This window comes from Bifidobacterium sp. ESL0728 (assembly GCF_029392015.1).
Classification (GTDB): domain Bacteria; phylum Actinomycetota; class Actinomycetes; order Actinomycetales; family Bifidobacteriaceae; genus Bifidobacterium.
The window spans coordinates 576715-807400 of sequence record NZ_CP113925.1 but is presented as its reverse complement, the minus strand read 5'-3'; the positions used below and the strand labels follow the sequence as shown (position 1 = coordinate 807400).

At 56.4% G+C, this 230686-nt stretch carries 184 protein-coding genes, 10 tRNA genes and 6 pseudogenes (2 of these 200 running past the window's edge); 55 read left to right on the top strand and 145 right to left on the bottom strand.

Annotated features, from left to right (window positions below; translation table 11 throughout):
• From OZX67_RS02910 to trmB, 5 genes are all read right to left on the bottom strand, one after another.
• On the bottom strand, positions 1–1339 hold the 5' portion of the coding sequence (locus OZX67_RS02910) for a cytochrome ubiquinol oxidase subunit I (protein ID WP_277143999.1). It extends 128 nt beyond the left edge of the window; only the first 1339 of its 1467 coding nucleotides appear in the window; its start codon is at positions 1337–1339; its stop codon lies beyond the left edge, outside the window.
• 45 nt (positions 1340–1384) lie between these two features.
• Positions 1385–2566, bottom strand: coding sequence for an NAD(P)/FAD-dependent oxidoreductase (locus tag OZX67_RS02905; protein WP_277143996.1), 1182 nt, complete (start codon positions 2564–2566; stop codon positions 1385–1387).
• Positions 2567–2940: 374 nt separating this feature from the next.
• Positions 2941–4113 (bottom strand): NAD(P)/FAD-dependent oxidoreductase, encoded by a 1173-nt coding sequence (locus OZX67_RS02900; RefSeq protein WP_277143994.1) that lies wholly within the window; start codon positions 4111–4113, stop codon positions 2941–2943.
• A 604-nt stretch (positions 4114–4717) separates the two neighbouring features.
• A tRNA-Glu gene (locus tag OZX67_RS02895) sits at positions 4718–4789 on the bottom strand.
• Positions 4790–5094: 305 nt separating this feature from the next.
• Positions 5095–5892, bottom strand: coding sequence for a tRNA (guanosine(46)-N7)-methyltransferase TrmB (gene trmB, locus OZX67_RS02890; RefSeq protein ID WP_277143992.1), 798 nt, complete (start codon positions 5890–5892; stop codon positions 5095–5097).
• Positions 5893–5955: 63 nt separating this feature from the next.
• Here trmB and OZX67_RS02885 point away from each other — a divergent pair, with 63 nt between their 5' ends.
• From OZX67_RS02885 to OZX67_RS02875, 3 genes are all read left to right on the top strand, one after another.
• On the top strand, positions 5956–6582 hold the full coding sequence (locus OZX67_RS02885; protein WP_277143990.1) for a DUF4190 domain-containing protein: 627 nt from the start codon (positions 5956–5958) through the stop codon (positions 6580–6582).
• 101 nt (positions 6583–6683) lie between these two features.
• Positions 6684–6757: transfer RNA gene (locus OZX67_RS02880), tRNA-Asp, on the top strand.
• A 46-nt stretch (positions 6758–6803) separates the two neighbouring features.
• Positions 6804–6879, top strand: a tRNA-Phe gene (locus OZX67_RS02875).
• Between the two features lie 552 nt (positions 6880–7431).
• Here OZX67_RS02875 and OZX67_RS02870 read toward each other — a convergent pair.
• The 3 genes from OZX67_RS02870 to OZX67_RS02860 all read right to left on the bottom strand — a co-directional run bounded on the left by OZX67_RS02870 (position 7432) and on the right by OZX67_RS02860 (position 9956).
• A complete protein-coding gene (locus OZX67_RS02870) occupies positions 7432–7941 on the bottom strand; it encodes a low molecular weight protein-tyrosine-phosphatase (RefSeq protein ID WP_277143988.1) in 510 nt (169 codons plus the stop codon).
• A 382-nt stretch (positions 7942–8323) separates the two neighbouring features.
• On the bottom strand, positions 8324–8983 hold the full coding sequence (locus tag OZX67_RS02865) for a dihydrofolate reductase (protein WP_277143986.1): 660 nt from the start codon (positions 8981–8983) through the stop codon (positions 8324–8326).
• 103 nt (positions 8984–9086) lie between these two features.
• Positions 9087–9956 (bottom strand): thymidylate synthase, encoded by an 870-nt coding sequence (locus tag OZX67_RS02860; protein WP_277143983.1) that lies wholly within the window; start codon positions 9954–9956, stop codon positions 9087–9089.
• Positions 9957–10296: 340 nt separating this feature from the next.
• On the opposite strand from OZX67_RS02860, the gene OZX67_RS02855 reads away from it, so the two are divergent.
• Positions 10297–10713: an OsmC family protein gene (locus OZX67_RS02855; RefSeq protein ID WP_277143981.1), complete on the top strand. Its 417-nt coding sequence runs from the start codon at positions 10297–10299 to the stop codon at positions 10711–10713.
• 353 nt (positions 10714–11066) lie between these two features.
• On the opposite strand, the gene OZX67_RS02850 is transcribed toward OZX67_RS02855, so the two are convergent.
• Positions 11067–12074, bottom strand: coding sequence for a universal stress protein (locus OZX67_RS02850; RefSeq protein ID WP_277143979.1), 1008 nt, complete (start codon positions 12072–12074; stop codon positions 11067–11069).
• Between the two features lie 176 nt (positions 12075–12250).
• A complete protein-coding gene (locus OZX67_RS02845) occupies positions 12251–12994 on the bottom strand; it encodes a C40 family peptidase (protein WP_277143977.1) in 744 nt (247 codons plus the stop codon).
• A 31-nt stretch (positions 12995–13025) separates the two neighbouring features.
• On the opposite strand from OZX67_RS02845, the gene OZX67_RS02840 reads away from it, so the two are divergent.
• Positions 13026–13220, top strand: a complete 195-nt coding sequence (locus OZX67_RS02840) for a hypothetical protein (RefSeq protein ID WP_277143975.1) — start codon at positions 13026–13028, stop codon at positions 13218–13220.
• Here OZX67_RS02840 and OZX67_RS02835 read toward each other — a convergent pair.
• Both OZX67_RS02835 and manA read right to left on the bottom strand, forming a co-directional pair.
• Positions 13207–14130, bottom strand: coding sequence for a CHAP domain-containing protein (locus OZX67_RS02835; protein ID WP_277143973.1), 924 nt, complete (start codon positions 14128–14130; stop codon positions 13207–13209). The genes OZX67_RS02840 and OZX67_RS02835 overlap by 14 nt on opposite strands.
• Positions 14131–14465: 335 nt before the next feature.
• Entirely contained in the window at positions 14466–15818 is a 1353-nt protein-coding gene (manA, locus tag OZX67_RS02830; RefSeq protein ID WP_277143971.1) for a mannose-6-phosphate isomerase, class I, read from the bottom strand.
• 596 nt (positions 15819–16414) lie between these two features.
• Between manA and OZX67_RS02825 the strand changes: the two genes are divergently transcribed.
• Positions 16415–16672 (top strand): hypothetical protein, encoded by a 258-nt coding sequence (locus OZX67_RS02825; protein WP_277143969.1) that lies wholly within the window; start codon positions 16415–16417, stop codon positions 16670–16672.
• A gap of 156 nt (positions 16673–16828) precedes the next feature.
• Complete coding sequence (gene phoU / locus OZX67_RS02820; protein ID WP_277143968.1) at positions 16829–17506, top strand: phosphate signaling complex protein PhoU; 678 nt, start codon at positions 16829–16831, stop codon at positions 17504–17506.
• Positions 17507–17780: 274 nt separating this feature from the next.
• Here phoU and OZX67_RS02815 read toward each other — a convergent pair whose 3' ends face one another.
• The 3 genes from OZX67_RS02815 to lysS all read right to left on the bottom strand — a co-directional run bounded on the left by OZX67_RS02815 (position 17781) and on the right by lysS (position 21880).
• The gene (locus tag OZX67_RS02815; RefSeq protein ID WP_277143966.1) at positions 17781–18527 is read right to left on the bottom strand and encodes a phosphoglyceromutase; all 747 of its coding nucleotides are present in this window, start codon (positions 18525–18527) and stop codon (positions 17781–17783) included.
• A 341-nt stretch (positions 18528–18868) separates the two neighbouring features.
• On the bottom strand, positions 18869–19903 hold the full coding sequence (gene menA, locus OZX67_RS02810; protein ID WP_277143964.1) for a 1,4-dihydroxy-2-naphthoate octaprenyltransferase: 1035 nt from the start codon (positions 19901–19903) through the stop codon (positions 18869–18871).
• 312 nt (positions 19904–20215) lie between these two features.
• Positions 20216–21880 carry a lysine--tRNA ligase gene (lysS, locus tag OZX67_RS02805; RefSeq protein ID WP_277143962.1) on the bottom strand — a complete coding sequence of 555 codons (1665 nt, stop codon included), beginning with the start codon at positions 21878–21880 and terminating at the stop codon, positions 20216–20218.
• 333 nt (positions 21881–22213) lie between these two features.
• Between lysS and OZX67_RS02800 the strand changes: the two genes are divergently transcribed.
• Together OZX67_RS02800 and OZX67_RS02795 are read left to right on the top strand one after the other, a co-directional pair.
• Positions 22214–22290: transfer RNA gene (locus OZX67_RS02800), tRNA-Pro, on the top strand.
• A 217-nt stretch (positions 22291–22507) separates the two neighbouring features.
• Complete coding sequence (locus OZX67_RS02795) at positions 22508–23695, top strand: MFS transporter (protein WP_277143959.1); 1188 nt, start codon at positions 22508–22510, stop codon at positions 23693–23695.
• Positions 23696–23717: 22 nt separating this feature from the next.
• On the opposite strand, the gene OZX67_RS02790 is transcribed toward OZX67_RS02795, so the two are convergent.
• On the bottom strand, positions 23718–25937 hold the full coding sequence (locus OZX67_RS02790; RefSeq protein ID WP_277143957.1) for a DUF6020 family protein: 2220 nt from the start codon (positions 25935–25937) through the stop codon (positions 23718–23720).
• Positions 25938–26282: 345 nt separating this feature from the next.
• On the opposite strand from OZX67_RS02790, the gene OZX67_RS02785 reads away from it, so the two are divergent.
• From OZX67_RS02785 to OZX67_RS02775, 3 genes are all read left to right on the top strand, one after another.
• Positions 26283–28553, top strand: coding sequence for a DUF4037 domain-containing protein (locus tag OZX67_RS02785; RefSeq protein WP_277143955.1), 2271 nt, complete (start codon positions 26283–26285; stop codon positions 28551–28553).
• 214 nt (positions 28554–28767) lie between these two features.
• Positions 28768–29469 carry a DUF4125 family protein gene (locus OZX67_RS02780; protein ID WP_277143953.1) on the top strand — a complete coding sequence of 234 codons (702 nt, stop codon included), beginning with the start codon at positions 28768–28770 and terminating at the stop codon, positions 29467–29469.
• Positions 29470–29785: 316 nt separating this feature from the next.
• A complete protein-coding gene (locus OZX67_RS02775; protein ID WP_348519611.1) occupies positions 29786–31792 on the top strand; it encodes a hypothetical protein in 2007 nt (668 codons plus the stop codon).
• A 155-nt stretch (positions 31793–31947) separates the two neighbouring features.
• Here the strand turns inward: OZX67_RS02775 and OZX67_RS02770 are convergent, their stop codons facing one another.
• Positions 31948–32727 (bottom strand): hypothetical protein, encoded by a 780-nt coding sequence (locus OZX67_RS02770; RefSeq protein ID WP_277143951.1) that lies wholly within the window; start codon positions 32725–32727, stop codon positions 31948–31950.
• A gap of 2 nt (positions 32728–32729) precedes the next feature.
• A complete protein-coding gene (locus tag OZX67_RS02765; RefSeq protein WP_277143948.1) occupies positions 32730–35099 on the bottom strand; it encodes a PspC domain-containing protein in 2370 nt (789 codons plus the stop codon).
• A 112-nt stretch (positions 35100–35211) separates the two neighbouring features.
• On the opposite strand from OZX67_RS02765, the gene OZX67_RS02760 reads away from it, so the two are divergent.
• Positions 35212–36792, top strand: coding sequence for an ATP-binding protein (locus OZX67_RS02760; protein ID WP_277143946.1), 1581 nt, complete (start codon positions 35212–35214; stop codon positions 36790–36792).
• Between the two features lie 152 nt (positions 36793–36944).
• Positions 36945–37718, top strand: coding sequence for a response regulator transcription factor (locus OZX67_RS02755; RefSeq protein WP_277143944.1), 774 nt, complete (start codon positions 36945–36947; stop codon positions 37716–37718).
• A gap of 263 nt (positions 37719–37981) precedes the next feature.
• Here OZX67_RS02755 and OZX67_RS02750 read toward each other — a convergent pair whose 3' ends face one another.
• The gene (locus tag OZX67_RS02750) at positions 37982–38587 is read right to left on the bottom strand and encodes a hypothetical protein (protein WP_277143942.1); all 606 of its coding nucleotides are present in this window, start codon (positions 38585–38587) and stop codon (positions 37982–37984) included.
• Between the two features lie 185 nt (positions 38588–38772).
• Between OZX67_RS02750 and OZX67_RS02745 the strand changes: the two genes are divergently transcribed.
• Positions 38773–39498, top strand: a complete 726-nt coding sequence (locus OZX67_RS02745; RefSeq protein WP_277143940.1) for a hypothetical protein — start codon at positions 38773–38775, stop codon at positions 39496–39498.
• A gap of 649 nt (positions 39499–40147) precedes the next feature.
• On the opposite strand, the gene OZX67_RS02740 is transcribed toward OZX67_RS02745, so the two are convergent.
• The 4 genes from OZX67_RS02740 to OZX67_RS02725 are packed head-to-tail and all read right to left on the bottom strand — an operon-like array spanning position 40148 to position 42606.
• The gene (locus tag OZX67_RS02740; protein WP_277143938.1) at positions 40148–40558 is read right to left on the bottom strand and encodes a hypothetical protein; all 411 of its coding nucleotides are present in this window, start codon (positions 40556–40558) and stop codon (positions 40148–40150) included.
• Complete coding sequence (locus OZX67_RS02735) at positions 40527–41936, bottom strand: polymorphic toxin type 44 domain-containing protein (RefSeq protein WP_277143936.1); 1410 nt, start codon at positions 41934–41936, stop codon at positions 40527–40529. The genes OZX67_RS02740 and OZX67_RS02735 overlap by 32 nt, the downstream gene beginning before the upstream one ends.
• The gene (locus OZX67_RS02730; protein WP_277143934.1) at positions 41930–42322 is read right to left on the bottom strand and encodes a hypothetical protein; all 393 of its coding nucleotides are present in this window, start codon (positions 42320–42322) and stop codon (positions 41930–41932) included. The genes OZX67_RS02735 and OZX67_RS02730 overlap by 7 nt, the downstream gene beginning before the upstream one ends.
• 11 nt (positions 42323–42333) lie before the next feature.
• Positions 42334–42606 carry a hypothetical protein gene (locus tag OZX67_RS02725; protein ID WP_277143933.1) on the bottom strand — a complete coding sequence of 91 codons (273 nt, stop codon included), beginning with the start codon at positions 42604–42606 and terminating at the stop codon, positions 42334–42336.
• 595 nt (positions 42607–43201) lie between these two features.
• Here OZX67_RS02725 and OZX67_RS02720 point away from each other — a divergent pair.
• Together OZX67_RS02720 and OZX67_RS02715 are read left to right on the top strand one after the other, a co-directional pair.
• A complete protein-coding gene (locus OZX67_RS02720; RefSeq protein WP_277143931.1) occupies positions 43202–43585 on the top strand; it encodes a helix-turn-helix domain-containing protein in 384 nt (127 codons plus the stop codon).
• An 11-nt stretch (positions 43586–43596) separates the two neighbouring features.
• Positions 43597–44151 carry a PIN domain-containing protein gene (locus OZX67_RS02715; RefSeq protein WP_277143929.1) on the top strand — a complete coding sequence of 185 codons (555 nt, stop codon included), beginning with the start codon at positions 43597–43599 and terminating at the stop codon, positions 44149–44151.
• Between the two features lie 96 nt (positions 44152–44247).
• Here OZX67_RS02715 and OZX67_RS02710 read toward each other — a convergent pair whose 3' ends face one another.
• The 7 genes from OZX67_RS02710 to OZX67_RS02680 form a co-directional block, all read right to left on the bottom strand.
• Entirely contained in the window at positions 44248–44436 is a 189-nt protein-coding gene (locus OZX67_RS02710; RefSeq protein WP_277143927.1) for a hypothetical protein, read from the bottom strand.
• Between the two features lie 335 nt (positions 44437–44771).
• Positions 44772–45050 (bottom strand): type II toxin-antitoxin system YafQ family toxin, encoded by a 279-nt coding sequence (locus OZX67_RS02705; protein WP_277144868.1) that lies wholly within the window; start codon positions 45048–45050, stop codon positions 44772–44774.
• Complete coding sequence (locus tag OZX67_RS02700) at positions 45043–45309, bottom strand: type II toxin-antitoxin system RelB/DinJ family antitoxin (protein ID WP_277143925.1); 267 nt, start codon at positions 45307–45309, stop codon at positions 45043–45045. Before OZX67_RS02700 ends, OZX67_RS02705 begins: the two co-directional genes overlap by 8 nt.
• Positions 45310–45716: 407 nt before the next feature.
• Positions 45717–45801: transfer RNA gene (locus OZX67_RS02695), tRNA-Ser, on the bottom strand.
• 92 nt (positions 45802–45893) lie between these two features.
• Positions 45894–47180 carry a serine--tRNA ligase gene (gene serS / locus OZX67_RS02690; protein ID WP_277143923.1) on the bottom strand — a complete coding sequence of 429 codons (1287 nt, stop codon included), beginning with the start codon at positions 47178–47180 and terminating at the stop codon, positions 45894–45896.
• Between the two features lie 165 nt (positions 47181–47345).
• The gene (locus OZX67_RS02685; protein WP_277143921.1) at positions 47346–48698 is read right to left on the bottom strand and encodes an aromatic amino acid transport family protein; all 1353 of its coding nucleotides are present in this window, start codon (positions 48696–48698) and stop codon (positions 47346–47348) included.
• Between the two features lie 438 nt (positions 48699–49136).
• Complete coding sequence (locus OZX67_RS02680; protein WP_277143919.1) at positions 49137–50501, bottom strand: aromatic amino acid transport family protein; 1365 nt, start codon at positions 50499–50501, stop codon at positions 49137–49139.
• Positions 50502–51054: 553 nt separating this feature from the next.
• Here OZX67_RS02680 and OZX67_RS02675 point away from each other — a divergent pair.
• Positions 51055–52161, top strand: a complete 1107-nt coding sequence (locus OZX67_RS02675) for a diacylglycerol kinase family protein (RefSeq protein WP_277143917.1) — start codon at positions 51055–51057, stop codon at positions 52159–52161.
• A gap of 268 nt (positions 52162–52429) precedes the next feature.
• Here the strand turns inward: OZX67_RS02675 and OZX67_RS02670 are convergent, their stop codons facing one another.
• Positions 52430–53065: a DUF421 domain-containing protein gene (locus OZX67_RS02670; RefSeq protein WP_277143915.1), complete on the bottom strand. Its 636-nt coding sequence runs from the start codon at positions 53063–53065 to the stop codon at positions 52430–52432.
• A gap of 214 nt (positions 53066–53279) precedes the next feature.
• On the bottom strand, positions 53280–53720 hold the full coding sequence (locus OZX67_RS02665) for a DUF3290 domain-containing protein (protein WP_277143913.1): 441 nt from the start codon (positions 53718–53720) through the stop codon (positions 53280–53282).
• Positions 53721–54192: 472 nt separating this feature from the next.
• Here OZX67_RS02665 and pgm point away from each other — a divergent pair, with 472 nt between their 5' ends.
• The 4 genes and pseudogenes from pgm to rpiA all read left to right on the top strand — a co-directional run bounded on the left by pgm (position 54193) and on the right by rpiA (position 58513).
• Complete coding sequence (pgm, locus tag OZX67_RS02660) at positions 54193–55869, top strand: phosphoglucomutase (alpha-D-glucose-1,6-bisphosphate-dependent) (protein WP_277143911.1); 1677 nt, start codon at positions 54193–54195, stop codon at positions 55867–55869.
• Between the two features lie 230 nt (positions 55870–56099).
• A pseudogene (locus OZX67_RS02655) lies at positions 56100–56708 on the top strand (ribonuclease H); the annotation flags it as partial.
• 816 nt (positions 56709–57524) lie between these two features.
• Positions 57525–57707: pseudogene (locus OZX67_RS09620) on the top strand (ribonuclease HI); the annotation flags it as partial.
• A 107-nt stretch (positions 57708–57814) separates the two neighbouring features.
• On the top strand, positions 57815–58513 hold the full coding sequence (gene rpiA, locus OZX67_RS02650) for a ribose-5-phosphate isomerase RpiA (protein ID WP_277143909.1): 699 nt from the start codon (positions 57815–57817) through the stop codon (positions 58511–58513).
• Positions 58514–58865: 352 nt separating this feature from the next.
• Here rpiA and tpx read toward each other — a convergent pair whose 3' ends face one another.
• From tpx to OZX67_RS02635, 3 genes are all read right to left on the bottom strand, one after another.
• The gene (gene tpx / locus OZX67_RS02645) at positions 58866–59369 is read right to left on the bottom strand and encodes a thiol peroxidase (protein ID WP_277143907.1); all 504 of its coding nucleotides are present in this window, start codon (positions 59367–59369) and stop codon (positions 58866–58868) included.
• A gap of 470 nt (positions 59370–59839) precedes the next feature.
• Positions 59840–59929, bottom strand: coding sequence for an AURKAIP1/COX24 domain-containing protein (locus tag OZX67_RS02640; protein ID WP_004268639.1), 90 nt, complete (start codon positions 59927–59929; stop codon positions 59840–59842).
• Positions 59930–60091: 162 nt separating this feature from the next.
• Positions 60092–60712: a hypothetical protein gene (locus OZX67_RS02635; protein ID WP_277143905.1), complete on the bottom strand. Its 621-nt coding sequence runs from the start codon at positions 60710–60712 to the stop codon at positions 60092–60094.
• 295 nt (positions 60713–61007) lie between these two features.
• Here OZX67_RS02635 and radA point away from each other — a divergent pair, with 295 nt between their 5' ends.
• The 9 genes from radA (at position 61008) to OZX67_RS02590 (ending at position 73218) form a co-directional block, all read left to right on the top strand.
• Positions 61008–62432, top strand: coding sequence for a DNA repair protein RadA (gene radA, locus OZX67_RS02630; protein WP_277144866.1), 1425 nt, complete (start codon positions 61008–61010; stop codon positions 62430–62432).
• Between the two features lie 73 nt (positions 62433–62505).
• Complete coding sequence (locus OZX67_RS02625; protein WP_277143903.1) at positions 62506–63249, top strand: cupin domain-containing protein; 744 nt, start codon at positions 62506–62508, stop codon at positions 63247–63249.
• Positions 63250–63566: 317 nt separating this feature from the next.
• Positions 63567–66401: a BspA family leucine-rich repeat surface protein gene (locus OZX67_RS02620; protein WP_277143901.1), complete on the top strand. Its 2835-nt coding sequence runs from the start codon at positions 63567–63569 to the stop codon at positions 66399–66401.
• Between the two features lie 223 nt (positions 66402–66624).
• Complete coding sequence (locus tag OZX67_RS02615; protein ID WP_277143899.1) at positions 66625–68241, top strand: adenosylhomocysteinase; 1617 nt, start codon at positions 66625–66627, stop codon at positions 68239–68241.
• 269 nt (positions 68242–68510) lie between these two features.
• Positions 68511–69947, top strand: a complete 1437-nt coding sequence (locus OZX67_RS02610) for an amidohydrolase family protein (protein WP_277143897.1) — start codon at positions 68511–68513, stop codon at positions 69945–69947.
• Between the two features lie 326 nt (positions 69948–70273).
• Complete coding sequence (locus tag OZX67_RS02605) at positions 70274–71152, top strand: ABC transporter substrate-binding protein (protein WP_277143894.1); 879 nt, start codon at positions 70274–70276, stop codon at positions 71150–71152.
• Between the two features lie 133 nt (positions 71153–71285).
• Positions 71286–72143 carry an amino acid ABC transporter permease gene (locus tag OZX67_RS02600; protein WP_277143892.1) on the top strand — a complete coding sequence of 286 codons (858 nt, stop codon included), beginning with the start codon at positions 71286–71288 and terminating at the stop codon, positions 72141–72143.
• Positions 72140–72304 (top strand): hypothetical protein, encoded by a 165-nt coding sequence (locus OZX67_RS02595; protein WP_277143890.1) that lies wholly within the window; start codon positions 72140–72142, stop codon positions 72302–72304. The genes OZX67_RS02600 and OZX67_RS02595 overlap by 4 nt, the downstream gene beginning before the upstream one ends.
• Entirely contained in the window at positions 72301–73218 is a 918-nt protein-coding gene (locus OZX67_RS02590; RefSeq protein WP_277143888.1) for an amino acid ABC transporter ATP-binding protein, read from the top strand. The genes OZX67_RS02595 and OZX67_RS02590 overlap by 4 nt, the downstream gene beginning before the upstream one ends.
• Before the next feature lie 338 nt (positions 73219–73556).
• Here OZX67_RS02590 and OZX67_RS02585 read toward each other — a convergent pair whose 3' ends face one another.
• The 6 genes and pseudogenes from OZX67_RS02585 to nusA all read right to left on the bottom strand — a co-directional run bounded on the left by OZX67_RS02585 (position 73557) and on the right by nusA (position 81591).
• The gene (locus OZX67_RS02585; protein WP_277143886.1) at positions 73557–74963 is read right to left on the bottom strand and encodes a riboflavin kinase; all 1407 of its coding nucleotides are present in this window, start codon (positions 74961–74963) and stop codon (positions 73557–73559) included.
• A gap of 36 nt (positions 74964–74999) precedes the next feature.
• Positions 75000–76400 (bottom strand): hypothetical protein, encoded by a 1401-nt coding sequence (locus OZX67_RS02580; RefSeq protein ID WP_348519619.1) that lies wholly within the window; start codon positions 76398–76400, stop codon positions 75000–75002.
• Positions 76401–76415: 15 nt separating this feature from the next.
• Positions 76416–76703, bottom strand: a pseudogene (locus tag OZX67_RS02575) (tRNA pseudouridine(55) synthase TruB); the annotation flags it as partial.
• Positions 76687–77166, bottom strand: coding sequence for a 30S ribosome-binding factor RbfA (gene rbfA, locus OZX67_RS02570; RefSeq protein WP_277143884.1), 480 nt, complete (start codon positions 77164–77166; stop codon positions 76687–76689). The pseudogene OZX67_RS02575 and the gene rbfA, both read right to left, overlap by 17 nt.
• A gap of 345 nt (positions 77167–77511) precedes the next feature.
• A pseudogene (gene infB, locus OZX67_RS02565) lies at positions 77512–80340 on the bottom strand (translation initiation factor IF-2); the annotation flags it as partial.
• A 183-nt stretch (positions 80341–80523) separates the two neighbouring features.
• Positions 80524–81591, bottom strand: a complete 1068-nt coding sequence (gene nusA, locus OZX67_RS02560; RefSeq protein ID WP_277143882.1) for a transcription termination factor NusA — start codon at positions 81589–81591, stop codon at positions 80524–80526.
• 84 nt (positions 81592–81675) lie between these two features.
• Here nusA and OZX67_RS02555 point away from each other — a divergent pair, with 84 nt between their 5' ends.
• Positions 81676–82593 (top strand): hypothetical protein, encoded by a 918-nt coding sequence (locus OZX67_RS02555; protein WP_277143880.1) that lies wholly within the window; start codon positions 81676–81678, stop codon positions 82591–82593.
• Positions 82594–82657: 64 nt separating this feature from the next.
• Here OZX67_RS02555 and OZX67_RS02550 read toward each other — a convergent pair.
• From OZX67_RS02550 to adhE, 32 genes and pseudogenes are all read right to left on the bottom strand, one after another.
• Positions 82658–82742: transfer RNA gene (locus tag OZX67_RS02550), tRNA-Ser, on the bottom strand.
• A gap of 75 nt (positions 82743–82817) precedes the next feature.
• Positions 82818–84056, bottom strand: a complete 1239-nt coding sequence (locus OZX67_RS02545) for a tRNA pseudouridine synthase A (RefSeq protein WP_277143878.1) — start codon at positions 84054–84056, stop codon at positions 82818–82820.
• A gap of 447 nt (positions 84057–84503) precedes the next feature.
• The gene (rplQ, locus tag OZX67_RS02540; protein ID WP_277143876.1) at positions 84504–85178 is read right to left on the bottom strand and encodes a 50S ribosomal protein L17; all 675 of its coding nucleotides are present in this window, start codon (positions 85176–85178) and stop codon (positions 84504–84506) included.
• Positions 85179–85279: 101 nt separating this feature from the next.
• Positions 85280–86275, bottom strand: a complete 996-nt coding sequence (locus tag OZX67_RS02535) for a DNA-directed RNA polymerase subunit alpha (protein WP_277143874.1) — start codon at positions 86273–86275, stop codon at positions 85280–85282.
• A gap of 79 nt (positions 86276–86354) precedes the next feature.
• Positions 86355–86753 (bottom strand): 30S ribosomal protein S11, encoded by a 399-nt coding sequence (rpsK, locus tag OZX67_RS02530; RefSeq protein WP_277143872.1) that lies wholly within the window; start codon positions 86751–86753, stop codon positions 86355–86357.
• A gap of 108 nt (positions 86754–86861) precedes the next feature.
• Complete coding sequence (rpsM, locus tag OZX67_RS02525; RefSeq protein WP_277143870.1) at positions 86862–87239, bottom strand: 30S ribosomal protein S13; 378 nt, start codon at positions 87237–87239, stop codon at positions 86862–86864.
• A gap of 124 nt (positions 87240–87363) precedes the next feature.
• Positions 87364–87477: a 50S ribosomal protein L36 gene (gene rpmJ, locus OZX67_RS02520; RefSeq protein WP_043164480.1), complete on the bottom strand. Its 114-nt coding sequence runs from the start codon at positions 87475–87477 to the stop codon at positions 87364–87366.
• 21 nt (positions 87478–87498) lie between these two features.
• Entirely contained in the window at positions 87499–87717 is a 219-nt protein-coding gene (infA, locus tag OZX67_RS02515) for a translation initiation factor IF-1 (RefSeq protein WP_003808114.1), read from the bottom strand.
• A 212-nt stretch (positions 87718–87929) separates the two neighbouring features.
• A complete protein-coding gene (locus OZX67_RS02510) occupies positions 87930–88490 on the bottom strand; it encodes an adenylate kinase (RefSeq protein WP_277143867.1) in 561 nt (186 codons plus the stop codon).
• Between the two features lie 408 nt (positions 88491–88898).
• Positions 88899–90230: pseudogene (gene secY / locus OZX67_RS02505) on the bottom strand (preprotein translocase subunit SecY); the annotation flags it as partial.
• Between the two features lie 488 nt (positions 90231–90718).
• Positions 90719–91180, bottom strand: coding sequence for a 50S ribosomal protein L15 (gene rplO, locus OZX67_RS02500; protein ID WP_277143865.1), 462 nt, complete (start codon positions 91178–91180; stop codon positions 90719–90721).
• 1 nt (position 91181) lies between these two features.
• Complete coding sequence (gene rpmD / locus OZX67_RS02495) at positions 91182–91361, bottom strand: 50S ribosomal protein L30 (RefSeq protein ID WP_277143862.1); 180 nt, start codon at positions 91359–91361, stop codon at positions 91182–91184.
• A complete protein-coding gene (gene rpsE, locus OZX67_RS02490) occupies positions 91361–92131 on the bottom strand; it encodes a 30S ribosomal protein S5 (protein ID WP_277143860.1) in 771 nt (256 codons plus the stop codon). The genes rpmD and rpsE overlap by 1 nt, the downstream gene beginning before the upstream one ends.
• Positions 92128–92499 (bottom strand): 50S ribosomal protein L18, encoded by a 372-nt coding sequence (gene rplR / locus OZX67_RS02485; protein ID WP_277143858.1) that lies wholly within the window; start codon positions 92497–92499, stop codon positions 92128–92130. The genes rpsE and rplR overlap by 4 nt, the downstream gene beginning before the upstream one ends.
• A 1-nt stretch (position 92500) precedes the next feature.
• Complete coding sequence (rplF, locus tag OZX67_RS02480) at positions 92501–93040, bottom strand: 50S ribosomal protein L6 (RefSeq protein ID WP_277143855.1); 540 nt, start codon at positions 93038–93040, stop codon at positions 92501–92503.
• Between the two features lie 17 nt (positions 93041–93057).
• Entirely contained in the window at positions 93058–93456 is a 399-nt protein-coding gene (gene rpsH / locus OZX67_RS02475) for a 30S ribosomal protein S8 (RefSeq protein ID WP_277143853.1), read from the bottom strand.
• Positions 93457–93545: 89 nt separating this feature from the next.
• The gene (locus OZX67_RS02470; RefSeq protein WP_277143851.1) at positions 93546–93731 is read right to left on the bottom strand and encodes a type Z 30S ribosomal protein S14; all 186 of its coding nucleotides are present in this window, start codon (positions 93729–93731) and stop codon (positions 93546–93548) included.
• Position 93732: 1 nt separating this feature from the next.
• On the bottom strand, positions 93733–94305 hold the full coding sequence (rplE, locus tag OZX67_RS02465; protein ID WP_277143848.1) for a 50S ribosomal protein L5: 573 nt from the start codon (positions 94303–94305) through the stop codon (positions 93733–93735).
• Positions 94302–94637: a 50S ribosomal protein L24 gene (gene rplX / locus OZX67_RS02460; protein WP_277143846.1), complete on the bottom strand. Its 336-nt coding sequence runs from the start codon at positions 94635–94637 to the stop codon at positions 94302–94304. The genes rplE and rplX overlap by 4 nt, the downstream gene beginning before the upstream one ends.
• A gap of 2 nt (positions 94638–94639) precedes the next feature.
• Entirely contained in the window at positions 94640–95008 is a 369-nt protein-coding gene (rplN, locus tag OZX67_RS02455; RefSeq protein WP_091847708.1) for a 50S ribosomal protein L14, read from the bottom strand.
• A gap of 71 nt (positions 95009–95079) precedes the next feature.
• A complete protein-coding gene (gene rpsQ / locus OZX67_RS02450; protein WP_277143842.1) occupies positions 95080–95346 on the bottom strand; it encodes a 30S ribosomal protein S17 in 267 nt (88 codons plus the stop codon).
• A gap of 2 nt (positions 95347–95348) precedes the next feature.
• Positions 95349–95606: a 50S ribosomal protein L29 gene (gene rpmC / locus OZX67_RS02445; protein WP_277143840.1), complete on the bottom strand. Its 258-nt coding sequence runs from the start codon at positions 95604–95606 to the stop codon at positions 95349–95351.
• Positions 95606–96025: a 50S ribosomal protein L16 gene (rplP, locus tag OZX67_RS02440; RefSeq protein ID WP_277143838.1), complete on the bottom strand. Its 420-nt coding sequence runs from the start codon at positions 96023–96025 to the stop codon at positions 95606–95608. The genes rpmC and rplP overlap by 1 nt, the downstream gene beginning before the upstream one ends.
• A 6-nt stretch (positions 96026–96031) precedes the next feature.
• Positions 96032–96868: a 30S ribosomal protein S3 gene (gene rpsC, locus OZX67_RS02435; protein WP_277143836.1), complete on the bottom strand. Its 837-nt coding sequence runs from the start codon at positions 96866–96868 to the stop codon at positions 96032–96034.
• Positions 96869–96870: 2 nt separating this feature from the next.
• The gene (gene rplV, locus OZX67_RS02430; RefSeq protein ID WP_277143833.1) at positions 96871–97230 is read right to left on the bottom strand and encodes a 50S ribosomal protein L22; all 360 of its coding nucleotides are present in this window, start codon (positions 97228–97230) and stop codon (positions 96871–96873) included.
• A gap of 15 nt (positions 97231–97245) precedes the next feature.
• Positions 97246–97524 (bottom strand): 30S ribosomal protein S19, encoded by a 279-nt coding sequence (gene rpsS / locus OZX67_RS02425; protein WP_277143831.1) that lies wholly within the window; start codon positions 97522–97524, stop codon positions 97246–97248.
• 14 nt (positions 97525–97538) lie between these two features.
• Complete coding sequence (gene rplB, locus OZX67_RS02420; RefSeq protein WP_277143829.1) at positions 97539–98369, bottom strand: 50S ribosomal protein L2; 831 nt, start codon at positions 98367–98369, stop codon at positions 97539–97541.
• A 35-nt stretch (positions 98370–98404) separates the two neighbouring features.
• Positions 98405–98701, bottom strand: a complete 297-nt coding sequence (gene rplW / locus OZX67_RS02415; protein WP_277143827.1) for a 50S ribosomal protein L23 — start codon at positions 98699–98701, stop codon at positions 98405–98407.
• Between the two features lie 5 nt (positions 98702–98706).
• The gene (gene rplD, locus OZX67_RS02410; RefSeq protein WP_277143825.1) at positions 98707–99366 is read right to left on the bottom strand and encodes a 50S ribosomal protein L4; all 660 of its coding nucleotides are present in this window, start codon (positions 99364–99366) and stop codon (positions 98707–98709) included.
• 6 nt (positions 99367–99372) lie between these two features.
• Positions 99373–100026 (bottom strand): 50S ribosomal protein L3, encoded by a 654-nt coding sequence (rplC, locus tag OZX67_RS02405; protein ID WP_277143823.1) that lies wholly within the window; start codon positions 100024–100026, stop codon positions 99373–99375.
• Between the two features lie 14 nt (positions 100027–100040).
• On the bottom strand, positions 100041–100349 hold the full coding sequence (rpsJ, locus tag OZX67_RS02400; RefSeq protein WP_277143821.1) for a 30S ribosomal protein S10: 309 nt from the start codon (positions 100347–100349) through the stop codon (positions 100041–100043).
• A gap of 451 nt (positions 100350–100800) precedes the next feature.
• Positions 100801–103536 (bottom strand): bifunctional acetaldehyde-CoA/alcohol dehydrogenase, encoded by a 2736-nt coding sequence (gene adhE, locus OZX67_RS02395; RefSeq protein WP_277143819.1) that lies wholly within the window; start codon positions 103534–103536, stop codon positions 100801–100803.
• Positions 103537–103895: 359 nt separating this feature from the next.
• On the opposite strand from adhE, the gene OZX67_RS02390 reads away from it, so the two are divergent.
• On the top strand, positions 103896–105038 hold the full coding sequence (locus OZX67_RS02390) for an ROK family transcriptional regulator (RefSeq protein ID WP_277143816.1): 1143 nt from the start codon (positions 103896–103898) through the stop codon (positions 105036–105038).
• A 319-nt stretch (positions 105039–105357) separates the two neighbouring features.
• On the opposite strand, the gene OZX67_RS02385 is transcribed toward OZX67_RS02390, so the two are convergent.
• The 6 genes from OZX67_RS02385 to OZX67_RS02360 form a co-directional block, all read right to left on the bottom strand.
• Positions 105358–105753, bottom strand: coding sequence for a VOC family protein (locus tag OZX67_RS02385; RefSeq protein ID WP_277143814.1), 396 nt, complete (start codon positions 105751–105753; stop codon positions 105358–105360).
• Positions 105754–105888: 135 nt separating this feature from the next.
• Positions 105889–106893 carry a zinc-dependent alcohol dehydrogenase family protein gene (locus OZX67_RS02380; protein WP_277143812.1) on the bottom strand — a complete coding sequence of 335 codons (1005 nt, stop codon included), beginning with the start codon at positions 106891–106893 and terminating at the stop codon, positions 105889–105891.
• A 533-nt stretch (positions 106894–107426) separates the two neighbouring features.
• Positions 107427–107918 carry a 30S ribosomal protein S9 gene (gene rpsI / locus OZX67_RS02375; RefSeq protein WP_277143810.1) on the bottom strand — a complete coding sequence of 164 codons (492 nt, stop codon included), beginning with the start codon at positions 107916–107918 and terminating at the stop codon, positions 107427–107429.
• 21 nt (positions 107919–107939) lie between these two features.
• Positions 107940–108389, bottom strand: a complete 450-nt coding sequence (rplM, locus tag OZX67_RS02370; RefSeq protein WP_277143808.1) for a 50S ribosomal protein L13 — start codon at positions 108387–108389, stop codon at positions 107940–107942.
• Between the two features lie 359 nt (positions 108390–108748).
• On the bottom strand, positions 108749–109399 hold the full coding sequence (locus tag OZX67_RS02365; RefSeq protein ID WP_277144862.1) for an AbrB family transcriptional regulator: 651 nt from the start codon (positions 109397–109399) through the stop codon (positions 108749–108751).
• A gap of 508 nt (positions 109400–109907) precedes the next feature.
• Positions 109908–110510, bottom strand: coding sequence for a YigZ family protein (locus OZX67_RS02360; RefSeq protein ID WP_277144859.1), 603 nt, complete (start codon positions 110508–110510; stop codon positions 109908–109910).
• Positions 110511–111135: 625 nt separating this feature from the next.
• Between OZX67_RS02360 and OZX67_RS02355 the strand changes: the two genes are divergently transcribed.
• Positions 111136–111801: a GNAT family N-acetyltransferase gene (locus OZX67_RS02355; RefSeq protein ID WP_277143806.1), complete on the top strand. Its 666-nt coding sequence runs from the start codon at positions 111136–111138 to the stop codon at positions 111799–111801.
• A 112-nt stretch (positions 111802–111913) separates the two neighbouring features.
• Here the strand turns inward: OZX67_RS02355 and OZX67_RS02350 are convergent, their stop codons facing one another.
• From OZX67_RS02350 to OZX67_RS02335, 4 genes are all read right to left on the bottom strand, one after another.
• On the bottom strand, positions 111914–112336 hold the full coding sequence (locus tag OZX67_RS02350; protein ID WP_277143804.1) for a PIN domain-containing protein: 423 nt from the start codon (positions 112334–112336) through the stop codon (positions 111914–111916).
• The gene (locus OZX67_RS02345) at positions 112326–112598 is read right to left on the bottom strand and encodes a hypothetical protein (protein ID WP_277143802.1); all 273 of its coding nucleotides are present in this window, start codon (positions 112596–112598) and stop codon (positions 112326–112328) included. Before OZX67_RS02345 ends, OZX67_RS02350 begins: the two co-directional genes overlap by 11 nt.
• A gap of 282 nt (positions 112599–112880) precedes the next feature.
• Positions 112881–112967 (bottom strand) — tRNA-Ser (locus OZX67_RS02340).
• A 291-nt stretch (positions 112968–113258) separates the two neighbouring features.
• A complete protein-coding gene (locus tag OZX67_RS02335) occupies positions 113259–114152 on the bottom strand; it encodes an EamA family transporter (RefSeq protein WP_348519618.1) in 894 nt (297 codons plus the stop codon).
• 523 nt (positions 114153–114675) lie between these two features.
• On the opposite strand from OZX67_RS02335, the pseudogene dinB reads away from it, so the two are divergent.
• Positions 114676–115839 (top strand): annotated as a pseudogene (gene dinB / locus OZX67_RS02330) (DNA polymerase IV); the annotation flags it as partial.
• Positions 115840–116750: 911 nt separating this feature from the next.
• Here the strand turns inward: dinB and OZX67_RS02325 are convergent.
• A complete protein-coding gene (locus OZX67_RS02325) occupies positions 116751–117695 on the bottom strand; it encodes a CPBP family intramembrane glutamic endopeptidase (protein ID WP_277143799.1) in 945 nt (314 codons plus the stop codon).
• A 450-nt stretch (positions 117696–118145) separates the two neighbouring features.
• On the opposite strand from OZX67_RS02325, the gene OZX67_RS02320 reads away from it, so the two are divergent.
• Positions 118146–119129: a hypothetical protein gene (locus OZX67_RS02320; RefSeq protein WP_277143797.1), complete on the top strand. Its 984-nt coding sequence runs from the start codon at positions 118146–118148 to the stop codon at positions 119127–119129.
• A 138-nt stretch (positions 119130–119267) separates the two neighbouring features.
• Here the strand turns inward: OZX67_RS02320 and OZX67_RS02315 are convergent, their stop codons facing one another.
• From OZX67_RS02315 to OZX67_RS02260, 12 genes are all read right to left on the bottom strand, one after another.
• Entirely contained in the window at positions 119268–120506 is a 1239-nt protein-coding gene (locus OZX67_RS02315; RefSeq protein WP_277143795.1) for an aminotransferase class I/II-fold pyridoxal phosphate-dependent enzyme, read from the bottom strand.
• Between the two features lie 730 nt (positions 120507–121236).
• Complete coding sequence (gene fdxA, locus OZX67_RS02310; protein ID WP_277143793.1) at positions 121237–121560, bottom strand: ferredoxin; 324 nt, start codon at positions 121558–121560, stop codon at positions 121237–121239.
• Between the two features lie 593 nt (positions 121561–122153).
• Positions 122154–123674 (bottom strand): amino acid permease, encoded by a 1521-nt coding sequence (locus tag OZX67_RS02305; protein ID WP_277143791.1) that lies wholly within the window; start codon positions 123672–123674, stop codon positions 122154–122156.
• Positions 123675–123978: 304 nt separating this feature from the next.
• The gene (locus OZX67_RS02300) at positions 123979–125529 is read right to left on the bottom strand and encodes an FAD-binding protein (RefSeq protein WP_348519610.1); all 1551 of its coding nucleotides are present in this window, start codon (positions 125527–125529) and stop codon (positions 123979–123981) included.
• Positions 125530–125711: 182 nt separating this feature from the next.
• Positions 125712–125882 (bottom strand): 50S ribosomal protein L33, encoded by a 171-nt coding sequence (gene rpmG / locus OZX67_RS02295; RefSeq protein ID WP_277143788.1) that lies wholly within the window; start codon positions 125880–125882, stop codon positions 125712–125714.
• 49 nt (positions 125883–125931) lie between these two features.
• Positions 125932–126005: transfer RNA gene (locus tag OZX67_RS02290), tRNA-Met, on the bottom strand.
• Positions 126006–126009: 4 nt separating this feature from the next.
• Positions 126010–126081 (bottom strand) — tRNA-Thr (locus tag OZX67_RS02285).
• Between the two features lies 1 nt (position 126082).
• A tRNA-Tyr gene (locus OZX67_RS02280) sits at positions 126083–126164 on the bottom strand.
• 318 nt (positions 126165–126482) lie between these two features.
• On the bottom strand, positions 126483–127565 hold the full coding sequence (locus tag OZX67_RS02275) for a histidinol-phosphate transaminase (RefSeq protein ID WP_277143786.1): 1083 nt from the start codon (positions 127563–127565) through the stop codon (positions 126483–126485).
• Positions 127566–127901: 336 nt separating this feature from the next.
• On the bottom strand, positions 127902–128195 hold the full coding sequence (groES, locus tag OZX67_RS02270) for a co-chaperone GroES (protein WP_277143784.1): 294 nt from the start codon (positions 128193–128195) through the stop codon (positions 127902–127904).
• A 471-nt stretch (positions 128196–128666) separates the two neighbouring features.
• Complete coding sequence (locus OZX67_RS02265; RefSeq protein WP_277143782.1) at positions 128667–130286, bottom strand: hypothetical protein; 1620 nt, start codon at positions 130284–130286, stop codon at positions 128667–128669.
• Positions 130287–130356: 70 nt separating this feature from the next.
• Entirely contained in the window at positions 130357–130947 is a 591-nt protein-coding gene (locus OZX67_RS02260; RefSeq protein ID WP_277144855.1) for a GNAT family protein, read from the bottom strand.
• A 138-nt stretch (positions 130948–131085) separates the two neighbouring features.
• Here OZX67_RS02260 and OZX67_RS02255 point away from each other — a divergent pair, with 138 nt between their 5' ends.
• The 3 genes from OZX67_RS02255 to OZX67_RS02245 all read left to right on the top strand — a co-directional run bounded on the left by OZX67_RS02255 (position 131086) and on the right by OZX67_RS02245 (position 133797).
• Positions 131086–131784, top strand: a complete 699-nt coding sequence (locus tag OZX67_RS02255; protein ID WP_277143780.1) for a 5-formyltetrahydrofolate cyclo-ligase — start codon at positions 131086–131088, stop codon at positions 131782–131784.
• A gap of 330 nt (positions 131785–132114) precedes the next feature.
• Positions 132115–132318 carry an FmdB family zinc ribbon protein gene (locus OZX67_RS02250; RefSeq protein ID WP_277143778.1) on the top strand — a complete coding sequence of 68 codons (204 nt, stop codon included), beginning with the start codon at positions 132115–132117 and terminating at the stop codon, positions 132316–132318.
• Positions 132319–132957: 639 nt separating this feature from the next.
• Positions 132958–133797 carry an SAF domain-containing protein gene (locus tag OZX67_RS02245; protein ID WP_277143776.1) on the top strand — a complete coding sequence of 280 codons (840 nt, stop codon included), beginning with the start codon at positions 132958–132960 and terminating at the stop codon, positions 133795–133797.
• Positions 133798–134091: 294 nt separating this feature from the next.
• Here OZX67_RS02245 and OZX67_RS02240 read toward each other — a convergent pair whose 3' ends face one another.
• From OZX67_RS02240 to OZX67_RS02150, 19 genes are all read right to left on the bottom strand, one after another.
• Positions 134092–134298 carry a hypothetical protein gene (locus tag OZX67_RS02240; protein WP_277143774.1) on the bottom strand — a complete coding sequence of 69 codons (207 nt, stop codon included), beginning with the start codon at positions 134296–134298 and terminating at the stop codon, positions 134092–134094.
• A complete protein-coding gene (locus tag OZX67_RS02235; RefSeq protein WP_277143772.1) occupies positions 134298–137915 on the bottom strand; it encodes a helicase in 3618 nt (1205 codons plus the stop codon). The genes OZX67_RS02240 and OZX67_RS02235 overlap by 1 nt, the downstream gene beginning before the upstream one ends.
• Positions 137912–139726 (bottom strand): FHA domain-containing protein, encoded by a 1815-nt coding sequence (locus tag OZX67_RS02230; protein ID WP_277143770.1) that lies wholly within the window; start codon positions 139724–139726, stop codon positions 137912–137914. Before OZX67_RS02230 ends, OZX67_RS02235 begins: the two co-directional genes overlap by 4 nt.
• 277 nt (positions 139727–140003) lie before the next feature.
• The gene (gene rplL, locus OZX67_RS02225; protein WP_277143768.1) at positions 140004–140387 is read right to left on the bottom strand and encodes a 50S ribosomal protein L7/L12; all 384 of its coding nucleotides are present in this window, start codon (positions 140385–140387) and stop codon (positions 140004–140006) included.
• Positions 140388–140511: 124 nt separating this feature from the next.
• Positions 140512–141033 (bottom strand): 50S ribosomal protein L10, encoded by a 522-nt coding sequence (gene rplJ, locus OZX67_RS02220; protein WP_277143766.1) that lies wholly within the window; start codon positions 141031–141033, stop codon positions 140512–140514.
• Between the two features lie 459 nt (positions 141034–141492).
• Positions 141493–142887, bottom strand: a complete 1395-nt coding sequence (locus OZX67_RS02215) for an NCS2 family permease (protein WP_277143764.1) — start codon at positions 142885–142887, stop codon at positions 141493–141495.
• A gap of 672 nt (positions 142888–143559) precedes the next feature.
• Entirely contained in the window at positions 143560–144339 is a 780-nt protein-coding gene (gene pstB / locus OZX67_RS02210; RefSeq protein WP_277143761.1) for a phosphate ABC transporter ATP-binding protein PstB, read from the bottom strand.
• Between the two features lie 250 nt (positions 144340–144589).
• Positions 144590–145591, bottom strand: coding sequence for a phosphate ABC transporter permease PstA (pstA, locus tag OZX67_RS02205; RefSeq protein WP_277144854.1), 1002 nt, complete (start codon positions 145589–145591; stop codon positions 144590–144592).
• A gap of 383 nt (positions 145592–145974) precedes the next feature.
• Positions 145975–146874 carry a phosphate ABC transporter permease subunit PstC gene (gene pstC, locus OZX67_RS02200; RefSeq protein ID WP_277144852.1) on the bottom strand — a complete coding sequence of 300 codons (900 nt, stop codon included), beginning with the start codon at positions 146872–146874 and terminating at the stop codon, positions 145975–145977.
• A gap of 560 nt (positions 146875–147434) precedes the next feature.
• Positions 147435–148559, bottom strand: coding sequence for a phosphate ABC transporter substrate-binding protein PstS (gene pstS / locus OZX67_RS02195; RefSeq protein WP_277144850.1), 1125 nt, complete (start codon positions 148557–148559; stop codon positions 147435–147437).
• Between the two features lie 720 nt (positions 148560–149279).
• On the bottom strand, positions 149280–149972 hold the full coding sequence (gene mtnN / locus OZX67_RS02190) for a 5'-methylthioadenosine/S-adenosylhomocysteine nucleosidase (RefSeq protein ID WP_277143759.1): 693 nt from the start codon (positions 149970–149972) through the stop codon (positions 149280–149282).
• A 144-nt stretch (positions 149973–150116) separates the two neighbouring features.
• A complete protein-coding gene (locus OZX67_RS02185) occupies positions 150117–151316 on the bottom strand; it encodes a 3-deoxy-7-phosphoheptulonate synthase (protein ID WP_277144848.1) in 1200 nt (399 codons plus the stop codon).
• A 458-nt stretch (positions 151317–151774) separates the two neighbouring features.
• The gene (locus OZX67_RS02180; protein WP_277143757.1) at positions 151775–152545 is read right to left on the bottom strand and encodes a VWA domain-containing protein; all 771 of its coding nucleotides are present in this window, start codon (positions 152543–152545) and stop codon (positions 151775–151777) included.
• Positions 152530–153825, bottom strand: coding sequence for an OmpA family protein (locus OZX67_RS02175; protein ID WP_277143755.1), 1296 nt, complete (start codon positions 153823–153825; stop codon positions 152530–152532). Before OZX67_RS02175 ends, OZX67_RS02180 begins: the two co-directional genes overlap by 16 nt.
• A 126-nt stretch (positions 153826–153951) precedes the next feature.
• Positions 153952–155310: a hypothetical protein gene (locus tag OZX67_RS02170; RefSeq protein WP_277143753.1), complete on the bottom strand. Its 1359-nt coding sequence runs from the start codon at positions 155308–155310 to the stop codon at positions 153952–153954.
• Positions 155311–155453: 143 nt separating this feature from the next.
• Complete coding sequence (locus OZX67_RS02165; protein ID WP_277143752.1) at positions 155454–156308, bottom strand: matrixin family metalloprotease; 855 nt, start codon at positions 156306–156308, stop codon at positions 155454–155456.
• 46 nt (positions 156309–156354) lie between these two features.
• Positions 156355–158757 (bottom strand): hypothetical protein, encoded by a 2403-nt coding sequence (locus OZX67_RS02160; protein ID WP_277143750.1) that lies wholly within the window; start codon positions 158755–158757, stop codon positions 156355–156357.
• 162 nt (positions 158758–158919) lie between these two features.
• Complete coding sequence (locus tag OZX67_RS02155) at positions 158920–159708, bottom strand: hypothetical protein (protein WP_277143747.1); 789 nt, start codon at positions 159706–159708, stop codon at positions 158920–158922.
• Positions 159705–161894 (bottom strand): hypothetical protein, encoded by a 2190-nt coding sequence (locus OZX67_RS02150; protein WP_277143745.1) that lies wholly within the window; start codon positions 161892–161894, stop codon positions 159705–159707. Before OZX67_RS02150 ends, OZX67_RS02155 begins: the two co-directional genes overlap by 4 nt.
• 144 nt (positions 161895–162038) lie before the next feature.
• Between OZX67_RS02150 and OZX67_RS02145 the strand changes: the two genes are divergently transcribed.
• Complete coding sequence (locus tag OZX67_RS02145) at positions 162039–163082, top strand: caspase family protein (RefSeq protein WP_277143744.1); 1044 nt, start codon at positions 162039–162041, stop codon at positions 163080–163082.
• 39 nt (positions 163083–163121) lie between these two features.
• Here OZX67_RS02145 and OZX67_RS02140 read toward each other — a convergent pair whose 3' ends face one another.
• From OZX67_RS02140 to OZX67_RS02125, 4 genes are all read right to left on the bottom strand, one after another.
• Entirely contained in the window at positions 163122–163607 is a 486-nt protein-coding gene (locus OZX67_RS02140; RefSeq protein WP_277143742.1) for a hypothetical protein, read from the bottom strand.
• A gap of 163 nt (positions 163608–163770) precedes the next feature.
• A complete protein-coding gene (locus OZX67_RS02135; RefSeq protein ID WP_277143740.1) occupies positions 163771–165918 on the bottom strand; it encodes a hypothetical protein in 2148 nt (715 codons plus the stop codon).
• Positions 165919–166133: 215 nt separating this feature from the next.
• Positions 166134–167900, bottom strand: coding sequence for a toll/interleukin-1 receptor domain-containing protein (locus OZX67_RS02130; RefSeq protein ID WP_277143738.1), 1767 nt, complete (start codon positions 167898–167900; stop codon positions 166134–166136).
• A 170-nt stretch (positions 167901–168070) separates the two neighbouring features.
• The gene (locus OZX67_RS02125; RefSeq protein WP_277143736.1) at positions 168071–170005 is read right to left on the bottom strand and encodes a hypothetical protein; all 1935 of its coding nucleotides are present in this window, start codon (positions 170003–170005) and stop codon (positions 168071–168073) included.
• Positions 170006–170403: 398 nt separating this feature from the next.
• Between OZX67_RS02125 and OZX67_RS02120 the strand changes: the two genes are divergently transcribed.
• Complete coding sequence (locus tag OZX67_RS02120) at positions 170404–172608, top strand: hypothetical protein (protein ID WP_277143734.1); 2205 nt, start codon at positions 170404–170406, stop codon at positions 172606–172608.
• Between the two features lie 93 nt (positions 172609–172701).
• Positions 172702–173442 (top strand): hypothetical protein, encoded by a 741-nt coding sequence (locus OZX67_RS02115; protein ID WP_277143732.1) that lies wholly within the window; start codon positions 172702–172704, stop codon positions 173440–173442.
• A 117-nt stretch (positions 173443–173559) separates the two neighbouring features.
• Here OZX67_RS02115 and OZX67_RS02110 read toward each other — a convergent pair whose 3' ends face one another.
• The 7 genes from OZX67_RS02110 to OZX67_RS02080 form a co-directional block, all read right to left on the bottom strand.
• On the bottom strand, positions 173560–174696 hold the full coding sequence (locus OZX67_RS02110; RefSeq protein WP_277143730.1) for a 3-deoxy-7-phosphoheptulonate synthase: 1137 nt from the start codon (positions 174694–174696) through the stop codon (positions 173560–173562).
• A gap of 164 nt (positions 174697–174860) precedes the next feature.
• Positions 174861–176198 carry a C1 family peptidase gene (locus OZX67_RS02105; protein WP_277143728.1) on the bottom strand — a complete coding sequence of 446 codons (1338 nt, stop codon included), beginning with the start codon at positions 176196–176198 and terminating at the stop codon, positions 174861–174863.
• A 190-nt stretch (positions 176199–176388) separates the two neighbouring features.
• On the bottom strand, positions 176389–178158 hold the full coding sequence (locus OZX67_RS02100) for a cell division protein (protein ID WP_277143726.1): 1770 nt from the start codon (positions 178156–178158) through the stop codon (positions 176389–176391).
• Between the two features lie 208 nt (positions 178159–178366).
• Complete coding sequence (locus tag OZX67_RS02095; RefSeq protein WP_277143724.1) at positions 178367–179080, bottom strand: pyroglutamyl-peptidase I; 714 nt, start codon at positions 179078–179080, stop codon at positions 178367–178369.
• A gap of 123 nt (positions 179081–179203) precedes the next feature.
• Positions 179204–180238, bottom strand: a complete 1035-nt coding sequence (locus OZX67_RS02090; RefSeq protein WP_277143722.1) for a polyphenol oxidase family protein — start codon at positions 180236–180238, stop codon at positions 179204–179206.
• Between the two features lie 131 nt (positions 180239–180369).
• Complete coding sequence (locus OZX67_RS02085) at positions 180370–181860, bottom strand: U32 family peptidase (RefSeq protein WP_277144846.1); 1491 nt, start codon at positions 181858–181860, stop codon at positions 180370–180372.
• A 213-nt stretch (positions 181861–182073) separates the two neighbouring features.
• Positions 182074–182946, bottom strand: a complete 873-nt coding sequence (locus OZX67_RS02080; RefSeq protein ID WP_277143720.1) for an aldo/keto reductase — start codon at positions 182944–182946, stop codon at positions 182074–182076.
• A gap of 415 nt (positions 182947–183361) precedes the next feature.
• On the opposite strand from OZX67_RS02080, the gene OZX67_RS02075 reads away from it, so the two are divergent.
• From OZX67_RS02075 to OZX67_RS02040, 8 genes are all read left to right on the top strand, one after another.
• Positions 183362–184819, top strand: coding sequence for a serine/threonine-protein kinase (locus tag OZX67_RS02075; protein ID WP_277143718.1), 1458 nt, complete (start codon positions 183362–183364; stop codon positions 184817–184819).
• Positions 184820–184921: 102 nt separating this feature from the next.
• Complete coding sequence (locus OZX67_RS02070) at positions 184922–191008, top strand: Ig-like domain-containing protein (protein WP_277143716.1); 6087 nt, start codon at positions 184922–184924, stop codon at positions 191006–191008.
• Positions 191005–191157 (top strand): hypothetical protein, encoded by a 153-nt coding sequence (locus OZX67_RS02065; RefSeq protein ID WP_277143714.1) that lies wholly within the window; start codon positions 191005–191007, stop codon positions 191155–191157. The genes OZX67_RS02070 and OZX67_RS02065 overlap by 4 nt, the downstream gene beginning before the upstream one ends.
• Positions 191154–192740, top strand: a complete 1587-nt coding sequence (locus OZX67_RS02060; protein ID WP_277143712.1) for an AAA family ATPase — start codon at positions 191154–191156, stop codon at positions 192738–192740. Before OZX67_RS02065 ends, OZX67_RS02060 begins: the two co-directional genes overlap by 4 nt.
• A gap of 85 nt (positions 192741–192825) precedes the next feature.
• Positions 192826–194115, top strand: a complete 1290-nt coding sequence (locus tag OZX67_RS02055) for a DUF58 domain-containing protein (RefSeq protein ID WP_348519609.1) — start codon at positions 192826–192828, stop codon at positions 194113–194115.
• Entirely contained in the window at positions 194112–196991 is a 2880-nt protein-coding gene (locus OZX67_RS02050) for a transglutaminaseTgpA domain-containing protein (protein WP_277143710.1), read from the top strand. Before OZX67_RS02055 ends, OZX67_RS02050 begins: the two co-directional genes overlap by 4 nt.
• A gap of 2 nt (positions 196992–196993) precedes the next feature.
• Positions 196994–197851: a serine/threonine-protein phosphatase gene (locus tag OZX67_RS02045; protein ID WP_277143708.1), complete on the top strand. Its 858-nt coding sequence runs from the start codon at positions 196994–196996 to the stop codon at positions 197849–197851.
• 157 nt (positions 197852–198008) lie between these two features.
• Positions 198009–198641 (top strand): hypothetical protein, encoded by a 633-nt coding sequence (locus tag OZX67_RS02040; RefSeq protein WP_277144842.1) that lies wholly within the window; start codon positions 198009–198011, stop codon positions 198639–198641.
• A 197-nt stretch (positions 198642–198838) separates the two neighbouring features.
• Here OZX67_RS02040 and OZX67_RS02035 read toward each other — a convergent pair whose 3' ends face one another.
• From OZX67_RS02035 to rpoB, 3 genes are all read right to left on the bottom strand, one after another.
• On the bottom strand, positions 198839–199447 hold the full coding sequence (locus OZX67_RS02035) for an FHA domain-containing protein (RefSeq protein WP_277143707.1): 609 nt from the start codon (positions 199445–199447) through the stop codon (positions 198839–198841).
• A 316-nt stretch (positions 199448–199763) separates the two neighbouring features.
• Positions 199764–203852, bottom strand: coding sequence for a DNA-directed RNA polymerase subunit beta' (locus OZX67_RS02030; protein ID WP_277143705.1), 4089 nt, complete (start codon positions 203850–203852; stop codon positions 199764–199766).
• A 120-nt stretch (positions 203853–203972) separates the two neighbouring features.
• Positions 203973–207539 (bottom strand): DNA-directed RNA polymerase subunit beta, encoded by a 3567-nt coding sequence (rpoB, locus tag OZX67_RS02025; RefSeq protein WP_277143703.1) that lies wholly within the window; start codon positions 207537–207539, stop codon positions 203973–203975.
• 586 nt (positions 207540–208125) lie between these two features.
• Between rpoB and rhuM (OZX67_RS02020) the strand changes: the two genes are divergently transcribed.
• On the top strand, positions 208126–208527 hold the full coding sequence (gene rhuM, locus OZX67_RS02020; RefSeq protein WP_277143701.1) for a RhuM family protein: 402 nt from the start codon (positions 208126–208128) through the stop codon (positions 208525–208527).
• A 37-nt stretch (positions 208528–208564) separates the two neighbouring features.
• Positions 208565–208930: a RhuM family protein gene (gene rhuM / locus OZX67_RS02015; protein WP_277143699.1), complete on the top strand. Its 366-nt coding sequence runs from the start codon at positions 208565–208567 to the stop codon at positions 208928–208930.
• A gap of 139 nt (positions 208931–209069) precedes the next feature.
• Here rhuM (OZX67_RS02015) and OZX67_RS02010 read toward each other — a convergent pair whose 3' ends face one another.
• Positions 209070–209240, bottom strand: a complete 171-nt coding sequence (locus tag OZX67_RS02010; RefSeq protein WP_277144839.1) for a DUF234 domain-containing protein — start codon at positions 209238–209240, stop codon at positions 209070–209072.
• A 235-nt stretch (positions 209241–209475) separates the two neighbouring features.
• Here OZX67_RS02010 and OZX67_RS02005 point away from each other — a divergent pair, with 235 nt between their 5' ends.
• Positions 209476–210642: an FAD-dependent oxidoreductase gene (locus tag OZX67_RS02005; RefSeq protein ID WP_277143697.1), complete on the top strand. Its 1167-nt coding sequence runs from the start codon at positions 209476–209478 to the stop codon at positions 210640–210642.
• Between the two features lie 125 nt (positions 210643–210767).
• On the opposite strand, the gene OZX67_RS02000 is transcribed toward OZX67_RS02005, so the two are convergent.
• Entirely contained in the window at positions 210768–211628 is an 861-nt protein-coding gene (locus OZX67_RS02000) for a hypothetical protein (protein WP_277143695.1), read from the bottom strand.
• Positions 211629–211923: 295 nt separating this feature from the next.
• Positions 211924–212964, bottom strand: a complete 1041-nt coding sequence (locus OZX67_RS01995) for an A/G-specific adenine glycosylase (RefSeq protein ID WP_277144837.1) — start codon at positions 212962–212964, stop codon at positions 211924–211926.
• Positions 212965–213185: 221 nt separating this feature from the next.
• On the opposite strand from OZX67_RS01995, the gene fucO reads away from it, so the two are divergent.
• Both fucO and OZX67_RS01985 read left to right on the top strand, forming a co-directional pair.
• Positions 213186–214343 carry a lactaldehyde reductase gene (gene fucO / locus OZX67_RS01990; protein ID WP_277143693.1) on the top strand — a complete coding sequence of 386 codons (1158 nt, stop codon included), beginning with the start codon at positions 213186–213188 and terminating at the stop codon, positions 214341–214343.
• A gap of 226 nt (positions 214344–214569) precedes the next feature.
• Positions 214570–215229 carry a tRNA (cytidine(34)-2'-O)-methyltransferase gene (locus OZX67_RS01985; protein ID WP_277143689.1) on the top strand — a complete coding sequence of 220 codons (660 nt, stop codon included), beginning with the start codon at positions 214570–214572 and terminating at the stop codon, positions 215227–215229.
• Positions 215230–215453: 224 nt separating this feature from the next.
• On the opposite strand, the gene OZX67_RS01980 is transcribed toward OZX67_RS01985, so the two are convergent.
• From OZX67_RS01980 to OZX67_RS01920, 13 genes are all read right to left on the bottom strand, one after another.
• On the bottom strand, positions 215454–216818 hold the full coding sequence (locus OZX67_RS01980; RefSeq protein WP_277143686.1) for a PFL family protein: 1365 nt from the start codon (positions 216816–216818) through the stop codon (positions 215454–215456).
• Positions 216819–216832: 14 nt separating this feature from the next.
• Entirely contained in the window at positions 216833–217105 is a 273-nt protein-coding gene (locus OZX67_RS01975; protein WP_277143684.1) for an ACT domain-containing protein, read from the bottom strand.
• Positions 217106–217387: 282 nt separating this feature from the next.
• Entirely contained in the window at positions 217388–218596 is a 1209-nt protein-coding gene (locus OZX67_RS01970; RefSeq protein WP_277143682.1) for a hydroxymethylglutaryl-CoA synthase, read from the bottom strand.
• A gap of 32 nt (positions 218597–218628) precedes the next feature.
• Positions 218629–219897, bottom strand: coding sequence for a hydroxymethylglutaryl-CoA reductase, degradative (locus OZX67_RS01965; RefSeq protein WP_277143680.1), 1269 nt, complete (start codon positions 219895–219897; stop codon positions 218629–218631).
• Positions 219894–221108, bottom strand: a complete 1215-nt coding sequence (locus OZX67_RS01960; protein ID WP_277143677.1) for a thiolase family protein — start codon at positions 221106–221108, stop codon at positions 219894–219896. Before OZX67_RS01960 ends, OZX67_RS01965 begins: the two co-directional genes overlap by 4 nt.
• A gap of 292 nt (positions 221109–221400) precedes the next feature.
• Positions 221401–222666 (bottom strand): galactokinase, encoded by a 1266-nt coding sequence (gene galK, locus OZX67_RS01955; RefSeq protein WP_277144835.1) that lies wholly within the window; start codon positions 222664–222666, stop codon positions 221401–221403.
• Positions 222667–222756: 90 nt separating this feature from the next.
• Complete coding sequence (galT, locus tag OZX67_RS01950; protein WP_277143675.1) at positions 222757–224010, bottom strand: galactose-1-phosphate uridylyltransferase; 1254 nt, start codon at positions 224008–224010, stop codon at positions 222757–222759.
• A 218-nt stretch (positions 224011–224228) separates the two neighbouring features.
• Positions 224229–225026, bottom strand: a complete 798-nt coding sequence (locus tag OZX67_RS01945; protein WP_277143673.1) for a DeoR/GlpR family DNA-binding transcription regulator — start codon at positions 225024–225026, stop codon at positions 224229–224231.
• 129 nt (positions 225027–225155) lie between these two features.
• On the bottom strand, positions 225156–227477 hold the full coding sequence (locus OZX67_RS01940) for a transglycosylase domain-containing protein (protein ID WP_277143671.1): 2322 nt from the start codon (positions 227475–227477) through the stop codon (positions 225156–225158).
• 199 nt (positions 227478–227676) lie between these two features.
• Complete coding sequence (locus OZX67_RS01935; RefSeq protein WP_277143669.1) at positions 227677–228390, bottom strand: Crp/Fnr family transcriptional regulator; 714 nt, start codon at positions 228388–228390, stop codon at positions 227677–227679.
• 80 nt (positions 228391–228470) lie between these two features.
• Entirely contained in the window at positions 228471–229550 is a 1080-nt protein-coding gene (locus tag OZX67_RS01930) for a lipoate--protein ligase family protein (protein ID WP_277144833.1), read from the bottom strand.
• 125 nt (positions 229551–229675) lie between these two features.
• Positions 229676–230425 carry a TM2 domain-containing protein gene (locus OZX67_RS01925; RefSeq protein WP_277143667.1) on the bottom strand — a complete coding sequence of 250 codons (750 nt, stop codon included), beginning with the start codon at positions 230423–230425 and terminating at the stop codon, positions 229676–229678.
• 203 nt (positions 230426–230628) lie between these two features.
• Positions 230629–230686, bottom strand: the 3' end of a protein-coding gene (locus tag OZX67_RS01920; RefSeq protein ID WP_277143665.1) for a 3-isopropylmalate dehydrogenase. The gene runs 986 nt beyond the window's last position; 58 of the gene's 1044 nt are visible here — the last part of the coding sequence; its start codon lies off the right edge, out of view; its stop codon occupies positions 230629–230631.

Below are 230686 nucleotides of genomic sequence, written 5' to 3'. Positions count from 1 at the left end.
TCACGCCGCCCATGAGGCAGAAGAGCAGGAAGTAAACAATGTTGGTAATCAGCAGGCTGGTCACTGTAGCTGTCGGCGAGACGGCGTCAGCGATGGTCTGCAGACCATAAACGATCCACGGATAGCGACCGAGCTCGGTAATGAGCCAGCCACCGGTGGTGCCGATGAACGGCAGATAGGTGCAGACACCCAAGACCCAGAGCTTCCAGCGGCTGTCCGCCAGAGTGTTCTTGGACTTGCGGGTGAACCACAGCGTGCAGATTGCGAGAATCAACACGGCGAAACCGACGGCGGCCATGAAGCGGAAGCTCCAGAACAGCACGTTGGTAGGCACGTAGTAGTTCGAGATCTCAGGATGAGCGATGCCGTTCTTGATGATCTTGCCACGCTCACCGAGGAACTGCTGGTTCAAGGTGTTCATGCCTTGAATGGTTCCGCCGTAAAGCTTGTGGAATGCGAGCAGCGAGAGCATGCCCGGAATCTCCAGGCCAGCGGACTTGTGGGCGCCTTCGTTGATGAGACCGACGACCATCCACGGAGCGGGGCTCTTGAGATCCTCGTAAATGCCTTCAGTGGCTGCGAACTTCATCGGCTGATCCTTGATGATCTCAAGGGTCTGCAGATCGCCGGTGATGATGACGAGAATAGAGCCGATCAGCGCGATGATGGCACCGACGCGGATCGAACGGTTGAAGAAGGCCCGATCAGCATTCTTGTGCATGAAGCCGAAAGCACTCATGCCGACCACAACCATGCCGCCAAGCATCAATGCGCCGGTGGCGATATGCGGGAATTCACGCCAAAGCTGGGGGTTACTGATAACTGCGGCGAAATTCGTCATTTCGGCGTGGCCGGTCTTCTTGTTGATGCCATAGCCGACAGGATTCTGCATGAAGCTGTTTGCAGCGAGAATCCAAATGGCGGAGCATGTGGAACCGAACCAAGTCAACCAAATGAAGATGACATGGACGCCCGGCTTGAAGCGGTTCCAAGTGAACATCCAAACGCCGATGAACGTGGACTCCATGAAGAACGCCAGAAGGGCCTCAATGGCCAGCGGCGCACCGAAGATGTCGCCCATGAAACGCGAATAGTTCGACCAGTTCATACCGAACTGGAATTCCTGAATGATGCCGGTCACTACGCCAACGGCGAAGCCCAAGAGGAAAATCTTTCCCCAGAACTGCGCCATACGCTTATAAATGTATTTCCGCTTCACTACGTATATCGTTTCCATTACGGCGACGGTAAACGCCAAACCGATAGTCAACGGTACGAAGAAGAAGTGGAAGACCGTCGTCATCGCGAACTGGAATCGCGATAACCCTAGAACAGTCATTTTTATCCTTTCTTCCCATGTATTTCTTACTTATAAAGTAAGAAATCAGTCACCTTCAAGCATAGTACGAATATTGGTCAACTCCAAAGTGGAACGATCAGCAATGAACTTTTTGGTAACGCCGGCAATCCATCCCTTGAGATTCCAATGGCCAAACATGTCAATCGATGCAATCCCTGCCTTAGGCCCAAGCGAGCAAACAGTGCCAAGAGCATTGAAGACAAACTTCTTGGTGGGCTGGCCGTTCATCAACGCCACAAGGTTCTCAGCCACGCAATCGGCCTGGGCAATGGAAATCTGCGCCGTGGTCGGGTAAAGCCGGCCGTTGCTCGGGTTCGGAACGGCGGAAACGTCGCCGATCAGGAATTGGTCCGGAAGCCCATTGACACGAAGGTCATCAGTGACGACTACACGGTTACGCTTCTGGTCATAACCGGAATCGGCAATGACATGGCTGCCGTGCACACCGGTGGTCCAAATGATGGTATTGGCCGGGAATTCCTTGTCGTTGCTCATCACGGCACTCGGCTTGACCTCGGTGATGGGAGTGGAGACATGGAAGGTGACGTTCCTTTTCTCAAGGTACTTGACACCCCATTGCGACAGTTTCGGGTCGAACATCGGGAGAATCTTCGGGCTGGCCTCGATGCAGTCGATCTTGACTTGGTTGAGGGGGAAGCCATATTCCTTGGCGAGACGTGGCAGTCGATAAACGAGCTCACCGATATACTCGATGCTGGTGAAGCCGGCACCACACACGATGATACGCAAATCGTTGGGATCATGGCTTGTCTTGTAACGCTTCAAAGTATCTTCAAGATGCTTGCGCGCCGCCAATGCGGTGTTGATGTCGATGATCGGCCAGCCGTTCTCGTCGGCACCCTTGATGCCGAAGGTCTCGGATTCGAAGCCCAAGCAATTGACCAGATAATCGTACTGAAGAGGAGCATTGTTCCTGAGTTCAACGCTTTTGGCGTCCTGATCGATGCGAATAACCTCATCGATGATTACCTGAACGTTTTTCTTATTGGCAAATGTCTGAGCAACATCAAAGGTAATGTCGGCAGGCTCCTTGGTGCCAGCCGCCACTTCGTGCAACTGGGTGGTCTGATAATGATACGGATTTTTGTTGACCAGCACAATCTGGGCGGCTACACCCGAACTGGCTAATTTTTTAACGGTGCGCATACCTGCATAACCTGCGCCGAGAACGACGATTCTCTTCATTCCAATCACTTTTCCTTATAGCTTAACCACAAAATGAGGAGCTTTACGAAGCAAGCGCCATCATTGCCAACACTTTCCAACAATATATGAAAAGCTGAACAAAAAACGATTAAAATAGCCAAAAAATCTGCAAAAAACGAAAAAACGATTTTTTTATGGGATAAATCACGCCTCAGCCATTCTTTTGCGGCCAAAACCGTTCTAAAAGCTCACTTTTGCGACAAAAGGTCAAATTACGTCGCCATTAATCGCATTAAAACATCAATCGATAATTATTGCCAAATTTAAATAAAATGAGGGTGCCTCCGGAAGATTGGCACTTACCGGATGCACCCTCAAGACTTTATGACATTTCGACATAGGAAGACGGTCAGTTACGCCTTCATGATGCCGGAGACATCCGTCAGTTCGGTGACGGAACGATCGGCGACGGCCTTCTTGGCGACAGACGCCTTCGAGCCCTTGAGCTTCCAATGGCCGCCCATGTCGACTTCAGCGATGCCGGTCTTGGGTCCAAGCGAGCAAAGCGTGCCGAGGGACTTGTAGACGAACTTCTTCGGCTGCTCCCCCTTGATGCGCGCAACGATATTGTCCGCGGCGGTATCGGCCTCGGCGATGGAAATCTGCGCCGTGGTCGGGTAAAGACGGCCGTTGTCTGGGTTCGGGACGGCGGAAACATCGCCGACGAGGAACTCCTCGGGGTGACCCTTCACCGACAGATCGTCCTCGACGACCACGCGGTTGCGCTTCTGGTCATAACCGGAATCCGCGATGACGTGGCTGCCGTGCACACCGGTAGTCCAGATGATGGTGTTGGCCGGGTAGGCGGTGTCGTTGCTCATCACGGCATTCGGCTTGACCTCGGTGATCGGGGTGCCTGCGTGGAACGTGACGCCATGGTCCTCAAGGAACTTGACGCCCCAATCGGCCAGCTTCGGGTCGAACATCGGCAGAATCTTCGGCGTCGCCTCGATGCAGTCGATCTTGACCTTATCCAGCGGGAAGTCATATTCCTTGGCCATGTCGGGCAGACGATAGACCAGCTCGCCCAGATACTCGATGGATGTGAAGCCTGCACCGCAGACCACGACGTGCAAGTCGTTCTCATCATGACTGGTCTTGTAGTTCTTCAGCGTATCCTCAAGATGCTTACGCGCGGCGACGGCCGTATCGATGTCGATCAGCGGCCAGCCGTTTTCGTCGGCCCCCTTGATGCCGAACGTCTCGGACTCGAAGCCCAGAGCGTTGACCAGATAATCGTAGGAAAGCGGTTCGCCGTTCTTTAGTTCGACCTTCTTGGCGTCCTGGTCGACCTTGGTGACTTCGTCGATGACCACTTTGACCTTCGGATCCACTGCCTTGCGCACATCGAAGGTAATCTGATCGGGTTCCTTGGTACCGGCGGCCACCTCGTGCAGCTCGGTGGACTGATAATGATACGGATTCTTGTTGACCAGGATGATATCGGCGTCAACATTGGCCTTGACAAGTTGCTTCGCAGTACGCATACCGCCGTAACCTGCACCAAGAATAACGATTGTAGTCATCGCAAACCCCCTCCATTGGGAATTGTATAAAAGTGAATACTACCGAATACTACAGTAAGCAGTATTCACTTTTTGTTTATTATTTACAATCTCAAAATATCTACTTAAGGCAAGAAAAACGATTTGATTTGCATAATCAGATACATTTCTGCACGATTCGACTACCCAATATGACATATTTCACAAAATATACAACAGTAATACAGTTTATAAAAACGTTTGCATCAATGACGTGTAACACTTTTTTGTATGCTGTATAGGAGCCCTAGACTCTCGCTCGCACCAGCGCACGCTTGCACCGGCGGAAGAAAAGAAGCAAACCAACCGTTAGCGAAGAGACGCCGGCGGCATCCGACAGGTCCGTCTTTATCCAAAGTTAAATCTGGCAGAAATATTACGACAACCCCATTAACCATGGCCCCACTTTGACCACACGTTTTTTCTCGTTCCAGGCATTTGAGGTTTCTGGACCAGAATATTCGGCTCATAACCGGGATTTGATGTGTTCAACGAAAGGACCGAAACCTATACAAAATTACTGGAAGCATCGCTAATTACTAAGTACGAGCCTGAGAAAATTGATGTTTGAAAACCCTTGAAAAAGTACCCCCCAAGAGAGTCGAACTCTTGTTGTCAGATTGAAAGTCTGGTGTCCTAACCGTTAGACGAGGGGGGCTAACAACCTACTCAGTCTAAAATATGAACCCGACTCAAGCAAGTCTCGGCGTGTTGGCAATCGTCAGACAAAACGTGATATTTCAGCAAACACGAATCCCGGCTCTTGCTAACGCGCTTAACGTACCAATATACATAGGGAATACGTACAGGAATAATTGACTTCACTGAAAGTGGCATACCAAGAAACGGAAATGCAGCTCATCCAACTAGCCTGCACAAATCCGAAGCCTCTATTCACAGTTTCAAGACCATGCCGCTATCTAAACGGCCAAGCCTCACGAATTCAAAGCCGCGCCCACAAACTCAGAGCGCCTCATATGTGAAGTCGTGAATCACACGGCCCGCCGCCAAGCCCTTTTTCTCGAAATTGGTGAGAACCCTGCCTTCGTAACGTTTCGATTCCTTAAAATCGGCGTGAGGCAGCGACGCGGCCCTGTCCGCCGTCCCCTTGCCGACATGCTCGGTGGGCAGCGAAACCGTAAGCGTGCCGGCATTGGCAAAATCGGTGCGTCCGTCCATCACTTCGTGAACGTGCAGGGCGTAATCCTCAATGTCGGTCGCGAGTCTCCACACGCCATCCTCACCCAGCGCCTTGCGGACGTCTGCCGCGAGCGCTGGCTGGACGATACGCCGCTTATGATGGCGCATTTTGGGCCAAGGATCGGGAAAGAACGTCCAAACCTCATCAGCCACGCCGGGCTCACACGCCGTGAAAAGCTCTGGCGCGTTGATTTGGGCGACGCGCAGGTTGGCGAGCCCGAGCTTGCCGGCGCGCAGCATGGTATGCGCAACGCCGGGATCATAGACCTCCACCGCAAGGAAATTGGTCTCGGGGTGTGTCTGCGCAGCGGCGATGATGTTCTCGCCCTGTCCCGTGCCGATCTCAATGATCAGCGGATGCTCATTGCCCCAAGCCTTGCGCACAAAATCACGACTGAAGGCAAATCCGGGCTTCAGGTCGAGCAGCCCCTCCCCTTCGTTGATGTCCAGTAGAAAATCGGGCGAATAGCGCTGCCACGCCCTCTTGAGACGGTCGTCAAGACGTCCCGTTCGCCGGACATATGAGAGTACATGATGGATTCTTTTGTCGTTTTCCTGCACGAACCCCAAGTTTAACGGAAGGCAGACCCCGAAACTTCACCATACACGCGTAGACTGTAGGCTATGACCGACAACGATTTCAACGCGAACCCACAACAAGGGCAGCCTCCCTACCAATACGGCGACGCAGGCCAGCAGACGGGGCCGCAAGCACCACAGGCTCCATACCAATACGCCGGCTCGGACCAGCAGATGCCGAATTACCAACCGTATGGTTCGGTACCGCCATCTGGGCCCGGACCAATGCCACCTGCCGCGGGGCCCAGCCAGATGCCGCCTATGGGGCCTCAGGGTTACTACTATCCTCCGGCACCAAACCAAAAGTGGAACACGCTTTGCGTCATCGGCTTTATCCTTTCCTTCTTCGTGCCGATTATCGGGCTGGCACTTTCCATAGTCGCGATGGTTCAGATCAATCGCAGCGGAGAGAAAAGCAAGGGAATGGCCGTCGCCGGAATCGCCATCGGTGCGGTTTTGACGATTTTAGATATTATCGTTGTCATCGCGCTCGTGTCGGCGTTCGGTTATGCGTTCAACCATATAGATTCCGACGATGAAGACTGCCATGGATCGGACTGCAACTCCGACCCCTACGATGACGACGATGACCCCGACGACGACAACGAAGACACGAACTATACCTATTATCTTTATGACTTTGAATTACAAACGGCGGACAATACCATATAAATCATTGGCATCATAGGCGACACGCTGAAACCGCTCCGGGGTTGCGTTTGGCCGGATTCTGAGTAATATTAACACTCGGCTGCTTGATGAAAGCAAGCCACGGCTCCGTAGCTCAGTTGGTTAGAGCGCCGCCCTGTCACGGCGGAGGTCACCAGTTCAAGTCTGGCCGGAGTCGCTCGAATGGTCTTAAGCCCGGTTCGCCGGGTTTTTGATTTATTCATGGCTCTGTAGCTCAGTTGGTAGAGCGAACGACTGAAAATCGTTAGGTCAGCGGATCGATGCCGCTCGGAGCCACCACTCAGGTCTCGAAACCAAGTAATCACAACGGTTTCGAGGCTTTTTGATTTTTGAAGCTATACCGTAATCTAGCGCATGAAATGTCCAATCAGAGCTGTTCTCAAGTCAGAAGTTCGGGCAGAAGCGCTTTAGCATATCCACCACTTTTCGTCGAATCGCTATAGTTATGGCATTATGCTGAAAGAAATTCTTATTTGATATTAATTATCGGTTTATAATAAAAGTACACTTACAAAGAAGAAAGCGAAGGAGGTGCTTATGTTCTGGCAAGTTGTTACGAATCTCGCAAAATGGGCTATGGATTTCTTCACCTATTTCCCAATTCCGACGCTTTTCTGATATAGGTTTCAGAAGGGAAATTTAGAAGAAGCTCTGCAAATCGGTGCATCGCTGCCGATTCCAGCAGTTCTCTCATCGAGATTTTCATAATACAAATCTAAACAGCATAACCGTAATACCCGGATTTGATTCGTTCAAATCCGGGTATTGCTATGTCTAAGATCTGATGTCCTCAAGCCTTGTTCCCTAGAAGTTATAGGCCCAAGCAGCCACTCAGAGCTGCTTGGCGACCCAATCGACGATGTAAGGGGCGACGCCATCGATCTGGTCGATGGCGATGTCGAAATCGCGCGGGCCACCGTACCACGGGTCGACCAGATCGATGTCGCTTTCGTGGCCGGGCGCAGGCTTGGGCAGGTTCGGGTCGAAGCTGCGGTAGAGATGTACTTCAGGTTTCTTGTCGGATGGCAACAGACGAAGCAGTCCCCTTTCGTGCGAGGCGGTCATGGGCAGGAACAGGTCACTCTCGTCAATTTCTTCGGCGGTGATGCGGTGCGCGAAATGATGCTTGGGAATCTCGTATCCGCGCTGGTGCAGCACGCGCACGGCACGTGGGTCGATCGGGTGGCTGTGTTCCTCGTCGCTGACACCGCTGGACATCACACGCACCTTATTCCCCAACCCGCGTTCCTCGAAGTTGGCGCGCAGAATGATCTCGGCCATCGGGGAACGGCAGATATTGCCAGTGCAGACGGTCATGACGGTGTATGGGTGATTGGACATAGCTGGAGTATCTTTCCTCATATGAATATGAATGACATTGCTACAGCCATCATAACGGACCGACCGTAATAGGCTCTCGCGCAACAAACCGGATATCGATCCTTATGCGACAAGCAATATTGTGGGCTATAGGCCAGAATATTTGGTTTATGACCGTGGTTTGGCCTTGTGGAAGTAAACTTTTCGTCCTGTTTTTCTTTTTCTGATAAGTCGGGCGTGGCAGTGCCGATTCTTGGGGTATGTGTACGAAGTCGAGGCAGGCTTGGCATCGCAAGCGTTTACCGCAACATATCAAACCAATTAACGACATCGGGCCAAATAATAAACGACGCAGATACAACCGCGAAAGCAATCGTATCTGCGTCGATATTAAAAAAGGATCTTACCGATTCTTGTGATAGGTGACGAAACGGTAGGCTTCGACGGCGCCTTCCGGCTTGCCGGGAGTCATCCACGGTCCATCGTCCTGCACGCTCCAAGCCCCAGCGCGCACCAGCTCATCCATATCGGGCGCGTACGTGTCCGCGTCGAAACGGCCGCGGATATAGGTGACATACGCTTTGTTGGCGAACGGCATGATGGCTCGGAAGAGCTGCGCTCCCCCGATCACCCAGATCTCGCTGCGGTCCAAGCCGTCGTCGGGAATGGCTTCCTGACGTGCGAAATCGAGAGCCGCCTGGATATCGTTGGCGGTCGTAGCCCCTGTGGCACGCCAGTTCGGGTCGTGCGAGACGACGATATTGTCGCGGTTCGGCAAGGGCCGATATTTCGGATCAAGCGAATCCCATGTCTTTCGACCCATGATCACCGGGTGCGAAACGGTGAGTTCCTTGAAACGCTTCATGTCTTCGGCAAGATGCCATGGCATCCCGCCTTTGAACCCCATCGCATCGGGACGGCCCTGCATATCCTCACCGCACGCCCAGATGAGATTGACCGAAAACGTCTTGACGACATCGTCTCCCCAGTCCTCGGTGACTTTTTGCCCGGCAAGTCCGGGCTCGGGTTCGTGATAGCCAGTTCGGCTACTGTCATGCTCCATTTCGTTTACTCCTTGAATTAGGCAGTATTTATTTAGTCTAACCAACGGTTCAGACGCGTTTCACACCCTTTGAAACCTGCCTGGAACCCTGCGTCGCCACGCCTCAGACCGCGACCGGAGCTTTGATGGCCGGATGGTGCTGGTAATTGACGATTTTGAAGTCCTCGTACCGGTAATCGAAAATCGAACCGGCCTTGTTGATTTCGATCTGTGGGTACGGGTAAGGATCTCGGGAAAGCTGGGTCAAAACCTGCTCGATGTGGTTGTCGTAGACATGGCAATCGCCGCCCGTCCAGACGAACTCCCCCGGCTTCAGGCCGGTCTGCTGCGCCATCATCAAGGTGAGCAACGAATAGGACGCAATGTTGAACGGCACCCCCAGGAACATATCGCAGGAACGCTGGTAGAGCTGGCAGGAGAGCTTGCCATCGGCCACATAGAACTGGAAAAGGGCGTGGCAGGGCGGCAGAGCCATCTGCTCGACCTCGGCCGGGTTCCAAGCGGTGACGATCATACGGCGGGAATCGGGATGCGTTTTGATGAGATTAAGCACATTGGAAATCTGATCGATGGTGCGGTTCGGATTGTCCTTCGTCGGTGCCGGCCAACTGCGCCACTGCACGCCGTAGACAGGTCCCAAATCGCCGTTCTCGTCGGCCCACTCATCCCAGATGTGTACATTGTTTTCCTGCAACCAGCGCACATTGCTGGAACCCTTGAGGAACCACAACAGCTCGTAGGCGATGCCTTTGAAATAGACCGTCTTGGTGGTCAGGAGCGGAAAGCCTTTGGAAAGGTCGAAACGCATCTGACGGCCGAACAGGGAAATCGTGCCCGTACCGGTACGGTCGGTTTTGAGCGTTCCTTGCGTAAGAATATCCCGTACCAAATCCTCGTAGGGCATGGGAATATCGGTTTTGGGGCGCGCGGGAATCCTCTGACGAATTTCTTCAAGCTGTTCTTGGGTCAACATAACTGACCATTCTAGCAACCAGTATCGGCCATGTCGACGTCGTAACGACAAACCATTCGTCTATCAGAAGACATTGGAACCATGAGAATTACTTGAGGACACGTAATTGTGTCTTTTTACTTAGACCAATAAAGCAGATAAGTAAAAGGACACAAATGGATCGGCAAAACTGTGCAACCGGTCACACCACTTTCATTTCACTGCTAGAAAAGAAGAGGATCCGGCTGTATGCTGTTCGTCCCACGCCCTGCACCGGAAACACATAACGACGGGGCTTGGGGATAGATTGGTAGGGATAAGTCTTGAAACAAAGCAAGGCATAACCGCGAGGAGGTACGCAATGGCAAAGAAACTGTGGGTCGAGCGCAACAAGGATGGTTCCTGGGACGCGTTCAGCGACGACGGCGCACATATCAAGTTCGGGCATGGCAAAGGCCTGTTCAATCCCGGCGATCTGATGAAGGTGGCGCTGGCGGGCTGCGGCGCACTTTCCAGCCAGATGACCATCGAGAATTCGCTGGGCGAAGGCAAGGGCGCGAAGATCACCGTCGACGGCGATTACGACCGCGAGGCCGACGGCTACACCGCGTTCCGCGAGCAGGTGGTTGTTGACGCACAAAGCGCCGGCATCCATGGCGAGGATGTCGAGAAGCTCAAGGATCGCGTCGAAAAGCACATCGAGAAGTCCTGCACGGTGATGCACACCTATGAGCGCGCCACACCGGTAAGTATGGAAGTCAAGGTGCTGACCAAGTAGTTTCAGAAGTCTGCTGTAACGTCGCTATAGTAGTTTTTCGTGACGTTGCAGCAGACACGTTGCATACAGCCGGCGAAATTGCATTGCCATAGATACGTCGCAGCAAAGCGTTGATGCAGATACGTGTGGATGCAGATACGTTGTAAACAGCAGCGTCATAGACACGTTGCACTGAACACATTGTTACCGATACGGCTTGGAATGCATTGCCATGGGCGAGTTGCAGCAAACACGACTTAAACGGCAAAAAGGGCGGTGCCGATATCCGTTATGGATAATCGGCACCGCCCTTTTATCGCAGTATCGTTATCGGCTGATCTGTCAATCAGACCGACAACAAATAAAAGCCGCAATCAGCCCTTGTGCTCTGGATCGATGGAGGATTCGATGGCTTCGGCCGCGGAGCTGTCGGCAGTCTTCACGGAGACCTGCTCGACACCTTCGATGCCTTCGATAGTGCCGTCGGAACGCGACTTTTCGGCTTCCACGTACTTGCGCGGCACCACGTAAACCGGGCCGGCAGCATGCTGGATGAGCCCCTGGCTGGTGGAGCCGACCAGAAGACCGGTGAATCCGCCCTTGCCGCGGGAACCGACCACGACGATGTCGTGATCGTAGCTGGCCTTGGTCAGGGCGCTTACAGCGGATTCGGGAACGATGGTCTTGGTGATCTTCAAGTCCGGGTGAGCCTTGCGGACAGGAGCGATCTGCGTTTCGAGATCTTCCATATAGGAATCGTAGACGCCGTCCTCATCGCTGACACCCTGCAGACCTGCCACAGCGTCGATGACGTCGAGCTCGGCGCCACGGTCGGAGGAAAGGTCGGCCGCGATCTGCAGCGCCTTCAATCCCCATGCGCTGGCGTCGATGCCGACGGCCACACGCTTGATGGTGTTATTCAAATGCATCGTCTTGCCATCGTCATCGGTATAGGGAACGACGATAATCGGGCAGTACGCATAGGCCGGCAGCGAGGAGCTGGTGGTTCCCAGCAGCCGCTCGGCCAGGCCGCCCTTGCCACGGTTGCCGATGACAATCAGGTTGTAGTTGCGCGAAAGTTCGACGAACACCGACGAGGGATCGCCGGTGACGATCAACGTCTGCGCCTCGACGCCCTGCTCGTCGGCGATGGCCTTGGCCTTGGAAAGAATCTCTTGCGCATCGATGTGGGCCGCGTTGTCATCGCCCATGGAAGTGTAAGTGGAATCGAACGAAACCGCCGCATAGCTGGGAAGCGAATAAGCGCAAACGATCTGCAGCGTCAATCCTGCGTGCTTGGCGTAATTCGCCGCCCACCAGGTCGCCTTGTAGCTGGCTTGCGAACCATCAACACCTACCAGAACAGCCTTGTCGTTTACCATGACTACCTCCTTGACATACGTAATACCGCTCATAACGGCTCTACCTCAAGAATACCAGCCTTGAGAGTCAAGCACTAAATTCTTCATTATACAAGAAAACGTGTCCCTTTTCGAGACACGTTTTCAAGTTTATCTAGGCAACAGAGCTTCTTGTGTTTGATTTCACCTATTAAAATCTAGAGAAGCCTGCGGATGACATAATTACCTGAAGAGAAGGCATAGCCTATAGGGCTATATGTGGTGCCGACAGCGGGATTAAGCGCATTGACTACCTGACCGTTACCAACATAGATGGCGGAATGGCCAGGGCCTGCAAGCAAATCACCAGGCATCGCCTGGGAAATGTCCGCGACGGGCCTGCCAGCAGTCATCTGAGCACCGGAACCATGCGGAAGAGCAATGCCAAAATTGCCAAATACATACTGAACCATTCCCGAACAATCCCAACCTGCCGGAGTATTGCCGCCGTACTTGTACGGCACCACACCGACGAATTGATTGGCGAAAGCCAGCAAACTGGAAACCGACTGCCCGTTGGGAGGCGTGACGGTGAAGTTCTGCGGCTGAGCGGCTTGGGCCAACGAATCCCTTGCAGCGGAGCGGGAAGCAGCGGCCGCACTTGCGGCGGCGGCATCGGCACGCTGCTTTGCGGCAGCGGCGTCCTTTTCGGCCTGCGATTGGGTCTGCGGAACATCGAGGGACTCGATGCCTCCCCAATTGGATTTGGCGTCGACATCGGTGGAGGTGGATTCCTTCAGCAGGTCTTTACGCACGGTATTGACCTTGCGGAATGAACGAGAGGAAGTGACCGGATCGTTGTCCTCATTGGCAGCTGAGGCGGTGGGAGAGAATGCAATGAGGGCTGAGGCGCTGAGTGCAAGCGCAGCCAAGGATGCACAGATCTTCGAAGCTTTCATCATGTAAATCAGGTTACCATAGAGCCGCAACATAATGGGCGTGCGAGAAGTTGCCGAAAAAATGATTCAAAGCGAACACAACCCTCCAATTTCAGGACCTAAATCCCTTGAATATCAAGCAGAACAAAGAGGTCTGAAATACCACTGCGAGAGAATACAACCTTCACAAATTTCTGTGAAAGCAAAAAGAAATGAAAACGCAGACCCAGTACTAATCAGTAATGAATAATCTGATGGGCCGCGACCTGGTCCGCTGTGTAGGTTTTCGAGAAGGTCTTGCCTTGGTAGGCAGCGCCGCACTCCGAAGTGGTGACAGAACCATCGGGATTGATCTGCTCGATGATGGCGACATGGCCACAGGTCGGGTTGGAACCGTCCTGGCCGGGAGCAAAGACCATGATGTCACCGACGTGACGAGCCGTTCGATCGACCCAATAGCCCAGGGAACGAGCGGAATCCGCCCACTGGGCACCGTTACCCATCTGCGAACCCGCAGGAAGGCCAAGCTGATGCCTACGCACGTATGCCCACCATGTGCACTGGCTGAATTCATAATTGTTGCCGGAGTCCCCGGTGGGATGGTTCGGATTGAAGCCTGCGGGCAACGCCTTGTAGTCCTGATCCATCAGATCGGCGATCTGCGGATTATTGGCAATCGACTTCGACATCGCGGAAACGTCAAGCGATGTATTCGACTCCCCCAGACTCCATGTGCCTTGCGTGCCATTGGAGCGCAGAGGTACACGATCTTCCGAACGCGAAGCGGCGTTAATCGGTCTCAACGTCGCAGTGGTGGTGGCTTCCCCGGCTGCGTTGAAAGTTGGTTTGGTGGGATTGCCTGCCATCGCAGCAGTAGCGGTGGCGCCGACCAAAGCAGCAAGTGAAGCGGAAACGACTGCGGCATGGCGACGGTTTTCGGACTCCCGGGCCAAGCGAATGGAACGACGGGTTTCAGGTACGATTTCGTTGAGCTTGTCGGCGACTTCCGGAGCCAAGCCGACCATGGCGCCGTTGGTTTCCACAGCCTGCGCCTGCCGCACCGCCTTGAGCGAATGCGTCCCCTTTGCAGGAGAAAAGAGGGACGAGACGGCACTTGACCGCTTCGCGACTCTCCGTGCCTTGTGCGCACCGTGAACCATAAACCAACTCCTTGCGGACAACATTTCAGCAGAAAATGCTTTGACGAACTTTACCGGTACAACACCGTATCAATAAGACATCGTAAAGCGCATCTGCCACTTCCTGATTTCTGCTACAAGAATACTTCAAGCCCTGATTTTTTTAAAACGCAATCGAATCGTCACTTTGGAAAAACCGCAGTATCAAATCGGTTCATCGGCGTGTCACATTTCCTTCACAATAAATACGTCAATAACCACCCAATAAAATGGGTCAAATTTTATTACAGGCCGACAAGCTGACAAAGTTCCGAAATCTCCCGTCACATCTTGCCAAATCCTTGAAACGAAAGGTCTTACACCTGCGTGGAAGCCATGATGAACGTGCCGACTTCACTGTCCGAATCCAGCTGCACACGCCCATCTGCGGCGGGAACGAAAACGGCCTCGCCTTGCCTCAAAACTCTGGATTCGTGCGAACTGACAACCTTTATAGACCCTTCGATGCACACCACTATTCTCGGGCCGAAATGCCGGTTGGTAAGCGAGACTTTCGTCATAAGCCGTCCGTAGCGTCGTGACAGGCGCTCCACCATCGGCCAGGGACGCTGCTCCGTCCCGACTCTGCCGTAACTCAACATGAATTCATCGATTTTCGGCCGGTAGATCACCCGGTTGCCGAACATCCCGCCCCAATCCGTCATCCAGCTGACGCTGGGATCGATCGGCGAGGCCGGGCCGCAATCGAGACTTTGCAGAAAATCGGGAATGTCCTTATGCTTCACCGTCATTCCAGCACGTAATACATTATCCGAATTCGTCATGATTTCGACACCTGTGCCGTGGATATAGGCATGCGGAGTGCCGGCAGGGATGAAGACGGACTCGCCCTCCTGCAACGCAAGCGGATTCATCATCAGCAACGCGAGCACACTCGGGTCACCAGGAAAGGCTTCTTCGGCGGCAAGGGCGTGGTGGAAAGCCAGCTGCGAGCGCTCATCGGAAACCTTACAAGCCGCACCCGCCAAAGCCTTGTGCAAACCCTTTACGGGCCCTGCGGTGACGGCCGTATGGAACGCGCGGAAAATCCGTTTATGCGACGGCTGCCAGACGGCAGAGGCTATGGGCATCAGCGCATCAGCCTCGGCGAATTCTTCGTTTTCAGGTTCCACGTACTGCTGCGACATATTGAACATCCCATGCATGCCATGGATGGTAGGTACACCGTGGATAGCGGACATGCCGTGGATGACGCGCATGCCACGGTGGGATTGCGGGGTAAGCGCCTCCACCATACGCCCGGCAAGCGGATGGTCCACCAACGTCAGGTTGGAAAGCATGAACGCCGGCGTGGCGAAGCCGACGGACGCCTCGAACGGTTCCAATGCGATGACCATTTCGTTTTTGGCTACCGGATCTTTGAAGGAGCGCTCGGGTGCTTCCATGGGCACATGCTGTGCGTTCTGCGCGTTGAAGCCGGCACGTGCCTGGAAATCGATGGGATGAACCTGAAGAGAAAGCGGGATACGAGCGGAAATCACTTTGAGAAGGTATGGCAGGACCGGCCCGAATTTATCGGAACAACGAGCGCCGAGCATGTCTTCGGGGTCGGCGCGGATAAGGTCGGTCAGCGCCATTGAGGCATTGGCTCCATTGCCTCCTCCGGCTTCCTGGCTGCCGAATGCATGAGAATTTCGCAGTCTTGCCAAAGCCTTGTTCCGTTTATGCTGTTTATTTTGATCTTGCGATAGCGTTTCCAAAACCTGTTGCGAATTAAAATCCACCCGGGAAGGCCATTGTGCATGGCCGCTGAACCACATCTCCGCCAAAGGGCAATCGTCAGTATCTGTATCTGTTTGACCTTGGGTTTGGGCCTGCGCTTGGGTTTGGGTGCGTTGAACTTCGGATGCGGATGATCGGCCCTTGCTTATGGATGCCTGATTCCCGCCGTCGACAGAGACTCCGCTTGCGTTAACGCTTGTGCTTCTACTTCTGCTTGCACTCGCGCTCGCGTCTCTACTTCCGCTTGGACTCACGTTTGCGTTTTCGTTCGCGCTTTTATTTCCACCTGCGTTTTCAGCAGACGAAAGCACATTCTGCCCGGTCAGCTGGGAGGCGAACATCGCCTGCAAATGGGTATAGGAACCCCAGGCATACCGCTTTGCGACCGGGTGAATCGAATACACTGGCAATGGCTCCTTGTGGATAACGCTTCCTCTATGTTCTCATGGCTCTCATACCGATTCCCGAACAGAATCAGCGCATAGCCAACTTAAGGTTAGCCCCGGATACTAAAATCAACGGTATGAAGTTTGCCCCGATCATCAACCCTGATGTCTGTAAGCCCGCGCCGAAGCCCGTTCAGGTCGATTTGCGCAAGACATTCCTCATCATCACCAGCTGGTGGCTTATCGCCCTCGCTGTCAGCGCGATATTCCTTGCTTGCGGATTCCATGTGCTTCAGGCGATTATCTTGTGCTCGGCAGGAGTCATCATCGGCGTGTTGATGCTGATTTGGGAGCACTTTGACCGCTGGGACTACCGCAGGCTCGGTGCCAACTAAAACCTTGGAAAGCCCTTATGGCTTCTTAGCGAACTTTCCGGCCAATCCTAATCGGATAATCCTTCAGCCAGTAATTTATAATCCATCAATACTTACCAATATTTAAAAACCGCCTACGCATAATCGGCATATCCAACCACTACGAAAGAAGCTCATATGCGCGTCATCTACAACGAAGAACTCAAGGCGGTCGCCGACGATCTGGAGCACATGGCCAACGGGGTTTGCGCCGCGATTCACGGAGCCGGGAAAGCGCTGATGGACAAGGACATGGACGCCGCCAAATCCGTGATTGACGGCGATGCGGCCATCGATGCATTGGAAAAGCAGATCCTCGACCAGTGCGTAAAGCTGCTGGCCCAGCAGAGCCCCGTGGCCACCGACCTGCGCGTCGTCGTCGCCACGCTGCGGCTGGCCTCCACCATCGAACGTATGGGCGATTTGGCCCAGCATATCGCGCAGACGGCATATCGGGCATATCCTGCTTCTGCCCTGCCCGACGACGAAAAGACCCGGCATATCTTCGAGAGCATGCGGGAGCTGCTCGACGTCACCGCCGACAGACTGCCGGAAATGCTCGCCGACCGCGACACCACCTTGGCACAGCAGGTCATCGCCGATGACAACAAGCTGGACGAGCTGCATGAGGAGAGTTTCGAACTCGTGCTCGATGATTCCTGGAAGGGCACGAAGCAGCAGCTCATCGACGTGGTGCTGACCGCGCGGTTCATGGAGCGGCTCGGCGACCATGCCGTCTCGACCGCCCGCCAGGTGGTCTACGTTGTCTCGGGCTTCGACCCGAGCAAGGAACCCCGCGACCTCGACGAGGACTGATTCTTCAGCTAGGATTTCTTGCGCGTAGTTGTGTCACAGACGTCAGCTTGTGCGAGTAACCGGTCAATCCTGCGAGAAAACGTACGTTCTGAGTGTCGAAAACATACGAAAACTAGCAGGACTGACCCGTTACTCACAGCAGATTCGTGTGTACGATTCATACGTGATACTGCCGCCATTCCAAGCAAGAAAAGGGATCCACATGCCGTAATCAGGCAGCACAAAGGGGCCCACACGACTCGAAATCGTGTGGGCCCCTTTAAAAGTCAGTAACTTACTTCTTGGCCTGACCCTGGGCGGCCACGGCGGCGGCGCCGGCGGCAGCGGCTTCGGGGTCGAGGTACTCGCCACGAGGCTTGATCGGCTTCATGTTCTCGTCAAGCTCATAGACCAGCGGGATGGCCGTAGGAATATTGACCTTGGAGATTTCCTCTTCGCTTAAGCCGTCAAGCATCTTGACGATGGCGCGCAGGGAGTTGCCGTGCGCGGCGATCAGGACGGTCTTGCCGCTCTTGAGCTCAGGAACAATCTCGGACTCCCAGTACGGGGTCACGCGCGCGACGACGTTGGCCAGGGCCTCGGTCTCGGGCACCGGATCGCCGGCGTAACGAGGGTCGTTGTTCTGCGAGAACTTGTCGCTTGGATCGATTTCCGGCGGCGGGGTGCCATAGGAACGACGCCAGATCATGAACTTCTCGTCGCCGTACTTCTCGCGAATCTCGGACTTGTTCTTGCCTTGCAGGGCGCCATAGTGACGCTCGTTGAGCCTCCAGCTACGCTTGACCGGAATCCAGAGGCGATCGGCCTCGTCCAGTGCGTAGTTGGCGGTGTTGATGGCGCGACGCAGCAGCGAGGTGAAGACGATGTCGGGGAGGACATTTTTCTCTTTGAGGAGCTGGCCGCCGTGCTTGGCTTCCTCGACGCCCTGCTCGGTGAGCGGAACGTCCACCCAGCCGGTGAACTGATTGGTTTTATTCCATGCGCTCTGGCCGTGCCGGAGCAATACTAATCTATAAGACATAGTTCAATGGTAGGCGATGAATGGGACGGTATGGCAGCATAATTGTGAGCGTTCACAACAACTTGATACACGTCGTAAATCTCAATCACCATCTACCAAATGAAGCATTCCAAACTGTCAGACGGTCAATGCAATCGCCGCAAAAACAAATACAAATGAAAACAGCAATTCGTAACGCTGACCAACGGCAAAACCGTACGGAAATCCATGGTTTTGACGCCTCCCATGACCGTGTTGCCGGTATTCAGGCACATCACGCCGAAAACCAAGGTAAGCACGGCGAGGGCCAGTATGGCGACATGAAATGCCTGACAAGCAAAACGCTTAGTCAGGCAGAGTTTTTAGAGTGTCGGCGCAATCTCCACAACGATGAAGACGATGGAAAACAGCAAAACCGTCATACTGCACATCGGCAGGGCTTTGACGAAATTGCCGGCATTGACGCTATGCACCAACCCGGTGGCTGCCTTGATGCATACCAGGGCGAAAAGGATTGCCACAACCGCGAGGATGATGCCCGTCACGCTGAAGTGACGGAAAATCATAACCAACGGAATAAAAGCGCCGACTACCGTGATAACCAGCGGCACGAGGTAGGTCACGAATAGCACGGTCTGTGCGTTCTTGCGCCCGAGACGCACGCCGAGGGTCATTTTGCCGCTGATCTTATCCTCGTCGACGTCGCGAAGGTTATTGACCATCAGGATGGCGCAGGAGAAGAGGCCACAGAGCACGGCTCCGAGGATGCCTTCGGCGTTCACGCGACCGGTAAGCACGTATTCGGTGCCCAAAACCGCCACCAGACCGAAGAAAATGAAGACACCGACTTCGCCAAAACCGGCGTAACCATAAGGATGCTTGCCACCTACATAGAACCAGCCGGCAAGCAGGCACACGACGCCAAGGGCAATGAACCACCAGTGGCCGGTGATGATGGTGAGGGCGAGACCAGCGACGCAGGCGATGAAAGCGTTGACCCCTGCCGCTGCAAGCACCTGACCGGGCTTGACACGGCCGGAAACAGTGAGGCGCTGCGGCTTGGCCGTCTTGACTTCCGCGTCGCCTCGGCCCTCGTCGGTGCCGCGAATGCCGTCGGAATAATCATTGGCGAAATTGGCTGCAATCTGAATGAAAAGTGCAACCACGACGCAGAGAACCGCCAACAAAGCAAATCTCCCCCACGAGGTGCCAGCCGGGGCGCTTAGGGCGCTCGGAGCCGCCACACACCCCTCAATCTCTTTTGCAGGCGTGGCGCAGCCCGCCGACTCTGATTTCAGCAGACGATATCCCGCGGCGACACCGACCAATACTGGTGCAATGGATGCCGGCAACGTCTTCGGACGCAACCCGTTGACCCACAAATCCAGATTCTTCAACGCAATCCCAACTTCCTTAAAGGCAAACCGGCGTTTCTATTGCGACGGCATAATTGTTTGAATCCGTAAAGATGATAGCAGAATTTGACTACATCATCTCTTGCAAAAAGGTTACCGACCTGTTGGAAGGTCTGCAATTTATTTGCATCAATCGATGGATTAGATAGACAGTATCAAGCAGGGACCACTTGACATGCTGCCTCGTTTGTCCCTACTCGACCACAACTGTGAAGAAACAGACAATCATGAAAAAAGCCGGTACGCTTTACCGGCTTTCTTCTGTTTTGTCTTATTTGTTCACCATCTTGATTGCTAGTTCAGCGGCTTCACCAGTGGGAAAGTGATGGTCTCACGGATAGTCGCCCCCGTAAGCGCAATCAACAAGCGGTCGATGCCCATGCCCATACCACCGGCCGGTGGCATGCCCACACCCAGTGCCTCAAGGAAGTCCTCGTCGATGTCCATCGCCTCGACGTCGCCCGCGAGCGCGTCCTTGGCCTGGTCGACGAAACGCTGGCGCTGCACCACCGGATCGTTCAACTCGGAGTAGCCGGTAGCCAGCTCGAAGCCACGCACATAGAGATCCCACTTCTCTACAACGCCCTTCTTGCTGCGGTGGGCCTTCACGAGCGGGCTGGTCTCAACCGGGAAGTCGCGCACGAAGGTCGGCGTCTCGGCACCAAGCCCTGCCTCGTAGAAGTGCTCCCAGAGGTGCTCGACCAGCTTGCCGTGATTTTCGACCTCGTCGCGCTCCACGCCGAGTTTGTCGGCGATGGCACCAAGATGTTCAACTGTCGTCTCCGGCGTAATCTCCTCACCCAGCGACTCGGAAAGCGACTCGTACATCGAGATCTGCTTCCATTCGCCGCCGAAGTCGTATTCGCTTCCGTCGAGCAGCGTGACCTTGGTGGAGCCGAAGGCGTCGATGGCGGACTGCTGGATGAGCTTCTTGGTCAACGCGGCGATGGTGTCATAGTTGCCGTAGGCCTGATATGCCTCAAGCATGGTGAATTCGGGGGCGTGCGTGCCGTCGACGCCCTCGTTGCGGAAGTCGCGGTTGATCTCGAAGACGCGTTCGATGCCGCCGACCAGGCAGCGCTTGAGGAACAGCTCAGGAGCGATACGCAGGTAGAGATCGATGTCAAAGGCGTTCATGTGGGTGATGAACGGACGGGCGGCCGCTCCCCCGTGCACCGTCTGGAGCATCGGGGTCTCGACCTCGAGGAAGTCGTCTTTTGCGAACGTATTACGCAGTGAGGTGACGACCTTGGAACGCTTACGAACCATGTCGCGGATGTTCTCGTCGGCGATCATAGCGATATACGGCTTGCGGGTGCGGGTGTCTTCGGTGAGCTCCTTGTGAAGCGCCGGAAGCGGCTGCAATGCCTTGGACGCGATTTTCCACTCGCTGGCGAAGACGGAAAGCTCGCCGGTCTTGGAGGCGATGACCCGCCCCTTCAAATAAAGGTGGTCGCCCAAATCGACAAACTGCTTGAACGCCTTCAGCGAATCCGCACCGATCTCCTTCTTGGAGATCATGCCCTGAATCTTGGTGCCGTCGCCCGCAGCCAGTTGCACGAAGCACAGGCCGCCGCCGTTGCGCAGGAAGAGCACACGGCCTGCAATGGAAACCACGTCCTGAGTCTCGTCGCCCGCCTTGAGTTTGCCTTCATACTTGGCGCGAACCTGCGGAATCGTGTCGCTGACCTCGACCACGACCGGGTAAGGCGCAACGCCGTCCTTCAGCATTTGGGCACGCTTGGCCACACGCATCTGCACCTGCTCGGGCTGGCCTTCCGGGCCGAACTCCTTATTGGTCGGGTCGATGGCGTCGTCGAAGGACTTGCCTTCGTTGATGTTTTGCGCGATGGCCTCGTCCTGCCTCAAGCGCAGCTCCGCGCGCTCGACAGTGGACATTACCGGGTTTTCTGTCTCTTCTTCATTCCGGTTTTCGCCGGTTTCATTCGTTTCGCTCATAACTTCCGAGTGTACCGAGCAGCCGATACACACGATTATGCGCCTTACGCAGCCTTACGGATCCTACGAACTCATTTTGCGTCTTTTCCCGCACTCCACACACATTAATGCGGGAAACAACGCATTCTGCAGCGCTAAATGCGTCTTTCCCAGCACATGTACCCTGCTTAGTGCGGGTAACAACGCAAAATCAGACCAATAAGCCAGCATCGTGGCCACATGTAGCGTCCCGCATGAAAACTTGGCACCGAGTACGAACCGGCCCCGCGACCCCGCCGACACGCATACTGGACTCGTCGACGGGGTCGTTGTATCATGATTGCTGTTGTTCATCGGGCTGTAGCGCAGCTTGGTAGCGCGCTTCGTTCGGGACGAAGAGGCCGCGAGTTCAAATCTCGCCAGCCCGACCAACTAGAAACCCCTTGTTTTGCAAGGGGTTTCGTCATGTTCAGACATGTGCGGCGTATCTGCCATGTTATTACTATGGTATTAAACAGAAAGCCTCCCCAAGTTATCTGCATCCGTTTCGGCCGCCGCTGCTTTCACCAGAGGTAAGGGGCACAAGGGGCAAGAGACACGACATGGCATGAGGGGAATATCCGGAAACAGCCCTCACAAGGAGCCGAATTGAAGAAAAGCCTGCTCGCACTGGCCTGTGGAGCGTTCGCCTACGGTGCCGCGGAATTCATGATGATGGGCGTCCTGACCCAAGCGGCGCGTGACATGCACGTAAGCATCCCCGCAGCCGGCAACTTCATCTCGGCCTACGCCATCGGCGTGTGCGTCGGCACGTTGATGCTGATTTTCGGGCGCAAAACCGGCCCGAAAAAGCTTATCGTCATCTTCATGGTCATCGCCTTCGCCGGCGATCTTTTCAGTTCCCTTGCACCGAGCGCCACGCTGCTCGTCATCGGTCGTTTCATCTCCGGCCTTCCCCACGGCGCGTTCTTCGGCACTGCGGCCTTGGTGGCAAAAACGCTGGCGGAACCGGGCAAGGAAGCCAAAGCGGTCTCGCTGAGCATGACCGGCCAGACGGTGGCCAATATGCTGGGAGTTCCGGCAGCCACTTTCATCGCTGAGCACCTTTCCTGGCGTCTTGCCTTCCTTATTCTTTCAGGCATCGCCGCCCTGACAGTGGTTTTGGTGGCCGCGTGGGTGCCGCACATCGAACCGGTCAAAGACGCCGGCATTCTGGGACAATTCAAATTCCTGACCAAGCCCGGCCCTTGGCTCATTCTCATTGCGGTATTCACCGGAAACGCGGGCATTTTCACCTGGTGGAGCTACGTTTCGCCGTGGCTGCAGAAAGTCGGCGGCTACAGCGCCGGTTCGGTGCCGCTGCTGATGATGCTCGCGGGCTTCGCGATGGTGATCGGCGGACTTGCCGGCGGGCATTTGACCGACCACTGGCGCAGCGCCGGAACGGCGGGTCTCGGCCAGTGCCTCAGCGTCATCGGCCTGACTCTGGTCTTTTTCGTGCCCGGCAACAAACCGGACACCGCGCTTTTCACCTTCATCATCGCCTTCGCACTCTTCTTCATCAACACCCCGCAGCAGCTGCTGATGGCCGAAGCCGGCAAGGGCGGCGGGGAGCTCATCGGCGGGGCGGCGGTGCAGGTCGCGTTCAATTTCGGCAACGCTGTCGGCTCGGTGGTGGGCGGCGGCATGCTCAACATGTCGCATATGAACTATCATTTCACCGCTTTGGGCGGCATTCCGCTCGCGTTGACTGCCACTATTCTGCTTGCCGTCTATTCATTACGTTACGAAACTGATACCGATGCCTACGAACGTTTGCAGCCGATTGACGTGTGAAGTTGGGATTTGTATTCGTATTTCAATCAGTTGAGCCGGTGTCAGTTTGCGAATGGGATTCGCGGCCTGAACACAGGAAACCGACCACCATCGGAGTGAGCAAAACCAGCTGGAAGACAAATCTTGTGGGCGAGGGACGGCCAGGGCGCGAAAGACTTTCGGCGCAAACGTAAAGACTCGCAGCGGTCAGTAACCACGGGAGGCATTTAAGTAGTAAGTTTCGGCCAGCGGATACGGCCTGGGCTTTGAAACTTGCAGCAAGTCGGTTACCACGACCATCGACATCAACCAGGTCTGGTTGGCTTGCGTCGTTATCACTTTCGGACATCGCCAGCATCTTTTTCCGCTGTTCTTTCCTGCGTCGCCAAAGGTAATACAGAACGAATCCAGGCAACACCGACGTCCACAATGCCATGAAGAACGGGATGTTGATACCCGGGGTATCGACGAGCGTGCGGTAAAGCTGCTTCACCGTCTCGCTGGCCTCGGTGGGCGGGGTGTGGGGCTGGAGCACGCCGTAGGTGTAGGCGGCGGTGTCGGAGGTGGTCATCGGCAACATCACCACCGAAACCGGTTTGGGAATCGGTTGGTCCTTGACGCTGAAGGCATCGAAGGTCATCCATCCGGCTTCCAGGCAGAAGAAGCCCTGCAGGTACGAATCGGGATGACGCAGGCCGACGTCAAGCCAAGCCTTGGCAAAGCGGGAAATCGGTACCTTGCCCTTTACCGTCCAGCCGATGGCCGGCACGGCAAGCCATGGGTCGTAGTCGCGGCCGATCTTGTCCCACGAATACTGGATGTAGTTGTCGACGGCATCGCGGTCGGCATCGCTGATATCGTCGGGATGGTCGTAGGCGGCGCGAGCCATCATCTGAATCGGCAACGCGAGCGCGGCTTCCGGCGTGCCCGGCACCACGTTGATGTGCTGGAAGACGAATTTCGGTATCGCCATATCCACGATGACGAACAGCACCACCGCGAGCGCTACCAGCGCCGCCTTGAGTTTCGCCGCGAACTTGCCGATGACCAACGCAAGCAGACAGAGCACGACGATGTAGAGACCAAGTTTTTTGGTCAGGGCGACCAGCAACCCGTCAAGCATGAAAGCCACGACAAACCAAGGGTTGCGCATCAAATCCAGTTTGCTGTCGACCAGCTTGCAATACATTACTGCCCACGGGACGAAGAGCATCGCGCTTGTCGTGTCCTTGGCGATGGACATGACGCACATCGGCACCACCGGGAAGAAACAGAAAAACGCGGCAAAGAAGTGCAGGAGCTTGCGGTTGAGGTTGGTTTTGCCCAGGTATGCCAGCAGCCAAGCGATGCCGAAGGCAAAGCCAACGGCCTGCAACAGCGTGTAGATATACATGCCGATGTTGTAATTGTCGAAAAGCGCCTTGCCGAACGAGGCAAACCAACCATATAAGTAGGTGTCGAGGAAGGGGTGATGATCCCAGATCTTGCCGGCGTTCATGCCGTAAAGCGACATGCCGTAGTATTCCGCGATCTGGTCGCCGGTATCGAAATGGATCACGCCGGGGAACAGCAGGATGACATACGGCAGCCAGCAGCACAGCAATATGGACGCATCGGCGGCGATGGCGGAGGGACGTTCCGTATAGCGGAAATGGAAATAACGACGGACAGCGGCGAAACGCTTACGGGGCGCGGCAACAGAGGCGGCGGATAGCGCATCGGCACAATCGAGTTCGGGATTATTTTCGAGCTTGTTTGCACGAGAAATCCCATCGTCGGCAGACGTAGATTTTGAGACGGCCACAATTGCAGAACGGTCGCTGTCACCGGTATTCAAACTGCCTGCTGAGGCCACTTCATGTTTAGCGGCATTTATTTTGGAACCGTCGAACACTCGAGTTCTCGCGAATTCCACACCACGGTATGCGACCATATAAAGCACGGCAAACAGTACCGCGTAGCAGACCGCCTGCAGATAAAGATAGACGTGGTCGAAAGGAACCCAACCGAACTGTGCGGCCTGGCTTGAGCAGGCGACCATGAAGCCGAGAATGGCGGGAATCAGCCAGCCGGCTTTGGAGGGCTGCAGGAACTTGACGAATCTGGACCACACGTCGACATTGCACGATGCGGCTTCGTTTTGCGAGATTCGACGGAAGCCATCAAGATTTGTTTCATTGGCAAAAGACTCGGTTCCGCCACTCACGGGCATCTCCCGAACCGCCAACGTATCGTCGCAACGAACGCTTTCCCCGCTCTTCACCGCCGCTCCCCTATCATCCTGCAAACGCAAGTCCAGCAAGACCTGTTTTCTGTATCTGCTGCCAGTCTAGCGTGCCGGTACGTCGAAAGAACGCCGATATTTTGCACGCACCAAGTCAGGCCTTAAACGCATTTCCTTGTTGATTAGAGGTGAGAAAGAAACAGAAAAATACATTAATCGGATTCGGTACCAATAAAAATGATGTGAACATGAACCTCAAGCAGATAACCACCATTGACAAGCACTTCATCAAAGACAAGCTGTGATGTAGCTCACATCGAAACAAGACTGCCGAATATCACTCCCGGCAATAGACTTGAGGCAGGAAAAGACAAAGGAGCAGTCATGGACGACAACGCGCAAGGCAAGACGCCCGAGGAACTTTTGCAGGTTTTCAGCAAGACGCATTCAGCGGTTTCGGGGGAACCAGACGACGCCAGCGACCCCAACAATGCAGCCGCGCCGAAACCCAACACAACGTTCGACACCGACGAATTCTTGAAGGGACTCGACGCCTTGTTCGACGCGCACGAGGCCAGGGACAAGGCCGAACCGTACCTCAAACAGGCGATGGCGGAGGCCGAGAACGCCGGAGACGACGCAGGACTTTTGACGGTGCTCAACGAGACCATGGGTTTCTACCGCTCGCACGGACGGCACAAAGACAACCAGTGGGTCATCCAGCGGGCGCTGGAACTCGGCTTGAAGATGGGCATCGAAGGCACCGAGGCTTGGACGACCACGCTTATCAACGCGGCGACCGGAATGCGCGCGGCCAAGCAGTACGACCAGGCCGAGGATTTGTATAAGCAGGCGTTGGCATCGGCGGCAAAGACGCTCGCTCCAACCGACCGGCGCATGGCCGCGCTGCACAACAACATTTCCATGCTCTATAGCGAGACCGGAAAACTCGAAGCCGCGCAGGCTGAGCTTGAAAAGGCGCTTTCCATTCTTGAGGCTTCCAGCACCGACCCCGAGACCGACATCGACGTGGCCTCCACACATACCAACCTCGCGCTGGTGCTGCTGCAGCGGGCGACCGAGGCGGCACAGGGCGGAGACTCCGATTCTTCCGACACCGTCGATTCGCTGCTCGATCAGGCGATGAAACACTCTCTGAAAACGTTGGAAATCTACAGAAACGGACACCTCGAGCACAGCGCCCACTTTGCTTCGGCGTTGGCCGGATATGCGCAGGTCTGCTATGCGGCCGGACTTTTCGACAAGGCGATCGATTCCTATCGGCAGGCACTCAAAGTCATCGAGGAATGCTACGGCACCGATACCGATTACTACCGCATCACCGCCGGGAATCTCGCCCAGGTCGAAGAGACCGCGAGGGCGGCAAAAGAAGCGGCTGGGAACACTGGTCAATCAGAATCCGATAACAATGCCGACTCCACTCAAAACGAAAGCACCGGAAGATCGGAATCGCATAACGGCACCGCTCAGAACAAAGATTCTGCCGAAACCAGTGGCAATTCCGCTTCTCCGGTTTCAGCCGAACAGACTAAACACGCCTCTACGACTTCAAACGGTAATGACTCACCTGCTATTGGCAACGCCACGGCAGCAATCAAACCTGCCGCAGAAACCCGGCCGGCCATCTCGGGGCTCAAGCTCGCACGCGCTTATTGGGAACAGTGCGGAAAGCCGATGATTGCAGAGAAATACGCGGAATATCAGGGGCGCATCGCCGCCGGGCTCGTCGGGCACGGCTCGGAATGCTATGGCTTCGACGACCAGTATTCACAGGATCACGATTTCGGCCCCGGCTTCTGCCTGTGGCTTACGGACGAGGATTACGCGGCGATAGGCGAAAAACTGCAGGCCGATTACGAGGCTCTGCCGCAGGAATTCATGGGCTTCGGGCCGCGCGAATCCACGGCACGCGCACAAGGCGGCTCAAGGCGCACCGGCGTTTTCCGCATCGGTGATTTCTTCGCCGGCATCACAGGCTACCCAGCCGCGCCAAGCGATGACAAACCACACGAATGGCTGTTGCTGGACGAACCGACACTCGCCGCGGCGACCAACGGTGAAATCTTCGCCGATCCGCTCGGTGCCGTTTCGAGAACGCGTCAAGGCTTCAAGATGATGCCTGACGACGTGCGGCTTTCGCTGATTTCGCGGCGTCTTGGCATGATTGCGCAGGCCGGCCAATATAACCTGCCCCGCATGCTCAAACGCGGCGACGGCGCTGCGGCATGGCTTTCTATCCGCGAGTTCACCACCAACGTCTGCTCGTTCGTTTTCCTTATTAACGAACCGATTCGCGCTGGATACATGCCGTATTACAAATGGCAGTTCGCGGCGCTGCGCCGGCTTTCAGGACGCATGTCAACCGTGTTGCCGGACGTGTGCGAACAGCTCGAAAGAATCTTGCAACTTTCCTCAGCGGCCTGCTTTGGCGGTGCCGGGTTCGGCGAAGGCGGCAAGGGTTCCGCACCAGCACAGGAACAGATTCAATCGACTGTCGAGCATATCTGCAGCGAAATCGTCACGGAACTCAAGGACGAAGGCCTGACCAACAGTGATGAGGAATTCCTTGAATGGCAACGGCCCTATGTCGAAGCCCATATCGGCAGCGACAATCCGGTTTTGCACAGTCTGTAAAAACCGTTGTGCGATGATCATCACATGGCAATCAGCCTGTTCATTGATGCCAATGATTATCTGGATATCAACAAATAACGATGGATACATAAAACAGCGAATCGGCAATCCACAATAATCGCGACGCCGATTTCAAAAAACTCTAAGTGATGCCAAAACCTATACTGGCATCAGAAACAACGCCCCACACCAACGCGGCGGCAAGGAAAGAGCAATGATGACTGAAAACGCAACGAAGCAAACGACGCAGTCCGACGGCGAAACGGACACGACTTCCTCGGCAGGTGTTTCCGCCGAAGATCAGGCGCGTCTCGATCTGCTGGAACGCGTGGTGAAGCACGAATGGGACCAGTTCCAGAAAACTGACAACGAAGGCGGACGTGCGGCCTGCCAAGGCAACTGGCCGACGTTTCATCAGATGCGCGCCAGCCAGTTCATGACCTGGCCTGTGCCGCTGCTGAAAAGCTACGCCGACGACCTTGACGAGGCGGATCGCATCGGCCGCAACCTCATCACCGAGAAATACGGCCGCATGATGATCTCGACCTGGCCGGAAGAATATCACGCCAACATCGAACCGTATATCCCGCTTCGCTCGACCGGGCGCGTCGCCGCACAGGAGAAGGTCATCGCCCGGCAAGTGGCGTGGGCCGACGATTTCCGCAGCCGCTACCCCAAACTCGGCCGCGAGATGCGCGTGCTGCACACATCGGAAGACACCCACGACAACACGTCGTTCGAAACCTACCTGCGCGGCGAGCTCGGCACGTATTCCGACAAGACGTTCGGATTGTACCGCGACTTCATCGAAGACCTCGCCGCTGCTAACCGCAACCTTACGGAAGAGACCATTCGCAATACCGTGCTCCTCGGCGGCTTCAAGTCGCTCGACGAGGCCGAGACGCTGCAACAATGAGTCCGCGCGCATCGTTGTATGTTCCGTGATTTTTATAACGAAGATCACTGAATGCTGGCACGAAATCCGTCAATGCAGCACTGAACATTGTAAATCCAAGATCCTGTGTTGCATGCTGCAAATGAAGGATAACCTGAAATACATTACCGAGCAAACAAGCCATTCTTACGATTGGCTTATGTTGGTTTCACAGCACGGAAGCATGAAAGGCCACCCTATTCGCCTTCCCTGCTACGTATTACAGCTTTATTACACAATTTTCCCGAGATTCCCGTTCCCTGCTATCAGGGACGCAAAATATCGAGAATGAGATAGAGTGGCACGCATGCGATTGTTGAAACGATTCCTGCCTTCTATGGCCGTCTTCATCGCTCTTGTCGCCGTTTTGGCGACGTTGGGAGCGGCAATGATGCCGGATTGGAGCGTGGAACCGTTGACGCAACATATCAAAGTGGCTTCTGATAATTCCTCAATCCAAGCCCGCGATACTGCAACCGCAAGAGATATTAGGAACATTCGCAATACAGATAGTCGAGCCGAGGAAGCCACCGGAACACCGGCAAAAGGCGCAAATGAGCAAACTGCGTCAAGCGCTGGCACAAAGCGGAATGACGGCAAAACCGGCAACAACGCCAACGACAATGTCGAAAACATACTCAAAACCGACCAAGAAGGCACTTACAAGGTCAAAACCACTAACCTGCGCATCAAGCTCGCCCCGAACGTCACCATCAACGCGATTCTCCGCTCCCCCGTCAACGCGCGCGGCAAGCGGCCGGCAACTCTGTTCATTCACGGAGCCGGCACAGGCAAGGCCAGCGAAGTCTACGGCGATATCGCTTCGGCCATGAGCTCGGCGGGCATCGTCACGCTCGTGCCGGACAAGCGACTTGACACCTACACGACGTTCCACCGTGACTATTACGCGATGGCCGAAGACTATATGACATCGCTGAAAACCCTGAGGTCGCAGCCCGACGTCGACCCCGCACAGGCCGGCATCTACGCGGAATCCGAGGGCACATGGATCGCCGAGGCGATGGCCCATCGTCACCCGGGCGCGATCCCCTTCATGATGCTCACCTCACCGCCCGCTGTTTCGGGACGCCGGCAGATGGCGATGGCCGCCAACACCTATGTCGACTACGTCGGTGCTCCCAACGGGCTCAATCGCGACGTGGACAAATTCATCGGTCTTGACTTTGCGCCGCTTGGGTTGCAATATGCCGATTTTCCGGCCGAACGGTATCTGAAGGATCTCACGATGCCGATTTTGATCAGTTTCGGAACCGACGACCTTTCCATGCCCATCGATCAGGGCGCGACCGACATCATCAATGGGACCGAAGCTGCTGGAAACAAGAATGTGCTCGTGCGCTATTACCACGCCAACCACCAGATGCGCGTCGGCGCGCACACTTCCGTGCCCGGCCTGCCGCTTGACAAGCACTATACACACGACCTTGAGGACTGGACGAACGCCATCGCCGCGGGGACGAAAGCCGACGATTGGGTCACGCCGCAGATCGCCGGAGACCAACCGAACCAACGGCTCGCCGTTCCCAGCAGCGTGAAACCAGGACCCATCGGGTCACTGAGCACGATATTGGTGCTGCTTGCTGCGATTATCTTGTGCATTGCGATGGCGGGAATCGTCGGACTCGGAATCGCCATCGGACACTTATTGAAACGTGACAGACAAACCAAACAAAGTTCTTCACCCTCACTCGACCAGAACGATATGAAAAAGTCCCTGACAACCAATTCAACGAGCGGGAAAGCCGATTTCGCGATGGACGATTCGCAATATCCGCCGGCAACCGATTCGGCGATTCGCGAATCCGATTCCGGCGCTAATTATGGCCGATTCCCGCATCGACTCACAACGGCCTTGGCATTGAACGGTTGCTGTGCCGTGCTGGGAATCGCGGCGTTCTTCGTCTACGTCATCATCGCCGCAAAATCGGCTCTAACATTGACTTCGCGAGACACGATGCTCACGTGGGGCTGGACGTTGATGCAGGTCATCGCATTGATCAACATCGTCCTGCTCACCTGGCTGATGATGGAGCTTTGGCGCTCGCGAGGTGGCCATTTCCCCAAGAATAAAGCCCTTTCTATCAGCAACGAACAAGCCAATATCACCCGGAACATCGACACCAGTAACATAGCGGCCGCAATTAGCAGTAATACAATAAATCGAAGTGAAATACCATTCCAAAGTTTCTGGACTCCCGCACATTTCATCGTCGCGGCGCTGTGCATCATTGCAGCAGTGCTTTCACTGGTAATGATGGCGTTCTTTGGGCTCTTCAGCCTCTAAAAGTACTTGCAATCATTAAGAGCCAAGACAATAAAATAGTAAATTTCAACATTTCCGTACTTGCTCAATGCAGTGTTTATCAAAAACGTTGCCTGCGCAACGTCACAATCGTCGCGCAGGCATCATATATGCCACCGTTTATCCCAGCAAACAGCCTATCGCCGCCTTCTCGCCTTCCACTTTGCAGTGCCCTGGTGAATCAGCGACGCCAGACCGAGCAACACGGCCAATCCAATCAACAACGCTCCCAACACAACGACGAACAAGGCAATCAGCGAGCGAACATCGACACCCCCGGGCACTGAAGCGAAAACCATTGGAAACGCCGAAGCGACAAACAGCATCACCGCACCAAGAAACAGCGGCAGCAGGCTCAATATGATGGTCGCCTTGCTCGGGCCGGCTGGCGGTTGCGGCTTCTGCATCTGCTGCGGCACGTCACGCGGCACACGGACGTAGGTGCTGGAAGGAGCAGGACCATCGGCGAAATTCGACGGCGGAACATATCCCGTCTGCCGCGTATCCGAGGAAGCGCAGCCGGTTTCGGTATCGATTCCGCTTTCATTTTCAGTTGCTGTTTCGTATCCGACATCTGCCGCCGTTCCGGTTTCAAGCTGGGTTTCGGTACCGATTCCAACGCCTTCTGCTTTGAACGACTCACTTGCAGCATTGTCATTTTGTGCAAGGTTATCGTCTTCGACATCAGCCGCAACAAGGCCAGCGTCCTGCACCAAAATGGTGTCGGTATTATCGTCGTCACCACTCTGAACTGCCATAGCCTCAGTCTCGGCGGTATCGGAGCTACGGTTCTGAGCTGGAATGGTCTCGATAGTATCGTCGTTATCGTTCCGAACCGGCATATCCACAGTCTCGGCGACGTCATTGTCCGAAGTCAAATCCGTCATTTCGTTCTCCTTATTAGATTCGTCACTCATTCTCATCGCCTCCATGTCGCTTCGGTCTTGCCTTTGGCAAATTGTGCATAACTCGGCACCGTGCTTTCGTCGGGATACTGCACCGTCACACGGCCTTCAACGACGTAAGGTGCGTCGATAGTGAGTTCCGGCCCGGTTTTCGGCATCTTGCCATGGTTGTCAGCGAAAAACCATGCGTAATTCTTAGAAGTGCCGATACCATGCTGGAATTCGAGACGGTCGTAACTGTTGCCGCCTATGCCGATCTGCGAACCGCGGCCAATTGCGACATAGCCACTGCCCAATGATTTCGTGCCGGTGGCCGGGTCATCGCCGAGCCATGAGCCCATGACGAGGTTGCCATCGCAGGAGCCGAGACAGAATTTATAGCCCCAACTTCCATCGTTCGCCCCACCGTAATAATCGCTGTCATCATCACCGATGTAGCCGTCGACATTCACGCCACAACCATCGCTCTCGCTGCATCCACCACTATAGCTGAATCTGCCTGGCTTCGAGGAATTATCCGATTTCGAAGATGCGTCTGACTTTTCAGGAGTATCCGGCTTTGCTGGAGTATCCGGCTTCGATGTTCTCGAGTCTTCACGCAGCTTCTGAGCTTCGACCTGCATATTTGCATTGTTGCCGTGGCTAAGTCGGTACGAGCAACCCGCCGGCAATGTGACAAAAACCGTAGCCTTGCTGTCCGTCAGGTTGATCGTTCCGGTCGGGCACCCGGACTTGACCGTGCTGCCATCCCTCAACGTAACGTCGTGGGTGCCGTGAGTTTTGCTGTAATCGCTCAGGTCGATATTGACCGCGTCATCATCAAGTCTGTGGCCGTTAATAGCGGTTCCCTTTTTGAGTTTTTTGAGTTGTTGATCGTTGCTGCCATCGATGGCTTTAAACCCGCTGACATTGACTTGGGTATAGGTCACGCTTGTTTGTGCCAGCCCCGTCACGACCAAGGAATAACCGATATCACTAACGATAAACACCACCGCGACGAACGCCGCAATCCACACCAAAGGATGCAGTCCTCCGGCGCGATGTCCAGCCAAGCCAAGCACAGCGATAACCACGCCGAGAAATATCAGTATCCCGCCAATCCAGTACGTTCCGTATTGCAGAATCGTGCCCATATAGCCGCCGTTGCCAAAGCATTGTATTGCAACGAGTGCGCCGGAAAGAAGGCTGGCACCAAGCGCCAGCAGGACGACCACGAATCCGGCCGGCTTACGCCGTGCGCGCCTCGGCCCCCACGGCCTTGCCGCGCTTTGAGCTGAGCTCTGCTGATAAGGCCGGGCCGGTTCGGCCATATAGGTGGGGGGGACAGCGGCACTCGAAGATGCGCCCGCTGCAAACGGCGAAGTCCATGATTGCCCGGAAGGTTGGCGACCATTGAAATCGGAAGCGTTTTGACGTCCGTTCCATACTCCGTTTTGCGAGGTTTGGGTATCGGCGGAATATGCCTGATTGCCATCGTCAAAGCGGTTCTGACCGGTTTCGGTATTGCTGGAATCGGGATTATTGATACGGCTATCCGGCCCATTCGACTCCAGGCTGGAACCCCGGTTATCGATGCGGTCATTCAACCCATCCTCCTCCAGACGGGAACCAGCCTGACGCGTATTCGTATCAGCGTCCTCGACACCACTACCAGGATTCATGCCATCCTGTTCGCGAAACGTCGCCTCGTTGTTTCCTTGCGTTGCCTGCGTTTCGGCTTGCGTATTTTTTTGCGTTTGCTGCCAAGATTGCGGAGCGTACGGCGCGGAATTTGCGCTCCCGTAGAACGTCGGATTTGCGTTGCCGGAAGGGCCGTAGGGCATCGGCCCGGACTGATATTGACCTTGCGGTTGCTGAGCCTGACCATGATACTGGTCTTGATATTGACCCTGCTGCGGGTTATTCGCATACGCGGCTCCGCGTTGCTGCTGGGCCTTGTTCGCGAGGCTGTTGACCATAATCAGCAATACCGCGACCGCGATGATGGCCAGCAGCACACCGATTCCGGGGAAACAGAATGCGATAATCATCAAGATAATCGGACCAAGCAACGACCATTGCCAATGGCCGTAAACCAGTTCCTCACCCGAAATCCTGTTGTCGCGACAATCCGGCAGCAGCACCCAGGCCGCCGCGTAGAACGCCGCACCGAAACCACAGACCAGTGTGGAAGCGGCGACGACCGCGCGCACGAAAACGGGACTCAACCCGTAACGCACCGCGATGCCGTCACACACACCGGCAATCCAACGGTTGTTGCCACGCATCAGTCCGCTGCCGCGAATCCACGCGAAGAAGCGGTCGACCTTGTCGTGCCGAGGAGGAACGGGATTACTCATGTTGGCCGGCTGTTGGTAGCCGCTGCCATAGGTGTTGTTGCTCATGGTTCTATTACAGCATCTCAAAACGCTTAAAAGGGTCAGGGAACACCCTGATTTAACCCTGATTTTTGTCGGAATGCACCCTGAAACCTTCAAAATCATGCACAATGGAAGTATGAAGCCATCGAAGAACGCGCCAAGCAACGGGTCAACCCCGGATCCGGGCAACCAGCGTCAAGCCCCGCGCAACCAGCCAACATACGGCTGGCAGCAATATGTGCCGGCAAGCGGATTCCCCGTGACACCGAAACAACGCCTGCCGCTGCTGCGTCCGAAAAAGAAACGCATCTTCTGCGGCGTTTGCCGCGGTCTGAGCCTGCACTTGAACGTGCCGGTGGTTTGGATTCGCTTGGCGTTCGTGGCCGCAACGTTCCTTTTCGGTGCTGGTATCGTGGCCTATATCTTTTTATGGGCGTTCGTTCCGGCCGGAGATCCGGTTACTGCCCAACGCAAGCAGCGTGAGGCGCAATGGAAGGCCGAACACGCACCTTTGTCATACGGAAACGTTGACAATATTCAAAATGGACAATACGGAAATGACGGCAATCCCCTATCCGGCGATACCACTGATACTGCCAATATCACTAGCTTTTCCAACGCCCATCGAGGAACAGCTCAACCTTCTTCGCCACCTTCAGGGGCGAGCGCAAACGCTAATACGAACGAAGCCGAAAGCGACGAAACCGGCAACGGCCCTGAAAACCTGGCCCAAGCCCTCAAGAACGCCTCGAAACCCTCGATCATCGCGCTCATCGGTATAGCGCTCATCGTCCTTGCCATGATTCTGGAAATCAGCCCAATGCCCGGCGACCTCACGTTTGGCATTTTCATGGCATTGTGCGGACTTGGAGTGTCTTGGATACGCTTCAACGCCGAAGACGGCCAGATACGTTACCTGCTTATCGGCGTGGCGCTGATGGCGATAGGCTACTTCATTTGCGCCGATTCCTACACGTTCAGCCATCATCTGCCGCTTTCCGCCGCAATCGCCGGCGTTGCGCTGCTTATAGGGGTTGCATTGGCCATCATCCCGCTCGCCAACCGGTTCATTCACGAATTGAGCCACGAGCACGCATTGAAGGAACGCGAGGAGGAGCGTGCGGATATGACCGCCCACCTACACGACGGCGTGTTGCAAACCCTCGCGCTCATCCAGCTACACAGCGACGAGCCGAAAACGGTGTTCACGCTGGCCCGCAAGCAGGAACGCGAACTGCGCCGGTGGCTGTATCAGGAACGAATACCTTCGGACCGGTCGGTAAGCAGCGGGCTCAAAGAGATTGCGGCACGCATCGAAGACCAGTTCGGCGAGGCCATCGATGTGGTCACTGTCGGCGACACACAGCCCAGTGCCCAGACCGATGCACTGCTCAATGCCAGCGAACAAGCGATGCTCAACGCCGCCCAGCATGGCGCGGAACCGATTTCGGTCTATTGCGAGGTCGGAGGGGCACAGGCCGAGGTCTTCGTACGCGATCACGGCGACGGATTCGACCAGGACGCCATTCCGCCGGACAGGCTGGGAATCCGCCAATCCATCATCGGTCGCATCGAACGCCGCGGCGGCAGCGTCAACATCGTGTCGCGCCCGAACTGGGGCACGGAAGTCCACATGACCATGCCAATTCCTAAGGAAAACGGCAGCGCTGATGGCACAACGGCAGAAGAAAAGCAAACAGGAACGGGCAAACAATGAACCGAGGCACGCGGACAACGCCACCGTTGCCCTTACGACAATCAATTAAAGCCTGTACGAACCGGCACGATATCAATGTTCCCGATATACACCGATTACCGACTATCGCGTCAAACCGAAATCCCGAAGAATACGAATAGAACCAAACAGATATGATTGACAACAGCATGAGACAGACAGGTGACCGCAACAACATGAAAAACGTATCTAGCGGCGGAGCAGCCGAGGCCGGCCAGGCGAATACCGACTCGCAAAACGGCAATCAACCGCTCGGCGACCATCACTCCATCCGCGTAGCAGTGGTCGACGACCATGAGATGTTTCGCGCAGGGGTCATCGCCACGCTGAGCCCGCATTTCACCATCGTCGGGCAGGCACCCGATGTCGAGGGATCGGTGGCGATGATCGCCGATACCAAGCCGGATGTGGTGCTGTTGGATGTCCACGTGCCCGGCGGCGAAGGCGGTGGCGGCGCGGAGATATTGCTCAAATCACATCCGTTCTCTCCCGATTCCGCATTTCTTGCGCTTTCCGTTTCCGACTCGCCAAAAGACGTCGGGGCGGTAATCCGAGCCGGAGCACGCGGCTATGTCACCAAAACCATCAGCGGCGACGACCTTATCTCCTCAATCATCCAGGTTCATGAAGGCTACGCCGTCTTCTCGCCAAAACTGGCCGGATTCGTGCTCTCCACCTTCCAAGGAGCGGGCCAGGCAGAGCACGACGACGAACTCGACAAGCTCTCCCACCGCGAGCAGGAGGTCATGCGCCTCATCGCGCGCGGCTATACGTACAAGGAAATCGCCGCCGAGCTGTTCATCTCCATCAAAACGGTGGAAACCCACGTCAGCGCCGTGTTGAAGAAGCTCCAGCTCTCCAACCGCACCGAGCTCACGCGCTGGGCCGCCGATCGCCGGATCGTGTGAAATCCATGAACACTTTCAGACCTGATTTGATTGGATGAATAATTCTATTTTGAATAACAAAATAATTCCATACAACGAATATTTATCTATCCAACAGCGCGAAACAACAAGCAATAATCAGCACAATTAGAACAATTTCTCTTGTAGCGGCTCGGCTTTGAACCATTTCGCATCGAAACCCGAATCGGCGGAATCAGAACAATTCATTTCGCAAAGTTTCATCGGCTTTGAACTGTTTCGCGTCAAAATCTGAAACGACGGGATCAGAACAACTCATTTCGCAAAGTATCGCTATCTTTGAAAGCAGTCGCGCGAAAACCCAAACCACTCAATTTCCCAACGGCGCGATCATCGTTGTCGACGAACAACGTCGTCGCCGGGTCAATGCCGAAATGTTCGATAGCTCGATGAACCAGAACCGGATCAGGCAACCGAAGCTTTTCCTCGGAAGAAACCATAAAATCACGCAACATGGCGAGTTCCGGGAAACGTTGCCGGGCCAGTTTCAGATGCTTGCTCGTAGTATTCGCCAGTCCCCACAAACGGATTCCCGCAGCGTCCAAATCCCGCAACAACTCAGGCATCTCCGGCATCATACCGACGAACCCGTCTTCCTCATGGTCGAGGTACATCTTGAGCACCCAAGCGATTGCCGGCCCGTGGTGTTTTTCGTAGGAAGCGAGCACGCGTTCCTCGCTCCACCCGCTTTCGAGCATCGCGAGATAAAACTCCATCCCCCACTCGTCATGCGGGTCAAACATCATATCGGCGATTCCTTCAGGATATTGCCCGATAATCGGCCGTCGCCCGTCCCACTCAACGAGCACCCCATCGAGCCCAAGCACCACGTCGGTTATTGATGTTTCCACAACCGTCACACCTCTTTACGAGCCGTCAATCAAAATCCTAACTTCTCTATTCTTATAGACGATTCACACGACCCAGCCAAATAAAACATCCCTATCGATTACCAAACAGATAACCTTTTAACATAAACGGAGATTTTTAAACAAAATATAATATATAATTTTCGCTTGTCACCCTAGTTGCATATTTGCCGCTTTACAACCAAGCAGCATTCATGCAACAACATCGAACTTTTAACGAAGAACAAGGAACGACAATGAACAGAAAGATAATTGCCACCATCGCATCTGTGCTACTGATTTTCGGCGTTTCGGCTTGTTCCGAATCATCAACGACGAGTAACGACGCACCCACTTCAACGTCTTCCTCATCCAAACAAAATGCCGAAGCCAAGAAGAAGGCCTCAGAAAAGAAAAAGCAGGAAGCGAAAGAAAAACAGGCACTCAAAACTGCCAAAACCACGCTGAGTAACAAAATTACCGAAGCTCATTCCCTGCTCGACTCATCGAACAACAACGTCGCAGACCCGCAAACACGAGTCGACCTCACCAACGCCATCAATACCGCCACGGCATTTACCGGATCAGATTCGGCTGAATATAATCAAGCGGCCAATTCGCTGCAAAAAGCCATGGATACCGTGACGGCCAGCGTCAAACAGAAAAACCAGAACGATGCTGCTGCCGCGGCCGCGGCTGCAGCACAAGCAGCCCAACAAGCCCAAGCCGCGCAGCAGGCTCAAGCACAATCCCGATCAGCGGCTCCACAACAGTCCTCAAACCAAGGAGGCACAGGCTCGCTCTATGCCACTTGCCGTGACGGCTCTCAATCCGTATCCCGCCCTGGTGCGCCAAATTATCAAGGCATGTGTTCCCATCACGGCGGCATAGCCCAGAAACTTGGGCTGCGCTGAAAAGAGACTCGCACGCACACCGGAAGCGTTATCCATCCGGTGTGCGTATCATCGTATCCGGCGGAAGGAATCTCCAGATATGGTAACCGCTAGCATGTCGGGGATGGCAGCGTTACCCATCCGGACCATAAAGCTTTCATCGGATGACACCGAAACCGACGGGGCGTTTTCTTGCATTCTGCTTCAATGCCGCGGGATAGTATCTCAATCAATCGGGAGCTAGGTTTACGGAATTCCACAACCGTTCTCATGATGTCACTTATAGCGCAAAGTGAGATGGCTCAAGCTCCGTTTATTTAACCCTTGTTTCGGAATTATTGTTCAAAAGGAATGTCTCTAAACGCTGACATTCGATAATCTGGCACAAATACGAGACTTGTTCCAATGGGCACGGATTAAACCCAATCACATCCGACTCTTTTTCGCTTATGACGCATATAGTCACCTCATGCATCAACAGATAGCCCATCTCCACTAAAAGAAATTAAAAGGGAAACCGAATCCGCCAGGATGCCAGCGGCAACAACCAACGACATATGCCGCTTAACGGCTATACGAGTTCTTGTCTTTCCCCTACCGTCATCCGTATAATATTATTCCTTTTATCATTGTTTCAGAACCGATGGAATTGCCCGACATACGCAGCCTACTAGCAAATCGGCGAACAGGTATCATCCGAATAATCGATGTGTGCGGTGATCCAGCGGTCAGTATTGTTCTTGATAACGATTGTGTAGTGTTCGCCCACCTCGGTCCGCCAATTTTTCCTCACGCCGCGGAAAGACCCGTAGCTAACGCCATCGTCGCTCTGAACCTTCACCGTTACGTCAGGGCTGTCACTGCTTACATAGAGAGATACACCTTCAATCAGTTCAACGCGGTTTTTCACATTGAACCGCTTCTCCTGATATGGATAATAGATGGCGTCGAACGTATAGTACTTGATAGCCGCAAAAGAAAACCAGAACACAAGCAGCAAAACAGGAACTAGAAGCACAACAATGATCGAGGTCACCACCTTGTGACGTTTAACGGCGTTTCTTATCTTGCGCTTTGCCATAGTCCTTGATTCCTTCGTCGATATCATCAGAATCCCCCTGATTATCACCATGGAAATTAAGACGCCACTTTTCTGCATCTGATAGTATCTGGGCAGCACCTGCTCCATTATGCAACGTTCCTGAGTCGAAGCCGACACTACTGCCATAATATCCATAAAGATAATTGCCAAGAAAGTCCGAAGACGGATAACCGTTGTTCTTCTCATCCGGCGGGTTGCCATCCCACCCTCTCGACCAAATAGAATAATTATCATTCCCATAAGGATGACTTTTCAAATCTAATGGATGATCCGTTTGCACCATGTTGTAAAACTCCGTTAAATCGTTTTTGAACGAAATCTTAGCGACATCATCGCCGAGGCCCCGTGCAGCAACACGAATGTTGACATGCGTATTAAGCAGTACTTTTGAAAGCTTCTCATCAGCTGCAATAATCCCGGGGTCGTCAGCGACGAAATGATATTTTTTGCCGGGATACTTGCTTTCATAGTCTTGTTTTGCCTTGTCGTATTTCCTTCTGGCTTTGGCATATTCGTCAAAAGCGCCAGGAGCCAAGGAATGCAGCCAATCTTCGTAGATCTGCTCAATTTTTTTGGCCTTGTCTTCGGGCTTGAGATTCGGGTCATCCTGAATCTCCGTGACCTTGACTCTGTAGAAGACGGGAAGAGTATTCGGATCTAAGCCGGATTTCAGTTTGTCCCCTTGTAACGCTGCCAACCAACTCATATCCGTACCGGGAGGAAATACGACTGACCCATCAACGTTGGCACGTGTACTGTTGATAGCCTTCACGCCCCGCATTGCATCCTTAAACACTTGCGCACTGTCCTTGAACAACGGAGCAGTATCATCAACAAACGCCTGAAGTGCAGCCAATTCTTCATCATAATCGGCCTTTAGCTTCTGCAAATTGTCAAGTTGCTTCTGCAGCTTCCTGTAGTCTGTCCCCAAAGCCTTTGCATCCTGCGCTGAAGAGCTGGCTGTCTCCATCGAATTAAACTTGTCCTGATCCGTCTTAATCTTTTGCTGCACGACATCGATCATATGGTTTGTGTTTTCAAGCTGTTTCTGGACTAAGTCACCGTCGATATGATTGTCGACCGCGCGTATCTGCCCGTCAGAGGTGCGGTATGCGTCCAGATCGTCCCGTATATCTCCGACAGCCTCATTGAGCTGGTGCACCATCGGAGCAATATACGTGACGAACATTCCCTTGCCGGCCATGTACGCCGCTCCCTTTAACATCCCAGAGTTCACAGTGTTCACAAGATGGCCACTACCTTTTGAGAGTCGGCCGAACACCTCGCTGGCGCCCTTCAGGTTGGCTTGCAAGGCGTTCATCATTGCGTCCGAATCGCCGGAATCATAAACTACCATCGCGAATCCCTTCTTTTCTTCCTAAGCTCGTCAGTCTCTTCCTCCAGCCTCATCGAAGCGTCCAAACAATATCTGTTGACTTCATCGCTATGCCGTTCCGCCGACTCACGTACGTTTCGCTCAACATCCTCTATGACAGCCAATTGTTCCTGCTTGCGTTGCGAAAGAGCAACCCCGGCATCTTCGTACAGCTGCCGCGTCCGCCCTGCAAGCGTCGAGAACTCCTCGGCAAACTGCTCATCGCGAGCGTTTTCGCTCCAGCGCAGATTTTCCAGATCCTCCTGTTCCGAAGTGATCTGACGAAGACGTTTGGCCCGTTTCAAATCTTCTTCTTCAGCATCGGAAGGTTTCGAATGAGCGACAGAATTCCCCGAATAGTATCCCATAACGCTTTATCTCACTTCCATCGCTGCGCGGTGGCTTCGTCTCGTTCCTCGATGACATGCGCAATCCGCGGGAACTTGTTGGCCTGAGACAGAACGCAAGAGACTACATCAGAAACGTCACCCATCAACGCGTTGCACAGATTCGCCCCGGCCTTCATAGACGCGACCGTGGCCGACCCCATGGTCACTGACTGGTTCGCGAAACCCGACGCATCAAGACCTGTCAGTTCACCGATTGCCTCTTGAGCCTCCACATCGCTCGACTTGATTTCACTTTCGGCCATGCAGCACCTCCAAGTTCATGAGCAGAAACAAACTTTATATCGAACAATCATATTATGGTTATTAATAATACTTTAGACTAACTCCCTTTTGCAACGCTCACTCACGAAAATCCGCCGAATCGCGCATCCTTTGCACATCCCCAGACACCCATCCGACTTTGAGGGTTACGGATAACGGAAGCATAAAAATTTTAAGCGTTGGAAGATATCAGGATTATTGACAATACCCAGAAAACAAAAGGGCTTCAGACTAAAACCCGAAACCCTTGTAATGCGGACAGGGCGAGATTCGAGCGAAATCGTAGCTTACATCATTGAAATCATTAGGATTCTACCTGTCCGTGAAATTGGACCCGCTCTGCATCTCGCCCCGCTAGAAATGTTTCCTTACGGTTACATACGAGCCTACACGGCACACAATAACGACGGCATCTGCCCGGATTACGCCAAATCCACGCCTCCAGAACCCTTGAATCCGCCGTCCGTGTCGCCTTATCAGATATGTTCCAGAAGCGAATACACAACAGATTCCATTATGCTACTATTGGTCATATTGGACATCCGTGAATCCAGGAACTTGCGGGAGGAAACAATCATGAGCATCGCGACCATTGAGGCAAGGCCAATCAGCAACAACGCACGCTATGTACTGCAAGGCAACGGTAAAACGTACAAGCTGGACGAGAAGGCTTTCGACGCCGCCATGAAAGCGGCCATGGCCGTTTCCGATTCAAACCGGACCATCGGCACCGGCGAAGCCGCCCAAATCCTTGGCGTCTCACGCAAGACTGTGCAGCGCATGCTCGACGCCAACGCTATCCCCTATCGTCGCAATGGACAGGGAGGCAACAGGATGATGCTCGAAAACGATGTCATCGCTTATGCCAAACGCATGCGATCCGATCGGCGCTCGGCTTTGGATGATATGCGCGATCAAGCCGAGAACATGGGCCTCTACGACCCGGCGAACAACCGATAGGGAAATCGCTCATGGAATCTGTGGTGATCGACGCGAACGTCTTCTTTCGCCTCTGGGTCCTTGATCCGATTCTCACCTTGGCTGACGAGGGAATGTTCCAGCCATTGTGGTCAACCATGATCATGGAAGAGGCGGAACGTCACCTGCCGGAAGTGTGGCAGAACTCGACATCCGAAGCAATCGACTCATTCCTCGACACCGTGAACCGCGCCTATCCTTGGGCACAGGTGCCCGACTGGCGGGGTTACATGGACGGACTCACACTGCCCGACCCCGATGACCGACATGTGCTCGCCGCCGCCATAGCAGGCGAGGCGACCACCATCGTCACCATGAACCTTGCCGACTTCCCCACAACCGAGCTCAGCAGGCATAACATCACAGCAGAGCACCCGGACACATTCCTCACCCGGCTCTATGATTCCGATTGTGAAACTGTTACCGCTGCCATGCACCACATGACACAACGTAAGCAACACCCTCCGCGCACCATGAAAGAGGAGATTCAGGGCCTGCGCGAGGCGGGACTCACCACATTCGCAGACAGAATCAGCAAAAAGTCATAACGACGAATATCCTATCACGGCAACGCCATAAGCTCACGATCGATGGCGCGACGGATGAATTCACTACGAGAGATGCCTGCCCTTTGGCCACGCGATTCATCGCCTCACACGGGACTCCGCCACCGGCGCAGAAACCGTCTCCATACGTTCCTTCTCCATGGGCCGCCCCTGCATGACTTGCGAAAAATCAAAATCAGAATAATCACCGGCTTCCACCTTGTCGACCGTACGATTCACATCATCCTCAGTCGTTCCGAAAAGCTTGTACAGTTCCTCATCGCTCATTATCGACTCCTTCCAAAGCCCAATCTCTGTTTGATGTCTTGTCGCGGCGGTGTCTGCGCATGAATGACCAGCCACAGGCCACCAGCCTTACGAATGACAACCAGCTCGACATATCGTCCTCTGCCATCGATACCGATTGCAATGTAACGATTCGAATCCTTGTCGAATGCAGGCGTGCAAGCAAGACAGTGGTTCACATCATTGCCACCATACATTCCCGATCGACGAGCCTGCAGGAAGGTAGCCTCTTATAACTCTTCCCGACCGCATGTCACCGGCTCCCATGTCTCAGACCGGGACATCGCCAATTGTTTCATCGCCCGTATCAACCACATTCACAGCACATCATCGTGGCTGCCGGTGCGGGTGAGAGTAAGTGTGAGCGTCTTGTTGACGATTTGATAGACAAGCAGCCAATCTCCCTCGACGTGCAACTCGCGGAACGATTTGAGGTTACCTTTCAAAGCGTGATCGCGATACCGGGTTCTCAGCACTTCCTTGTCCTGAGCCTGCAGCACGCCCAAGGCCCGATTGAGTTTACCCATATCGTAATGTTTACGTTTGAGCTTACGGACGTCACGCAGAAACGTCGGTTCATAAGCCACTTCAAACATTGTCAATGATGTCCTTCATCTCATCCATGCTTCCCACATAGACCGGCTTCTCGCGCGCTGCTTCAAGCACGGCGTTCTCGAACGGGGAAATCGAGGTAGGACGGAACGGCAAACCCCCATCCTTCACCGACTGCGCCAAAAAGAGATTGACCGCCGTTCCCAAATCGATTCCCAACGAATCGAAAAGCGCCTCCGCCTGTTCCTTAAGCGTTTTTTTGGTACTGATTTGGATACGCGTACGTGCTGCTGAAGCTTGCATAATTTACTCCTTTTTAAGTTAAATTTACTCTTGTTTACGTTACCTTTCAAGTTATTACTATGACTACCCACTTCCTTAAAAGAACTCAGCTTAACTTGCCTGCACACAGGTAGGACAGCTCACTACAAAAACTCCCACAAACAGGAGCCATACGATTACAAGCCCAGATTGGCATATTACATTTCCTGCGAAATCACCCAATTACCGAGAAGAGGGGCAAGCTCAATGAACGCATTTTCTCGCCCCGCATTTCGCCCCGTTAGAGAAAGCTATAGAAGTATATCGACGAGGATATATACAGTTCCTACAGATGAACGCGCATAACGCCGAAATCGTTGCCGCCACTGGCTTTTCGATAAAGCAAATGAGTTCTGGATAGACAAGTACCCAGAACCCATTTTGTAATGCGGACAGGGCGAGATTCGAACTCGCGGAGGATTGCTCCTCAACGGTTTTCAAGACCGTCTCTTTCGGCCGCTCAGACACCTGTCCATGTTGCGCTAACGACTTGCACCGCAAACGCAACGAATGAAATTATAGCAACCGCCCGCAGACAGCAGGCGCGTCACCGAAAACGCAACGAATCACGCCTCCCACTTGGTGGGCTCGATGACCTCGCGGCCGCCCATGTAGGGACGCATGGCCTTCGGAATCTCGATGGAGCCGTCTTTCTGCTGATGGTTCTCGAGGATGGCGACGAGCCAGCGCGTGGTGGCCAGCGTGCCGTTCAGCGTGGAAACCGGACGGGTGGAACCGTCCTCGGTACGCTCGCGGATGTTGAGGCGGCGGGCCTGATACTCGGTGCAGTTCGAAGTGGACGTGAGCTCGCGGTAACGGCCCTGTGTCGGCACCCAAGCCTCGTTGTCGAACTTGCGCGCGGCGGAGGAACCGAGGTCGCCGGCGGCGGTGTCGATGGTGCGGTAAGGCACCTCGACCTTGGCCAGCATCTGCTCCTCCATGCCAAGCAGCTGCTTGTGCATCTCGCGAGAATCTTCCTGCTTGCAGTAAACGAACATCTCCACCTTGTCGAACTGGTGGACGCGAATGATGCCTGAGGTATCCTTGCCCGCAGCACCGGCCTCGCGGCGGTAGCAGCTCGACCAGCCGCAATACTTCAGCGGGCCATTGCCAAGATCAAGAATCTCGTTCTCGTGCATACCAGCGAGCGCCACTTCCGAGGTGCCGACCAAGTACTGGTCATCAGGTTCACGCAAACGATAAATCTCATCGGCGTGCGAGTTCAAAAAGCCGGTTCCAGCCATAACTTCTGGACGCACCAGCGTCGGGGTGATGGCCAGCGTGAAGCCGTTCTCCTCGGCCTGGTCGACGGCCATGGTGAGCATGGCGATCTGCATGCGGGCGACGGCGCCGCGCAGGAAGTAGAAACGCGATCCGGAGACCTTGACGCCACGACGCATGTCGATGCCGGCCACGCCGATACCCAGCGTCAGGTGATCCTTGGGCTCAAAGCCCTCGGCCTTGAAATCGCGCGGCGTGCCGACCTTCTGCACCACCACGTAATCGTCCTCACCGCCTTCGGGGGCCTCGGGCTCGACGATGTTGGAGAACTGCCACATGGCCTTGGTGTAGGCCGCAGCTGCATCGTCGGAAGTCTTCTTGTATTCGGCGACCTTGTTGGCCAAATCCTTGGTCTGCGCGATCAGCGCGGCCTTCTCGTCGGGAGCGGCGGTAGCGACCTTCTTGCCCATGGCCTTCTGGCTGGCACGCGCTTCCTCGTACGATTTGAGGGCGGCGCGACGGGTTTCGTCCTGCTTCAAAACCTCGTCGACAAGTTCGACGGATTCCCCGCGCTTGCGCTGGGATTCCCGCACAACGTCGGGATGTTCACGAATAAATTGAATATCTAGCATAACTTCAAGCCTACTTTCTTAAAGGGACACCTACAGCCCGGCAACAAACCCGCCGGCAGGCACCCCGTTTTGCCTTTACCGACACAGATAAATATCAATATTCATTATCCATATCTGCTATTTACCGCAACGCGCTTCAACAATCCAAAACACCGCCAACCCGCATCATACGAACAGTTCCACGATGTTGTAGAAGATCGCGGTGACGGCGATAAGGCCGACCACGAAAATGAAGACGTTGCTGGCCTTGCCCCTGTACTTCTGCAGCACCGGCACCTTGTGGATCGCGTACATCGGCAGGAGCATCAGCACGAAGGCGATGAGCGGGCCGGCCATCGTCTCGAGCATGCCGATGACGGAAGGATTGGCCCAGGCAATGAACCAGCAGGCGAAGAACATGATGACGTTGACGGCCACACGCAGCGGGCCACGCTTGATGACACGATGCCGCGTCTGCGCCACCTTGCGGATGATGCCGCCGAGCCCTTCCTCGACACCGAGGTAGTGGCCGAGGAACGCCTTGAAAATGCAGAAGAATGAGGTCAGCGCCGCAACCCAGGAGATGACCGGGCTGTTGAGGATATTGGCCAGATAGCTCAGGATGGAGACGTTCTGCACCTTGGCTTTGGCGAGGCTTGCCGGGTCGAGCGCCAAATCGCTGGAAATGACGAAGAACAGGACGACGGCGACCATCATGGGCTCCCCCGCCTTCAGAATCTTGATGGCCTTGCGTTCGGCGTATTTCGCACCGTATTCCAAGCGTACGTTGACGGAGAAGGAGGAAACGATGGCGGAATGGTCGAAAGTGAGCACGATCACCGGGATGAGCAGCCACAGGTTCAGCGCCAGCTTGCCCAGGTCGAGACCGCCGCCCGCGTTCTGCGGATAGCTGGTGAGCATGGACGGGTTCCAGCGCGGAATAAGGTAAAGCGCGAACAGCACAAGCACCGCGATGACCGGCCACGTCATCCAGCTCATCACACGGGTGACGATGGTGGTGCCGCAGGTGACGATGACGATGAGGATGGCGATCAGAATCAGGGAGAGCAAGCCGCGGGGCGGCGCGTGCATATGCAGCTGGTTGACGATGAAGCTTTCGGCGGTGTTGGTGATGGAAATGGAATAGACCATCAGCAGCACGAAAATCTGCGCGAAATAAATCAGCGTGAAGACCATGCCAAAACCGAAGCCGAAATGCTGCTCCACCACGTCGGTGATGTCATCGCCCGGAGCTTTGGCCGAAAGCACGAACCGGCACATCGCACGGTGCGCGAAATAGGCCAGCGGCAGGGCGATGATGACAGTCAACAACAGACCAAGCGTGCCAACCCCGCCCACGTCGATGGGCAGGAACAAAACACCCGCGCCGATGGCCGTGCCGAACAGGCTCAGCATCCAACGCACGTCCTGGCCATGCCATTTCATCGCATAGTCTTCGCCGACCTGCTTTTCCTTGGGCATTTCGGTCTGCACCTCTGCCGTTCGTCGTTTTGCCGGTTGCTTTTGTTGCGCTGTCATAAGATACCACTTTCTGATGTTTTGTTTCTTGGCTTATTGATTGGGATTCGCTTCAATTGAGGAAACTGCTCAATAACGGAACAAAACACCTCGCACTACCGGGCAGATGACCTTGCCGTCGCGGCAATGCGATATTGCGGTGTTAACGAAGTTCAGACGATGAACCCGAGATATCGCGATCTGCGACGACCGACGAAAACGATCGACGCGACGAACGCGAGAAATCCATGCTTTGGGCAACGCTGAAACGACGCGCGACAATCGTCGCGACGCCTGATTCCATTGCCAAAGTGAACATAGAAACTACCATAGCCATGTCATGAGGAAAAACAAATCCCCCGACACATTTTGAGACAGGATAATCCAAATAAACCATAAAAATAGCCTGCGAGCGCATAATTTTCAGGCTCACAGGCTATTTGGCAGGAAAGCGAAATGTCAGAACAATTCGACGATGTTGTAGAAGATGGCGCTGACCGCGACCACGCCGACGACCACGATGAACACGTTGCTGATCTTGTGGGAGTATTTCTTGAGCGCCGGCACCTTATGGACTCCGTACATCGGCAGCAGCAGAAGCACGAAAGCGATGAGCGGGCCGGCCATGGTCTCGATCATGCCGATGGCGGAGGGGTTGGCCCACGCGACAAGCCAGCAGGCGACGAACATCAGAACGTTGACGAGCACATTGAGCTTCTTGCGTTCGACCACGACCCCCTTGACGTGCGTCACCTTGCGGATGATGCCGCCGAGCCCTTCCTCGACGCCCAGATAGTGGCCGAGGAACGCCTTGAAAATGCAGACGAACGCGGTGATGGAGGCGATCCAGGAGATGGCTGGGGTATTGAGCATGTTGGCCAGGTAGCTCAGGATGGAAACGTTCTGTGCCTTGGCCTTCACCAAGTCGCCGGGCGTCAGGGCCAGGTCGCTGCTCAATACGAAGAAGAGCACGACGGTGACCATCATGGGCTCGCCGAGCTTCAAAATCTTGCCGATCTTGTCGTCGGAATACTTGCCGTAACGCTTGCGCACGTTGACGGAGAACGAAGAGACGATGGCGGAATGATCGAACGTGAGCACGATGACGGGGACCAAAAGCCACAGATCAAGCAGAAGTGTGCTGAAATCAAAGCCGCCGGCCGCGTTTCTGGGAATGCTGGTGAGCATGGAAGGGTTCCAGCGCGGGATGAGATAGAGCGCGAAAATCACCAATACTGCGATGACCGGCCAGGTCAGCCAGCTCATCACGCGGGTCACGGCTCGGGTTCCGCAGGTCATGATCAGAATCAGCACGGCGACAAGCACGAGGGAAAGCAGCCAACGCGGCGGAGCGGACATGTGCAGCTGGTTGACGATGAAGCTTTCGGCGGTATTGGTGATGGAGACCGAATACATCAGCAGGATGACCAGCACCTCGACGAAGTAGATGATGGTGAAGACCATGCCGAAACCGAAGCCGAAATGCTGCTCGACCACGTCGGTGATGTCGTCGCCCGGGTTCCTGGCCGAAAGCACGAACCGGCACATCGCACGATGCGCGAAATAGGCCAGCGGATAGGCCACCAGCAGCATGAGCACGATGCCGATGATGCCCGCACCACCCGCGTCGATCGGCAGGAACAGCACCCCCGCGCCGATGGCTGTGCCGAACAGGCTCAGCATCCAACGCACATCCTGGCCATGCCATTTCAGCGCATATGCCTTATCGGTCTTATAATCTTCGGTTTTCTGCACCTCACTTGACGCACCGGCTTGCGCGCCGTCCGCTCGTCGTTTCACCGGACGTTCTTCTTCTTTCGTCATAAATCCACTTTCCCCTCATTTTTGTTGGATTTTTAAAATCCGCTTCAAATGGGTCACCACCCAACACGAAGCAAAACATCACGCTTTACCGGGCAGATTACGCCATTGCGATGATGCAATATCTGAACGTTTATGAAACCTAATAAATCAATCCGAAATATCGCTGCAGACGACGGTCGACGACAAATGCGATCGACGGGTCGAAGCAAGAATGCCGACATTTCGGGCAATCAAAGAGCGGCTCACGGCATTGGCCGTGCAGCCTGCTTCAATCCCCATGTCGAACATGGTTCACAGTATATTGAAGTCAATCCACTGCCGATAATCCGGTGACAAATAATGAGATGGGATTGTTACGTTTCTGTTTCCTCGGCCGCATCCTCCCTGTTTTCCTTTAATTACAGATAGCCACGCCGCCATTGTTTGTAACCATAGAAAGAATCGTCGCAATCGAATAATAAACCGACAAACCAAAGCAAACCAACGTGTAGGCTTCGTTCATCTTTTTTTCAAATTCAGGCACAACGTCACCGTATCGCGTCACAATAGAGCCATGTCCCGAACTGTGGTTTTCGTCATCGTCGCCGTGGTCGCGGTATGCGTTCTCGCCGTTGCCGCCGCGTTGATCTGGCGCGCCTGGAAGCGCTGGCGGAGGGTGCAGAGACTCAACAAGCGTGACGACGATCAGGTCCGCTATGCTTTCATCATCAATCCTTCGAAGCCTCAGGCCGCGCGGTCGCGCCTGCATATCGAGGAATTCTGCAAAGACCACAACATCACCGACATCGAATTCATCGAAACCACGCTGGAACGCGACGGCCGGGTCTGCGCTTTGGAAGCACTGGAACACGGGGCCGACGTGCTGGTGGCGGTGGGCGGCGACGGCACCGTGCGCACCGTGGCGAGCGCGGTGAGCGGAACCGGCCACACTTTGGCCATCATTCCCATCGGCACCGGCAATCTTTTCGCCCGCAACATGGGTATCCCGGTCGACGACATCAATGCGGCGTTGGCCATCGCGACCTCGCACGGCTCGCGGATGGTCGATATGGGGCGCATGGCGCTGCTCGACAAGCCCGGCGAAGACCATGCCCATGCCTTCCTTATCATCGCCGGCATCGGCTTCGACGCCGATATGATCAGCGACACGAGCCCGGAACTGAAGAAGAGCATCAGCTGGCTCGCCTATTTCTCGGGCGGCATGAAGCACCTCTTCGCGCCGAAATATCGTGGGGCCATTACCATCACTTCGGCCGACGGCAGTTCGCATACCGTCGGGGATGTGCATTTCCGCACGTTCATGGCCGGCAACTGCGGCCAGATTCCGGTGTTTTCGCTGATGCCTGACGCCTCGTTCGACGACGGTCTGCTCGATTTCGAAATCATCGACACCTCGGGCGGCATCTTGGGCTGGATGAACCTCTTCGGCGATGTAATGCATCAAACCATCACCGGCAAAGCCCAGCAAAGCCCGCTTTCCACAAATTCCACGATGGACCAGATTCAAGGTGTCAAGGCCGAAATCAAGCTTGAAAATCCGGCACTGGCGCAAGTCGACGGCGACATGCTCGGCTCCACCAGCCATATCCGCTTCAGTGTCGAGCCGAAGTCGTTACGCGTGCGCGTCCCCGCCAAAGAGGAAATCGAACAGTATCAATAGACGGTAACCGCAGTCATCGTCAGTCATCGTCAGTCATCATCTTGGAGACGGCATCAATCATCTTTACTTGCTGACAGCCATCGTTTGGATATCGTTATACTGAAATACCCAAACCGGAACGGGCACCAACTGCACGCACTACGCCAGTCCCACTACTCCCATTATTTCGTGCACCCCGTGAGTTCCAGATATTTTCCACTACTTCGCACACAAGGTAAGTCGATACTTCCCCGTTATTTCGCGTAACCGGTCAGCGGGCACTTCCCCGCTACTTCGCGTAACCGGTCAGTTCCAGCTTCTTCGAGACATACTCGCCGATATACACGCCGTTGGTGCCGTCGTAACCCTGCTTTTTGACCTCGTCTTCAAGCCATTCCTTGTCGTGGCCAATGGCTTCGAGCACGTCGGTGTCAACCTGGCCGTCCACGATCAGCGGCAGTCGCAACGACTCGTCGCCATAGCAGATCACCGTCAGCTGTCCGTTCTGCTCGAAGTAGGCCTTCAGGACCTTGGAAATCTCATAGACACCCTGCGCGCGCAGCTTGAGCATCAGGTCGCTGGCGGAGACGCCCTTGCGCATGCAGGTGGCGACGTCGACCTTGCCATGCGAAATCAACATGACCGGGCTTCCGTCGATGATTTTCTTGCAGAACCGGCTGTTTTCCTTGGCGAACTTGATGATCATGCATAGAAGCGTCCAGGTGACCAGAACGAAGACGAACTGGAGCACCGTGATCTGTTCGTTGTAGATCACGCCGCCGATGATGGCGCCGAGCACGTAGTTCTGAATCTGGTCCATGGCGCTGGTGGGCGCGAGATTGGACTTGCCGAAGAGGTTGATGTGGACGATCAGGAAGGCGATGCCCACGACGAGTTTGATGATGAGTGTGGTGCTGATGAGCATGAAAAGCTCCTTACTTGCTTATGTCGTTAATCACGATAATCAAAATTGGATAGTTTTAATCGGCTGAACATCCAGTTCCCGCTAGTAACCGGTCAATCCTGCGAGTTTTCGTATATTTTGGGCTGTCGAAACGTACGTTTTCTCGCAGGATTGACCTGTTCCTAGCAGTATCCAGCAGTATCCACGACGCAAAGGCGCGCCCCATGTCTCTCATTCACTTCTCTACTTTGACGTCGGTGAGCATGTGGGTTTCGGTGAGTTTGTAAGCCGTGTAGTCCGTGTTGAGGTTCACCGTATAGTACTTTTTGCCGATCTTGACGATGACGTCCTGATTCAGATACTTTGAATTGACGAGCACATCGTCCTGCGAAACGTGCCGCTCCTTGGCGACCTGCGTGACGAAATTGACCATCTGCTCGCTTTTCGCACTGGCCGTCTCGCTTTGCTGGAATTGCGTATAGCCGCTACCGACCACCAGCACCGCCAGCAGCAGCGCGATGATGCCCAAATCGCGGTATTTCGTCTTGAGCCGGTGCCGCAGATACAAGGCGAAGAACGCAACCAGCGCCACGCACAGCGCGATGATGATGACGAAGCGCACGACCTGATTGATGCCGTGCTGGCTTTGCAGGTAATTGATGCCGTAAAATGTCATGGAAACGCCTCAAACGTAGGTTGACGGGTGATTTCTCCCGTTTCATCGTAGGTTCGACGCAATACGTAACTTGCGTTTGGCGCTCACAGGAGAATTTATATGACATTTTCCAGCCGTATGACCGCTATAGGTACCAGAACGTCTGACTACAACGCGCTCATTTTGCTTCGCATTTCCAACGACATCCATTGCCGACCTACAGATTGATGCCGGAAACCGCATACAAAAATATCGCAAAGTCCAAATACCGGCATCGCCACACATTAATGCCGGGAAACCGCATCTTGACGATGGTCAGAATCCGTTTACCAGCAACACCACACTTTGGTGCCGGAAAACTGCACGCAACAGGAAACCAGAGTCCGTTTACCAGCAGCAATCCATTGGCCAACCGCACAACGGCTGTGTGCGATTGGTTGTGATACCGCACAAACCTCGCCCTTTCGCCCTACGACTGTGGCACAATGGAAGTATGGTTGCAAACAATGCGGGCAAACCCGCCACACAAGCCGACCTCATCGACGTCAACGAGGTCATCGGAAAATACTATGACGCCATCCCAGACCCGACCGACCCGGCGCAACGCGTCTCCTTCGGCACTTCCGGACACCGCGGTTCGTCGCTGAAGACCTCGTTCAACGAAGCCCATATCGTCGCGATTTCGCAGGCCATCGCCGAATACCGCAAGAAGGCAGGCGTGACCGGACCGCTGTATCTCGGACGCGACACCCACGCGCTTTCCGGCCCCGCGATGAAGACGGCCATCGAGGTTTTGGTTGCGAACGGCGTGACCGTGCGCATCGATTCGCGCGATGACTTCGTGCCGACCCCGGTCATTTCGCACGCCATCTTAACCCACAACCGCGCGGTCGATGGTTCGCAGCGCTTTGAAGGCGACGGCCTTGCCGACGGCATCGTGGTGACCCCTTCGCACAACCCGCCGACCGACGGTGGTTTCAAGTACGACCCGGTCACCGGAGGTCCGGCCCCAGCCGAGGCGACCGAAGCCATCGCCAACCGTGCCAACGATTTGCTCGGCTCGTTCCGCGACGTCAAGCGCGTCCCCTACGACGAGGCCATCAAGTCCCCGCTGGTCGAACGTTTCGACTACCGCGATCATTACGTTTCCGACCTCGGCAACGTCATCGATTTCGACCTCATCCGTTCCTCCGGCGTGCGCCTGGGCATCGATCCGCTCGGCGGCGCTTCGGTCAACTATTGGCCGCTCATCAATGAAAAGTACGGCCTCAACATCGGCGTGGTGCGCCCCGACGTGGATCCGACCTGGCGGTTTATGACCATCGACCACGATGGCAAGATCCGCATGGACCCGAGCTCGCAGTATGCGATGAAGGGCCTCGTCGACGAACTCAACGCCGGCGCGTGGAGCAAGTACGATCTCGTGGGCGGCACTGACCCCGACGCCGACCGCCACGGCATCGTCTGCCCCGACTGGGGAGTGATGAACCCGAACCACTACCTCGCCGTGTGCATCGCCTATCTCTTCGGCGGCGCACGTCCGGGCTGGCCCAAGGGCACTGGCGTAGGCAAGACGCTGGTCTCGTCCTCGCTGATCGACCGCGTGGCCGCCTCCATCGGCGCCCCGCTTATCGAGGTGCCGGTTGGATTCAAGTGGTTCGTCAATCCGCTCTTCACCGGCAAGGTCGCGTTCGGCGGCGAAGAGAGTTCCGGCATGAGCTTCCTGCGTCGCGACGGCCGCGTATGGACCACCGACAAGGACGGCATCATCCCCGACCTGCTCGCCGCGGAAATCACCGCGAAAACCGGCAAGAATCCGGCCCAACTCCATCAGGAACAGGTCGCCAAGTTCGGCGAAAGCTGGTACAAGCGCGTCGATACGCCGACCACACTCGAACAGAAGCAGAAGTTCGCAGCCCTTTCCCCCGAATCCGTCAGCGCTACAACGCTGGCCGGCGAGGACATCACCGCCAAGCTCACCCGCGCCCCCGGCAACGATGCGCCCATCGGCGGTATCAAGGTAACCACGAAGAACAACTGGTTCGCCGCCCGCCCCTCCGGCACCGAGAACATCTACAAGATCTACGCCGAGTCGTTCGTCTCCCCCGAGGCACTCGACAAGGTGCTCGACGAGGCCACCGATGTGGTCGACAAGGCACTCGGCGAGTAATTCATCATAAAGCATCGCACAAGTCGGTAGATAGGAAAATAGGAATGGCGGAATTCCGCCATTTCGAAAAACCTATCTACCGACTTTCGTTTGCTTCAGTCCAAATCCAAACTTTCAAACGTCTCCAGAGCATAAAACACACTTTACTTTCAACTAAATTTTAACAAAATGTATAAAATAGATTTTATATTTATCTTTTAATTTCGGTGGCAAAACGTAGGCTGGTAACTATGACTATTACGGTTTCAACGGACGGCAGCGCACTCGGCAACCCGAACGGGCCAATGGGCTGGGCTTGGGCGGATCACGCAACGAATGCGGCTCGCACGGACGGGCATCAGCACGACGGCGACAGCGATGCGGGCGGCGCCACCAACGGCACCAACCAGATCGGCGAGCTGTGCGCGGTGCTTGAGGCGCTGCGGGCGCACCGCGGAGCCGAACCGCTGACCATCGAGACCGACTCGCAGTACGCCATCAACTGCTCGACCACATGGGTCAGGGGTTGGAAGAAGAACGGCTGGAGGAACTCGCAGAAGAAGCCGGTCAAAAACGCTCCGCTCATCAAGGCCATCGACGCCGAAATCAGCCGCCGCCAAGGGCCGGTGAAATTCGTCTGGGTCAAGGGTCACAACGGCAATCCCGGCAACGAGAAGGTCGACGACCTCGCCCACACCTACTCCGGCGACGCACGCAGCGGAGTCAAGGACGGCTACCTGCCGCTGGAGGGCTGGCAGTCGTTGCTTGCCTCGCCGTACGCCAAGGGCGTGGATATCCCCGCCGATGCCAAAATGCTCATCAACGGCAAAATCACCGAGGAACAATATCATCTCGGGCGCGGCGCTGAGCCAGGCGATGGCGACAGTGATAATTCAGACGATTCCGAAGGTAACGAAAACCAGACTTCGAACTCCGGTCAAAATACCGAAAATAGCGACGATACCGACGAAAATCAAATCGCGAGCGGAAACGAAAACAGCCCCGCCGGCAGCCAAAATGCCGGCAAAACTACGCTTTCCGAACGGCTCACCGAACCCGAAGGAGTACCCGATTATGATTTCAACCACCACAAGCCGACAGTAGAGCATCGTGGGGCGGCCGAAAACGACAAGACAACGGATGAGAATAACAACCATCGCGAAAACAGCGATGCAAGCGGATCTCACACCAATGGCCACACTGTGCGCTCACATCCCGATTTCAGTGCGTCACAGGTCGGTGATGATATCACCATTCCTGCCAACAGAAACCATACCGTCGCCGCCGAAACTGAATTGCCCGCCGCAAAAACAACTGCCCAAACCCAGCCTGGGCATCCAGCCGCAACGTCCACTTCAAAAACCCAGCAGCCAGCAGGCAATACCTCTTCTGAAGGTGGGACGGACAGCAATGAAACGGATGAAGCAGGCACAACGCCTAACAACAAGAGCAGCAACGATGCCAACGCTGCTGACGGCTCCGACAATGACGACACCGAAAACAAGGTAACAGATGACGAATCCGCCAAGCCTGTCGAATCTACGGAATCGTCCAAAACGAAACAGTCGAATGACGGTGCAACGGCCACGATAGCCCTAAAAGCTCCCGAGATTCCGAAGAAGCCCGAGCCCATGCAGAACGGAAGAGCGCAAGCAAATCCGGAACCGGAGTATCTGCCCAGCGGACTGAGCGTGAGCGGACCCATACGCTTCTTCCCCGCACCGCAGACCAGCCCCACCTATAACGGCATGCCTCGCCACATCCGCGGGGTCATTGCCGTCGATGGTTATGTGGCCGGAGACGGCACGATTGTGCTGAGTAATGCCCCGTTCCTTATCGCTAACAACGCTGGCAAGTGAGAGAAACGAACAAAATCCGAACAACAACAAAAGTATTGGAACACCGATACTATGGAAAATGACGCTCGTCACTACATGACAGGGCTAAGACCTTTAAAGGAGTACGAATGGATAAGAATGAACAAGACGCACTGAAAAAGGCGGCCGGCATCGAAGGTGCCAAGTTCATCAAGGACGGCATGATCGCGGGCCTCGGCACCGGTTCGACCGTGCGCTTCCTGGTCGACGAGCTCGGCCGCCGCACGCAGGAGGAAGGCCTCAAGTTCACTGGCGTGACGACCTCCCGGCGCACCGCCAAGCAGGCCGAAGGTTACGGCATCAAGATCGTCGACATCGACGATGTGGACCACATCGACCTGACCATCGACGGCGCAGACGAAGTGGACAAGAACTTCAACGGCATCAAGGGCGGCGGCGCGGCCCTGCTCTGGGAGAAGATCGTCAACGAGAACTCCAACTACAACATCTGGATCGTCGACGAATCCAAGGTGGTCGACACCATCGGCAAGTTCCCGCTTCCCGTCGAGGTCATCCCCTTCGGCGCGGGCCATGTCATCAAGAAATTCGAAGCCAAGGGCTACAAGCCGACCCTGCGCAAGAACGCCGACGGCACCGACGTACGCACCGACGAGAACAATTACGTCGTCGACCTGCACCTCGAGCGCATCGACCATCCGCAGGATCTCGCCGAAGACCTCATCAACACGGTCGGCGTGGTGGAGCACGGCCTCTTCCTCAACCGCGTGGACAAGGTCATCGTCGGCAACCCGAACGGCCCGCGTATCTTGACCGTTTCGGAGAACTGATTCGAGGGCAGCCGAAGCTGGAATCCGATTCCGGCTGATTCCGGCAAATTCCGGCTGATTCTAGTTGATTTTAGCTGATTCCGACCGATTTCAGTTAGCAAATAAGAACCGGCACGCAACTGCTTAATCTGCAATGCGTGCCGGTCTTCTATTTTCGTCTGTGAGACTGAATCGACATCATCCGATAACAAATATGTGAGACACGCGATGCATGGAAACACCCAGTGTCGCAAACCACACCTCAACAAACGAAAACAGGAGATTTACGACGCTTATTGGTTTCCCAGCGTCGTAAATCTCCTGCGTGCCAATTTGAGCTCCTAAATGCTGGAGCAACCGGCCATTTCGCTTATTACAACGCTTCGACCGCCTTGCGAGCGGCATCGTAGTCGGGCTCGTCGTGAATCTCGGGAACCTGTTGCGTATATGCGACGTTGCCGTCGGCATCAACCACGACGACCGCACGTGAAAGCAAGCCGCGCATACCACCGTCGGCAATGGTCACGCCGTAGTCCTCGCCGAACGAGGAACGGAAGGCGGAACCGGTGACGACGTTCTTGATACCTTCGGCGCCGCAGAATCGGGCCTGCGCGAACGGCAGATCCTTGGAGATGCAGACGACAGTGACGTCATCGAGATCTTCGGCCATCTTGTTGAACTTGCGCACCGACATCGAGCAGACGTCCGTGTCAAGCGACGGGAAGATGTTCAGAATGACTTTGCGACCGGCGAACTTGTCGAGGCCGAAATCGTTGAGATCGCCATCGGCGATGGAGAAAGCCGGGGCCTTGGAGCCGACGGCGGGGAGATTTCCTACGGTGCGAGTGGGCGCACCACCCAAAGTTATTTGTGCCATGTCTTCATGGTTTCACGAAACAGGCCAATATGCCAGTGTTTTACGCTACGTGATAGCAACATCACGCGCTTTGCCACATATCAGACTTCCACTTCGAAACGTCTACTACCGGCGATGTGCCCCAAACCGCATCTTGTGATTGGATTTGTGACGCTCAAGCGACAGTATGCGACACAAACGCAACATTCGATCGTAAACGCGACGCAAACCACACCGCTACCGTCGCATCCGCAATAACAACTTGCGTTTGCGACACCAGTCACACTCCTACAGTCGCATCCGCAACAACAAGTTGCGTTCACGACACCAGTCACGCTACCAGCGTCGCAAACGCAACATTGAATTGGAAATACGACGTTGGAGTTCACCCCATAAGATCACCATTTCGCAGCTTCCTGAAGACGGGATGGTGATAAAAAACAAAAGGTCCGGAGCCAAACGACCCCGGACCTTCGTAAAAAAGCTTGATACTACTTGCGCTGATGACGAGTCTTACGCAGCAGTTTGCGGTGCTTCTTCTTGCTCATCCGCTTGCGGCGCTTCTTGATGACAGAACCCATCTGAAGCCTCCAATCCTTGACTGTAAGTTTGCAACTTGACTTATCTTACTCGCTCTTGCCGACTTAAAACGCCATGTCACTAATTTTTGGCGACCAAACGCAAATCGTACAAAAACAGATTAACTTGGACTATTCGAGACGCTTGTTACGCGGGATTTCGGTCTAAAGCGGGAATTTCGAATAGAACCGCTGAATCGAATCCTTGGGACCTGTGGCTTGGAAGACGACGGTATCATTCTGCCAAATCGCCGTGGCCGTCTTGCTCTTGTCGTCACTAGTCTTGACCACGTATTTGCCAGTGGCATTGCCGGAAACCTTGACATCGCCGCTGGCCACATCGGTGCCTTTGAGCGCACCGGTCAGCGTGTCGTACTGGGTTTTCGCCGTGTCGTTGCCAGACCATTGCGCCACCACAAGGGTGATGTCTTTGGCCATGTTCCCTGTCGAATAAGTGAGGGTGTACTCCTCCAGCGGCGAAGCGGAAGTCCAGTTGGCGCTTGGAGCGGATTCCGTACGCGCAAAGTTGAGAACGCTATCGGGCATCGCCTTCAGCAACGGAGTGGCATCCTGCGGCAATTCCTTGGCCTTGATGCTCGGCGTGGTGGGTTGCGGCTTGGCGGACGTCGTCTGCTGCTGTTTCTGCTCTTCACTGGCCGACTTGTTCATCGCCCAGCCCGGCCAGACAAACGCTGAAAGCAAGGCAAGCACGATTACCACCGCAGCCGCGACCACGACCGCAATCAATTTGCCATGGGAAGAAGAATACCTTTGTTGAGTCGACATAACCGCAATTATTTCACATCGTGCTGACGCTGGCGTTATCGGACGGGTCGTTGCATCGCGCTTGGATTACTACGATTTGGCACTTGGCAAGATGATTATTCCGCCGGTCATCTCCACGAAAAATGGATTTACAATCCCCAGCTTGGCAAATGGAAATTATAGGCTCACACTAACCCATGGTTACCAAAAGATACGGTCGGAATTCGTACGGTTTCATTTGGTAACCATGGGTTAGTGTGAGTCTCAATCTTGAAAGGACTTGCTCTTGTCGGCGAAATTGGCTAGCGTCGGCATCATGGCAAAGAATGCGACACAGTACGTCTGCTCGGAGTGCGGCTGGAACGGCGTGAAATGGTACGGGCGCTGCCCCGAATGCGGTGCGTGGGGCACCATCGAGGAATTCCACGAGGCCCGGCCTGCCGCCGCGTCGCGCACCGCCGCGCCAGGACGCACCTCGCGCACGAAGGCCAGTTCCGCCGTCATGACGGGCAGCGCCGCAGCCAAGCCGATCACGGAAATCTCGACCGACAGTGTCAAGAGGATTCCTACCGGCTTCGACGAGTTCGACCGCGTGCTGGGCGGCGGCATTGTGCCGGGTTCGGTCGTGTTGGTCGCCGGCGAACCGGGAATCGGCAAGTCGACACTGTTGCTTGAAACCGCGGGAAATGTGGCACGAAATCATCCCAAAAAATCAGTCCTTTATATATCCGGCGAGGAATCACAGGCGCAGGTGCGTATGCGAGCCTCACGTATCAATGCCATGGAAGGCAACCTGCTGCTGGCCGCCACCACCGACCTCGCCACCGTGCTCGGCCTGATCGAGCAGGAGAAGCCGAGCCTCGCAATCGTCGATTCCGCGCAGACCATCGTCTCGCAAGACGTCGATGGCATCTCCGGCGGTTCCACGCAGGTACGCGAAGTCGCCAGCGCGCTGATCGACACCGCCAAAACGCTTGATATTCCGGTGATGCTGGTAGGCCATGTCACCAAGGACGGCTCCATCGCCGGCCCCCGCACGCTCGAGCATCTGGTGGATGTGGTCTGCCAGTTCGAGGGCGATTCGCAGACCGCGTTGCGTCTGCTGCACGCGGCCAAGAACCGCTTCGGGCCGACCGACGAGGTGGGTTGCTTCGACATGAGCGGCGACGGTATCGAAGAGGTCAGCGACCCGTCCGGCCTGTTCCTTTCGACAGAAGACGCGCCGGTCGAAGGCACCTGTGTCACGTTCACACTCGACGGCCACCGCAGTCTGCCGATCGAAGTGCAGGCGCTCGTTACGAAATCCGTTCTGCCGACACCAAGACGTAATACTAATGGCATCGATTCCAACAGGCTCGCCATGCTTTCGGCGGTTTTGTATCGCCACGGCCGCGTGAACCTTTTGGCCAACGACCTTTACGTTTCAACCATTGCCGGCGGACTGGCCAAGGAACCGGCCTGCGATCTCGCCATTGTCGCCGCATTGGCGAGCGCCGCCACCAGCAAACCCATCGCCCGCACCACCTGCGCCATGGGCGAGATTTCCCTGACCGGTCAGGTGCGCCCTGTCCCCCAACTTTCCCATCGACTCAACGAGGCCGCACGCCTCGGCTTCACCCGAGCCGTGGTCCCCACTCATCGCGGCCGTCGCGGTATCAAGGCCGTCAAGGGCTTGGAAATCGTAGAGGTCTCGTCCCTGCGCAACGCCCTCGATGCGTTGGGCGTTTCCAAAGGAAGATAACGAATCGAATTCAGCCACATAAGTGAGACCCTAACAGTCTTTCACTTGAACCAAATATAAATAAGGAGTAATAATGAGCGTTGCATTTGAGGATATGAGCGAGTACGCGCAGCATGTGGTCAAGGCGCTGGACCTTGAGGCGCATCCGGAAGGCGGATGGTACCGGCAGACATGGCTGAGTCTGCAGGCTGCGGCGGGTACAGCGACAAAGCAGGCAGCGGAACGTGGGGACGCGCAACGCGGCATTGGCACTAAGGCAGCGTCGGCAGATTCCAGTGATACCGACGTATCACATTCCGATAACACATACGCGGCAACAGCCGACGACCTGGAATCAATGAAGGCGACGGAAGGCCGACCGCTGGCCTCACTGATTTACTTCCTGCTCGCGGAGGGCGACGCAAGCGCCTGGCACAAGGTGGACGCCACGGAAATCTGGCTTTGGCACGGGCCGGCCACCGTCGGCCTCGAGTTGGGCGGGTACGGCGACGCTCCGGCCGACGAATCCGGACGCACGCTCTATACGCTCGGGCAAGGCCTCACCTCTACCTATTCGACAAGCGATGTCACAACATCTACAGCACATTCACCAGAAACCAAAGGCAACGAAATTGAAACCGTCTCGGGCACAACAAGCGGTTCTACAGCAACTTTGAACGCAGCAGCTGATCCCTCAATCGCTTCCGCAGCAACGCCGATCGGCCAAGTGGTCATTCCCGAAGGCTGCTGGCAGCGCACCGTGCCCGGCAAAGGCGACGCGCTGGTCTCGTGCGTGGTGAGCCCCGGCTTCACCTTCGACGGCTTTACGCTCGAATAAGAAGAACATTTAGAAACAGTAAACGGTAGCGGCAAAGAACACGGAATGGACGTGCGCTTTGCCGCTATCGGTATTAAAAATCACGGAATCGTTGTCTCAAAGAAGAGCATTCAGAACGATTCAAAGCAAAGTACTTGCCAATAAAAGCAATCGACCGTTGCCCATTAGCCCCTCAAGTATTGACACATTTCGATATTATATGTCTATTAATTCAGCCATGCTGACTATACTTGTAATTCATAGCGATAGCGCCGCGCAGACACCGACCGTCTTCGTGGCCATACGCTTGCTCCAGAAGAGCAGAAGGGAACAAGACAATGGGGAAGCAACACAAGTACACCATCGCACGCATCTCGGTCGCGCTGTTCGCCGCAGCCGCCACCATCCTGGCCCCGCAGATCGCCAGCGCCGCCGTACCGATCGGCGGCATGACGCCGTCGGCAGTGGTCAAGGCGGCAGACAAACAGCAGGACGCTTCCAGTAAGACCGGCGACAGGACCGACACCGCGAAGAACAACACCAGCAACACGGCCAAAACCGATGACGCCGACCAACAAAACGTCAAGGGCCGCACCAACGCCCCAACGGGCAGGAATCATTCTTCGAAGGATCCAGCCGCAACCAAACCCACAGCGCCTTCATCACCCACACTCAACAAACGCATAACGCCGAAAGCCGCAACGCTCGGCTCGTCCAATCCCGCTCTGAAACGAAGAGCCAGCCCATCGGTCGGAACGCAAGACACCTGCACCGACATTAATAAGACACCCTGGGGCACCAACGCCTACTGGCAAATCGATTCGGACTGCATACTACATCTGGGTGCCGTCGACACCTCCCAGCCAGCAACCCTCGGAGAAGCAGTCCAGATGCCGTTTTACGCCCTCCCATGGATTGACCATGCAAGCAACATCAAGAAGGTGAAAATCGACTCGGCCGTCCACGCAGCGACGAATTCCAAGTATCTGTTCTCCAGCCTTAACAACGTCACCGCAATCGACAATCTATCACTGCTCGACACCAGCGATACCACCAACATGGAACACATGTTCGCCTTCATGAGCAGTATTACCAGCCTCGACCTCAGCAGCCTCGACACGCATAACGTCACCGACATGAGTTACATGTTCGCCTCTATGTACGGTCTCGAAAACCTGAACATTGGGAGCTTCAACACCAGCAGCGTCACCAACATGAGTTACATGTTCGGAGGCCTGTTCAATCTCACCAGCTTAAACATCAGCAACTTCGACACCAGCAACGTCACCGACATGAGCGGCATGTTCAACAGCCTGCAACGTCTCACCAGCCTGGACCTCAGCAACCTCGACACCAGCAAGGTCGAAAACATGAACAACATGTTCTTCGGCCTAGACAATATCGCCAGCCTGGATCTGAGCAGCTTCGACACCCACAACGTCACCGACATGAGCGCCATGTTCGACTATTCGACCGGACTCACCAGCTTGGACCTCAGCTACTTCGACACCCATAACGTCACCAACATGAGTCAGATGTTCGAAGGCCTAAGCAATCTCATCAGTCTGGACGTCAGCGGTTTCAACACCCACAACGTCACCAACATGAACTACATGTTCGACAACACTTCCGCTCTGCGGTTCATTCGTCTTGGGGAAGACACGAGCCTCATCAGCCATAAAGGACCATCGGGGACCTGGCTGAGTGAGAACAACGGCACTACGTGGACGGGGACCCCATCTGCGGATAGCACTCCGTTCGGCTCCCGCACGCAGTCGATGTGGTACAGCACCTACCATCTCGCGTACGTATTCGAAGGCAACGGCTCGACCTCGGGCGGCGTGCCCATCCCACTGACCCCGACCGACACGCCGGCAGCCCCAGGACAATACCACATGCGCCGCCCCGGACGCGCACTCCTCGGCTGGTCCATCAACCCTACAGCTACCGAATCCACCTACGCCGAAGGAGCCACCCTGCCCACATACAGCAGTAACGGCAGTACTATGGTTAAACTCTACGCAGTCTGGAAGGCCATACCCGCGCCCGAAACGAGCACTGCCTCCATCAACGCCACCGACGTCCACGGGGACGGCACAGTGACCGTGGCTGGAACATTACCCGCCGATACCCCGGCCGACAGCGTGGCCGTGAGCTTGTTGCCCGGCGGCAGCTCCAGCACCGATCCATCTGACGGCGTGACGACCGCCGCAACAATCGACTCTGGCGCACACACCTGGACAGCCATGTTCCATGCCACCGACTTCACCGCCCCCGACACCATCGGCACCGGTAACGACTATGTCATCCGCGCCAACCTGCACAACAGCACCGGCGACTCCCTATACTCCTACAAGACCATCCACGTAGATATGGTGGTGCCCACTGTCACTGAAGTCGCGTTCACGGCGCCCGCCGGAAGCGCGAAGGGGACGGTGACCGGCAAGGTGCTCTCCTCCGCATCCACCGACGCCCAGCCCAACCGCACCGGCGAGGCCAATGCTACCCTGACGCTCGTCTGGTTCGACGGCAAGGGACAGCCGCTCACCAACCCGGGCACGTTAAGCCGTGGCGGCGCGCCCCTTACCTCCACCGCCGCCAGCAACACCGACGGTACCTTCAGCGCCGAGTGGCCGCAAGGCGTCGTGAAGGGCGATCAGGTCACGGTCACCGCGCAGGACACCACGGGCAACACCAGCGCACCCAGCAGCCTCCTCAAGCTCGGTGAGGCCGAACAAGCACCGAGCCCCGGTACACCCGGACAGCCCGGTCATCCCGGAACACCCGAACAACCCGGCCAACCTGAGCACCCCGGTCACCCCGGAACACCCGAACAGCCCGGCCAGCCCGAACAGCCCGGCCAACCAGGACAACCCGGCCATCCCGGAACACCGCAACGCCCCGGCACACCCGGCTCGCCGCAACAGCCCGGCAAACCTTCCGGTAACACCGGCAATCCAACTGGAAACACCGGTACCGGCGGCCAGCAGAACGGCCAAGGCAGCCAGACAACCGGCAACGGCGCCAACGCCGCAGGCAAAACCACCAAGCCCAAGCAGCTCGTAGCCACCGGAACGAACGTGACGGCCATAGTAATGGCGGCATTGTTTACGGCAGGCATCGCTCTTGTCTTCGACCGTGCCGTTAAAAAGCACGCTGACAAAGTGGAATAAATAATATTCCACTCGGCTAAAGCGGCCGGTGAATAGAGGGACTTCGTCATCATCAGCGGAGCCCCTCTTTTCGTACCCATTTGCAACGCCGACACGGAAATCGTCTTTACAGCCGCTCAGTCATTTTGTATCGCTGAAACCCTCAGAGCTTCAACCTTTGAACGTCACCGATGGTGCATAAACTGCTGATACAGCCTGCAAGCCCGCAAAACCAAGGAGTACCATGACCGATCAACGCGATGATTCAAGCAATTTCGCTTCGTGGGCACGGACGTTTTCGCAACACACCAACCAATCGCTGGCCGGTGCGAGTCTACTGGTTTCTAAGGCGAAGGGCGACGATGCCGAGGACAACGCTCTGCTCAGCAATCAAGCCGAAATCTGGGGAATGAACGTCATCGAATCGGATTCGGTGGCGGCTACTTCTGAAGATGTACAGAGAGATTCAGCGGCACCTTCACAACGTCCTAATACGGATTCAAACCCACAGAATGTTGACGCCTCCGCAAAAGGCAAGCCATTCGCTTACCGGTACGTTCCTGAATTCGACAACGCTGACAAGCAAGACGGCAACCCTCAAAACGCCGGAACTCCAACGATTCCCGACATACGCAAGGCCAGCGGGCTTGAGGCGATGGACTACGCGCAAGCGCACATGCCCGTCACCCGTGAGCTGATGAAAAGGCTTACAGAACCCGTCGACTTCCGCGGCGTCCGCATCGCCACCTGCCTCATTCTCGAACCCAAAACCGCCGTGCTGCTGCGCGAGCTCAAGGCGGCGGGAGCGCAGGTCGGCGTGTGCTGCGAACCCGGCGGGGTGGACGGGCGCGTGGCCGAGCAATTGCGCGCCGAAGACATCGAGGTGGAGGCCAAAAACGACTGGACCTCCTCGCAATACCACGACGGGGCGCTGCGGCTTCTGGACACGCTCAACCCGAACATCATCATCGACGACGGCGCCAGCTTCGCCCGTCTCGCCGCCCGCGAGCGCCCCGAAATCGTCAAAAACCTCATCGGCGTGGCCGAGGAGACCACCAGCGGCGTCCGCGCATTCCAGGCCATGCAGGATGACGACGCGCTGCCCTATCCCGTCGTCGCCGTCAACGACAGCAAACTCAAAACCGACTTCGACAACGCCCACGGCACCGGCGAGACCTGCGTGACCACCATTCAGGAACTCCTTGGCGCGCAATGGTTCGCGGGCAGGAACGTCACCGTCATCGGCTACGGGCCGGTCGGGCGCGGCTTCGCCCTGCGCGTACGGACGCTCGGCGCTCACGTCACCGTCTGCGACATCGATCCTGTCGCCTGTCTCAAGGCAGTGTTCGAGGGCTTCCCCACCGCTGATATCGATGAGGCCCTGCCCGAAACCGACATGGCCGTCTCCGCCACGGGCGTGCGGCACACGCTTGCGCTCGAACATCTGCACTTGATGAAGCCGAACGCCGTGCTCGCGGTCATCGGCGGCATCGCCGACGAAATCGCGCTGGACGATATCCCCTCGTTCCACCGCCAGCCCGGGCGCGATGTCACCACCATCCGTGTCCCCGACGGGCCGGAACTCACGCTGCTCGCGCAAGGCGACGGCGTCAACTACACGACCGGGGGCGGCAATCCCATCGAAATCATGGATTTGAGCTTCGCCGTCCAGGTGAGCGCGGTCGCCCACCTCATCCGAAACCAAGGAAATCTGCCGAATAGAATTATTCGCCTCGATGCCGCCACAGACCGCGAAATCGCCGATATCGCCTTGCAAGTGCGCGGCTATCACGCCAGCCACGCGGTCGCCGACAACGGCTACAGCTGGAAGACCACCCGTTTCGACGCGATGCAGGACTGACGCCAACAGCAACTGATCTCCATAATCTTCAGTGACTGTTTTTCTGCGCAACTTACAATTCATGCCGAAAAGCAGTCACTGAGGGACCAACAACGAACGGTTTCGGCATAAGAGAAGCAACATGCAGAAAACCAATCATTGAGAGAGATTCAACATAATCCCAACCGAATTTCCGGCTTTACTGCCGGCGAAATAGCTGCAATCCTGCCATTGCGCCATAATCTTCTATAACACAATCGCCATCAGCCGCGAACAATGAAAGCGTCCTTATGAATTCCCTTCCCAACCAAACCGGCAACACCCCGCAAGACGCTTTGAAACACAGTACCCATACCGACAATTCAGATAATCCCGACGCCACAGCCGACGAGAAGACCGTTTACCTGTACTCGGCGAAACTCGTGATTCCCGTCACCGCACCTGTCATCCCGGGCGGCGCGGTGGCCATACGCGGCGAACGCGTGCTGCACGTCGGAACGCGGCGCTGGGTGCTCGGCGAACTCAGGGAAGAGGGCATCGACGCGGCCAAGGTGGTTGAGCGGCACTTCGAAGGGGTGCTGATGCCAGGGCTGGTCAACGCACACACTCATTTGCAATACACTGGTATGGCAAGCGTCGGCCAGGGCCATTACAAAGATTTCCATGGTTGGGAACTGGCGTTCGACAAGGTCTACGCGACAGCCGAAGAGACCAAGCCTTGGCGGCAATGGGCGTTCGACGGGGCACGCCAGCTGGTTCAAAGCGGCACCACGGCGGCGGCCGACATCGTCACCGATATGGAGGCAGCGGGGGCGTTGGCCTCGCAGGGCCTGCACGGCATCGCCTACTGGGAGGTGATGAACTGGCACAACAAGGACTGGGAGGATCACGGCAAGCAAGCGCTCAGGGAAAACCTCACCCAGCTCGAAACGCTCAACCTGCCGAATATCGGCATCAGCCCGCACGCGCCCTACACCCTTGATTCCGAGCCGTTCATCGACCTGCCGGACATCGCCCGCCGCCTCAACATGCGCCTGCACATTCATCTGGCCGAAACCCCGCTGGAAGCCGGCTCGCATCCGGCGATCCTCACCACCTACACGGCCAAGGACTGGAGCGACGAGCGCTGGGCCAACTATCTTGAGCTCAAACGACACGGCAAAGGCGCTTCCGCCATCCAATTCGTCGACAGCCTGGGCTCGCTCGGCCCCGACGTGCATATCGCCCATGGGGTCTGGGCCAACCGGGAGGACCGGCGCATCCTGCGCCAGCGAGGTGTTGCTGTGGCCCTGTGCCCGCGCTCCAACGAGATCACGCACACCGGCAAGGCCGCGCCCGTGCGTCGCTATATGGACGAAGGCAACATCCTTTCGATCGGCACCGACTCGCTTTCCAGCTCCCCCAGCCTCGACCTTTTTGACGAGGCCGCGATGGTTTATGCCATCGCCCGTGAGCAGGATTACGCCAAGGACGATCTGAGCCACCGCATCATCCGCATGATGACGCTGGGGGGCGCGGAATCGATGGGCATGCACGTCGGAGCCCAGCGCATCGGGCAGATCAACGCCGGCGCGCTGGCCGACCTCGCCTTCATTGACATGCCTGCCGAAACCCATACCCCGCGCGAAATCGAGCACACGCTGGACGAGCTGGTGCGCCACGGCTCCGGCCACAACCGCGCCACGGTGGTTTCCGGCAGACTCGCGTATAACGACGGCGTTTTCTAAATCCGGCAATCTCGTCTATAACGACGATATTCCCTAAATCTGGCAGACTTGCGTACAACGTCAATGCCTTCTGATTTGCCCGGTTACCGTACGCAATCGTCACAGATCCTACGCAATCGTCACGCCTAAGCCCCGGGCCTCGCTTTTTGGATATCGGATAACCCGTTATCAATTATCCTAATCATCCCAAACGTGTTTCTGCCTATTTGGAAACGACGATCAATGCTAAGATGCAAACGTCAGACCTGCCGCAAGAACGACATTCGCACTTGCCGGTACGGTTTATATCGTATTCAGATTCCACCAGAAGCAAGAGGTCAACAATCATGTCATCGCCATTTTTCAAACGCGCTGTCCGTGTTCTCGCCGCCACGCTGAGCGCCGCCGCACTGGCCATAGGCGCCGCAGGCTGCGGTTCCGGCAAATCCGGCAATACCGCAAGCTCCGCCAATTCCAACGACGTCACCCAACAGACCATGATGCCGGGAACGCTCACCATCGGCACCGGCCAGCCCACCTACGAACCGTGGGTCATCGGCGACAAGCCCGAGACCGGCAAGGGCTACGAGGCCGCGGTCTCCTACGCGGTGGCCGAAAAGATGGGCTTCAAGAAGTCGCAGGTCAAGTGGACGCGCACCACTTTCGACCAGGCCGTCGCGCCGGGCGCGCAGAAGGACTGGGACATGAACATCCAGCAGTTCTCCATCACCCCGGAACGCAAGAACGCCGTCGATTTCTCCCCCAGCTATTACAACGAGACGCAGTCCGTCGTCGTCCTCAAAAACGGCAAATACGCCAACACCAAGTCCCTTTCCGAGCTCAAAAAGGGCACCATCGGCTCCATGGTGGGCACCACCAGCTATGACTTCACCATCTCCAAGATCAAGAAGGACGTCAAGACCTTCAACGACAACGCGGCGCTGGCCCAGGCGTTGGACTCCAACCAGATCGATGCGCTCGTGGTCGACACCCCCGACGCCGTCTACATGGTGCAGAGCGGGCAGGTCAAGAACGCCAAGGTGATCGGCCAGATCCCCGGTTCCGAAGACAAGGACGGCATGGGCATCGTCCTGCCGAAGGGTTCGAAGCTCACGCCGGCGGTCACCAAGGCCGTCAACGCCCTGCAGAAGGACGGCACCATCACCAAGCTGCAGCACGAGTGGCTCAAGGAATACACCACCGACATCCCGATGCTCGAGAAATAAGCGCCGGAAACCTTAGCGATTCGCTTTTTACGTGACCCTTTAACCGGCAAGACGACAATGCCACAGCCGGTTAAAGGGTCACTCTATAATCGACATGTCAGACCGTCGATTTCTTTTAGAAGATTGGTCATCAATGCCGCAGACTGCAACACAGAACATCAGCGCCGTCGAGCTCGAACGCCAAGGCTACATACGCCGCCAGAACCTCCGTTCCGTCGGCATCAGCATCGTGAGCACCCTGGTACTTGCCGCGCTTATCGTCATCGGACTCAAGGTCTCCCCCGGCTGGCCGAATGTGCGCCAATCGTTCTTCTCGGGCAAATACTTCGCCCAATCCTTCCCTGCGGTTTTGCAGGGCCTCTGGCTCAACCTTGAAGTGCTGTTCTTCGCCACCATCGGCGTGGCGATTTTGGGCACGCTGCTGGCCATGATCCGCATCAGCACGTCCCCGCTGCTCTTCCCGCTGCGTGCGCTGGCGACGCTATATACGACGTTCATGCGCGGCATCCCGATGATCGTGCTGCTCTATCTGATCGGCTTCGGCATCCCCGGCCTCAACATTTTCGGGCGCATTCCCGCCGCCGTGCTCGGCACCATCGCCATCACCCTTGATTACGCCGCCTTTGTGGGCGAGGTGCTGCGCGCCGGCTTCCAGGACGTACACCCCTCGCAACGCGCCTCCGCTCGCTCGCTCGGGCTTACCAGCGGCCAGACCATCCGTATGATCATCATTCCGCAGGCGCTGCGAAACGTCGCCCCGGCGCTGATGAACGACTTCATCTCCATGCAGAAGGACGCGGGCCTGATCTCCACGCTCGGCGCGGTCGACGCGGTGCGTGCGGCGCAAATCAGCGTGGCACAGACCTATAACTTCACCCCTTACGTCGTCGCCAGCGTGCTTTTCATCTGCACCAGCGTGCCTTTCATTCTTCTGAACGACTGGTATTCCAAGCGGCTTCGCGGCCGTGAGCAGGGCATGGGTGTGGTATGAGCAACAGCTTTTTCACAGCTAATATGATCAATCCGATCAACGCGACTTACGCGGACAATGCGACCAACGCGACCAACCCAATCAACGCGACCAACCCAATCAACGCAACCAACGCGGTCAATCCGTTTCAGCGTCGAATTCTGAAAGCCAGGCACCAATGAGCGAGACCAAGACACAGGCGGAAAATCAGTTGTCAGGGAACGCGCAATCCTCTACGACGCCGTCGCGGACGCATACGGCCAATGATGCCAATGCCGCCGCTGTAACCCCGACCGCCACCGTCGCCGCAAGCGCAACCACTGCTGCCGCCGACACCACCGATATCGTCAAACCCGTCCTTCATGTTGACAATGTGAAGAAGACCTACCGCAACGGCAAGGTCGAAAACCAGGTGCTCAAAGGCATCTCCTTCGACATCAACCCGCACGAGGTCGTGGCGCTTCTGGGCCCTTCCGGTTCCGGCAAATCGACGCTGATGAAGTGTATCAACCTGCTCGAACGCGTCGATGACGGGCAGATTTGGTTGAACGGCACCGACATCACCGACCCGCGCGTCAATGCGGACAAATCCCGCGCGCGCATCGGCGTGGTGTTCCAGCAATTCAACCTGTTCCCGCACATGAGCGTCATCAAGAACGTGACGCTGGGCGCCATCAAAGTCCACCACTGGCCCAAGGAGAAGGCTGAGGCCAAGGCGCACGAGCTCCTGAAGCGCATCGGCATGGACGCCAAGGCCAAGGCCTACCCCGACCAGCTTTCCGGCGGCCAGCAGCAGCGCGTCGCCATCGCCCGTGCCCTGATGACCGATCCTGAACTGCTCCTGCTCGACGAAATCACCTCAGCGCTCGATCCGATGCTCGTCGGCGAGGTGCTGGAAATGGTCACCGAGCTCAAGGAACGCGGCACCACCATCCTGATGGCCACGCACGAAATGGAATTCGCCCATCATGCCGCCGACCGCGTGGTGCTGCTCCAGAAGGGCGTCATCGCCGAAAACGGCACGCCCAAAGAGGTCATGGAGGAATCGCAGAACCCCGCCACCCGCGAGTTCTTCAGCCATTTCCGCGAGGTGTGAGCGCTTACTTCTCCTCCTGCATGGACGAATGCAGAAGCACAAATCAACCGATAACAATAAAACGCCGTAATCACGACGCGGCTCAAAACCGCGATATGGTTACGACGTTTTTGCTATTCGTATAAGCGTCATTCCGCACAAAATGCATGTCTGTAATAAGCTTGAAAAGTTTTCCTCCACACGGGCACAAAGCCATTTAAAACCGGGACGGAATGATTCGGAATCATCTCCTGCTGTTTGTTTAAAGACTCAAGGCCAATTTTGACGCGCAGTCTCGTCGATGATCCTGAACACGACTATCGCGGCTCAGCACTTATCAGCCGAAATGCCGGCCAATCTCACTGCGCACCGGTAATTTCCAGCGTCTGTTCGGCGTAATCCTGCAACGCGGCTTTGAGCTCGTCGGTGCCGTCGAACTTGACCTGACCACGCAGGAACTGGGTGAATTCCACGCGCACCTTGTGATCGTAAAGTTCCAGCCAATCCTTGGTGACGCAATACGGTTCGATTACGCGCTCGTTGAGGCCGGTCTCGTCGCTGTACGTCGGCTTCGTGCCGATGGAAATCGCTGCCGGCCAACGCCAAGGCGAACCCGGCGCCATGCGCATCTCATCTGATGGAGACGCAAGATTGGCGGCTTCCACACCATTGGCAGTACGGTTTTCCCCGGCAGGTTTGCCGCCATTGCCGCCACCAGCGCTACCGCCATTGACCATATTGTTCGTACCGTTGCCTGCATTGCCAGCATTACCGCCATTTGCAGCGCTGCCACTGTTTTCAGTGCCATTCACACCATTGCCGGTTTTACCATGACCAGCGTCGCCGATATTGTTGCCGCTGCTCTTAGCGCCATCGATCGGCCCCAAATCGACCAGCCAACCGGCGTACACACCGTCGACCGGCACATAGCCCTCGACCACCTGCGAAAGGTTCGCAGTCGGGAAGCCGATCTCGCGCCCGCGCTGCTCGCCATGCACCACCGCGCCTTCAACGGCATGGTCACGACCCAGAATCTCGGCGACGGCCTTCACGCACCCCTGCGAAAGCAGGTAACGTACGTTCGATGAACTCCAGACCCGCACCTTGCGGCAGTTGTTCTTCTTGGTCCACGCGCGCAGTTCGGCTTTGTTCATGGCCTCTCGCGGGTCTTGCGGCTCTCCGATGCCTTCCGGCATCTTCGGCTCGAAATGCGAAGGAACCCACGTATAACCCGGCCCGAGGTCGTTCACCACGTCGAGCTCGAAAACTCGCGTGGCCTCGCAAAGCTCCTGAATGGCCTTGATATCACCCTTGCGGTTCGCACCCAACGCCGCGTCCTGCCCCAGCACGAGCGTACGCATGCCCAACTTGCCGACCATCTGGCCCAGGAAGAAACGGAACGATTTGGCCGCGAACGCCATCGTATAGTGCAATACAATCACGCGGTCGACGCCGAGCTCGCGCATGATTCGCGCGCGCTGCTCGACGGAACTCAACGCCTGAGTATCCACATAATCGGCCGGCAGATCCATGCCGTCGTGTTCGTTGGCGTAGGTATGCGCAAGCGCCGGCCGCGGGTCGAGAATCATCACCACGGCCAGCGAACCGGTCTGCTTGGCGAGCTCCACCACGCGACGAACCACTGCCTGATGCCCCTTGTGCATGCCGTCAAACACGCCAATCGTCATCACTGCGCGCTTGTGCGAGCTCAAGATGGGCCAATCCACCAATCCATTAGAGTCGGGTGTCAACCTGGTGATCTTCATCAAAATCCTTTGTCTTGTTTGCCGGAAGCCATTTTATCAGCCGTGCCGCATGTGCGAAAGCCCCTTTTCTTGAGGCTTTACCTTCACCGGCGGAAACACTACCGCGGATTTCAGCTCACTGTCATTGGCCGGCTCCAGAATCGCGACGACCTCGCCGGTTTCAGGAACGTAGGCGGCGGCAAACCGAACCTGGAACGCAGGGCCTTCGGCGGGCACAACCTCGCTGTCGGACTTTGCGATTTTGGCCGTGTCACTGCCGGATCCAGCGGTGCCGAAAGCTTCATCAACGGCCTGCCGACCACTTAGCTGCGCGGACTCCCCACTGCTTGCCTCAACGGTTTCGAAAGCCTTATCAACGGCCTGATCCAGATTCATCTTCAGGCGGCGGCCGTAACGCAGCTCGGCCGCATCATGTTGCGTAATCGGGATAACCGGCATCGTGCGCTGCGCGGCCTCGAACATCGTCAGCGAGCGACGTTTCAGCTCGTCGGCATCGACATCCAGCACAGCCTTGTTCAAGGTCAGCGTCACGCCTTCGCGATTGGTGAACGTGTGCGGCTTGGCATGCGCCGTGACCACACGGTTTGCCAGCTGCGGATCGGCCAGATCGAACTTGCCGACCCTCGTGCGACGCAGCTTCGTCAGATAACCACCGACCCCTAGAAGCTCCCCCAAATCGCGCCCGAGTGAACGGATGTAGGTTCCCGTCGAGCAGCTGATACGCACGTCCACGTCCACGACGGAAGTCTTACTAGCTACCGGGGCAGTAAGAACATCTTGAACGGCAGAAGTGTGATGCTCTGTGCCAACTAATGAAATTGATGGCTCAGCCGCTTTCGATTTCTTCACCCCATTGACGGCCTCTGCAGGCTCACCCATTGTTTCAGAATTGCTAGCAGCATACGGATTTCCCTCACACTCGACACCGGAAATATTCCTGCTTAACGTCTCGGAATACCCCGTCTTTTCTTCGGTATCCTTGCCGTTTTCAGCCGCATAACTCGCCTCGACATTGCGAGCGCCCAAGACGGCGAACTCGCTGATGGTGACCGGACGCGCGTCCAGTTCCACAGCTTTCCCCTGCCGAGCCAGCTCGTAAGCATGCCGGCCATTGACACGAACCGCAGAATAGGAACTCGGCACCTGCTCGATATCACCTGTCAAATGGTCCTTGATAGTCTGTTCGATTTGTTGAAGCGTCAGTATATGTACTTTGTCGGAATCCTTATCACAAGTCACCCCGCTATCGAGGGGCAGCGACAGGTCATCCGCAGCTTTCGCTTGAGAAGACGACTGGTGAGATCTATTAAAATCATGCTCGTCGTTTGACGTGAATCGGCTATTGCTTTTTTTACACGCCTTAATACCGTTGCCGGGATTATTCGCCAATTCCATTGGGGCAACTTCTGTAACCTCAGCTTTGGCATCATCCGCCAACCTTACCGGCGCAACCGTGGTTATCTCGCCTTCGGAATCATCGGTGGTACTGGACTGGCCGAGACGGATGGTGGCCTCGTAGGTCTTCGTGTGGTCAACGATGTAGTTCAAGAGCCGCGTGCCGTGGCCGAAACCGATGACCAATACCCCCGAAGCCTGCGGGTCTAGCGTGCCCGCGTGGCCGACGCGACGCATGTGCAGTTCCCCACGCACGGCCGCCACCACGTCGTGGCTGGTCACGCCGAGCGGCTTGTCGACCACCAGAAGCCCGGAAAGTTCAGGCTGCTTACTCTTCGACACCATCATCCTCAAAATCGGCGGCGGTCTTCTTCTTGCGCGGCTCGACGTACGGATTCTCGTCGCCTGCGTATTTCGCGGTTTCACGGGCTTTGTCGAGCTCCTCGTCACGCTTGTGCGCGGTGACCAGAATGTCCTCGATTTCGTGCGCCTCGCTTGGCACCTCGTCGTAGATGAACTGTAGCTGCGGGGTCAGTCGCAACCCGGCCTTCGCACCAACCAACGAACGGAGCCTGCCCGTAGCCTGCTTGAGTGCCTGTTCGGCACGCTTGCGCTCCCCCTCGGCCTTACCCTCCTGGCCGAGCTGGGTCCAGTAAACGCGGGCAATCTGCAAATCGCCGGTAACGCGCACGTCGGTAATGGTGACGCCGTTCAGACGTTTGTCATGCAAAGTGCGTTCCATCGACGAGGCGATGACACGCTGGATCAACGCCGCGATACGCGCGGCCCGTGGATTGGTTCCTGCCATAACGTTTCCTTTTATTGCTTACTCTAACTGTTACGTTTCATGATACCGATGTATAAGAATACGTGTTTCTGGGGTGATTATTTCTACTCTAACGGAAAGGATACGTTCCCTTTCCGGCCACACGATACCGGCCACATAACGCTGTCGCCCGCCGCGCACAACTAACGGCGCGACGGGCGACTAACGCTCAAATCAGTTCGGTCTGACTCAATCAGCCCGACTTATTCAGTTCTTCTTGGAATCGGCCTTCGGCGCCTTGGCGGCCTTAAGCTCGCCCTTGGCATCGTCGGACTTGCCGGAAGTCTTGTCGGAATCCTTGTCATCCTTCTTTGAAGTCTGGCCATCCTTGCGCTCGATCTCCTTCATCTCGAAGGTCTCGATGATGTCGCCTTCCTGAATGTCGTTGAAGTTGCCCAAGTTGATACCGGCCTCGTAGCCTTCCTTCACGGACTGCACATCGTCCTTGAAACGACGCAGCGAGGAGATCTCGAGATCGTTGACCGTGGTGACCCCGTTGCGCAGGATGCGCGCCTTGGTGCCACGCTTGACCTCGCCGTCCTGGACCATGACGCCGGCGATGTTGCCGAACTTGGAGGAACGGAAGATCTGGCGGATCTCGGAATGGGAGGTGGTGACCTCTTCGTATTCCGGCTTGAGCATGCCCTTGAGGGATGCCTCGATGTCTTCGATCGCCTTGTAGATGATGGAGTAGTACTTGATCTCCACGCCCTCGCGCTCGGCGAGATCCGCGACCTGACGGTTCGGGCGGACGTTGAAGCCGATGATGACGGCCTTGTCCACGCTTGCCAGGTTGACATCGTTCTGGGTGATCGCGCCGACGCCGCGGTGGATGACCTGGATGCCGACCTCGTCGGATACCTCGATCTTCATCAGGGAATCTTCCAGCGCCTCGACGGAACCGGAGGAATCGCCCTTGATGACGATGTTGAGCATGTCGACCTCGGACTTGGCGAACTGCTCCTTGAGGCTTTCCAGCGAAACGACCTTGCGACGCTTGGCTAGCTGGGCCGCACGTTCGGAGGCCTGACGCTTTTCGGCAATCTGGCGGGCGGTGCGGTCGTCTGGAGCGACCAGGAAGAGGTCGCCGGCGCTCGGCACGGAGGTCAAGCCCAGCACCTGGACAGGTGTGGAAGGCTCTGCGGCCTTCATCTGCTTGCCGTCCTCGTTGAGCATCGCACGCACGCGGCCATAGGAAGTACCGGCCACAATGGCGTCGCCCACATGAAGCGTGCCCTGCTGCACCAGCACGGTCGCCACGGCGCCACGGCCCTTGTCGAGCCTTGCCTCGACGGTCGCGCCACGCGCGTCCATGTCGGGGTTGGCCTTAAGGTCCAGTTCCGCGTCGGCGGTCAGAAGAATCGCTTCAAGCAGCTTGTCGACGTTCGTGCCCTGCTTTGCCGAGATATCGACGAACATGGTGTCGCCGCCGTACTCTTCGGGAACCAGGCCGAATTCGGTCAACTGGCCGCGCACCTTTTCGGGGTTTGCGCCGGGAACATCGATCTTGTTGACTGCCACGACAATCGGCACCTTGGCCGCTTGGGCGTGGTTGATGGCCTCGACCGTCTGCGGCATCACACCGTCATCGGCCGCGACGACCAGAACCGCGATATCCGTAAGCTCGGCACCACGGGCACGCATGGCGGTGAACGCCTCGTGGCCAGGGGTATCGAGGAAGGTGATCTTGCGTGGCTTGTCTTCGAGATTGACCGTGACCTGATAAGCGCCGATACGCTGGGTGATGCCGCCGGCCTCACGCGCAGACACGTTGGTCTTACGGATGGTATCGAGCAGGCGGGTCTTGCCGTGGTCGACGTGGCCCATGACGGTGACCACCGGCGGACGCGGCTTGAGATCCTTATCATCCTGCAGCTCTTCTTCATCCAAATTGATGTCGAACTGCTGGAGGATTTCCTTGTCTTCCTCCTCGGAGGAAACAATCTTGATATTCCAACCGATTTCCTCGCCCAGAATCTGGAAGGTCGTTTCGTCAAGGGACTGGGTGGCCGTGACCATCTCGCCCAAGTGGAACATGACCGTCACCAAAGCGGCGGGATTGACGTTGATCTTTTCGGCGAGGTCGGCCAAGGTTGCGCCTTGACGCAGCTTGATGGTCTGACCGTTGCCGGCAGGAATGCGTACGCCGCCGATGGTAGGAGCTTTGATCTCCTCGTAATCACGACGTTTCGCGAGCCTGTTCTTTCGCGCCCTTGAGGACTTGCCTCCCTGACGGCCGAATGCGCCTGCAGCGCCGCCGCGACCGCGACCGCCGCCACGGGACGGGCCACCGCCCTGGTAGCCGCCACCACCGAAGCGGTTGCCGCCGCGACCTTGGGATTCGCCCTGGCCCTGGCCGGGACGATTGTGGCCCCACTGCCCTGGCCTTGCGCCTTGCTCCGAACGCCCATTGCGGAATCCACCGCGGCCGCCATTGCGTCCTCCGCCATTACGGCCGCCACGGCCGTTGTTGACCGTGGGACGAGCCATGGGATGCGGACGCGGGATGCCGCTGGGCATAGGCACATGCATGCCTTGCTTGCGGCTGAACGGATTATTGCCCGGACGAGGCCCGGAACCGGCGTGCTGGGAATGCGGGGTGGGCTGTGCGCCACCGTTGCCGGGACGAGGCGAGCCACCGTTGCGCGAGCCATTCGCGCCCGACCTCATACCCCCGTTGTTTCCACCGAAACGCTGGCCGTTACGCGGACCGGGCATACCGCCCTGACGACGTCCATGGTCGCGTCCGCCGTGCTCATTGCGAGAGCGGCCGCCCTCATATTCACGGTTGCCGCCCTCATGGCGTGAACCGTGGGTCTGCTCACCACGAGAAGATTCGTGATGCGAGCCAAGGCCTGGTTTGGCAGGGAAATGCGAGCGAGACTGTTCGCCCGGCTTCGCTGCACTTGCGCCTTGGCGCTGATGGCTGCTGGCCGGTTTGGCATTGTGAGCGGAAGACTTGGATTTTGCCGGAGCGCTGCCGGCCCCGGAATCATTATTTTGTGGGAAGGCGGCCCGCAATTTGCGAACGACCGGTGCTTCCACTGTAGAGGATGCGGATTTGACGAATTCCCCCATGTCCTTCAACTTTTGAAGGACGGCTTTGCTATCTACGCCAAACTCTTTAGCGAGTTCATATACGCGCTGTTTTGCCACTCAGTTTTCTCCTACTATTGTGACCGCGCGTACATGCACGGTCAATGTATTGTTACGGCGAGCTTACCCAGACTCATCGTGCGACCATGATTGTGTTACCTCGTCTCCGCCGACATGCAGGCACACTGCGTGCCTGCATTCGGATTGCTTTAATCCAGCATACTCGTGATGCTGGATTGCAGACTATTGTTCGTTTCCTGCCGTTTTGCCATCTTCGGCGGCTTTTGCAGCAGCCTGTGCCTGTGCCGCTGCGTGCGCCTCGCTGGACTCGATGCCGATCTTCCAACCGGTGAGTTTGGCGGCAAGACGCGCGTTCTGGCCTTCCTTGCCGATGGCAAGCGAAAGCTGGTCGTCGTGGATATAGGCGATGGCCGTCTTGTTCTTCTCGCTGACGATATCGACGCCGGTGGCAACGGCCGGCGAAAGCGCCGAGCCGACGAACTTGGCCGGGTCCTTCGACCAATCGACGATGTCGATCTTCTCCGGTCCGAGATTCTCCATCACCGCGCGAACGCGAGCGCCGCCGGGGCCGATCAGGGCACCCTTGGGGTTGACGCCTTCGGTGTTGGCACGAACGGCAATCTTGGTGCGGGCACCGGCCTCGCGGGCGATGGCCATGATCGAAACCGCGCCGGAAACCAGCTCGGGCACCTCACGTTCGAAAAGCTTGCGCACGAGTTCCGGGTGTGAACGAGACACGACGATTTCGGGGCCCTTCAGGCCACGTCCGACAGTGACGACATAGACGCGCAGACGGTCGCCATGGCGATAATGCTCGCCAGGCACCTGCTCACGCTTGGGCAGAATCGCCTCGACGTCGCCCACCGCGACATGCACATTGGCCGGATCCTTCGTATCCTGCTGGATGACACCGGTGATGAGCTTGCCCTTCTGGCCGGCGAAGGCGCCGAGCACACGCTCGTCCTCCGCATCGCGGAAGAGCTGACGAATCACCTGTCGGGCCGTAGAAGCCGCCAGACGCCCAAAATCATGCGGGGTGTCGTCGTATTCCTCGCCCAGTTCAGGGCGCGGGTGCGGGTCCTCCTCGGTGGGTTCCACGGGCTTTTCATCCCTTGCCCAGATGGTGAAGGTGCCGGCACGGTCGTCGAGTTCGACGCGGGCGTGCTTCGCCGCATGTGGTGTTTTGCTGTAAGCCAATAGCAACGCTTCAGAAAGTGCGTTGTCAAGTGTTTCAGAATCGATTCCCTGCCCCGCCGCGAGCTGATGAATACCTGTCAGGTCCAGTTCCATGGTCGCAAGACCTCCTATATGAAATTATCTGTCGAGCCGTTCAAAGCTCCATTAAGTCATAATCATTCAGTATTCTAGTGTTTTATGCAGACACGTCGTATTTTTTCCTCTTTGCGCAATTTCCTAAGACGGCGTGTCTTTCCTGGGGTTGCCATCGCCGCTTTTATCGCGCCTCTTGCCGCCTGCAACGCGCCGAGAATCGAGTCTCCGATCGAGTCCGCTGGGCCTTGCAAAACCGCATATACCAATGCTGTTTCATCCAATTCCCATTCTGTCGCCGGCTATCCGTTCATCGACCGTTACCTCTCGGCCGGCAACGCCGTGAAATCCTGGCGTGAAGCGGCAACACTCTGCCCCTCGCAGTTCAGCGTATACACCATGAAAAGCGCGCAGATGCAGTGGCAGCAACAGAGCCTTTCGCCGCTTGTAGAAGCCGAACCGACGCATCCGAACGCGGCGGTGGCGAATCTTGACGATATCGTCGCCTTGCGTGTGAGCAACGATACCCTTGCTTCGCTGGCTTTGGCAGAAGACCGTGCAGGCTTTGAAATCCAAGTCCTCGCCGCAAAAGATGTGAGTCATGCCACCCTGCAGTTAAGCGACGATCACAAGGCCATAGCCTCGCGTCTCATCTCGCTTGAGACCAAAGAGGCCGGTGACACCGGCGCACCCAACGACCCACGCGAGAAGGTCTACGACGTGGCGAATCTTCTCGCCCATCCCGACACCATTACCGACCCGAGCACCGGGTTGCAGGCTTCCACAGTGGCCGTCGTGGAGATGGATTGCGCCCGCGAATCGCTCGCCGCCCTTTCGCAGGCATTGCCGGTCTCAAACAACAAAACCGATGACTCATCTTCCGGCAGTGGCATCGCCTCGAAAAATCGAAGAAGCAAAAGCAGCGGCAAATCCCTGGCCGTGCTGGCCGATCTGATTTCTTCGCGTATTTATCTGGCATTGTCGCTCGGATATCCGGCTTTCGACGCAGCTTTGTACGAGTAGGGTTGGCACGCGGCTGTTTCAGATATGAAAACGCCTCCAGAACCGAAATTCCAGAGGCTTAGGGCGGATAAGGCGAGATTCGAACTCGCGGAGGATTTCTCCTCACACGCTTTCGAGGCGTGCTCCTTAGACCGCTCGGACACTTATCCATGTGCTGCGCAAAACGCAACTTTTCTAGTATAAGACAACGTGCCCACCATCGCAACCGGGCGTGGCGCACATCATTATTCCGGCAATGTACGGCGGGCACGGATCGAGGCAGCTCGGCTCGCTAACTCGTCGTCCGGCGGATAGGCGACGTGTTCCAGCGTCAGGCCGCAGGCGGCTATCGGGCCTGTCGAGCCTTCACGCACCGGATTGGCCATTTTCTGCGCGAACCAATCCAGAGACTTGCGGTGCCGGCCGACCTGCACGCACGCGTTGACCAGCGAACGCACCATGTTGTGCGCGAAAGCGTCGGCCACGATGGTGAAGCATACCAGTCCGGATTCGAGCGACGGAACGACGTAGGCTTGGGGTTCTTCGGAATTGCACTTGGAGCCTTCGACAATCACGGAATTCATGGACTGTATAGCATTCATACCCGCAGCTGCATTGGATTTCATCTCCGCAGCTTCACCGATCATCGAATCACCGATTTCTCGGCTATCGGGTCCGTTCACGCCATCATCGGCAACCGATCCCGTTTCCATGGATTCATTACTGCCGCTCCGAACAGAAGTGACATTGTCCACTTTATAAGACGAAACGGCAGAAGAAGTCTCGTTCGCGTTCGAATTTATATACTCGTTTTGTCCACTCAATCTCTGATCGGATGCAGAGACAGTCCAGGAATCGTTATAGGAGCCAATGGCACCGCCATACATGCCCATTACAGGCACACGCCGCCACACCGCCTGCTTGACCTCGCGAATGGTGGTGCCGCCTGGGTTCGGGGTGGCGAAGGAGCCGAAATCGTGCAGACCGATGGTCATCGCTGCGGCTTCGTTCATTGCAGGAATGTCAAGCACGTCTTCAATGTTCCATACGAAGCTACGCAACCGTGGATCGGCCGGTCGTTCCCCATCTGCAATCCGGTAGACATACGTACGTTCCAGAGCCGAAAAACGCGCGTCGAAACCAACCGGGGCGACTTGCACGTTGTGCAAAGAAATATCATCCGGCAGATCATGAGCCAGACGGCGACGCAACGCCTCGATAGGCGACACTTCCATATGCCCCACGCAACGCTCAAGCGTCTGCTCCCCCACGTCCAAGTGGCAGACCTGGTGGGCGGCGTGCACGCCGGTGTCGGTGCGTCCGGCGACCACCAACCGCAAGGGTTCGTCGGCATCGTCGGCCGGCACACGCAGAACGGTGTGCAGCGCGGTCTCTACGACCCCTTGCACGGTGCGCAGGCCGGGTTGCTTCGCCCAGCCATGGAAGCCACCGCCGTCGTATGCCAAGTCAATTCGTAGTCTCATCGTTGCCAGTATACCCAGTATACGTGCCGCACTGGTTTGCAAAACTCCTAAACCAAAGATGCGATGAAAATCAAGGAAATGGAGGCGGAATCGTGAGTTTACTCGAATGTTCGATTGAACAAGCGATGAAAATCAGGAAAGCGCACGAGAAAACCTGATTTTCCTCGCGAGTCCAGGACTAACAGTCAAGGCAAACGGCACAACTATAATTCCCGGCCACTAGTCGGCTCATCCCGAGACCGACTACAGCCACTTGTACTACAAATCGGTCACTCCTGCCACTTCCCGAATGTTCTCCAAGCGAAAATGTAACTTATGCGGCACGAGCGACCGGTTCTTGGCACGAAAACATGGGCGATATGGGGCACGGCTCCGTGCACATATGCAAGAAGGCCGGAGACTTACATCTCCGACCTTCTTGTATAAGAATTCAGCGAATCTAACGACTCACTTCTCTTCCTTGTCAGCCTTCTTGGCGGCGGGCTTCTTCGCAGGAGCCTTCTTCGCAGCCGGCTTCTTGGCCTTGGCAGCCTTATCGGCGTCCTTGGCTTCGGTCTTCTTGACCTCAGCCTTGTCGGCGGCGACATCGGCGTTGGCCTCAGTCTCCTTGGTTTCAGCCTCGTCAACGGCCTTGTCCGTCTTGGTCTTGGCGGTCTCGGCCGTGTCCTTCTGAACCTTGGCTTCGGCCTCTTCGACCGCAGCCTTGTCGGCGGCGACGGCAGCGGAAGCCTCGGCTTCCTTGACCACGGATTCCTTGGCGCTCACCGGTTCGGTGACGAGCTCGATGATGGCGCGCGGCGCGTTGTTGCCCTTGGACGGGGCAATCTTGACGATGCGGGTGTAGCCACCCTCACGCTGCTTCATCTGCTCGGCGATCTCGGTGAAGAGCTTGTGCACGATGGACTTGTTGCGGATGACGCGCATCACGCGACGACGGCTGGCCAGATCCCCGCGCTTGGCGAAGGTGATGAGGCGCTCGGCCACGGGGCGGAGGCGCTTGGCCTTAGGCAGCGTGGTGACGATGCGGCCGTGCTCGAACAGGCTAGTGGCCATGTTCGCGAGCATCAGACGCTCATGAGCCGGGCTTGAAGCCAGGTGCGGCCCTTTTCTAGGTGTAGGCATTATTACTCCTTAACGCCCCGGAATTACCCCGTTCAGGTGGGCATACGCCCGAACATCCGAACGGATACCGAAGCTTAAAATGAAGTTGGCGCTATCTGCTCTTACTCGTCTTCAGGCGAGAAGAAAGTGCCACCTTCAAGGTTGTTGGTATCGAAGCCCAGCGGCGAGGCCTTCAGCGAGAGACCCATGCTTTCGAGCTTCTCCTTGACCTCATCGATCGACTTCATACCGAAATTACGGATATCGAGCAAGTCCTGCTCGGTGTGGGACACCAACTCACCGACGGTGTGAATACCTTCGCGCTTCAGGCAGTTGTAGCTGCGCTGGGTGAGATTGAGTTCCTCGATCGGAATCGACATCTCCGGGTTGACTTCTTCTTCAACCGGAGCCGGGCCGACCTCGACGCCTTCCGCTTGCGTGTTGAGTTCGCGGCACAGGCCGAAGAGCTCAACCAAAGTGGAACCGGCGGATGCGACGGCATCGCGCGGCGAAATCGCCGGCTTGGTCTCCACATCGAGGATGAGCTTGTCGAAGTCCGTGCGCTGTTCAACACGGGTCGCCTCGACCTTGTAGCTCACCTTGAGAACGGGCGAATAAATGGAATCGACCGGAATACGGCCGATCTCGTCGCCGTCCTGCTTGTTCATCTGCGCCGGCACATAGCCGCGGCCGCGCTCGACAGTGAACTCGATCTCGAGTTCGCCGTCTTCGGCGAGGGTGGCGATATGCATATCCGGGTTGGCGATGGTGACGCCGGCCGGAGGGGTGATGTCCCCCGCGGTGGCCTCGCCCTTGCCGCTTTTACGCAGATACATGACAACCGGTTCGTCATATTCGCTGGTGAGCACGATTCCCTTGATATTGAGCAGGATTTCGGTGACATCCTCCTCGACACCGGGCAGAGTGGTGAACTCATGCAGGGCACCGGAGATACGCACGGAAGTGACTGCCGCTCCGGGAATGGAGCTCAACAGGGTACGACGCAACGAATTACCGAGCGTGTAGCCGAATCCGGGCTCAAGCGGCTCGATGGTAAAACGAGAACGCTGCGGATTCAGTGATTCCTCAGTAAGTTGCGGACGCTGTGCAATAAGCACTGTGTTATCCTTTCAGCTTCTGATCGGTGGTGCACTCACTGGTCATAAGCGGGTTGGACGGATGGTTAAATGAAGTGCTTCAGACGCGGCGGCGCTTCGGAGGGCGCACACCGTTATGGGCCTGCGGGGTGACGTCGGTGATGGAACCGACCTCAAGACCTGCGGACTGCAGGGAGCGGATGGCGGTTTCACGACCGCTGCCCGGGCCCTTGACGTAGACGTCAACCTTCTTGACGCCGTGCTCCTGTGCCTTGCGGGCGGCGGATTCAGCGGCCATGCCTGCGGCATACGGAGTGGACTTACGTGAGCCCTTGAAACCGACATCGCCACCGGAAGCCCAGGCCACGACTGCGCCCGAGGGGTCCGTGATGGAGATGATGGTGTTATTGAAAGTGGACTTGATGTGCGCTTGACCGACCGGTACCGACTTGCGGTCACGGCGACGCGGCTTGCGCACGGCTTGCTTTGCAGCTGCCATTGATCCTCGTTTCCTAATTACGAATGATTCCTACGTCACGAAGAGCCTGGAACGTAAGCAAAACTATCAGCGACGCCCCGTCCCTCTTCATAACTGCTTGAGGCCTAATTACTTAACGGCCTTTTTCTTTCCAGCGACGGTACGCTTCGGGCCCTTGCGGGTACGGGCGTTGGTCTTGGTGCGCTGACCGCGCACAGGCAGACCATGGCGGTGACGCTGGCCCTGATAGCAGTTGATCTGAATCTTACGACGAATATCCGCATCGACTTCACGACGCAGATCGCCTTCAATCTTGTAGTTGGCCTCAAGATAGTCACGCAGCGTAATAAGCTGCTCGTCGCTCAGATCCTTGACGCGGGTATCCGGATTCACACCGGTTGCGGCAAGCGTTTCCTTCGCGCGAGTACGGCCGACACCAAAGATATAGGTGAGGGCGATCTCGATGCGCTTCTCATTGGGGATGTCGACTCCGGCAAGACGTGCCATTGCGATTCCTTCTATGTTTCCGTAGGTTTGTACCAAGTCATCCGGTTTTCCGGCTCGGGCCTACGTACCCGGGGTTCAGCTTAACGCTGCGACTCAGTACCTTTTCTGGTCGGAGGTTTTCCGCTCAGCCTTGACGCTGCTTGTGGCGCGGGTTGGAGCAGATCACCATGACGCGACCGTGACGACGGATCACGCGGCAATTCTCGCAGATCCTCTTCACACTAGGGCTGACCTTCATGGTTTTCCTTTTCTTGTACCTTTACTTATAACGGTACGTAATACGGCCGCGGTTCAGGTCGTAAGGGCTCATTTCGAGGACCACACGGTCCTGCGGGAGGATACGAATATAGTTCTTGCGCATCTTGCCCGAGATTGTGGCCAGCACGATGTGCTTGTTTTCAAGTTCGACGCGAAACATCGCGTTCGGCAGTGCTTCCACTACCTGACCTTCAACTTCAATCACACCGTCTTTAGCCATGAGCCTCATTCCGTTCTTTGGCTGATATTACATTTATGGCGCATCCGAAAACACACCAACTTCTTACTATAACAAAAGCAGGGACCAAATGCGACACGGCGTGTTGCATTCAATCCCTACTTGTGGTAATGGAGATTTTAGACGTTACTTGTCTGATTGCGTATCAGAACCGCATTTCAGAAATCCAACGAAAACAAACTGCGGAATTCCCATCAATCCAAAGCGTCGAAGATGGTCTTGGAGATGTCGTCGATATCCCCTTCGCCATCAATCGGCACCAGGCAACCACGGGACTTGTAAGTGTCGAGCAGCGGTGCGGTCTCCTCATCATAGGTCTTGAGCCTCTGGGCGATGGCTTCGGCGTTGTCATCGGCACGGCCCTCTTCGGCGGCTCGCTTGGCGATGCGCTTCATGAGGATGTCGCGGTCGGCATCGAGCGCCACCACCTTGTCGAGCGGGGTGCCGAGCTCTTCGAGCATCTTGTCGAGCGCCTCGACCTGGGCCGCGTTGCGCGGATAGCCGTCAAGAATCCAGCCGTTTTTGGCATCGTCCATGGCCAAACGATCCTTGACGATCTTGTTGGTCAGTTCGTCGGGGACGAGCTGACCCTTGTCGGTATAGCTCTTGGCCTCCTGCCCCAGCGGAGTGTTGTTCTTCATGTTGTAGCGGAAGATATCGCCGGTGGAAATGTGCGGAATGCCGTAGTGCTCAGCAATCAGCTTGGCCTGAGTTCCCTTGCCCACCCCTTGCGGGCCCATAATCAATAGACGCATGTTGCTTCTACTTTCTTTGTTTGTGCATGTAGCAAATGATGCCCATCCGCTTCTAAGAACAGATGAGCATCATTCATTATTATTTTCTAAACCTGTTATCAACAAACCGAACGAATATGGTCACTCGGACTTGTCGGTATCGTTATCAGTTTCGTCGTCGGAGGCCTTCTTGCCAGCGTCGGAATCCTCTTGCATTGATTCGTCGTTTTGCGTAGCCGAATCAGCGGAATCAGTGTTCGTAGCTTTCGTGGTCTCAGGGGTTTCGGTTACTGCGGTATCCGTGGTTTCCTCGCTCTTGTCGGATTCCTTCTCAGCTACCTCGGATTGGGTATCCTCGCTGACGGTCTCCACGCTTTCGACAACCGCGGTCGAGGCTTTCTTGGACTTCTTGGACGCCTTGACGTCCTCGCCTTCGATATGATCGGTATCTTCAAGCAGGAAGCCGGTGTACTGGAACTGCTCGGTCTGGGCCTTGGCCTGACGAAGGGTATCGAGACCGACGCCCGCGATAATCAGGATGGTCGTGCCGCCGAACGGAAGCTTGTTGTTGAGCTTCAGCATCATGATGAGCATCGTCGGAATCAACGCTACGAAGAGCAGGTAGACGGCGCCGACCGTGTTGAGCCTGTTCATCACATAGCTCAGGTAACGGCTGGTGGCGCTACCGGCACGGATACCGGGGATGAAGCCGCCATACTGCTTCATGTTGTCTGCCGTTTCGTCCGGGTCAAAGGTGATCGACGTGTAGAAGAAGCAGAAGAACACGATCATCACAGCGTAAAGCGCGATATACCAAATGGAAGTCGTGTTGGCCAGGTTGGTGTTGATCCACTTGACCCACTTCTGCTCGGGCTTGCCGAACTGTGCGATCAACGTAGGAATCGCCAGAATCGAGGAGGCGAAGATCGGCGGGATGACGCCGGACATGTTGATCTTCAGCGGAAGATAGGTGGAGGAACCGCCATACATCTTGCGGCCGATCATACGACGCGTATACTGCACCGGGATACGGCGCTGAGCGAGTTCGACGAAATCGACGAAGATGAGAATGACGACGAGGACCGCGACGACGATGCCGAAGTAAGTCCAGTTGCCGTTCTTGCCGTTGGTGCCCCAGCCGATCTGCCAAAGCTGCGGCAGGAAGCCGGAGCAGATGGACATGAAGATCAAGACGGACATGCCCTGGCCGATGCCCTTGTCGGTGATCAATTCAGCCATCCACATGATGAGGCCGGTACCGCCGGTCATGATCAGGACCATGACCACGAGGTTCCATACCGAGCCATCGGGAACGACCTGACCGCACTGGTAGTTGAAGAGCGCGCCGGAACGGGCGGTGACCAGAATGGTGGTGGACTGCAGGATCGCCAGACCGATGGTGAGATAACGCGTGTACTGCGTCAGCTTGGTCTCGCCGGACTGACCTTCCTTGTGCAACGCTGCGAAACGGGGAATGACCACACGCAGCAGCTGGATGACGATGGAGGCCGTAATGTACGGCATCACGCCCAATGCAAAGATCGAAAGCTGCAGCATGGCGCCGCCGGAGAAGAGGTTGACCAACCCCACGAAGTTCTCCTGGGCCGTCTTCATGGTACCGACGCATTGCTGGACCACCTTGTAGTCCACTCCCGGGGTCGGTATGAACGAACCGATGCGGTAGATGACAATGATGCCGAGCACGAAGAGGATCTTATGGCGAAGTTCCTTCGTCTTCAGGGCCTGGATTAACGTCCTCACCTGGATTTCCTTCCCTATTCGGTACATCTGGTGTACCGATGCAAACACACTAAGCGATAATCTTAGCGTCAAGCGTCTACCAAATAACGCGCACCACTCCGACAAATGATAAACTTATATCAATTTCGAAGGATTATCCGCTTTCGAGGTAACCTGCCTACTTCAGTACGCAATGCCACATTGAGCAGACACGGATTCAAAAACCGGATTATCAACCTGCCCGTGCCAAGGTTCCTTGAATTTGATCCATTTTGAGATTTCAAGCATCAATTCCGGCCTGCTTTATGCTTGGAATCCCATCAACAGCTTATGTAGGATTTCAAGCACTATTATTGGCCTATTTTGCGCTTAGATTCCTGTTTGGCACACGGTCGGAAGATGCGTTCGTTGCGTTGGCGGATATGCCCAAAGCAAGTGGTCCTCTTCGCTGACGCGAAAAGGACCACCATGTATGCGAACCATTGAGGCTCACATTACAGACATCCGAATTACTCTTCGGAAATGGAGCCGCCTGCAGCCTCAATCTTGGCCTTGGCGGACTTGGAAGCCTTCACACCCTTGAGCGTGAACGCAACCTTGGTCTCACCGTCGCCCAGAACCTTGACAGGGTATCCGGCGCGAACCGCACCGGCCTTGACGAGATCGGCGACAGTGACCTCTCCACCCTTCGGGAACAGCTTGGAGAGAGCGGAGACGTTGACGACCTGGAACTCCTGCTTGAAGGGGCTCTTGAAGCCGCGAAGCTTCGGCAGGCGCATGTAGAGAGGCAGCTGGCCGCCTTCGAAGCCAGGACGAACCTGATAACGCTTCAGCGTGCCCTTGGCGCCACGTCCCGAGGTCTTACCCTTGGAACCTTCACCACGGCCCACGCGGATGCGGTTCTTCTTGGCACCCGGAGCGGGACGCAGATCGTGCATCTGCAAAATCGTGTTTTCTTCTTGCTTTGCCATATCAGGCCTCCTCAACCGTGACCAAGTGGCGAACCGCATTGATCAGACCGCGGGTTGCAGGGGTGTCTTCACGGACAACCGTCTGACCGATCTTGTGCAGGCCGAGCGTACGCACGGTGGCGCGCTGATCGGGCTTGCGGTTGACCAGACCTTTGGTAAGTGTGATCTTCAGATCTGCCATTACTCTTCACCATCCTTGGCTTGTTCGGCCTCGGCCTTGGCATCCTCACGGGCCTTGCGGGCCTCGGCGATGCCTTCGGCACGAGCACGGAGCAGGGTGTCGGGAGCGACTTCCTCAACGGTCAAGCCACGGCGTGCCGCGATCTCTTCCGGCTCCTCGAGCTGCTTCAGGGCATCCACGGTGGCGCGAACCACGTTGACCGCAGTGGCGCTGCCCATGGACTTGGTGAGAATATCGGAGATGCCTGCGCACTCCATGACGGCGCGGACAGCGCCGCCGGCGATTACACCGGTACCGGGAGCGGCGGGACGAAGCAGAACGGTGCCTGCCGCGTCATGACCGATGACCGGGTGGGTCACGGTGCCGCGAACGCGCGGAACGGTGAACATGTGCTTCTTGGCGTCAAGCTGGCCCTTGGCGATGGCGGCAGGAACCTCACGGGACTTGCCGTAGCCAACACCGACGGTGCCGTTGCCGTCTCCGACCACCACGAGAGCGGCGAAGCTCATGCTACGGCCACCCTTACGGGTCTTGGAAACACGGTTGATGGTCACGACGCGATCGAGCAGCTCGTCGCCACGATTTTCCTCGCGACGGCCACGGCGTTCACCGCGACGATCTCCTCGACGGCCTTCACCGCGGCCTTCGCCACGTCCGCCACGGCGTGAACCGCGACGATCGTCGTTGCGCTGACCTTGCTTGTTGTCGTTGGACGCCTGCGTGTTCTGATTTTCTTCAGTCACTTGGGTTTCCTTTTCGTTGTCGCTCACAGTGCAAGACCTCCCTGACGGGCGCCTTCAGCAACGGCTGCGACGCGACCATGATACTTGTTGCCGCCACGGTCGAAGACGACGGAATCAATGCCCGCGTCCTTGGCCTTCTTGGCAATCAGCTCGCCGACCTTCTGTGCGGCTTCGGTCTTGGTGCCCTTGAACCCATCGAAATCATGGGTGATGGTGGACTCGCTGACCAAAGTGACGCCCTTGGTGTCGTCGACGATCTGCGCGACCATGTGGCGGTTCGAACGGGTGACGACGAGACGTGGACGCTCTGCGGTGCCGCTGATGTGCTTGCGCAGACGAGCGTGACGACGAAGCCTTGCGACTTTCTTGCTTTTACCGAAAATCTTGACTGTCATATCACTTACCAGCCTTTCCAGCCTTGCGCAGGATGTGTTCGTCGGAGTACTTGATGCCCTTGCCCTTGTAGGGTTCCGGCTTGCGAAGCGCACGGATGTTGGCCGCGGCCTGACCGACCGCCTGCTTGTCTGTGCCCTTGACGACCACCTGGTTGGCGTTCGGCAGCTCGAAGGTGATGCCTTCGGGCGGGTTGACGGTGATGGTGTGCGAATAGCCGAGCGAGAACTCAATGCCCTTGCCCTTCATCTGCGCACGGTAACCGGTGCCGACGATGTCCAGCGTCTTGCTGAATCCGTCGTGCACGCCCTGAACCATCGAAGCGACGATGGAACGGGCCAGACCGTGGTCTGCACGGGTCTGCAGCTGATCATCGACCGGTTCGAAGTAAATGGTGTTGTCTTCGACGCGAGCGGTGATGCCGTCGGGAATAGTGTAGGAATCAGAACCCTTGGCGCCTTTGACGCTGAAGTTCTGTCCGTCGATCTTGACTTCCACGCCTGCCGGAATGGTGACGGGGAGCTTACCAATATGTGATGCCATGTTTTAGCTCTCCTTTCTCACCAAACGAAGGCGACGATCTCGCCGCCGATGCCCCGGTCGAGGCAATCTTTCTGGGTCAACAATCCTGCACTGGTCGAAATAATCGCGACACCCATGCCACCGAGTGGCATCGGCAGTGCGTCCGACTTCGCATAGCGACGCAGGCCGGGCTTCGAGATGCGCTTGATGCCCTGAATGGCACGCTCGCCATTGGGACCGTACTTCAGCGTGATCTCAAGGTTCTGGCCGACGCGAGCATCCGTAGCTGCAAAGTCCTTGATATAGCCTTCGCGCTTGAGGATCTCGGCGATCGCCGCCTTGAACTTGGAGTACGGCATGGAAACGGTCTCATGCTTCGCCGCACTCGCATTACGCAGACGCGTAAGCATGTCTGCGATTGGATCTGTCATTGTCATGTGGGCTAACGCCCTTTCTCGCCGTGGTTTCCTCCGCCGGAGCAGGTATTTTTAAACCTGCCCCGGCCGAGGACCTTCAGCGTCGATGTTTACCAACTGGACTTCGTAACTCCGGGCAGCTCGCCACGATGAGCCTTCTCGCGAAGGCAGATGCGGCACAGGCCGAACTTGCGATATACGGAGTGGGGACGGCCGCAAACCTGGCAGCGCGTATAGGCGCGCACCTTGAACTTTGGTTTGGCAGCAGCCTTGTTTCTAAGAGCGGTTTTTGCCATTTCAGTTCTCCTTGAAGGGGAAGCCAAGGTGCTTGAGCAGTGCCCGAGCTTCCTTGTCATCCTTGGTGCTGGTCACCACGGTGATATCCATACCACGCTGATGATCGATCGCGTCAGGATCGATCTCGTGGAACATGGACTGCTCGGTGAGACCGAAGTTGTAGTTGCCCTGGCCATCGAATTGCTTGTCGCTGATGCCGCGGAAATCGCGGATACGCGGCAGAGCAAGAACGAGCAGCCTGTCGAGGAACTCCCACATGCGGTCGCCGCGAAGCGTCACGTATGCGCCAATGGCCTGGCCTTCACGCAGATGGAACTGCGCGACGGACTTCTTGGCCTTGGTGATCTTCGGCTTCTGGCCAGTGATCGCGGTGAGGTCGCTGACGGCGCCCTCGATGAGCTTGGAGTCGCGGGCCGCGGCGCCGACGCCCATGGAGACGACGACCTTCTTGACCTTGGCGACCTGCATCGGGTTGGAATACTTGAATTCCTTCTCGAGCTCAGGCACGATCTTGTCGATGTACTGCTGCTTCAGGCGCGGTGTTGCCGGCGCTTCGACTGTTGTATCGCTCATGCCAGCTCCTTTCCTGATTTCTTGGCGATGCGGGTGCGCACGGTCTTGACCTTGCCGTCCTGGGCTTTGGTCGTGACCTTGACGCCAACGCGGGTCGGTTCCTTGGTCTCCGGGTCGATGACCATCACATTGGAGCGATGAATCGGCGCCTCAACGGAGACGATGCCGGACTGCTGGCCCTGCTGGGTGGCGCGGACGTGCTTCTTGACGATCTGCACGCCCTCAACGATCAGACGGTCGTTGGCAAGCACCTTGGTGACTTTGCCTTCCTTGCCGCGATCCTTGCCGCGAATGACCTTGACCTGGTCGCCGGTCTTGATCTTGGCTACCATCTTCAGATCACCTCCGGGGCGAGGGACACGATCTTCATGAAGCGCTTGTCGCGCAGTTCACGTCCGACCGGTCCGAAGATACGAGTGCCCTTGGGCTCATGGCCGGAGCCAAGAATAACCGCAGCGTTCTCGTCGAACTTGATGTATGAGCCGTCTTTGCGACGATGCTCTTTTACCGTACGGACGACAACGGCCTTGACCACGTCGCCCTTCTTGACCGACCCGCCAGGGATCGCGTCCTTGACGGAGGCGACGATCACGTCGCCGATGCCGGCATAGCGTCGCTTCGATCCGCCGAGCACTCGGATGGCCAAGATCTCCTTGGCACCCGTGTTGTCGGCGACATGAAGCCGCGTTTCCTGCTGAATCATTGATTCTCCTTAGCCGCGCTGGTTCTCCCCTGCCACCCGTGAAGGTGAGCAGCGGAGCCTTGCCGAACTTGTTACTTGGCGCGTTCGACGATGGAGTCGAGACGCCAACGCTTGGTCTTGCTCAAAGGCCGGGTTTCCATGATACGCACGAAGTCGCCGTTGTGGGCGTCGTTGTGCTCGTCATGAACCTTGACCTTACGAGTGGAACGAACGACCTTGCCATACAGGGGGTGGGTCGAACGCTGCTCGAGCTCGACGGTGATGGTCTTGTCCATTGCGTCGGACACGACGTAACCGCTACGAGTCTTGCGGAAGTTGCGCTCTTGCTTTTCAGCCATGCTTACTTCTCCTCAGTCTTCGTGTCGCCCGACTCAGGCTCCTGGCTGATGCCGAGTTCACGTTCGCGCAGGACGGTGTACATCCTGGCGATATCGTGCTTCACGGCCTTGAGCCTTGCGGAGTTGTCAAGCTGACCGGTGGCGTTCTGGAAGCGCAGGTTGAAGAGCTCTTCCTTGGACTTCTTGAGGAAGCCCTCGATTTCGTCATTGGTCTTCTCGTTGAGATTCTTGATGCTGTAGTCTGCTGTTCCGACTGCCATCAGATGTCACCGCCTTCACGTGCGATAATGCGGCACTTCATCGGCAGCTTGTCGATGGCGCGGCGAAGGGCTTCCTTCGCGGTTGCCTCGTCGACGCCGCCGATTTCGAACATCACGCGTCCGGGATGCACGTTGGCGATCCAAGACTCCGGGGTGCCCTTGCCGGAACCCATTCGGCTTCCGAGCGCGTGCTTGGTCAAAGGACGATCAGGGAAGATCGTGATCCACACACGACCGCCACGCTTGATGTAGCGGGTCATGGCGATACGAGCAGCCTCGATCTGACGGTTGGAGATATAGGCAGGGGCCAGAGCCTGGATGCCATAATCGCCGAACGCGATCTCGTTGCCGCCCTTGGACATGCCGCGACGCTTCGGACGCTGCTGTTTACGGTACTTAGTCCTCTTTGGGATAAGCATATCTGCTCACTCCTTTGCTTCCGAGGCGGCAGGTGCTGCGGCTGCTGCGGGTTCGGCAGCCGGTGCGGCCGCGGCCTGCGGGGCCTTGGCTTCTGCTGGCTTGGAACCGCGAGCACCGGAGGGACGACCACCACGACGCGGGCGACGATCGCCACGACGGCCACGGTTGTTGTCCTGCTGGGCCTGCTGCTCATCGAACTGACGTTCGGTCATGTCGCCCTTGTAGATCCAGACCTTCACACCGATACGGCCATAGGTCGTACGGGCTTCGAAGAAACCGTAATCAATCAGAGCGCGAAGGGTCTGCAGCGGAACGCGACCCTCACGATAGAACTCGGAACGGCTCATCTCGGCGCCTCCAAGGCGACCGGAGAGCTTGATGCGGATACCCTTGGCGCCAGCGCGCATCGCGTCCTGCTGAGCCTTGCGCATGGCACGACGGAACGTGACACGGTTGGTCAGCTGCTCGGCGATGGACTGAGCGACAAGCTGGGCGTCCAGAGCGGCGTTCTTGACTTCGAAGATGTTGAGCTGAACCTGCTTGCCCGTAATCTTCTCGAGCTTGGCGCGAACACGTTCGGCCTCTGCTCCACGACGGCCGATGACAATGCCCGGGCGGGCGGTGTGGATGTCCACACGCACGCGGTCACGGGTGCGCTCGATGATGATGCGGGACACGCCTGCACGCTCGAGGTCCTTGTTCATGGCCTTGCGAATCTTGTCGTCCTCGAGGACGAAGTCGCTGTAACGCTCACCAGGCTTGTTGGAATCGGAGAACCACTTCGAACGGTGGTCTTCAGTGATACCCAGGCGGTAGCCTAACGGATTGATCTTCTGACCCATCTTTAGCGGGCTCCTTCCTTGCTGGCGACAACGACGGTGATGTGGCTGGTGCGCTTGTTGATGCGTCCGGCGCGGCCTTGTGCACGAGCACGGAAACGCTTGAGCGTCACGCCTTCGTCCACATAGGTCTCTTTCACATACAGGTCGTTCTCACGGAACGCCTCGCCGGCCTTGTCGGCCTTGACGCGTGCGTTCGCGGTGGCGCTCTGCAGAACCTTGAGCACTGGCTCAGAGGCGTCCTGCGGGGCGAATTTCAGGATGGTGACGGCTTCGCTCACTTTTTTGCCTCGGATGAGGTCGACCATGCGGCGAGCCTTGCGCGGCGTCACACGGACGTGACGTGCGATTGCTTTAGCTTCCATAATCTTTCTCTTCCTTTAGCGGCGAGCTTTTTTGTCGTCATGAACATGACCACGGAAGGTCTTGGTCGGTGCGAATTCACCGAGCTTGTGGCCGACCATGGCTTCGGTCACGAAGACCGGGACATGCTTGCGACCATCATGCACAGCGAAGGTGTGACCGATGAAGTCCGGGGTGATCATCGAACGGCGCGACCACGTCTTGATGACGTTCTTCGTGCCCTTCTCGTTCTGTTCGTCGACTTTCTTCTGTAAATGGGCGTCGACGAAGGGGCCCTTCTTGATGCTACGTGACATCTATTCGACGCTCCTTACTTACGGTTCTTGCCATTGGGACGACGACGAACAATCATCTTGTTCGAAGCCTTCTTCGGACGGCGAGTACGAACTTCGCCCTTGCCCCACGGCGACACTGGCGGCTTACCACCGCGAGTGGTACCACCATGCGGGTGGTCGACCGGGTTCATGGACTCACCACGGGTGATCGGGCGCTTGCCCATCCAGCGGGCGCGACCAGCCTTGCCGAGCTGCACGTTGGCGTGATCGGAGTTGCCGACCTCACCGACGGTTGCGCGGCAGCGTGCATCGACGTTGCGGATTTCTCCGGACGGCATACGCAGCTGGGCGTAAGCGCCGTCCTTGGCGACAAGCTGAACGCCTGCACCAGCGGAGCGCGCGATCTTGGCGCCGCCCAGAGGACGGAGCTCAATGGCGTGGACGATCGTACCGGTAGGGATATTGCGCAGCGGCAGATTGTTGCCAGGCTTGATATCGGCATTTTCGCCGGTCTCGATGACGTCACCCTGCTTGACGCCCTTCGGAGCTACGATGTAGCGCTTCTCGCCGTCTGCATAGTGCAGGAGGGCGATACGGGCGGAGCGGTTCGGATCATATTCGATCTCAGCAACCTTGGCAGACACGCCGTCCTTGTCCCAACGCTTGAAATCGATGAGACGGTACTGGCGCTTGTGGCCGCCGCCGCGATGGCGGGAGGTGACACGGCCGTAAGAGTTACGACCGCCGGTGCTGTTGAGTTTGCGTACCAGCGACTTTTCAGGCGTGGAGCGCGTGAGGTCGGAGAAATCCGACACAGACGCGTTGCGGCGGCCCGGAGTCGTCGGCTTATAAACGCGGATAGCCATAATTAGTTCTTCCTTTGACTTTTTCGGCTATTGCTTCAGTTGCCGAAGATGTCGATCGACTGGCCCTCGGCGACCGTGACGATCGCGCGCTTCTGATTGACGCGCTGACCGAATCCGGTGCGAGTGCGCTGGCGCTTGCCGGCGCGGTTGAGGGTGTTGACGTTCGTCACCTTGACATTGAAGATTTTTTCGACGGCCTGCTTGATCTGAACCTTGTTGGCATCAGGAGCGACCACGAAAGTGTACTGACCACGGTCACCTGCGGCATAGCTCTTTTCGGAGACTACCGGCTTGATGATGACATCGTGGGCGGGATTGTGAATAGCTACCATATCGTTCAGGCCTCCTTGGGCTCAGTCTTGGCGGCGACGAAGGCATCGAAGCCTTCCTTGCTGAAGACGACATACTGAGCGGTAACCACATCGTAGGTGTTGAGCTGATCTGCGAAGAGTACATGCACCGTCGGGATGTTGCGAACGGAAAGCCACTCGTTGACGTTGTCGCGCGAAAGCACAACAGTCGTGAACTCGTTCTGGCTTACCGGGGTGAGCGCTGCAACTGCGGCCTTGGTGGACGGAGTGTCCTTGATGCCAAAGTCGACGACAGCGACGCGACCGGCGTTCGCACGGTTAGAAAGCACATAGCGCAGAGCGCCGGCCTTCATCTTCTTGGGAGTGCGCTGGGAGTAATCGCGCGGCACCGGGCCGTGAGCGATACCACCATGAACCCACTGAGGAGCGCGGATCGAGCCCTGACGAGCGCGACCGGTGCCCTTCTGCTTCCACGGCTTCTTGCCGCCACCGGAAACAGCTCCACGGTTCTTGACCGCGTGCGTGCCCTGACGAGCAGCAGCGAGCTGAGCGGTGACAACCTGATGAATCAGCGGAACGTGAGCCTCGACCTCTTCATTGGAGATGCCGAAGATCTCGACCGGCGCCTCAACGGTGCCAGCAGACTTGCCCTTGGCGTCGGTGACATTGAGTGTTACTTTTGCCATGATTTATCAGGCTCCCTTCACAGCCGAACGAAGCAGAACGATGCCACCCTTGGGCCCTGGAAGAGCGCCCTTGATGGCGATGACGCCGTTCTCCTTATCGGAGGAAACGACCTGAAGGTTCTGCACGGTGGAAGTGACATGGCCCATACGACCGGCCATACGCTTGCCCTTCAAGATACGGCTCGGCGTAGCGCATGCACCGACAGAGCCGGGGCGACGCTCGTTCTTGTGAGAGCCGTGAGTACGACGATAGGACTTGAAGCCCCAACGCTTGATGGTTCCGGCGAAGCCCTTGCCCTTGGTCGTACCGGTGACATCCACTTCCGAACCATCGGCGAACAAGTCGGCGGTCAGTTCCTGACCGGGCTTGAACTCGTCGACGTTGTCCGTACGGACCTCGACCAGGTGACGACGCGGGGTAACGCCCGCCTTCGCGAAATGACCAGCCATGGGCTTAGTCACCTTAGTGGGATCAATCTGACCGTAGCCGAGCTGAACGGCCTTGTAGCCGTCGCTCTCTTCGGTCTTGACGCAAGTGACCACATTGGTGGACACATCTACGAGCGTCACGGGAACGAAGAAACCTTGTTCGTCCCAAACCTGCGACATACCGAGCTTGCGGCCCAGCAGTGCAGAACGATTTGCTTTCTGCAACGACATGCTTCTCCCCTCCTTTACAGCTTGATCTCGATATTGACATCCGCAGGCAAATCGATATGCATCAGTGAATCCACGGCCTTGGGGGTCGGGTCCACGATGTCGATGAGGCGCTTATGAGTGCGCATCTCGAATTGCTCGCGAGAATCCTTGTATTTATGAGGAGAACGAATTACCACAAAGACGTTCTTCTCAGTAGGCAGAGGAACCGGGCCCACCACAGTGGCACCCGCGTTCGTGACCGTCTCGACGATTTTCTTCGCCGATTGGTCGATGACCTCATGGTCATAGGACTTAAGCCTGATGCGGATTTTCTGTCCCGCCATTGCCGTCCGCCCTTTCTAGCGATTGTTGACATTACCAACCCATTTAAGGACACCGGCGCGTAAGACCCCCGGGAAAATCCCGTGGTCTTGACCACATCAGTGTGCAGCACTACAGCGCCTTCGAGAGGACGGCACCGGACTGCACTCGCTCTTTTTCTTACAATTTGCGAGCCCAAAACAGGCAACTGTTCTATTAAAGCATTCGGGGGCTACTAGAAAAATTCGGGCGTGTCGTTGCCATTGCTTACTTTTCGGCTACTTTGCATATTACTTTCGTGTAGTTTTCATTTTATCGGAGCAATTCAGATTTTTTGAAAATAAACGATTAAAAATAGCAAAGACAGGAACAAGAAACTATACAAATATCGCTTTATATACGAATTATGCCCACCATCAAGAAACGGCAGGCATAATCATAATTACCTTTTAAGCTGTTAGCTTTTAATTGCTGTTACTCAGGATCGGCAATCGCGGCCTCGTGCTCCTGGCGACGGGCGTGGCCCTCGGCCTGGGAGACGCCGTAGTAGGCGGCGATGGCGATGTCCTTCATATCCTCGATCTGCGGGATACGGGGGTTCGCGGGAGTGCACTGGTCCTCATAGGCGCGCATGCCAATCTGGTCGAGGATGCTCCAGAAATACTCCTCGCCCACACCGCACTGCTGGAAGCTGGAATCCATGCCGAGCTTGTTGTCGCGGTAATCCTCCACCGCGAGCGCAAGGTTCTCCACGCCTTCCTCGGGGGTTTTGCCCGGGTCGACGCCGAGTACGCGGGCGAATTCCTGATAACGTTCCGGTGCAACGTACTTATCGTACTTCGGCCAGCTCGTCGGTTCCTGCGGAATCGAGCCGTTGTAACGGATGACGTAAGGCAGGAGGATCGCGTTGGTATGGCCATGGGCCACATCGCACAGGGCACCGATGGTGTGGGCCATGCCGTGGCACATCCCAAGGAACGCGGAACCGAACGCCATACCGGCCATCGTACCGGCGTTGTGCATCTTCTCCTGGGCTTCTTTCTTCGCCTCGCCCGACTCGGCACACACCGAGATCTCGAGGTTATCCCAGATGAGCTTGGCCGCGTGCAGGGCCATGCCATCGGTGAAATCGTTGGCGTAGACGGAGACGTAGGATTCCATGCAGTGCGTCAGTGCGTCGAAACCGGTGTTGCTGGCCAGCGTCTTCGGCTGGGTGCGGGCGAGCACCGGGTCGACGATGGCGACGGACGGGGTCAGCGCATAATCGGTGATCGGGTACTTGTAGCCGGTCTTGTGGTCAGTGATCACGGCGAAAGGCGTGACCTCGGAACCGGTGCCGGAAGACGTCGGGATACAAACCAGCTTGGCCTTGCTTCCCAGCGGCGGGATGCGGAAGGCGCGCTTGCGGATATCGAAGAACTTCTCGCGCACGTCGTCGAAGGAGATTTCCGGGTGCTCGTACAAGAGCCACATGATCTTGGCCGCGTCCATCGGCGAGCCACCGCCCACCGCGATGATGGTGTCGGGGCGGAATTCGTCGCGCATCATGGCCGCGCCCCGCTCGACGGTCTCGACGGACGGTTCCGGTTCGATGTAATCGATGGTACGGAACGTAACGGGCTCAGGCCGGCTGCGCAGCTGGTCGATGACCTTGTCGACCACGCCGAGCTGCTCCATGACCTTGTCACAGACGATGACCACGCGGCGGATATGGTACATATCACGCAGATAACGAATGGCGTTCGGCTCGAAATAGGTCTTCGGCGGGACTTTGAACCATTGCATGTTATTGTTCCTTCGAGCGATGCGCTTGATGTTCAAGAGATTGACGGCCTGGACGTTGCCGGAGACGGAATTGCCGCCGTAGGAGCCGCAGCCGAGCGTCAGGGACGGGGCGACGGCGTTGTAGATGTCGCCGATGCCGCCGAGTGCGGAAGGCTGGTTCCAGATGATGCGGCAGGCATGCATGCGCAAACCGTAACGACGAACGAGGTCATGGTCGTTGGAATGAATGACGGCGGTGTGGCCGGCGCCGAATTTGAGCATGCCTTCGCACATCTCAAGGCCCTGTTCTTCCGTCTCGAAACGCAGCATGGCGTGGACCGGGCAAAGCTTTTCGAGCGTCAGCGGATCCCGCTCCCCCACTTCCTTGCATTCAGCCACGAGAATGGTGGCATCGTCGGGGACGGTGAAACCGGCCTCTCGCGCGATATACTGCGGGGATTTGCCGGGTACGACGGAATTGAGCTTCGGTTTGCCACCCGAATATGCGGTGCAGCCGAACATGTACTGCTCAAGCTTGGCCTTCTCATCGGCATTGACGAAATATGCCTTACGGCGTTTCAGTTCGCCGGCAAGCTGGTCGTAGACGTCGGTATGGGCGATGATGCCCTGCTCGGTGGCGCAGATCATGCCATAATCGAAGTGCTTGGAAAGTACCAAATCGTTGGCTACACGCTTGACATCGACGTTCGCGTCAACGTATGCGGGAGCATTGCCGGCACCCACACCGAGGGCTGGCTTACCGGAGGAATAGGCGGCCTTGACCATGCCGGGGCCGCCGGTGGCAAGGATCGTGGCGATATCCGGGTGGGTCATCAACGCGCCCGTGGCTTGCGTGGAAGGATGCTCGATCCACTGGATGCAGTCTTTCGGGGCCCCGGCGACCACTGCGGCATCGCGGACAATACGTGCGGCCTCGGCCGAGCATTTCTGGGCGAACGGGTGGAAGCCGAAGATAATCGGGCAACGGGTCTTGAGCGCTATCAGCGACTTGAAAATCGTAGTGGACGTCGGGTTGGTGACCGGGGTGACGCCGGCGACCACGCCGACCGGCTCCGCCACCTCGTCTATGCCCATCACATCGTCCTCGCGGATAATGCCGACCGTCTTCTGCCCGGCCAGGTAATGGGTGACGTGCTCGCAGGCGAAGATGTTCTTGGTGGCTTTGTCTTCCACCAGGCCGCGGCCGGTCTCACGCACGGCCATATCGGCCAGCACCAAGTGCTTGTTGAGCGCGGCGACCGACGCCTTCGCGACGATGCGGTCGACCTGCTCCTGATTGAGTTTTTCGAATTGGTTCAGCGCCTCGACGCCGCGGGCGACCAGCTGATCCACCTCGCGCTTGACGTCCGGCTTTTCGGCTGTTGCTGTTTTCGTTGAAGTTTTGGTAGCGGGCGAAGTCCCGGCGTTCTTAGATTGTTGAGTCATGACTCCCCTTTCTATTTGCAGTCATGTTCGCGTCACACATCGCCTCTGCAATGTGATTCAAGTCACAATATAACGGGACAACGCTACGTTTTCTGTTATGTTTTAGCTTGAGGCTTTAGAGCGCATATTATGTTTGCTTTGCCTGCTATAAACGCACAAATCTGCTTGCTTTTTGTGCGTAAAACCGCTCTGTTCTGTTCACCCGCACAAAAGCGAACATCGCATACGTAACAGACAAGATTTTCGTTAACGCTAACGGTTGTATGGAAAACACGTTGCGATAATCCAAAATGGGCTCCGCCGGTGCCCACTTTTGTCAATTTCATTGTCAAATGTAAAATAAACACGAGGAGGCGGCCATGCCTAAGGCAACCACAGCGTCAATCAAAGCGCAGAATCTGCACGCGGTTACGGCGCATATCTATACCCACCACGGCGTGACCAAACAGGACCTGCAGCAAACGCTGGGGCTGAGCCTGCCCACCATCAGCCAGAATCTTCGCGCCCTTGAACAAAGCGGGCTGATCGCCAAAGGCCAGACCCTCGATTCGACGGGCGGGCGCAGAGCCCGCACCTACGTTTTTCAACCTCAGACACGTTGCGCCATCGGCGTGGGGACGGCGAGCAATCAGGTGACGCTTTGCGCGGTGGATCTCAAAGGCAACGTCATCGCCGAAGAACACCATGACATTACCTTTTCCGCCAATCCGAAATCCATTGCAAACATCGGCCAAAAAATCTCACGGTTCGCCGCAAGCCTCGAAGGCAAAGGATCGCACGTCCTGGGCGCGGCATTCGCCATCAAAGGCCTTATCTCCGAAGACGGCAGTGAAGTCATTTACGGCAACATCATGAACGACACCGGCCTTGAGCTCACGGCGCTTGAGAAAGCAACAGGACTCAAATGTGCACTGATCCACGATTCCATGGCATCGGCGTCGGCCGAGTTGTGGTTCGACAAGAGCATTCACGACGCGATATGCCTTTATCTGGGGCGACGCCCCGGCGGCGCCATCATCGTCGACGGCTCGATCAGCCTCGGACCCAACCGGCGCAACGGCACCATCGAACATATGACGCTCGTGCCCGGCGGACTGCCCTGCTACTGCGGCAACAAGGGCTGCATGGACCCTTACTGCTCCACCGAATTCCTGACAGGTGACGACAAAGACACCGGCAAACAAAGTCTAGATACGTTCTTCGCCAGCGTACGCGCGGGAGACGAAAAAACCGGTGCACGTTTCGATTCATGGCTCGGCTATCTGGCGCAGACCATCAACAATGTGCGCAACGTTCTCGCCTGCGACATCATTATCGGCGGCGCGGTGACGCAATATCTCACCGCGGAGGATTTCGCCAGGCTCAAGACCAAGTGCGATAGCCTCAATACCTTCCAATCCGATACATACCAGATCCGCAAAAGCATCTGCGGGCAGGAACAGGAGATCGTGGGTGCGGCGCTGCACTATATCGATCCGTACGTCAGCAGTATTTGCGAATAGACGACTGCGAATCTGCTCGTAACGATTCCTGCCAAACGAGCTATCTGCCTATTGCATTACTCGAGAATCCGCGTTCAGAGTTTATTTTCGTGATCAACTCCGCAACTTGCGTACAATGCAGAGTTAATCACGATTTCAAGCCGATTTCGGTAATTAACCCCGCACCCAACCACATTCACAGAGATAATCACACTTCCTGAGCTTTCCCGTGATTAACTCTGCAACATAAAACGAGGATGCAAGAAAACCAGCGTTTACAGTAATCCCACTGATTTTCTCGTATCCTCGTCCGTCAGTAGTCAAATAATCTCAGATGAACTCAGACGATCTGGCAGAACTCGATGGTCTCGCGGTTCGGACCGTAGATGTTGAAGTAACGGATGCCGTTCTTCCAGAAAGTAGGGATGGACTGGATCTCCTTGTCTTTCAGCTCAAGTCCGAGCGCCTTGGCATTCTCGAACGCGGCCTCGATATCCGGGGTATCCAGCGCCCAGTGGTTGATGGCGCCGTCCTTCATCGCCACCGGATCACCTTCCCAGGTTTCGATGGTCAGATGTCCGTAACGCAGGAACGCGCAACGGTTCTTGCCGTTCGGGAAGAGGCCGGCGAGCTCGAAACCGAGCTTCTTGGTGTAGAACTCGATGGTCTCGTCCAGATCCTTGGCGGGCATGCCGGAATGCTGGAAATCCGTTGTGAAATCAGACATTGGCTTCATATTGAAACTCCTTTGTAGTTTGTTGGCAGCAAGCTTACCAAACCCTGCGTTCGCTGAACTATCGGTTCGACAGGTCGCAAGCGAATCGGATGATGAGTTTGCCAATCAATCTGCCAAGCGTTGTTATGGCGAAATCTACTTGCCAACCTTGACTACGGCCTTCGAGACGCCCTCGATCTTGCCGTCGAGGAAGTCCTGCACATCCTCAAGCTCAAACTCATGGCTGATCAGCGGTTCGACGTCGACCTTGCCGCTTTCCAGCAGGCTGATAGCGCTCTTGAAAGTCAGCGGGTTGATGAAAGAACCTTGAATCCGCAGCTGCTTCTTGTAGATGTCATACGTATTCATCTCGAAGCTCGCTTCCTGCGGGCCGACGCCGAACATCAGGACCTGAGCACCCTTCTTGGTGGCCAGAACCGAGCTATGCTGCGTCTGAGGAAGACCGACGGCCTCGACGACAATGTCGTATTCGTTCTCCGGAATCGCGACATTGTTGGTGTTGTAGATGTTCTTGACATTGAACAGCCGCTGGTTGAGCTCGAGCTTTTCGTCGAAGAGCCCCGCCAGATCGACCTGGTGGACGCCGTAAGCCTGCAGTATCTGCACGAAGAGCTGGCCCATGAATCCGTCGCCGATCACCAGCGCCTTCTGATAGGGATGAATATCGAGCAGATCGACTCCGTGCACCGCGCAGGAAATCGGCTCGATGGTCGCGGCATCCTTGAGGCTGACATTGTCCGGAAGTTTGTAAGTAACGGTTGCCGGAGCGGTAAATTGCTCTTCCAAACCACCGTCACGGGTAACGCCGACAGCGCTCAGGGTATCGCAAAGCTCAGGACGCTGGGTCAGGCAATATTCGCACTGGCCGCAGTAGATGTTAGGGTCGACGGCCACGCGGTCGCCCGTTTTGACGTTGGTGACGCCCTCACCGATGGCCTCGACCACGCCGGAATTCTCGTGCCCCAGCACAATTGGCGGCACGGCTGGAGCCGAACCCGGACGGCCGGCGTAGAGATCGTGGTCGGTGCCGCATACGCCCGCATACGCGGTATTGATCAGGACTTCGCCTGCTTTGAGCGCTGGCGTAGGCCGATCCTCAATCTCGAATTGCTTCACACCGGTTAATACAAGAGCCTTCATCGCTGTTCCTTTCCAAGCTTTATTGCTGGTTTTGCGACCGACCGCCACTGAGTTCTGCGCTGATTCTCAACGAAAAGTCGACATCGGCTTAGGGCCGCAACAAGGTCACTATATCTCGTATAAACAACTTATGCAAATCGACTTTCTAAAAGTTTTCGGTTTGTTGTCCGTCTTCTTATCCCGCTTGAATACTGGCCGATCCGCCAAATCTGCGAGCAACATCACGCAAGAACCATCATGCGTGATTAACCCTGCACATCCGAAAAACCTACAGAGGAAATCACGAAAACCAACCTCAAAACGTGATTAATTCCGCACATACGTACAATCTGCAGAGAAAATCACAAGAAACTGACCGAAAACGTGATTAACTTTGTAAACCGGAAAACCTACAGAGAAAATCACAAAACTGCCTGAAAACGTGATTAACCCTGCGACTTAGACGGAAACGACGCTTACGACTCGGCCAAATACAAAAATCCCTCCGCAACCGAACGGCTGGGAGGGATTTGAAACAGTTTTGAAAGCGAAAATCAACGCTTCGAGAACTGAGGCGCACGACGTGCCTTGTGCAGACCTGCCTTCTTGCGCTCCACGACGCGGGCGTCGCGGGTGAGGAAGCCGGCCTTCTTCAACGTAGCGCGGTTGGCGTCGCGGTCGATGGCGTTCAGAGCGCGGGCCACGCCGAGGCGGATGGCGCCGGCCTGACCGGTGGTGCCGCCGCCCTCAACGAGGACGATGACATCGAACTTGTTCTCAAGCTTCAGCAGAACGATCGGGGAGTTGACCTCACGCTGCTGCAGACGGGAGGGGAAGAACTCCTCCAAGGTGCGGCCGTTGATGGTCCACTTGCCGGAGCCCGGAACCAGACGCACGCGGGCGATGGCTTCCTTGCGGCGGCCCGTGCCGTAGCCCGGGGCGATGGTGGAAGCACCGGTGCCAGCACCAGCGTTGGTTTCAGTTGTGAATGAAGTAAGTTCCTCTTCGGTCTCTTGAACCGCGGAGTTATTGGTATTTTCAGCCATGATTCGTTATCTCCTCTCGGTTCACTTGGCCTGCTGCGAAACCGCAGCGATCTCAACCGGCTGGGGCTTCTGCGGGGTGTGCGGGTGATCGGGACCAGCGAAGACGTGGAGACGATCGAGTTCAACTTTGGACAAACGGTTCTTCGGCATCATGCCCTTGACCGCCTCGCGGACGATCCGCTCAGGATTGCGCTTGAGCAAATCGGCGTAGCTGTCGGCGCGAAGGCCGCCGGGACGACCGGAGTGCGCATAGAGCACCTTGTCCATCTTCTTGCCAGTCAACGCAATCTTTTCGGCGTTGATGATGATCACGTGATCGCCCAAATCGGCGTTCGGAGCAAAGGTCGGCTTGTTCTTGCCGCGCAGCAAAAGCGCTGCCCTGGTTGCAAGCTTGCCCAGCACCACGTCGGTGGCGTCAATGATGTACCAGTCGTGAGTCAGATCAGCTGGCTTCGGTGTGAAAGTTTTCACGAGTGTACCTTTTCTTTATATTGTGTTCCCGGCCAAATCGGCAAAACCTTACGATGATGCCTTTCCGACCGCTTTATCCGTGGGCTCCCTGAAAGTCCTAGTGCGAGTGGGAAAGCGCTTTGAAGGACCCCTCTAGGGAAACACAACAACTCACCATTGTACCTAAGCCCCTGACTAATCGCAACGCGGCGAAATCGCCGGTAGTCGTATGGCAATGCATGCTACGAAGCGGAGACTCATGTGGACTCTCCCGCCTCGGATTATGCGAGCAACAAGACAATCCTGCTAGAAAACGTACACTTTATCGCCTCAAAACGTACGAAAACTAACAGGATTGTCTTGTTGCTGGCACAAGTCCCTCAGCCCATCCGGCTTGCGGCGGCGTGCTGGACGTCGGTCGAAGCGTCTTCGGCGAGTCTGGCCAGAGTGGCCTGCGAACAGTTCGGGTTGAGCGCCACAGCGCGACGAACCATTGCCGAAAGAATCGTGGGGGCGTCCGGCTCGGATTCAACCCCTAGTTTGCTCAGGAAATCGAGCGTATCGGCAGTGGTTTCGGGGTTCTGTGCACCCTCAAGACGCATCTTCCATGAGGTCTGCGGGTTACGCAGCGCGGCTTCGCGCACCTTGCCCACCTTGTCTTTGGTGAGCCTGCCGACCAGCCAGTTCTTGTCAGCGGTATTGGCTGCGACGGCCTTGCGGACGTCATCGTTGCCGTCCTCGGAAAGCTTGACCAGAATGTTCGGGAACGGCATGGTCTCGGCCAGGAAAATGCGATCTTCGAGCGGAGTATGCTGGTTGCCAGCCACTGCCTCAAGCAGTGCCGTGGCACGGGAGAAGGCAGCCTGGTTGGCTTTGGGAGGCAACGGCTTGCGCGCGGCGGCGCTCAGTTCGGCGGAATCCTCCGTATGCCGGAGTTCCTCGTAAGTGTCGGTCAGCGGCTCGAAATTACCGTCACCAGTGTCATCGTCGCCGCCGGAATCGGCGGAATCATCAGAATCGTTGGAATTCAGACTCTCACCAGAACTGTAATCATCCGAATCCGATGAACCGTCATCATCATCGTTGGCATCATCGAAATCATCCGAGGCATCGTCAAAATCGTCGTCTCGCTCGTCGGAGAATTGCTGTTCTTCGTCGCCGCCGGCCATATCTGACTGTTCCGAAGGCTCTGCCCCACCAAGAGAAGCCTCGTCAACCGGCGGTTCGCCCATCCCTTGACTCATATCGTCCTGATCCATTTCGCTCATGGTTCCAGCTTAACGCGAGCCTGAGAATCACGATTGAGACAAAATGCGTCTACAAGATTGAACGTGACAATCGGAATGCTCACACATCAATACCATAAAGCGCAGCAGAAAAGGCCAAAAACCGAAATCAAAGTCTTCCCTGCCGCCCCAGTAAAAGTCGACATTCTTAAATCCCCGAAATTACGACATTCCTGATATTCAATATCAAGCAACCGCAAAAGACAACAATAAAAATGCATTGAATTCGCTTCGCTGCTACTGCAACCCAACGTCAGAGACGCAACAACCTTGCCTGAGCGTTGAACGCCTCGCGGACACGTGACTCGAAATCGTCGGCGTTTACCGAAGGAAGAGTAAAACTCATGGCAACGCGGTCGGTGAAATCCTTGGTCTCTTCCTTGCCGCCGGCCTGTGCAAGCAACTGCTCGAAACGGCCCAGCCACGGGTATTCCAGCACGACGCGGTAATGCTGCATCGGCACGATCCGCTTAATATCCGCCGCCTTCACCGCCATCGACGCAGCTGTGGAATAAGCGCGGATCAAACCGCCTGAGCCAAGCAGAATACCGCCGAAATAACGGGTGACGGTGATGACGCAATCGGTGAGTTTGCCCATGCGGATGACGTCGAGAATAGGCTTGCCCGCTGTACCGCTTGGTTCCCCGTCGTCGCTCATCCGTTCCCTGGCCGAGCCTTCAGCCGCACCGAGAATGGCCGCAAAGGCGACGTGGCGGGCTTTCGGATGCTTCTCTCGCACGGATTGCACAAACGCGAGTGCCTCGTCCAAGGTCTCGATATGGCAGGCGTCGCCGATGAATTCGGACTTCTTCTCGATGAACGAATCCTCTGCGGGCGCGCTGGCGGAGTTGGCAATCGTGGAAAACCCGTCAATGATGTCGTTGCGTTCGCTGCCCACCGATGCCCCTCCGGTTCCTCGAAATGAAAATGTACCAATAATTCCACTGTACTTTTAGGCTCGGGCACAATGTCAAAATTTCTTGGTTGCCTGACTACGAGCCACTACTGGTTTCCGAAACCGCAGATTTCCGCCGTTTATGCCGTTAAATGCATATCCGATTCCGATAATTCAAATGTGAAAGTTTCTAATCCAAAATATCAAACCATGGATTTTGAACCGCTTCGGGCAAAACGTCTGCTAGACTGGCCGACTAAGGAGCAGAGGACAAGGGTGTACCTCAGCTCCCCATACAACCCGAGGCACCAGCGGAATCTTTCAATTCCCATGAAACCTGCCAGCGAAACCTTCCAGCGCTTTTCAATGCCACGCTTCCCCCTCCCCAACTTCCGCGACCGCCCACGGCGGCTTACGTGACTACCGCTTCGCCGCTTCGCCACTTTACCGCTTAAAATGAAACGCTTCCAAGGCCGGCGACATCCCGGCCATTCCAACCGTCGCATTTGCCGCTTACATCGCATATTCCCAAAGCAAGCGACATCCCGGCCATTCCAACCTCGCGCTTGCCGTTTACAATAATGCTATGCAAATCACCACCGAACGACTCGTTCTGAGACCTTGGAAACACGGCGACCGGCACGAGGCCGAATCCCTTTTCCGTTACGCTTGTGACCCCGAAATCGGGATTCGCTGCGGGTGGATGCCGCATCGCAACGTCGAGGAAAGCATGAACACCCTTGATAACGTCTTCACGGGCGATGAGAACTATGCCATTACGCGGCGTGGCGGCGACGACGAGCCAATCGGGGCCATCGAGCTTAAGAAAGCCGAGCCGGGCGACCATGCCGGCGAATTCGTACAAGAGGCCATTGACGCTCATAGTTTGTTCGAAGGCGTCGACGAAGCCGCGATGGAACGGGCACTCGCCCACTATGACGGCGACCGGGTGCTCGGCTACTGGATCGGCCGGCCGTTCTGGGGGCAGGGCCTGATGACCGAGGCGCTGCAGGCGATGATCCGGCACGCGTTCGTAGACCTCGGCTGCAATGCCGTGTGGGGCGGGCACTACGTCGAAAACCCCGCTTCCGGCAAGGTGATGGAGCACTGCGGCATGCAAGCGGTGTGCCGCAAGGACAGCGACTACTTCCCGCTTATTGACCGCAGCTATGACGCCATTTTGCGGGTAATCACGAGGGAGGAGTGGGAACGACGGGAGGAAGAAGCCGGCAAGCAAGACCCATCTCGCTGAAAGCGCAATAGGGTTTGCTGCGGCTGCCGCAACCCTATTCAGTGGGGCTGTAGCCAACGCGGTTCAGACGAAATTAAGAGCAACAACACGCCAACGTGCATCCATACACGAGTTATGAATACAGCCTGTCCAGCAACTGGGCGGTATCCACCCGCGGAACAGAGGAACGAGCAAAGGCGGCGACATCGCGGCTCACGATATAGTCAGCGTGCCAACGTTCGGCACAAGCACGAATGATGCCATCCTCGAAGTCCGGTTCATCCGAGCGTTCAGCCCCATCGCAAATCAGACTGTCAAGCCCTTCCACTTCGAACATGGCCATCAGCCAGCGAATCCAACGCCTTCTCGCCGCATCGTCACCGATGCCGTGACGCGAGACATAGTAGAAATCCTTCAGGCTACCCGCACATATGGCGGCTTCAATCGAACCCGAGGCAACGGCATTGCAAAGTTCCACCGCCGCTTCATGCATAGGCCTGTCGGGCACTGCGATATCCAGCAGGATATTGGTGTCGAGAAATGCCTTACATTTCACGGTTCTCGTAGTCCCTTCGGACGTCCTCGTCGCTCATCGACGCCAATTCCGTACCCAACGGTACTTGGCTGAGCATGTCACGGTATTCGCTCATCAGCGCGTCGGATTTGGCCGTAACACTTGTCTGCCGGGATTCACGTTCAGTCCTTTTCGCATAATCCGCGACAAGCTGCTTGATAAGTTCCTGAATCGTCGCCCCTTGACGGCGCGCCTCAGTGTCGGCCTTACGGAATTGCGCTGAATCGAAAACCATCGTCGTCATCGACCGCCACCTTTCTTTATGTATCCCCACTGTAGCAAATGCTAACCGACTTCGCCGATCTCGCTCTGTAGCTTTGCCAACAGCATGAGCATTGCCGGGATTCTGCACTGATCCTTCCGGCCAGACGCGTACCCTAAAACGTAGCCTAACTATGAGTATTCCTAGCCATTTATGGGTTATACTGACAACAACGCCGTATTTCACGGAAAGCCGGAAACCCTTGCAATTGCAGGGGAACCGCATGGAAAAGGCTTCCAAGGAAAACCCCGGAAGCCCTATTCGCGGAGCCGGAGAGATTCGAACTCTCGAACCGCTTGCGCAGTTAACACCTTAGCAGGGTGCCCCTATCGGCCACTCAGGCACAGCTCCGAGCTGCGAACGCATACGCGAGCGCAACATTTGAATACTATAACAGTATCCGACGACGCACGCCACTCCGAATCTCGCTCGTGTCCCAATCGCTTCAACACCCATTCCGAATCTGACAAGGGCAAAGGCCTAGCCTACGACGCATAGGGCTTCCTAGCATTTTGCATCGTTTCCAGACCCGGCTACGACGAGTGGGACGATTAGAACGACATACAGTATTCAACTTTTCCATCGTTTTCGAAGCTGACAACGACAATAGGAAAAATCAGAAGGATATATGACATCCCGGCTTTACATCGTTTCCGGATCAGGCTGACGATGACCGGAGAACGTAACCACCACAGCGATGATGACCAGTGCGACGCCGGCCAAATCGCCAGCGGTCGGAATCTCACCGATAATCAAGCCAACCAGCAGGGCCATCACCGGGTTGATCGCCTGGATGACCGAATAACGCGCGGAAGAGATGCGGCGCATAATAACCTGGTCAATGATATAAGGAACGAATGAGGCGAAAACCGAAACGAAGAACATCACGCCTAGCAGCTTCAACGAACCGAATTCGCTGCGCGCCCACGTCGCGCCCGGCTTGGGGCTGATAACCCCTTTAACCGCCGGAACAGCGAGGAAAACGGACTGAATCAGCCAGCCGATGAACATACTCAACGCCAGCGAATCGAGTGGATTCGAGCGCTGGGCGACCATGCGACCGAAGACGATATAGCAGCCCCACATCACGCCGTCGATGAGGATGGCGATAAGGCCGATCATGAAATGCGGGTATTTGGCAGGGTTTGCGAACGACACGCCGGCCAAAAGCACCACGCCGCCTGCCGCGAGAATGATGCCAAGGCGTTCGCGCCAGCTGTGGCCGGTCAAAACGGCGACACCGAGTGGGCCGATGAATTCTATCGAAACCGCGATGCCGATGTCCATGTTGCTCATGCCCAAGTAAAACAGCGTGTTCATAAGCATCACGGAAATACCCGCGAGCGCGACAATCCACCAATCACGCGAAGTATGGGGCAGGCCGGCACGTTTCACCTTCGAAAATGGTCGACGCCAAATCATCATGAGAACAGCCCCGAAACCGATGCGGTACCATGCCGCAAGCAACGGGTCGAGCTGGGTAAATGCAAGCTTGGCGACAGAAGTGGCCAAGTAAATCATCAAACCTTCGCCCATGATGATAAGGACTACCGGAACCCGATTGAATATGGCATCCAAACGTGAACCTCGTGGCTCGATACGTGCGGAACGCGGCTTTTCAGGCGCGCTTTGAGGCGAAGGAGAAGATGATGAAGAAGACGACGGCATAATCATCTAAATTACACCACAATGACCAGTAATCGAAGTGCTTTTTTGCAACGTGACATAATAAACAACGACAACCGTAAGAGAAAACGGTAAGAGGATAAATAATAACGAAACAACTTGATCTGAAATTGATATTTCGAACATATCGGAGAATTTCCACGCAGTTTATATGTTCCCAACGTATGCCAAACTCCAATGGAATTTGTTGAAGGAACAGTCCTGACTTAGCTGATAATTGGACATTTGTCGATAATCTATAAAACGGCCTCGGTCTGGACTCTCCTGCCATTCATACGGGCTGGAATTACGGATTGCCGTTATCTAGTGTTTTAACGAATTTCAGTTTTCACAATCGGCAAGAACGATGCAAGCCGGCAATTAGAATGGGGGCATGAGCACAGCACCAAGGAACGCCGCCGCTAAACGCGACTGGGGTCACGACGAGACCGGTTGCACAGTGCTGCATATCGACATGGACGCCTTCTACGCCTCGCTGGAAATCGCACGGAAGCCACAGCTGCGCGGCCATCCTGTCATTATCGGCTGGGAGGGGCCTCGCAGCGTGGTGTCGGCGGCCAATTACGAGGCGCGCAGATACGGGGTCAACTCGGCGATGCCGATGGCTCGGGCGAAGCAGCTTTGTCCGGGCGGCGCGTATGTCAATGTCGACATGCCGTATTACCGAGAAATGTCGAAGAAGATTTTCGACAACGTGTTCCGGCAGGTCACCGACCAGATCGAGCAGGTCTCGGTCGACGAAGGCTATATGGACGTTTCGAGCGCGCTGTTGCGCTGGAAGTCACCGAGCACCATCGGTGCGTGGATTCGAGCGCAGGTGACGACGCAATTCGGCATCACCTGCTCGGTGGGCATCGCGGCGAACAAACTCGTGGCGAAGATGGCTTCCACCAACGCCAAACCGGACGGGATGCTGCTGATTCCGAAGGCACGGCACGCCGAGTTCGTGCAGATGATGCCGTTGCGCGGAATCCCCGGCATCGGGCCGTCGCTGGAAAAGCGGCTTAACGAATGGGGCGTCAAAACCGTGGCCGACCTCGCCAAGATGGACGAACCGGCGCTGCTGCTGGCGACACATTCGAAAATCACCGCGCACAATCTGTTCCTTGCGGCCCGCGGACAGGACGAACGGCCCATCGTCACGCACGCGCCGGAAAAGTCCATCGGCGCGGAAATCACCTTTGAGCAGGACACGCGCAATTTTGAAGAGGTGCGCGAACTGCTGCACCATTGCAGCAACGAAGTGACGCACGCCTTGCGGCAGAAGCGTTTGGTGGCGCGGACGGTGACGGTAAAGCTGCGGTTTGCCGACCTGAGCTATTCCACCAAATCGCACACGCTCGAACGGCCTATCGACACCGCTGCGACGATGTACCCCGAATCCGTCGCACTGCTGAAAGCCATGCTCAAAATGCCGGCCGACGCGGGCGACGACACTCCCCTGCCGCGTGAGATTCGGCTTACCGGTGTCAGCGCAAGCTCGCTGAGTGCCAAAGGCTCCACCCCCGTGCAGCTGACGATTGACGATTTGCTGGACGGCGATTCCGGGGCTGGCAATAGGAGCGGGCAAAGCAACAGCGGCAACGGCCCCGCTGCAGGTGACGGCACCATTACAAACGACGGTCCTGCTGCAAACGACAGTCCCGCTGCAGGCAGCGGCCCTGTTGCGAACAACGGCCACGCTTTAGTCAACAACCCCACTGCAGTCAACAGCAGCGTTGCAGGCGACGGCCCCATTACCAACAACGGTCCTGCTGCAAACGACAGTCCCGCTGCAGGCGACGGCCCTGTTGCAGTCAACAGTCCCGCTGCAAACCACAGCAGCGATAGCGACAACGTCAATGCCGATGGCAGCAATCAGAGCGATGGAGGCGGCAAGCGCAACAACGCCGGCAACATTGCCAACGCACGCAATACTCATAACGCCGGCAATACCGGCAACGCACGCAATACGCATAACGTTTGCAATACCGGCAACGCTGAGCACAACAATCATAACGAAGCCAACGAGTCACTGAAGAAGATTCACGACACAAGTGCGCACACAACCATCGGTCGACAGGATGGGAATCCTCAACCAACAGGGAACGCGCAGACGCACAGCGATGTCGAACCTTCCGAAAACCGGAAAGAGCGCGCAGAACGCATCCGCACCGCCGAAACCGTGCTGGACGCCGTCCGCGAGCGCTACGGAACGGGCGCCGCCACCCTCGGTCTGGATCACACCGACTGGAAGGCCAAGCAAATCGCCAACAACAGCAAGCCTGAGTCCTAAGCGAAAGATTTCCGGCTACAGAGCCCAGCCCAACTGCATACGGTCATGTTCAATCGAACATGCGAGGAAAATCAGCGAATTAAGCCCGCAATCGTGAGTATGCTCGCATGTTCAATTGAACATGCGATGGAAATCAGGATTTCACAGGCAAAACACTGATTTTCATCGCATCTTCAACGATTCTCCATGCGTCTACGCACCCACACCGGTTGAACCAACATACCCTTACGATGAGCATAGACCATCAGCGCAATGCCGGCAGCACCCATCAGAATCACCGGGACGATACTGGCTTCGAGGCCGAAACTGCCACCGGTGAGGATGTCGGGCCCAGACCATTGAGCCACAAGCCACGAATCCTGCTTGCCGTTGCCGGAAACGATGGATCCGAAAATAGGACCCTCGGCGACGTTCCACATCGCATGCTCACCGATGCACACCCACAACGAACGAGTGACAAAATACAGTGCCGCAGCAAGAATCCCGTCTTCGATGGCGATGGCCAGCCCGCCCCACAGCGAGCCGTCCTGATTGGTCAGGTGTATCAACCCGAATACCAGCGCCGAAACCGCGAGCGCGCCCCAAGAGCCAAGCCACTCCTCGACCAGACGAAGCAGCATGCCACGCATCATGATCTCCTCGGCCACGCCGGCACAGATGCCCATGGAGATGATATCAATCCATGGATTGTAATGGGTGTTGAGCCCGACGATCCTGTAGTTGCCGGTAATCGCAAGAACGCCTACGCAAAGACCAATCGCCACAAAGCCTATGACGATGCCAACCATCAGCCCTTTCCACCTGCCAAGCCGAAACTCAAACGGATGGGAACGGTACTCCATGCCGTAAACGACGACCAGATAGCCGATAATCGCGGACACGACTTCAGCCAGCATATCAAAAAGCGTTACAAGAGAATGAATGTCATCAGTCTCGAAGATTTTCAAATTGCCGGTCGCCACAACGCGCCCCACGGCAATGATCATGGAAGCAACGATCTCCAACAGGACAAACACACCCAAAAAAGCGAGCCCACGCAGCAGCGGATTCAGCCCTCGAGGTTCGGCCGTTCCCGTCTTCTCGTTTTGTAAGCGCTCAGGATGATCTTCCGTGAGCAAATCACTGGTTCGTATTCGCTGACTGATGTGCATGGTTTACAAGGATAACTCGGCGAACTCACCGGTGCCACTAAACCCCATACGCAAGGCATCATGATTTGCATCCGTCACCATCACGTCGTCCATCGACACGATTGAACTCGCGAGGAAAATCAAGATTTCCTGAGCATTTTCATGATTTCTATCGCATGTTCAATCGAACATGCGTGCAAAATCAGGATTCCGGGCGCAAAACCCTGATTTTCATCGCAGGTTCATGACATGAACTATCCGGCAGAATGCCACGACAAGCACCCGTCAGATGATTATCCACAATGTTGGGCACATTGGGTGGCGCTTCAATGTGACTTATCCACAAAACGCCCGGACAAGCGTGAAAGGGGGTATCATTCGACCACATAACCCCGATTGAGTTGACATCGCCCCCATAGTGCACCGTAACGTAGGATTATGAAAATCAATCCACGCATACTGGCACGGCTGACCGAAGCGGAAGCACGACATTGCTGCTTGCACACGAGTAAGCATAACGAGCAACAAACACTCAGCATGCTTGTCAAATCCGGTGAAGTCACGCGAGCACGACAAGGACTTTATGCACGGACGGCGATTTGGGAAAGCCTTGATGCCAACGAACAATATCTGTGGACGCTTAGAGGCTTGCATGAATGGCACCCGGATTGGGTCTTCGCCGCCATCAGTGTCATCAGCGCATACAGGGTGGAACATCCATACTGGTTGCACAACGACGCAAAGGTGTTTCTTGCCACTGACAAACTTTCCGGCGCGTTTTCGCCAAAAGGCGTTCAATACGTACATACGGAGAATTTCTCAAAGTACCGGCAGACCAATATTTCCATGACATCTGTGCCACAGGCGCTTTGCGATTGCGCCATGCGATACAAATTTCACGAGGTGCTGCCGATGTTCGATTCAGCGTTGAGAAAGCAACTGACCTGTGAACAAGATATCCGAGCCATAAGCGAGAAATCACATCGTTTTGACAGGAAAGTCGCACATTTGCTCAACTATACGGATCCGAAAAGTGAAAACGGCGGAGAATCAATATGCCGGGCCATCATGATTGAAGAGGGATTCGGCAAGCCCGAATTACAACGCGAGTTTCGGATTCCCGTTTCAGACGGCACAGTTCGGATTTACCGAGTAGACATGCTTTACAACTTGACCGGAAAAGAGCTGATAGCGGTTGAATTCGATGGGATGGACAAGTACGTAAACCCTATGATGACAAATCAACGCAGCATCCGTGAAGTCGTGCATGAAGAAAAGGAACGGGAAAACCTTTTACTCACCAAAACACCAATCAGGAAAATTGTCAGAATCGATTTCAACGAGGCGATGCAACGCGTGCCGTTGGTGGAAAAACTGAGCGCAGCAGGGTTACCACGCGCGAGACCACTTGCTCACCAGTAACGGGCATGCGAGGAAAATCACTGAATCAAGCATGGAATCGTGAGTATGCTCGCATGTTCAATTGAACATGCGATGAAAATCAGGATTTATAGGGTAAAACACTGATTTTCATCGCATCTCGGGCAGAAGGAGCTGGCCTCAGCCACGGAGACGGGAGACGACCTCGGCGATCGAGGCATCGGTGGCGGTGGCGGAGAAACGCAGGTAGGTGGGGGCGCCGTAGAACTCGCCGGGGCTGGCGATGATGCCGAGACGCGCCAAATCCGCCATGTCCTGCCAGCAATCGTTGCTTTTCGCGCGAACCCAAACGTAGAGCGCGCCTTGCGGCATGTAGGCATCGTAGCCGTACGCACGCAGGCCGTCGACCAGCTCGCGCAGCCGCTTGGAATAGCGGGCATGCTGGGCACTTACCGCATCGGAATCGCGTAATCCAGCGGCCATCGCGGCCTGAACCGGGCCGGGAATAATCTCGCCGATCTGCTTGCGGTAGACCGTCATCGGGCGGACGAGTTCGGGGTCGCCAGCGATGAGTGCGGTACGATAGCCGGCCATGTTGGACTGCTTGCTCAGCGAATAGAGCACGAGAATATCCTTGGCACTGCCGTCGCAAACGTCGGGTTGCAGCATGCAAGGAGCAGGAGAAGGCTCAATGACGGCAGTCTTCCCGACATTTTCAGGCAATCCATCATTTGAACGCTTCGCGGATTGGCCGTTACCAGCTTCAACATTGGCACCATTAGATGCATCATTTCCATCACTATTATCAGCCCACGTGAGCAAGCCATAACATTCGTCGGAGAGGACCACGGCACCGATTTCACGGGCCGCAGCGACAATGCCGTGAAGTTGGGAGGCCGAAAGCACCTCGCCGGTCGGGTTGCTCGGGGAATTCACCCAGACCGCCTTGACCCCGGGAACGCGACGCCACGAATCGACGTCGGCGATGTCGGCGGCCTTGTAGGTCTTGGCACCGGCCAGTTGCGTACCGATATCGTAAGTGGGGTATGACACTTCGGGTTGCACGATGACGTCGCCCGGGCCGAAATGCAGCAGCGACGCCATCAACGCCACGGCTTCCTTGGAACCGACCGTAGGCACGAAATCGGCGCCAATCGCCCCAAAATCGACGCCACGCTTGGCGCTGAACCACTCCTGCACGGCTTTGCGCAAGTCCTCGGTTCCGGCAACGGTGGGATAGCCATGGGCATTGGGAGCATCCGCGGAATCGGCGAGCGCCTGCTGCACGCTGGCCGGCACCGGGTCGACCGGCGAACCGACGGAAAGGTCGATCATACCGCCGGCGGCGTTCTTGGCCGTCTCCTTATAAGGCGTGACGCGATTCCAATCGTAGGGAGAATCAAACCTGTAAAAACCCATTTCCGCCGCCCTTCGCGTCGTTTCAACCAAAGAAAAATATCTACTAGCGATGATACTGGCAGCAATGCCAAAGCGACATGTAATATGCGGCGCTTCCCCAGTCGCTGGCCTTTCAGACAACTCACGGCTCAGTAAGAATAAGCATCAAACAATAACCGAAGAATACGTATTGCATATGGTTATCGAGAGGCATAGTCATTGCTTCGTCTGGGCTGGCAAGCGTTTGGGCGTATTTCTCGTCAAGCCTGAAACCAGTCGAAAAACATGCAGGCTACTGGATCAGAACCGTTACGACGCAACTGCTTGCCGCTTCTCATGGCCCTACACATGAAGCGTAATACCGAATTGTTGTGGCCAACTCCATGAAAAGGGAAAACGATAGAAGCGCACGCGGTGCTGACCAACCCAAGAAGTGCATATACCGATAGAACAAATCCCGGGGATAGCGGCCAAAATGCTTGTCCAAAACAGGCTTCAAAGTATTCTGCCGAGTGGCATAAAAACCGTTTAAGATCATAACAAAGAGATTCGAACCGCATCTTTTGCTACTCGCTCAGTCCTTCAGGGCTGATTTTAGACATACCATCTGGCCTATAACCTAAACCCGTGGCTTCATGGCTGAAGGATGAAGACACGCAGGGTTATAAAACTGAACCAAAAACAAACCCGCGCATCTTGCCATATAAAAGCTGAAGACACGCGGGTTGTTTAATTGCGAAAACCTAAAGAATCAGTCCTGATTCTGCGGGGGAAGCGCGGCAATGCGAGCCTCGTCCTTGCCGGACGGGCCGGCGGCCTGTGCGCCGCCCAAATCGCCGATGTCGTTGAAGTAGGTGACGGCAGCGTCTTTATACCAGGCCCATTCCTCGGGAACGTCATCCTCGTAGAAAATCGCCTCAGTGGGGCACACGGGCTCGCAGGCTCCGCAATCCACGCACTCGTTTGGGTTGATGTAGAGTGTACGGTTGCCTTCGTAGATGCAGTCGACCGGGCATTCGTCGACGCACGCCTTGTCTTTGACGTCGATGCAGGGCTGAGCAATCACATAAGCCATTGAAGAGGCCTCCTTACAAGCTTCAAGTAGTATTAGCCTACGATGGAGCAACGACGGGTGAGGGCCACGGCCGACACGATAGACACAAGGTGAAATACGGGTTATAGGCCAGATAGAGTCGGTTATACCCGGGGTTTGGCCTCGTGGGAGTAAGCGTTTCATGCTGCTATTTTTCAACGAGGAAAAATCGGAGGCAATCCGACCTCCTCGCAAAGATTCAAAAGTGCGCATGGAAGCCGGGACCGGATGCACTGAATGTCGAGAAAAGCGCAGAAAACAACATGCCGACTTTATCGACGATCAGGACAATCAGAAGACGCCATCCAACACCCGACAAGATATCGTTAAGCCAATTCCTTGTGGCCTATAACCCTGAAATACGTAAGCGGTACCAAAACGCAACGTTTGGCGCCAGCTCCGGTTTCGATACCGAAATGAGATCCACCGAGGATTTTCCTTGCCATCCGGGTTTTCGCGAACCTGTACATTGTGCCGAAATACATCGCACACAGATATAAACAGTCTAAGCCCGCCGGCTTTCGGTATTCTCTTCCGTCAAACCGGCCAAGTCCAGATTTTCCTCGGATTTCTCCTTAATCTTCCTTTTCCTCTCTGACCGCTTCCACGTCCGCGTCAAGTTCGCCCGTGCCAAGTAGCGAATGGCGGTAGGAATAGCCGAAGTAGATGCAGAAACCGATCAAAAGCCAGACCACGAAACGGATCCACGTCAGAACCGTGAGGTTGAGCATGAGCCAGAGGTTGGCGACGGCGATCAAAATCGGCACCCACGGGTTGCCGGGAATCTTGAAGGAGCGAGGCAGGTCGGGACGCTTCTTGCGCATGATGGGGATGGAAATCGCGACCAACGTGAAGGCCGAAAGCGTGCCGATATTGACCATATCGGCCAGAATCGAAACGTTGAAGCAGGATGAGACGATGGCGACGAGCACGCCCACGGCAATCTGCAACTTGGCAGGAGTGCCGCGCTTGCCCACCTTGGAGAGACCGCGCGGCAACAGGCCGTCACGGCTCATCGCGAAGACCACGCGGGTCAGGCCGAGCAGCAGCACCATGACCACTGTGGTCAGGCCGATGACGATGGCGAAGGAGATGATCTTGGCGGCCCAGGTCGCGCCCGCAAGCTCGAAACCGGTGGCAAGCGACGGGTCCTTGGCCTTGGCCAGATCCTTGTAGGAGACCATGCCGGTGGTGACGATGGCGACGAGCATGTACATCACGATGACCATGAGCATGCCGATGCCGATGCCCAGCGGCACGTTGCGCTTCGGGTTCTTGGCTTCCTCGCTGGCCGTGGCCACCACGTCGAAGCCCAGGAACGAGAAGAACACCAGAGCCGCGCCGGAAATGATGCCGGAAACGCCGTAAACGGTGGGTTGCTGGCCGGTGACCCATTGCAGCAGCGGCTGGGTCATTGCCCCGCCGGAAGCCGGCCCCAGCACTTTGCTGGCTGGTTCGGACGGCGGGACAAACGGGGTGTAGTTGGACATCTTGATATAGAAGAAGCCGACGATGACCACGAAGACGACGATGCCGATTTTGAGGATCGTGAATGCGCCGTCAACGCGAGCGCCGATTTTCGTGCCAAGCACCAGAAGAACCGTGAAGAACGCGACGACAATAATCGGTGCCCAATCGAAGGTGAACCAGCCAAGATGAATCTCCGTGCTGGAATTGAAGCCCATCAAGCGCAGGAAATCGTTGAGATAGACGCTCCAGTATTTGGAAACCACGGAACCGGCCATCAGCATCTCGAGAATCAGATCCCAGCCGATCACCCAGGCCACCAACTCGCCCACGGTCGTGTAAGTGAACGTATAGGCGGAACCGGCTGCAGGAATCATCGAGGCAAATTCCGCATAGCACATCACCGCGGCCCCGCAGATAATCCCGGCGATCAGGAAGCTCAAAATGGCCGCAGGACCGGCGTGGAAGGCGGCGGCCTGCGCGCCGATGGAGAAGATGCCCGCGCCCACGGCGACGGCCACACCCATGACTGCCAGATCCCACGCGCCCAAATTGCGCACCAGCTTGCGATCGCCGGTAGCTGTCTCAGCCAGCGCTTGCTCCACCGATTTCGTCCTGAACAGTTCCATTCGACTTTCGACCCTTCGTATACTTCTCGGTCGTCTAAAAACCTTTCCTCACCATAGGAATATAACGTGACGAAAGTGTTACCCGACCCATATATCGGACATTTTATTAGACGAAAACAAAATTTTTATCCGTTAATCATTATCGAAATTGATACATTATGATATTTTCTATTATCCATCCGTATTCAGCAGGACAGCAAATTCGTTGCAAACAGCGAGAGGCAACCAATCCGTTTCAGCGCAAATCCAAACCAAAACGCCAGGAGAGACCTTGCGGCGGACTGTGAACGCAACCGACTCCGTTTCAGCGCAAATCAATGCCGACGACCACCGGCTCTGGCACCAGACGGATGCCGAATTCGGCCTCCACACCGTTTTGGACGGCTCGTGCAAGCTCGGAGATATCGCTGGCCTGGGCGCCGCCGCGATTGGTCAATGCCAGCGTGTGGAGGGTCGAAAGTCCGGCTTTGGCGTCAGGACTTACCTTGTAGCCCTTGTGGAAACCGGCATGGTCGATCAGCCAGGCGGCAGAGGTTTTGACCCCGGGTTTGCCGTCGGGCAGCGTCGCTGCAAATCGCGGGGCATCAACGGGCAACTTGGCCGCCTGCTGCTGGCCAAGTATTGGGTTCATAAAGAAACTTCCACAGCTGTGCCTGTCGAAATTCGGCTTGGACTCCGCCCTGCCTTTCACATCGGCATCATCCTGAACGGCCGATACTTCAGCCGAACCGTGACCATCCGGCATACTTTGCGCATTCAACATATTGCGCATATCAGACTTGCTGTTGCCCCCCAGTTCCGTCTGCTTGTCCGTTCCTACGGCTTTGGCAAGATTGTGCTCATCCTTGCAACCTTGCATCCACCGCGAGGCATATCTGCTGGGATCTTCCAGCATACCTTTTAAGGCACGAACCTTCAGCACGGCCTCGCGAATCGCCGCAATGGGCATCCGCTCCCCCACTTCAACACCGAGCGCCTTGGCCAGCTGGCCGAATGCCACCTCGCCGGTTTCGTTACGTTTCAGGGTAAAAGTCACGGAGAGCACCACGTAACGAGGTGTCGGGAAATAACGACTGGCAGGCATTGCAGGAGCGCTATACATACTGGATTTGAGGGCAGAACTGCGGTATCCAAAATGCATATCGTTGGGGTCTAGCCGGCAGATCCTGTCACTTTCGCGGTCGAAAACGCGTACGGAAGACACGGACGAAGCGACTTCCTGGCCGTATGCACCGATATTCTGCACCACCGAGGCACCAACGGAGCCGGGAACCCCCGATAGGCCTTCCACCCCTGAGAAGCCAGAGGCAACGCAAAACGCAACGAAATCGTCCCAATTGGCTCCGGCGTCGGCCACGATTTCGACGATATCGGAAGCCTCCGTCGTACAGGAAGTTTCCGCCGTGCCGACAAGACCCTTATCGGAAGTCTCCACCATATCAATAAGACTATCAATGGCTTTGGTATCGGCTATAGATTCATTGACATTGCCACCTTCAGCGACATCCGATTCGGAGTGCACATTGTTGGTCACGGAATCAGCGGCATCAATATCGGTGGCATCAACGCCATCCAGAACCGAAATGCCGTGTCTCTTGTCACGCACAACGACACCACGAAACGGCTCATCACCGACCAGCAGATTCGACCCACCGCCAATCACCAAAAGCGGAAGGTTCGCGGCATCGGCGTCGCGTACGGCAGCGATGAATTCCCCTTCGCTTTTCGGCTCGACGAACCGGTCGACGCTTCCGCCCACACCGATAGTGGTCAGTTGCGCCAACGTCGGCGTTTCAGAAGTCGGGGTTGCGGATGCAGGCATCGCAGAATCTGAAGAATCCAGCCGTTTCATCATGCCGTCGTTACCTATCTTTCCTTCGTATCAGGCGTATGCAAGTATCTGATGTTTTCCGATAACTGTCATTCCCAGACATCGGTTGCTCCGGAATCTTTGAATTTCGTAGCGTTTTGCCGCACTGTTTGCCGCCTAAATATGAAAAAAGCCCGACCGAAGTCAGGCTTCCTCAACGCTGAAACTCAACGAGTCTCGCGATGCACAGTTTCCTTGCCGCAACGAGGGCAGAACTTCTTGAGTTCGAGACGATCCGGGGTATTGCGACGGTTCTTGGTCGTAATGTAGTTACGCTCCTTGCACACCGTGCATGCCAGCGTGATGCCCGGACGGACTGCGGCGCTTTTGCTTGCCATTGGTTCACCTTCTGCGTGTTGTTGCTTGCCGACTTCTGTCGGTAGTTTGTAGCGGGAAAGAGACTCGAACTCTTGACCTTACGATTATGAGTCGTACGCTCTAGCCAGCTGAGCTATCCCGCCAGAGAGCCTCGGGTGAGAATCGGACTCACGACCTCTTCCTTACCAAGGAAGTGCTCTACCACTGAGCTATCGAGGCGTGGCGGATAGTGGATTCGAACCACTGAAGCTATCAGCGGCTGATTTACAGTCAGCTCCCTTTGACCGCTTGGGAAATCCGCCAATTACTCACTTCTTGGCTTTAGAGCCTCGAAGCAGGCAACTTGACTATAATGGCACGAACCGCAGACGGATGCAAGCCCACGACACGCCTAGTGTGTCGGAAACGGGGCCGTAACACCTTCACAGCAGAGGCTTTCCATGCCGCAAATCCAACCTTTTCGTTGATTTTAAAGTATCTCGATGAGCCGAAGGCCGGATTCATCAATCAGGTTTGCCGCAAACACGAACAGACCCGCCACAAACACAAAGTGGCCGTCGGCAATATTCCCGACGACCACTTTCAACGATTAGGTTTAGCACCGCTTTCAGGCGATGAGGTCAGGCGATGCCGTCATCCTTCAGACCTTGGCACACCTCGATGATCTTGTCGTTGGCTTCTTTCTCGCCAACGGAGATGCGGATGCCCTCGCCGTCGAAAACGCGGGTGGAGAGCCCAGCCGCAGTAAAGCGCGCGGCGGCTTCACCGGTCTTGTCGCCAAGCGGCAGCCAGTAGAAGTTCGCGTAGGGTTCCGGGAAGTCCCAGCCCTGCGCACGCAGAGCCTTGACCACGCGGCCACGTTCGGTAATCAACGCCTGCACACGCTCCATCAGCTCGTCCTTGGCATCGAGAGAAGCAAGGGCGGCAATCTGCGCGGATTGGGTGACGCCGAAGGGCAGCGACATCTTGCGCATGCCGGTGATGACCTCGGGCTTTGCGATGCCGTAGCCAATACGCAGGCCGGCCAGGCCGTACGCCTTGGAGAAGGTATGCGCCACCACAATGTTCGGATACTCGTGATAAAGCTTCATACCGACGCTGGTGTCAGGCGCGGTGTTGAAGTGAATGTAAGCCTCGTCGAAAAGCACGATGACATCGCTGGGGACGGCTTCCATCAGACGGCGGGCGTCCTTGTCGCTCACCGACGAGGATGTCGGGTTGTTGGGGTTGTTGACGATAATCATGCGGGTCTTGTCGTTGATTGCGGCAATCATCGCGTCGATGTCGTGGCCGCCGTCGGGACGGTTGGGAATCTGGACGCTGGTTGCGCCTGCGCCGGAGACGATGATCGGATACGCCTCGAAGCTGCGCCACGGGTAAATCACCTCGTCACCGGGACCTGCGAGCAGGTTGGTGAGCTGGGTGATGACCTCGGTGGACCCGCAGCCGAGAACAATCTCGTCCTGGCCGACTTCATAATCCTTGGCGAGGCGTTCGATGACCTGCCAGCCGCCCATGTCCGGGTAGCGGTTGATGCGGTCGAGCGCATGGTCTTCGATGGCCTTCTGCACGCTTGGCAGAGGCGGGTACGGATTCTCGTTGCTGGAGATCTTGAAGGACTTCTGGCCCGCGACTTCGGGGGCCGGCTTGCCTTGCTTGTAGGCAGGAATGGTATCAACTATGGCACGATGTTTGAAAGTCATAATCGCATTGTAGGCCGTAACGAGAGATATTGCACATTTTATGGTTCATTTTTAAGACAAAACCAAATGAATTAAGATAAAATAACACAAATTCTTATGAAAACTTATGAAAACGATGCTTGACTGCATAGCTGAAATCCACCGAAAGCGTACACCAAGCGTTCGTTGGCTGTTTGTCGGCCATTCGCTAGCCCCAGTAAGTCGTTTATCGGTCTCCCATTGATCATTCACAAACCGCCCACCAGCCGTTCATTCGCCTTATTGTATCACAAAACTAAAGATGCGTCCCAACCTTTTAGGCTGGAACGCATCTATATAACCTGGCGATTACGGCAATCAGTTCATGATTGCGAGTACATCGCGGGCGCCGACGATGAGGTAATCCTCACCATTGTAATGAACCTCGGTGCCGCCATACTTGGAATAGAGCACCTTGTCCCCGACCTTGACATCCATCGGGATGCGCTTGCCGTTGTCGTCGCGACGACCCGGGCCGACGGCCAGGACTTCGCCCTGCTGCGGCTTCTCCTTGGCGTTGTCCGGAATGTAAAGACCGGATGACGTCTGCGTCTCCGCTTCGGCTTGCTTGACAATAATCTTGTCTTCCAACGGTGTAAGTGAGATCGACACTGTGGACCTCCTCTTTCTTTATGAGAGTTGCATTTCCTCGCGCGAGGACACCGCTTTCAGAGGCTGACGATCACTTTCGGCACCGTCCCTTTGCGCTTACCTGTCTATCGTAGCGCGAAAATTAGCACTCTGCCAACCCGAGTGCTAACGCTCTGAGTGAAACCTTCACAATTGAGGCGGATAATGGCTATTTTGCAGGGGATCCGGCTAAAACAAATTCATTATCAGAAGTAAAAGATAGATATAAAACGTGGCAGGACTGATGAACGATAAACGTAGCAAGGTATCAACAGCCCAAACGAAACTACTGAACAGCAAACATAGCAAGGTATCAATAGCCCAAATGGAACTACTGAACGACGACCTGCAAACCGGAATATAGCGAACCTAAACGGCCCAGCAAACGACGAATCCAGCGTTCAGGCATTGCTTCAAATTTATATATGCAGATTTATATATTCAGCCAGATGCTCAGACGTTTCTGCGTTCGAGAATCTTTTCCAGTCCTGTTCCTAACGAATCCGACGAAACAGCCGGCGCTTCCGTTTCGGCTGAGACTTCCGCGGCATGGAACTTTTCGGGATCGCTGGTATAGGCCGGCTTCTCATCCTTCGCCTTGCTGTTGCGGCCGGCAGCGGCATGCCCACGTTTGGCTTCGGAACGAATCCGCTTGCGATTCCTCTTCGAAATCAGCCTGCCTGCGGAACCTTTTGCCGGTTCGGCTTCGTTTTCGGAAGTAGCCAAAGACGATGAAGCTGAATCGTTACGGCCTTTCTCAGAGCTTTGACTGGATGATTCCTTCGTCCGCTTCGATGCCGACGCAGAAGCGTCTTTCTGATCTTTTGCCTTGGCCTTGGCGACCTGACGTGTGGACTTGATCTCGAGGCTCTTCGGCTCTTCGTTTTTGACCTCGATGCCATTGCGCGGAGCGCCCAGCGAGAACGAGATGAGATCCTGGTTCGGGGCAAGATCGACGAGATCCAAAGCACGCGCGGGATGAACCTGCTTCAGCTCGTTGGTGGCATCCGTCGGTTCGACCACCTGCTTCTTCTCGGCTGTGTTAGCCTTGCCGGAATTATCGGCCGCGGCATTCTGACGACGTGGATTTGCCTGCTTGGAAATCTCCTTCTTAACCGGCTTGGAGGCATCTGCCGCCTGCGGATTCGGCCTACGGGCGGAAGTCGATTGCGATTGGGGCTGTGACGGCTTTGCCTGCGCTTTGTTTTGGGCAACAACGCGTTTTGTGGTGCTGTCGGACTTGGTCTCGGCTTTCGTAGTGTCAACGGCTTGTTCGGTAGCGGCTGTGGAATTCCCGGATTTTTTGACTGGCTGGGATTCGGCAATCTTACGGTCGGCCCCGGCGTGCGCCTTCGCGGCACGACGGTTTTCAATGTGTTCTTTTTCGGCCCGGGACTGCTTCATGGCCTTTTGGATTTCCTGCTCAGCCATGAGACCTGTGGGCTGCTCGTCGCGGGAAACGGGCTTCGCGGATGTCTTGCTGGCGGCTTGGTGATTGGATTCGACGACCTGGGCACCGGCAACGGCGGCACCGTCTTGATGAACCGTAGATGCCTTGGCCTGCGCGGCACGCTTCGCCTTGAGATCACGTTCCCATGCCCTGGCATGATTGGCCGTGCGTATACCCAACGCCACCACAACGGCCAGCAAAGCCGCCGGAATCAGGGCAAACAACGGACTGAACTTCAATGGGAACGAAATGGCGAGCACGACAATGGTAATTACAAGCAGAGATGCAGAAATAATGGCTCGCCGACGCGCCGCCTCACGACGAAGCCGACGTATATGCGCGACTCTGGCCCGTTCTTTCATGGCTTTCGTGGGTCGTGCAACCGATGCCCGCGCTGGACTTGCGACAATATCTTTTCGCTCCGATTGCATGACAATCCCTTTCGCCGAAGGCTGCCGTTCATCGCTGAACCGGGTACCGCTGCCTGCATCCACCAGATGCAACGACGGCGAGTACTTGTCCTCGCGATGCTCAACCACCTTTTTCATACTATCCGCAGTACGCCGCGGCAGCCAGCCAAGTATCAGAATAGCGAGGATGACCAGTACAACAACGCCACTCACCCACGCATAATCCATACTTCCAAGAATAGATAGAGTTAGTGACTTTTTACACAGGTGTAATTTGAGCGTGTCATACGAGCAGACGGCGCGTAAAACCAAGGGGTGCGTCCTCGGCCAACAAACTATACACATCGTGGTCTCGCCACTGATTGTGGATGTACATACTCTTTAGGCGCATGCCCTCGTGATGGGCCTGCAGTTTCTCCGCCACCCGCCGGGATCGTTCGTTTTCGGGAAGCATCGATATCTCCAAGCGATGCAGCTGCGGGCCGGTCGGGCTGAACATCGCCCAATCCGCAAGCATAGCTACGGCCAAAGGTGCGACGCCATGCCCTGCATGAGCCTGATCAACCCAATAGCCAATGTTGCCGCTGCGCATCGATCCGTAACAAATCGCACCCACAGAAATCTGGCCGATAATGGCCATCTGGTATTCGATGACAAAAAGCGCCCCGGCTCCTGTGGCTTCATCGTTTCGCTGCCGCTGCAGCCAAGTGTTGAATGTCAGACCGGGGCCATGCATCGGATCGTTGGAATCCCAAGGTGCAAGCCACGCAGCATTGCGTTGTCTAGTTTCGTTCCAACCCGCCTCGTCTTCAGCACTCATCGGGCGCAGGCGGATCTGAATGGCGCCTTGAGGCGGCAAGAGCTCACGCGGCATGGTGATGGCGTTGGGGTTGGGGGCAAGCGCGTTGCGCAGCGATCGAAAGACTGACACATATCCATAGTACCCATTCGTCTTTCACATATTGCAACGTCCCCACTAGTCGATCGATCAACACCTAGGTAGTATGGGCATATGGACGACAATATAGGAAAAATCGACGCATGCAAACAGGGCATGCGGCATGAGGCCATCGGCAAACGCAAGGAAATGAGCGAAAGCCAGCGGGCAGAGGCCGGCAAACGTTTGGGAAAACTGGCTGCGTCGCTGTTGAATAAGTTGCCAACCAGCGATTTGAAGTCCGGAGACACTGCGGCGGCTTACGTTTCGATGGGGACGGAAGTGCCGACTCTGGAGTTGCTCGACGAACTTTGTGAACGCAAACTGCGGGTGCTGGTGCCGCGGCTCGGCAAGGGGCGCGACATCGGATGGAGCGAATATGGCGGAAAATCCGGACTACGCAAGATGCCACGCACTGCTACAGGCGGGTTGCGGCCGGCGGAACCGGGCGGCAAGACGCTGGGGCCAAAAGCCATTGCCGACGCAAAACTTGTCTTTATCCCCGCCTTTGCTATCGACCTCGATGGCACCAGACTTGGACGCGGCGGCGGATGGTACGACCAGGTTCTCGGGCTGTGCCGCACCGATATGCTGAAAATAGGAGTCTGCTGGGACTGGGAATTCATCGATCGCCACGATGCGGTACCTCACGAAACGCACGATATCCCGGTTGACGTGGTTATGACGGACAAGCGAATTATCGTGTTATCCGCAAAATTCCAGATGATTACATTTCGGCAGGTGGGTCTGGGCCCAGCAAATCATGAAAGCTGACCAAAAAGTGTGATCTTCTCTGCATCGAGACGTTCAGCGCAATGATAATCATGCTCTCAGCCCGATTTTGGTGATTAACCCTGCAACAAACCACCCACTACAGAAACAATCACACTTTCAGCCCGATTTTGGTGATTAGCTCTGCATCATGGGCATAAACACAAACATAATCACATATTCTGCCAATTCCCGTGCCTTATACCCTGCTGTGTTTGCTTCACTTTCAAGTCGCACAGATGCCGCATATTCACCGGAAACGAACGGGCGTCAGGGCTGGGACTAGGATATGAACAGTTGACTTGTTGAGTGTTTACTTTTCTGGAGGGACCGTTGCCTACTTATCATTACCGTTGCAAGAATTGTGGATACGATTTCACCGAGCAGCAGTCATTCTCCGACGATCCGATCACCGTCTGCCCGAAATGCGGCAAGGAGCAGGTGCGCAAGGTCTATTCCGCGGTTCCCATCGAGTTCAAGGGGCACGGTTTCTACCGCACCGACAAAGGCGGATCGTCGTCTTCGTCGAAGAAATGATTACGACTGATTGAGTCTTATACGGATTGGTTGAGTCTTAGAAATCTTTCAAAAGCCGGGAACTTGCGTTTATGCAGGTGCCGGCTTTCGTGTTTTTCGGATTATTCGGATTCTTGGCCAGAAAACGTGTCTCTAGTCAATGGTGTTGGGATATCTGACGGCGGTCTGGAATTCGTTCCACTCGATGCCAATGCTGTATTCCTCGGGTGTGCTCAGGTTGTGTGCTGCGCCTTCGCGCGAGCATTGCCATGCCCCGTTTATAGTCTATAAGTTTAAGGCTTTTGGATTTGTCGGATTGCAGACCCAGTAGCCTGTAGATTTTTACATTTGCGATGGTGCAATAAAAGATCACTTGCCGATATTTCCGTATTCCCGTATTCCCGTATTCCCGTATTCCCGTATTCCCGTATTCCCGCATATTTATACACCTACGAGCAAAATTTCGACATCACAATAAAGTCACACAATATATCTGGTATCCATCATGCTCATCGTCAATTGGAATATCAAAACTTCGAATGTGGATAACCCGTTTTGCCGCTCCACCGAGACACGCCTCAAATGTTCATAACCCCTATCATCCGACCACAGTACCCGTTTTTACCCCGGTAATTTTGCGTTTTGGTCCATCATGGAGTCATGAACCTTTTTCACAACGGAGACAAACAGAGCCTCAGCGTCAAGAAACCGACGCTCAAACAACGACGAACCATGCGACAGACACGCACCGTGCTCGCGGCGTTGTGCGTCGGGCTTGCCGTTTTCTTTGCGTTGCAGTCGATTTCCAGCAGCATCGCCACTAAAACCGCGGTCACGGCGGTCCATACCATCAAACGTGGTCGAACTATCCGCGCAGAGGACCTCAAAACCGTACAAATCGCCGACAGCCCCGCGCTGGCGAATGTGTTCGGCTCCGATAGCGATGTAAAAGGGCTGGTCGCGCAGGTGGATATCGAAGCGGGCAACGTCATCGCCCGACCAATGGCACGCGCCTCGCCGGTAATCGGTCACGGTTTGACTTCCATCGACGTCAAACTCAGCGGGTCAACAAACGTATTGATCCCCGGCGACAAGGTCTCGCTTGTGGGAAGCACAGGATGCGGCACCGTACCAAATCCACCGGCTCAAAACCCCTCCGCAAACCAACAACCGGAAGCCGATTCAACACGGACAAACCCGCCCGACGAAGGCAATCCAAAAGACGGGGAAGCGGCAGAGGGTCAGGCAGAGGCCGGTGAAAGCGAAGGTGACCCAAATGGTGATTCCGGTGCAACGTCAGGCGAGGCGATGCCCGGCGACGAAGCGCCAAAACAATCGGATGGTCAGACCTGTACGCTGGTGAGACTTGCGACGGTGACCGGCAACCCACATCGCGATGACGGCGGCAATGTCACCACCCAACTTGCCATGCCGCCGCAGGACGCCGCGCGCATCATGGCCGTACAGGAGCGCATGCCCATTATGGCCGCCGAACTCTAAGCATGCAAAGTCCGGATGCCCTTCGCCATGCCACCGATGAACCAAACCAGACAAGCCTGCAGCAGAATGCTCGATGTCGTAAAAGCCAATCAATAACCCATTGCAATCCGATACTCCACTATCGGTTCGACACAAGGAAGGAAAAACGAATGAATCACCCTAATCCAACATGAAAGAAGGACTATCGATCCAAAAGAGCGCCAACCAAGCATACGCGATTCCAGAATTCCAGGAGAATTGCAAAAAGGTGATGGCTTGCCCTCACCATCACCTTTTGCAGAAAACCCACGGATCCTACTTATCGCGTTCGCTGAAAATACCCCAATGCGGGGGAAGCTCACGCAGGATGCGGCTGTCGTCGTCATGCTGTTTGCTGCCTGCGGGACGGCGGTCTTCTGGATCAAGCTCGATACCATCGACATCGAAGTGCTCGCTGCCTTTACGCACCACACGCTTGTGGGTACGAGATGAACGACGATTCGGGTCATAGGCCAAAGCCATCAGCGAACCTCTTGGTACAAATCGCTGATACGGCTGACGATCCGGTCGACTTCCTTATCGGGATTGACGAATGCGGCCACGCTCCAGACCGTCATGACCGACCAGCCGAGCGTCGCCAGATCCTGCATCAACACGCGATGACGCTTGCGAGTGGACTGAATGCCCATGAACTGCGCATCATCGGTCATCACCGCCAGCGAGAACGGCTTGTCTTTCAGCCCGACGACCAGAGGAATGGAGGCACCACCATCGAAACCGTAATTGGCGGCCACTTTGAGCCCGCGTGCACGGATGCGATCAGCAAGATCGTTGAACAGAACGTTGTCGCCTTTGAGCGACATCGAAGGACGCACCACTTCCTTGCCCAGGCCCTCGGCCCATTTGAGCATGACCTTCAACAGCTTTGGACCGGGCTGGTGCAGACGGTCGTCTTCCATATCCGCAGAACCAAAGGCGGAAATGATGTCGACGTTGCGATCGCCCAATGCCAAGGCGTCAAGCAGCTTGCCGTCACCACCCTCGCCCTCCAAAGCTCCGAACTGCTGAAGCAGGCGGCCATGCGAGGTCTTGGCAAAGCACAGGGAAAGGATGACATCGGTGGCTCGCACCCCGGCGACCTCATCGAGGTCGACCAGACGCACGTGACGAAGGAAGCGTCCCATGGCCTCATCCTTCAACGACAACGACTTCAACTCGGCGCCAAGCCTCGTGCGGAAGACCGGGGTCAGCGTGACCACGGCAAGCAGATAGCCGGTTGGTACCACGGTGAAAGCGGCGGCACGTTGCTTGATGACGGCGATGACCTCGTCGATCTCCTGTTGGCTGCTTTCCACCAATCCCGTGGCGAGCACCGGCACGCCATTGGCCTCGACCCTGTGGAAGCGCACCCTGCCTTGCACCGACTCCGTGGCCACATCTCTGCGAGCGCTGCCGTAGCCTTGTGCGGAGAGGAAGAGCGAAAGACGCGGGTCGCGGCACACTGGCTTGGAATCAACACTCACTTTCGGCAACAAAGCAACCAAGGCCTTCAAGGACTCGGAGGTGATGGTGGATTGATGGGCGATGACCACAACGCGCCTGGCTCGGCTCAAAACGCTCAGCAATTCGAGCGAGGGAATATGGGAAGCAGCATCGACGATGGCCACGTCGGCCAAAGGCTCGGGGTCGCTCAACACGGCAAGGGTGAACGGCGTGGCCATGATGACGGGCTTCGACGCCGCAAGAATCTGAGGATACTCATGCGTGATATGACTCAACGGCACATGAACGTTGCTCGCCAGCAATGTGTGCAGCTGATTGGCCTCCTGCGTGTGCGAGAACAGCATATCGCAAAGGTGACGCATGGACTCCTGCTCAAGCATGGGTCCTATGGAATTGACGTGGTCGATGTCAACCTGCACGAACCGGTCGGCTGCGGATTGCAGCGCGGAGCCGTCCTGATTGGAGATGATGGCCGAAGAACGGACAATATCCTCAAAGACCGTCGTCCACCAGGAAAGCTGGAGCTCGCCTTCAACCGCATCCAGACCCACATTTCTGGTGCGCAGGTCATCAATCAGCGCGTCAAGCCCCACGGAATGGAATTCGCGTTCGAGACCGGCACGACCGGGCAAGGTATCCAGGGCCTTGCGGTCGGAATAGAGCGCCTTGAGCCTCTCCTCAAGCCTCGCCAGATCGACGCTTTGCAGGTCGCCGCCCTCGACGGTGGTGGCGAGCACGGCATCAAGCGCGGTGATATCGCGCATCAGGGCTTCCTGCGTCTCCACTATCGTATCGAGTTTTGCCGGAAGCACAGGCCAACCGCCGTGAGGTACGATTTCATGCCATTGCTCGGATTGTTTGTCCACGACCTGCAGCGCATCGTGCAGGTCTTCCACTTGGGAGCCGGCCCGAAGCAGGCTCTTGGCCTCTTTGACGTGGCGGCGGCGTTCCCAGAATCCCATGCTCGTCCCCTCGGCCTTGCGCTGGGCCTTGGGTTTGCTCGCTTCGATCATCGAGTCGATATCACGTTCGAAAATCTCAGGCTGGAAGACGTCGAGCACACGGCGCAGATTCTTCAAGACCGTGACCTGACGGCCCCACTCCTGTACCGTCGACGGCACCGGGAACCCGCAGGTTTCGGCGACGGACGCCACCTGATCACGCGTTGCGGGAAGAAGGCGCTGCAGCAGGTTCTCAACCTTCTGATAGGCATTGATCGCTTCACTTTGCGTGAACAGCGAGGCACCGTACCATGGCGTGGTTTGCGGGCCGACACTGAATTCGCCGTATTCACCGGCCTTGCGAAGCTTCTTAATCCACTCTTCCATGTGCGGGGCGATGGCCCTCGCGGATTCGTTGGAAAGGCGCACATGAGTGGCCGGATGCGTCGGCATCGCAGAGATGCTGGCCAGATTCTGAATGGTCTGGTAGGCGGAGACGCCCCATTCCTTGCTGACTCCATGCAAATCACCGAGGTAGCGGGTCAGGCGCGAGCGCACCCCAACCAGCTCGTCGGAAACCTGATCGAAACGGGCGACGGACGCACCGGGCTGGAAGCCAACGGCCGCAATCAGCTCCTGATCGATTTGCTGGGCCGCTTTGGAATCGGCCATATCGACCACGCGGCTACCCATATGGCAGGAATCCATTTCATGGGTGAAACGCTTCTTCTGCCCTGCTACTCCCGGCACATAAAGCACAGTGCGTCCGGCAGAGACGCAACGGGAGGCGATAGCCGCGGATATCTGTGCGGTATCGTTGCCGGAAGCGTCGTCCAGAAACAGCGAATGGCCCTGCGCTGCCATATTCGCGGCATAACGTACGACGTTATCAACGTCGCCGGCCTCGTGCTCGCTGTGCGGGTCGGCGTCAAAAGGACTGAAACTCGGAAGTTTTACATCCTTCAAAGCACTGATGGCATCGGCATTGCCGGCCAACGCGTCAAGAGCGGTGTTGCCGCTTGGCTTGCTCGCCAGAGAATCGATGATACGACGGCTTTCGGCGAGCATCTTGGTGGCAGGGTCCATGAAGCAGCCCAGGATGATGTTACGTTCGATGTCGAAGTCAGTAATCGTCGGCTTGACCTCATCAGTGATGGCAGTGAATACAGAGGAGGTGTCGGGAGTCCCGCTGGCATAGTTCCTGCCGTCGAAAAGAGCGGTCTCATCGATATCGACGTGCTGGTCATGCATAGCCGTGGTGAACGCGGGGTTGAGACTGACGTGTCCGGTGAAACGGATGACGGCATCGGTCTCACGTCCGTCTGGCTTGCGATGCACTTCGACCGGATAAAGCAGTACGGGAACGCAATTGCCCTTCCATTTGGCCACACCGACCACCAGAGAAAGCTCAGCTACCCCGGCAGACCTTGTTTTGACGGCTTTGTCGTCCAGGACGCGTTCAAGTCTGCGGCCTGCCGCACGCAGCATGCCCGCATCACGGAACATGGAATCGAGGGTCGTGTGCCCACTGGCGAAGAGCTGGGCGATGCCGGAAGGATGGGCATGGGTCAGGTCGAGCTGCGCGGTGAGCTGTCCGACATCTTCCAAAGGCGAGGGAACCAACCCGCTGCGATAGCTGTCATACCATTTGCGCATCCGTCGGATGCCGCTCATTTTCTGGTTCGTCTCGCTCATTGTTTACGTCCCTCCCCAACCTCTTTACGATACTCGATATATCCTGAATTTTGCGAAAGCGCGGCGTCGATATCGTCGTTGCCTACCGCCGAAAGCCATGCGTACAAATCGTCATACAACGAAGGGTTCATTGCCAGGAACGGCAGAAGTTCAGGATGCTTCGCCATTTCGAACTGCACAGAGAAGTCTGTAGTCGATTTGGCATCTTGCGAGCTCATACCCTCCACTTCGACTTCGGGCTCAGGATGGTCGAATTCGCCGTTGGAGACCTTTTCGAAAACCGAGCCAGGTTCGAAAGTCGGCTTGAAACTCTGCTGCGCGCCGAACGAGCCGTCATTGGTAATCGAGCCTTCAGAAACACTTGGAGAATCCGCAATATCCTTTATCGGGGGCATAAACTTATTACGCTCTTCGGTTGGCCTGTTGCCTGCCGATTCGTTTTGCGAATCCTGTGAACCGCCGAAATCCAAGCGAGGACGGGCACCGCCGTTCTGCCTGCGATCCTCCTCCATGGCGACAAATAACGGAGCGTTTTGGTTGACTGGAGTCTGTCCGGAAGCCTGACCCGTTACACTGCCAAACTGATTCGTTTGCTGTTGCTGCGCGGCTTGCTGTGCCTGCTGCTGCGCGACCCTCTGTGCCTGCTGTTGTTGCCGAGCAAGCTGTTGAACCCGCGGCTGCGCGACCCTCTGTGCCTGTTGCTGTTGCTGCGCAACCTGACGTTGCTGCTGTTGCTGCATTTGGGTGGCAGCCATATTGCCGCCATTCGTATTGGTTTGCGGTTGCGCCGCTGCCGGCGAAGTCATTGGCTGCTGCCCGCGAAGAGCTTCTTGGGAAATCTGCTCATCGTTTTGACGTGAAGGCAGCGACACCTGCGGCACTTTTGCTCTGGTCTTCAATGGTTTGCTTCCGGCAGGGCCAGCGGTTCCGTTGGCAGCCGGCTTCGAAACCTTTTTGCTGGCAGCGGCAGGTTGAGCCGGATTCGACGCCTTCATAGTTTTGTCTTCAACTTCGCTCTTCATGGCATCTTTGAACAAATCGCGCGCCTTGGCGTCCTTGGCGTGAGCATCGGGAGCCATCACATTCAACGAAATCTGATCGATGGTATGGTCGGCTTGCGGGGTTTCGGACTTCTGGCTGGTTTTGGCTTCGATCGGCGATGGGGTTTCGCGCGCAATATTGCCAGCGTCGGCATCGGCATCCTTCACTGCCGATTCCTCCGGTTTTTGAGCGTTATTATTGTCCGCGGCTCCGGCGGAAACCGAAGCTTCGATACGGCTGGCCACATCGGCAGCGCTGAACGCCGTGGTCGGCTCCCCCGCGCGCAGGTTCAGAATATCATCAACCGACATATCGTTCAGGTCGGGCTCGATATCGGTGTTTTCGCCACTACTGGCCGCATAGTCGAACAGGTCGGTGATCTGATTGCCGTTCTCGTCGTTTTCATCGACATCGACCCGCACGAAATCCACCGGAACGTCGCCGAACTGCAATCTCATCGGCGAATCCGGCAAAATGAAATCCTGATTCGGCGTCAGCGGGCGCAAGCCCTTTTCCTCAACCACATACGAGCCGTTGGTGGAATTCAAATCGGTGACCGAAGCGCCTCCATTGGCCGCCACCGCGAATACCGCGTGACGTTTCGACATCGAACGCGTGTCGTCGTCGATTTCCAAACGTCGGTGTCCATCATCGGCAAGCGGGCGCAAAGGTCTGCGGCCGATCTCAACGTTTTCGCCGGGACCGACATCGACTTTCGTGGAGCCATTGACCTTGATGACCCAATGTTTCGTCGTTCGCGGATCAGACACCTTGCGGCCTCCCATATACACTTTTGCCTATGCTAATGCCATTCTGCCATGTTTGCCTTGAAACCGACAGAAAAATGACAGACATTGACAACACTCACGCATGAGCCTGTCCTCGCTTTTACCTTCAAGGACATGCCTTAGGCACTACGATAGCCGACAAAATGAACAAACCCTGCGAACGGAGATTCCGCACACAGGGTTTGCAACAATTTCTTTGGATTCAAACGGCTACCGGCTTTGTAAAGCCATCACCGTCAAATCCTTAAGAAGGAAAGAACTACTTGAGTTCGACGGTGCCGCCGGCCTCTTCGATCTCGGACTTGGCCTTCTCGGCGTCATCCTTCTTGGCCTTCTCGAGGATGGTGGCAGGAGCGCCGTCGACGAGCGCCTTGGCGTCAGCCAGGCCCTTGCCGGTGATGTTCTTGACGGCCTTGATGACCTGGATCTTCTTGTCGCCGAAGGAGGAGAGGACCACGTCGAACTCGGTCTTCTCTTCTTCGCCGGCGCCTGCACCAGCGGCAGGAGCAGCGGCAACGGCAACGGCCGGGGCGGAAGCCTCGACATCGAACTCGTCCTCGAACTTCTTGACGAAGTCGGAGAGTTCAACCAGGGTCATTTCCTTGAACGCATCGAGGAGCTCATCGCTTGAGAGCTTAGCCATAATGGCTTCCTTTCTTTTCCGGGCGGCGGATGTTTTGTTTGGTTCCGTCACCTAAATTCTTAAATTTCTTTAATTATTCACTACTAAACTGCCTGAAGTCTACGCGGCCGAAGCCACGGAAAAATCAAGCGGCCTTTTCCTGCTTCTCGCGCAGGGCGTCGAACGTACGCACGGCCTTGGTGGGCAGAGCGACGAACGTGCGAGCGGCCTTGGACATGGAGCCCTTGAGGTCGCCTGCCATCCTGGAGAGCAGGGTTTCGCGAGATTCGAGGCTCGCGAGTTTCATGAAGCCTTCGGCGTCGTACATGGTTCCGTCTGCGAAACCACCTTTGATGACGAGGGCCGGGGTTTTCTTGGCAAAGTCACGCAGGACCTTCGCAGCCTCGACGTAATCACCCTTGACGAAGGTGATTGCGGAGGGGCCGGAGAGTGCTTCATCGAAGCCCTCGTACCCAGCCTCTTTGGCGGCGATGCGAGCGAGCGTGTTCTTAGCCACTGAGTAGGAAGTATCGCGGCCTAGCTTTTCGCGCAGATCGGAAATCTGCGGAACGGTAAGCCCGCGGTACTCGGTAAGGTAAACCGCATCGGCGTTACGGAATTGATCCGTAAGCTCGGCGATCACCGCTTCCTTTTCGGGCCTTTTCATGGCGTTCCTTCCTGAGTCGACCATTGATCGGGAAATTCGGAACGTTGCAGCTTTTACGAGCGATTTCTTGTGTTGCTGCGATAATCGCACCACTATAAAAAATGCCCTGCACATAGGCAGAGCACCATACCGGCCACTTGCGCGACCCACCTCTTGCGAGGCTTATGACATTCAACCTATGCTGGCTTGGCGAACCAAACTTCGAGAGGCTTACGCCTCTAACCAACAGTCTGTGGTTTACAGATGAACAGTATACGGACGCCGCACGACCGCGCGACACGCGCACGCGCCAATCAGTAGGAAAAGCACCAAAATCGGCATAAAAAAGTGCTTTTCTCCTCAGTGAAACCCTAAATCAGTGCGAAAAGCACTATTTTGGCCCGATTTTGGTGCTTTTCGCACTGGTTTATGGTGCTAACGTGACCAAAGCACGCGATTGAAGAGTTGGACGACCAACACTCAGAGCACGGCCTGGAGGGCGAAGTCGAGGATGAAGAGGGCGGTGACGATCCACATCACCGGATGGACCTCCTTGGCCTTGCCCTTGCAGATCTTGACGAGGCAGTACATGATGAAGCCCGCGGCGATGCCGTAGGAGATCGAGTAGGAAAGCGCCATGAACACCGAGGCGAAAAGGGCCGGGATGGCTTCGGCGAGGTCGCCCCAGTTGACTTCCTTCAGGCTGGAGGCCATCATGCAGCCGACCACGACGAGCACGCCGGCCGTCGCGGCGGACGGAATCGCGGAGACCAACGGCGAGAGGAACATCGAGATGAGGAAGCAGATGGACACCGTCACGGAAGTCAGGCCAGTGCGACCGCCCGCGGCGATGCCTGCCGAGGATTCGACGTAGGTGGTGATGTTGGAGGTGCCGAACAGGCCGCCGACGGAGGTGGCGATGGAATCGGCGAAGAGGGCTTTGTCCATCTTGGAGCTGAAGCCGTGGCCGTTGGCCATGTTCTTGATATCGGTATCGGAGAAGATGCCGGTCTTGCGGCCGGTGCCGACCAGCGTACCGATGGTGTCGAACATATCCGACATGGAGAAGGCGAAGATGGTGACGATGACGAGGGGCAGCCGGCCGAGGTTGCCGAACAGCGACGGGAAGCCCTGCGGGCTGAAAATGGCGAGGAAAGTCGTCGGCAGCTGAGAGAAGGTCTGGCTGATCGAGACGGAATTGGACATCGTGGTCACGCCGAAGGGAATGCCGATGATGGTGGCGGCGATAATCGAGATCAGCAGAGAACCGCGCACGTTGAGCAGGGTGAGGACGATGGCGATGGTCAGACCGATGAGGAAGACCCAGAGCACAGGGTTGTTGAGCATCGATAGCCCTGGTGTCGCGTGAATCGGGCCGCCTTTGGCCGCGGCCTTGGGGTCGCCGGGAGTGAAGGAAATGAAGCCGACGTTCAACATGCCTACGTACATCACGAAAAGGCCGATGCCGCCGCCGATGGCGTGCTGCAAAGATTCGGGGATACAGGCGATGATGAGCTTACGGATGGAGGTGACGGTGACGAGAATGTTAATCAGGCCACACAAAAATGTCATACACAGTGTTTCCTGCCAGGTAAATCCAAGGCCCGCGCAAACGGTGTAGGCGAAGAACGCGTTCAAGCCCATGCTTGCGGACTGTGCGTAGGGAACGTTGGCGAAAAGCCCCATCACGAGCGTGCCGGCGACGGAGGCGATGATGGTGGCGAGGAACACTGCTCCCCACGGCATGCCCGTGGTGCTCAGAACCTGCGGATTGACGACGATGATATAGCTCATCGCGAAGAAGGTGGTGATGCCCGCCGTGATTTCAGTGGATACTGTGGTGTGATTTTCTTTGAGATGGAAGAACCTGTCCATCGTTCTCTCTTCCTTGGTTTGTATATCGCCAAGTCAGATTGCAGAAAACGGGCGGTCGGCGCTTACGGCGTTCAACACGACAAGACCGACGAACTTCACTAACTGTTGATAGATGAATTGACGATACAGAGGTTGCTGCGACTCGCCCGCGTTCCCGCGGACAATTCGAATATAACACCGGTCCTAGTCATGGATTTTGCTGTATGTTCAGTATTTTTCGCACCAAGAATCGTTTATTCCGAACAGCAGGGTAGCAAAATCTCCCGATCGAAAACAGGTCTTGACCTGTCTGCCGCCGCCTGCCGACGGCTTAAATTCGTATAGTGTAACCTGTCATCCACGTAAAACAATCGCGTGAATATTTCCAAATCCAATTGTGCGCACGTTCCGGCACGCAAATGGATGCGTAACATCTTTGTTTCCAGCAATTCGACAACCGCATTCAAAAGAATTCCACCGACAAATGCGATAGAAACATTGCGATACAACTGGAAATTACCGCAGTTTACCGCAGAAATGACGGGCCGACGCGCCGCACACCGAACAGTATATTACATTACTGTGTCCAATTCACAAGCCCAGAGATCCCGAACAACCTCGCTGGGCGAAAGCCGGCGGCGATGACCATGAAAGCCAACAAGCAAACCATAACCCCGCTTCCCCAACCGAAACTCAGCCGAAACGGCCGGAGATGTAGCGCTCGGCCTCCCCGTTCTGGGGGTTGTTGAACATCGTGGTGGTGTCGGCGAAATACTCGAGGTGGCCGGGTTTGCCGACAGCCTTCAGGTTGAAGAACGCTGTGTAATCGGCCACGCGCGCGGCCTGCTGCATGTTGTGGGTGACGATGACGATGGTGTAGTCGCGCTTGAGCTCGTTGATCAGATCCTCGACGGCGAGCGTGGAGATCGGGTCGAGGGCGGAGCACGGCTCGTCCATCAGGAGCACCTGCGGGTGGACGGCGACGGCGCGGGCGATGCACAAACGCTGCTGCTGGCCGCCGGAAAGTCCGATGCCCGGTTTGTCAAGCCTGTCTTTGACCTCGTTCCACAGGTTTGCCCCGCGCAAAGCCCATTCCACCAGTTCGTCGGCGTCGGATTTGGAAATGTGGCGGTTGTTGAGACGAATGCCGGCCAGCACGTTCTCGCGAATGGACATCGTCGGGAACGGATTCGCCTTTTGGAAGACCATGCCGACGTCGCGACGCACGGCCACCGGATCAACGCCTTTGGCATAGAGGTCATGGCCATCGAGCAACACTTTGCCTTCGACGCGTGCGCCCGGTGTGATCTCGTGCATGCGGTCGAGCGTGCGCAGGACGGTGGATTTGCCGCAGCCGGACGGGCCGATGAAGGCGGTGACCTTGTTGGCCTGGATGTTGAGGTTCACGTCCTGAACGGCGAGGAAATCGCCGTAGTAGACGTTGAGATGTTCGACATCGATGCGTTGCCCCATGTTGTCTCGCTTTCTTTGTTGATACCTATATTGGAATCCGTGTAATGTTTACGTATCGCGTATCTTTCAGACAGCAGCGTCAGAAAAATGCACTCTAGCCAACCCAAAACGCACTTTTCGCTCACCACCGTCAAATACATGCACTGTGGCGAATCCGGAACGCACTTTTTGGACGCTAGCGTCGGAAAAGTGCGCCACATCTGGTGCGACAGTGGGCAATATGGGATTGGTCGCGCGATGTGGGCCTTCATCATTTCGCCTCCACGCTGAACAGGCGCTGTACCAAGCGGCCGATGAGGTTTAGAACCAGCACGATGGCGATGAGCACGAGTGCCGCGGCCCACGAACGTTCGGTCGGGATGGATGCTACACAGCCCGGGCCGGCGTTCGGCGGGCAGGTCACGGACATCTTGCTGTATTCCTGGTAGACAAAGACAGGCAGCGTGGTCATCTGGCCGCTGAAGAGGTTCCAGTTGGTCGTGACGATGAATCCGGCGGTCATCAAGAGCGGCGCGGTTTCGCCGATGACGCGTGCGATGGCGAGGATGACGCCGGAAACGATGCCCGGCAACGCCGTTCGCAGGACGACTTTGACGATAGTGCGAGATTTGGTGACGCCGAGCGCGTACGAAGCCTCACGCAGGTCGTCGGGAACAATGCGCAGCATCTCGACACTGGAATTGACCACAGTGGGAATCATCAGAATCGAGAGTGCAACGGAACCTTCGAAACCGTTGGAAACACCGGGACCCATGAGAATCGCAAACAACGAGAAGGCGAAGAGACCGGCGACGATCGAGGGGATGCCACTCATCACGTTGACCAGCAGGGAGATGGCTTTGGCGAATTTGCCGCCGCGCGCGTATTCGACCAGATAGATCGCGCACATCAGGCCGACCGGCACGGAAATCAGCATCGCGCCGAGCGTCACTTCGAGCGTGCCGATGATGGCGTGCTCGATGCCCCCGTGCCCGCCTGAGGGTGTGGGCATGCCGCCGATGACGCCGGACATGTTGAACGCGAGGAAGTTGAGATTCAGCCGTTTCACGCCCCGCACGATGGTGGTCCAAAGCAGGGAAATCAGCGGAATCATCGCGACGACAAACGCAAGGCCTATAACCCCGGCCATAATCCGGCTCTTCCATTCGCGCCGCTTGAGCAGAGCCTCAGAAGGCTTGAATCTCGAGAAATCGGGGGTCGGACGTGCTGATTGCGAAGATACCGTTTCCGAATCTGCCGAGGCATTCTCCACGATTCCAGCGTTCTGGTTTTCGCGGATATTGCCGCTTGCCGCTTCCGAAGAAAGAGTGACGTCAAATCCGGCTTCGGCATGGTCGCTGCGATTGCCGCGATCGGAAAGGGATACGTTCTTGCCGGTTCCGGAGCCATCTGAAGGCGCATTATCCATTACTTCAAAGGAACCACTCAATACCAATAAATTCGACATCGCCGTTTTGGGATCTTTACTTGACACCGTTGTGTCTGCGGCGCCACTGGGACTCTCAGAGGCAGCATCAGCCGACGTTTCCGTTTTCACGGCATCACCAACATCGTTCGACACATTCACGGGCACTCGATGCCCGGTACGTTCATCGCCACAGGTTCCGTCGTTCTTGTTATTAGCGTCTTTCTGACTCATCGCGCACCTCCCTTCCGCGTGATGCGTCGGGCGAGGAGATTGACCACGAACGTGATGACGAAGAGCACCAGACCAGTGGCAATCAAGGCGGAGACACCGAGCGAATCGGCCTCGGGATATTGCGCGGCGATATTGGCGGCGATGGTCTGGCTTTTCGAGGCCTCTAGCCAGTGCCACGAATAGGTCATGCCTGGCGAGAGCACCATCATCACGGCCATCGTCTCCCCCAGCGCGCGCCCGAGTGCCAGCATCGAGGCCGACACCATGCCGGACTTGGCGAATGGCAGAGCGGTAAGCTTGATCATTTCCCATTTGGTCGCCCCGAGCGCGAGCGCCGCCTCCTGGTTGAGCCGCGGGGTCTGGGCAAAAATGTCACGGGTCATCGAAGTGATGATCGGCATGATCATGATGGCCAGAATCACCGCGGCGCTGGCAACGGTGCGAGGCGGGTTGGCGGCGGGTCCGGCGAAAAGCGGAATCCAGCCGAGATGCACGGAAACCCAATTCCAGAACGGATACATCGCCGGCACCAGTACCAGCGCACCCCACAGACCGTAGATGACCGAGGGAATCGCGGCCAGCAGATCGACCACATAATTGAGCACGGTACGAATGCGTTTATGAACGTAAAAAGTAATAAACAAAGCGACACCGACGGCGACAAAAAAGGCGATTGCCAGCGCGAGCGCCGCAATCACCACCGTACCGAAAACCAGAGGCCCGACATATTGCCAGAACCCGTGCGCCTTGCCGCCGCTCAAGGAAACGAAAACGGCGGAAGTCTTGGCCTGCGGGCCGGCGAAAATCGGCCAGGCGCGCAGCAGCAGGAAGAGCACGACCGCGCCCAATGCCACCAGAATCAGCGCCCCGCAACCCACGGCCACAGCGTGGAAAATCTTATCCTGACTATGCCGGCTGCGTTTGACGTCCGTCGAGGCGAAAACGTTGGTTCGGTTTCCGCGATCACCGTTATGACCGGAATCAGCCGCGCCGTTGCCATCCTCGATGCCAACGCCGGTGCCATTCACGGCCCCCACGGCATTGGCAACGCTGGAGGTGCTGGTGTCATTGATAGTACGGATGGCGTCGCCCGTGTCGGTATCACTGATAGTACGGCCGATGTCGCCGTTAGCGGTGGCACTGTCTTTGCCGGAGCCCCCGTCGCCGGACATGCTCGCGCTGACACCCTTCACATCTCGAATGTCATGCTTGCAATGATGCGTTGCGGCGCCAAATGATCCGCCCATATCCGCAAAAGGCAACGCCGCGGCCATAGGCACTGCTCCCCTTGCACCGCCACCTTTAGATGTCATCGTCATGCTGTTCCTTAAGTGTGAAATATGAAACCACTGCGAGCGAGCCCGGCGGTGTTTACGGTTCTATCGATGTTCTCAAGAAAGATATAGATGGATTGTTTGGTTGATGGATGGATAAAGGCGGATGAGAAGTGACTGCTTTATTTTGTTTGTATCCCGTTCACGGATTTCAGAGCCTTCTTCGTCAACGTTCCCCCGAGCGCCGCCGAACCGGTGTTGTCCGCAGCGACCTTCTGGCCGCTGTCGCTCAAGACATAGCCCAGCCAGTCGCGCACAAACACGCCGGTTTTCCGGTCCTTGTATGCCGGGCATGCCACGGCGTAGGACGAAGAGACAATCGGATAATCTCCGGCAACGCTGGTGGCATAGTCGACATTCACGACCACGCGTTTGCTTCCCTTGGGCATCTGTTGCAACGGCGAGGCGTTCACTGTTTTCGCGGCGGCGTCGGCGACCGGTGCCACGTAATCAGTGCCGACCTTGACCGAAACAGTACCGAAATTGCCTGCCTTGGCGAGGTCCGCGTAACCCACCGTCCCGTCGGCCTGGCCGATGCTGCTGACCACGCCGTCGGTGCCCTTGGCCGCCTGCCCGACCTCGTTGGGCCAGTTTTCCTGCGCCTCGTAACTCCAATCGTTCGGCGCTGCGGCTTTCAGATACGAAGTGAAATTGTTGGTGGTCCCGGACTTGTCGGAACGATGGACCACGGTGATCGGCGTGGCCGGCAGATTCACTTTCGGATTTTCGGCCTTGATGGCGTCGTCGTTCCACTGGGTGATTTTCCCGTCGAAAATCCGCGCGATGACGCTGGCATCCATATTCAGGTGCTTGCCCTGTCCGGAAATGCCTTTGAGATTGAACATGACGGCGATCGGCGAAACATAAACCGGAACATCAAAGGCGCTGCCGGATTCGCAGATGGCCTTGGACTGCTCGATTTGCGCTTCGTTCAACGGGGCGTCTGTCCCCGCCCAAGCGATGGCACCGGTCAGAAACGTAGAGACGCCGGCCCCGGAACCGGAAGGGTTATAGGCGATTTTCGCGTTGCGGTTGTGGTTTTGATACGTCGCGATCCAAGCTTCCACAGCCCCCTGCTGCGAGGAGGCTCCGGCACCGTGGAATTCGCCGGAGATACCGGAATCCTTGCCTTTGGTTGCGTTGGAGGAATCAATCGGGCTGGTGTTGTCGCCACAAGCCGAAAGCGCGGCCATCATCGCGAACGAAGAAACAACAGCGATGAGGCGTTTACACGTAGTGCTGTGCATAATGTTGCTCACGATTCCATTATGACAGATGGTCTGCCGTCGTTCACTAGACAATCGATCCTTGCTTAGTTCCGTTTTCGAGCTTTACTGCCGACCAAACAGGAATCCGGCCACCGACCAAGCCGGAAAAACGGAACCGACCTTTTGACTTTCGACAGGGATTTATTGACCGGTAAATATTGACATTATATTATTTTTATCGTATTACATAACGGCTGAATGGCTGTGAAACAACCGACCAAGCGCACGCCTTGCCGCCGACCTTTTGATTCCGCAACTGCGTTGATACGCGGCTCCGAAACCTTCGGTTTTCTCATTGGGCGAACAACGGAAAGACCGGAAAATACCAAGAAAGCCCGAAACGAATAGCCAGACCGGAATGAGGAAAAAGAAGCTGAACAAGCAAAAGGCTGACAACCTACGCTGCCAGCCTCATTGACGCAGTATTCGCGCGCCGAAACCGCACAGAAACCGTTCGGAGGCGGCAGTTTTCGGCTTCTCTTTTTTTCATTGGGCGAACACGAGAAGGTTGCAGAAATCTGAATTCACCTATTACGCAAGCCCTCGAATATATCGGTCTTGCCGCCGCGATTCACAACCGGAAACAATCACAGCACTTAGACGAAACCAGCACACACATCGTTCCAGTCCAAATTGGCAACCGGCCTTCTAGAACGTTCGCGGCAAAGCAAAACCGCTTATTCCATGGAGGTTAAACGCTCAGAGCCGGGTGACGATGTCGATTGCGAGGCGGGCGGCGGTGTCGGCGTACTCGGAGATATCGAATTCCTTGAACTGCTCGTAGGTTGTGTCGGCCTCGTCGGAAAGCGCACGGATAACCAAGGCCGGCACGTCGTTGCGAGCGGCGACATGGGCCACGGCCGCGCCTTCCATCTCCACTGCGTCGGCATGCGTTTTTTCGGCGACCACAGCGGCTTGCTCAGGGGTGCCGATGAAGTTGTTGCCGGACGCGATTACACCGGTCATGTGGTGGACACCCATTTCGTCGAGCGCGGCGTTCGCCACGTCGAGCAGGTGCCGGTCGCTGTGGAATTCCTCGGTTTCGGGCTTCCACTGGGCGATCATGCGCATGTCGGAATCGAGGTAGCGCAGGGTGCCGCCGAGCACGACGTCGTCGATATGCATCGACTTGTTGAGCGAACCGGCGATGCCAGAGAAAATCACGGCGTCGGGATGGTAGTTGTCGACGAGGCACTGGGTGGTGGCCGCGGCGTTGACCAGACCCATGCCGCCGACCGTTGCGGCGACCGTGATCTGCTCGGCGGATTTGGAGGTAAGCGTACCGACGTTGATATCGAGGCTTGCGGTTTTGTTGTGCTTCACGTCGTTCAGCGACTTGGCGATCAGCGCGACTTCCTCTTCCATGGCTCCGATGATGGCGACGGTTTTCATAGTTCCTCGTTTCTTAAGGTTTGTCTTGTTTCCCGACAACATTAGTTCAGGACAAAGCTATTTCAATATACTCAGCCGCAGATATGACATTTCAAGCCGAAATTTGCGTCATAAAATTGCTTATTGTATTACAGAAAGGTGATTTCACGCGCCGCGACGCACATCGACCGCGTTGGCAAGCTCCCGCAGGAGCCGTTCCGTCTCGGGCCAGGCGATGCACTTGTCGGTAATCGACTTGCCGTATTCCAGCTGCGAAAGCGGGGCCGCGGGCTGATTGCCACCGGCGATGAAGCTTTCCATCATAAGCCCGGTGATATTGGGCTCGCCGGTGGCGATACGCCCGGCCAGTTCACGCGCGACCTCGGCCTGACGAATCTCATCCTTGCCGGAATTGCCGTGCGAGCAGTCGATGATGAGGCCATGACAGGCGGCGGAGCCTTCCGGCATCTCAGAGCGGATGGCTTTCATCGCAGCCTCTACCGACTCGGCATCGTAATTGGGGCCGTGAGACGAGCCACGCAGCACGACGTGGCAATCGGGGTTGCCCAACGTTTCGACAGCGCAGGCGCGGCCGAGATGGTCGATACCGAAGAAGGTATGCTGCTGGGTGGCTGTATAGCACCCGTCGATGGCAGCTTTCACCGACCCGTCAGTGGCGTTCTTGAAGCCGATGGGCATCGAAAGCCCACTGGCCAGCTGACGATGAATCTGCGATTCGGTGTTGCGCGCGCCTATGACGCCCCAGCTGACCGCATCGGAAATGTACTGCGGGCTGGTCGGCTCAAGGAATTCAGTAGCGGCCGCCACGCCTTCGTCAAGCACGCCGAGCAGGGTCTTGCGTGCAAGCAACAGTCCCTTCTTGATGTTGTGGCTGCCGTCGAGATCCGGATCGTTGATCAGACCCTTCCAGCCAACAGTGGTTCGGGGTTTCTCGAAATAAACACGCATCACGATAAGCAGGCGATCGCCGAGTTCGTCCTTCAGTTTGGCGAGACGATGGGCGTAATCCAATGCGGCTTCGGGATCGTGGATGGAACAGGGCCCGGTGATGACCAGAAGCCTGTCGTCCTTGCCGTAGAGGCAATTGCGGATCTCGTCGCGGGAGCGTACGACCAGATCCGTCGCCTCGGCGCTCAGCGGCATGCTGGAAAGCACGTCGGCCGGCGTGGGCAACGGCTCGAGCTCGAAAACGCGGCGGTTGACGATGCGGTTGACACCGGCTTCGTCCTCCCAACGCGTGATGCCACTTACCTTCAGCGGATTCTCCCCGTTTTTCAGCGCCTTTTCGAAGGCGGCGCGGTTTTTGGCGTCGTCGATACCCTGATCAGACAGGCTTGCCGCCATATCACCTTCACGTCCGCCTTTTGAAACATCATCCATTCCATTACCTGCCACCGGCTGTATGCTCATGCTCTTCTCCAAGATTTCAGACTGTTGACTTATTAATATAGTACAGACATCGTCACTATTTATCCGCTTCGATTTCATCTATCAATTTGTAGACATTTCATAGCAAGCAAATCGACGGACTGTGAATTCCAAGGATAACGACTTTTCATCGAAACAGGCGTTGAAAATCCTGCCAAACTTACTGCCGACATACGTTGGTGTGGGTAGTCGCCGCATTGACCGCAGCGAATGCCCACACCAATGATTTTTGGCCTCCTCTCAGCTAATCTTTGCTTTCCTCTCAACCAATGTTTTGCCCTCCTTTCAACGAACCGTTAATCTTTCCCCCTCGACTCATGCCTCACTTTCCTTTAATCAATCGTTGTTTTTCTTTGATTACCGGCGGCCTCCTTTCAGCTGCGCTGCAAACGCTGGCCAGTGGCGTGAGCCAGAGATTTGCCGATGGCCACCGCAATCTGATTGGGCTTGTCGCTTCTGGCATGGAACGTCTCCTCCCAAGGAAAAGCCCTCTGCCAGTCGCCGTAGATTCGCTTGCCTTGTGGCAGGATGACACTCATCGAGGTGACGTTCATCTTCTCAATCAGTTTGTCGATTTTTGCTTGATTCGCGAGGTCGCCTGCAACGGTGTCGGTCACCACGATGAGGGTGGTTGGCCTCCCCTCGCCTTCAATCGCACCTTGCGCCTCCTGCAACGCGGGCACGAAATTCGTTTCTCGGGAATCGACCTTGCCGCCCCCTGTTTTCGCAGAAGCAGAAGCGATGGTCTCGACGCTTGAACAAGGACTGGTCACCGTCGCGTTCTTCGCCCATCCGATCACCGTGATGGTGTCATCGTCGCGCAGGTTCTTCGGGGCCCACTTGTAGAGCTGATCGATGGCATCGGCCCTCATGCTGCTGTAATTCACGAACGAACCGGATTCGTCGAGCGCGAGCACCACATTCAACGCGGTCGGGCTTCTGCGGCCCACCAGCGCGGACTTGGCGAGCTTGCTCGGAGCGGCATAATGCTTGAAGGAAAACCAGCCGACAGGCAGGAGGACCAGCAATGCCACCAGCAGCGCACTCAGCAGGGATCGAAGCAACGGATGGGAGCCGTCCAGGGTACCCGGCTGCGAAAGCCCGGAAAACTTGACCCGGCGGTGTCGGTTCATTGAGCGAGACATTGCGAGACTCCTTCCACGGTGATGTCGACGCGGCGCTCGCGTTGTGCGACGGATTCGTTCTGGGTGCCGTCGGCGTTGAGATCATTCTCGCGAGGCTGGCTGTCACCCACACCAGTGGCACTGATACGCTTGGCATCGATACCATTGCCGGTGAAGACCTGGGCCACGGCTTTGGCTCGATCGACAGAAAGCTGCATACCGCTGTTCGCGTTTTTGCTGACACTGGCCGTATGCCCCACGATGGTGAGCGTGCTGGCGGGATTCGCTTTCATCAGGTTGACCGGATCGGCGAGCGCCTTGTACGCCTCTTCAGTCAGCTGCGGGGAGTCCGCGGCGAAATAGGCGTTGCCGAGCTCATAACTGGCCGCACCTCCCTTACAACTTCCAATCGGAAAAAAGGGAGTGGAATCCTCGGGAAGGCCTTCGCTCTTCGTGGCGTTCAAGGGGTCGAGAGAGATGGCCTGGCAACCTCCGGCCTTCCAATCCGAGCAAAGGGCACGCGCATAATCACGCATCCAGGTACGCCCGCTGTCCGGCAGCATTGTCGAGGTCTCGGCCACACCTCCCGTCACCAGATCTGCACCTTTGAGATCGATCGGTTGGCTTTGCGCCGAGGCATCCGCGGCATCCTTCGCACCGGCTTTCACCGCCGCGTCGGTGAGACCGCCGACCCCTGAAGTCCACATCCAATCCGAGACGATTCCGAGGGTGTCCCCTTTTCGCAGAGTTTCGGCGGCCAAAGCCACGGCCCGCCCAAGGTCGGTTCCGGAGGAAGTGGGCTTCAATTCCTCGGTTTTCTGCGCCACACAGGCGGGAATCGCCTTCGCGGTCTTGAGCCTTGCGCTTGTGCCGGCCACCGCCTGGCGCAGCGAAGCGTTCTTCATCACGATGCGCGGCGCGGAATCAGCGCCATCCACAGCAATCAGGTTGAACCCGTCATCATGCATGGAAGCCACCGCGATAGCTTTGGCCACATTGGCTGGAAGCGCCTCATGCAGATTGCCGGTGACGCTTGCCGAACCGTCATAGACCAACGTAAACATATGATTATGCGAACGTTCGGACTGGTCGAAAACGCTCTTGCAGCTCTTGGTGAACTGCTCGTCCAGGCCTTTGGCCGAAGCTTGGATTTCGGCATCGTCAAGGCTTTGCGCCGGGTCCTTGGCGGATCCGCAGGCTGCAAGCGTTGACATCACCAGAGCTGCACTCACCAACCCCGCGGCAATCTTCACGCCCTGATGCCAGGACCTGTTTTGCAATGTCGTTGTTGCGTTTTTCATGATATTCTCCTTGTCAATTCTGATTGTTTTTAATCGCTTTTGATTGTTTTGTTTGTTCACTTCATTTCGATTTCCCGCTGCCGGCCGACCAACCAACGCGGCCGGCAGCGAAAGATCGAATCCGCGTCACTGACGGGCGAATTCCGGATCGATTTTGACCAGTTCCTTGTTCGCCTCCTTTTCTGCGGCCTGCCAGGCTTCCTGCCACATCTGCGCGGCCGGAGAACTTGCGGGAGTCGGCTCAAAGGAATCAAAGATTTCCGCAGCATCCTGCAAGGCTTGGTTGTATTCCGCGAGGTTCTGCAAGCGCTTATTGGGAATACGATGGGTGAAATCACCCCGACCACTCTCGTTACCGGCATCCTCAACACTTGCATCGGGCTTTTCGCGAAGACCTTTGACGGATTCATCGACTTCGGTCAAGCCACGCAGCCCGGCTTCATAGACTTCGGAATCGACGCTCCACGACACATCGTTGACCTTGTTGTGGGCCTCCGAAATGGTGACATTGCCGTTCTGGAAAAACCTACGCTCTTTTTTCAGGCACTTCTCGTCGTAATTGATGTCACTGTCACGACGGCGATCGAGCGCTTTAGCCCACTTTTTGACGTCCCTGGAATGTTTGAACTTGGGGTTGTTCTTGATCGTATCGGCAATCAGCAGCATCCATGGCAGGAACGTGACATACCACGCGACAATCTTGTCGAACACCGACGCACCGCCGAACGCGCCGCTTCCCACATAGCTGTTGACTACGGAATGGAGCATGAAAGTGAGCCACCCAAGAACCGGCAAGGAAATCACGAAGATGATCAGAGCCTCGAGAGGCGTCATCAACTTCTTGCCGATTCTGATGGTTGGAGAGGTCACGCGCGTGCCCAGTCCACTGTGGAAAAGAGCCCACGCCAAGCCGTTTGAACCGACGCCGACAAAACCAAGGACTCCGAGGGCGATGCCGAAGGCCACCGCAACGGAGAAAATCACCTTTATCGTTGGAATGACGTCAGTGCCTAAATCGGAGAAACTGACACCGAACACTTCCTGCACGCTTACGGTCACCAACGAGGGATCGTTTGCGAGCATTACGATGGCGAGCCCGATGATGATGTATGGACTGATCCACGAAACCAACGCCCCAAGCTTGTATGCCATGGTGCGGTCTTTTGCCACCTCGCTCATCTGATTTCGGGTCACGATATCATGCAGAAACATCGATACCCTTGCTTCAAAATCGGTGCGCTTGTGCCGACGCTTCAGGATTTTTTCATTCAGTCGTTCCATTTTTCTCTTGGCTCCGTTGGTGAAGTTATTGGCCGTTTTCTTGGCACGAATGCCGAGGTTTCCGTCTGCCGCATCAATCGAGTGATTGACGTCCCGTTCGAGATCGTCCGTCAGGTTGTTGCGGTGGAACCAAACCCTGAGCCGTCTGCCCATGGCGTGGAGCCGGTCCCCCATCTTCGTGCTTCTGGTTTGTGCGTTTTCCATGATTGCGCTTCTTTCTTTTTTCGATTCGATCAACGATTGATCGGACCGATTGTTGTTATTGCCAAGTCAGGTTCCTTTTCCCTGCCTTCACTAGTAAGGGAACGGTTTTGCGGTTTTTCGACGCGAAAGTGGGGAAATATTTTTTATTTCGCTACGCATTGGCCGACCGTCGCCTTGAAGGCCTGAATATCGTCATTCGTCAGCTGCGGGGTGTCGTCTGCGACGGCCGCCATCGCCGATGCCGGATCGTTAGAATGCCCAAGCCCCAGAGCATGCCCCATTTCATGCTCGACCACTTCCGTGGCCAGCCCGACCGATTCGGCATCGCTGCCCGCCTTTTTGAAGTAGTCTTCGTTGAGAGTGATATCGGCGTAATAGATCATCGGCGAGGGGAAGGAGTCGTATCTGACCGTCCTGGTCAAGGTCTGGCCCAAGGTCTCGGTCGAACCTTTGTCGTTGGAGTTGAAATCAGGATATTGCGAGGTAGGAAGGAACCGAAAGCGAAATTGCGTGCCGATTGACAGCGGACGCGTGGCATATTCCGAAAAGCCCTTGCGGTTCTCGCCTTGTAAGCGGTCTACACGCTCGAAGCGTAAGCCTGTCACCTGGGCGATACGTTGAATGGCCTGCGTGACCATGTTTTCTTCCTCTGGACCCACCGGGCCATACAAGTTGTACGCAATCGGCTTGCAGGGGTTGACCAGCGCCGGTTTTTCCACACCTTTATCGGGCGGTAGATATTCATAGCCTTGGGGCAAAGCGGTCAAGGGTTCGCCCAACGTTGCATGGACAAGGTCGGCATCGACACTTGAACGATCTCCATCACCTTTTCCGGCGGATGAGGGTAGTTGCTGTTGTCTTTCTGATTTGGAAGACGCAATTGACTGCGGCGAAAATCCTTGACACCCGGAAGTTCCCAGAACGATGGCCGCCGCCGACACCAGAGCACAGCTGGTTTTAACGATCCGGACAATGGTGTTTGACATATGGTTCTTCATTTTTTCTCCTTTTTAATCAAGGTGGACACCACGAAATAAGCCTTTTTCATTCCTCCGGTTCCGGGATTTTGATGGAATCGAGAATTTTTCTCACCGTGTCCGGAGTCGCGACATCCAAGGCATCGCTTTGCAACGAATACCGGAATCGCGACCGCCTCATAACCGACAAGGTGTGGTAGCTCCGCTCATCGGTCAGCTCGAGTGGCGGCGCAATGTTCAACGTGAAGGGCACAGTGGGCGTTCCGCCTCTGGAGAGAACGGCCGCGGCCTCGAAGTGCGGCAGACGCATCAGCTCTTCCTGTGGCCACCTGCCCAGCTGCTCGCTGGCTCGCGATGCATCGCCCATTCCCGTACGCAGTGCGATGAAGGATCCGGCATCAGACTCCAAGGCATCGGCAAGGTGAGGGTTCAGCTGCCCCATACGCTGGTGGGCCACGACCAGACAGATGCCAAACTTGCGCGCCTCATCAAGCATCGAAGCCAACGGGCCAAAAGCAGCCGCATGGGCTTCGTCCACCACGACCACAAAGGGCTTGTCCGGACGCTTACGTTTGAACATCGCACTTTTGATTTCGATAAGCCAGCAGGCAAGCAGGAACTGGGCGGACGACGCACCAAGCTCATTGCCGGCAAGGTTGACGGCCAGCCCCTTATCGCCTTCATCCATCAGCGCGGTGAATTCAATGGTGTTCATCCCGCTGCCCAGAATGTTGAGCAAAAGGGGCGAGGAGTTGAGTATCGTGAACCTGCTGCCGAGCCATGAAAACAAATCCGTGGCGTCCGGACCGGTAAGCCCCGAAAGCTCCTGCTGAATGTGCAGGGCCATCTCGATGTCGTTGTGACGCAACTTATAGGCCAACCTCTTGCACATGTCCTGGCGGACAAGCGTGCTGGTGACCATCGGAATCGAGATATGCCCCAGACGCCGATAGGCTTGGGCAACCAACGCGAACGCCGAAGCGGCACGCTCCCCGAACATGCCTTCGCTGTGCGGATCCATGTATTCCTTGAGCGCGGCGGTGATCTCGCCAACCTTCAAAGCGAAGACATCTTCATCATCCTTGCCGTTGAGCGGGTTGATGGGGACGATATAGTCGCGATCGGCATGATCGATGCCGAAAACATGGAACCCTTTTGCCGGCCTAGCATCGGCGACGATGCGTTCCATCAGATCCGGATGCGTGGAAAGAAAGACGAATCCGACCCCCTGACGCGACAGTTCACAGGCAAGGTCGACCAGAAAAGTGGTTTTGCCGGATCCTGGTGCACCGATGACATGCATATGCTCGGTCAGATCCTCCGGTTTCACCGTCACGTCGACGGTTTCGCCGGTGCCATCGAGCGCGGTTCCCAACGAAATTGGCTTAGTGCTTGCCGGCACTGGCAATGAATCAAGAGGATGCACCCGATGGTCTTGGGCGGCGGTGAGCATGCCTTTGAACGGATGCTCGCCGGCTATGGGCAGACGCAGAAACGCGCTCGCTGCGGCTGCCGGCATCGCATAGCCTTTTATTGAGGCTGCACTCGGTGAAGTAGCATCCTTCAACCCTCTGGCATCCAAATGCAAGAAGTTTGCGCCGGTGAGTGACTTGTATTCGCTGAGCATCGACTTGCTGACCCTGTCGGGTGCGGTGATAAAAACGCGCACGCCCAGCGGAGGCGTGTTGGGAATGATGACCAGTCGGCTCATCACGTCATGGGTATCGAACAATTCCTGAGCCATCGTCTGATCGTTTTGCCCGGCCTTATGAAGACAGTAGATGATGGAGGAACCGTCATTCTCTCCAAGGGTTTTAAACAGTGCCGTCGGGTCGATGTAATGATAGGCATCGATCGGGCTGGCGGTTCCATTGGTAAAACCCTGAGGATTATGACGGAGATCCTTTTCCATGTTTTTCAAGATCAGCTCGTCGGTAGTGAGCAGGTTCGGCGAGCTATTCTCGGAACGTCTTGCGCCACGATTGACACCGATATCGCCGGGAGGAAGCAACGCCTCATAACCATCCCGGATAGGCGTCGGGGAAGCGAAACACTCCGTCGGGTCGTCGAAGACGAAGATGTCACCGAACACATAGTTCATGTCCCGTTGCCAAGCATCGGCACTGTCTACACAATCCTTTGAAACTGCGGAACCCATGGAACCGGCACGGGAAAGCTGAGACTCCTCATCGACAGCATCTCCGCTGATCCTTACCTCGATGTCGACACCGATATGCCCCTGCATGCTTGCAACACGTATGACGGTCAGGTAATCGCTCATATTGACGACATCGATCAGACGCCTTGTCACGACACGCGCCGTCTTTTCGACATCGTGTTGATGTTTCAAAGCACTTACCCTTAACAACCGTCGGCAACCGCTTGTCTCGGCTTCGAGGGGTGAAACTTTCGAACCGCCCTTGTCGTCCGGTATTTCGGTAAGGATCTTGCTGTCCGAAGAATCCATCATGGAGCGCCTCTTTCTGATTGCTTCCATCGCTTTCAGTAAGAAGGTACCGATTTTTCAATTTTCGACGCGAAATGGTGCCTTATTTTTAAAAAAATATAAAAAGCGTTTCGCTCCCACCTCTGGCAGGAGCGAAACGCTAAAAATTACCGGATTGCCGGTTAATTACACTATTTTGACACTGACATTCGTTGGCAGCTTCCCGTCAGGAGAGGTCACATTGCCGAAACGGGCAGGGGCCATGCCCAGCCCTGTCCTGCAATCGTCCAGTTGCGTGACCGAACCGTCTGCCCAATGAAGGGTAAGTCGGTAAGTACGCACCTCGGTCTGGCTTTCCAGTTGGACAATGATTGCATCAGAATTCGCATCGCGCTTTCTGACAAGCACGACCAGCGATTCCGCGTGGAATTGGGCTTCCCAGGGCTCTCTTTCGGTTTCAGGGGATTGGTCAGTTTTCTTGCCCCGCATGCCCGGTGCCACCAACACCTCCTGATTGAACGGGCGGGCTTCAAGTTCCAGACTGAACAACTCGAAATCCAGATCGGCATCCGTCCACCCACGTCCCGCGGCATGGGCAATCTGCAGATTCAGCTGTTCCCCACCCTCAAATTTCTCTCGCCGCAACGCGTCCTGGAAAGCGAGCGGAAGGGTTTCCAACCCAGTTTGGTTACGGGTGTACATGGCGTCCTGATAGCCTTCCCAAACGCCGTTGACATAACTGAGCCAGTGCACGTCGTTGAGCACAGTACGGGCAAGGCCGGGCTTGAACCCACGCATCGCACCCGCATGGACGGTTGACAGGGTGACTACTGGGCCAACCTGACCATGCCATGCCTCATGCGCAGCTTCGAGTACATCCGGGTCGAACAGCCAAGCCAAATTGTCGTCAAGCGTGCCGTCATCGTCGTCATTGGGGGCATCGGCATTGAAATCCTCATCATCTTGTTCGCTCATTGCGAGCACCTCCTTCCACCAAATGTATCCACACACAATGGCTGGCCCATATGAATACGCAAATCAGCATCATGCGAACCTGCCGATGTTTCTTTGGCCAAATTTTCCATATCCTTGCGATGCGCATCGATGACGACATGTTCTGCGGCATGCAGCACCCGACAACCTTCGGTTTTGGTGTCGAGTTCATTGAGCTTACGGACAATCGGATCGTCATATTGGTACCGCTTGGCTTTATGCGATTTTCGGGCACCGTCTTGTTGCTTTTTGCTCAGCGCCTCGACCCGTTCAACAGCCGCGTTGGCATCACGGCCCTCGGTCTTACCCCTGTTCCTCCAAAGATCAGGAACAATGCGAACCGCAAGACCTCCATTTTCCAGACGTTTCGTGAACGGAGCCGCGAAGCGTAGCAAGTGAAGCGATTCCCCGCATTCCTCGTGCCCGCACAGAAGATCGATGGCATTCTGGACATCATCCTCTGTATCGAATGAAGGGTAAGTGCACAGACCGCAAAAAACATACAGTATTGCCATGATCTTGTATCCTGCACGCCTGAACTGTTTTCCGGCTGTGTTTTTGCTCTTTTTGCCTTGATCCGGATCGGCATACTGGTTTTCGATTTCATCGGCTTCTTCCGCCTGCAACGCATCATCCGAAAGAGGCGAATCACCGTTCCTCTCCCGATAGGCTGCACCCAACCTAGCCTGCATCACGCGAACATCCTTACCAGAAATGGAGAACGGATCATTGTGTTTCTTGGCATCCAAAGATTCTTCATAAGAATCATCCAAAGTCGAAGACATCCATTCCATGATGGCTTGTATCGAATTGTGGACCGCATCCTTTTCTAGGTCATTGGCGAACTCATCATAGGAATTGTCCTCCTCGTGCGCATGCTCTGCCTGATGCTCATCCACGGCCTGCTCATAATCTTCAGGGGTCAGCCCCAAACCGCGCATAGCCTTGCTCATGCCCTTCCAGATTTCGGCCAACTTTGCGTCCATAGGAGCGAAACGGTTCAGCCATGCTCTGTAATTGATGTTCCTGTCATAGATGGGAAGACTCACATCGATTGGATTATCCCGCAGATTGTCCAAGGCGATATCAAGAAGGCTCTCGATGCTGATGTCTTCTTTATACCGTTCGTCCAAGCCGAGGTTCGCTGCTTTGATTCCAACCTCCTGATAGCACTCATTGACTATTTCCGTGACTTCAGGATAATCCTTCAGCACGCGTTCGTCATGAAAAGCGGAATCAGGCCTTTTGTGATACACGATCGAATACCCCAATTCCATGGCAGCCTGCCAATACGGGCCAAACCTGCTCTGCTCGGCTGCCCACGCAACCGACAGCAAGGTGTCAACGACCACCCATTCAACGACTTCGTTGAAAGCCCTCGGGATGTCCTCTCTGCCGAGAGGCTTTCCCGTCATGGAAGGCAGATGAGGAACGTCGTTTTTCTGTTTGCGTTTTGAAGCGGTTTTGGAATAAAAATAAGCGAGATACCGTTGATCACAATTTTGCGTCACATTGGTGATCCACAGGTTTTTTGCATCTTCGTAATAGCCGCGAAGACTTTTCGCCCCGTCATTTTGATTGGTATGTCTATCAGATGAAACTTCGCTGGGAACCAAACCAAGGAATCCAGCCAGATCTTGATTCTGCTTGAAGATCTCCGAGAGCTCCTCAAGCATGGCGTCATCGGCGGATGCAGCATAAGGATAGTGACTTCGTATCGCATTCGCCAATGTTTCCCTGGCGATTGCCGTGTACCAACTACCGATAATCGAATTAAGAGCCCCAGTACTGCTCTTAAACCGTCCGTCGTCAGCATCGTCGAGAATCTCGGAAGACGGCTCGTCATCAAAATCATCGAACGTGCCGGTGTATCTATCGAACTGTTCTCTCCACATCACAAAATATCGCATGAACCAAGTGTTCAGCTCGATTCTATGCTGTTGCGATTCCGGTGTGTCTTTATCTAAAGCTTCTTCTAAGCGAACGGTATGAACGGGCAGGGGAACCCTTTCGCTCTGATAGAGCAAAAGATCCGCATATCCGAAAAGAGTGCCATCATCGGCACAAACTTTTTCACACAAGCGTTGTACATCTTTCTTGAAATCGTTGAAGTATTCGGCGCTCTGAGATGCCTCGCCGAATCTCGCCCTGAACCTCTCACCAGCCATGGAATCCTCCTAGCCGTAATCTGCCCGTCGCCCATCATTGGAATGGTGTCCAGTTTACCAGCTGGATGATAAAATATGACCGTCGTAGACACCAACAATGATAAGTTGTCAAAAACGAAAACGTCCACCGGAGGAAACGTAAGCATGTCCAGAGAAGCGCTGTACATAGGCATAAACCACTATGACTCCGAAAAGTGGCCGTTACTGAGCTATTGCGAAAACGACGCTCGCTCGATAGCCGAATTGCTATACGATTCCGATGGCGGATACGATTGGAGTTCGCCGGAAAAATCACTATTGCTAGGTTCCTCTGCCCGAGAGTCAAGAATGCTCGATCAGGTCAAGGCCCTGTTCGCCGACGCCGATGGCAATGACATCCTCTTTTATTTCTCAGGTCACGCGGACAAATTGAAAAGACACGACTTGCTGCTCGCCAGCGTCGAAGACGATCCCGACAAGGATGACGAACGCCACGGCCTGCGCTTTTCCGATCTGATGAAAATCATCAAACAACATCCACAGGTCAACACGGTCACCGTCATTCTTGATTGCTGCCATGCCGGATCGATCAAAAACATCGACGTGCCACGAAACGTCGTCGTGCTGGCTGCGGCCCGCGAAAACCAGCAGGCGGCCGAACTGGGCGACCACGGCATATTCACCGCCAGTCTACTGGCCGGGCTGCAGGGCGGGAGCGCGGATATTTTCGGCAACGTCACGGCGGTCTCCCTCTACGCCGACGCCAGTATGGCGATCACCTCGCGTGGGGCACGTCAGCAACCGGTGCTCAAGGCGTGTCTCGACAAAATCATCGTCTTAAGGCATACACAGACCGGAATAAGCCGCAAGCAATTGCGTCTGCTCTACACGGCAACGGATCCGAGACCTGAGAAGCAAGGATGCCGAATTTTCAGCCGAGCCGACAAGAAATTCCATCCCTATCCTGAAATGGAAAAATCGACGGCATCCGAAGGCAAAATGCGCACTGGGCAGGAACGACCGGACGAACTGACCCCCTCCATGAAGCTGATGGAGGATTTCAAGATATGGCGCGATGCGCATCTCGTCAACATCGACGCCGACGACGGCAACCACGATTTGTATTGGGCCTGCATAAAGGGCGGAACGATTTCGCTGACGCTGCGCGGACAATATTATTGGAATCTGGCGGCCAAAGGACTCATCTAAATTCCCCGCAGCACTGTGGTCAACTGCCCCGAACCGATTTCAGTGAACGACGCCTTCGGGCCAGATGATGGTCACCGGCTTGCCCTGCTGACGCGCATAATCCACCACATCGCCGGTACCGCCTTTGCCCGCGGCCGGAAGGCCATCCCAGAAAGCGACCAGCACATCGCAACGATCTACCACTTGCAAACCGGCGGCAAGAAAAGCGTCCTCACAAGGTTGTGGATAATCCAGCTTCAAAACATTCGAGGCACGGCCAAGCAATGACCGGTACTCACGAAGGCCAGCATCGTCAAAGGTCGTTTCGTAGTGGTCGCAGGGGATGATCGCTTCAAGACCATGGCCGCCCTTGAGCATAGCTGAAGCAAACAACTGATCGGCCCCGTATGCCAAGCAGCTCACGCCCGTCACTTCTTTGCCCAAGCCTTCATAAGACCTGAGAAACTCGCTCAGGCCGCGTTCGACATACCCGTAGGCAGCGGCGGGAATTCGCTGGTGTCCCGTTATTCCTATACGCGTCTTCATCGACCCATCCTTTCCAAGTGGCAAAGCAGCAAGGCAGATATGACAATTATATCGACCTTTGTGGGAAGACAAACCAAACGGAAAACTACGGATTCAAGCGGATTCCACTGAGCTCATGCCATCTGTTGAACGTTCCACATCCGCTTTATACATCGATATCGTTTCAATCCGACTGGGTATTCCTATCAAATTTCGCTATATAATCTAATGCGCCTTGCGCGTTCTCGGTCTCCCCGCACTCTTTGAATTGTTTGCTAGCCATGCGCAACTCCGGTTCCCATTCGCTTCGGTCGGCCCCTTGCTCCGCAAGGCCCAAACCTATATACAAATGATTTGTAGCCTGCGAACGCACATCGCCAAGTTTTATTGCGGATTCCAGCCTTGCTCTGGCAGCATCGACTCTTTCCGAACTTTCATGCAAGGCCAAATACAACGCCGATTGCGCTGTCATAACTATCCTCTGGTCCTGAGTTCGTTCAGCGGCTTCTACCTGTTCCTTTCGTGATTTGATTTCCAAATCGGAATCCTCAAGTTTATCGCGCGCATAGTCGGCCACAAGACCATTCACTTCAGTCTCCACCACAACAGCCTTCTGCGTTTCCATCGACGACAACCAGACATACTTTGGAGACGAATGAAGATTAGTAATCAACCTGTCTGCAAGAAGAAGAAATTGCCCACCATAGTTTGCGGTACTCTTTCCTTCCGCCTCAAGCTGATGATAAAGCAGATAGACTATTGACTGGGCCTCATCACCGTAATAGACAGGAAAATCGTCGAAAACTTCCCCCTGATGGGCCTCATCGAACTTTTCAATCAATTTGGCATATTTTTGTACAGCTTCATCCCAACGGCGCTGTTTTGTCAGAACCTTTGCAGGTGTACTCGAGACTATCGTGGCACGCACCGACAAGTCAGGCTGAATCTGACGCTTGCCTGGGTTCCCTGATGAACGAAACGCAATCGGCCCGGATGCCTGTTCAGCCTCCAAATCATCCCACAGGGCTTCAGACGACATCGCATCATTTTCTTGCCCTTCTACCATTTCCGTCCGCGCTTCGAAAACATTCACGGCGCTCAAATATGCCGACCAATCACGACCGAAATTCCAAAACCAATGCACGGATCCGTCAGGCTTGACGCTGAATCCCGCGATGATGAACACGGGCATATCGTCAAGTTCCTCATACTCGTTCTTGTTGACCCCAAGTGCATCGAAAGCGATTTTCACACGCTCTTTTGTCCTCTTCTCGTTGTCCGGCGGCACCACGAACAGACATTTGGCGAGCAGGCCCCATTCTTTGAGATGGGCAATCTCCCATTTCAGAGAATCCGTGATACCAAGAGCCACGATGATATTTTTTGAGCGAAAAGCCGTCACCCTTACATTCTCTTGCCAATCGTCATTCTTGTAATAACTGCGCGCCGCTCCAGCCTTTGGCAGCAACTCACCTGGTTTGCCGACGGTTATGAGATCGCCCACACCGGCGGCCACAACATTGGACAACATTTCCTCGAAGGAAATCCTCGGCCAAAGCACACCACGCAAACTCGTATTGCAATCAAATTCTGCTATTCCAACGGGCACTTCGACAGAAACGTGCTCATCTCGGAACGAACGCAGATACAACACAAAACGGTCATCGGCCTCGAGCTCAAAATGAGAAGAAGCGAATCGTTTTGAAAGTCTACCGCCAAACCGGGCGATTGCATATGCAATCCACAGTCCAATCAGAAAAACAATCGCGAAAAGCAGCCACCATATCCAATGGAACTGGAGACGATGGAAAACGCAGGACGTCGAATAGCCAAGATCAAATGTCCTCTCCAATACGATTGCGGCCAATATATCACTGATCAACACCGTGCAAATTTCTCCGGCCTTCATCGGTATTTTCGAGGGTTTGTTGTTGCTGGCCCTCACCATGAATTTGTCAATCAGAGGCAACGCTGCGACATATATCGCGGCAAGAGTTGACCACAGCCATATCAGCGTGGGCTTGAATAATGACAATCCATAACCTATCGCGACAGGCACCACGACACGTATCATTGGCAGAACCGTCATATTGAGTCCCATACGTGGCACTACCAATCCGCTGTCAAGCAAATCGGAATCTATATTGGAAGTGGTGACCTTCTGCATGAGGGACGCGTTTATTAAATTGCCCGAAGCAATCCTATGCTCGATATACCCCCGATCAATCCTTGCTATGATCTGCGCGATGATGATAAGCAGAAATGCTACAAGCAGAGTCATCCTTTTCTTCTTTCTCTCATCTTTCAACTGTTCCCATATTGAATTACGCATGACAGGGAACTCTTTTGAAAGCAGGTCAACCAGTAATTTTTACAACAGCATTGTTCCCACAGCCTGTAAGACAACTGCAAACTTACAGCAAACCGGCCTTTGCTGAAATTATAACCCAGCCAACGAAAACCAATTCATACAGCCATGTCGCTTCAATCCGCTGATTCAAGACTCAAGGATATTCAGCTCAAACACGTAGATGAACGAGAACCTGTTTACGCCTCCGGCTTCGGTTTACAAGAAACAGAAATCATTCGGGAGGCCATCTTCGTTCGACCTGCCGTTATCAAGAGACCCACAGTGTCGATGTTATGATTTCCTTTATCGTCCCCCTCGATTCCGTCTACAACCACCACATCGAAGAGGAGAGTGGTATTCCCATCTGGGAGGTAACTCCCAAGATTCAGACCTTTCTCAATCCATCGATCATCATTTATAAGGTAGCCATCTAGATGATTGCAGGTGCACTGTCGGGTCGTCTGTCGCTGGTAGACAAGCTCCTTCGGAAGATATTCGCGCGCAATAACATCCTTCTGCACAATCGTGCCGGTATTGTGATAGTCCAGCCTCAACTGCAGTCGATCACCCGGCTGGGCATTGACCACATGATGCCATTTCTTTTCCCCGGCATGTCGGACCCATGCAACGCAGGAAAACGCCGGGGCGATATCGACAACCCGCACGAGGAAGGAAACATAACCGGAATACTCCGTAGATTTAGGAATCTCATCGTTCATCTGCTCATAGTGTAAGGGCGTGCCCGACGCACCCGTTATGTCATTGGACAGTTCGATCCCTTCTTCTGGGCCGGCGTTACTGAAGTAGCGTGCTGATCCGGGAACAAAGCTCGTTTGCAGTTGATACCCATCCTCCGCCATAAGACATGCCTCATCCCAGACCCCGCCGGACAGCCCCTCCTCACCCTTGCCGTTTTTATCAAAATTGTCGGACTGGGCTCGTACCTGTGATTTAAGACCCGCAGTGGCCTTCGCGTTCCATGCCGTCGTGATCCGCACATTGCGCATTGTGAGTCCACGGTTCGCCGCGATGTTGTTGCGGACAAAAGCTTTGACCATATACACATGGTCCTTGAACGCGGTACAGACCTTGCCATATTCGCCAGCATTAGCAACGCAGCCGGCTTCCCCCCGCTCTGTCACATCCCTAATCAAGGCAAATCCGCGCTCTTCAACCCCGCTGGAGTCATCGATAACGGCATTGAATATCACACAAGGGGCAGGCTTGTTCATAGTAACGATGGAATGTACATTAGCAACAGAGGACTTCATCCCAACAGAAGTCGTCAGGTCAATAGCCACATCCCCTTTCTGCTCAACAAGCATATCTCCTCTCCGCTCAATAAACATATCCTCCTTCCACTGTTCCGGGCTTCTTTCATCACCGGAATCACCGTCTGACGGCGCCACCTTCTGTGCGGAAAGATTTTGCACCGCTTGGTCCAAAGCGTACACAAGCTTAGAAACTATAAGCTTCTCAAGCTCGTCACGCCCAATAGCACGTTGGTTAAGCAGTGCAGACACTTCAACGCCATTGATTGCTTTGGCTTCAGTAAACACCTCTCCGTTAAACGTTGCGAGCGATGCAAACTCCTGCGGGATGTCCTGTAAGAACAGCGGAATACAGCAGTGGGCTCCTTCATCCTGATGACGAACCTGTTGGAAATAGGTGAATTCCTTGGCGCAGTTCTCGCTCAGACAGTAACTAAGAGTGATACACGGCAGGAAGATGTCGGTCACATCAAGCTCCTGATCGATGACCTGATCCCAATGGTCTCCACTGGAGATACCCGTATTGTCGATAAACAGGTCAAAAGTCAGACTGTTCGATTCCGCAGCGTCGGCGTTGTATTGGTCGATAGCCGTCTGCACTAAGGTTGTCAAAAGCCCCAATGTGTCATCGCGATGAGAATAGCTTAAAAAGACCTGCAACGAACGGTGCTCGTCTTCAGCATTGTTCATCATAGTGGCTCCCTGCATTGGAAAAAGTATGAGTCCATGATATACCCGACAACAATACCCACACCAACACAACGCTTCCTCGTCTATCCATCGAAGTGTGCCCATCACGCCGCCGAATTCGTCACGCGAACAGCTGGACGGAAATCCGCAAACTTTCACATCCCGCAGACCTATCACCACAGCCCTTCATCATGCTCACCGACAAATACGAAGATGATCCGACCTTCTTTCCCCTTTCCATAATGCATCCGTCGTGCCGAAACACCTTGGCCAAGATTGATGCGGAACATCTTTTCGCCATTCGGACCACGACGGGCGGGTGACAACGGGCCGCTGCTCTCACGAAACGGGTGCAGGCCTCGCGATTTGGATTGTTCGACAAGTCCGGTGAGCACATCGATGCAGGCATCAATCACTTCCTGCCGATTGATGGCCGTGCCCTCCAAGGAATCGAAGAAGCCGGGATCGTAGTCCCACGTTTCGGGAAGCGGGTAACGCGGCTTGTCCTCGGCAGAAAATCGAAGGGACCAAGTCTCGCGGATCCACGCGTCAAAACGAATGGCTTCATAGCGCAGACGCTGGGAGTCCTCCTTGAACGCCCCTCGCATCGTATGGAATTGCGGATTCTGTTGCAAACGCAGATTGCGTTGCTGTGCTGCATATTCCTGCAACGAAGCGAACTGGCGACATTTGCGCTCATACTTCTCATTGAGTTTCTCATTCTTGCTTTTCTCAGCGGAAAGCTGCGAGGCGAGAGCGGCTGCAGACGACTCATCGGAAATTCCGTTTGCGAATCCAATGGAATCGGCGGTTGGAGAACCCACTTTCTTACCGCTAGCCTCCGCACTTTTGTTCTGTGCAAACACCGATTCGTCGACATCCTTTTTCTGCAACCATTCCGGTCCACCATCCAACAACGCGGGAGCCGGTGAGACGCTATCGATATCGGCGTCGGAGAAGCACATATCCCACTGCGTCCAACCCTTGCCCCGGAACCTGATCAGCATGGGCAAAGCCGTCCCTACCGCCGACGAACAACGCAGACTCTCCGATTGCGAAGAGAAGACACCAGGCATGTCTTCGGCCGAAACCTTCACCACAACGCCCGGGTACAGCATCATTGAACATTCATCCTGGTCCGCCTTCTCCACGCGGGCTAGCACGGTCATGCCAGCACGGTAATCGGCAAGGGCCTCGTTGCGGGGTCGAATCTTTATGCCGGTCATGACGTTCGTTTCCGGATTGACGTTGCCGCAGATTCTCTGCCCCTTTTCGAATAGGCGATCAACATTTATACCAGAGGCCTTTTTCGGTGCAGCTACCGACACCACAGTGCCATTGTCAAGCCGGGCAATGCACCGGTCCGATAATGTACCGGTGACCGTGGCTTCATGGAATATACGACGTTCACTGCGTTTGCCCGGAACCTCGATGGACTTCGCCTGCCCCTGTGCCATCATGGCAAACGCTTCGTGAACAATCTGTGAACCCCAATGCAGGCGCTGTTCGCTGGTCTTGGCATGATAAGGGCCTTTCAGCAATGTCGAATCAACCAACCAATCGAATCCGGCCGGGTAGAGACGCACCATGCCGCCGTATACCTGATATTTTTTGGAGAGCGCGTCGGCAAATGCCAATGACGTATAGGAGTCCAGCAATTCAAAAACAGTAGCCACCCCTACCAAGTCGGCCGCAAGCTTGGCGGTATCGAACATACAGCAGTCCAAAACGGGACGGCGCGATGCCACAAGGACGGGAAGACGCCGCCTTTTATCAAGAAGATAGGCGGTAAGGACACCGACATGATTGCAATTGATAAGACGGACGGATCCGTCGGCCTCATCCTCCAAACCGGGGCCCACAGCGGCACTGATATCAGCGTGGGATTGCGACGAAGGTTCAATGTTCAGCGTTGAAGAGCATACGGTATACGCCGGCTCATTGACGGTGTCTGCAGCTTTTGTCTTGTGCGATTGCGCCTGGTTTATCGGATGAGGACGGTTACTGTCCTGTGGGGCTTGTCTCACCAGCTCGGCGAATGTCTTATCGGCGATTATGTTCTTCGTGTTGATGTCGGTTGGGCGAATCATTTCTGCTATGGTGACCATAAGATATCCTTTCGATACCTTGTGATGGACCCGCCGGAATTCTTGGCTCGACGGGTGACGAGCACGATTCCTTTCCGTGCCTGTCACCTATGAGGTTTCGAATTTCACCATTTTCGACGCGAAATGCGACGATTTTTTCTTGAATTTGTCGATATTTCACAACTGTCTAATTCATACCAGCCTTGAAAGAGTCACCAGAATATCTTTTTGTTCGAGATGAATACCATAAGCTAAACCACATCGCGGTCGCCATGCATATGAATTTCAAAGCAAAGGCTGACATCTGCTATATATCAACAACTGCCACTGGCCTCCTAGCCTCGTGACATAATTATTGCGGAAAGTAACGGAGAAGTTCTTCCGACTTTTCCCATTTACGTTTTCGAAAGAAGAGAACAATGCCGTTACTTGTAGTACTGCTATTTATCATCGCCGCACAGCTTATAGCAAGAATCGACCGCGGATATATCGAACATCTGCTTTTTAGAGAGCCTGCTGTCAAAGCAGGCATGATGATGGGGGTCTATTCAACTGGCCTCGATGCGGATTTAGCCGACATGGATGTCATCGATCCGGGTCGAAGATTGAAGATGACGATTCTGCCATCATTATTGTTGGTAGTGCCAACGGCAATCGGATACATATTTACAGCGGTATTCCCTACTTTGGTATGGGTATGGTCATTCCTTACTGGGGTATATGTGGCAGCTTTGCCGTTCCTGATTAAAATCTACCTGCATTTCAGCGGCAATACGCCGCAAGGTTCGTCGATGACAATCGGCGAAAAACTGGTTTTGTTGCTGAGCAGCATATTGTCCGGCGTCCTATTGATACTCACGTTCAAAATGGGTCTCACCTCCGCATACGTCTTTCGGCACATACGATTCAAATATTGGGTGTGGTGGTTGTTCTTCGCGTTGATTTTTATCGTAGGTCTGTGGTCTGCTTATGCAGTCAGCCGATTAGGCAGACGCATATCGAAATTATTCACCTCGCCACATTTCGAAATGAAAGCGAATGAACATTCCATACTGTATTTGCGTTCCTTCAAAGATGATCTCATCAACGTTGAAGTACCTGTAGGCATGGCCGAATGGGATTGGAACACGGGTTTACGAGGCGTATTGTGGCCGAAAATCACCTTCGATGAAATGGTCTCCAACATAGCATCATCAACGATAAACGACCTCATCGCCGTCGGTAGACCAGGTGAGATACTGCCACGTGCTGGTGCAGTCCATGCCTATTATGCTAATGACAAATGGAAAGAAAGCATCAGACTCACAGCGTTACGTTCCGGCGGCATCATTCTGACAGTTGGTAAAACCGAATCACTGCAATGGGAAATCTCCCAACTCAAAAAACTGAATATCCTCAGCAAATGTTTATTCTTAATCCCGCCGAAGGGTGAAAAAGAGGTAAAAGCACGTGTACAGGCAGCCTTCAAACAGCTTGGCGTAAATCAGGATGAATATGATACGCTCGCAACTGCACCGGTCATGGCGCTTACCGGGTTCCAGGTCAATTCCGACGGATCAATACATTGGTATTGGAGTTTCGGGCGTGATTGGTCGGCTTACTTTTACACAATCAGCGCTTTCCATACGCGCCTCAACCTACCCAGTCGAGAGGAAACAATCAGCTTAGGCACATCCCAGCCAGACACGTCTCAAAAGATACCGGAACCAAAACTCATCGTTCCTAACCTGCAGACAACCTCAAATACACAAGAAGAAGAATCAACACCTGAATCATCATTCTCTGCTGCCCGGCTTAAGGCGTTTCGGTCTGTTCAAGCTCAAAACACAAACAATCTGGATACATATCAGATTCAACAAGAGCCGATGCTTCGCAAAACAATCCTCTCCACTACCAAGATTTGGTCGGAGACACTGCTTGGATACTGGGATGACGCAGCCGAAGAATATGCACAAAAACTACAGAGATTTGAAAAGGCCCATTCCAGCTCAGGCTCCTCTAAAGCTCAGAACTCTCATGATGTCAAAACACAGTGTCTGGTGTATTTGCTCTACAACCAGCTCGTGGCCGAATACCACAGTCAAAAAGACTATACACAGGACTTCCTTGCACTCGCCAATCGCCTCATCGACACTTTGCACATTGCTCCACGCTATGTTTGGACTTCGCCGATGGACACGAAAAAAGCCATAATCGTGGAAACGCAAGTCTACGGTTACATAGCCAATTTCGCCAAATACAAACTCAATGACCATGCCGTAGAAGTCGACGCATATGAAAAACAAGTGGAAATAGCGCGCAGAACGCAAGATAGGCGGATTCTTTTCACCACTGAAATGAACCTTTACGAGGCACTTACTGACCCTCATCGTCAAATCGGAATCGCCGAATCGATGCTTCAATCAGCCATCAATCTGAGTGACGTGCCTTTGCAAGGAAAAGCACATTTCTGCCTTGCCTTAAGTCTTGCAAAACAAAATCTTGATAACACTGAATGGGAAACCGAATTCCACAACGCATACGAGTGCTTCCACAATTGCGGGGAACAGGAAAACGCAAAAAAGGCCCTTGCTTACTTGGAACATTACTCCAAGGAACAAAAGCTGAAAATCAGTGAGCTTTAAGTCACCACTGTCGTTGGAAATGTTGGCGACAGTACGCGGCTGAAGCCTTCGTCCGAAATTAATAGCAAACGGCGGAAATTTAGAGAGGTAAAAATGAAAACTCTTTTAATCATACTTACAGCAGTGGTGATTGTAGCTCTGACCGTGACTGTCGTATGCAAGCTGTACAAAGCAAACCATGTCTTCAGCAAGATTCAACTAATCGATACAATCATGCCTTTGTGTCTTCTCAGATATGGCAAGTTGCTCCTGATTCCGGCCATAATTTCAGTGGTAGGCATGTTGGTGGCGGGTCTGACTAATGCAGGCTCTTATGCAGGATATAGCGCAGGCTCGGTCTTGTTCCCCAAAACCTATTCTCAAGCTACTATCCAAAAAGCAGGAATAGACTTAAATACCGACGTGCTTAACAGCCATCTCGATAAGCTGCGTACCGGGTACCTGATAACCACCTGTCTATTTTTTATACTTTTGCTTGCAGTAATAGTAGTTCTGCTCTTATTGGTATGGGGAATAACAGATACCGTATTTTATGTCAGTGACCGATTCGATTCGGATGCCAAGATGAAAGACCATTTCAGAAAACTCTATGAACTTCGATACGGAAGCTACAAGGGAAAGGGGCTTGACGAACTCATTGAATTCAAACCTGCGGAATTTGCATTGGAATATATCCTCTCGCCGCAGTGCACAGAAGCAGACATCGATCAAGAGAGCGCCGTTGAAATGTGGGACGATTTGTATGCAGCACTAAAAACGAGAACAGGTAGATTGTTTATGCTCTTCCAAGGTCTAAGACTTGACGATAAGGGAAATCTTATCACAAAAGCATAACACTAGCTATGATACGACAACATGCATAATCAGTGGCATCAGACTGCGACCAAAAGCACGAAAACAGGCGATAAAACGTGCTTTTGGTCGCGCTGACAGCTCTTTTTCTGTCTCGCTTCAACGGTCGAGCTCGCGACGCGAAGTGACAGCGTCGGCGAGAGTATGCAGGAGCTCGTTGGTGCGATCCCAGGAGATGCAGGAATCGGTGATGGAGCGGCCGTAGACCAGCTGGTCGAGCGGCGCGGGCGACTGGTGGCCGCCGCGAATGTTGCTTTCCATCATCACACCGAAGATGCCGGGCTCGCCCTTGGCCAGGCGCGCGGCAATCTCCTCGATCACCTCGGCCTCGCGCACCTCGTCCTTGCCGCAATTGCCGTGCGCGGCGTCGATGACCAAGCCGTGCTCGCTGGGGCCGGTGACCTTCGACTGTTTCAACGTTTCCAACGCGTCGGCCACGGACTTCTCGTCGTAGTTGGGGCCGGAATTGGAACCGCGCAGAACGATATGGCAGTCCGGGTTACCCTTGGTCTCCGCAGAAATCACGCGACCGTCAAGGTTGATCGAAAGGAAATGATGCTCGTTGGCCACGGCATAGCAGGAATCGGCGGCGACCTTCACCGAGCCGTCGGTGGAATTCTTGAAACCGATGGGCATCGACATGCCGCTGGCCAGCTCGCGGTGAACCTGGCTTTCGGTGTTGCGCGCGCCGATGGCGCCCCAACTGACCATATCGCACAGATACTGCGGCGTGATCGGATCAAGCCATTCGGTGGCGGCAGGCAGACCCAGATTCAGCACGTCGGCGAGTACCTTGCGCGCCAAATCCATGCCCTTGCGGATATTGAATTCGCCGTCAAGGTCCGGGTCGTTGATCAGGCCTTTCCAGCCAACGGTGGTGCGCGGCTTCTCGAAATAGACGCGCATGACAATCAGCAGGCGGTCTTTGAGTTCATCATTGGCCTTGGCCAGACGCTGCGCGTAATCCTTCGCCGCCTTCGGATCATGGATCGAGCAGGGACCTACGATGACGAGCAGACGGTCGTCGCGACCGTGCAGAATGTCGCGGATCTCCTGACGGGACTTCAAAACCAAATCACCCATCGGCTTGGTCAGCGGGGTTTCCTTGAGGAACGCGCGCGGCGCGGGAATCGGGTCAAGCTGGCGGATGTTGACATCCACGGTTTCGGGGTAAACGGCTTCCTCGCTAAATCGCCGTGCGTCCTCAGAACTTCCAGGCCCTCGCATAATCGCCATGATTCCCTCCTCTGCTTGTTGTGAATACTCTTCCCTGCCGCCTTCAAGTGGCAACAGGGTGCCCATTATAACCGATTTTGCAGGGTAATACTGCCATTTATCCAAGCAATATGACGATGTCCCGCCTTTAGACGGGACATCGAGATCTTATATATCGACTTCTCTTATGCAAGTGCCCCCATCGGGTCCCACGCAGGAAGCATGGTCGCGGGCTCGGTGAGTGCGGCCTGATACTCGGCGGGAAGCATCGACTTCGGGACGGCTACCTCATAGACGTACTCGCTGAACCAATCGTCGCTCATGGTGAAGTAGCCCTTGTCGGCAACCTTGCAACCCCACGAATTCTCGACGCGCCAGCGGTTGGCAGTCTTGCCGTCATCGGCCACGTCCACGCCGACAAAAGCCATCGCGTGGTTCATCGCAGAGTCGCCGTAGCGCACCCGCGCTTCCTTGTCCATATCGAAATCGACGTCGTAGACCTTGCCGTATTCGTAGAGATCGGTGGCCCACGCGCCGTTGTCGCGGTCCATCATCGGGTGGCAGTCCGCACCGAACCAAGCCGGCATCTTCAGGTCGGAAAGGATACGACGCACGCAGTCCTTCATGAACTGGTTCGGGACATTCAAATACTCGGTCGCGTCTCCCCCGACGACGTTGCCCAGGTGCTCGATGCCGATCTTCTTGCCCTTGGCGTGCTCGGCACGCGGATCGTCGACAAGGCAGACATAATCCTCAAGGTGAGCGCTGCCGACGTACTTCTTCCAGAATTCGACCGGCGTGATCTCACCGTCGCGGTGGAAGTTGCCATCCTTGTCGGTCCATTCCCAGTCGAAGCTCTTCGGCGGCTCGCCCAAATGGATGGTGAGCATGCGATGGCCGGCCTCTACGGTCTCATCGACAACACGGTCAATCGAAGACTGGTCGGCATACATATGCGCCACGGCAGTGTGCAGCAAGTGGCGCAGCTGCGTGTTCATCTCGCTGGTATTGGTCGATGACGCGGTCTCGGGGAAGAAATCCTTGGGCACGGCACCGTACTTCTTGTAGACGTTCATGGCCATGGTCCACTGGCCACCGTCGCCCATCACGTCAGCGAGCAGATGCTGCATCAACTGCGAGTCAAAAGGCTCGCCGGCACGCACCAAATCCGCGACATCGCGCAGGAAGTAGTTGATGCGCTCAAGCTTATCGTAATACATTGCGTAGTTCTGCGAGAATTCGAACGAATCGAGCTTGAGATTCTTCTTGGCCACGAAACGCGCTACGTTCAGGGAGCTGAACAGCCAGCAACGTCCGGAATGATTCTGATTGGTCACCTCGCCGTTGTCGACGGTCACCGAGAAACGGCGCTGAAGCCTGCGGGCACGGTCGTAGTTATGCGCCACCGGATTGATGCCGGAGGTGGTGACGGCATTCATCGCCAACGTATTCACCGGCTTGGCCTCGAAATCCTCCTGCAACCTACCTAGACGGTCGGCGGTCAGCGGCTTCATTTCACTCATCAGATAATGCTCCTTTGGTTGGTTTACTTTCCACCATATTCCATGCGCTGTATCGGACACGCGGACCGAAATCGGCCACATCAAAAGGCCGGGAATCGCCGGACCTCAATACATATGACAGAGAAAATATGGAAGTGCGCCATGGCTAATTGACCACAGCGCACTTGATGATTACGAAAATCGAGCGAATCTAGCGTTCGGCAGAGCTTCCACCTGCAGGCTCGCCGCCCTCAGGGAAAACAACATTATCGTAATTGACACGATTCTGATTGTTGGCGGCAAACTTCATATTCGCCGGAACCCTGCCATTGACTGGAGCGGAAGCGTTGTCCGCGACTGAAGGAGCGGCATTGCCAGCTGCAGCATTCTTGTTCTCGGTGCTGTTGACCAGATTGGAAAGATGCTGCATCCCGTTCTTGGATGCGCCACCCTGCTGGGGCTGACCACCATTCCGCTGCTGCGCCTGTGCACGCTGAGGTGCCGGCGTTCTGGTCGTGCGACCATTAGGCGCATAAGATGCAGGCATCTGCGACGCGGCCTGGGCCCCTTGACCCGCACCGTTGGTGTTGGCTTGCCGAGACTTGGCCCCACCGGCCTCTTGAGCCTTGCCCTTTTCGTCCTTTTGCTTGTCTGCCTGCGCAGCGTCATCGAGATCATTGGCCACGGCATTGACCACCGGGACATTGACCCCGTCCTGCTTATCATCGGCAAAACCGAAACCAGAGAACGCATTGGTGAACATCGAGCGCAGCTCGGTGACGCGCTGGGTAATGGTCGACTCGCGCTCCTGAAGGTCCTTGATACGCTCCTGAAGACCGTCAAGCTCGCCCTGCGCGGCCTTGCGGCGCTCCTCGACGCGAGCCTCGGCGTCCTTCTTGGCCTTGGCTATGATTTCCTCGGCCTGGCGGTCGGCTTCCTGACGCTTTGAAACCGTATAGCTGTCGGCTTCGTCCCGCAGGTCCTTCGCCTTGGAAACCAAGCTGTCGGATTCCTTCTTCGCTGCAGCGCGGCTCTCTTCCAGCTGCTTCAACAGATCGTTGACCTTGCCGGTGGCCTCTTCCTGCTGCTTGGAGATATCGGTGCGAATCTGCTCGACCTCGGCGTTGACCTGGCTCAAGGTCTGGGTGCGCTTTACTTCGGCGTCGTCGGCGATTCCCTGGGCCTTCGCCTTGGCGTCATCGGTGATCTCAGTGGCCTTGCGCTGTGCCTCGGTGGTCATGCGGGAAACCTGCTCACGCACGTTGGCGAGCTTCTTGTTCGCCTCGGCGAGCGCGGTCTCGATCTGGTCGCTGGCGTCGCTCTTGAGTTTGGCGACTTCGTCGTTGGCGGCCTTGCGCTGCTCGGCGACCTGCTGGGTGGCCTTGGCCTTGAGCTCTGCGATCTCACGGTCCTGCTTGGCCTTTTCGCTGGCAAGACGCTTGTTGTGCTCCTCGCGCGAGTTGGTCAGCTCGATTTCGATGGTGTCACGCTGCTGGGTGACCTTCTTCGCGGTCTCCTCGCGCAGTCTGGTGGCATCCTGCTTGGCTGACGTCGTAATCGACTCGGACTCGGTCTGCGCCTTGGCAAGAATGGTGGCCGCCTTGGAATTGGCCTCGTCGGTGATGTGCTGGGCGTCGAGCTTGGTGTTGTTGATCAGGGTTTCCGCTTGATGCTGTGCGGCTGCACGGGTGCTTGCGGCGTCCTGCTTGGCACGGTTGACGAGCTCCGTACTGGTCTGCTCGGCGCTGGCGAGCATCTGCTGGGCGTTGGCTCCCAGAGAAGCGAAGGAATTGCCCTGCGACGCCTTCTTGGCGTTCTTCTTTTCCTCTTCGAGCTGGGCACGCAGTTGCAGAATCGTCTGGTCGCTGGAATTGACCTGCGCACGCATGCGATCGAGCGTCTGCTGCAACGAAGCCAGCTCCTGGTCTACCTGCTCCTTGTTATACCCGCGCAATTCTGTCGTGAAGCGGTCATCCGCCATGGTGATTCCTTTCGCTTTGCGACTTCTGTCGCAGTTTTTGCAAGCTGATAAATACTATTGGCTTATTGTAGTGTATTTTTCAAAAGATTGTTGCCGAAATGTGTCTAATCCACACAGACACCACGCTATTCGGAGTGTCCTATTCATAACGATTGCCAAGAAGGTTGTGTCCCGACGTTCGAATTGCCCCATCACTCTTCTACCAATTTCAGGCAATGAGGATATTCGACGATGTCGGTTCAAGGAAGTAGCGGCCGGTTTGTCGCACCACCACGCGGCACGCCTCCACTTGCTGGGCCAAGGTCAAACCGTGCTGAGGATGCGGCTCTTCATTGATGATCGGCAGACTGACGAAGCCGGAAAGCACCTTATGCTGCGCAGCGGTCCACTTCATCAGATTGTAGAACAGCGAATTGCAGACGAACGTACCCGCGTCTGAGCTCAAGGCTGAGGGAATCTCCTCCGACGCGAAATCATCGAGGATGGAACGCAGCGGCAGCCTGGTCCAAAAAGCGGCGGGGCCGTTGGAATCGATGGGTTTACGGGAGGCTTCGTCGGAGGCATCCACCGGCATGCCCGTCATCGTGCCCAGAATCGTGGAATGGGACGTGTCGATGATGTTGTTGGCGCAGCGTTCCAGAAGAATACCGCGGGCTGCGGCCTTGAGCCCCGTGGCGACAACGATGTCAGGGTGCATGGCTTCCAGCGTCTCTTTGAGCTGCGGCCAGCACTCATCGACATTTACCGGCAGATCGACGGCGTTTATCGATATATCCACGTCCCTTAAAATGTCATCGCTTTCCAAGGCGGAGGCATCGCCGAGCCCGTCGTTCGCGAGCGCATGCGGAACCACGTGCGAAGGATTGTTTTCGATTCCCTCGTAAGGGTCAAAGCCGGAGATGACAACGTTCAAGTGTTCCATGGGTTCCAGTCTAGCGCGAAGTATGGCGCTGGTTATTCTATAAAGATATTTATTCGTTTACGATTACAATTGCGGCGTCAACGAAACGCAGAATTCTCCCGAAAGTGTACGTTTCGGGGATTTCTATTCTCGGACAATCAGCGCGAGCAGACGGCCTTCGTGGGCTTTGTGCGCAAGAGCGGCCCGACGATGGGAATACCAGAGCGGATTTTCCAGCGTGCACAGGCTGTGCCGCACCTCGCCGATGCGCTCGGCCAAATCGGGGCTGCCTTCACCGTCGGCCGCACATAGCGCGGCAAGTTCGGCGTCCTGGTCAAGATACTGCGTGGCGGCGGAAACGCGCGGGGTGGAGCTGATGACATTGTCTGCCGGGATTCCGGCCTCGGCAAGCTCCTGGAGCGCGGCTTTGGCGATATCGATGCCGGGGCCACCAAAGCGGGTCAGGGTGAAGGTTCCGGGGAATTGCGCGTCGAATTCGTCCGCAATTTCGTCGCCTACCTCGTAGCAGTCGCCACAGATGCATGGGCCGAGCGTGGCGACGATGCGTTCCGGCTTCGCGCCTTTCGCCACCATCAGCTCGACGGCAGCGCCGATGACGCCGCGTTGCAGACCCTTGCGTCCACAATGCGCCGCACCGATGACACCGGCCTCAGAATCGGCCAGCAGCACGGGCAGGCAGTCGGCGGCGAACATACCAAGCGCGATGCCTTTTTGCGTCGTCACCTCGGCGTCAGCATCGAGCCTGGGATAGGCTTTCGGACCATCGTCATCGCCGGAACCGATAATCGTACCGGAAAAGTCACAGCCATAAGGTGCATTACATTCAAAGAAGCCATCGACGTCGACGGCCTTGCCGGAATGAACCTGCGCCACCAGGGAAAGCGGCGCGCCCACAGCCTTGGCCAGCTCCATGCGGTTCGTCTTTACCGTCGCCGGATTATCGCCGCTCTTGCCCCCGAGATTGAGATCGCCCCAATCGCCCGCGCTCAAGCCTCCAAGTCTGGTGGTGTAAATGACCTTGATGCCCGGTGCCAAATCAATTGGAATGGTGACAGGAATAGGGTTGCCCGCCTCATCGGTCGGCGAAATGGCGCTGCTGTCGAGAATAGTGTCATCATACTGCCCGTTTTCCGGGGCTTCGTTCAAAGGTTTGCTCATGCGTCCAACTTTACCGAGTGCCTGAGTCCTTTATCTTGCCAATAGCTCAAACCGAAGTTCATGCACTTCATCGGTATGGCATCGGTTTAACAGCAGAGACCAACGCCGTGCAATCAGCATGATTCCAACGATTATTCAGCCTTGAGCGTGCGTTGTTTCGCATGGGAACGGATCATCGAGTGCTCCGGCACCACGAACGGCAAGGGCATCGAGAAGACGTGCGCCGGGTTGTTGATTTCCTCGACCGGCTGGCCGTCGGCGTCTTCCATTCCGCCTGCGGCGATCGTGTAATCGACCGGCTCGCGGCCGGGAATCAGGAATTCGATCAGCTGACCGGGCTCGATCTTGTTGCGGCTCATCAGGGTGAGACGTTGTGTGGCTTGGTCGTAACCGATGACTTCGCCGACCACCAGCCAGTCGCGGAAATACCCGCCGCGATCCGTATTTTGCGAAGCTTTGTGCTCGGGATAGTAGAAACCGGTGGAATAATCGCGGTGCGAGACCTTGTAGGGTTCGTCCTTGAGCCATTGCGGCAGTTCGACGTGTTTCACTTCGCCGTAACCTTGCGCTTCCGTGGCCTTCTCGCCCACCAACGCGGGCACGGTTGCGGAAACCGTCGTCTTGGCCGCGGTTTCGGCACCGGCGCTTTGCACACCATGGAAACCGATGGAACCATACGATTCCAGCTGGCCCACGGCTTTGGTCACGCGTACGACGTCGGAACGCCGCACCATGTCGTGGAACGGCTTGAGCTTGTTGCCGTCTTTGTCCTCGAAGCCGCGTTGCACCATATATTCATTGACGGCGCACTTGTAGGCGTTGGCCATCGACGCAACGTAATACGCGCTCTTGGCGCGGCCTTCGATCTTGAGGCTGGTGGCACCGGCGTCGATCATGTCATCCAAGTGGTCGAGCATGCACATGTCCTGCGAATTGAAGAGGAACGTGCCCTCGTCGTTCTCCTCCACCGGGAAGAACTGGCCGGGGCGCTTCTCCTCGACGACGTGGTATTTCCAACGGCAGGGCTGCGAACATTCGCCATGGTTGGCGTCGCGGCCGTTCATGTAGTTGGAGATGAGGCAACGACCAGAGAACGCCATGCACATCGAGCCGTGTACGAAGCACTCGATGTCCATATCCTCGGGGATGTTGGCTCGAATGTCGCGAATGGCCTGCAAGTCAAGTTCGCGGGCAAGTACCACACGGCGAGCGCCCAGTTCGTAGAGGGCGTTGGCGGCCAGATAATTGGTGACGCCGGCCTGTGTGGAGACGTGCAGTTCCAGCTGCGGGGCGATCGAATGCGCGGCCATCATCACGCCGATGTCGGTGACGATCAGCGCGTCGATGCCGGTCTGGGCTAGATGGGCGATGTAGGTCTTGATGTCCTCGACTTCGTTGTTGTGCGGCAGCACGTTGCAGGTCACGTAGACCCTTGCCCCGCGTTCGTGGGCGTATTCCGCGCCCGCCTTGAGGTCATCCATCGAAAGGTTCTTCGGCGCCGAACGCATGCCGAATTCCTTGCCCCCGCAGTAGACGGCGTCCGCACCGAAGTCGATGGCCGTCTTGAGGCTTCGCAAGCTTCCCGCCGGAGCCAGCACCTCGGGCCTGCGCCGATGCACCATCTTCGTCTGGATCGGCTTGTTTTCGCTGTTTTCAGCCATCACGTCATCCTCGTTATTCTCATATTCGCCCGATTGCACCGTTTCAGTTTAGACCAAAGCTCACAAACTCCTGCTACCAACCGGTCAATCCCGCTACTTTTCGTATGTTTTCAAGGTGCAAAACATACGTTTTCTAGCACAATCGGCCGATTAGTAACAGCAAGCCGCCATCACTCAGGCACTAAGCTTGGCGAGTTCCTCCGCGGTGAGTTGCAAATCGCCGGCCTTGAGGCTGTCGAGAATCGTTTCGGGGCGATGGGCGCCGGGAATGACGAAAACGTGCGAGCCCAGGCCCAGCTCCCAGGCGAGCACGACCTGCTGGTGGCTCACGCCGTGGGTGCGGCCGACCTCTCGGAACGGGTCGTATTTGGTCTCGTCCTTGGCTCTGCGGTAGCCGCCGAGCGGGCTCCAGCAGACAAATGCCAGCCCCAGCTTCTCACAATAATCAAGCGTATCCTGCGTGGAACGGTAGGTCGGCGAGAACTGGTTCTGCACCGCGATCAGCTTGTCACCCAAGATGCTGCGGGCGATGTCGATCTGCTCAATGGAGGCGTTGGAAATGCCTGCTTCCTGGGCCACACCCTCGTCCAGCAACTGCTTGATGGCCTCGATGGACTCGTTGTAAGGAACAGACGGATCGGGGCGGTGGAAATAGAGCAGGTCGATGGTGTCGACGCCGAGCGCGAGCGCCGACTGTTTGCCGGCCTCGATCAAGTGCTCGGGCTGGCCGTTGACGCCCCAGGTCGGGGTCGTGCCGTCATCGGCGAAATTGCGGAAGTGGCCGACCTTCGTGGCGACGGTGACCTCGTCCTTGGGTCCGTCCCAGCTTTCCATGGCGCGGCGCACCAGTTTTTCCCCGGTCTCAACCTCGCCACCGGAGCAGTAATACGCCCAGGCGGTGTCGATATGACGGCAACCGGCGTCAAGTGCGGCGTGGATGGTCTCGATGCCCTTGGCTTCCCCCAGATTGTTTTCGATGGTCAGCGGCATCTCGCCCAAACCGATGGCGGTGGTGTCGAAGGGACCCAAAGAACGATGCAGTACCATATTTTTCCTTTTCCGATATCAAATACCAATGCTTCAAGCCTACGAAACCAAGCGGATTTTCTTGCCACTCCCACCATGCCACAAAAATTGCGGTGTCCAAAAAATGACCGTTTTCTTGCATCCCATCACCCACATGCAAGAAAACGACCACTAGATAGGTCCAAACGACCACTTTTTGCATCCAAGCGAACAAATACCGGCCAACTACGAGCAGCGAGCGCCCGCTTTCTCGGATCTCAAAAGCCCCTATACAAGAAAACGATCGCTGAAACGAACTCAACCCACCTATTTCCGCCCCTAAGTGGCGATTGCAGCTGCCACATCGTACGTGAAGTTAGCAAATCGTGCAAAGTTCGCCACAAAAGGTAAAATGCAGTCAGTTTCTTTACGGAAAGCAGGAGGAGAAAGGGTCGCGATGGCGCCGACGATACCCGATTGTGATTTTATCCGTGAGTTGGGCTCCGGTTCCACGGCCGACGTATATCTGTATCGTCAGCACAACCTCAACCGCGAAGTCGCCGTCAAGGTAGGAAAGTCAAGGCAGGATCGCAGTTTCGACGAAGCCTTTCAAAAAGAGGCCAAGATCATGGCCCAGCTTTCGGCGCATCCTTACATCGTATCGATTTACGGCTCGGGCTTGACCCCACGGACCAGCCTGCCGTACCTCGTCCTCGAATATGCGCCGCACGGTTCCTTTAAGGAAATCATGCGCAGCCGCAGGCTCACCGTCGCCGAAGTGCTCGACCTCGGGGTGAAGCTTACGGGGGCCTTGCAGACCGCGCATCGCCACGGCATCATTCACCGTGATATCAAACCGGCCAATATCCTGGTGACTTCCGCCAACCAGCCGGCACTTTCCGATTTCGGCATCTCGACGAGCATCTACGAGGCGAAGTCACGTACCGGCTTTTCCGTGCCGTGGGCGCCGCCGGAAGTGCTGACCGGCAAGGGCGGCGGCACCGAAACCTCCGACATCTATTCGCTGGCGGCCACACTCTATGGCCTTCTGGCAGGCAAATCGCCCTTTGAATACGTCTTCCATCCGCGCACGCAAAACGAGCTGGCGCAACACATCGTCTCGGACCAATTGCCGAAAAACGCGATTCCCAACGTGCCCAAAGAGGTCGAGCAGATTCTTCTGAAGGCCATGAACAAGGACCCGGACGCCCGTTACCTTTCGGCGCAGCAGTTCGGCCGGGCCATGCAACAGGCGCAGGAGAATTGCGGGCTCAACGTCACCCCGTTCGTAGCGGAGGGTTGCAGCGAATTCCCCGCGCACCATACGACACCGCAATCAAACAAAGGCCGGCTCACACCCACAGTGGCCACACCGGAACGGAAGCGTTCGAAGAAACCGCTGATTATCGCCATTGCCGCACTGGCCGCGGTGGCGATTATCGTCGCGACTTTCGTTTTCGTGGTGATGCCTCGTACCGATAGCAAGAAATCGGACGAACGCACGCGAATCAATACGATGCAGACCCCGCACAACGACAATACGAATTCCGAGGGCACCAAGAAAAGCAAGAAGAACGCAACCAATCAGGACAACGCCCCGAAGGACGACATCACCAGCGAGGACGCCGGGGCCGCAGTGCCACAAGCCACGAACCTCGTGGGCACTTCCGAGGGGCGGAACGTCACGTTCACATGGAGCAATCCAGCACCAAAAGCCGGGGACACATACGCCTGGGCGGAGGTCCAGGACGGGTCGGCCACGTCCGGTATCCAGACATCAATCGTCAAAGAGCCCAAAGTCACTCTCAATGTGGCCAGCGGGAAACCCCAGACCTGCATTCAGGTTAGTATTGTAAGGGCTGACGGACACATGTCTGCCAGCCCTGCGATGGCCTGTGCGGTAACGAAGCAGTAAAGCGCACAGCACTCGACAATGCCGACAAGCCATTGACTGGGGTGAGAAAAAGATTTTTGTCTGGCTGTTTGGGGCTACCAGGGAAAAGTAAGGAAGCAACTGATGAAGGCATCGCGGAAATCACAAGGTGAACATAGCATTCGTCTTGCCTTCAGACGCCTGAATTCGCAGACCAACCGCCGCTGGCTCACCCCCGTACTCGTGCTACTTCTGCTGCTTGGCATCGTCGCCGGCGCCATCATCATCAACACGTTGACGCGCACCCACGTCCACCTCGATGACGGCACGGTATGGGTCACTTCGCTCAAGGATCGCAAGGCCGCACGTTTCAACGTCAAACTCCAACAGGCCAACGGGGCCGTGGCCCCCACCACCCCCACTTTCGATGTCAGCCAGCACGACGACAACGTGATTTTGTCGGACGGGGCGAAGGCGCAAGGCATCCTCGCTTCGAATCTCGGCGTCCACGGCAAGGCCGAGGTCAGAAATTCCACTTCCACATTCATCGGCGGGTCCACCACAGCGTTTCTGAACCACAAAACCGGCAACGTCTGGGTCGGAGATTCAGACAATCTCGATTCCATCACCCCCAAGACCTCCGCCCCGCAGATGCAGCTCGGGGTCCACGGGCTTCTTGCGGTAGACCGCAACGGTGCGGTTTACGGGTATCGGCCTGCGGACGGCGCGGTCATCAAGATGGACGATGCACACAGCGTGCCAAAGACACTCAAATCCATCACCGACGGCAAAGAGACCAACGCCGACAGCTTCACCGTGATCGGCGACCGCCCGGTGATCGCCGCCAAGCAGAGCATCATGTGGCAGGGCGGCAGCGCACAAATCGATTCACGCGGTCCGGTGAGCTTGCAGGCCCCGGCCGTTGACAACGCCCAGGGCGACTGGGTGGCGGCGAGTGCCCGCAACGGCGTATTCACCGTTGATTTCAAGCACAACGACAAAACCGCCGCGTTCATGAACAAAGGCATGGCCGAAGTCGCACAGCCCGTCTCCTCCAAGGGTTGCGTGTATGCCGCCTGGTCGCAGCAGGCGCACAACTATATCCGCCTGTGCTCGGCCGACGGTGCGGCTGAGGCGAGCCAAGGCAAAGGCGACAACACCAAGGCGCAATGGCAGAGCCTGCAGTCCATATCCCCCACCTCGCAGCTCGTCTTCCGCACCAACCACCGGCTTGTGGTCTTGAACGACGTGACCAACGGCAACGTGTGGAACCCGGACCAGTCCAACAAGGTCATCAAGATCCAATGGCGTCAGATCGAAACGAAGAAGACCACCAACCAGCAGAAAAATTCCGATTCCGCCAACAACCAGACGCAGTTCAAACCCACCTGCTCCACCAAATCCGGTGAAATCAAGGCCGAAGACGACAACTTCGGCGCGCGCGTGGGCAGTCAGCAGATCCTCGACGTATTACGCAATGACGAACAGACGGATTGCTCCGTGCTGCACATCACCAAGGTCGGCCCCGTTTCGGGCGCAGGCATCACCGTGGCCCCCATCTACTCCGGCCGCTATCTGCAGCTCGACACCACCGGCGCGACCCCGGGCAAGACCAGTTTCACCTATGAAATCAACGACGGTCGCGGACAGTCCAGTTCCGCCACAGTCAACCTCACCATCACCGGCGGGACAGTCAACCAGCCGCCGGCCCAGACCGACACCCCTCCCGAATACGACGTGGAGCAGGGAGCCACCTTCACCGTCAACGCCCTGGGAAGCTTCACCGACCCTGAAGGTGACCCGATGACACTCGTCTCAGCCGTCGCCCAGAACAACAACCAGGTCGCCATCTCCACGCGCGCAGATGGCCAGCTCGTCTTCAACACCGGATCGCTCACCGGCGGCCGCGTGGGCGTGGAAGTCACCGTCTCGGACGGCATGCACACCGGAACCGGGCTTATCTTCTTCTCCGTACGCCCGGCCAATACACTGCCGGCGCTGATCGACGCGGTGACCAAGAACACGACGCCCGACACCTCCACCACCGTCGAACTCAAGCAATACGTGCACGGCACCAGCGCCCAGCCACCCGTGCTTTCGGCGGTCAACACCCCGACCGGCACCACTACATCCACCAATTCCGCCGATCTTTCCTTCACCTTCAAGGCCAGCAACCCCGGTACATATTACGTTCCGTACACCATCAGCCAGGGCAGCATCGAAGCCCAGGGCCTTGCACGCATGGAAGTACAGCCGGTGACAGGAGAATCCGCCAAGCCGATAGCGGCCAATGACGTGGCACTGCTGGGGGCCGACCGCACCGCCATCGTGGAGCCTCTGAACAACGACACCGACCCCATGGGCGGTGTGCTTTCCGTCACTTCGGTCGACGTCGACCCGAAGCTCGGGATCAAAACCGGACTGGTGGCCCATAAACGCGTCTATATGACCGCCCGTCAGATTCCCACAAAGCCGGTCAAACTGACATATACCGTAGCCAACGCGGCGGGTTCGACCCGCGGCACCATCGTGCTGCAGCCGCCGGCCCTGACCACCGCCAACGCGGCGCCGAAGGCCGCCAACGTCACCGCCAACGTGCGTACCGGCGGCATCGTCAGCGTCGATGTGATCGACCATGTCTCCCATGCCGACGGCACCACCGTGAAACTGCAGAACACCCTTCAGTTCAGCAAGAAGACCTTCAAGGGCCTCGTCTTCGTCTCCGGCGACGACGTACGTTACCAGGCCTCGAACACCCCCGGCGTCTATCCGGTGACCTATACGGTACGCGACAATCTGGGCAACGCGGCCTCCGGCATCATCACCATCACGGTGCACGCCAAGGACGCCAACAACAAGCCAGCCCCCACCCCACAGGACACGCAGGCCCAGGTGGCCGCCGGCCAGAAGGTGCGCATCCCCATCACCCTGACAGGTATCGACACCGACGGCGACGACGACACCCTGCTCGGCCTGGGTGACAAATCACCGAAGATGGGACGTATCGACGAGGTCGGAGCAAACTATATGGTCTATGAGGCCTATGGCGATTCGTCAGGAACCGACACTTTCTCTTACGCTGTAGAAGATTGGACCGGCCAGCGAGCCCAGGCCCAGATCCGCGTGGGCGTCTACAAGGGCACTTCGGATTCCGGCGTATACGCGCGTGATGACCAAGTGACGCTGCGACCCAACACGGAAGCCAATGTGCCGGTAACGCAGAACGACATCTCCGGCGACAACACCGATCTGAACGTCGATAAGAACCTGCAGATGCAGGGCATCGGCGGGGCCACCGTCGCCAACAACATGATCTCCTTCAAGACGCCGGCTCAAGCGGGAACGTCATATATCGTCTATACGGTCAAGGATAAGGCGGGGCTTTCCGACACCGCCACACTGACCGTGATCACCGACCCGAACGCGCCCATCGAGCCGCCCACGGCCTATGATTACCGCGTACCTTCCGCAGCGACGCTCGACAAGAAATCCGTCGACGTCGATCTCTCGCAATGGATTGCGAACCCTTCCGGCACCGCCGATGAGCTAAAGGTCGGCATCGACCCCACCGCCACCGACCACGCACACGTCAAGGGCGGGGCGAAGTCCACCACGGTGACCGTCGACCTTACCGATGAGGCCAGAAGCGTGCCCTACACGGTGACGAACACCACCTATCACGTCACTTCCACGGCCTTCGTGCAGGTGCCGCAGTACGGCGTTTTCCCGCCTATGCTGCGCCCGAAGGCACCACCGATCAAGGTCAACGCCAAGCGCAGCGTCAACATCGACCTCGCCGATTACGTGCGCGTCGGCCCCGGCAAGACCCCCTACGTCGACAAGGATTCGATCAGTGCCACCAAAAGCGACAATTCGGATTATTACGTCAACGACCAGACCCTGAAGTTCACCGCGCCGAAGGACTACGCCGGCCCGGCCTCCATCACGTTCACGGTCTCCGACGGCAAGCGCGACGACAACAGCAAGGACAAGAACGGATCGAAGCAGGCCAAGATCATCAACTCGTCCGTGCTGACACTGCCCATCACCGTCATCGGCCGCAACGTGCCGCCACCGACCTTCTCCGCCTCCACCATCAGCGTCGCTGCCGGCGAGGATGCCAAAACCATCGATCTGACGGCCCTGACCCATGCCCCCAGCGGCTTGGACGAGGACGAAACGGACTACAGCTATTCCGGCGGCGAGGCCTCCGGCTCCATCGAATCGCATCTGACGAGCAACGGCAAGCTGACGGTGAAGGCACCGACCGATGCCGCGGTAGGGTCGATGTCAAGCATCCCGATCACCATCAAATATTCCAACGGCACCGTTTCGGCGGGACTCACCGCGCAAGTCGTGCAATCCACACGTCCACTCGCTAAGATCTCGGGGGTCAGCAGGCGCATGAACGCAGGCGACAGCACCAACGTCGACATTCTCTCCGACGCGTTCAACCCGTTCCCCGACACACCGCTGACCGTGGTCAGCTGCCAGGCCGACGATACCGCGAAAATCAGGATCGACTGCGGTTCGAGGGGATCCATCGGCATTCATGCTGCCGCCGACATCGGCGCCTCGTCGAATACCGTGGTGGTCAACGTCCAGGACGCCACCAAGACCAAGGAACGCGAAGTCAGCGCCACCATCACCATCTCGGTGATCGACAAGCCCGACCCGCCGCTTCTTTCCCCGGTCGCCGGCCAACCCGCCGACGGCGCGGTGAACCTGAGCTGGACTCCCGGCTCGGCCAACGGCAGCCCCATCAGCGATTACGAAGTGGATTATGACGGCAATGCCAAGTCGTGCGGCGCCGTCACCACCTGCAACGTCACAGGGCTTACGAACGGCAGGAACTACAGTTTCAGCGTGCGTGCCAAGAACGAGGCCGGCTGGTCGAGGCCGTCGAACGGCGTCGACGCCATGCCCGACAAGGTGCCTGACGCCCCCGGCGGCATCAGTGTCACCGGCGATTATCAGAAGGTCACCGTCAATTGGGATGCCGCGAGCTATACCGGAACGAAGCCCGACGACTATCTCGTGACATTGAGCGACGGCCAGTCGAAACACACGAACGGCACCAGCCAAAGCATCTCGTTCAACATCAGCAATGGTGCCATCAGTGATGGAACCACCCTCAGCGCGAAGGTCCGCGGCCACAATCGAGCTGGCGATGGGCTGGTAGGCGAGTCCTCAAACTCCGGGACGCCCTGGGGCGACCCCGATCCGCCTAGCGTCACCTTGAGCCAGAAAGACGAGAACACGATGAAGGTGACGGCCAAGGCGAACAATATGCGCAACTCAGGCTGCGACAGCATCAATATCCAAGGTCAGGGATCCTTCGATTGCGACGCCGCCAGCACGACCTTCGAATTGAATGACGGCGATTACGGCAACCCGATGACCGTCAAAGCCACTGTCGTACCGAAAAAGAGCGCCGCCAACTCATCTGCCGACAGCAACTCCATAACCCCTGGCTATAGTGTCAAAACGCCGACCAACGTCACATTGAAACTAAATGGGAATTCCTGCAAGGTAAGTTGGCAGCCGAATGGGAGACACTCCGGATTTGCCATTACGGGATCCAGCAGCTCCACGGTAGACAAGGACAAGACCTCATACCAATACACGATCGGCGAATGGCAAAACTGCGGTTCCGAAAGCGTGGCACAGACGTTCAACAATGCCACCGGGACCGCGGTTCAAGCCACAAGTTCAGGCGACCTCACCTATAAGGTTCCTGCGAAATTTGCCAACATCAGCTTGACCTGGGGGGCGGATCACGACCACATCACCGTCGCCGGTTCGATCAATCCCTATGGGCAGGGCGGCACCACACAGATCCATATCTGGTCGGGAGATACGGAAAAGACATACAACTGGATCAATGGCTCGCTTGACGTTTCCGACCTACCCGATGCCTCAACGGGCGAAGGCTATACCTGGCAAGTAGAGGTAATCGGAAACGACCCTGCATTGAGCAGCAACACGGGTGACCCTGCCAACCACACCGTCAGCCAAACTCGCATACCAGCGCCGTTGCCACCAGCACCGAGTCCACCTAGCACGTCCTCCCCTAGCTCCCCTAGCTCCCCTAGCACGTCCACTCCCAGTACGTCAGGCGGCGAAGAAGTCGAATCGCAAAGCCTTGTCGACTACTTCCCCACCCTGCAGCGCATGATCACGCAACGCAGTCTCGCCATCGCGGCAAAACAGCAGGGAGCGACGCGATGAGCCCGGCCACAGGAAAGAATGATACCGACGCGAAATCGGCTGTGCCTTTTCGCGGCAACATTCGTGCACCCGAAAAGCAAGACGACAAAACAATCAATACATCAGTTACGATCAATCGGCTCATCACCATATCTAAGGAGAACCAATGAGCACACACAAGAGCGACCCATCCAATGATGAGACGAACATTTCGGACGCCACGCGCCTCTCCGACGCAACCCATCTGCCGCCGACCAGCGTAGACAACGAAGCCCCGCACGGCGGCAAAAGCGCGTTTCCGTCACTGCCAAAGCGTTCCAGGTTCAAAGGCCAGCCAAAACCAGAGCAGACCACCATCGATCCAAGCGACGACAGCACAGTACTGAGTTCCGTTCACGGCGTCAATGAAGACGAGACCATTTCGGAGGAAACCATACTGAGCACGTCGATGCCCGGCAACGGCGCCGAATCCCCGGTCCTGCCCACCGAAAACCCGTCAACCGCGGGCTTGGACGGCCAAGCCGACGGCAGCTATATCGCCCCGACGATCTCGGCAATACCCGCAGCTACAAATTCAATGCCCATCGCAGATAACTCAGTTACCGGCAAGACCACAGATACACCGCAAACCAGCGCTCTGCAAAGCGGATATCAGGCGCCATCCTCGGCGTCGTACGCGACGTCGGCGCCGGCAAGCACTTTCCAGGCACAACCATCCGCAGCGTCTTCCGTGAGTCAAGACTCGCTTTCGGCCCCCTATGCCTCGGCCTCGCCGGTCTCAAGCATCATCACACCGCCGAATGACTCCATCCTCGATTTCAAGCGTTCCTTCGACGCTTTGGTCGACAACATCGGCAAGGTCGTGGTCGGCAAGCCCGAACCCATCAAACTGTGCGTCACGGCCCTGATGGTCGGCGGGCACGTGCTCTTGGAAGACAACCCCGGCACCGGCAAAACGCAGCTGGCGCGAGGCCTGGCCAATTCCATCGCCACCTCGTTCAAGCGTATCCAGTTCACCCCTGACCTTCTGCCGAGCGACGTGGTCGGCGTGACCTTCTACGACCAGAAATCCGGTGAATTCGAATTCCGAGAAGGCCCGATCTTCGCCTCCATCGTACTGGCCGACGAAATCAACCGCGCCTCGCCGAAGACCCAGTCCGCGCTGCTGGAAGTCATGGAGGAGCAGAAGACCACCGTCGACGGCAAGACCTACCCGATGCCACAGCCGTTCATCGTCATCGCCACCCAGAACCCGTTGGAGCAGCTCGGCACTTACAAACTGCCCGAGGCCCAGATGGACCGCTTCCTGATCAAGACCTCCGTCGGCGCCCCCGGCCACGACGTGTCGATCGGCATTCTGCGTGACATCGACATCACCGACCGCGCCGATACCGTTTCCGCAGTTTTGAGCGGTGACGACATCATCAGACTGCGCAAGACCGCCAAGGAGGTGCGCGTCGACGACCGCATCCTCGAATACATCGAACGCCTGGTCGAGGCCACCAGGCTGAGCGAAAAGCTTCGTGTGGGCTCCTCCATGCGTGGCGCGTTGGCCTTGACCCGTTGCGCCCGCATCTGGGCCGCCGCCGACGCACGCGACTACGTGCTCCCCGACGATGTGCAGGATCTTGCGGTGCCGGTGCTCGCCCACCGCATCATCTTGAACGCCGAAACCGCGTTCAAGGGCGAAACCGCCGAGCAGGTCGTCGCGCAAATCGTCGAGTCCGTCCCGGCGCCTGCCATGGGAGCCTGAAAGTAACACCATGCACTTTTCCAGAAACCGACACCAACCGCAGGCGACGCCGCCCGGTTTTTCCGCCTCCGCCAAGAATGGAGCCATGGCGGTAAGTACCAGCGGCCAAAGCCAAAAAGTCCGCCGCCTCAAAGGCCGCAGACCCAGCCTGGTACAAAACAACACCCGCCTTGCGCATGTGATGCTCAAGGCGCGGCACAACGCAGTGAGATTGCGCAAGAGGCTGCCCGGTTGGCTCACCGCGTACGTCTCGCCGCTCGGTTGGTCGGTCACGGGCCTGGCTGTGGTTGCGCTGGCCGCGTTCCCTGCCCTGGGATGGCACGAGCTGCTGGTCTGCGGTGTCATCGGTCTGGTCATGCTGGTCTGCGGCATCGCGATGTCTTTAGGTAATACAAAATTCCATGCGACACTGTCCGTTTCGGATAACCGCATCACCGTTGGTGACAGCGTCAAGGTAGATGTCAACATCTCCAACCCCGGCAAAAGCCCGACCGTCAGCGTGCTCGGCGACCTGCCGATGGGCGAGATGCATCAGCGATTCCGCATTCCCGCCCTCGCCCCCGGCAAGGCCAAAGACGAGCAGGTCGAGTTCCGAGCCACTTCGCGCGCGATCCTTCCGGTCGGACCGCTGAAAATCAGCAAGGGTGATCCGTTCGGCATCGTCCGGCACGAGCAGTCGCTTTCGCAGTCGGTTCAGGTCTTTATCCATCCCCAAACCGTTTTCCTCAATTCCCTTGATTCCGGCATTTTCCGCGACCTCGAAGGTAGCCCCTCCGGCCAGGTGGTCGATGACGACCTCGATTTCTACGGCCTGCGCGAATACCGCCCCGGCGACGACATGCGCAACGTCCACTGGCTTTCGTCGGCGAAAACCGGCACGATGATGGTGCGGCAATACGAAGCCACCAAACGCACCGACACTTCCATCACCTTGGGCGTCAACCCCACCGATTACTCGACCGAAGACGAATTCGAGCTGGCCGTCAGCGTCGCCGCCTCCATCGGCACCGAATGCCTGATCGAAGACCGCCCGTTGGCCATCCAAGCCGCCGCGGATTCCCTGATTCCACGCACAGCGATGCCGTTCCTCGACTGGATGAGCGGGGTCAAACCGGATATGGACGAGAATCCGAACCTCGCCGTCGCCACGCTTGCCAACAGCCCCGGTGCCTCGTTCTATTTCTTCGTCATCGGCTCGGGGACGAAGCTCGAACGCCTGCGCCGCATCGCCGCCGCGCTGAGCCGCGAATCCATCTGCGTCATGCTGCAGATCGACCCCATAACCGGCAACGCCATTCACCAATACGATGACTTCACCCTGGCCACGCTTTCCTCCCTTGACGACCTTCCGTTGATCATGGAGGCGCTGAAATGAGCGGCACCAATCCTATGAGCAATTCCTTTGATCAGGCGATCAATCCGACAGGCCGACCGAACCCAAGCCGACCAAACGGACCCGCTGCCGCATCCGTCTCCGCTTCGGCCGCAGACGACCTGCCCGATTTCACCGGCACCACCAACGCCACCGGCACATGGGCGAGTACCACCCGCACCCCAATCGCATTGACCGCCACCAGCGACGGCCAGCGCCAGATATTCGTCACCGTGCGCCGGCCCTGGGCCACCGCCTCCATCGGCGCATTGCTCGTCCTCCTCACCGTCTGCCTCAATTCCGCCAATCTCATCGATGTCTATGGCAACGTTCTGGTCTGGGCCATGGCAGCGATTCCGGCAGCGGCTCTCGGCGCGTTGATTGCCCTGGCCGGGGTCAATCCGGCACTGAAGCTTTGGTGGCAGATCGTTTTTCTGGTCCTCTCCCAGTTCCTGATCGGCCCCATCATCGCCCTGAACGACACCACCATCGCGCATATCGTGCCGAGCCTCAATACCATCACGCAAGGGTTCACGCAGACCTTCGGCGCGTTCAAATATGTCATCGCGGTCATTCCCCCGCTTGGCAACGCCAACGGCAGCCTGATGGCGCTGTGGACGCTGAATCTCTGGACGGCGTTCCTCGCAGGCGTTTTCGCGGTTTCGGCGAGCAACAAGATCAACCTGATCACCATCTTCCCGTTGGCGCTGAACCTCGCGGTAAGCGCGCTTCTGGGAACCGCTTACGGCACGTTGCGTCCGGTCTGCAGCATCATAGCGATGCTGGCATTGGTCATTTGGTTGGCTTGGCGCTGGCAGTCGCTGGATATCCGCCGACCGGTAAGCATGATCATTATCGTCATCCTTGCCGTCGGTCTCGCCTTCGGCGCGACCCTCATCGTTCCCCAGCACCGTCTGACACTCCGTGACCGCTACAATCCGCCGCTCGACCCGCACCAATACACGAGCCCATTGAGTGATATGCGCTCCTACGTCAAATACCACAAGAAGGAAACGCTGCTTTCGGTTTCGGGACTTCCCGCCGGCACGCCGGTACGTCTGGCAGTGATGGACCGCTTCGACGGCAACGTCTGGAACCTCTCGGATTCCACCGATGCCAGCGATTCCTCGGATTACCGCAAGATCGGCAGCGGCATCGCCAACAGCACGCAAGGCGAGCATTTCAAGGCCACTTTCAAGGTCCACAAAGGCTTCTCCGAGCAATGGCTGCCCTTGGCGGGCGATGCGACGTCCATCGGGATGAATACCCAGGACTTCTATTACAACATGGGCACCCATTCGGCCATCGTGCCGAACACGGCACTGGGCGGGCAGACCTACACCGAATCCGGCGTGATCGCCGACCTGCCGAGCCAGCAGCAGATTGTCCACGCCCACGCTGAACGTATTACACAACCAGAGGCGAGGGACATTCCCGACAGCGCCAGCAAACTCGCCCCGGGTCTGACCGGCAAACAGTCCAGCGACGGCGCCACGGCGCAGACACTGGCCACGGCACTGAAGACCAAAGGCTGGTTCTCCCACGGCCTTGCCGGAGATTACCCGTCGCTTCCCGGCCACGGCAATTTCCGCATCGACTCCATGCTCGGCGGCACCGCGATGGTCGGCGACAGCGAGCAGTACGCTTCGGCGATGGCGATGATGGCCCGCGAGCTGAACCTCCCCTCGCGCGTGGTGCTAGGTTTCATTCCGAAAGACAAAGACGGCAACATCACCAAGTCGCGTACCACGCATGCCAAGAACGGCGTCAGCGAAACGAACTTCACCGGCAACGACATCGAGGCTTGGGTCGAGATCAACTTCAAGGATTACGGCTGGGTTCCCTTCTATCCCACGCCCAAGGAAACGAAGATCCCCAACAAGAACCAGGACCTGACCCCGCCGAACCCGAAGACCCTCGTGCGTCAGCCTCCGGTGCCGTTGGTCGATCCTCTGCACGACCAGAACCAGGCCCGCGATCAGTCCTCGCTTGACGGCGCGGATGCCGGCGATCAGAACGGCAACGCCACATTGATGAGGATTCTCGAAATCACGGAAAAGGTGGCCATCTACGGCAGCCCACTGTGGACCATCCTCATCATCTGCGGACTCATCCTGCTCATCAAAGCGATCCAACTGGCCGTCATGGCCCGTCGCGGCAGTTCGGAGCAACGCATCGCCTCCGGATGGAAGGCCATCGACATGCTCGCCGACCAGAGCGGCATCAAGACCTCCGGCACGCGCCGACATCAGGTCGCCCAGATCGACAAGGCGTTGAAGGAAGCAACACAAGGCACAACCGGTGCATCGACTGCTGCAGCACCTGCAATGTCCCCCGTCGCTCAACAGACGGCAGCGACCACACGCAAGGCCCAAAAAGCCGCCAAGAAAGCAGCCAAGAAAGCAGCCAAAGCCCGAAAAAAGAAGTCCTCCAAAGGGCGCCCGATCGATCTCGATCAGCTGAAGTTGCTTTCCCGCGAGGCCGATTGGGTCGCCTTCTCCGGCAAGAAACCCGAAGAGGAGGCTTGCAAGGATTACTGGAAGCGCGTCAAGGCGATGCGCAAAGCCATCCTGGCCGACCAGCCGCGTATGCGTCGTTTGCGTACCCGGCTTTCGCTCAAAGACGTCTTCCACATGCCGCACCTCAATCTCAAACGATTCAAGAAGGCCGGTTCTTCGAGTGCTGCGGGCGGCTCAGGTCCCGTTAAGCGTTCAGATTCGGCACGGGCTTCAAACGCGAAAGCCCGCAAAGCCGGCAAATCCATCAAAAACGGCAAAAAGAGGCCAGGCAAAACCTCGAACGCAAATGCGACAAAAGGCGCGTCTATACTGACAGATATGCATTCGAAACGCAAATCCACCGCACGGAAAGGTCGCTGATTATGTCTGAACATCCACACATTCGTGCAGCCATGGGCAGCGACATCGGCCGAAGGCGGCACAACAACCAAGACAGCGGGGTCAACGAACCTGGTATCTATATGGTCTGCGACGGCATGGGAGGCGGTGTCGGCGGCGAACGCGCGAGCGCACTGACCGCCGAGCACTTCAAATCCCTGGCCCGGGAACCCATCAGGTCGCGGCAAATCATTGAATCAGCGTTGGACGCAGCGCAGCACGACGTCTCTGAGCTGGGTCATAAACTCGGCGGTGTCGCCGGGACCACGGCCACAGGCATCATCCTCCCCGCCCGTCCTGCCGATGATGGCAGTGAGCAGGCCCCGCTTTGGTACGTGGTCAATGTCGGCGATTCCCGCACCTATCATTTCGACATCGATGTCGGGGGCAATGCGGTCGCGTCCTCGATCAGCCATATCACCAAGGACCATTCCCAGCGCCAGCAGGCCATCGATACGGGACTGATGTCGCCGCAAATGGCCAACGCGACCATTCCCCGCAACGTCATCACCCAGTGCATCGGTGCGCCGCAAGGTATCAAGCCTGATTTTTATGCCGTGGTGCCGTCCGGCCGATTCATCGTCTGTTCCGACGGGCTGTATTCCGAAGTCGCCGACGCCGAAATCGCAAAAATCAGCCAAGCGAACCCAAATTCGCAACGTGCGGTTGAAGCGCTGATTGGAGCCGCGCTTAAGGCCGGCGGGGATGACAACATCACCGTCATTGTCGTTGACGTGTGGCCTGACGCTGCCGATGATGAGCCGTGGCACGCCAGTAAACTCGATGACGGAGAGGAGCTGGAGACCATCGGGGACGTCACCCTCGACAGTCTGCACACATAAATTACATCAATTCGTCGATTTGCGTTTCATGCGTGTATCATCCGCGAGACATAACGGAAATCAAACGATATAATCGGTTGTTAGTGAAGTAGTATATATCGATAACACAAGCCGATGAATTCGAGCATTCATCCGATAAGAAAGAGAAGTGAAGCAGATGGTTGATTACGACACCGCCGTCGCCGTTGTTCAGGATTCCGAGGCAGACCCGATCATGCTGGCGAAAGTCGCCTACGAAAACCCTGATTTCGGCGCAAATGTGGCCGCAAACCCGCGTGCCTACCCGGGGCTGAAGCGCTGGATCGCCCAGTTCGGCGACAACCGCGCCCGCGAGACGCTCAAATCCATGGGCTTCGAGGTCCCCGACCAGGGCGTATCGCCTCAAGAGGCACCGGCCCAACAGGCCGCGCCGCAGCAGACTTCCCCCACTTCGTATTACGGCCAGCCGCAGATGCAGCCACAGGCTTCGACAACGTATATCACCGATCAGCAGGCAGCGGGTGGCCAGTACACAGTCGCGAATCAGTACGCGGCGCAACAGCAACAGCCGGGCGTTGCACCCCAGGGCTACACCCAGCAGATGCCCGCCACAACGAACGCCTACGGCTACACCGCCGAGCAGGCTTTGGATCCGAACACCGACCAGATGACCATCGCCAGCATCGCCCAATACGCCCCCGAGCTACGCCCGTGCCTGGCCCGCAACCCCAACACCTACCCGGAGCTCTTGAACTGGCTCGCCCAGCTGCACGACCCGGCCATCGACGCCGCCTTGGCCACGAGACAATAGCACTTAAAAGATCATTGAGCCCGATAATTGTTGTGGGTTGGTTTGCTCTCGCAGTAATCGGGCTGAATGATAACTCATAAAAATAATGGATGTCCCGCTACCCTACGTAATCGTTAGGTAGCGGGACATCCGTTATTTCATGTGGTACTACATTTCTGAAGCAGGCTTTGCCGCAGGCTTGGCAGCCGAAGCACAACTCAGTCTTTGACTTCGGTGAGCTTGAAGAACTGGTCGCCGATACGCAGGGTCGTGGGAGCCTTGAGCAGAACCGGGCTGTCTTTGACCTGCTGCTCGTGGTCGTCTTCGACGATATACGTGCCGTTGAGCGAACCGTAATCCTCGATCCAGAGCGCACCGTCCTTGTCGTAGCTCACGGCGGCGTGGTTGCGCGAAACCGTGCGCGTCGGATCGGCGAGCTTGATGGACATCGCGCCTTTCGGTACGTTGGCCGAAACGTTGCGGCCCAGCAAAGCGCTTTTGGTCAGTTCGATATCCTGGCCGGTGGCATCGTTGTGCAAACGGTAGCGCTTCTTCGGCTTCTCGGCCATGAACGCGCTGGAAAGCACCGTTCCATCCCAATCCTCGATTTCGCCTTCGCTATTGGTGCGAGGGGCCGAGGAAGTCCATGAATCATCGGCGGCAGGCTTCTGCTCCGCAACGGCCTCGTCTACCAGCGTTTGCGGGGTCTGCGCCGCACTCGAATCCTGCGTAGACTCAGTGGCCACGCTGTGATTTTCGGATGCAACAGTGGCGTCATCGTCGTACCAACCAAGCTCTGGTGGCGGCGGAAAAGGCAAAGTGCTCATAATCACAATGCTACCGCAGAACCGCAACATTCAGGTAATGATGCCGGAGTGCATCCACCAGATAACCACGGTTGCATAAACCACCATACAAAATGATGCTTCTATACCATCTTGTCTGCCTTTAACCGGTCACTACTGCCGTCGACGTTGATTTTTCACGTCCAAAACACGCGTGCAGAGGCACTCAATGATCTGTCAGGGGCACGACCTGCGACCAACGGGACATAGATACGAATTTGTCCCGGTGCGCGCTAACGCATCGGGACAAATCCAGCCGTCTGAACTACACGGCTTTTGAGATCAACTGACCCACAGATTAGGCCTGCGAGGCGGAACTGTCGGTTCCGGTTCCGGTTCCTGTGTTGGTGTCAGTGCCGGAGCCTGCACCGAAATCGGTGTCTCCACCGAGCTCAGTTGCTCCGCCCTGATCGTTGAGGAAGTCATCGGGGTTGAAGTCGTCGCCGAGCTTCAGGTCGCCGAAGTCGATATTGGAGAAGTCCATATCGTCCATGCCACCCTCGCCGAAGTCGGTGCCAGCGGTATCTCCGCCCAAGCCGAAGTTCGGGTAGATGGTGTCGCGGATGGCCTTGTCGGGTTCGACCGTCGCGTTGCGATAACGCGCAAGGCCGGTGCCGGCAGGGATGAGCTTGCCGATGATGACGTTCTCCTTCAAGCCCTTGAGCTCGTCGGACTTCTGCTCCAAAGCAGCCTCCGTCAAGACACGGGTGGTCTCCTGGAACGAAGCGGCGGAGAGCCAGGAATCGGTGGCCAGCGAAGCCTTGGTGATGCCCAGGAGCTCCGGACGACCGGCAGCAGGCTTGCCGCCTTCCTTCACGGCCTTCATATTGGCGTCGCGGAACTTGGACTGGTCGACCAGCTCGCCGGGTAAGAGGCTCGTGGTGCCGGAATCGATCACCGTGATGCGGCGAAGCATCTGGTGGACGATGACCTCGAGGTGCTTGTCGTGGATATCCACGCCCTGGGAGCGGTACACGTCGTGCACGCCCTCGACGATGTTGACCTGCGCTGCGCGGGGTCCCAAGATGCGAAGAATCTTCTTCGGATCGACGGAGCCTTCGATCAGCTGGGTGCCGGTGTCGACGTGGTCGCCGTCCTTGACCAGAAGCGGCGCGCGACGGGTCACCGGGTAGGTGATCGGGTCGATGGTCGTATCGTCCGGGGTCAGCGTGACCTGGCGGCCGTGGTCGGAATCCTCGACCTTGACGGTGCCCGGGTATTCCGTAATCGGCGCCTCGCCCTTAGGCGTACGCGCCTCGAAAAGCTCGGTGACACGGGGAAGACCCTGGGTGATATCGGAAGCGGAAGCGACGCCGCCGGAGTGGAAGGAACGAAGCGTAAGCTGCGTGCCAGGCTCGCCGATGGACTGCGCCGCGACGACGCCGACGGCTTCGCCGACATCGACCAAGCGATTGGTGGCCAGCGACCAGCCATAGCACTTCGCGCACACGCCGCGCTTGGACTCGCAGGTCAGCACGGAACGGGCCTTGACCTCTTCGACGCCGTGAGCGACCATGTCGCGCAGCACGTCCATGGACATGGCGTCATCGCGCTTGTAAAGCACGGTCTTGCCGTCCTTCGGGTCGATGACATCTTCGGCCAGCAGACGGGAGTAGGGGCCGCCGTCCGCGTCCTTGACGAGCACGAGATTGCCGTCCTCATCGCGGTCGGCGATCTTGATTGCCAGACCCTTCTTGGTGCCGCAGTCCTCTTCGCGAACGATGACCTCCTGGGCCACGTCGACGAGACGACGGGTCAGGTAGCCCGATTCCGCGGTACGAAGCGCGGTATCGGCCAGGCCCTTACGGGCGCCGTGCTGGGAGATGAAGTACTCCAAGACGGAGAGGCCTTCACGGTAGTTGGACTTCACCGGGCGGGAAATAATCTCGCCCTTCGGGTTTGCCACCAGGCCTCGCATACCGGAGATCTGGCGAATCTGCATCCAGTTGCCACGGGCTCCGGACTGCACCATGATGTTGACGTTGTTGTCGTCCTTGAAGTTATCGCGCATGGCGTCCGCGACCTTGTCGGTGCATTCGGTCCACAGGTTGATGAGCTCCTGACGGCGTTCCTCTTCGGTCAACAGACCCATGTCGTACTGGTCGTTGACCTTGTCGGCCTGGCCTTCGTAGTCGTGGATGATCGAGAGACGTTCCGGCGGCTCGACGATGTCGGAGAAGGACATCGTGACGCCCGACCAAGGAGCGCGGGTGAAGCCGAGATCCTTCAGGGCGTCCAGCGTGGCGGCCACCTGAGCGGTGGAGTAACGCGTGGCGATGTCGTCGACGATCGTGGAGAGCTTGCCCTTGGCGACCTGCTCATTGATGAACGGGTAATCGACAGGCAGGGTCTCGTTGAACTTCAGGCGGCCGTAAGAAGTGGCGAAGAGGTAGGAACCGTCCTTGAAACGCTCTTCCTTGACCACATCGGGGCTGCCCGGCTCAGGGTCGGTGACCTTCAATTCACCGGGTTCCCAATCGGTGGGGAGCACGAAGTCCTTGGGCAGGCGCACGAGCACCTTGGCCTGCACATCCACGTCGTGGCGGTCGACGGCCATGCGCAGTTCCTCAGGTGTTCCGAGTACACGGCCCTGGCCCTTGGCACCTTCCACGACGGTGGAAAGGAAGTAAAGGCCCAGAATCATATCCTGGCTCGGCATCGTGACGGTGTGGCCGTCTGCCGGCTTCAGAATATTGTCGGAAGCCATCATCAAGGAACGGGCCTCGGCCTGTGCCTCGACGCTCAGCGGAAGGTGGACGGCCATCTGGTCGCCATCGAAGTCCGCGTTGAACGCGGCGCAGGCGAGCGGCGGCAGGTGGATGGCCTTGCCCTCGACCAGAATCGGTTCGAAGGCCTGAATGCCGAGCCTATGCAGCGTAGGCGCACGGTTCAGGAGCACCGGGTGCTCGCTGATGACGTCTTCAAGCACGTCCCAGACGGACGAATCCTGACGGTCGACCAAGCGCTTCGCGCTCTTCATGTTCTGCGCGTAGTTCTGATCCACGAGCTTCTTGATGACGAAGGGCTTGAAGAGCTCCAGGGCCATCGGCTTCGGCAGACCGCACTGGTGCATACGCAGGGACGGGCCGACGACGATCACGGAACGGCCGGAATAATCCACGCGCTTGCCGAGCAAGTTCTGACGGAAACGGCCCTGCTTGCCCTTGAGCATGTCGCTCAGGGACTTCAGCGGGCGGTTCGAAGCGCCGGTGACGGGGCGGCCACGACGGCCGTTGTCGAACAGGGAGTCGACGGCTTCCTGCAGCATGCGCTTCTCGTTGTTGAGCATGATCTCGGGAGCGCCGAGCTCGATGAGCCTCTTCAAACGGTTGTTGCGGTTGATCACACGACGATAAAGATCGTTCAGGTCGGAGGTGGCGAAACGGCCGCCATCGAGCTGCACCATCGGGCGCAGATCCGGAGGAATGACCGGAATGGCGTTAAGCACCATCGCCTCGGGCTTGTTGTCCGTGGTGAGGAAGGCGTTGACCACCTTCAAGCGCTTCAGGGCGCGGGCCTTGCGCTGGCCGGAGCCGGTGTCGATCTCTTCGCGCAGTTCCTTGGCGGCGCCTTCGAGGTCGAAGTCACGCAGACGCTTCTGAATGGCCTCGGCACCCATGGAGCCTTCGAAATAATCGCCGTAACGGTCGACCATTTCCTGCCACAGGTCCACGTCGCCCTCCATGTCGCCCGGCTTCAAGGTCTTGAAGCGGTCGAACACGGCAGCAAGACGCTGCGCCTGATCGTCGTAACGCTGGCGGATGGCCGCCATCTCGCGCTCGGCGGAGTTGCGGATCTTGGATTTGGCGCTGCCCTTGGCATCGCCGCTCGCCTCAAGCTCCGCCATGTCGGCTTCGAGCTTCTTGGCGCGTTCCTCGATCTCGTTGTCGCGGCGCTTGTTGAGCTGCGCGATCTCGGTGTCGAATTCGTCCTGCAGATCCGGCAGATCCTGCTGGCGCTGCTCTTCGTCCACACTCGTGACCATGTAGGCCGCGAAGTAGATGACCTTCTCCAGGTCCTTCGGAGCGATGTCGAGCAGGTAGCCCAAGCGGCTCGGCACACCCTTGAAGAACCAGATGTGCGTTACCGGTGCGGCCAGCTCGATGTGGCCCATGCGCTCGCGGCGGACGCGGGATTTGGTGACCTCCACGCCGCAGCGCTCGCAGACGATGCCCTTGAAACGGACGCGCTTGTATTTGCCGCAGGCGCACTCCCAGTCGCGGGTCGGTCCGAAGATCTGCTCTCCGAACAGGCCGTCCTTCTCGGGCTTCAAAGTTCTATAGTTGATGGTTTCCGGCTTCTTGACTTCGCCGTAGCTCCACTTGTGGATGTCCTCGGTAGTGGCGAGTCCGATCCTCAGTTTGTCAAATGCGTTGACGTCCAGCACTATGTTGTCCTGTCTTCCAATTGGTAACAATTACGATTTTCGGCCGGCGTGCCTTCGCTTGGTTATCTATTATTTGTTTGCCAAGCCCCGGGCTAAGCCGTATGTTTTTTAGCGTTGCCTCTAGCGGTATTCCGGCTGAGGTGCCGCCTGATCGTCCTTGGCCGAGGCGTCCGGGCGGGCGCCAATGTTGAAGCCGAGATCGTTGGAGTTGCCCACAGGGTCGTCCTCCGCGTCGTTCAGGTCGATGGCCACGCCGTCGGCGTTGAGTACTTCGACGTTGAGCGAGAGGGACTGCATTTCCTTAAGCAACACCTTGAAGGATTCGGGAATGCCGGCCGGCGGCAGGTTCTCGCCCTTCACGATGGCACCGTAGGCGCGCACGCGGCCGTCGACGTCATCGGACTTGGTGGTCATCATCTCGTGCAGCGTGTAGGCGGCGCCGTAGGCCTCGAGGGCCCACACCTCCATCTCGCCGAAGCGCTGTCCGCCGAACTGTGCCTTGCCGCCCAGCGGCTGCTGGGTGATCATGGAGTACGGGCCGGTGGAACGCGCGTGGATCTTGTCGTCCACGAGGTGGTGCAGCTTGAGCATGTACATATAGCCCACGGAAATCGGCTTCGGGAAGGGCTCGCCGGTACGACCGTCGAACAACGTCGCCTTGCCGTCTTCGCTCACGAGCTTGTTGCCGTCGCGGTCGGGAAGGGTGCTGCGAAGCAGGCCTTGGATCACATCGGGACGCACGCCGTCGAAGACGGGGGTGGCCACCGGAGTACCCGGGTCGCCGTGCTCGGCGCCCTGCGGCACGTACTTCTTCCATTCGGCCTCGAGATCCGGGTCGAGCTTGATGTCCCAACCGGCGTGAGCGATCCAGCCCAGGTGCAGTTCCAGCACCTGGCCCAGGTTCATACGGCTAGGCACGCCCAGAGGGTTCAACATGATGTCGATCGGGGTGCCATCGGGCAGGAACGGCATGTCCTCTTCCGGAAGGATGCGGGAGATGCAGCCCTTGTTGCCATGGCGGCCGGACATCTTGTCGCCCACCGTGATCTTGCGGTGCTGGGCGATGTAGACGCGAATCATCGAATTGACGCCGTTCGGCAGCTCGTCGCCGTCCTCTTCGGCCTCGTCGCGGGTGATCTCCTTGATGGAGATGACCGTGCCGGTCTCGCCGTGAGGCACACGCAGCGAGGTGTCACGCACTTCGCGGCTCTTCTCACCGAAGATGGCGCGGAGCAGTCGCTCCTCAGGGGTGAGCTCGGTCTCGCCCTTGGGCGTGACCTTGCCGACCAGGATGTCGCCGGCCTCGACCTCGGCGCCGATGCGGATGATGCCGCGCTCGTCCAAGTTGGCCACCGCTTCCTCGCCGACGTTCGGCAGATCGCGGGTAATTTCCTCGGCACCGAGCTTGGTGTCGCGGGCGTCGATTTCATATTCTTCGATGTGGATCGAGGAATAGGTGTCGTCCTTCACCAGACGCTGGGAAATGATGACGGCGTCCTCGTAGTTGTAGCCATTCCAAGGCATGAACGCGACCAGCACGTTCTTGCCCAAGGCCAGCTCACCCTTTTCGGTGGCCGAGCCGTCGGCCAGGACGCTGCCGCGCTCGACGCGTTCACCGTCATGAACCAGCGGAACCTGGTTGTAATTGGTGGTCTGGTTGGAACGCTGGAACTTGGCAAGCTTGTAGCTCGACTGGGTTCCGTCGTCGTTCGTGACGCGAATGATATCCGCGGAAACGTAGGTGACCACGCCGTCTTTCTCGCTCAGGATGGTGTCGCCGGAATCGTAGGCGGTGCGCCATTCGGCGCCGGTGCCCACCAGCGGACGCTCACTCTTGACGAGCGGAACGGCCTGACGCTGCATGTTGGTGCCCATCAGTGCTCGGTGGCCCTCATCGTGCTCCAGGAACGGAATCAGCGAGGCGCCGACGGAAACCATCTGGCGCGGGGAGACGTCCATGTAGTCGACTTCGGAGACGGGCACATCGACGGCCTCGTCCTCGCCTGCACGCACAAGTGCGGTCTTCTCGACGAAGTTGCCGTTCTCGTCCAGCTTCTGGTTGGCCTGGGCGATGACGTGTTCGGCATCGCGGTCGGCGGTCATGTATTCGATGTCATTGGTGACGTGACCATCGACGACCTTGCGATACGGGGTCTCGATGAAGCCGAACGGATTGACGCGGCCGAAGGTCGCAAGCGAGCCGATAAGGCCGATGTTCGGGCCTTCAGGGGATTCGATCGGGCACATGCGTCCGAAGTGGGACGGGTGAACGTCGCGAACCTCCATGGAGGCGCGGTCGCGCGAAAGGCCGCCGGGGCCCAACGCGGAGAGACGACGTTTGTTGGTCACGCCGGAAAGCGGATTGTTCTGGTCCATGAACTGCGAGAGCTGGGAGGTTCCGAAGAACTCCTTGATGGTCGCATTCACGGGGCGGATGTTGATCAGGGACTGCGGGGTGATGGCCTCGGCGTCCTGAGTTGTCATACGCTCGCGAACCACGCGCTCCATACGGCTCAGGCCGGTGCGCAGCTGGTTCTGGATCAGCTCGCCGACCTGGCGGATACGACGGTTGCCGAAGTGGTCGATATCGTCGGTTTCGACGCGAAGGTCGACCTTCTTGCCGTCACGCTTGCCAGGGAAGGTCTTGTCGCCGGCATGCAGCGCCACGAGGTACTTGATGGTGGCGATGATGTCTTCGCGCGAGAGGCTGCGATCGGTCGGATCGGCTTCAAGGCCGAGCTTGCGGTTGATCTTGTAGCGGCCGACGCGTGCGAGGTCGTAACGATGGTTGTTGAAGTAGAAGGACTCCAGCAGGTTCTTGCCGGCTTCCGGGGTGGCGGTGTCGGCAGGGCGAATCTTGCGGTAGAGGTCGGTCAGGGCCTCGTCCTGCGTGTTGATGGTCTCTTTTTCGAGGGCATCGAGCACGAGCGGATAATCCTTGAAGGACTTGGCGATCTCGTCCTTGGTCATGCCGATGGCCATGAGGAAGACGATGGCGGACTGCTTGCGCTTGCGGTCGACGCGCACGCCCAAAACGTCACGCTTGTCGATCTCGAACTCGAGCCATGCGCCGCGCGACGGGATGATCTTCGCGCCGAAGACTTCCTTGTCGCTGGTGCGGTCCGGCGTGCGATCGAAGTAGACGCCCGGGGAACGCACGAGCTGCGAGACGATGACGCGCTCGGTGCCGCCGATGATGAAGGTGCCGTGCGGGGTCTGCAGCGGGAAATCGCCCATGAAGACGGTCTGGCTCTTGATTTCGCCGGTGTCGCCGTTCTCGAATTCCGCGTTGACATAGAGAGGTGCGGAATAGGTGTAATCCTTCTCCTTGCACTCCTGGACCGTATGACGCGGTTCCTCGAAGTACGGGTCGGAGAATGTCAGGCTCATGGTCTGCGCGAAGTTCTCGATCGGGGAGATCTCCTCGAAGACTTCCTGCAGGCCGGAAGTATGGGCCACGTTGTTGGTGCCGGCCTTGATGTCGGCTTCGGCCTTCTTCTTCCAGCGTGCGTTACCGATGAGCCAATCGAAGCTATCGGTCTGCACCCCCAGAAGGTAGGGCACATCGATGGGTTCCCTGATGGAACCGAAATTCACACGGTCCGACGCCTTATGCAACTTGATGTCGTGCTCATCGGCGCGTGCGATGACTTGTGTGGTGTTCGTCTTGAGCTTATTTTCAGCCAATGGACGTTCCTTATCGCTCGCTTGATCTTTATTCAATATTCTTATCGAGGAAACGCGCCGCAAACGGCTATACTACGCGGGCGCTTCGTCGTTAGAGCATGCCCGCAATATGACACACCTTATGCAAAATATTCATTATACACGGAAGAAAGACAATATGGCAAGTATGTCACAGGCACATCGTAAGTGAGCTGACACTTCCGAACCGCACGGGAAGAACAGCACAATGAAGAAATCCGCAGGAATATCAAGAAATCTTGATTTTTTAAAAATTCAAGGTTTTGGATTCGTAGGCAAAACTTTACTTCGATAAACTCGATTATGTAATAGTCGGCAGGAATTCTGGAAATCGAAGGAGTGACATTTTATGGGAGAGGACACGCAGCAACAGCCTCAAGGCGAGATAGTCCTGTATCAGTAGGAAGGCCAGAACGTTCCGGTGCAAGTGACGTATCGAGACGAGACGTTCTGGATGGCTCAAAAGAATATAGCTGAGCTATTTGGTGTCAAAATACCGATTATCTCGAAACATTTGGGGAATATATATGCAGAGGGTGAACTTGATGAAAAAGCAACTGTTTCCAAAATGGAAACAGTTCAAAACGAAGGCGGCAGAACGGTTCGAAGGGAAATCACTTTCTATAATCTCGACGCCATCATCGCCGTCGGCTACCGGGTGAATAGCAGGCAGGCCACCAAATTCCGCCAGTGGGCCACGGCAACGCTGAAGGAATACGTGGTCAAGGGATTCGTGCTCAACGACGACATGCTCAAGAACGGGCAACAGTTCGGCAAGGATTATTTTGATGAATTGCTTGTCCGCATTCGTGACATCCGTGCCAGCGAACGAAGGTTCTATCAGAAGGTCACGGATCTGTTCCAAGATATCAGCGTCGATTATGACCCGAAATCGCAGACTGCCCGCGACTTCTTCGCCAATATCCAGAACCGCTTCCATTACGCAGTGAACGGACACACCGCCGCTTAAAATCATCGACGAACGCGCCGATGCTTCTAAGCCAAATATGGGGCTGACCAGTTGGAAAGGATCACCCGACGGCCGTATCCATTCAAGTGACGTTACGGTCGCCAAGAACTATCTGAATGCTGACGAGATTGACCAACTCAATCAGCTGGTGTCGGGCTTTCTCGATGCGGCGGAACTTAGGGTTCGCAATCATACCATCACTACGATGGCCGATTGCGCGGCGCTTTGTGAACAGTATATTTCCCTGACCGGCGGCAAAGCACTGGAAGGCAAAGGCCGTAGAAACAAGAAGCAGGCTGACCAAAAAGTTAAAGACGAGTTCCGCAAATTCAACAAAACGCAGGAATCCGATTTTCATCGTTTCGTCAAACAAGTTCAGAATAAAGTAAATACCACTAAATAGGACCGAGCCAAGATGTTCGTGCAACCTCTGCCCCATACCTTTTTATTGGCAAATCTTTTGAATGATTTGCCAAGCCGATACGCAAACAATAGAATCTCGATTCAGTAGATCACGATTCCACTGTTTGCGACGAAACGCATCATAGCCCGAACGAAGTGGCGAGCCAGGGCAGTTTCCTGCTGCGGTTGGCGCGTGCGAGCCATTGCAGGCTCACGGTCTCGAACACCTGTCCCACGTAGGTGTCAAGCAAGGGGCCGAACGCCGTGCTCCGGACGATGAGATCACCGTCGCCGGCCTCGATCTCGTTGATGTTGGGGCCGCAGAGTGCACAGACGAAAAGTCGGGGATGCCAGAAGGCGCTTCGCGAAATAAAATGCCTAATTCCAGAATCGCAAAGAATTGCCGCGACATAATTAATCGAATGTGATATATCTTATAAAATGACGTCGATAACGATCAACTTGGCACCTTTAGGTATCATAGTATGATTAGATTTGATATCAGGGCGATAATTACTGGGAATTTAGATTGTATCGGAAGACCTCATGAGAAGAATCATGGTACTTGGCGCGGGCTATGCGGGCCTGCACGCGGTGAAGCAGCTCCTCGCGCTTCAACCCAACGCAGAAATCGTGCTGGTCAATAAGGATGTTTACCACTACGACACCGCAAGACTGCACGAAGTGGCCGTGGGAAGAACCGACCCGTCCGAAATCAGCTTCAACCTCCGCGAAACCATTGATCCACGGGTGGGCCTCATCGTCGACGAAGTGATGAGAATCGACCATGACATCAGGGCCGTCGAACTGCGAAACAATGGACTGGTCTTCTACGATTACCTCATCAACGCGCTGGGCGGGGCGCCCTCGACGTACGAAGTTCCGGGAGCGACCGGCAACGTACTCCCGCTTATCACGCTCAACGACGCCATGATCGCGCACAGCCATATCGAACGGGTGCTCACGGATTATCGCATCAGCCGAAACCCTTACGATCTGCGCATCGCGGTGTGCGGCGACGGGTTCTCCGCCGTCGCCTTCATAGCCGCGCTGGTGCATCAGCTACCGGACCTGGCGAAAAAATTCGGCATACCAGCCGATAAATTCGAAGTCCACTGTTTCGCCTCCAATCCCAAGCCTCTCTATCGTTTCGACCCCAAACTCACGGAATGGATCCTGGAGGACCTGCAGAACAGCAACGTCATCTTCCATGGCTCTTCGCGTGTCACGAAAGTCGAGCCGGGCACCGTGTTCGCCGGCAATCAGTCATTCCACGCCAACACCATCGTCTGGGCTGCCGGAATCCGGGGTAGCGGAGTGGTTCCGATCTCGGGCTATGCGCAGAAATTCAACCGTGTCATCGTTCGCGACGACCTGTCGGTGGTCGAAGCCGACGGGGGCTGGCCACGCGAATTCGTAATCGGCGACGTTTCGGCTGTGCCGAACCCGGAAACCGGCCGCGTCTACCCTGCCAGTGCCCAGCTCGCCATCCAACAGGCGGATTGCGCGGTCTCCAACCTCGTCTCCCTGCTCAACGGCGGCCGCACCTACAGGTTCGTTTTCAAACCCTACGGCACGATTCTGCCGCTCGGTCCGCACTCGGGCGTCGCCCAACTTGAGGATTCCAAAGGCAACTACACCCGGCTCAAGGGGGCCAAGGTACGACTGCTCATCAACAGGATGAACAAATATTTCAGGGACTCCATCGTCTAGGCATACTTCGGCCTCAAGCAATTCGCGATCATTCGGGGCCTTGGGCCGTTGGAAGGTTCGACCATTCACGGTTCCGGATTATTCGAATTTCAGGCATACCTCAATTATTCAAGACGTATTACCGCTTATTTGACGATAACCGGAACCTTTTCGCTTTTCACGCCAGGATGGCCTTTGAGACTCAGCTGGGCCAAGTAGGTGCCGCGACGGACACGCGGAAGCTGGTCATCGGGAACGCAGGTGGCGCCGGTCTTGTCTGCCGGCCAGGTGATTTTCTGCACGTCCTTGTCGCCTTTGGCCATGAGCAGATTGCGCGGATCGGCAGGGCAGGCAGCCGAACTCCAGATGGTGTCACCGGTATCGGCGTTGGAAGTCTGATCAGCGTCACTGTCATCATCTGAATCTGAATTAGTCTTTGAAGACGAACCGGACTTGGAGCCCGATTTCGAATTCGAGCCCGATTTCGCGCCGGAACCGTTCCCGCCATCGGAACCTGAGCCGGAGTTTGAACTCGCGCCTGAACCGGCATCAGAAATCGATGAAATCGTCAGGATACGCGAGGCGTTCGAAGCGTCGACCACGCAGGAATCACTACCCTCGTAACGAATGGTCGCCTTGAAGTCCAACGAACCGCCGAGCTCCACACTTTGCGAAGCGGGGCTCAGTTCCAGTTTGACGTCTTTCGCGCCGCATTTCCTGACACCGCTCTGGTTGGCCTGATTATTTTTATCATTATCGGACTTTTCTGTTTTCTTGGCCGGTGCCTTTTTATGATTGCTGGAAACCGAGCTTGAAGCGGACTGCCCACCATGCCCGCCATATGTGGCAATAACCTTGGTCGCGAGCGCATAGATGCCGAACCCGATCAGCGCCAGAAGTACCAGAGCGACCACACCCACGACGATGCGGCGGCGAAGATAGACGCGCTGCATCTCCTTGCTGGGCTGGCGCTTGTTCCTGCGCTTCTGCGGTTGCTGAGAGGTCATAGCACCCCAGTGTAAACGTCGCGGCTGAATTCGGCGTCCATTCCGCTGGCTTCACGAACCGATCATCAATTGCAATGCGCACGTGGTTCTGTCGGTTTCGTCTATATACCGCTAGTTTTCGTACGTTTTGAACCGCCAAAACATACGTTTCTTCGCACTATTGTCTTGTCAGCAGCAGGATACATACGCTATCCAGCGCAACCGAACGGCTGAACACGACCGAACGACCAAGCATATGGTCAACTTAAGCCAGCCCGATCTGGCTTTTGACCACTCATGCTCATCATCATTGGATTCAGATGGGCAGGCTCAGAGAACCGTCCGAGCCGATTTCTATCAGACCGTCCTCGTCAAGGCTGGCGATGCAGGCGTCGAGCTGGATCTGATCGGGCCAGAGGTTTTCGACTTCGGGGCGCGAAAGCGAGGCGGTTTTACGGGTTTTAGCAGCATTGCCGGTATTACCGGCGGTAACGTTATTGCTGCCGTTATCAGCAGCACCGGCATTACGTGTGTTATCAGCAGCACCGGCATTACTGACGTTATCGGAATTACGGAAATTGCCGGTATTACCGGGGTTACCGGCAACATCGGCAGCATCCGAATTTGCGAGCGCACGCAACGCGTTCAGCACGATGCCGCGCACCTGACGGTTCGTGCCCTTGAAACTCTGGCGCGGGCGGGTGCGCTTCTCCCCCATGTGAGGGCAGCCGGCGGCGTAGAAACGGCTGTGCGAGGCCCACGGGTCCTCGTCAATCCTCGGGTTCTTGGCGGTGCAGACCAACGCGCCCAGCTCGATCAGCGCCTCGTTCCAGATCACGCTTTCCTTGGGGTCTTGCGGCAGCACGGCGTTGGCAAGCTTGCGCTCCTCAGATTTGGTGGCGCCTCCGAAGGATTCCTCACCCTTGAACGTACGCCAAAGCACGCGGCGGACGTTGGTGTCTAGCACGGCGATGCGCTCACCGAACGCAAAGCTCATCACCGCGCTGGCCGTGTAGTCGCCGATACCAGGCAGCGCGATAAGTTCGTCATACGTTTTCGGGAGTTCGTTGCGGTATTGTTCGGCGACCACCTTGGCACATTCCTGAAGCCGCAACGCACGCCGAGGATAACCAAGCCTGCCCCACGCGGTGATGACTTCGGCCGTACTTGCCCTGGCCAAACTTTCGGCATCCGGCCATACTTCCATCCAATTAGTCCAGTACTGCACCACGCGGCTCATCTGCGTCTGCTGGCTCATTACTTCGGAAATGAGGATTCCCCACGGCGTCGTGCGGCCGAACCGCCACGGCAGATCGCGCGCGTTTTCGTCCCACCACGAGAAGAGCTCCTGCTTCATCGTTTCAAGTTCGGCGGCGTCAAAGCCCTCGACCACCTCACGTGAACTTTCGGCGGGTTTTGTCATAGCCATATCCTCCTTCAACATTCCGACCATTCTGCCTTGACGCCGCTACAGCAGCGGGAACCATCATCCTGTTAGCGTTCACAGGAAAAATGAAAATAAGACATTATAATGAATAATGTTGTGATTTATATCACAAAACATATAAGGAGTGAACAATGGTGTATCGTATGATATTCAATCAGGAAGCCTACTTCGGGCGCGGCGCGATCAAGGAAATCCCGAACGTCGCCAAGGCACATGGCTTCAGAAAAGCCTTCATCGTCACCGATCCGGTGCTGCTCAAGACCGGAACGGTCAAGAAGGTCACCGACGTGCTCGATGCTGCTAGCATGCCTTATGAAATCTTCGACAACGTCAAGCCCAACCCGCCTGTGGAGTGCATTCAGGACGGCGTGGCGAAGTTCAAGACCGCCGGCGCCGACTTCCTGATCGGGCTGGGCGGCGGATCGCCGCAAGACACCTGCAAGGGCATCGGCATCATCGCCGCGAACCCGGAGTTCGCCGACGTGCTTTCGCTGGAAGGCACCGCCTCCACCAAAAACCCGTCCATCCCGATTTTCGGCGTACCCACCACCGCCGGAACGGCTTCGGAGACGACCATCAACTACGTGGTCACCGACACCGCCAAGAAGCGCAAGTTTGTGGCCGTCGACCCGCATGACATCCCGCTGGTCGCCTTCGTCGACCCGGACATGACCGATTCGATGCCGCGCAGCCTCAAGGTGGCCACCGGCCTCGACGCCCTGACCCATGCCATCGAGGGCTTCGTCACCCCGGGCGCCTGGGAACTTTCCGATTGCCTCTCGCTGCAGACGATTCGCATGATCGCAGCGAACCTGGCCAAGTCCGCCGACGGCGACGTCGAGGCCGGCGAGAAGATGGCCTACGCTTCCTATATCACCGGCATGGCGTATTCCAACGTCGGCCTCGGCCTCGTGCACGGCATGGCCCACGCCTTGGGTGGTCTGCTCGGCGTCGCGCACGGCGTGGCGAACGGCATCCTGCTCGCGCCCGTGATGGAATACAACAAGGACTACACCGGCGAGAAGTATCGCGCCATCGCCCACGCCTTCGGCGACCAGGATTCCTACAACCCCGACCGCTCGATCGATGAGGTTCGCGAAGAGGCCGTACAGAGGATCCACAAGCTCACCGTCGACCTCGGCAACCCGACCACCATCAGCGAGGTCGGTGCCAAGGAAAGCGACATCGACGGTCTGACCGAGAACGCTTTCAAGGACGTCTGCACCGGTGGCAACCCGCGCAAGCCCACCAAGGCCGAAATCCGCGCCATCTATGAGAGCCTGATGTAAGGAACCATTCATAGAGATGCATTCAGCCTCTGCGAACGTGTGAAAACACGTGAAATTGGTTATTGCATTAAAGCCCGTCGACAACCTCGGCGGGCTTCTGCCATGCAGGATCGCTTTGTGCCAAACGCAACGATGAAAAGTTTCAAGCGTCGCGTTCAGCGCCTATCCTCCGGTGGAATAACCCGTGGATCCTTTCGGTGTCGGTTCGCGGAGATAGTTTTGAACTATGACAGACGCAGCGAACACAACGGAAAACGCCGGTAATCCGGAGAACAAAGTCACCGATATGTACGAGTATGGTTACCGCAAGTCCAATTACGGGCCGGACGAGCTCGTCACCGACGCCCACGGCAACCCGATCAGCGTAGTTGACGCGATGATGAGCGCCAAGGATGCGGGCGAGGCCAAGACGGTGACGCCGCACCTGTGCTACTATTCCCCGCGAATTCCCGGTAACACCGGCTCCGCGATTCGCCTGTGCGCCGTGACCGGGACGATTCTGCATCTGATCGAGCCGCTCGGTTTCAACCTGAAAGACACGAAACTGCGCCGCGCCGGCCTCGATTACCACGACATGGCCCACGTCGTGCTGCACCCCGATTTCGATGACCTCGTAAAATCCATGCCGAACTCGCGCATCATCGCGTTCACCGCGCACGCCACCAAGCTTTACACGGACGTGCAATATCGTCCGACCGACATTCTGCTTTTCGGCCCGGAGCCGGGCAATATTCCCGATCCGATGGACATCATGGCCGGCCCCCACGTCGCCGAGCAGGTGCGCCTGCCGATGCGTCCGAGTCTGCGCAGCCTCAACCTCACCAACTGCGCTTCCATCGCCATCTACGAGGCGTGGCGCCAGCTTGGTTTCCAAGGCGGGGAATAATTGAGAATCAGCCTTTAACCTGATATATTTGACCTGTCGGTTGGAGTCGTCTCACCTCGGGGCATCAGCCCGGGTCTTCAAAGCTTCGCCTCGTTGGGCTTCACTGATAGGGCGTTTTCATTATCGTTTCGTCTTCTATTTAGCGAAGTTGGGTCGCTGATTATCTTCAGCGGCCCAATCTTATCAATTACGGTATTTAGTCCTTAATATCCCATTCGCAACGCTCAGTTCTTGAAACTGTGGATTGGGGCGGGGATGCGACCACCACGGGTCACGAAAGCCTCACACGAAGTCTGATTGACCGGGATAATCGGGGCATAGCCCATCAGGCCGCCGAAATTGGCCACTTCTCCCACGCCTTTGCCATAGACCGGAATGACACGCACGGCGGTGGTCTTTTGGTTGACCATGCCGATGGCGGCTTCGTCGGCGATGATGCCGGAAATCGTGGAGGCCGTGGTCTCTCCCGGAATGGCAATCATATCAAGGCCGACCGAGCAGACGCAGGTCATCGCTTCGAGCTTTTCGATGGTGAGGCAGCCTGAGGCGGCGGCGTCAATCATGTTCTTGTCCTCGGAGACCGGAATGAACGCGCCGGAAAGTCCACCGACGTAAGAAGAGGCCATGATGCCGCCCTTCTTGACCTGGTCGTTGAGCATCGCGAGCGCCGCGGTGGTGCCGGGAGCACCGACCTGGTCAAGCCCGATCTTCTCCAGAACCTCGCCCACCGAATCGCCGACTGCGGCAGTAGGTGCGAGCGACAGATCGATGATGCCGAAAGGCACGCCGAGCCGCTTCGAGGCTTCCTGCGCAACGAGCTGACCGACGCGGGTGATCTTGAAGGCGGTACGTTTGATGGTCTCGCACAGGAATTCGAAATCCTTGCCCTTGGCTTGGTCGAGCGCGCGCGAAACCACACCGGGCCCGGAGACACCGACATTGACGACCACATCACCTTCGGTGACCCCGTGGAAGCCGCCAGCCATGAACGGGTTGTCGTCCGGGGCGTTGCAGAAGGCCACGAATTTCACGCAACCATAGCTGTCGTTGCTGCGCGTGGCGTAGGCGGTGTCTTTGACGACGTGGCCCAAGAGTTCCACGGCATCCATATCGATGCCGGTCTTGGTGGAACCGACATTGACCGACGAGCAGACGATATCGGTTTGCGATAACGCTTGCGGAATCGAGTCGATGAGCATGCGTTCGGCGGGTGTCATCGACTTGGAGACCAACGCCGTGTAGCCACCGATCAGGTCGACGCCGACTTTTTTGGCCGCACGGTCGAGCGCATGGGCGATCTTGACAAAGTCCTCCGGCGACTTGCAGGAGCTTGCGCCCACCAGCGCAATCGGGGTGACGGTGATGCGCTTGTTGACAATCGGGATGCCGAAGTCGCGCTCGATGGCCTTGCCCACCTTCACCAAATCACGCGCCTTATCGGTAATCTTGTTGTAGATGTTCTCGCAGACCGTCTCCACGTCCGAATCGGCACAGTCGAGCAGCGAAATGCCCATGGTGATGGTGCGCACGTCGAGCTTTTCCTGCTCGATCATTTCATTGGTCTCGCGGACCTCCATAATGTTCAGCATTGTTCGCTCCCCCATCAGACGCGGTGCATCTTCGTGAAGATTTCCTCGCGTTGGCAGCGGATATGCACGCCAATCTTGTCGCCGAGCGTTTCAAGGCCATCGACCAGCGCCGAGAATTCCTCGTCGGACTTGCCATAGTCGACGATCATCATCATGTTGAAGAACCCGTCGATGATGGTCTGCGAGATGTCGAGAACATTGACCTTGTGCTGCGAAAGGTAAGTGCAGACCTGCGCGATGATACCGACCGTGTCCTGCCCGACCACCGTAATGACCGCTTTATCCATGGGAACCCCTTAAACCGATTTGAAACCACCGATGACGAACGCACGCCATACCGACTCCCAGTATAAATGAAGGGCTGGTTTCCACGACAATAGCGTCCGGAATAATAGAAAATAGCAGAATATATCAATTGCCTAACCGGCCGGGCAGCAAGCCGAGTAACCGCTTACGCAACCAACCAGAAAACTATTCGCACGACCAGCCATCAATACCACACTTGCGAAGGTTTTGCCGCTTCCAACTGTAATCCATCAGTGTCATTCCATCATCATCAACGGCCAGTCTCAGCGATACTGGCGTTCGTGGTCTTTGACACCTGCCAGATAGTGCGGGGCGGCGGCGCTCGGGTCACTGCGACCCAAATCCTGCTCGGTTCCGTTGGTGACCAGTTCCGCACTGAACATCGCCTCGTATTCGCTCATGCTCAGACGCTCGCGAACATCAAGCAAAGCGCGATGACCGTCGGTATCCAAACGCTCGCGGTATCCGGGCTGCAGCGTCCCGAAATAAAGTTCCGCAACAGAACCGGAACCGTAGGAAAAAAGCCCGATGCGATCTCCGGGTTTAAGGCTTTTATCGTTTTCGAGTAGCGAAAGCAGGGCAAGATAAATCGAGCCGGTATAGATATTGCCGACCTCTTTGCCATAGACGATACTCTGCTCGAAACGCTCGGTCAGACGTGCGTAATCAGCCGTGGCGATTTTGCCATTGCCCAGCGTCCGCAAACCTTTGCGTCCCATTTTCGAGAACGGGATATGGAAAAGCAGCGCCTGCAGGGTTTCGGGATTGGCCACGCCCTGCGCCTGCGCTTTGTCCCAAAGTTCCTCGAACATGCCGACATAGATTTCCTCCGAGAACTTGCCGCGCGCGAAGGCGACGGTCGAATAGTTCGGCCGCCAGAAGTCACCGGTGCTACGGCTTTCGTAGAGCGATTCCGGCTCGATGGCGAGAATCACCGGGTCGCGGGTAACAAGCATCGCCACCGAACCTGCTCCCTGTGTCACTTCGCCAGGCGTATCGAGGCCATAACGTGCGATGTCGGAGGCGATGACGAGCGCTTTGCGGCCAGGATGGCTGCGTACGTAATCACAGGCGAGCTGGATGCCGGCGGTCGCGCCGTAGCAGGCTTCCTTGATTTCGATGGCGCGGAGATTGGCGGTGAGCCTCAGCAGGTCTTGTACAAACAGTGCCGAGGCTTTGGACTGGTCGATGCCGCTTTCGGTGGCGACAATCAGCAGGCCGATTTCCTGCCGTTCGGTATCGGTAAGCATCGGCTCGCCGGCATTGGCGGCCATGGCGACGATGTCCTGGTCGAGCGCGGCGACCGACATCCTGCTCTGCCCAATGCCGATGAGGTATTTGTTCGGATCCACACCGCGGGCTTCAGCCAAATCGACCAAGTCGAGATAGTGGTTGGGCGTGTAGAAGTTGATTTTGTCAATGCCGACCTTGATATTGTCGGTTCCGTTGGTTGCATTGTTTTCTGGCATCATGATTTGTTCGTTCCGTGTTTGTTTTATTGAAATTACTTCAATGTATTACGCATTTGATTGAGCAGACTTGTCGCTGTTTCCAAGCTGGCATTAGACGAATCGGCACGAAGCGCGGCGACCACTTGTTCCAGCTCGTCCGGCTTTGCTCCGGCGGACATCGCCAGGCTTTTGAACTGCAGATTCATGTGGCCCTCTTGAATGCCGCGCGTCACGAGCGCCCGCATGGCCGAAAGGTTGGAGGCAAGACCGACGCTGGCGACGATGCCCATAAGCCGCGAAGCGTCAGGGTTGTGCAGCAGCTTCAGGCTGAGTTTGGCCATCGGCAGCGTCGACATCGCACCGCCCACACTGCCGAGCGGCAGAGGGATATCGATATGGCCGACCAGCTGACGACGTTCCTCGTCGATGGACCATTTCGTCCAAGTTTTGCGTTGCTCGTTCAAATCTGCGTAGGCAGCGGCGCTGATGTTTCTGGTGTCGTTGCCGGTCGCCAGCACCACGGCGTTGATGCCGTTCATGATGCCCTTATTGTGTGTGGCCGCGCGCAGCGGCGAGACCTCGGCGAACCGGGCCGCCGCGACGATATGATGCGCGACTTCCTCGCCGTCCATATCCCGGGTGGGCAGATTGCCGAAATCGATACGCGCCTCGGAACGCGCACGCTGGTTTTCGGTTTTGTTGGAAAGTATCGCCATCAGCAGGTCGAGCCCATCAAGCCGCTCGGCACAATACTTTGCGACGGCTTCGGCGATCGTATTGACCACGTTGGCACCCATCGCGTCGCCCGGGTCAATCAGCAGGTCGATTTCCTCGAACCCTTCTGCCGACGCAGAAACGCTGACTTTGCGCAACCCTCCCCCGTGCGTCTGCAAACTTGGGTGCGCGTTGTGCGCGACCTTGCGGATTTCCGCTTCGTGCTCGCGTACAAACATTTGCAAAACCTCGGGACTGGCGGGAATACCGGTAAACACGATCTGCGCGATGATACCGTCACGGCGTATGGACGTACGAAAACCGCCGGCGCGGGCGATGCGTTGCGCGGCGTTACTGGCGGCGGCGATTACGGACGGTTCCTCGACGGCCATCGGGACCCGCAATGCCTCGCCGTCGATGACAAAATGGTCGGCCAGGCCGAGCGGGACCGGAAAATTGCCGATCTGGTTTTCCACCATATTCGCGGCCACCGCGGTCGGCAACGCCGGTTCGTCGGTCAAAACACGCAGGTCGTCATCATCGATCGAGTCTTCGGCACGTAATTGCGCGAGCCGATTCGCAGTGGAAAGCTCATAGAATTTCGTCATCGTATGTTCTCCACTTCCATGGCCACGCCTTGCCCGCCGCCAACGCACAGCGCCGCAACGCCGAGGGACTTGCCTGTGCGGCGCAGATTATGAACCAGCGTGGTCAATATTCTGGCCCCGGAAGCTCCCAGCGCATGCCCCAGTGCGAGCGCGCCGCCGGAAATGTTGTAACGCGCCGGGTCGATGCCCAGCTGCTCGCGCGTCAGCCATGCTTGGGTAGCAAACGCCTCGTTGACTTCGTACAAGTCGATGTCGGAAACGCGTTGTGCGCAGCGTTCCAGCACCTTCTTGATGGCCGGAATCGTGGCATAACCCATCTGATCGGGCCGGTAGCCGACTTCGGCGTATCCGCGAATCACCGCTTGCGCCTTCAGTCCCAGCTCACGTGCCTTGGCCATCGTGGTGACCACCATCACCGCCGCCCCATCGCTTAACGGCGATGTATTACCAGCAGTGACGATACCGTCGGAATCGTAAACCGGCTTGAGCTTGGCCAGCCCCTCCATGCTCGTGCCCGGCCGCATGGTCTCGTCTCGTTCAAGGCCACCGACCGGCAGGACTTCGTCGTCAAAACAACCGGCATCCCAAGCCGTAGAAGCCTTGCGCTGCGAATCAACCGCATATTGGTCCAACACCTCACGCCCCACACCGAAACGTTGCGCAAGGTTTTCGGCGGTGACCCCCATCGCATAATCGCCGAAGGCATCGTTGAGCGCATCATAATGCAACGTGTCGTGCCAGTGATTGAAGTCAAATTCGTTTTTGCCGACACGTCGCGCGAAAGCGGTCGCATTCGACATGCTTTCCGCGCCGCCGGCGAGCACCACGCTGGCATCGCCCATCGCGATGGCGCTTTGGGCCAGGCGAATGGCCTTGAGCCCGGAACCACAGACCTGGTTGATGGTCATAGCCGTGCCGGTGATCGGCATACCCGCGCCGAGCTGCACCTGCCGTGCCACGTTCTGTTTGGAACCGGTACCGAGCACGTTGCCCAGAATCACCTGATCAAAGATGTCAGCGGACAGACCGGAACACCGCAATCCGCGTTTGACCAGATCGGTCGCCATTTCCACCGCGCTCATGCCGCTCAACGCGCCGCGGAATCTGCCGGTCCCCGTACGCCACGAAGCGGCAATGACCACGTCGTCATCATTGATCCGCGTCTTGCCGCCACTTATCGCACAATCTTGCCGAACCTGCGCCCCGTTCATCGAACGGCTCCAACAAATCCGAAGTCACCAAAACCGCTGAACCGCGTCAAACCAAAATCCCGCAAACGCATACGCACAATCCTCCTAGCGCTTGCCAGATTAGGCGAGGATCGCAGCAACGCAAAAGGGCTGTGACGCTATCTCCACCAGCGTTCACAGCCCCTTTACGCATATCGCAGGTTCATCACAACTTCTGCGGAATTATCGTAAATTTGTACGACAATACATACTTTATGTTTGCAATATCGTTACAATTTAGGTTCACTTATCGCATTTATAGTATTGATTGGGTTCATGCCTCTTTATGTGCGGAATCCGAGGCGACAGCCGCCAAAGCGCGTGGGGCATGGAAGCCCTGATGCGCAAACTCATCGGCGATGGCCTGGGCGATGGCATGCCCCTGGCCTTTGTCGACCAGTGCGATGATGGATCCGCCGAAACCGCCTCCGGTCATACGGGCACCGTATGCGCCGTGCTTGCGTGCGACGTCGACCGCCACATCCAGCTCGGGGACGGTGACCTCGTAGTCCTTGGCCAGCGAATCGTGGGAGGCGTTGAAGAGACTCCCGGCCTTCTTGACATCCCCGGCCGCGAACGCACTCACAAATTCGGGCACACGCCAGATCTCGGTGAGAACGTGGCGCACACGCTTCTTCATCGTCTCATCCGGCAGCTTGTCGAGCACTTCCTGCAGCGCGGCCTGCACGGCATCGGCGTCGTCACCTGCGCTCTGGGAAATTCTGTCGGCGATTACCCGCAGGTTTTCAACGCCAAGCGTCTTCGCCGCCTGTTCGCACATACTGCGGCGAGCCTCGTACTGGCCGTCGTTGAGTTGGTGGCTTGCCTGCGTATCGACAACCAAAAGCTCCAGCCCCAGCGAATCCAGATCGAACGGCTGCTGCGAGACGCTGTGCAGCGCATCGAGCTCCGGGCGGCAATCCAGAAGCAGCGCATGGTTGGCGGTGCAGCGCATCGAAGCGTTCTGGTCGAGTCCTCCGGTCGAAGCTCCGGCCATGTCGTTCTCGGCCTTCATTGCGGCCGCAATCAGCGTGACACGGCCTGAATCGCTGCCGCCGAAGCCGAGCTTGTAGATGTCGTCGAGTGCGAGCGCCGTCGAGCAGGTCATCGCGGCCGACGAGCTCAGCCCGCCACCGACCGGCACGCACGAGACGAACGCGGCGTCGAAGCCTTTTACCGCGTCAAAACCGGCCTCGCGCAGCGCCCAAGCCACGCCGATCGGGTAGGCGGCCCAGCCGTCGACGTCACGGGCCTTGAGACCATCGAGATCAACGATCACCGGCTTGCGATCACCGAAACTGGAGACGACGCGCACCACGCCGCTCTCCTTGGGGGCGACGGCGATGAACGTGCGGTACGGCAGGGCGATGGGCAGGCAAAGCCCGGCGTTGTAGTCGGTGTGCTCGCCGATCAGATTCACGCGTCCCGGCGCCGACCACACGCCGGCAGGGGCCTCGTTGAACGTATCGACAAAGAGCTCGGCGACCTCGCCGACGGCATCCTTGGCATCAAGCGGCTCAAGATATTGGACGTCCCTGATATTGCTCATTTGATTTCCTCCATGAAATAAGTTTGCTGACGATAACGGCAATGACGGTTGTTACGACATAGACGTAATACAGAATCAGGCTCAGTCGATGTCGATCGGGCCGAGTTCCTGGAAACGGGCGGCGATACGTTCCGGTGTCGTGTCCGAAACCCACGCGGCCATGCCCGATTCGCTCCCGGCCAGATACTTGATCTTGTTGGTGGCGCGGCGAAATGAGAAGAACTGCAGGTTGAGCCGGTAGTTCTCGCGGCGCCTGTCGTGAATTGGCGCCTGATGCCAGGCAGAAATATACGGCAGATCCATGCCTTTGCCGTCGCCCTTGTCGAAGAAGGCGTTGCCACGGCGCAGCAGATGCGAATACATCGAGGCGAGATCCCAGCGTTCCTGATCGTTGAGCTCGTCAATGGTCTTGACGTCGCGAACCGGGGCCACGTGAACCTCCAAAGGCCAGCGCGCGGCGGCGGGAACGTAGGCGACCCAGCTGGAATTGCGCATCACGACGCGGGTTCCGGCAGACATCTCGGCGTTCATGATGTCGCGCAGAAGATTGCCGCCGGTCTTCTCGAAATATGCCTGCGTGTGTTTGAGTTCGGTTTCCATCTTCGGCGGAATGAACGGATAGCAGTAGACCTGGCCGTGCGGATGCGCCAGCGAGACGCCGATTTCCGCGCCGTGGTTCTCGAAGGGGAAGATCTGCTCAATGCCGTCCATATGGGAGATTTCGGCCGTACGGAAGGCCCATGCCTCAACGACCGTGCGCAGACGCGAAACCGGCAGGTCGGCAGGCAGACCGTTTTCGTTCGGATCGAAGCAGATGACCTCGCAGCGTCCGGCCGCAGGCCTTTGCTCGAAAAGCGGATTACCGTCGACGTAGGAAACCACGTTCGGCACACCAGGTACCTGCACCATCGAGGGGAAACGGTTCTCGAAGATGACCACGTCGTAATCGGTGTCGGGCACTTCCCCGTCCTGATAGGGGTCGCCGGGCTTGCGTGCGGCGAGCGGGTTGCCTTTGGCCGTGGCGCCCGGCCCTGCGGTGATCGGCCGGTTCATACGAGCCGCCGCCATCGGAATCCAGTCGCCGGTCAGCGGATCGCGGCGCATGATCGGCTCGGCATACGGCACTTCGTGGCCGTCGGCGTCACGATGCGGCGCAAAGCGGTCAGCTAGCAGACGCGGGTCTTTAAGCTCGCGGGTTTTCGCGCCGGAAACATATTCCGGATCGTCGTCAAGATAGAAGAAATCGCGTCCGTCCGCCAGCGTCGTCGGCGTGATGCGGATATGCTCAGACGCATATTTTCCGGGGTGATAATACTTGAATTCCTGCTGCTTCATTGCTTTCCTTTGCGTAGGTTTTCATGTCATCAGGCCATAGGCTTTCGCTTTTCAAGGCGATTGCCGCCGGCATCCTATATTTTCAAATATTTGCCAAATGATTTCTGTTCGCACCGCCAGTAGCACTCATAGCGTTCATACCGTCCTGCTGCTCATTGTCGACCTTTCAGACCGCAGCTGTAACGCCGCAACTCTCCTGCCCACAAATCGCGGAACTTTTACTCCTCGACCTGACCCGGACCTTTGGTAAGGACCAGATGCTTGACGAGTTTGCGTGTCTCCTCGGCCGATGTCGGGTCGAGCCCGTCGTCGGTGATGAGGGTGTCGACCTGGTCGAAGCGGGCGAAGAGCGAAAGCGAGGTGCAGCTCCATTTGGTGTGGTCGGTCAGGATGATGGTCCTGTCGGCGATGTCCATCATGGCCATGTCGGTGGCGGCCTCAAGCGAGTTCGGCATGAGGAAACCTCGCGGTATCGAGACGGAATGCGTGCCCAGAAATACGGTATTGACGCGAAGCGATTCGATAACCTTGTCGGAAATCGGGCCGACCAGCGAGTTCGACCGGGTGATCACACCGCCGGTGACGATGACCTCGACGTCCTTCGATTCCAACGCCTGCACCAGTTCCGCCACCGGAATCGAGTTGGTGAGGATGGTGATATTACTCGCGCGCTGGCTTTCCAGCAGATGCTGCGCAAAGATATAGGACGTCGTGCCGCCGCCGATGGCGATCACGTCGCCGGGCGAGACGTATTTGACGGCCTCCTGCGCAATGGAATCCTTGAGTCCGATGTCCATCTGGGACTTGACGGAAAACAGGGGTTCGCTGAGCAATGTGCTCGTGGTCACCGCACCGCCGTGGACGCGTTTGAGCAAGCCTTTGTCCGCGAGATCCGCGATATCGCGACGCACCGTCATGGCCGAAACGCCGAGTTCTTTGGAGAGCGCGGTGATACGTACCGCACCTCGGGTACGAAGTCTGCTAAGAATCAGATGCTGACGTTGTGACGAAATCATATGAACATTATCGCACAAATATGAGCATCAAACAAACCCACTTGAGCGTTTCATATGGTAGGTTTACCAAAACTGAACATTTTAATGGTCTGCGCTATCACGTTTCAAACCATTAAAGCGCAATGTCGGTTACTGTCCGCCATCCGTCTGAGGCTGCACCTGCCCGGCGTCGGCATCCTGCTGTTGCTGCTGGTCGGCCTGGGGCTGCTCCTGGGTTTGGGTTTCGGTCTGATGGTAAGTCCTCTTATACGAATACTGACGGTTGTTGCCGGAATTCGGCTGACTGCTGGCATCGGCCGAAACGCTGGCACCTCCCATGAACTTCGGGTCGGGATTGCCGTAGCTGTTGTCGATCGGGGCGTTGATGTCGGCCAAGTACTTATTCATGAACTCCACCCACGCCGGAGTGGCGATATCGGCGCCATACCAGTAGCTGTGGGACTGGCCGTTGATGGTCTTACCGGAGAAGGAGACGTTGTATTCGGCGTTGCCGACGGAGACGAAGGTCGCGACCTGGCCTGGAATGAAACCGGAAGTGAGCATACGCGTCTGCTCGTTGGTGCCGGTCTTGGCGAAGGTCTTGCGCCCGTTGTCGAGCTGGGCTTTCTTGGCCTGGCCGTCGGAGCGGATGACACCTTGGTTCATGGCGTAGGCCGTGGTCTGTGCGATGGCCGGGTCGATGGCCTGATGGCAATTGGCGCTGGGCACCTTGAGCGACTTGCCCTGCTTGGAGACGACTTTCTTCAAGGCGATGGGCGTGCATTCCACCCCGTTGGCGGCGATAGTGGCGTAGACGTTGGCCATCGTGAGCGGCGATGCCGAGACGGTGCCGATCATCAGTGAGCCAGGCCAGTTTTTGGAGGAGAACAGTTTGTCGCCAATCGGAGCCTGATGGTAGCCGACAGTCTTGGCTGCGTCGATGATCGGGCACATTCCCATCTGATCGGCCATCGCGGCCTGGGTGGTGTTATGCGAATGGACAAGGCCGTCGAGCACGGATTCCGTACCGCCGACGCCGCCTTCAGAGTTACGAGGCGTCCACGAGTTTGCTATACCCGTATAGCCGGGACAGGCGAAAGAGTGACGGGGATAGATTCCTCTGGGGTGCACCACGTCGGTGATGGATCTGCCTTGCTGCATCCAGGCGATCATGTTGATGGGCTTCCAGGTCGAACCGACTTCCCAGCCGCTGCCACCGCCGTCTTTCTGATCGACCGCATAGTTGACGGCCGTACGCGTGGGATCGCTTTTCGCAGCGTCTGTGGGGTCGTAGGTACGGTTGATTCCAAAACCAAGCACCTCACCGGTTCCGGGCTTGACAGAGGCCATGGAGACCTCGAATCCGCTGGGATCATTGGGTGGAATCGTGTCGCGCGCGGTCTGCATGGCGTCGGCGTTGGCATGTACATCCATGGTGGTGTAGATGCTGAGTCCGCCTTCATTCAGCAGTTTGGTGCGGTCCTTGGCGGTTTTCCCGAATTCCTTGGAATTGAGGATCTGCTTGGTGGCGTAATCGCAGAAGAAGCCTGCGTCACCGGCGACCTGGCAGCCGACCTGCGTGGAATTGTCCTGCAGATTGAGTGTGCTTGCTATGGGCTGGGCCCGGAACTTGTCGTGGTCACCCTGCGAAATGAAATGCTGCTGCAGCATCAAGTCAAGGACGATGTTGCGCTGTTTCTGCGCCTCGGGCTGATTCTCGGCCACCGAGGGGTCGTACCTCGACGGGTTCTTGGTGATGGCCGCGATGGTGGCCGCCTGACCGATGTTGAGGTCGGCCGCGGAAACATTGAAATACCGCTTTGCTGCGGTCTCGACGCCATAAAGGTTGTTGCGCCCGAACTGGGCGATGTTGAGGTAGCCCTGCAGAATCTCGGCCTTGGAATATTGCCTTTCCATCTGCACGGCAATCAGCATCTCGCGTATCTTACGCGCGATGGTGTCTTCCGAAGCGTGGTATTCGGCGATGGGGTCGTTCTTTTCCTTCGCCTCAATCAGCAGTACGTTCTTGACATACTGCTGCGTCAGCGACGAACCGCCCTGGGTATCGCCGTGCTTGATGAATGTCTGCACGAAGGCTCGAAGCACGCCCTGCATATCCACGCCGGAATGCTCGAAGAAACGACGGTCCTCACGCGCGACCACGGCCTGCTGCATCGGCTGCGAGACCTGACGCAGCGGCACGACGGTTCGGTTCTGCGCGTAGAAGGAGGCGATGACGGTTTTGCCGTCGGAAGCGTAAATGGTGGATTTCTGCGGCAGACTGGTGACGTCGAAATCGATGTCTTCCGTTTTCAAGGACGGCGCGACGGTGCGGGCCACGCCGTTGAGTCCGAGCACACCGGGGACGAAGAACATACCAGCGACGACGCCACCGGCAATGCAAAGGGTGACGTAGGTCAACAGCAAAGCGATCACGCGTCGCACAGTGAGGTTGTTCTTCATTTGAGGCATGGTGTCATTCTAGGATATCGCCTCTACCGAAACCGCCAATTACGTAGCCTTATCGCCCATTGCGTACAAGGTCTCGGAGAGTCTCAAGAAGTGGCGGTTAGCAAGCCGAAAATTCTTGGATAATCCGAAAACGAATTCGCGGCCCGAAGCCATATGGCAACGAACCGCGAACAAACCGAAAATGCGACGGAGCACCGAATCAGTGACGCGAACGACGAATCAACGCACCCGGCTGGTAGATGATGATGGAACGGCCTTCGCGGGCGATCCAACCGCGGTTGGCGAAGTCCATCAGCGCCTTGTTGACCGTCTCACGCGAGGAACCCACGAGCTGGGCCATCTCCTCCTGCGTCAGGTCGTGCGGCACCTTGACCCCGGATTCCACAGGCTCACCGAAACGGGAAGCCAAATCGAGCAACGTCTTGGCCAGGCGTGCCGGAACGTCCATGAAGACCAGATCGGAAATCTGCTCGTTGTTGGCGCGCATGCGGTTGGCCATCACCTGGAGCATGTCCACGGCCACGCGCGGATGCTTGTTGAGCCAGGAGAAGAGGATGTCGTGCTCAAGCCAGCCGACCTGCGTGCCGTTGTTCATCGCGATGGCCGAAGCCGTACGCGGACCGCCTGCCGGATCGAAAACCGGAATCTCACCCAGAATCTCGCCACGGGTATGGATACTCAAAAGCTGCACGCGGTTGTCGCTGGCCTCGCGGGTGAGCTTCACCTTGCCGCTTTCCAGAAGATACATGCGTTGGTCGGTGGAACCTTCGTGGAAGATATAATCGCCCTTCTCGAATTCCGCACGCTTCATGTAAGGCATGAGCTCCTCCGCATCGGCGTGGGAGACATGCTTGAACAATGCCGTCTGCAGAAGTTCATTGTCTGGCTCACTTGCCCCATTCGGACTTGCCACGAGATCGCACCTCCAATTATTCGCTTTTGTCGTCACCAAAAATTTCTTTGCCTTGAAAACTGGTCGAAATCAAATCTACCTTAATTGTAGCTCAGCTTCGCATACGTTTCGAGATAAGAGGAAACAACTTCAAACGTCATATCCGTTTGCCGTACAATCGGCGCAACACGTTTGACGGCCGATTTGACGGATTTGTCATATAATTTTTCGGGGGAGGTTTTGAGTACCCTTCCCATTTTCCGTGCATCGATATCATAGGCAAGAGTGGCATGGTGCAGCAACGCTCCAGGCCCGCCTTCCACCGGGGCAAAGAGGCGTTGCGCCGCGCCGCCGATCTTGCCTTGAGCGCAGGCGATATCGTTGGTGCCGCTGAAAAACGCGTCGATACCCAGACTACGCAATGCGTCAATGACCCACTGGTCGCACAAACGAAACGATTCGCCGATTGGAACCGAATCCACGAACCCTTTGGGCGCATAGAGCGAGTAGGTGATGGCCTTGCCCGGTTCGATGAACATGGCACCGCCGCCAGTGCTGCGACGCACGACGTCAAACCCCTCGCGTTTCGCGGCTTTGAGGTCCACCTCACGCTCGATTGATTGGAACCTGCCGATCACCACCGCCGGGTCGCCCCAGCTCCAAAAGCGCAAAGTGGCCGGACGCCTCCCGGCAGCCACCTGTCGTGCCCAATCCTCGTCGGTTGTCATCTGCTCGGCGGGAGTGCGTATAACGTCATGCAACACCAGCGGATGGAGCGACTTCCAACGCTTTTTATGAAGTTGATGAAAAGCGTCATTATTTGACGTCAATATGTCTGAATCATCAACGGCACCAACATTTGCACAAATTGAACGGCCCGTTTCGCCTGAAGAACTGTTTTTTTCTGTCCGCAAAGCCCTTTGATAGGCGGTGGATATCGCGACGTCATCGACTCCCACCAATGCAACCGACGGATACGAGTCAATGACGTCGGCCAACGCTCTGCCACTGACTAGCGCTTTTTCAAGATCCGAAAGCATGGAACGGATGGCGGCATCGTCGCCCAGAACGAAAAAATCGCCGTCGATCGTACAGGTCACCGGCCTGCCGGACTCGTCCGTCACGACTTCGACACCGACCAGCTTGCCACCGGGGGTCTTGTATTCGCCTCGCATAGCTATCACCATATCAAAAGCGGTGCGGAAAGCACCATAAAGCGCCTTCCGCACCGTATATAAAAACAACACCAACCGTAAGGTTTCAGAATACCCGGAACCGGGCTTACCTCGTCAAGGCCGAAATGCTGCTATTCCCGCAGCTCGACACCTTTGGCGTCCCTGTGCCAGGGGGAACCATAGTTGGAACTCAGAATGAGCACACCTTCTATAAATCCCCAGATGAACGCCGCGACAGGACCGATGCCGAACAGTATCCACCCGATCAGGGTAAGCAGCAGCTGGGCCACGGCTTTGCCGTAATATCCGAGATAAAAATTGTGGACACCGAGCAATCCCAAAAAAATGCCCAAAAGACCGGCAGCCATCTTGCTTCGGGGCTGATAGCCGTAAGGCAGGGGCTCGGGCTGGCCATATTGCGGCGCATACGGCTGGTTAGGGTAGCCGTTTGGGGACGGCGCAGAATACTGCTGAGCGTAGTCACCGGAGGCATAACCATAACCGGCCTGAGGCGTCGGGCCGGCTTGCGATTGCGGGTATCCGGACTGACCGTAGTTAGGCTGACCGTAGTTGGGCTGGCCATAATCCGGTTGGCCATAATTCGGCTGTTGTTGCGGCTGGAATTGCTGCGACTGACCATAATCGGGCTCGCCATAATTCGGCTGCGCATTGGGCTGCTGGCCAGGTTGCGCGGCACCGCCCTGAACATAGTTAGGCTGCGCGTATTGCTGGCCCTGCCCCTGATACTGCCCGTATGTCCCGCCGTACTGAGCCTGCTGGCTCTGCTGCCCCTGCGGAACGTTGGAAGACTGCTGGTTGCCGGAACCCTGCGGGATCTGCGCCCCGGGCTGCCCGCCTTGCGGATCTGGTGTGTTGTTCATGACCACAAGCCTAGTCCAAACGGTCGAAACGATTATGCAAGAATACTGAAAACAAGCTGAAAATCAAAATGTCGTTATCCCCTTTAGATACAAGTTTCGGGTGCTTTTCATTACAAAAAGCACCCGAGATAGAAAACAGCAATATATTCTATAAGATTATTTTTTAATATACTGTATTATCTTATTCTTCGCTGTTCCATCAATCACAGCCTTGCGAGAATGTCGCGTCCGACCTCGGAGGTGGTGCGCTGCTTCTGAGCA

Bases quoted from the DNA above. Each gene is read 5' to 3' on its own strand.
- OZX67_RS02755 (WP_277143944.1), top strand. From the start codon at position 36,945: ATGATTGACAACAGCATGAGACAGACAGGTGACCGCAACAACATGAAA.
- OZX67_RS02320 (WP_277143797.1), top strand. From the start codon at position 118,146: ATGAAAATCAATCCACGCATACTGGCACGGCTGACCGAAGCGGAAGCA.
- OZX67_RS02885 (WP_277143990.1), top strand. From the start codon at position 5,956: ATGACCGACAACGATTTCAACGCGAACCCACAACAAGGGCAGCCTCCC.
- OZX67_RS02110 (WP_277143730.1), bottom strand. From the start codon at position 174,696: ATGGCGATTATGCGAGGGCCTGGAAGTTCTGAGGACGCACGGCGATTT.
- rpsM (WP_277143870.1), bottom strand. From the start codon at position 87,239: ATGGCACGTCTTGCCGGAGTCGACATCCCCAATGAGAAGCGCATCGAG.
- OZX67_RS02720 (WP_277143931.1), top strand. From the start codon at position 43,202: ATGAGCATCGCGACCATTGAGGCAAGGCCAATCAGCAACAACGCACGC.
- OZX67_RS02065 (WP_277143714.1), top strand. From the start codon at position 191,005: ATGAGCCCGGCCACAGGAAAGAATGATACCGACGCGAAATCGGCTGTG.
- rplX (WP_277143846.1), bottom strand. From the start codon at position 94,637: ATGGTAGCCAAGATCAAGACCGGCGACCAGGTCAAGGTCATTCGCGGC.
- OZX67_RS02850 (WP_277143979.1), bottom strand. From the start codon at position 12,074: ATGGTAAACGACAAGGCTGTTCTGGTAGGTGTTGATGGTTCGCAAGCC.
- rplF (WP_277143855.1), bottom strand. From the start codon at position 93,040: ATGGCATCACATATTGGTAAGCTCCCCGTCACCATTCCGGCAGGCGTG.
- OZX67_RS02835 (WP_277143973.1), bottom strand. From the start codon at position 14,130: ATGGTTCACGGTGCGCACAAGGCACGGAGAGTCGCGAAGCGGTCAAGT.
- pgm (WP_277143911.1), top strand. From the start codon at position 54,193: ATGGTTGCAAACAATGCGGGCAAACCCGCCACACAAGCCGACCTCATC.
- OZX67_RS02545 (WP_277143878.1), bottom strand. From the start codon at position 84,056: ATGAGACTACGAATTGACTTGGCATACGACGGCGGTGGCTTCCATGGC.
- OZX67_RS02215 (WP_277143764.1), bottom strand. From the start codon at position 142,887: ATGGACAGGTTCTTCCATCTCAAAGAAAATCACACCACAGTATCCACT.
- OZX67_RS02045 (WP_277143708.1), top strand. From the start codon at position 196,994: ATGTCTGAACATCCACACATTCGTGCAGCCATGGGCAGCGACATCGGC.
- OZX67_RS02780 (WP_277143953.1), top strand. From the start codon at position 28,768: ATGATGACTGAAAACGCAACGAAGCAAACGACGCAGTCCGACGGCGAA.
- pstS (WP_277144850.1), bottom strand. From the start codon at position 148,559: ATGCACAGCACTACGTGTAAACGCCTCATCGCTGTTGTTTCTTCGTTC.
- OZX67_RS02905 (WP_277143996.1), bottom strand. From the start codon at position 2,566: ATGAAGAGAATCGTCGTTCTCGGCGCAGGTTATGCAGGTATGCGCACC.
- OZX67_RS02130 (WP_277143738.1), bottom strand. From the start codon at position 167,900: ATGATGAACAATGCTGAAGACGAGCACCGTTCGTTGCAGGTCTTTTTA.
- OZX67_RS01980 (WP_277143686.1), bottom strand. From the start codon at position 216,818: ATGCTGAACATTATGGAGGTCCGCGAGACCAATGAAATGATCGAGCAG.
- OZX67_RS02380 (WP_277143812.1), bottom strand. From the start codon at position 106,893: ATGAAGGCTCTTGTATTAACCGGTGTGAAGCAATTCGAGATTGAGGAT.
- OZX67_RS02135 (WP_277143740.1), bottom strand. From the start codon at position 165,918: ATGCGTAATTCAATATGGGAACAGTTGAAAGATGAGAGAAAGAAGAAA.
- OZX67_RS02180 (WP_277143757.1), bottom strand. From the start codon at position 152,545: ATGTCTCGCTCAATGAACCGACACCGCCGGGTCAAGTTTTCCGGGCTT.
- OZX67_RS02760 (WP_277143946.1), top strand. From the start codon at position 35,212: ATGAAGCCATCGAAGAACGCGCCAAGCAACGGGTCAACCCCGGATCCG.
- OZX67_RS01975 (WP_277143684.1), bottom strand. From the start codon at position 217,105: ATGGATAAAGCGGTCATTACGGTGGTCGGGCAGGACACGGTCGGTATC.
- rpsC (WP_277143836.1), bottom strand. From the start codon at position 96,868: ATGGGTCAGAAGATCAATCCGTTAGGCTACCGCCTGGGTATCACTGAA.
- rplQ (WP_277143876.1), bottom strand. From the start codon at position 85,178: ATGCCTACACCTAGAAAAGGGCCGCACCTGGCTTCAAGCCCGGCTCAT.
- rpsH (WP_277143853.1), bottom strand. From the start codon at position 93,456: ATGACAATGACAGATCCAATCGCAGACATGCTTACGCGTCTGCGTAAT.
- OZX67_RS02685 (WP_277143921.1), bottom strand. From the start codon at position 48,698: ATGACAGCGCAACAAAAGCAACCGGCAAAACGACGAACGGCAGAGGTG.
- OZX67_RS02080 (WP_277143720.1), bottom strand. From the start codon at position 182,946: ATGGTACTGCATCGTTCTTTGGGTCCCTTCGACACCACCGCCATCGGT.
- OZX67_RS02680 (WP_277143919.1), bottom strand. From the start codon at position 50,501: ATGACGAAAGAAGAAGAACGTCCGGTGAAACGACGAGCGGACGGCGCG.
- rplV (WP_277143833.1), bottom strand. From the start codon at position 97,230: ATGGAAGCTAAAGCAATCGCACGTCACGTCCGTGTGACGCCGCGCAAG.
- rplJ (WP_277143766.1), bottom strand. From the start codon at position 141,033: ATGAAAAGGCCCGAAAAGGAAGCGGTGATCGCCGAGCTTACGGATCAA.
- rpmC (WP_277143840.1), bottom strand. From the start codon at position 95,606: ATGGCAGTCGGAACAGCAGACTACAGCATCAAGAATCTCAACGAGAAG.
- OZX67_RS01995 (WP_277144837.1), bottom strand. From the start codon at position 212,964: ATGAAGCAGGAGCTCTTCTCGTGGTGGGACGAAAACGCGCGCGATCTG.
- OZX67_RS02845 (WP_277143977.1), bottom strand. From the start codon at position 12,994: ATGATGAAAGCTTCGAAGATCTGTGCATCCTTGGCTGCGCTTGCACTC.
- rpsI (WP_277143810.1), bottom strand. From the start codon at position 107,918: ATGGCTGAAAATACCAATAACTCCGCGGTTCAAGAGACCGAAGAGGAA.
- OZX67_RS02085 (WP_277144846.1), bottom strand. From the start codon at position 181,860: ATGGTGCATCGGCGCAGGCCCGAGGTGCTGGCTCCGGCGGGAAGCTTG.
- OZX67_RS02735 (WP_277143936.1), bottom strand. From the start codon at position 41,936: ATGGTAGTTTATGATTCCGGCGATTCGGACGCAATGATGAACGCCTTG.
- OZX67_RS02585 (WP_277143886.1), bottom strand. From the start codon at position 74,963: ATGAAGATCACCAGGTTGACACCCGACTCTAATGGATTGGTGGATTGG.
- rplD (WP_277143825.1), bottom strand. From the start codon at position 99,366: ATGGCAAAAGTAACACTCAATGTCACCGACGCCAAGGGCAAGTCTGCT.
- OZX67_RS02355 (WP_277143806.1), top strand. From the start codon at position 111,136: ATGCAAATCACCACCGAACGACTCGTTCTGAGACCTTGGAAACACGGC.
- rhuM (WP_277143701.1), top strand. From the start codon at position 208,126: ATGGAAACAGTTCAAAACGAAGGCGGCAGAACGGTTCGAAGGGAAATC.
- OZX67_RS01970 (WP_277143682.1), bottom strand. From the start codon at position 218,596: ATGATGCCAGAAAACAATGCAACCAACGGAACCGACAATATCAAGGTC.
- OZX67_RS02140 (WP_277143742.1), bottom strand. From the start codon at position 163,607: ATGAAGACGCGTATAGGAATAACGGGACACCAGCGAATTCCCGCCGCT.
- fdxA (WP_277143793.1), bottom strand. From the start codon at position 121,560: ATGGCTTATGTGATTGCTCAGCCCTGCATCGACGTCAAAGACAAGGCG.
- OZX67_RS02335 (WP_348519618.1), bottom strand. From the start codon at position 114,152: ATGGGCGAAGGTTTGATGATTTACTTGGCCACTTCTGTCGCCAAGCTT.
- rpsK (WP_277143872.1), bottom strand. From the start codon at position 86,753: ATGGCAGCTGCAAAGCAAGCCGTGCGCAAGCCGCGTCGCCGTGACCGC.
- OZX67_RS02770 (WP_277143951.1), bottom strand. From the start codon at position 32,727: ATGAGTGACGAATCTAATAAGGAGAACGAAATGACGGATTTGACTTCG.
- OZX67_RS02825 (WP_277143969.1), top strand. From the start codon at position 16,415: ATGAAGTTTGCCCCGATCATCAACCCTGATGTCTGTAAGCCCGCGCCG.
- phoU (WP_277143968.1), top strand. From the start codon at position 16,829: ATGCGCGTCATCTACAACGAAGAACTCAAGGCGGTCGCCGACGATCTG.
- OZX67_RS02870 (WP_277143988.1), bottom strand. From the start codon at position 7,941: ATGTCCAATCACCCATACACCGTCATGACCGTCTGCACTGGCAATATC.
- rpsQ (WP_277143842.1), bottom strand. From the start codon at position 95,346: ATGGCTGAAAAGCAAGAGCGCAACTTCCGCAAGACTCGTAGCGGTTAC.
- OZX67_RS02185 (WP_277144848.1), bottom strand. From the start codon at position 151,316: ATGGCGGCAAGCCTGTCTGATCAGGGTATCGACGACGCCAAAAACCGC.
- OZX67_RS02595 (WP_277143890.1), top strand. From the start codon at position 72,140: ATGAGCAACAGCTTTTTCACAGCTAATATGATCAATCCGATCAACGCG.
- rpiA (WP_277143909.1), top strand. From the start codon at position 57,815: ATGGATAAGAATGAACAAGACGCACTGAAAAAGGCGGCCGGCATCGAA.
- OZX67_RS02145 (WP_277143744.1), top strand. From the start codon at position 162,039: ATGTCCAGAGAAGCGCTGTACATAGGCATAAACCACTATGACTCCGAA.
- OZX67_RS02390 (WP_277143816.1), top strand. From the start codon at position 103,896: ATGCCTAAGGCAACCACAGCGTCAATCAAAGCGCAGAATCTGCACGCG.
- OZX67_RS02345 (WP_277143802.1), bottom strand. From the start codon at position 112,598: ATGACGACGATGGTTTTCGATTCAGCGCAATTCCGTAAGGCCGACACT.
- OZX67_RS02470 (WP_277143851.1), bottom strand. From the start codon at position 93,731: ATGGCAAAAACCGCTCTTAGAAACAAGGCTGCTGCCAAACCAAAGTTC.
- pstB (WP_277143761.1), bottom strand. From the start codon at position 144,339: ATGGGGCAACGCATCGATGTCGAACATCTCAACGTCTACTACGGCGAT.
- rbfA (WP_277143884.1), bottom strand. From the start codon at position 77,166: ATGGCAGGAACCAATCCACGGGCCGCGCGTATCGCGGCGTTGATCCAG.
- OZX67_RS02090 (WP_277143722.1), bottom strand. From the start codon at position 180,238: ATGAGCAAACCTTTGAACGAAGCCCCGGAAAACGGGCAGTATGATGAC.
- OZX67_RS02150 (WP_277143745.1), bottom strand. From the start codon at position 161,894: ATGGCTGGTGAGAGGTTCAGGGCGAGATTCGGCGAGGCATCTCAGAGC.
- OZX67_RS02245 (WP_277143776.1), top strand. From the start codon at position 132,958: ATGAACCTTTTTCACAACGGAGACAAACAGAGCCTCAGCGTCAAGAAA.
- OZX67_RS02235 (WP_277143772.1), bottom strand. From the start codon at position 137,915: ATGAGCGAGACGAACCAGAAAATGAGCGGCATCCGACGGATGCGCAAA.
- OZX67_RS01940 (WP_277143671.1), bottom strand. From the start codon at position 227,477: ATGCCTCAAATGAAGAACAACCTCACTGTGCGACGCGTGATCGCTTTG.
- OZX67_RS02075 (WP_277143718.1), top strand. From the start codon at position 183,362: ATGGCGCCGACGATACCCGATTGTGATTTTATCCGTGAGTTGGGCTCC.
- OZX67_RS02605 (WP_277143894.1), top strand. From the start codon at position 70,274: ATGTCATCGCCATTTTTCAAACGCGCTGTCCGTGTTCTCGCCGCCACG.
- OZX67_RS02620 (WP_277143901.1), top strand. From the start codon at position 63,567: ATGGGGAAGCAACACAAGTACACCATCGCACGCATCTCGGTCGCGCTG.
- OZX67_RS02385 (WP_277143814.1), bottom strand. From the start codon at position 105,753: ATGAAGCCAATGTCTGATTTCACAACGGATTTCCAGCATTCCGGCATG.
- nusA (WP_277143882.1), bottom strand. From the start codon at position 81,591: ATGGAACTGGACCTGACAGGTATTCATCAGCTCGCGGCGGGGCAGGGA.
- OZX67_RS01925 (WP_277143667.1), bottom strand. From the start codon at position 230,425: ATGAACAACACACCAGATCCGCAAGGCGGGCAGCCCGGGGCGCAGATC.
- rplB (WP_277143829.1), bottom strand. From the start codon at position 98,369: ATGGCTATCCGCGTTTATAAGCCGACGACTCCGGGCCGCCGCAACGCG.
- OZX67_RS02865 (WP_277143986.1), bottom strand. From the start codon at position 8,983: ATGGAGCATGACAGTAGCCGAACTGGCTATCACGAACCCGAGCCCGGA.
- OZX67_RS02260 (WP_277144855.1), bottom strand. From the start codon at position 130,947: ATGCCGCGTGAGCTCTTGCCGCCTCAAGGCGCCATTCAGATCCGCCTG.
- OZX67_RS02715 (WP_277143929.1), top strand. From the start codon at position 43,597: ATGGAATCTGTGGTGATCGACGCGAACGTCTTCTTTCGCCTCTGGGTC.
- OZX67_RS02005 (WP_277143697.1), top strand. From the start codon at position 209,476: ATGAGAAGAATCATGGTACTTGGCGCGGGCTATGCGGGCCTGCACGCG.
- OZX67_RS02000 (WP_277143695.1), bottom strand. From the start codon at position 211,628: ATGACCTCTCAGCAACCGCAGAAGCGCAGGAACAAGCGCCAGCCCAGC.
- OZX67_RS02300 (WP_348519610.1), bottom strand. From the start codon at position 125,529: ATGATGAAACGGCTGGATTCTTCAGATTCTGCGATGCCTGCATCCGCA.
- OZX67_RS02060 (WP_277143712.1), top strand. From the start codon at position 191,154: ATGAGCACACACAAGAGCGACCCATCCAATGATGAGACGAACATTTCG.
- mtnN (WP_277143759.1), bottom strand. From the start codon at position 149,972: ATGAAAACCGTCGCCATCATCGGAGCCATGGAAGAGGAAGTCGCGCTG.
- OZX67_RS02175 (WP_277143755.1), bottom strand. From the start codon at position 153,825: ATGAAAAACGCAACAACGACATTGCAAAACAGGTCCTGGCATCAGGGC.
- OZX67_RS02700 (WP_277143925.1), bottom strand. From the start codon at position 45,309: ATGCAAGCTTCAGCAGCACGTACGCGTATCCAAATCAGTACCAAAAAA.
- infA (WP_003808114.1), bottom strand. From the start codon at position 87,717: ATGGCTAAAGACGGTGTGATTGAAGTTGAAGGTCAGGTAGTGGAAGCA.
- serS (WP_277143923.1), bottom strand. From the start codon at position 47,180: ATGCTAGATATTCAATTTATTCGTGAACATCCCGACGTTGTGCGGGAA.
- rpmJ (WP_043164480.1), bottom strand. From the start codon at position 87,477: ATGAAGGTCAGCCCTAGTGTGAAGAGGATCTGCGAGAATTGCCGCGTG.
- OZX67_RS02305 (WP_277143791.1), bottom strand. From the start codon at position 123,674: ATGGAACTGTTCAGGACGAAATCGGTGGAGCAAGCGCTGGCTGAGACA.
- tpx (WP_277143907.1), bottom strand. From the start codon at position 59,369: ATGGCACAAATAACTTTGGGTGGTGCGCCCACTCGCACCGTAGGAAAT.
- rplR (WP_277143858.1), bottom strand. From the start codon at position 92,499: ATGACAGTCAAGATTTTCGGTAAAAGCAAGAAAGTCGCAAGGCTTCGT.
- rplO (WP_277143865.1), bottom strand. From the start codon at position 91,180: ATGGCAAAGCAAGAAGAAAACACGATTTTGCAGATGCACGATCTGCGT.
- OZX67_RS02040 (WP_277144842.1), top strand. From the start codon at position 198,009: ATGGTTGATTACGACACCGCCGTCGCCGTTGTTCAGGATTCCGAGGCA.
- OZX67_RS02635 (WP_277143905.1), bottom strand. From the start codon at position 60,712: ATGTCGACTCAACAAAGGTATTCTTCTTCCCATGGCAAATTGATTGCG.
- OZX67_RS02765 (WP_277143948.1), bottom strand. From the start codon at position 35,099: ATGAGCAACAACACCTATGGCAGCGGCTACCAACAGCCGGCCAACATG.
- OZX67_RS02035 (WP_277143707.1), bottom strand. From the start codon at position 199,447: ATGAGCACTTTGCCTTTTCCGCCGCCACCAGAGCTTGGTTGGTACGAC.
- OZX67_RS02165 (WP_277143752.1), bottom strand. From the start codon at position 156,308: ATGAAGAACCATATGTCAAACACCATTGTCCGGATCGTTAAAACCAGC.
- OZX67_RS02675 (WP_277143917.1), top strand. From the start codon at position 51,055: ATGTCCCGAACTGTGGTTTTCGTCATCGTCGCCGTGGTCGCGGTATGC.
- OZX67_RS02710 (WP_277143927.1), bottom strand. From the start codon at position 44,436: ATGAGCGATGAGGAACTGTACAAGCTTTTCGGAACGACTGAGGATGAT.
- OZX67_RS02665 (WP_277143913.1), bottom strand. From the start codon at position 53,720: ATGACATTTTACGGCATCAATTACCTGCAAAGCCAGCACGGCATCAAT.
- rplE (WP_277143848.1), bottom strand. From the start codon at position 94,305: ATGAGCGATACAACAGTCGAAGCGCCGGCAACACCGCGCCTGAAGCAG.
- OZX67_RS02590 (WP_277143888.1), top strand. From the start codon at position 72,301: ATGAGCGAGACCAAGACACAGGCGGAAAATCAGTTGTCAGGGAACGCG.
- OZX67_RS02725 (WP_277143933.1), bottom strand. From the start codon at position 42,606: ATGGCCGAAAGTGAAATCAAGTCGAGCGATGTGGAGGCTCAAGAGGCA.
- adhE (WP_277143819.1), bottom strand. From the start codon at position 103,536: ATGACTCAACAATCTAAGAACGCCGGGACTTCGCCCGCTACCAAAACT.
- rpmD (WP_277143862.1), bottom strand. From the start codon at position 91,361: ATGGCAGATCTGAAGATCACACTTACCAAAGGTCTGGTCAACCGCAAG.
- OZX67_RS02785 (WP_277143955.1), top strand. From the start codon at position 26,283: ATGGACGACAACGCGCAAGGCAAGACGCCCGAGGAACTTTTGCAGGTT.
- rpsS (WP_277143831.1), bottom strand. From the start codon at position 97,524: ATGTCACGTAGCATCAAGAAGGGCCCCTTCGTCGACGCCCATTTACAG.
- rpsJ (WP_277143821.1), bottom strand. From the start codon at position 100,349: ATGGCGGGACAGAAAATCCGCATCAGGCTTAAGTCCTATGACCATGAG.
- OZX67_RS02855 (WP_277143981.1), top strand. From the start codon at position 10,297: ATGGCAAAGAAACTGTGGGTCGAGCGCAACAAGGATGGTTCCTGGGAC.
- rplC (WP_277143823.1), bottom strand. From the start codon at position 100,026: ATGTCGTTGCAGAAAGCAAATCGTTCTGCACTGCTGGGCCGCAAGCTC.
- OZX67_RS02510 (WP_277143867.1), bottom strand. From the start codon at position 88,490: ATGCGTCTATTGATTATGGGCCCGCAAGGGGTGGGCAAGGGAACTCAG.
- OZX67_RS02095 (WP_277143724.1), bottom strand. From the start codon at position 179,080: ATGGAACACTTGAACGTTGTCATCTCCGGCTTTGACCCTTACGAGGGA.
- OZX67_RS01945 (WP_277143673.1), bottom strand. From the start codon at position 225,026: ATGATTTCGTCACAACGTCAGCATCTGATTCTTAGCAGACTTCGTACC.
- OZX67_RS02610 (WP_277143897.1), top strand. From the start codon at position 68,511: ATGAATTCCCTTCCCAACCAAACCGGCAACACCCCGCAAGACGCTTTG.
- OZX67_RS02840 (WP_277143975.1), top strand. From the start codon at position 13,026: ATGGGCGTGCGAGAAGTTGCCGAAAAAATGATTCAAAGCGAACACAAC.
- OZX67_RS02625 (WP_277143903.1), top strand. From the start codon at position 62,506: ATGAGCGTTGCATTTGAGGATATGAGCGAGTACGCGCAGCATGTGGTC.
- OZX67_RS01960 (WP_277143677.1), bottom strand. From the start codon at position 221,108: ATGAACGGGGCGCAGGTTCGGCAAGATTGTGCGATAAGTGGCGGCAAG.
- rplP (WP_277143838.1), bottom strand. From the start codon at position 96,025: ATGCTTATCCCAAAGAGGACTAAGTACCGTAAACAGCAGCGTCCGAAG.
- OZX67_RS02615 (WP_277143899.1), top strand. From the start codon at position 66,625: ATGACCGATCAACGCGATGATTCAAGCAATTTCGCTTCGTGGGCACGG.
- OZX67_RS02315 (WP_277143795.1), bottom strand. From the start codon at position 120,506: ATGGGTTTTTACAGGTTTGATTCTCCCTACGATTGGAATCGCGTCACG.
- OZX67_RS02115 (WP_277143732.1), top strand. From the start codon at position 172,702: ATGAAAACTCTTTTAATCATACTTACAGCAGTGGTGATTGTAGCTCTG.
- OZX67_RS02105 (WP_277143728.1), bottom strand. From the start codon at position 176,198: ATGAGTGAAATGAAGCCGCTGACCGCCGACCGTCTAGGTAGGTTGCAG.
- OZX67_RS02640 (WP_004268639.1), bottom strand. From the start codon at position 59,929: ATGGGTTCTGTCATCAAGAAGCGCCGCAAGCGGATGAGCAAGAAGAAG.
- OZX67_RS02730 (WP_277143934.1), bottom strand. From the start codon at position 42,322: ATGGGATACTATTCGGGGAATTCTGTCGCTCATTCGAAACCTTCCGAT.
- OZX67_RS02100 (WP_277143726.1), bottom strand. From the start codon at position 178,158: ATGGCGGATGACCGCTTCACGACAGAATTGCGCGGGTATAACAAGGAG.
- OZX67_RS02275 (WP_277143786.1), bottom strand. From the start codon at position 127,565: ATGACTTTCAAACATCGTGCCATAGTTGATACCATTCCTGCCTACAAG.
- OZX67_RS02240 (WP_277143774.1), bottom strand. From the start codon at position 134,298: ATGGCTTTGGCCTATGACCCGAATCGTCGTTCATCTCGTACCCACAAG.
- rplN (WP_091847708.1), bottom strand. From the start codon at position 95,008: ATGATTCAGCAGGAAACGCGGCTTCATGTCGCCGACAACACGGGTGCC.
- rhuM (WP_277143699.1), top strand. From the start codon at position 208,565: ATGGGGCTGACCAGTTGGAAAGGATCACCCGACGGCCGTATCCATTCA.
- fucO (WP_277143693.1), top strand. From the start codon at position 213,186: ATGGTGTATCGTATGATATTCAATCAGGAAGCCTACTTCGGGCGCGGC.
- radA (WP_277144866.1), top strand. From the start codon at position 61,008: ATGGCAAAGAATGCGACACAGTACGTCTGCTCGGAGTGCGGCTGGAAC.
- OZX67_RS02050 (WP_277143710.1), top strand. From the start codon at position 194,112: ATGAGCGGCACCAATCCTATGAGCAATTCCTTTGATCAGGCGATCAAT.
- OZX67_RS01985 (WP_277143689.1), top strand. From the start codon at position 214,570: ATGACAGACGCAGCGAACACAACGGAAAACGCCGGTAATCCGGAGAAC.
- OZX67_RS02900 (WP_277143994.1), bottom strand. From the start codon at position 4,113: ATGACTACAATCGTTATTCTTGGTGCAGGTTACGGCGGTATGCGTACT.
- rpmG (WP_277143788.1), bottom strand. From the start codon at position 125,882: ATGGCAAGCAAAAGCGCCGCAGTCCGTCCGGGCATCACGCTGGCATGC.
- OZX67_RS02740 (WP_277143938.1), bottom strand. From the start codon at position 40,558: ATGGCAAAGCGCAAGATAAGAAACGCCGTTAAACGTCACAAGGTGGTG.
- OZX67_RS02070 (WP_277143716.1), top strand. From the start codon at position 184,922: ATGAAGGCATCGCGGAAATCACAAGGTGAACATAGCATTCGTCTTGCC.
- OZX67_RS02860 (WP_277143983.1), bottom strand. From the start codon at position 9,956: ATGTTGACCCAAGAACAGCTTGAAGAAATTCGTCAGAGGATTCCCGCG.
- OZX67_RS01965 (WP_277143680.1), bottom strand. From the start codon at position 219,897: ATGACGAAATTCTATGAGCTTTCCACTGCGAATCGGCTCGCGCAATTA.
- OZX67_RS02125 (WP_277143736.1), bottom strand. From the start codon at position 170,005: ATGGTCACCATAGCAGAAATGATTCGCCCAACCGACATCAACACGAAG.
- OZX67_RS02705 (WP_277144868.1), bottom strand. From the start codon at position 45,050: ATGTTTGAAGTGGCTTATGAACCGACGTTTCTGCGTGACGTCCGTAAG.
- rplW (WP_277143827.1), bottom strand. From the start codon at position 98,701: ATGGTAGCTATTCACAATCCCGCCCACGATGTCATCATCAAGCCGGTA.
- OZX67_RS02170 (WP_277143753.1), bottom strand. From the start codon at position 155,310: ATGGAAAACGCACAAACCAGAAGCACGAAGATGGGGGACCGGCTCCAC.
- lysS (WP_277143962.1), bottom strand. From the start codon at position 21,880: ATGAGCGAAACGAATGAAACCGGCGAAAACCGGAATGAAGAAGAGACA.
- OZX67_RS02815 (WP_277143966.1), bottom strand. From the start codon at position 18,527: ATGTCTTATAGATTAGTATTGCTCCGGCACGGCCAGAGCGCATGGAAT.
- OZX67_RS02120 (WP_277143734.1), top strand. From the start codon at position 170,404: ATGCCGTTACTTGTAGTACTGCTATTTATCATCGCCGCACAGCTTATA.
- OZX67_RS02555 (WP_277143880.1), top strand. From the start codon at position 81,676: ATGCAGACACGTCGTATTTTTTCCTCTTTGCGCAATTTCCTAAGACGG.
- OZX67_RS02255 (WP_277143780.1), top strand. From the start codon at position 131,086: ATGGACGACAATATAGGAAAAATCGACGCATGCAAACAGGGCATGCGG.
- OZX67_RS02055 (WP_348519609.1), top strand. From the start codon at position 192,826: ATGGCGGTAAGTACCAGCGGCCAAAGCCAAAAAGTCCGCCGCCTCAAA.
- OZX67_RS02160 (WP_277143750.1), bottom strand. From the start codon at position 158,757: ATGATGGATTCTTCGGACAGCAAGATCCTTACCGAAATACCGGACGAC.
- OZX67_RS02600 (WP_277143892.1), top strand. From the start codon at position 71,286: ATGCCGCAGACTGCAACACAGAACATCAGCGCCGTCGAGCTCGAACGC.
- OZX67_RS02670 (WP_277143915.1), bottom strand. From the start codon at position 53,065: ATGCTCATCAGCACCACACTCATCATCAAACTCGTCGTGGGCATCGCC.
- OZX67_RS02155 (WP_277143747.1), bottom strand. From the start codon at position 159,708: ATGAGCGAACAAGATGATGAGGATTTCAATGCCGATGCCCCCAATGAC.
- galT (WP_277143675.1), bottom strand. From the start codon at position 224,010: ATGAAGCAGCAGGAATTCAAGTATTATCACCCCGGAAAATATGCGTCT.
- rplL (WP_277143768.1), bottom strand. From the start codon at position 140,387: ATGGCTAAGCTCTCAAGCGATGAGCTCCTCGATGCGTTCAAGGAAATG.